Source organism: Cupriavidus sp. GW823-FHT07B10 (assembly GCF_058794355.1).
Window position 1 is genome coordinate 111,796 of the sequence record NZ_JBXAGS010000002.1, and the last position, 226,961, is coordinate 338,756.

Annotated in this window: 209 protein-coding genes, 2 tRNA genes, 2 pseudogenes and 1 riboswitch (2 of these 214 only partly in view); of the genes and pseudogenes, 116 read left to right on the forward strand and 97 right to left on the reverse strand. The window is 66.1% G+C overall.

From position 1 onward, the window contains the following. Together AC1Q6V_RS05335 and polA are read right to left on the reverse strand one after the other, a co-directional pair. On the reverse strand, positions 1–4 hold the 5' portion of the coding sequence (locus AC1Q6V_RS05335) for an NAD(P)/FAD-dependent oxidoreductase (RefSeq protein ID WP_058696656.1). The gene continues 1,322 nt to the left of window position 1, outside the view; only the first 4 of its 1,326 coding nucleotides appear in the window; its start codon is at positions 2–4; its stop codon lies off the left edge, out of view. A 157-nt stretch (positions 5–161) separates the two neighbouring features. Beyond that, positions 162–2,978 carry a DNA polymerase I gene (gene polA / locus AC1Q6V_RS05340; RefSeq protein WP_439668110.1) on the reverse strand — a complete coding sequence of 939 codons (2,817 nt, stop codon included), beginning with the start codon at positions 2,976–2,978 and terminating at the stop codon, positions 162–164. Between the two features lie 4 nt (positions 2,979–2,982). Here polA and AC1Q6V_RS05345 point away from each other — a divergent pair, with 4 nt between their 5' ends. The 4 genes from AC1Q6V_RS05345 (at position 2,983) to AC1Q6V_RS05360 (ending at position 6,524) form a co-directional block, all read left to right on the forward strand. Next, positions 2,983–3,930: an LOG family protein gene (locus tag AC1Q6V_RS05345; protein WP_011615808.1), complete on the forward strand. Its 948-nt coding sequence runs from the start codon at positions 2,983–2,985 to the stop codon at positions 3,928–3,930. Between the two features lie 220 nt (positions 3,931–4,150). Next, entirely contained in the window at positions 4,151–4,585 is a 435-nt protein-coding gene (locus tag AC1Q6V_RS05350) for a membrane protein (protein WP_010813652.1), read from the forward strand. 131 nt (positions 4,586–4,716) lie between these two features. Next, entirely contained in the window at positions 4,717–5,712 is a 996-nt protein-coding gene (locus AC1Q6V_RS05355) for a homoserine kinase (RefSeq protein WP_058696658.1), read from the forward strand. A 5-nt stretch (positions 5,713–5,717) separates the two neighbouring features. After that, entirely contained in the window at positions 5,718–6,524 is an 807-nt protein-coding gene (locus AC1Q6V_RS05360) for a BPSS1780 family membrane protein (RefSeq protein ID WP_010813654.1), read from the forward strand. A gap of 74 nt (positions 6,525–6,598) precedes the next feature. Here AC1Q6V_RS05360 and AC1Q6V_RS05365 read toward each other — a convergent pair whose 3' ends face one another. Beyond that, complete coding sequence (locus tag AC1Q6V_RS05365) at positions 6,599–7,357, reverse strand: IclR family transcriptional regulator (protein ID WP_010813655.1); 759 nt, start codon at positions 7,355–7,357, stop codon at positions 6,599–6,601. Positions 7,358–7,564: 207 nt separating this feature from the next. Here AC1Q6V_RS05365 and sauS point away from each other — a divergent pair, with 207 nt between their 5' ends. The 3 genes from sauS to AC1Q6V_RS05380 all read left to right on the forward strand — a co-directional run bounded on the left by sauS (position 7,565) and on the right by AC1Q6V_RS05380 (position 12,077). Beyond that, entirely contained in the window at positions 7,565–9,046 is a 1,482-nt protein-coding gene (gene sauS, locus AC1Q6V_RS05370; RefSeq protein WP_058696659.1) for an acylating sulfoacetaldehyde dehydrogenase, read from the forward strand. Continuing rightward, the gene (locus AC1Q6V_RS05375; RefSeq protein ID WP_010813657.1) at positions 9,043–10,572 is read left to right on the forward strand and encodes an acyl--CoA ligase; all 1,530 of its coding nucleotides are present in this window, start codon (positions 9,043–9,045) and stop codon (positions 10,570–10,572) included. The genes sauS and AC1Q6V_RS05375 overlap by 4 nt, the downstream gene beginning before the upstream one ends. Before the next feature lie 212 nt (positions 10,573–10,784). Continuing rightward, positions 10,785–12,077, forward strand: a complete 1,293-nt coding sequence (locus tag AC1Q6V_RS05380) for an MFS transporter (RefSeq protein ID WP_010813658.1) — start codon at positions 10,785–10,787, stop codon at positions 12,075–12,077. A gap of 43 nt (positions 12,078–12,120) precedes the next feature. Here AC1Q6V_RS05380 and AC1Q6V_RS05385 read toward each other — a convergent pair whose 3' ends face one another. Further along, positions 12,121–14,469 (reverse strand): UvrD-helicase domain-containing protein, encoded by a 2,349-nt coding sequence (locus tag AC1Q6V_RS05385; protein ID WP_010813659.1) that lies wholly within the window; start codon positions 14,467–14,469, stop codon positions 12,121–12,123. 219 nt (positions 14,470–14,688) lie between these two features. Here AC1Q6V_RS05385 and AC1Q6V_RS05390 point away from each other — a divergent pair, with 219 nt between their 5' ends. Both AC1Q6V_RS05390 and galU read left to right on the forward strand, forming a co-directional pair. Further along, on the forward strand, positions 14,689–17,556 hold the full coding sequence (locus AC1Q6V_RS05390; RefSeq protein ID WP_454751399.1) for a valine--tRNA ligase: 2,868 nt from the start codon (positions 14,689–14,691) through the stop codon (positions 17,554–17,556). Between the two features lie 129 nt (positions 17,557–17,685). Continuing rightward, complete coding sequence (gene galU / locus AC1Q6V_RS05395; RefSeq protein ID WP_454751398.1) at positions 17,686–18,576, forward strand: UTP--glucose-1-phosphate uridylyltransferase GalU; 891 nt, start codon at positions 17,686–17,688, stop codon at positions 18,574–18,576. 111 nt (positions 18,577–18,687) lie between these two features. On the opposite strand, the gene AC1Q6V_RS05400 is transcribed toward galU, so the two are convergent. Further along, positions 18,688–19,719, reverse strand: coding sequence for a GntR family transcriptional regulator (locus tag AC1Q6V_RS05400; protein ID WP_010813662.1), 1,032 nt, complete (start codon positions 19,717–19,719; stop codon positions 18,688–18,690). Between the two features lie 248 nt (positions 19,720–19,967). Between AC1Q6V_RS05400 and AC1Q6V_RS05405 the strand changes: the two genes are divergently transcribed. The 5 genes from AC1Q6V_RS05405 (at position 19,968) to AC1Q6V_RS05425 (ending at position 24,540) form a co-directional block, all read left to right on the forward strand. Then, a complete protein-coding gene (locus AC1Q6V_RS05405) occupies positions 19,968–20,651 on the forward strand; it encodes an amino acid ABC transporter permease (protein WP_010813663.1) in 684 nt (227 codons plus the stop codon). A gap of 15 nt (positions 20,652–20,666) precedes the next feature. Then, the gene (locus tag AC1Q6V_RS05410) at positions 20,667–21,317 is read left to right on the forward strand and encodes an amino acid ABC transporter permease (RefSeq protein WP_010813664.1); all 651 of its coding nucleotides are present in this window, start codon (positions 20,667–20,669) and stop codon (positions 21,315–21,317) included. A gap of 49 nt (positions 21,318–21,366) precedes the next feature. After that, complete coding sequence (locus AC1Q6V_RS05415) at positions 21,367–22,095, forward strand: amino acid ABC transporter ATP-binding protein (protein WP_269446640.1); 729 nt, start codon at positions 21,367–21,369, stop codon at positions 22,093–22,095. 61 nt (positions 22,096–22,156) lie between these two features. Then, positions 22,157–22,951: a transporter substrate-binding domain-containing protein gene (locus tag AC1Q6V_RS05420; RefSeq protein WP_058696662.1), complete on the forward strand. Its 795-nt coding sequence runs from the start codon at positions 22,157–22,159 to the stop codon at positions 22,949–22,951. A gap of 20 nt (positions 22,952–22,971) precedes the next feature. Then, entirely contained in the window at positions 22,972–24,540 is a 1,569-nt protein-coding gene (locus tag AC1Q6V_RS05425) for a UxaA family hydrolase (protein WP_454751397.1), read from the forward strand. A 66-nt stretch (positions 24,541–24,606) separates the two neighbouring features. On the opposite strand, the gene AC1Q6V_RS05430 is transcribed toward AC1Q6V_RS05425, so the two are convergent. The 7 genes from AC1Q6V_RS05430 to AC1Q6V_RS05460 form a co-directional block, all read right to left on the reverse strand. Continuing rightward, complete coding sequence (locus AC1Q6V_RS05430) at positions 24,607–25,050, reverse strand: GNAT family N-acetyltransferase (RefSeq protein WP_010813668.1); 444 nt, start codon at positions 25,048–25,050, stop codon at positions 24,607–24,609. Positions 25,051–25,406: 356 nt separating this feature from the next. Then, positions 25,407–25,634: a sulfurtransferase TusA family protein gene (locus tag AC1Q6V_RS05435; RefSeq protein WP_010813669.1), complete on the reverse strand. Its 228-nt coding sequence runs from the start codon at positions 25,632–25,634 to the stop codon at positions 25,407–25,409. Between the two features lie 50 nt (positions 25,635–25,684). Further along, a complete protein-coding gene (locus AC1Q6V_RS05440) occupies positions 25,685–26,269 on the reverse strand; it encodes an NUDIX domain-containing protein (RefSeq protein ID WP_010813670.1) in 585 nt (194 codons plus the stop codon). 45 nt (positions 26,270–26,314) lie between these two features. Then, entirely contained in the window at positions 26,315–27,346 is a 1,032-nt protein-coding gene (locus AC1Q6V_RS05445) for a threonine aldolase family protein (RefSeq protein WP_058696664.1), read from the reverse strand. A 28-nt stretch (positions 27,347–27,374) separates the two neighbouring features. Further along, the gene (locus AC1Q6V_RS05450) at positions 27,375–27,563 is read right to left on the reverse strand and encodes a 4-oxalocrotonate tautomerase (RefSeq protein ID WP_010813672.1); all 189 of its coding nucleotides are present in this window, start codon (positions 27,561–27,563) and stop codon (positions 27,375–27,377) included. 52 nt (positions 27,564–27,615) lie between these two features. Beyond that, positions 27,616–28,392, reverse strand: a complete 777-nt coding sequence (locus AC1Q6V_RS05455) for a class II aldolase/adducin family protein (RefSeq protein WP_010813673.1) — start codon at positions 28,390–28,392, stop codon at positions 27,616–27,618. 143 nt (positions 28,393–28,535) lie between these two features. Then, the gene (locus AC1Q6V_RS05460; RefSeq protein ID WP_454751396.1) at positions 28,536–29,801 is read right to left on the reverse strand and encodes a YbfB/YjiJ family MFS transporter; all 1,266 of its coding nucleotides are present in this window, start codon (positions 29,799–29,801) and stop codon (positions 28,536–28,538) included. Positions 29,802–29,930: 129 nt separating this feature from the next. Here AC1Q6V_RS05460 and AC1Q6V_RS05465 point away from each other — a divergent pair, with 129 nt between their 5' ends. From AC1Q6V_RS05465 to AC1Q6V_RS05475, 3 genes are all read left to right on the forward strand, one after another. Next, positions 29,931–30,824 (forward strand): LysR family transcriptional regulator, encoded by an 894-nt coding sequence (locus AC1Q6V_RS05465; RefSeq protein WP_010813675.1) that lies wholly within the window; start codon positions 29,931–29,933, stop codon positions 30,822–30,824. 104 nt (positions 30,825–30,928) lie between these two features. Further along, entirely contained in the window at positions 30,929–32,428 is a 1,500-nt protein-coding gene (locus AC1Q6V_RS05470; protein WP_454751395.1) for an NfeD family protein, read from the forward strand. Positions 32,429–32,430: 2 nt separating this feature from the next. Beyond that, positions 32,431–33,195, forward strand: coding sequence for a slipin family protein (locus AC1Q6V_RS05475; RefSeq protein ID WP_041687478.1), 765 nt, complete (start codon positions 32,431–32,433; stop codon positions 33,193–33,195). A 123-nt stretch (positions 33,196–33,318) separates the two neighbouring features. Here AC1Q6V_RS05475 and alaS read toward each other — a convergent pair whose 3' ends face one another. Then, entirely contained in the window at positions 33,319–35,943 is a 2,625-nt protein-coding gene (gene alaS / locus AC1Q6V_RS05480) for an alanine--tRNA ligase (RefSeq protein WP_011615822.1), read from the reverse strand. Positions 35,944–36,241: 298 nt separating this feature from the next. Between alaS and AC1Q6V_RS05485 the strand changes: the two genes are divergently transcribed. The 3 genes from AC1Q6V_RS05485 (at position 36,242) to AC1Q6V_RS05495 (ending at position 39,034) form a co-directional block, all read left to right on the forward strand. Then, complete coding sequence (locus tag AC1Q6V_RS05485) at positions 36,242–37,462, forward strand: CaiB/BaiF CoA transferase family protein (RefSeq protein ID WP_010813679.1); 1,221 nt, start codon at positions 36,242–36,244, stop codon at positions 37,460–37,462. A gap of 93 nt (positions 37,463–37,555) precedes the next feature. Then, positions 37,556–38,011, forward strand: coding sequence for a DUF2214 family protein (locus tag AC1Q6V_RS05490; protein WP_439668114.1), 456 nt, complete (start codon positions 37,556–37,558; stop codon positions 38,009–38,011). A 27-nt stretch (positions 38,012–38,038) separates the two neighbouring features. After that, positions 38,039–39,034: a Bug family tripartite tricarboxylate transporter substrate binding protein gene (locus tag AC1Q6V_RS05495; protein ID WP_010813681.1), complete on the forward strand. Its 996-nt coding sequence runs from the start codon at positions 38,039–38,041 to the stop codon at positions 39,032–39,034. Positions 39,035–39,066: 32 nt separating this feature from the next. Here the strand turns inward: AC1Q6V_RS05495 and AC1Q6V_RS05500 are convergent, their stop codons facing one another. Next, the gene (locus AC1Q6V_RS05500) at positions 39,067–40,863 is read right to left on the reverse strand and encodes a potassium/proton antiporter (protein WP_439668115.1); all 1,797 of its coding nucleotides are present in this window, start codon (positions 40,861–40,863) and stop codon (positions 39,067–39,069) included. A 352-nt stretch (positions 40,864–41,215) separates the two neighbouring features. Here AC1Q6V_RS05500 and AC1Q6V_RS05505 point away from each other — a divergent pair, with 352 nt between their 5' ends. The 3 genes from AC1Q6V_RS05505 to AC1Q6V_RS05515 all read left to right on the forward strand — a co-directional run bounded on the left by AC1Q6V_RS05505 (position 41,216) and on the right by AC1Q6V_RS05515 (position 43,846). Further along, the gene (locus AC1Q6V_RS05505; protein ID WP_010813683.1) at positions 41,216–41,677 is read left to right on the forward strand and encodes a tripartite tricarboxylate transporter TctB family protein; all 462 of its coding nucleotides are present in this window, start codon (positions 41,216–41,218) and stop codon (positions 41,675–41,677) included. Between the two features lie 13 nt (positions 41,678–41,690). Further along, positions 41,691–43,193 carry a tripartite tricarboxylate transporter permease gene (locus AC1Q6V_RS05510; RefSeq protein WP_011615826.1) on the forward strand — a complete coding sequence of 501 codons (1,503 nt, stop codon included), beginning with the start codon at positions 41,691–41,693 and terminating at the stop codon, positions 43,191–43,193. A 179-nt stretch (positions 43,194–43,372) separates the two neighbouring features. After that, entirely contained in the window at positions 43,373–43,846 is a 474-nt protein-coding gene (locus AC1Q6V_RS05515; RefSeq protein WP_010813685.1) for an aminoacyl-tRNA deacylase, read from the forward strand. A gap of 143 nt (positions 43,847–43,989) precedes the next feature. On the opposite strand, the gene katG is transcribed toward AC1Q6V_RS05515, so the two are convergent. Both katG and AC1Q6V_RS05525 read right to left on the reverse strand, forming a co-directional pair. Further along, positions 43,990–46,245: a catalase/peroxidase HPI gene (katG, locus tag AC1Q6V_RS05520; RefSeq protein ID WP_011615827.1), complete on the reverse strand. Its 2,256-nt coding sequence runs from the start codon at positions 46,243–46,245 to the stop codon at positions 43,990–43,992. Between the two features lie 227 nt (positions 46,246–46,472). Continuing rightward, positions 46,473–47,357 (reverse strand): LysR substrate-binding domain-containing protein, encoded by an 885-nt coding sequence (locus AC1Q6V_RS05525; RefSeq protein ID WP_010813687.1) that lies wholly within the window; start codon positions 47,355–47,357, stop codon positions 46,473–46,475. Positions 47,358–47,520: 163 nt separating this feature from the next. Here AC1Q6V_RS05525 and AC1Q6V_RS05530 point away from each other — a divergent pair, with 163 nt between their 5' ends. The 4 genes from AC1Q6V_RS05530 to AC1Q6V_RS05545 all read left to right on the forward strand — a co-directional run bounded on the left by AC1Q6V_RS05530 (position 47,521) and on the right by AC1Q6V_RS05545 (position 51,884). Then, positions 47,521–48,498, forward strand: a complete 978-nt coding sequence (locus AC1Q6V_RS05530) for a Bug family tripartite tricarboxylate transporter substrate binding protein (protein WP_454751163.1) — start codon at positions 47,521–47,523, stop codon at positions 48,496–48,498. A gap of 52 nt (positions 48,499–48,550) precedes the next feature. Next, entirely contained in the window at positions 48,551–50,176 is a 1,626-nt protein-coding gene (ggt, locus tag AC1Q6V_RS05535; protein ID WP_454751164.1) for a gamma-glutamyltransferase, read from the forward strand. Between the two features lie 173 nt (positions 50,177–50,349). Next, the gene (locus AC1Q6V_RS05540; RefSeq protein WP_454751165.1) at positions 50,350–51,210 is read left to right on the forward strand and encodes a PhzF family phenazine biosynthesis protein; all 861 of its coding nucleotides are present in this window, start codon (positions 50,350–50,352) and stop codon (positions 51,208–51,210) included. A gap of 56 nt (positions 51,211–51,266) precedes the next feature. Beyond that, complete coding sequence (locus AC1Q6V_RS05545; protein WP_010813691.1) at positions 51,267–51,884, forward strand: pyridoxamine 5'-phosphate oxidase family protein; 618 nt, start codon at positions 51,267–51,269, stop codon at positions 51,882–51,884. 1 nt (position 51,885) lies between these two features. Here the strand turns inward: AC1Q6V_RS05545 and AC1Q6V_RS05550 are convergent, their stop codons facing one another. Beyond that, on the reverse strand, positions 51,886–53,325 hold the full coding sequence (locus AC1Q6V_RS05550) for a CoA transferase (protein WP_454751166.1): 1,440 nt from the start codon (positions 53,323–53,325) through the stop codon (positions 51,886–51,888). A 255-nt stretch (positions 53,326–53,580) separates the two neighbouring features. Here AC1Q6V_RS05550 and AC1Q6V_RS05555 point away from each other — a divergent pair, with 255 nt between their 5' ends. From AC1Q6V_RS05555 to AC1Q6V_RS05585, 7 genes are all read left to right on the forward strand, one after another. Next, complete coding sequence (locus AC1Q6V_RS05555) at positions 53,581–55,338, forward strand: glutamine--tRNA ligase/YqeY domain fusion protein (protein ID WP_454751167.1); 1,758 nt, start codon at positions 53,581–53,583, stop codon at positions 55,336–55,338. Next, on the forward strand, positions 55,338–55,580 hold the full coding sequence (locus AC1Q6V_RS05560; RefSeq protein ID WP_010813694.1) for an RNA-binding S4 domain-containing protein: 243 nt from the start codon (positions 55,338–55,340) through the stop codon (positions 55,578–55,580). The genes AC1Q6V_RS05555 and AC1Q6V_RS05560 overlap by 1 nt, the downstream gene beginning before the upstream one ends. A gap of 66 nt (positions 55,581–55,646) precedes the next feature. Continuing rightward, a complete protein-coding gene (locus AC1Q6V_RS05565; RefSeq protein WP_010813695.1) occupies positions 55,647–56,030 on the forward strand; it encodes an MAPEG family protein in 384 nt (127 codons plus the stop codon). Positions 56,031–56,044: 14 nt separating this feature from the next. Next, complete coding sequence (locus tag AC1Q6V_RS05570; RefSeq protein ID WP_454751168.1) at positions 56,045–56,632, forward strand: YceI family protein; 588 nt, start codon at positions 56,045–56,047, stop codon at positions 56,630–56,632. A 108-nt stretch (positions 56,633–56,740) separates the two neighbouring features. Further along, complete coding sequence (locus tag AC1Q6V_RS05575) at positions 56,741–57,049, forward strand: hypothetical protein (RefSeq protein ID WP_011615834.1); 309 nt, start codon at positions 56,741–56,743, stop codon at positions 57,047–57,049. Positions 57,050–57,160: 111 nt separating this feature from the next. Continuing rightward, entirely contained in the window at positions 57,161–57,709 is a 549-nt protein-coding gene (locus AC1Q6V_RS05580; RefSeq protein ID WP_010813698.1) for a YaeQ family protein, read from the forward strand. A 59-nt stretch (positions 57,710–57,768) separates the two neighbouring features. After that, positions 57,769–58,116: an FKBP-type peptidyl-prolyl cis-trans isomerase gene (locus AC1Q6V_RS05585; RefSeq protein ID WP_010813699.1), complete on the forward strand. Its 348-nt coding sequence runs from the start codon at positions 57,769–57,771 to the stop codon at positions 58,114–58,116. Positions 58,117–58,196: 80 nt separating this feature from the next. Here AC1Q6V_RS05585 and AC1Q6V_RS05590 read toward each other — a convergent pair whose 3' ends face one another. Next, entirely contained in the window at positions 58,197–58,517 is a 321-nt protein-coding gene (locus AC1Q6V_RS05590) for a hypothetical protein (protein WP_010813700.1), read from the reverse strand. A gap of 255 nt (positions 58,518–58,772) precedes the next feature. Here AC1Q6V_RS05590 and AC1Q6V_RS05595 point away from each other — a divergent pair, with 255 nt between their 5' ends. Further along, positions 58,773–59,528: a gamma-glutamylcyclotransferase gene (locus AC1Q6V_RS05595; RefSeq protein WP_010813701.1), complete on the forward strand. Its 756-nt coding sequence runs from the start codon at positions 58,773–58,775 to the stop codon at positions 59,526–59,528. Positions 59,529–59,545: 17 nt separating this feature from the next. Further along, positions 59,546–60,346, forward strand: a complete 801-nt coding sequence (locus AC1Q6V_RS05600; RefSeq protein ID WP_010813702.1) for an ankyrin repeat domain-containing protein — start codon at positions 59,546–59,548, stop codon at positions 60,344–60,346. 68 nt (positions 60,347–60,414) lie between these two features. Here AC1Q6V_RS05600 and AC1Q6V_RS05605 read toward each other — a convergent pair whose 3' ends face one another. Further along, positions 60,415–62,130: a long-chain fatty acid--CoA ligase gene (locus AC1Q6V_RS05605; protein ID WP_010813703.1), complete on the reverse strand. Its 1,716-nt coding sequence runs from the start codon at positions 62,128–62,130 to the stop codon at positions 60,415–60,417. Positions 62,131–62,364: 234 nt separating this feature from the next. Between AC1Q6V_RS05605 and trxA the strand changes: the two genes are divergently transcribed. Together trxA and AC1Q6V_RS05615 are read left to right on the forward strand one after the other, a co-directional pair. Next, a complete protein-coding gene (trxA, locus tag AC1Q6V_RS05610) occupies positions 62,365–63,210 on the forward strand; it encodes a thioredoxin (protein ID WP_010813704.1) in 846 nt (281 codons plus the stop codon). 70 nt (positions 63,211–63,280) lie between these two features. Further along, positions 63,281–63,658, forward strand: a complete 378-nt coding sequence (locus AC1Q6V_RS05615; protein WP_454751169.1) for a cupin domain-containing protein — start codon at positions 63,281–63,283, stop codon at positions 63,656–63,658. A 6-nt stretch (positions 63,659–63,664) separates the two neighbouring features. On the opposite strand, the gene AC1Q6V_RS05620 is transcribed toward AC1Q6V_RS05615, so the two are convergent. Continuing rightward, positions 63,665–64,105 carry a bacteriohemerythrin gene (locus AC1Q6V_RS05620; protein ID WP_010813706.1) on the reverse strand — a complete coding sequence of 147 codons (441 nt, stop codon included), beginning with the start codon at positions 64,103–64,105 and terminating at the stop codon, positions 63,665–63,667. A 124-nt stretch (positions 64,106–64,229) separates the two neighbouring features. On the opposite strand from AC1Q6V_RS05620, the gene AC1Q6V_RS05625 reads away from it, so the two are divergent. Then, positions 64,230–64,808, forward strand: a complete 579-nt coding sequence (locus AC1Q6V_RS05625; protein WP_010813707.1) for a P-loop nucleotide/nucleoside kinase family protein — start codon at positions 64,230–64,232, stop codon at positions 64,806–64,808. A gap of 15 nt (positions 64,809–64,823) precedes the next feature. Here AC1Q6V_RS05625 and tcdA read toward each other — a convergent pair whose 3' ends face one another. Beyond that, positions 64,824–65,693 carry a tRNA cyclic N6-threonylcarbamoyladenosine(37) synthase TcdA gene (tcdA, locus tag AC1Q6V_RS05630; RefSeq protein ID WP_081050145.1) on the reverse strand — a complete coding sequence of 290 codons (870 nt, stop codon included), beginning with the start codon at positions 65,691–65,693 and terminating at the stop codon, positions 64,824–64,826. A gap of 211 nt (positions 65,694–65,904) precedes the next feature. Here tcdA and AC1Q6V_RS05635 point away from each other — a divergent pair, with 211 nt between their 5' ends. The 6 genes and pseudogenes from AC1Q6V_RS05635 to AC1Q6V_RS05660 form a co-directional block, all read left to right on the forward strand. After that, positions 65,905–68,256 (forward strand): AsmA family protein, encoded by a 2,352-nt coding sequence (locus tag AC1Q6V_RS05635; protein WP_439670844.1) that lies wholly within the window; start codon positions 65,905–65,907, stop codon positions 68,254–68,256. A 308-nt stretch (positions 68,257–68,564) separates the two neighbouring features. After that, a complete protein-coding gene (locus AC1Q6V_RS05640; protein ID WP_454751170.1) occupies positions 68,565–69,758 on the forward strand; it encodes an MFS transporter in 1,194 nt (397 codons plus the stop codon). A gap of 145 nt (positions 69,759–69,903) precedes the next feature. Beyond that, positions 69,904–70,542, forward strand: coding sequence for a pyridoxamine 5'-phosphate oxidase (pdxH, locus tag AC1Q6V_RS05645; protein ID WP_010813711.1), 639 nt, complete (start codon positions 69,904–69,906; stop codon positions 70,540–70,542). Between the two features lie 229 nt (positions 70,543–70,771). After that, positions 70,772–72,013, forward strand: a complete 1,242-nt coding sequence (locus tag AC1Q6V_RS05650) for an SAM-dependent methyltransferase (RefSeq protein WP_010813712.1) — start codon at positions 70,772–70,774, stop codon at positions 72,011–72,013. 15 nt (positions 72,014–72,028) lie between these two features. Next, the gene (locus AC1Q6V_RS05655) at positions 72,029–73,081 is read left to right on the forward strand and encodes a DUF72 domain-containing protein (RefSeq protein WP_058696675.1); all 1,053 of its coding nucleotides are present in this window, start codon (positions 72,029–72,031) and stop codon (positions 73,079–73,081) included. Positions 73,082–73,251: 170 nt separating this feature from the next. After that, positions 73,252–73,941, forward strand: a pseudogene (locus AC1Q6V_RS05660) (CoA-binding protein); the annotation flags it as partial. Between the two features lie 58 nt (positions 73,942–73,999). On the opposite strand, the gene msrA reads toward AC1Q6V_RS05660, so the two are convergent. The 5 genes from msrA to AC1Q6V_RS05685 all read right to left on the reverse strand — a co-directional run bounded on the left by msrA (position 74,000) and on the right by AC1Q6V_RS05685 (position 79,383). Next, positions 74,000–74,542 (reverse strand): peptide-methionine (S)-S-oxide reductase MsrA, encoded by a 543-nt coding sequence (gene msrA / locus AC1Q6V_RS05665; protein WP_010813715.1) that lies wholly within the window; start codon positions 74,540–74,542, stop codon positions 74,000–74,002. 78 nt (positions 74,543–74,620) lie between these two features. Next, entirely contained in the window at positions 74,621–76,156 is a 1,536-nt protein-coding gene (locus AC1Q6V_RS05670) for a class I adenylate-forming enzyme family protein (RefSeq protein WP_454751171.1), read from the reverse strand. Beyond that, complete coding sequence (locus AC1Q6V_RS05675) at positions 76,153–77,406, reverse strand: acyl-CoA dehydrogenase family protein (protein ID WP_439668123.1); 1,254 nt, start codon at positions 77,404–77,406, stop codon at positions 76,153–76,155. The genes AC1Q6V_RS05670 and AC1Q6V_RS05675 overlap by 4 nt, the downstream gene beginning before the upstream one ends. An 88-nt stretch (positions 77,407–77,494) precedes the next feature. Further along, a complete protein-coding gene (locus AC1Q6V_RS05680; RefSeq protein WP_010813718.1) occupies positions 77,495–78,316 on the reverse strand; it encodes an alpha/beta fold hydrolase in 822 nt (273 codons plus the stop codon). Then, a complete protein-coding gene (locus tag AC1Q6V_RS05685) occupies positions 78,313–79,383 on the reverse strand; it encodes a 2,5-dihydroxypyridine 5,6-dioxygenase NicX family protein (RefSeq protein ID WP_010813719.1) in 1,071 nt (356 codons plus the stop codon). The genes AC1Q6V_RS05680 and AC1Q6V_RS05685 overlap by 4 nt, the downstream gene beginning before the upstream one ends. 156 nt (positions 79,384–79,539) lie before the next feature. Here AC1Q6V_RS05685 and AC1Q6V_RS05690 point away from each other — a divergent pair, with 156 nt between their 5' ends. Together AC1Q6V_RS05690 and AC1Q6V_RS05695 are read left to right on the forward strand one after the other, a co-directional pair. Then, positions 79,540–80,097: a flavin reductase family protein gene (locus tag AC1Q6V_RS05690; RefSeq protein ID WP_010813720.1), complete on the forward strand. Its 558-nt coding sequence runs from the start codon at positions 79,540–79,542 to the stop codon at positions 80,095–80,097. Positions 80,098–80,114: 17 nt separating this feature from the next. Further along, complete coding sequence (locus AC1Q6V_RS05695) at positions 80,115–80,570, forward strand: MarR family winged helix-turn-helix transcriptional regulator (RefSeq protein WP_010813721.1); 456 nt, start codon at positions 80,115–80,117, stop codon at positions 80,568–80,570. Here the strand turns inward: AC1Q6V_RS05695 and AC1Q6V_RS05700 are convergent. After that, positions 80,567–81,049: an Lrp/AsnC family transcriptional regulator gene (locus AC1Q6V_RS05700; RefSeq protein WP_010813722.1), complete on the reverse strand. Its 483-nt coding sequence runs from the start codon at positions 81,047–81,049 to the stop codon at positions 80,567–80,569. The genes AC1Q6V_RS05695 and AC1Q6V_RS05700 overlap by 4 nt on opposite strands. Positions 81,050–81,207: 158 nt before the next feature. Here AC1Q6V_RS05700 and kynB point away from each other — a divergent pair, with 158 nt between their 5' ends. Genes kynB through kynA form a run of 3 tightly spaced genes read left to right on the forward strand, consistent with a single transcriptional unit; the run spans position 81,208 to position 84,048 of the window. Then, the gene (kynB, locus tag AC1Q6V_RS05705) at positions 81,208–81,858 is read left to right on the forward strand and encodes an arylformamidase (RefSeq protein ID WP_010813723.1); all 651 of its coding nucleotides are present in this window, start codon (positions 81,208–81,210) and stop codon (positions 81,856–81,858) included. 35 nt (positions 81,859–81,893) lie between these two features. Then, positions 81,894–83,150 carry a kynureninase gene (kynU, locus tag AC1Q6V_RS05710; RefSeq protein WP_010813724.1) on the forward strand — a complete coding sequence of 419 codons (1,257 nt, stop codon included), beginning with the start codon at positions 81,894–81,896 and terminating at the stop codon, positions 83,148–83,150. A 13-nt stretch (positions 83,151–83,163) separates the two neighbouring features. After that, a complete protein-coding gene (gene kynA / locus AC1Q6V_RS05715; protein WP_010813725.1) occupies positions 83,164–84,048 on the forward strand; it encodes a tryptophan 2,3-dioxygenase in 885 nt (294 codons plus the stop codon). Between the two features lie 25 nt (positions 84,049–84,073). Here kynA and AC1Q6V_RS05720 read toward each other — a convergent pair whose 3' ends face one another. Continuing rightward, positions 84,074–84,883, reverse strand: coding sequence for an IclR family transcriptional regulator (locus tag AC1Q6V_RS05720; protein ID WP_010813726.1), 810 nt, complete (start codon positions 84,881–84,883; stop codon positions 84,074–84,076). A 248-nt stretch (positions 84,884–85,131) separates the two neighbouring features. Here AC1Q6V_RS05720 and AC1Q6V_RS05725 point away from each other — a divergent pair, with 248 nt between their 5' ends. Further along, positions 85,132–86,325 (forward strand): acyl-CoA dehydrogenase, encoded by a 1,194-nt coding sequence (locus AC1Q6V_RS05725; RefSeq protein WP_010813727.1) that lies wholly within the window; start codon positions 85,132–85,134, stop codon positions 86,323–86,325. A gap of 151 nt (positions 86,326–86,476) precedes the next feature. Here the strand turns inward: AC1Q6V_RS05725 and AC1Q6V_RS05730 are convergent, their stop codons facing one another. Continuing rightward, on the reverse strand, positions 86,477–87,115 hold the full coding sequence (locus tag AC1Q6V_RS05730) for a peroxiredoxin (RefSeq protein WP_010813728.1): 639 nt from the start codon (positions 87,113–87,115) through the stop codon (positions 86,477–86,479). 256 nt (positions 87,116–87,371) lie between these two features. Here AC1Q6V_RS05730 and AC1Q6V_RS05735 point away from each other — a divergent pair, with 256 nt between their 5' ends. The 3 genes from AC1Q6V_RS05735 to AC1Q6V_RS05745 all read left to right on the forward strand — a co-directional run bounded on the left by AC1Q6V_RS05735 (position 87,372) and on the right by AC1Q6V_RS05745 (position 88,750). Next, positions 87,372–87,698 (forward strand): ElaB/YgaM/YqjD family protein, encoded by a 327-nt coding sequence (locus AC1Q6V_RS05735; protein ID WP_010813729.1) that lies wholly within the window; start codon positions 87,372–87,374, stop codon positions 87,696–87,698. Between the two features lie 168 nt (positions 87,699–87,866). Continuing rightward, the gene (locus AC1Q6V_RS05740; protein ID WP_010813730.1) at positions 87,867–88,247 is read left to right on the forward strand and encodes a phage holin family protein; all 381 of its coding nucleotides are present in this window, start codon (positions 87,867–87,869) and stop codon (positions 88,245–88,247) included. Further along, positions 88,244–88,750 (forward strand): DUF3318 domain-containing protein, encoded by a 507-nt coding sequence (locus AC1Q6V_RS05745; RefSeq protein WP_011615846.1) that lies wholly within the window; start codon positions 88,244–88,246, stop codon positions 88,748–88,750. Before AC1Q6V_RS05740 ends, AC1Q6V_RS05745 begins: the two co-directional genes overlap by 4 nt. A gap of 21 nt (positions 88,751–88,771) precedes the next feature. Here AC1Q6V_RS05745 and AC1Q6V_RS05750 read toward each other — a convergent pair whose 3' ends face one another. The 11 genes from AC1Q6V_RS05750 to ybgC all read right to left on the reverse strand — a co-directional run bounded on the left by AC1Q6V_RS05750 (position 88,772) and on the right by ybgC (position 99,425). Continuing rightward, positions 88,772–91,672, reverse strand: coding sequence for an EAL domain-containing protein (locus tag AC1Q6V_RS05750; protein ID WP_052181593.1), 2,901 nt, complete (start codon positions 91,670–91,672; stop codon positions 88,772–88,774). A 118-nt stretch (positions 91,673–91,790) separates the two neighbouring features. Beyond that, positions 91,791–91,866, reverse strand: a tRNA-Lys gene (locus AC1Q6V_RS05755). 56 nt (positions 91,867–91,922) lie between these two features. Further along, complete coding sequence (locus AC1Q6V_RS05760) at positions 91,923–93,038, reverse strand: YeeE/YedE family protein (protein ID WP_010813733.1); 1,116 nt, start codon at positions 93,036–93,038, stop codon at positions 91,923–91,925. A gap of 27 nt (positions 93,039–93,065) precedes the next feature. Further along, a complete protein-coding gene (gene queC, locus AC1Q6V_RS05765; RefSeq protein WP_011615849.1) occupies positions 93,066–93,749 on the reverse strand; it encodes a 7-cyano-7-deazaguanine synthase QueC in 684 nt (227 codons plus the stop codon). A gap of 127 nt (positions 93,750–93,876) precedes the next feature. After that, the gene (gene ybgF, locus AC1Q6V_RS05770) at positions 93,877–94,635 is read right to left on the reverse strand and encodes a tol-pal system protein YbgF (RefSeq protein WP_010813735.1); all 759 of its coding nucleotides are present in this window, start codon (positions 94,633–94,635) and stop codon (positions 93,877–93,879) included. Between the two features lie 31 nt (positions 94,636–94,666). Continuing rightward, positions 94,667–95,173 (reverse strand): peptidoglycan-associated lipoprotein Pal, encoded by a 507-nt coding sequence (gene pal / locus AC1Q6V_RS05775; protein ID WP_010813736.1) that lies wholly within the window; start codon positions 95,171–95,173, stop codon positions 94,667–94,669. Between the two features lie 15 nt (positions 95,174–95,188). Further along, entirely contained in the window at positions 95,189–96,562 is a 1,374-nt protein-coding gene (gene tolB / locus AC1Q6V_RS05780) for a Tol-Pal system beta propeller repeat protein TolB (protein WP_454751172.1), read from the reverse strand. 208 nt (positions 96,563–96,770) lie between these two features. Next, on the reverse strand, positions 96,771–97,790 hold the full coding sequence (gene tolA / locus AC1Q6V_RS05785; protein ID WP_454751173.1) for a cell envelope integrity protein TolA: 1,020 nt from the start codon (positions 97,788–97,790) through the stop codon (positions 96,771–96,773). Positions 97,791–97,826: 36 nt separating this feature from the next. Continuing rightward, the gene (gene tolR / locus AC1Q6V_RS05790) at positions 97,827–98,270 is read right to left on the reverse strand and encodes a protein TolR (protein ID WP_010813739.1); all 444 of its coding nucleotides are present in this window, start codon (positions 98,268–98,270) and stop codon (positions 97,827–97,829) included. A gap of 70 nt (positions 98,271–98,340) precedes the next feature. Beyond that, positions 98,341–99,024 carry a protein TolQ gene (tolQ, locus tag AC1Q6V_RS05795; RefSeq protein ID WP_011615851.1) on the reverse strand — a complete coding sequence of 228 codons (684 nt, stop codon included), beginning with the start codon at positions 99,022–99,024 and terminating at the stop codon, positions 98,341–98,343. Continuing rightward, positions 99,021–99,425, reverse strand: coding sequence for a tol-pal system-associated acyl-CoA thioesterase (ybgC, locus tag AC1Q6V_RS05800; protein ID WP_010813741.1), 405 nt, complete (start codon positions 99,423–99,425; stop codon positions 99,021–99,023). The genes tolQ and ybgC overlap by 4 nt, the downstream gene beginning before the upstream one ends. 155 nt (positions 99,426–99,580) lie before the next feature. Then, a riboswitch (ZMP/ZTP riboswitch) is annotated at positions 99,581–99,726 on the forward strand. A gap of 124 nt (positions 99,727–99,850) precedes the next feature. On the opposite strand from ybgC, the gene glyA reads away from it, so the two are divergent. The 16 genes from glyA (at position 99,851) to AC1Q6V_RS05880 (ending at position 115,717) form a co-directional block, all read left to right on the forward strand. Then, a complete protein-coding gene (glyA, locus tag AC1Q6V_RS05805) occupies positions 99,851–101,098 on the forward strand; it encodes a serine hydroxymethyltransferase (protein ID WP_010813742.1) in 1,248 nt (415 codons plus the stop codon). 156 nt (positions 101,099–101,254) lie between these two features. Next, positions 101,255–101,722 carry a transcriptional regulator NrdR gene (gene nrdR, locus AC1Q6V_RS05810; protein ID WP_010813743.1) on the forward strand — a complete coding sequence of 156 codons (468 nt, stop codon included), beginning with the start codon at positions 101,255–101,257 and terminating at the stop codon, positions 101,720–101,722. A gap of 132 nt (positions 101,723–101,854) precedes the next feature. Then, a complete protein-coding gene (gene pilV, locus AC1Q6V_RS05815) occupies positions 101,855–102,484 on the forward strand; it encodes a type IV pilus modification protein PilV (protein ID WP_454751174.1) in 630 nt (209 codons plus the stop codon). Position 102,485: 1 nt separating this feature from the next. Beyond that, entirely contained in the window at positions 102,486–103,520 is a 1,035-nt protein-coding gene (locus tag AC1Q6V_RS05820; RefSeq protein WP_454751175.1) for a PilW family protein, read from the forward strand. Further along, positions 103,517–104,125, forward strand: a complete 609-nt coding sequence (locus tag AC1Q6V_RS05825; protein WP_010813746.1) for a pilus assembly PilX family protein — start codon at positions 103,517–103,519, stop codon at positions 104,123–104,125. The genes AC1Q6V_RS05820 and AC1Q6V_RS05825 overlap by 4 nt, the downstream gene beginning before the upstream one ends. Positions 104,126–104,160: 35 nt before the next feature. Beyond that, the gene (locus AC1Q6V_RS05830; RefSeq protein ID WP_454751176.1) at positions 104,161–108,003 is read left to right on the forward strand and encodes a pilus assembly protein; all 3,843 of its coding nucleotides are present in this window, start codon (positions 104,161–104,163) and stop codon (positions 108,001–108,003) included. Further along, positions 108,000–108,455, forward strand: coding sequence for a type IV pilin protein (locus AC1Q6V_RS05835; RefSeq protein WP_010813748.1), 456 nt, complete (start codon positions 108,000–108,002; stop codon positions 108,453–108,455). The genes AC1Q6V_RS05830 and AC1Q6V_RS05835 overlap by 4 nt, the downstream gene beginning before the upstream one ends. Beyond that, complete coding sequence (locus tag AC1Q6V_RS05840; RefSeq protein WP_010813749.1) at positions 108,446–108,988, forward strand: GspH/FimT family pseudopilin; 543 nt, start codon at positions 108,446–108,448, stop codon at positions 108,986–108,988. Before AC1Q6V_RS05835 ends, AC1Q6V_RS05840 begins: the two co-directional genes overlap by 10 nt. Before the next feature lie 209 nt (positions 108,989–109,197). Then, entirely contained in the window at positions 109,198–109,509 is a 312-nt protein-coding gene (locus AC1Q6V_RS05845; protein WP_058696686.1) for a type IV pilus modification PilV family protein, read from the forward strand. After that, positions 109,506–110,411, forward strand: a complete 906-nt coding sequence (locus AC1Q6V_RS05850; protein ID WP_439668127.1) for a PilW family protein — start codon at positions 109,506–109,508, stop codon at positions 110,409–110,411. The genes AC1Q6V_RS05845 and AC1Q6V_RS05850 overlap by 4 nt, the downstream gene beginning before the upstream one ends. Further along, entirely contained in the window at positions 110,405–111,010 is a 606-nt protein-coding gene (locus AC1Q6V_RS05855; protein ID WP_058696688.1) for a pilus assembly protein, read from the forward strand. The genes AC1Q6V_RS05850 and AC1Q6V_RS05855 overlap by 7 nt, the downstream gene beginning before the upstream one ends. 323 nt (positions 111,011–111,333) lie before the next feature. After that, complete coding sequence (locus AC1Q6V_RS05860; protein WP_454751177.1) at positions 111,334–112,857, forward strand: pilus assembly protein; 1,524 nt, start codon at positions 111,334–111,336, stop codon at positions 112,855–112,857. Next, positions 112,854–113,312 (forward strand): type IV pilin protein, encoded by a 459-nt coding sequence (locus tag AC1Q6V_RS05865; protein WP_454751178.1) that lies wholly within the window; start codon positions 112,854–112,856, stop codon positions 113,310–113,312. Before AC1Q6V_RS05860 ends, AC1Q6V_RS05865 begins: the two co-directional genes overlap by 4 nt. A 7-nt stretch (positions 113,313–113,319) precedes the next feature. Beyond that, positions 113,320–113,868 (forward strand): GspH/FimT family pseudopilin, encoded by a 549-nt coding sequence (locus AC1Q6V_RS05870; protein ID WP_454751179.1) that lies wholly within the window; start codon positions 113,320–113,322, stop codon positions 113,866–113,868. A 52-nt stretch (positions 113,869–113,920) separates the two neighbouring features. Next, entirely contained in the window at positions 113,921–115,036 is a 1,116-nt protein-coding gene (gene ribD, locus AC1Q6V_RS05875; protein ID WP_454751180.1) for a bifunctional diaminohydroxyphosphoribosylaminopyrimidine deaminase/5-amino-6-(5-phosphoribosylamino)uracil reductase RibD, read from the forward strand. 60 nt (positions 115,037–115,096) lie between these two features. Then, entirely contained in the window at positions 115,097–115,717 is a 621-nt protein-coding gene (locus AC1Q6V_RS05880; RefSeq protein WP_010813757.1) for a riboflavin synthase, read from the forward strand. Positions 115,718–115,726: 9 nt separating this feature from the next. Here the strand turns inward: AC1Q6V_RS05880 and AC1Q6V_RS05885 are convergent, their stop codons facing one another. Then, on the reverse strand, positions 115,727–115,969 hold the full coding sequence (locus AC1Q6V_RS05885) for a hypothetical protein (protein ID WP_010813758.1): 243 nt from the start codon (positions 115,967–115,969) through the stop codon (positions 115,727–115,729). 467 nt (positions 115,970–116,436) lie between these two features. Between AC1Q6V_RS05885 and AC1Q6V_RS05890 the strand changes: the two genes are divergently transcribed. The 7 genes from AC1Q6V_RS05890 (at position 116,437) to AC1Q6V_RS05920 (ending at position 121,398) form a co-directional block, all read left to right on the forward strand. Then, entirely contained in the window at positions 116,437–116,733 is a 297-nt protein-coding gene (locus tag AC1Q6V_RS05890) for a hypothetical protein (protein WP_010813759.1), read from the forward strand. A gap of 13 nt (positions 116,734–116,746) precedes the next feature. Then, a complete protein-coding gene (locus tag AC1Q6V_RS05895) occupies positions 116,747–117,340 on the forward strand; it encodes a hypothetical protein (protein ID WP_454751181.1) in 594 nt (197 codons plus the stop codon). Further along, complete coding sequence (locus tag AC1Q6V_RS05900) at positions 117,337–117,582, forward strand: hypothetical protein (protein WP_010813761.1); 246 nt, start codon at positions 117,337–117,339, stop codon at positions 117,580–117,582. The genes AC1Q6V_RS05895 and AC1Q6V_RS05900 overlap by 4 nt, the downstream gene beginning before the upstream one ends. Before the next feature lie 294 nt (positions 117,583–117,876). Further along, positions 117,877–118,986: a bifunctional 3,4-dihydroxy-2-butanone-4-phosphate synthase/GTP cyclohydrolase II gene (ribBA, locus tag AC1Q6V_RS05905; RefSeq protein WP_010813762.1), complete on the forward strand. Its 1,110-nt coding sequence runs from the start codon at positions 117,877–117,879 to the stop codon at positions 118,984–118,986. A gap of 72 nt (positions 118,987–119,058) precedes the next feature. Then, positions 119,059–119,559 carry a 6,7-dimethyl-8-ribityllumazine synthase gene (gene ribH / locus AC1Q6V_RS05910; protein ID WP_010813763.1) on the forward strand — a complete coding sequence of 167 codons (501 nt, stop codon included), beginning with the start codon at positions 119,059–119,061 and terminating at the stop codon, positions 119,557–119,559. Beyond that, on the forward strand, positions 119,552–120,070 hold the full coding sequence (gene nusB, locus AC1Q6V_RS05915; protein WP_035821112.1) for a transcription antitermination factor NusB: 519 nt from the start codon (positions 119,552–119,554) through the stop codon (positions 120,068–120,070). The genes ribH and nusB overlap by 8 nt, the downstream gene beginning before the upstream one ends. Positions 120,071–120,216: 146 nt before the next feature. Beyond that, positions 120,217–121,398: a pyridoxal phosphate-dependent aminotransferase gene (locus AC1Q6V_RS05920; RefSeq protein ID WP_010813765.1), complete on the forward strand. Its 1,182-nt coding sequence runs from the start codon at positions 120,217–120,219 to the stop codon at positions 121,396–121,398. Positions 121,399–121,478: 80 nt separating this feature from the next. Here the strand turns inward: AC1Q6V_RS05920 and AC1Q6V_RS05925 are convergent, their stop codons facing one another. After that, positions 121,479–122,537: a lytic transglycosylase domain-containing protein gene (locus AC1Q6V_RS05925; protein WP_037023574.1), complete on the reverse strand. Its 1,059-nt coding sequence runs from the start codon at positions 122,535–122,537 to the stop codon at positions 121,479–121,481. 337 nt (positions 122,538–122,874) lie between these two features. Between AC1Q6V_RS05925 and AC1Q6V_RS05930 the strand changes: the two genes are divergently transcribed. The 3 genes from AC1Q6V_RS05930 to AC1Q6V_RS05940 all read left to right on the forward strand — a co-directional run bounded on the left by AC1Q6V_RS05930 (position 122,875) and on the right by AC1Q6V_RS05940 (position 126,854). Continuing rightward, positions 122,875–123,111: a hypothetical protein gene (locus AC1Q6V_RS05930; RefSeq protein WP_143010644.1), complete on the forward strand. Its 237-nt coding sequence runs from the start codon at positions 122,875–122,877 to the stop codon at positions 123,109–123,111. A 74-nt stretch (positions 123,112–123,185) separates the two neighbouring features. Next, on the forward strand, positions 123,186–124,715 hold the full coding sequence (gene ubiD / locus AC1Q6V_RS05935; protein ID WP_010813767.1) for a 4-hydroxy-3-polyprenylbenzoate decarboxylase: 1,530 nt from the start codon (positions 123,186–123,188) through the stop codon (positions 124,713–124,715). 108 nt (positions 124,716–124,823) lie between these two features. Beyond that, positions 124,824–126,854, forward strand: a complete 2,031-nt coding sequence (locus AC1Q6V_RS05940) for an acetoacetate--CoA ligase (RefSeq protein ID WP_454751182.1) — start codon at positions 124,824–124,826, stop codon at positions 126,852–126,854. A 21-nt stretch (positions 126,855–126,875) separates the two neighbouring features. Here the strand turns inward: AC1Q6V_RS05940 and AC1Q6V_RS05945 are convergent, their stop codons facing one another. After that, positions 126,876–127,529: a glutathione S-transferase family protein gene (locus tag AC1Q6V_RS05945; protein ID WP_010813769.1), complete on the reverse strand. Its 654-nt coding sequence runs from the start codon at positions 127,527–127,529 to the stop codon at positions 126,876–126,878. A 250-nt stretch (positions 127,530–127,779) separates the two neighbouring features. On the opposite strand from AC1Q6V_RS05945, the gene AC1Q6V_RS05950 reads away from it, so the two are divergent. Both AC1Q6V_RS05950 and AC1Q6V_RS05955 read left to right on the forward strand, forming a co-directional pair. Then, positions 127,780–128,994, forward strand: a complete 1,215-nt coding sequence (locus AC1Q6V_RS05950; RefSeq protein ID WP_010813770.1) for a polyhydroxyalkanoate depolymerase — start codon at positions 127,780–127,782, stop codon at positions 128,992–128,994. An 84-nt stretch (positions 128,995–129,078) separates the two neighbouring features. Then, positions 129,079–129,981: an aldose epimerase family protein gene (locus AC1Q6V_RS05955; RefSeq protein ID WP_011615867.1), complete on the forward strand. Its 903-nt coding sequence runs from the start codon at positions 129,079–129,081 to the stop codon at positions 129,979–129,981. A gap of 15 nt (positions 129,982–129,996) precedes the next feature. On the opposite strand, the gene AC1Q6V_RS05960 is transcribed toward AC1Q6V_RS05955, so the two are convergent. The 3 genes from AC1Q6V_RS05960 to AC1Q6V_RS05970 form a co-directional block, all read right to left on the reverse strand. Then, on the reverse strand, positions 129,997–130,374 hold the full coding sequence (locus AC1Q6V_RS05960) for a DUF5594 family protein (protein ID WP_454751183.1): 378 nt from the start codon (positions 130,372–130,374) through the stop codon (positions 129,997–129,999). A gap of 86 nt (positions 130,375–130,460) precedes the next feature. Continuing rightward, entirely contained in the window at positions 130,461–131,573 is a 1,113-nt protein-coding gene (locus AC1Q6V_RS05965) for a CoA transferase (RefSeq protein WP_454751184.1), read from the reverse strand. An 8-nt stretch (positions 131,574–131,581) separates the two neighbouring features. After that, the gene (locus AC1Q6V_RS05970; protein WP_454751185.1) at positions 131,582–132,571 is read right to left on the reverse strand and encodes a tripartite tricarboxylate transporter substrate binding protein; all 990 of its coding nucleotides are present in this window, start codon (positions 132,569–132,571) and stop codon (positions 131,582–131,584) included. 90 nt (positions 132,572–132,661) lie between these two features. On the opposite strand from AC1Q6V_RS05970, the gene AC1Q6V_RS05975 reads away from it, so the two are divergent. The 4 genes from AC1Q6V_RS05975 (at position 132,662) to trmB (ending at position 135,656) form a co-directional block, all read left to right on the forward strand. Next, on the forward strand, positions 132,662–133,660 hold the full coding sequence (locus AC1Q6V_RS05975; protein ID WP_454751186.1) for a LysR family transcriptional regulator: 999 nt from the start codon (positions 132,662–132,664) through the stop codon (positions 133,658–133,660). Between the two features lie 107 nt (positions 133,661–133,767). Beyond that, the gene (locus tag AC1Q6V_RS05980; RefSeq protein ID WP_011615870.1) at positions 133,768–134,628 is read left to right on the forward strand and encodes a transglutaminase-like domain-containing protein; all 861 of its coding nucleotides are present in this window, start codon (positions 133,768–133,770) and stop codon (positions 134,626–134,628) included. Between the two features lie 98 nt (positions 134,629–134,726). Beyond that, positions 134,727–134,801 (forward strand) — tRNA-Gly (locus AC1Q6V_RS05985). Between the two features lie 66 nt (positions 134,802–134,867). Then, positions 134,868–135,656: a tRNA (guanosine(46)-N7)-methyltransferase TrmB gene (gene trmB / locus AC1Q6V_RS05990; protein WP_454751187.1), complete on the forward strand. Its 789-nt coding sequence runs from the start codon at positions 134,868–134,870 to the stop codon at positions 135,654–135,656. Positions 135,657–135,725: 69 nt separating this feature from the next. Here the strand turns inward: trmB and AC1Q6V_RS05995 are convergent, their stop codons facing one another. The 3 genes from AC1Q6V_RS05995 to AC1Q6V_RS06005 all read right to left on the reverse strand — a co-directional run bounded on the left by AC1Q6V_RS05995 (position 135,726) and on the right by AC1Q6V_RS06005 (position 137,593). Further along, entirely contained in the window at positions 135,726–136,607 is an 882-nt protein-coding gene (locus AC1Q6V_RS05995; RefSeq protein ID WP_010813778.1) for an undecaprenyl-diphosphate phosphatase, read from the reverse strand. A 78-nt stretch (positions 136,608–136,685) separates the two neighbouring features. Beyond that, entirely contained in the window at positions 136,686–137,246 is a 561-nt protein-coding gene (locus tag AC1Q6V_RS06000; protein ID WP_439668137.1) for a DUF1439 domain-containing protein, read from the reverse strand. A gap of 41 nt (positions 137,247–137,287) precedes the next feature. Then, the gene (locus AC1Q6V_RS06005) at positions 137,288–137,593 is read right to left on the reverse strand and encodes a hypothetical protein (RefSeq protein WP_037023570.1); all 306 of its coding nucleotides are present in this window, start codon (positions 137,591–137,593) and stop codon (positions 137,288–137,290) included. Positions 137,594–137,869: 276 nt separating this feature from the next. On the opposite strand from AC1Q6V_RS06005, the gene AC1Q6V_RS06010 reads away from it, so the two are divergent. The 6 genes from AC1Q6V_RS06010 to AC1Q6V_RS06035 all read left to right on the forward strand — a co-directional run bounded on the left by AC1Q6V_RS06010 (position 137,870) and on the right by AC1Q6V_RS06035 (position 145,754). Next, entirely contained in the window at positions 137,870–138,685 is an 816-nt protein-coding gene (locus AC1Q6V_RS06010) for a TetR/AcrR family transcriptional regulator (RefSeq protein WP_454751188.1), read from the forward strand. A gap of 2 nt (positions 138,686–138,687) precedes the next feature. Continuing rightward, the gene (locus tag AC1Q6V_RS06015) at positions 138,688–139,800 is read left to right on the forward strand and encodes an efflux RND transporter periplasmic adaptor subunit (protein WP_454751189.1); all 1,113 of its coding nucleotides are present in this window, start codon (positions 138,688–138,690) and stop codon (positions 139,798–139,800) included. Between the two features lie 11 nt (positions 139,801–139,811). After that, complete coding sequence (locus AC1Q6V_RS06020; RefSeq protein WP_454751190.1) at positions 139,812–143,057, forward strand: efflux RND transporter permease subunit; 3,246 nt, start codon at positions 139,812–139,814, stop codon at positions 143,055–143,057. A 113-nt stretch (positions 143,058–143,170) separates the two neighbouring features. Next, complete coding sequence (locus AC1Q6V_RS06025; RefSeq protein ID WP_010813784.1) at positions 143,171–143,824, forward strand: protein-L-isoaspartate O-methyltransferase family protein; 654 nt, start codon at positions 143,171–143,173, stop codon at positions 143,822–143,824. Positions 143,825–143,837: 13 nt separating this feature from the next. Next, the gene (locus tag AC1Q6V_RS06030) at positions 143,838–144,161 is read left to right on the forward strand and encodes a rhodanese-like domain-containing protein (RefSeq protein ID WP_011615877.1); all 324 of its coding nucleotides are present in this window, start codon (positions 143,838–143,840) and stop codon (positions 144,159–144,161) included. Positions 144,162–144,236: 75 nt separating this feature from the next. Continuing rightward, positions 144,237–145,754: a TolC family outer membrane protein gene (locus AC1Q6V_RS06035; protein ID WP_454751191.1), complete on the forward strand. Its 1,518-nt coding sequence runs from the start codon at positions 144,237–144,239 to the stop codon at positions 145,752–145,754. Positions 145,755–145,821: 67 nt separating this feature from the next. On the opposite strand, the gene AC1Q6V_RS06040 is transcribed toward AC1Q6V_RS06035, so the two are convergent. Continuing rightward, positions 145,822–146,646: an META and DUF4377 domain-containing protein gene (locus tag AC1Q6V_RS06040; protein WP_058696701.1), complete on the reverse strand. Its 825-nt coding sequence runs from the start codon at positions 146,644–146,646 to the stop codon at positions 145,822–145,824. A gap of 356 nt (positions 146,647–147,002) precedes the next feature. Between AC1Q6V_RS06040 and AC1Q6V_RS06045 the strand changes: the two genes are divergently transcribed. Both AC1Q6V_RS06045 and AC1Q6V_RS06050 read left to right on the forward strand, forming a co-directional pair. After that, positions 147,003–148,292 carry an O-antigen ligase family protein gene (locus tag AC1Q6V_RS06045; protein WP_454751192.1) on the forward strand — a complete coding sequence of 430 codons (1,290 nt, stop codon included), beginning with the start codon at positions 147,003–147,005 and terminating at the stop codon, positions 148,290–148,292. Then, positions 148,289–149,380 carry a glycosyltransferase family 4 protein gene (locus AC1Q6V_RS06050; protein ID WP_454751193.1) on the forward strand — a complete coding sequence of 364 codons (1,092 nt, stop codon included), beginning with the start codon at positions 148,289–148,291 and terminating at the stop codon, positions 149,378–149,380. The genes AC1Q6V_RS06045 and AC1Q6V_RS06050 overlap by 4 nt, the downstream gene beginning before the upstream one ends. A gap of 8 nt (positions 149,381–149,388) precedes the next feature. Here the strand turns inward: AC1Q6V_RS06050 and waaA are convergent, their stop codons facing one another. Genes waaA through AC1Q6V_RS06065 form a run of 3 tightly spaced genes read right to left on the reverse strand, consistent with a single transcriptional unit; the run spans position 149,389 to position 153,150 of the window. Continuing rightward, a complete protein-coding gene (gene waaA / locus AC1Q6V_RS06055) occupies positions 149,389–150,678 on the reverse strand; it encodes a lipid IV(A) 3-deoxy-D-manno-octulosonic acid transferase (RefSeq protein ID WP_454751194.1) in 1,290 nt (429 codons plus the stop codon). Then, a complete protein-coding gene (gene waaC / locus AC1Q6V_RS06060; RefSeq protein ID WP_454751195.1) occupies positions 150,678–151,784 on the reverse strand; it encodes a lipopolysaccharide heptosyltransferase I in 1,107 nt (368 codons plus the stop codon). Before waaC ends, waaA begins: the two co-directional genes overlap by 1 nt. Further along, the gene (locus AC1Q6V_RS06065; protein WP_454751238.1) at positions 151,765–153,150 is read right to left on the reverse strand and encodes a phosphomannomutase/phosphoglucomutase; all 1,386 of its coding nucleotides are present in this window, start codon (positions 153,148–153,150) and stop codon (positions 151,765–151,767) included. Before AC1Q6V_RS06065 ends, waaC begins: the two co-directional genes overlap by 20 nt. A 274-nt stretch (positions 153,151–153,424) precedes the next feature. On the opposite strand from AC1Q6V_RS06065, the gene AC1Q6V_RS06070 reads away from it, so the two are divergent. From AC1Q6V_RS06070 to AC1Q6V_RS06085, 4 genes are read left to right on the forward strand one after another with little or no spacing between them, the layout of a single operon-like run. Then, entirely contained in the window at positions 153,425–154,600 is a 1,176-nt protein-coding gene (locus AC1Q6V_RS06070) for a glycosyltransferase family 4 protein (protein WP_454751196.1), read from the forward strand. Beyond that, complete coding sequence (locus AC1Q6V_RS06075) at positions 154,597–155,922, forward strand: sugar transferase (RefSeq protein WP_058696738.1); 1,326 nt, start codon at positions 154,597–154,599, stop codon at positions 155,920–155,922. The genes AC1Q6V_RS06070 and AC1Q6V_RS06075 overlap by 4 nt, the downstream gene beginning before the upstream one ends. Then, positions 155,922–157,055: a glycosyltransferase gene (locus AC1Q6V_RS06080; RefSeq protein WP_454751197.1), complete on the forward strand. Its 1,134-nt coding sequence runs from the start codon at positions 155,922–155,924 to the stop codon at positions 157,053–157,055. Before AC1Q6V_RS06075 ends, AC1Q6V_RS06080 begins: the two co-directional genes overlap by 1 nt. Further along, positions 157,055–158,305: an oligosaccharide flippase family protein gene (locus AC1Q6V_RS06085; RefSeq protein WP_454751198.1), complete on the forward strand. Its 1,251-nt coding sequence runs from the start codon at positions 157,055–157,057 to the stop codon at positions 158,303–158,305. Before AC1Q6V_RS06080 ends, AC1Q6V_RS06085 begins: the two co-directional genes overlap by 1 nt. Before the next feature lie 218 nt (positions 158,306–158,523). On the opposite strand, the gene AC1Q6V_RS06090 is transcribed toward AC1Q6V_RS06085, so the two are convergent. Further along, positions 158,524–159,609 carry an MraY family glycosyltransferase gene (locus AC1Q6V_RS06090; protein WP_454751199.1) on the reverse strand — a complete coding sequence of 362 codons (1,086 nt, stop codon included), beginning with the start codon at positions 159,607–159,609 and terminating at the stop codon, positions 158,524–158,526. A gap of 537 nt (positions 159,610–160,146) precedes the next feature. Between AC1Q6V_RS06090 and AC1Q6V_RS06095 the strand changes: the two genes are divergently transcribed. From AC1Q6V_RS06095 to AC1Q6V_RS06130, 8 genes are all read left to right on the forward strand, one after another. Further along, on the forward strand, positions 160,147–161,172 hold the full coding sequence (locus tag AC1Q6V_RS06095; RefSeq protein WP_454751200.1) for a glycosyltransferase: 1,026 nt from the start codon (positions 160,147–160,149) through the stop codon (positions 161,170–161,172). Then, entirely contained in the window at positions 161,172–162,332 is a 1,161-nt protein-coding gene (locus AC1Q6V_RS06100) for an FAD-dependent oxidoreductase (protein WP_454751201.1), read from the forward strand. The genes AC1Q6V_RS06095 and AC1Q6V_RS06100 overlap by 1 nt, the downstream gene beginning before the upstream one ends. Then, entirely contained in the window at positions 162,329–163,117 is a 789-nt protein-coding gene (locus tag AC1Q6V_RS06105) for an NAD-dependent epimerase/dehydratase family protein (protein WP_454751202.1), read from the forward strand. Before AC1Q6V_RS06100 ends, AC1Q6V_RS06105 begins: the two co-directional genes overlap by 4 nt. Continuing rightward, positions 163,114–163,950: a sugar phosphate isomerase/epimerase family protein gene (locus AC1Q6V_RS06110; RefSeq protein ID WP_454751203.1), complete on the forward strand. Its 837-nt coding sequence runs from the start codon at positions 163,114–163,116 to the stop codon at positions 163,948–163,950. Before AC1Q6V_RS06105 ends, AC1Q6V_RS06110 begins: the two co-directional genes overlap by 4 nt. Then, the gene (locus AC1Q6V_RS06115; RefSeq protein WP_454751204.1) at positions 163,947–164,303 is read left to right on the forward strand and encodes an EamA family transporter; all 357 of its coding nucleotides are present in this window, start codon (positions 163,947–163,949) and stop codon (positions 164,301–164,303) included. The genes AC1Q6V_RS06110 and AC1Q6V_RS06115 overlap by 4 nt, the downstream gene beginning before the upstream one ends. Positions 164,304–164,324: 21 nt before the next feature. After that, entirely contained in the window at positions 164,325–165,143 is an 819-nt protein-coding gene (locus tag AC1Q6V_RS06120) for a glycosyltransferase family 2 protein (protein ID WP_454751205.1), read from the forward strand. A 9-nt stretch (positions 165,144–165,152) separates the two neighbouring features. Beyond that, entirely contained in the window at positions 165,153–168,068 is a 2,916-nt protein-coding gene (locus AC1Q6V_RS06125) for a hypothetical protein (protein WP_454751206.1), read from the forward strand. Positions 168,069–168,371: 303 nt separating this feature from the next. Next, positions 168,372–169,460 (forward strand): methyltransferase domain-containing protein, encoded by a 1,089-nt coding sequence (locus AC1Q6V_RS06130; protein ID WP_454751207.1) that lies wholly within the window; start codon positions 168,372–168,374, stop codon positions 169,458–169,460. 129 nt (positions 169,461–169,589) lie between these two features. On the opposite strand, the pseudogene AC1Q6V_RS06135 reads toward AC1Q6V_RS06130, so the two are convergent. The 21 genes and pseudogenes from AC1Q6V_RS06135 to rfbB form a co-directional block, all read right to left on the reverse strand. After that, a pseudogene (locus AC1Q6V_RS06135) lies at positions 169,590–169,852 on the reverse strand (helix-turn-helix domain-containing protein); the annotation flags it as partial. Positions 169,853–169,952: 100 nt separating this feature from the next. Next, complete coding sequence (locus tag AC1Q6V_RS06140; RefSeq protein WP_454751208.1) at positions 169,953–170,828, reverse strand: hypothetical protein; 876 nt, start codon at positions 170,826–170,828, stop codon at positions 169,953–169,955. Next, the gene (locus AC1Q6V_RS06145; RefSeq protein WP_454751209.1) at positions 170,825–171,415 is read right to left on the reverse strand and encodes a histidine phosphatase family protein; all 591 of its coding nucleotides are present in this window, start codon (positions 171,413–171,415) and stop codon (positions 170,825–170,827) included. Before AC1Q6V_RS06145 ends, AC1Q6V_RS06140 begins: the two co-directional genes overlap by 4 nt. A gap of 19 nt (positions 171,416–171,434) precedes the next feature. Continuing rightward, positions 171,435–172,487 (reverse strand): glycosyltransferase family protein, encoded by a 1,053-nt coding sequence (locus AC1Q6V_RS06150; RefSeq protein ID WP_454751210.1) that lies wholly within the window; start codon positions 172,485–172,487, stop codon positions 171,435–171,437. Position 172,488: 1 nt separating this feature from the next. Then, positions 172,489–173,472, reverse strand: a complete 984-nt coding sequence (locus tag AC1Q6V_RS06155; protein ID WP_454751211.1) for a glycosyltransferase family 4 protein — start codon at positions 173,470–173,472, stop codon at positions 172,489–172,491. Continuing rightward, positions 173,469–174,521, reverse strand: a complete 1,053-nt coding sequence (locus AC1Q6V_RS06160) for a glycosyltransferase family 4 protein (RefSeq protein WP_454751212.1) — start codon at positions 174,519–174,521, stop codon at positions 173,469–173,471. Before AC1Q6V_RS06160 ends, AC1Q6V_RS06155 begins: the two co-directional genes overlap by 4 nt. Beyond that, a complete protein-coding gene (locus AC1Q6V_RS06165; RefSeq protein WP_454751213.1) occupies positions 174,518–177,061 on the reverse strand; it encodes a glycosyltransferase family 4 protein in 2,544 nt (847 codons plus the stop codon). Before AC1Q6V_RS06165 ends, AC1Q6V_RS06160 begins: the two co-directional genes overlap by 4 nt. A 6-nt stretch (positions 177,062–177,067) precedes the next feature. After that, entirely contained in the window at positions 177,068–179,236 is a 2,169-nt protein-coding gene (locus AC1Q6V_RS06170; protein WP_454751214.1) for a glycosyltransferase family 2 protein, read from the reverse strand. Then, positions 179,233–180,207, reverse strand: a complete 975-nt coding sequence (locus AC1Q6V_RS06175) for a glycosyltransferase family 4 protein (protein ID WP_454751215.1) — start codon at positions 180,205–180,207, stop codon at positions 179,233–179,235. Before AC1Q6V_RS06175 ends, AC1Q6V_RS06170 begins: the two co-directional genes overlap by 4 nt. 148 nt (positions 180,208–180,355) lie before the next feature. After that, entirely contained in the window at positions 180,356–181,618 is a 1,263-nt protein-coding gene (locus AC1Q6V_RS06180) for a glycosyltransferase (protein WP_454751216.1), read from the reverse strand. Next, positions 181,615–182,787 carry a glycosyltransferase gene (locus AC1Q6V_RS06185; protein ID WP_454751217.1) on the reverse strand — a complete coding sequence of 391 codons (1,173 nt, stop codon included), beginning with the start codon at positions 182,785–182,787 and terminating at the stop codon, positions 181,615–181,617. Before AC1Q6V_RS06185 ends, AC1Q6V_RS06180 begins: the two co-directional genes overlap by 4 nt. Before the next feature lie 31 nt (positions 182,788–182,818). Further along, the gene (gene wecB / locus AC1Q6V_RS06190) at positions 182,819–183,943 is read right to left on the reverse strand and encodes a non-hydrolyzing UDP-N-acetylglucosamine 2-epimerase (protein WP_454751218.1); all 1,125 of its coding nucleotides are present in this window, start codon (positions 183,941–183,943) and stop codon (positions 182,819–182,821) included. Next, a complete protein-coding gene (locus tag AC1Q6V_RS06195) occupies positions 183,940–185,505 on the reverse strand; it encodes a polysaccharide deacetylase family protein (RefSeq protein ID WP_454751219.1) in 1,566 nt (521 codons plus the stop codon). The genes wecB and AC1Q6V_RS06195 overlap by 4 nt, the downstream gene beginning before the upstream one ends. Further along, complete coding sequence (locus AC1Q6V_RS06200; protein WP_454751220.1) at positions 185,502–186,881, reverse strand: phenylacetate--CoA ligase family protein; 1,380 nt, start codon at positions 186,879–186,881, stop codon at positions 185,502–185,504. Before AC1Q6V_RS06200 ends, AC1Q6V_RS06195 begins: the two co-directional genes overlap by 4 nt. 140 nt (positions 186,882–187,021) lie before the next feature. Further along, the gene (locus AC1Q6V_RS06205) at positions 187,022–187,783 is read right to left on the reverse strand and encodes an ABC transporter ATP-binding protein (RefSeq protein WP_454751239.1); all 762 of its coding nucleotides are present in this window, start codon (positions 187,781–187,783) and stop codon (positions 187,022–187,024) included. Between the two features lies 1 nt (position 187,784). Then, a complete protein-coding gene (locus tag AC1Q6V_RS06210) occupies positions 187,785–188,606 on the reverse strand; it encodes an ABC transporter permease (protein ID WP_454751240.1) in 822 nt (273 codons plus the stop codon). Position 188,607: 1 nt separating this feature from the next. Further along, complete coding sequence (locus AC1Q6V_RS06215) at positions 188,608–190,023, reverse strand: mannose-1-phosphate guanylyltransferase/mannose-6-phosphate isomerase (RefSeq protein ID WP_454751241.1); 1,416 nt, start codon at positions 190,021–190,023, stop codon at positions 188,608–188,610. Positions 190,024–190,063: 40 nt separating this feature from the next. Continuing rightward, positions 190,064–190,621 (reverse strand): dTDP-4-dehydrorhamnose 3,5-epimerase, encoded by a 558-nt coding sequence (rfbC, locus tag AC1Q6V_RS06220; RefSeq protein WP_454751221.1) that lies wholly within the window; start codon positions 190,619–190,621, stop codon positions 190,064–190,066. Next, positions 190,618–191,496 (reverse strand): glucose-1-phosphate thymidylyltransferase RfbA, encoded by an 879-nt coding sequence (gene rfbA, locus AC1Q6V_RS06225; protein WP_454751222.1) that lies wholly within the window; start codon positions 191,494–191,496, stop codon positions 190,618–190,620. Before rfbA ends, rfbC begins: the two co-directional genes overlap by 4 nt. 10 nt (positions 191,497–191,506) lie before the next feature. Next, a complete protein-coding gene (gene rfbD, locus AC1Q6V_RS06230) occupies positions 191,507–192,421 on the reverse strand; it encodes a dTDP-4-dehydrorhamnose reductase (RefSeq protein WP_454751223.1) in 915 nt (304 codons plus the stop codon). After that, complete coding sequence (rfbB, locus tag AC1Q6V_RS06235; protein WP_454751224.1) at positions 192,411–193,475, reverse strand: dTDP-glucose 4,6-dehydratase; 1,065 nt, start codon at positions 193,473–193,475, stop codon at positions 192,411–192,413. Before rfbB ends, rfbD begins: the two co-directional genes overlap by 11 nt. Positions 193,476–193,707: 232 nt before the next feature. Here rfbB and AC1Q6V_RS06240 point away from each other — a divergent pair, with 232 nt between their 5' ends. Further along, complete coding sequence (locus AC1Q6V_RS06240; protein WP_454751225.1) at positions 193,708–194,556, forward strand: symmetrical bis(5'-nucleosyl)-tetraphosphatase; 849 nt, start codon at positions 193,708–193,710, stop codon at positions 194,554–194,556. Between the two features lie 35 nt (positions 194,557–194,591). On the opposite strand, the gene AC1Q6V_RS06245 is transcribed toward AC1Q6V_RS06240, so the two are convergent. The 10 genes from AC1Q6V_RS06245 to hemC form a co-directional block, all read right to left on the reverse strand. After that, on the reverse strand, positions 194,592–195,425 hold the full coding sequence (locus AC1Q6V_RS06245; RefSeq protein ID WP_454751226.1) for a lysophospholipid acyltransferase family protein: 834 nt from the start codon (positions 195,423–195,425) through the stop codon (positions 194,592–194,594). Further along, the gene (locus AC1Q6V_RS06250; RefSeq protein WP_010813824.1) at positions 195,422–196,705 is read right to left on the reverse strand and encodes a dihydroorotase; all 1,284 of its coding nucleotides are present in this window, start codon (positions 196,703–196,705) and stop codon (positions 195,422–195,424) included. Before AC1Q6V_RS06250 ends, AC1Q6V_RS06245 begins: the two co-directional genes overlap by 4 nt. A gap of 62 nt (positions 196,706–196,767) precedes the next feature. Then, positions 196,768–197,742: an aspartate carbamoyltransferase catalytic subunit gene (locus tag AC1Q6V_RS06255; protein WP_010813825.1), complete on the reverse strand. Its 975-nt coding sequence runs from the start codon at positions 197,740–197,742 to the stop codon at positions 196,768–196,770. 92 nt (positions 197,743–197,834) lie between these two features. Next, positions 197,835–198,371, reverse strand: a complete 537-nt coding sequence (gene pyrR, locus AC1Q6V_RS06260) for a bifunctional pyr operon transcriptional regulator/uracil phosphoribosyltransferase PyrR (RefSeq protein WP_010813826.1) — start codon at positions 198,369–198,371, stop codon at positions 197,835–197,837. Continuing rightward, the gene (ruvX, locus tag AC1Q6V_RS06265; protein WP_010813827.1) at positions 198,368–198,793 is read right to left on the reverse strand and encodes a Holliday junction resolvase RuvX; all 426 of its coding nucleotides are present in this window, start codon (positions 198,791–198,793) and stop codon (positions 198,368–198,370) included. Before ruvX ends, pyrR begins: the two co-directional genes overlap by 4 nt. Then, positions 198,786–199,358 (reverse strand): YqgE/AlgH family protein, encoded by a 573-nt coding sequence (locus AC1Q6V_RS06270; RefSeq protein ID WP_010813828.1) that lies wholly within the window; start codon positions 199,356–199,358, stop codon positions 198,786–198,788. The genes ruvX and AC1Q6V_RS06270 overlap by 8 nt, the downstream gene beginning before the upstream one ends. A 102-nt stretch (positions 199,359–199,460) precedes the next feature. Beyond that, on the reverse strand, positions 199,461–200,168 hold the full coding sequence (locus AC1Q6V_RS06275; protein ID WP_010813829.1) for a pseudouridine synthase: 708 nt from the start codon (positions 200,166–200,168) through the stop codon (positions 199,461–199,463). A 151-nt stretch (positions 200,169–200,319) separates the two neighbouring features. Continuing rightward, positions 200,320–201,510 (reverse strand): heme biosynthesis protein HemY, encoded by a 1,191-nt coding sequence (locus tag AC1Q6V_RS06280; protein WP_010813830.1) that lies wholly within the window; start codon positions 201,508–201,510, stop codon positions 200,320–200,322. A gap of 4 nt (positions 201,511–201,514) precedes the next feature. Continuing rightward, a complete protein-coding gene (hemDX, locus tag AC1Q6V_RS06285) occupies positions 201,515–203,632 on the reverse strand; it encodes a fused uroporphyrinogen-III synthase HemD/membrane protein HemX (protein WP_454751227.1) in 2,118 nt (705 codons plus the stop codon). 9 nt (positions 203,633–203,641) lie between these two features. Then, a complete protein-coding gene (gene hemC / locus AC1Q6V_RS06290; protein ID WP_454751228.1) occupies positions 203,642–204,655 on the reverse strand; it encodes a hydroxymethylbilane synthase in 1,014 nt (337 codons plus the stop codon). Between the two features lie 74 nt (positions 204,656–204,729). On the opposite strand from hemC, the gene ppc reads away from it, so the two are divergent. Continuing rightward, positions 204,730–207,768 (forward strand): phosphoenolpyruvate carboxylase, encoded by a 3,039-nt coding sequence (ppc, locus tag AC1Q6V_RS06295; RefSeq protein WP_454751229.1) that lies wholly within the window; start codon positions 204,730–204,732, stop codon positions 207,766–207,768. Positions 207,769–207,870: 102 nt separating this feature from the next. Here ppc and AC1Q6V_RS06300 read toward each other — a convergent pair whose 3' ends face one another. Then, positions 207,871–208,497, reverse strand: a complete 627-nt coding sequence (locus tag AC1Q6V_RS06300; RefSeq protein ID WP_010813834.1) for a ferritin-like domain-containing protein — start codon at positions 208,495–208,497, stop codon at positions 207,871–207,873. A gap of 160 nt (positions 208,498–208,657) precedes the next feature. On the opposite strand from AC1Q6V_RS06300, the gene AC1Q6V_RS06305 reads away from it, so the two are divergent. The 5 genes from AC1Q6V_RS06305 to AC1Q6V_RS06325 all read left to right on the forward strand — a co-directional run bounded on the left by AC1Q6V_RS06305 (position 208,658) and on the right by AC1Q6V_RS06325 (position 214,013). After that, a complete protein-coding gene (locus AC1Q6V_RS06305; RefSeq protein ID WP_454751230.1) occupies positions 208,658–209,254 on the forward strand; it encodes a sigma-70 family RNA polymerase sigma factor in 597 nt (198 codons plus the stop codon). Then, positions 209,251–210,003 (forward strand): anti-sigma factor, encoded by a 753-nt coding sequence (locus tag AC1Q6V_RS06310; protein WP_010813836.1) that lies wholly within the window; start codon positions 209,251–209,253, stop codon positions 210,001–210,003. Before AC1Q6V_RS06305 ends, AC1Q6V_RS06310 begins: the two co-directional genes overlap by 4 nt. A gap of 133 nt (positions 210,004–210,136) precedes the next feature. Then, positions 210,137–211,549, forward strand: a complete 1,413-nt coding sequence (gene argH / locus AC1Q6V_RS06315) for an argininosuccinate lyase (protein WP_035816604.1) — start codon at positions 210,137–210,139, stop codon at positions 211,547–211,549. Positions 211,550–211,740: 191 nt separating this feature from the next. Beyond that, positions 211,741–212,283: a TRAP transporter small permease subunit gene (locus tag AC1Q6V_RS06320; protein ID WP_454751231.1), complete on the forward strand. Its 543-nt coding sequence runs from the start codon at positions 211,741–211,743 to the stop codon at positions 212,281–212,283. Beyond that, complete coding sequence (locus tag AC1Q6V_RS06325) at positions 212,280–214,013, forward strand: TRAP transporter large permease (RefSeq protein ID WP_454751232.1); 1,734 nt, start codon at positions 212,280–212,282, stop codon at positions 214,011–214,013. Before AC1Q6V_RS06320 ends, AC1Q6V_RS06325 begins: the two co-directional genes overlap by 4 nt. A gap of 43 nt (positions 214,014–214,056) precedes the next feature. Here AC1Q6V_RS06325 and AC1Q6V_RS06330 read toward each other — a convergent pair whose 3' ends face one another. Beyond that, positions 214,057–214,971 carry a LysR substrate-binding domain-containing protein gene (locus tag AC1Q6V_RS06330; RefSeq protein ID WP_454751233.1) on the reverse strand — a complete coding sequence of 305 codons (915 nt, stop codon included), beginning with the start codon at positions 214,969–214,971 and terminating at the stop codon, positions 214,057–214,059. Positions 214,972–215,097: 126 nt separating this feature from the next. Between AC1Q6V_RS06330 and AC1Q6V_RS06335 the strand changes: the two genes are divergently transcribed. From AC1Q6V_RS06335 to AC1Q6V_RS06345, 3 genes are all read left to right on the forward strand, one after another. Beyond that, on the forward strand, positions 215,098–215,796 hold the full coding sequence (locus tag AC1Q6V_RS06335) for a glutathione S-transferase family protein (RefSeq protein WP_454751234.1): 699 nt from the start codon (positions 215,098–215,100) through the stop codon (positions 215,794–215,796). A 261-nt stretch (positions 215,797–216,057) separates the two neighbouring features. Further along, on the forward strand, positions 216,058–216,294 hold the full coding sequence (locus AC1Q6V_RS06340; protein ID WP_010813840.1) for a FitA-like ribbon-helix-helix domain-containing protein: 237 nt from the start codon (positions 216,058–216,060) through the stop codon (positions 216,292–216,294). Beyond that, on the forward strand, positions 216,281–216,697 hold the full coding sequence (locus tag AC1Q6V_RS06345) for a type II toxin-antitoxin system VapC family toxin (RefSeq protein WP_454751235.1): 417 nt from the start codon (positions 216,281–216,283) through the stop codon (positions 216,695–216,697). The genes AC1Q6V_RS06340 and AC1Q6V_RS06345 overlap by 14 nt, the downstream gene beginning before the upstream one ends. 68 nt (positions 216,698–216,765) lie before the next feature. On the opposite strand, the gene AC1Q6V_RS06350 is transcribed toward AC1Q6V_RS06345, so the two are convergent. From AC1Q6V_RS06350 to AC1Q6V_RS06395, 10 genes are all read right to left on the reverse strand, one after another. Next, entirely contained in the window at positions 216,766–219,039 is a 2,274-nt protein-coding gene (locus AC1Q6V_RS06350) for an Orn/Lys/Arg family decarboxylase (RefSeq protein WP_454751236.1), read from the reverse strand. A gap of 150 nt (positions 219,040–219,189) precedes the next feature. Beyond that, on the reverse strand, positions 219,190–219,756 hold the full coding sequence (gene dcd, locus AC1Q6V_RS06355) for a dCTP deaminase (RefSeq protein WP_010813843.1): 567 nt from the start codon (positions 219,754–219,756) through the stop codon (positions 219,190–219,192). A gap of 96 nt (positions 219,757–219,852) precedes the next feature. Next, positions 219,853–220,683, reverse strand: coding sequence for a formate dehydrogenase accessory sulfurtransferase FdhD (locus AC1Q6V_RS06360; RefSeq protein WP_010813844.1), 831 nt, complete (start codon positions 220,681–220,683; stop codon positions 219,853–219,855). Between the two features lie 63 nt (positions 220,684–220,746). Further along, complete coding sequence (locus tag AC1Q6V_RS06365; RefSeq protein ID WP_010813845.1) at positions 220,747–221,136, reverse strand: hypothetical protein; 390 nt, start codon at positions 221,134–221,136, stop codon at positions 220,747–220,749. Between the two features lie 34 nt (positions 221,137–221,170). Then, entirely contained in the window at positions 221,171–222,379 is a 1,209-nt protein-coding gene (locus tag AC1Q6V_RS06370) for a formate dehydrogenase subunit gamma (RefSeq protein WP_010813846.1), read from the reverse strand. A 64-nt stretch (positions 222,380–222,443) separates the two neighbouring features. Next, positions 222,444–222,680: a hypothetical protein gene (locus tag AC1Q6V_RS06375; RefSeq protein ID WP_010813847.1), complete on the reverse strand. Its 237-nt coding sequence runs from the start codon at positions 222,678–222,680 to the stop codon at positions 222,444–222,446. Next, the gene (gene fdh3B / locus AC1Q6V_RS06380) at positions 222,677–223,354 is read right to left on the reverse strand and encodes a formate dehydrogenase FDH3 subunit beta (RefSeq protein WP_010813848.1); all 678 of its coding nucleotides are present in this window, start codon (positions 223,352–223,354) and stop codon (positions 222,677–222,679) included. Before fdh3B ends, AC1Q6V_RS06375 begins: the two co-directional genes overlap by 4 nt. 15 nt (positions 223,355–223,369) lie before the next feature. Then, positions 223,370–226,402 (reverse strand): molybdopterin-dependent oxidoreductase, encoded by a 3,033-nt coding sequence (locus tag AC1Q6V_RS06385; RefSeq protein WP_058696733.1) that lies wholly within the window; start codon positions 226,400–226,402, stop codon positions 223,370–223,372. Between the two features lie 71 nt (positions 226,403–226,473). Then, entirely contained in the window at positions 226,474–226,689 is a 216-nt protein-coding gene (locus AC1Q6V_RS06390; RefSeq protein WP_010813850.1) for a hypothetical protein, read from the reverse strand. Between the two features lie 199 nt (positions 226,690–226,888). Further along, positions 226,889–226,961, reverse strand: partial view of a TorD/DmsD family molecular chaperone gene (locus AC1Q6V_RS06395; protein ID WP_010813851.1) — the 3' portion only. The gene runs 560 nt beyond the window's last position; the window shows 73 of its 633 coding nt (coding positions 561–633); the start codon falls outside the window, past its right edge — the gene reads right to left on this strand; it ends in the stop codon at positions 226,889–226,891.

Below are 226,961 nucleotides of genomic sequence, written 5' to 3' on the forward strand. Positions count from 1 at the left end.
TCATGGTCTACCTGATGCGTTTTTGTAAATTCTTGCCTGAGGCGTTTGCCACAGTCTGCTGCATTGCAGCATAACTGGCAAGCCGGTAAGCCTGACTCGGCAGTCGCTTCATTCGATACCACAACGCATGGGCGGCGCAGGCTGGCTGACAGGCGGCCTCGTCAGTGCGCTTCTTCCCAGTTGGCGCCGCTGCCCACTTCGGCCACCAGCGGCACGCGCAGCTGCGCCACCGAGCACATCAGCTCCGGCAGCCGCACCTTGACCAGCTCCAGCTCATGCTCCGGCACCTCCAGCACCAGTTCATCGTGCACCTGCATGATCTGGCGCGTCTGCAGCCCGTCGCGCTCCAGCCAGCCCTGCACCGCGATCATCGACAGCTTGATCAGGTCGGCGGCGGTGCCCTGCATCGGCGCGTTGATGGCGGCGCGCTCGGCGGCCTGCCGGCGCGGGCCGCTGCCGCCGTTGATGTCGGGCAGCCACAGCCGGCGGCCGAACACGGTCTCGACATAGCCTTGCTCGCGCGCGGTCTGCCGGGTCTCTTCCATGTAGTGGGCCACGCCCGGGTAGCGCATGAAATAACGGTCGATGTAGTGCTTTGCGGCCTCGCGCTCGATACCCAGGTTGCCGGCCAGGCCGAACGCGCTCATGCCGTAGATCAGGCCGAAGTTGATCACCTTGGCGTAGCGGCGCTGCTCGCTGCTGACGGCCTCGCGCTCCACGCCGAAGATCTCGCCGGCCGTGGCGCGGTGGATGTCCTCGCCGTTGGCAAAGGCGCGCAGCAGGTTCTCGTCGCCCGAGATATGGGCCATGATGCGCAGCTCGATCTGCGAGTAGTCGGCCGACACGATCACGCTGCCGGGCTCGGCGATAAAGGCTTCGCGGATGCGGCGGCCCTCCTCGGTGCGCACCGGGATGTTCTGCAGGTTGGGCTCGGTCGACGCCAGCCGGCCGGTCACCGCGGTGGCCTGGCCGTAGCTGGTGTGCACGCGGCCGGTCTGCGGGTTGACCATCTTGGGCAGCTTGTCGGTATAGGTGGACTTGAGCTTGGCCAGGCCGCGGTAGTCCAGCAGCAGCTTGGGCAGCGGGTAGTCCTCGGCCAGCTTCTGCAGCACCTCTTCGTCGGTCGAGGGCGCGCCGCTGGCGGTCTTCTTCACCACCGGCAGCTTCATCTGGCTGAACAGGATCTCGCCGATCTGCTTGGGCGAGCCCAGGTTGAAGGGCTGGCCGGCGGCCTCGTAGGCGGCCTGCTCCAGCGCCAGCATGCGCTGGCCCAGCTCGGCGCTCTGCGCGGCCAGGCGTTCGGCATCGATCAGCACGCCGTTGCGCTCGACCTTCTGCAGCACCACCGAGACCGGCATCTCGATCTCTTCATACACGCGGCGCAGGCCCGCCGCGGCTTCCACCTGCGGGAACATCTTGCGGTGCAGGCGCAGGGTCACGTCAGCGTCTTCGGCAGCGTATTCGGTGGCGCGCGCCAGGTCGATCTGGTCGAAGCCGATCTGGCTGGCGCCCTTGCCGCACACCTCTTCATAGGTGATGGTCTTCAGGCTCAGCAGGCGCTCGGCCAGGCTGTCCATGCCATGGTTGCGATGCGAGGCCAGCACGTAGCTCTGCAGCATGGTGTCGTGCGCCACGCCGCGCAGCTTCACGCCATGGTTGGCAAAGACATGGACGTCGTACTTGAGGTTCTGGCCCAGCTTCGGGCGGCTGGCATCTTCCAGCCATGCGCGCATGCGCCCCAGCACGAACTCGCGCGACAGCTGGCCGTGGTCGGGCAGCCCGGCCACGTCCGGGCCACGGTGCGCCACCGGGATATAGCAGGCTACGCCCGGCTCGACCGACAGCGAGATGCCGACCAGCTGCGCCTGCATCGGGTCCAGCGAGGTGGTCTCGGTGTCGATGGCCACCAGCGGCGCGGCCTCGATGCGCCGCATCCAGTCTTCCAGCTGGGCTTCGGTGCTGACCGTGTCGTAGCGGATCTCGGTCGGCGCGGCCTGGTCCGCTGCCGGTGCCTCGGCTGCGCCGGCCGTGGCCGGCACATCGAACAGGCCGCCTTGCGCCGGCGCGGCGGCCGCGCGGGCGCGGGCCTGGGCGCGGGCATCGGGCAGGCTTTCGCCGGTCGCTTCGCGCAGCCAGGTCTTGAAGCCGTAGCGCGAGAAAAACGCTACCAGCTTGTCCTTGTCCTCGCCCGTTTCGCGCAGCGCGTGGAAGTCCGCCACCGCGGCGGAGAGGTCGCAGTCGGTCTTGACCGTGACCAGCTGGCGCGCCATCGGCAGCCAGTCCAGCGTATTGCGCAGGTTCTCGCCGACCACGCCCTTGATGCCGGGGGCGGCGGCGATCACGCCGTCGAGCGAGCCATGCTCGGCCAGCCATTTGACCGCGGTCTTGGGGCCCACCTTGGGCACGCCCGGCACGTTGTCGACCGCATCACCGATCAGCGACAGGTAGTCGATGATGCGCTCGGGCGGCACGCCGAACTTGGCAACCACGCCAGGGGGATCGAGCACCTCGCCGCTCATGGTATTGACCAGCGTGACCTGGTTGTTGACCAGCTGCGCCAGGTCCTTGTCGCCGGTGGACACCACCGTGCGCACGCCCTGCTCCGTGGCCTGGCGCGACAGCGTGCCGATCACGTCGTCGGCCTCCACGCCATCAACCACCACGATCGGCCAGCCCATGGCGCGCACGGCCTCATGGATCGGCTCGATCTGGCGCGCCAGGTCTTCCGGCATCGACGGGCGATGTTCCTTGTAGGCCGGATACATGTCGTCGCGGAAGGTCTTGCCCTTGGCGTCGAACACGCAGGCGCTATACTCTGCCGGGTAGTCGTTGCGCAACTTGCGCAGCATGTTGATCATGCCGTAGATTGCCCCTGTGGGCAGACCCTCCCCATTCCTCAGGTCCGGCAGAGCGTGATAAGCGCGATACAGATAGCTCGATCCATCGACGAGCAAGAGTGTTTTTGGACTATCCGACATTCCCATGGACTCAAAATTGACTGGTGCCGCTGCAGGCGGTGCCTCGACCGCCCCCCTTGCTGACCCGGATGTTTCCGACATTTCCGGCGATACCGTACAACCCCCGCCGGAGGCTGCTTCCGAGCACGCCGCGGCCATCGCCGCGGCGGCCGATGCTGCTGCCGCGGGCAATCCGCCCGAAGTTGCTGCTGAAAAGGCCGCTGCTGCGGCCGCGCGCGCCAATCCGCGCAAGATGATCCCCAGCCTGCGTGCGCTGGCCGACGAAGACCGCGCTACCGCAAAGAAGGCGCGCGCCTCGTGGCAAATGTTCACGATTATGGCAGAGTTCATCGAGGCCACCGAGTACCTCTCCGAGATCCGCCCGGCCGTGTCGATCTACGGCAGCGCGCGCCTGCGCGAGGATTCGCCGTACTACCAGCGCACCATCGAGATCGCCCGGCTGTTTTCGGACGCCGGCTTTGCCGTGATTTCCGGCGGCGGCCCCGGCATCATGGAAGCGGCCAACAAGGGCGCGCATGCCGGCAAGTCCGCCAGCGTCGGCCTGAACATCGAACTGCCGCACGAGCAGCAGGGCAATCCGTACCAGGACATTGCCATGCGCTTTCGCCACTTCTTCACGCGCAAGGTCACCTTCGTCAAGAATTCGGACGCCTTTATCGTGATGCCGGGCGGCTTCGGCACGCTCGACGAGCTGGCCGAGGTGCTGACGCTGGTGCAGACCGGCAAGTCGCGCTCGGTGCCGGTGATCATGTTCGGCAGCCGCTTCTGGAAGGGCCTGCTGGACTGGTTCCGCTTCACGCTGCTGCCGATGGGCCTGATCGCCGAGCACGACCTGGACCTGATGAAGATCGTCGACGAACCGCACGAAGTGCTGGAAGCGGTCTACGACTACTACGAGCAGCGCGGCGGCGACAAGCCGATTCCGCCCAAGGAAGAGATGTTTTACCTGTAAGGCATGGACGCCGGGGCGCGCGGCGCCAAGCCACGTACCCGGCACCCGGCGCCCGTTGCGCAGGTGCCCCCCGGGGCACGGCAGCGGCCTGCGCACGGCAGGAATTGCTAGAATGGAACCTGTCCGTCTGCCAAGCCCGGCGCCGCCGGGTTGCAGTCCAACCGCTGCATGCCGCGGGGTTGCGCGCAAGCTGCGCCGCAGCCCCGCACAGGAGCACCTGATGACCTCCCCCTCCACCGCCCGCTCGGTCCGGCCCACGCGGTCTTCCGCCGTGGCCGGCGAGCCTGAATCGCCTGCCAGGCGGTCCGTGTCCAGCCTCGCCGCCGTGGCCGCCGCCGCGCTGGCGCTGGCTTCCGGCTGGGCCGTCGCGCAGGAAAGCAATGCGCTGACGCAGCAGGAGCTGAACCAGATCAACAACCAGCCGATCGCCCCGACGGCCAAGTCGCAACTGAACCAGCCGCGCCAGCCGAGCTTCCAGCTCAATGAACGCGATGGCACCCAGGTGCGCGAGTACCGCGACAAGGGACGGGCCACCGATATCCAGGTCAGGTCGGGTTTCGGCACTAAATACGAGATGAGCAAGCCGGAAGACAGCTCGCCCAAGATCCGCGAGCACGATGTCAACCGCGTGCCTTCGGTCAACCTGAAGTTCTGAGTTCGCTTGCCCACGGCCTGGCGTAAGCCCCAGGCCGCGCCGGCCCTCCGGCAGTGTCATGCCGCGGCGGCGGCCCGGACTTTGTCCGGAACCGGTGCCCGCCGCTTTCCGATTCGCTTCACACAACGAGTATGGCCGTATTCACCACGGTCTCGCAGGACGAGATCGCCCGCTGGCTGCTGGATTTCAACCTTGGCGAAGTGCGCGAGCTGCGCGGCATCGCCTCGGGCATCGAGAACAGCAATTTCTTCCTCACCACGGAGCACGATGGCCAGACGCGCCAGTATGTGCTGACCATTTTCGAGCGGCTCACGTTCGCGCAGCTGCCGTACTACCTGCACCTGATGGCGCACCTGGCCGAGCGCGGCATCCGCGTGCCCGCGCCGATCCCGGCACGCGACGGCGAGATCCTGCGCCCGCTCAAGGGCAAGCCCGCCACCATCGTCACGCGCCTGCCGGGCGCATCGCAACTGGCGCCCGACGCGCAGCACTGCGCTGAAGTGGGCGACATGCTGGCACGCATGCACCTGGCCGGCCAGGACTATCCGCGCCAGCAGCCCAACCTGCGCAGCCTGCCCTGGTGGCGGCAGACCGAGCCTGAGATCCTGCCCTTCCTGGATGCCGGCCAGCGCGCGCTGCTGCAGCAGGAGATCGCCCACCAGGCCGCCTTCTTCGCCAGCACGGACTACGCCGGCCTGGGCTCGGGCCCGTGCCACTGCGACCTGTTCCGCGACAACGCGCTGTTCGAGGAAGACGGCAGCGGACGCCACCGCCTGGGCGGCTTTTTCGACTTCTACTTCGCCGGCAACGACAAGTGGCTGTTCGATGTGGCAGTCACCGTCAACGACTGGTGCATCGACCTGGCCAGCGGCGAACTCGACCCCGCGCGCACGCAGGCCCTGCTGCGGGCTTATCATGCCGTGAGGCCGCTGACCGCCACCGAGGCCGCGCGCTGGCAGGACATGCTGCGCGCGGGTGCGCTGCGCTTCTGGGTATCGCGACTGTGGGACTTCTACCTGCCGCGCGAGGCCGACATGCTGCAACCGCACGACCCGACCCATTTCGAACGCATCCTGCGCCGGCGCATCGGCGCGGACCCTGCAAGCGCCCCGCTCCCCTGGATCTGATCCGTATGCAACTACTGGAAGTCCCTGCCAAGGAAGGCTACACCTGGTTCCGCCAGGGCATCTGGCTGTTCCGCAAGAACCCGCTGACCTTCCTGATGCTGCTGTTCGTCTACCTGATCGCCGCGCAGCTGGCCATCGTGGTGCCGCTGATCGGCATCATCGCGCTGCTGGTGGTCACCCCCGGCCTGTCGGTCGGCGTGATGACCGCATGCCGCGACGTGATCCAGAACAAGCGGGTGATGCCCACCGTGCTGCTGGCGGGTTTCCGCGCCAACGGCAAGGAAGCCACGCGCAACCTGCTGGTGCTGGGCGGCATCTACGCCGGGCTGGTGTTCATGCTGGGGCTGATCGCCGGCTCGGTGGTCGACATGAGCGCGCTGGTGCCGATCGTGCTGAAGGAAGAAGCGCCGACCGCCGAAGCGGTGCGCCAGCTGTACTACGCCATGCTGATCGGCGCGCTGCTGTACACGCCGATCGCGATGATGTTCTGGTTCGCGCCGCTGCTGGCAGCCTGGCACGGCGTGCCGCCGGTCAAGGCACTGTTCTTCAGCTGGACCGCGTGCTGGCGCAACCGCGGCGCCTTCCTCACCTACGCGGTGCTGTTCGCGATGCTGCTGGTGGCGATCCCGTTCTTCCTGGAGGCGGTGTTCAGCGCCTTCGGCGCGGAGACGGTGCTGTCGTTCCTGGTCACGCCATATTCGCTGCTGATGCTGGCGATCCTGTACTGCTCGTTCTATGCGACGTACCGGGGCTGCTTCAACGTGACGCCGCCGGGGGTAGATCCGACCGCGCCGGCAACTCCCGGGGCCTGAACAACGGGCGCTCGCTGCGCGATCGTGTGCTCCCTCTCCCGCTTGCGGGAGAGGGAGCACACCGCCCTCACGGCCTATTCGCAGAACGTCTTCACCATCTCGTCCGCTGCCAGGCGCAGGTCCGGCACGAATCCCATCAGCTGGTCCATCGTCATGCGCGCCATCGGCACCTGCACGGCAATCGCCGCGCAGGCGCGGCTCCGGTTGCGCATCACCGGCACCGCGACCGCGATCATGCCTTCCAGGTTTTCCTGATTGTTGACCCCCAGGCGCCGCTGCCGTGTCTCGGCCAGTTCCGCGTGCAAGGCCTCGGCATTGGTAATGGTGTGCGCCGAATGCGCGCGCAGCGGCAGGCTGGCGACCAGGCGCTGGCGCTGCGCGCTCGGCAGGAACGCCAGCAGCAGCTTGCCGCTGGCGGTGCAGTGCAGCGGCACCCGCGAGCCCGGCTGCAGGTGCATGCGCAGCGGCCATTGCGTTTCCACGCGGTCCAGGTAGACCACGTCGTCGCCGGACAGCATGGTCAGGTTGCAGGTCTCACCGATCTTGTCGACCAGCTGCTGCAGGATCGCATGGCGCGCCGCCGCCGGACCTGCCTGCATCAGCACATTGACGGCCAGCTGCCGCACGCGCGACGAGCACTCGTAGTGGCGGTTGCCGGCAGTGCGCGACACCAGCCAAGTGCTTTCAAGCTGCTTGAGGATGCGGTGGACGGTCTGCTTCGGCAGCTCGATCGCCTGCACGATGGCCGCCAGCGACAGCGGTCCGTCGGCCGCGGACAGGATCTCGAGAATGCGGAAGGCGCGCACGGCAGCGGCATTCGAATGATTGCTCATGGATCAAATTTAAAGGATTCCGGGACGCATGGCCGTCCCGAAAACTGAATTCTCGATCGCACCCCGGCTGCGCGCTCGCGAAAGCGCACAAATTGGGACGGCCTGTCTGCCCCGCTTCACTAGATTCGATCCAGGGCCGCCGACGGTGCCGCGAAGTGCACGACAAAGCGCGGCGGCCCTAACCGTCCAAACCGCGGAGTCGAATCCATGAGTGTGCAAATACTGCATCGCCGGCAGTCCAACAATTCCGATTTGCCCCTACCGACGGCATCCCTGCCCGTGCAGCCAGCGCAAGCCGCGGCTGAAGCCGTCACTGCGGTCGTGGCCCGGGCCAGGCAGGCGCAGCGCGAGTTCGCGCGTGCCGACCAGGCCACCGTCGACACGGCAGTCGCCGCTGCCGCGTGGGCCATCATGGAGCCCGCGCGCAACCGCCAGTTGGCCGAGCGTGCCGTCGCCGACACCGGGCTGGGCAATGTCGACGACAAGATCCGCAAGAACCACCGCAAGACGCTGGGCCTGCTGCGCGACCTGCATGGCCGCAGGACGGTGGGCGTGATCGCGCAGGATGCGGCAGCCGGCATCACCGAGATCGCGCGGCCCGTGGGCGTGGTGGCGGCCATTACGCCTTCGACCAATCCTGCGGCCACGCCGGCCAACAAGATCATCAACGCGCTCAAGTGCGGCAACAGCGTGATCTTGGCGCCGTCGCCGAAGGGGCAGGACACCTGCGCGCTGCTGCTGTCGTTCATCCACGCCGAGTTTGCGCGCGCCGGCCTGCCCGCCGACCTGGTCCAGATGCTGCCCGCGCCGGTCTCGAAGACCGCGACGGCGGAGCTCATGCGGCAGGCCGACCTGGTGGTCGCGACCGGCTCGCAGGCCAACGTGCGCATGGCCTACACCTGCGGCACGCCGGCCTTCGGCGTGGGCGCCGGCAATGTGGCATCGATCATCGACGCCAGCGCCACGCTGGATGACGCGGCAGCCAAGGTGGCGCGCTCCAAGACCTTCGACAATGCCACCAGTTGCTCTTCGGAGAACAGCCTGGTCGTGGTCGACGCGGTCTACACGCCCATGCTCGACGCCTTGGCGGCGGTCGGCGGCGTGCTGCTCACGGCTTCGGAGAAAGCGCGGCTGCAGGCGCTGATGTGGCGCGACGCCAAGCTCGCCGGCAGCTTCACGGGACAGAGCGCGACCCGCATTGCCGAGCTCGCCGGGCTGGAACGCGTGCGCGCGCTGCAGCCCGCGATGCTGCTGGTGGAGGAAACCGGTGTCGGCAGCGACTACCCCTTCTCCGGCGAGAAGCTCTCGCCCGTGCTGACGCTCTACCGCGCGACCGACTTCGCGGCGGCGGTCGAGCGCGTGGCGAGCCTGTACGCCTATATGGGCGCCGGGCATTCGGTCAGCCTGCATTCGTCCAACCCGCGCCATGCGCTGCAGCTTGGACAAGAGCTGCCGGTGGCGCGCGTGATCGTGAACCAGGCGCACTGCTTCGCCACCGGCGGGAATTTCGACAACGGCCTGCCGTTCTCGTTGTCGATGGGCTGCGGCACCTGGGGCGGCAACAACTTCTCGGACAACCTCGGCTGGCGCCAATACCTGAATATCACCCGCATCGCCGTGCCCATCGCCGAGCACGTGCCCGATGAAGCGGACCTGCTGGGCGACTACTTCGCGAGGGTCGGCAAATGAACGCGCGCACGGAACCCGAAGTGTTCGACACGCTTGCCGCGCTGATTGCCGTGCGCGCCGCGCAGTGGCCCGACAAGCCCTACCTGTTGTCCCCGGACAGCGGCCATGCGCTCACTTTCGGCGCGCTGGCGACGGACGCCGGCACGCTCGGCCGCAGCTATGCGGCAGCCGGCCTGGGCAGCGGCCAGACGGTGTCGGTGTACCTGCCCAACGGCGAGCAGACCGCGCGGCTCCTGCTCGGCACCATGGCCTGCGGGCTGGTGGTCAATCCGATCAACCTGCTGTGCCAGCCGGCGCAGCTGCGCTACATCCTGGCGCACTCGGATACGAGGCTGGTCTTCACCTGGCCCGACGGAGAAGCCGCCATCCGCGAGGCCCTGCGCGAGGCCGGACTGGACGTGCCGGTGCTCGTCACCGCGCCCGATGCCAACAGCCTGCCGGCACTGCCTGCCACGCATGATGCTGCGTCGCCACTGCCCCCACCGCAGCCTGACGCGCCCGCGCTGCTCATGTACACGTCCGGCACCACCGGCACGCCCAAAGGCGTGCTGCTGACGCAGCGCAACCTGGTGGCCAACGGCACCAACGTCAGCCGCGAGCACTGCCTCGGGCCGGCCGACCGGGTGCTGGCGACGCTGCCGCTGTATCACATCAACGGCCTGGTCGTGACCGCGATCGCGCCGCTGGTGCACGGCGGCTCGGTGGTGATGCCGATGCGCTTTTCCGCCAGCGCGTTCTGGCAGGACAGCGCGCGCCACGGATGCACCTGGCTGAACGTGGTGCCGACCATCATCGCCTACCTGCTGAACGATCCGCACGGCCAGGCCCCGGCCGGCGTGCGCTTCTGCCGCTCGGCCTCGGCCGCGCTGCCGCCCGAGCATCACCGCGCCTTCGAGGCGCGCTTCGGCATCGGCGTGATCGAGACCATGGGCATGACCGAGACTGCCGCACCGGCGTTCAGCAATCCGCTCGACCCGGGCCAGCGGCGCATCGGCAGCATCGGCAGGCCATCTGGCACGCGCGCACGCGTGCTCGGGCGCGACGGCAAGCCGGCTCCTGACGGACAGGTCGGCGAGATCGTGCTGCAGGGCGAGAGCGTGATGGCGGGCTACTACAAGGCGCCGGACATCACGCGCGAGGCCTTTACGCACGATGGCTGGCTGCGCACGGGCGATCTCGGCTACCGCGACGCCGATGGCTATTTCTACATCAGCGGGCGCGCCAAGGAACTGATCATCAAGGGCGGCGAGAACATCGCCCCGCGCGAGATCGACGAGGCGCTGCTGCGCCATCCGGGCGTGCTCGAAGCCGCGGCGGTAGGCGTGCCGGACCCGGCCTACGGGCAGGAGATCGTTGCCTACGTGGTCATGCGCGAGGCCGCGCGCTGCGATGACGCGGCGCTGCGCGCGCATTGCCTGCGCGAGCTGGGCCGCTACAAGACGCCGAAGGAGTTCCGCTTTATCGCCGAGCTGCCGCGCGGCCCGTCCGGCAAGGTGCAGCGGCTGAAGCTGCTCGACCACGCCTGAACCTTCCCCCTTCCACAACCCTCGCCAAGGAGCCTGCCCGACCGGAATCCACCAGACCAGGAGACACGACTCAAGACTGCAGACAGATTGCTCAAGGACGGGGCAGCGCGGCCGGCGCCGCGCCCCCGGCGCGCCGCAAGCGCATGGCTACGGACCGTGTGCCGGCCGCCGCCCCGTCAACACCACGCGCGCGCCGCGCATAGGAGGTGGTTATGAAGCAACGTATCAAGACCCGGCACATGATCCTGGGCGTCATGTGCCTGATGTATTTCATCGCCTATATCGACCGCGTCAACATTTCGGTCGCCGCCCCCCTGATCCGCGAGGAAATGGGACTGACCACATCGCAGCTGGGGCTGGTGTTCTCGGCCTTTGCCTACCCCTATGCCGCCATGCAGATTCTCGGCGGCTGGATGGCTGACAAGTTCGGGCCCAAGAAGGTGCTGATTGTCCTCTCGCTGATCTGGGGCGTGGCCACCGTGCTGACCGGCTTCGCGGGCAGCGTGCTGATGCTGGTGGTGCTGCGCTTCGTGCTGGGCATCGGCGAAGGCGGTGCGTTCCCGACCGCGACGCGCGCCTTCACCTACTGGATGCCGGTGGCGGAGCGCGGCTTCGCGCAGGGCATCACCCACAGCTTCGCGCGGCTGGGCGGTGCGATCACGCCGCCGGTCGTGCTGGTCATCGTGGCCGCCGCCGGCTGGCGCGAAGCCTTTATCGTGCTGGGCGCGGTCAGCCTCGGCTGGACCTTGCTGTACGCCTTCTTTTTCAAGGATTCGCCCGACAAGCACAGCCGCGTGACCGCGCAGGAGCTGCAGGAGATCGGCTACCGGCACGGCGACAGCCGGCAGGCCGCCAAGGCGGCCACGCCGTGGCGGCGCCTGTTCCGGCGCATGTGGCTGGTGACCTTCGTCGACTTCTGCTACGGCTGGTCGCTGTGGGTCTACCTGACGTGGCTGCCCTCGTACCTGAAGGAGGCGCGCGGCTTCGACCTGAAGCAGCTGGCGCTGTTCACCGCGCTGCCGCTGATGGCCGGCGTGGTCGGCGATACGCTCGGCGGCGTGCTGTCGGACCGCATCTACAAGCGCACCGGCAACCTGCGCCTGGCGCGCGGCGCGGTCCTGTTCGTGGGGCTGGCCGGCTCGCTGATGTTCATCGCGCCGATGACCTTCACGGCCGATGCCGTCAACGCGGTGATCCTGCTGTCGCTGTCGTTCTTCTTCCTGGAGCTGACCAACGCGGTGCTGTGGAGCCTGCCGCTGGACATCGCCGGCAAGTACGCCGGCACCGCGGGCGGCATGATGAACACCGGCTTCGGCGTGGCCGGCATGGTGTCGCCGGTGGTGTTCGGCTACCTGATCGAGCGCACCGGCAGCTATGACCTGCCGTTCATGATCTCGGGGGCGCTGCTCGGGGTTGGCGCGCTGGCCTCGCTGTTCATCAATCCGCTGCTGACGGTGGACAGCCCCGACGAAAAGGCTGGCGAGGTCCGCCACGCCCTGCCCTGAGCCGCCCGGGTCGCGGCATGGCGCGCAGCGAAGCCGGACTCGTTCAGTCGATCGCGTCCAGCTTCGCCACCGACAGCGCCAGCCACTTGGCGCCGTTGCGCTTGAAGTTGATATTGGCGCGTGCGTCGGTGCCCTCGCCTTCCAGCGCGGTGATCACGCCTTCGCCAAACTTGTTGTGGAACACCGACTGCCCCACCCGGAAGCCGGTGCCGGCCTCGCGCTTGGCATCGGCATAGCCGTTGCCGTTGTCCATGCCGCCGGTGGGGCGCGTGCCGGTATAGGGCACGTCCTCGGGCTTGCGGAACCAGTCGCGGCCCCAGGCGCTGTCGCGCTCCTGGCGGCGCACGCCGCCGTAGCCCTGCGCCGGCGGCGTCAGCCACTTGAGCGAGGCCTCGGGCAGTTCCTCGAAGAAGCGCGAGCGCACGTGGTAGCGGGTCTGGCCGTGCAGCATGCGGCTTTGCGCGAACGACATGTAGAGCCGCTTGCGCGCACGCGTGATCGCCACGTACATCAGGCGGCGCTCTTCCTCCACGCCGTCCGGGTCCATCATGCTGTTCTCGTGCGGGAACAGGCCCTCTTCCATCCCGGTGATGAAGACCACGTCGAATTCCAGCCCCTTGGCCGCATGCACGGTCATCATCTGCACCGCGTCCTGGCCGGCCTGGGCCTGGTTGTCGCCGGCTTCCAGCGAGGCATGGGTCAGGAACGCGACCAGCGGCGTCATCACCACCGGCAGCGCTTCCGGATCCAGCACCTGCTGGGCCTGGTCGCCGTCGGCCAGTGCCGGGGCGGCGGGGCTGCGGTCAACCGGGATCACCGCGGCCAGCGCTTCCAGGCCGTAGCCTTCCTCGACCACGAAGGCCTGCGCGGCGGTCACCAGTTCCTGCAAGTTCTCGATGCGGTCCTGGCCTTCCTTCTCGCCCTGGTAGTGGGTGATCAGGCCGCTGTGGTTGATCACGTACTCGACGGTCTCGGCCAGCGTCATGCGGCGCGTGTCCTCGCGCATCTTCTCGATCAGGCGTGTAAACGCCGCCAGCTTGCTGCCGGCCGCGCCGGGCACGTAGGCCACCGCCTCGGCCAGCGCGCAGTCATACTGGCGCGCCATGTCCTGCAGCACTTCCAGCGAGCGCGCGCCGATGCCGCGCGCCGGGAAGTTGACCACGCGGCCAAAGGCTGCATCGTTGCGCGGGTTCTCCAGCAGCTGCATATAGGCCAGCGCGTGCTTGATTTCGGCGCGCTCGAAGAAGCGCAGGCCGCCATAGACGCGGTACGCGATGCCGGCCGAGAACAGCGCATGCTCGATCACGCGCGACTGCGCGTTGCTGCGGTACAGGATGGCAATCTCGGCGCGGCTGGCGCCCTGCGCGATCTGGTCGCGGATCTCCTCGATGATCCAGGCGGCTTCCTGGCCGTCGGAGCCGCCCTGGAACACTCGCACCGGCTCGCCGTGGCCGGCGTCGGTGCGCAGGTTCTTGCCCAGGCGGCGCGCGTTGTGCGAGATCAGGTGGTTGGCCGAATCCAGGATATGCCCGTGCGAGCGGTAGTTCTGCTCCAGCTTGATCAGCCGGCGCACGCGGAACTCGTGCTCGAAGTCGCGCATATTGCCGACGTTGGCGCCGCGGAACGCATAGATGCTCTGGTCGTCGTCGCCCACGGCAAAGACCGCGGCCGGGTTCTGCGTGCCGTAGCCGGCCAGCAGCTTGAGCCACTGGTACTGCAGCACGTTGGTGTCCTGGAACTCGTCGACCAGCACGTGGCGGAAGCGGTGCTGGTAGTGCTGGCGGATGGCGTCGTTGTAGCGCAGCAGCTCGTAGCAGCGCAGCAGCAGCTCGGCGAAGTCGACCACGCCTTCGCGCTGGCACTGCAGGTCGTAAGCGGCGTAGAGGTCGACAAAGCGCTTGTTGAAGTCGTCGTTGGCCTCGACGTCGGCCGGGCGCAGGCCCTGCTCCTTGGCGTTGTTGATGAAGTACTGCAGGTTCTTGGCCGGGTACTTCTCATCGTCGACGTTGAGCGACTTGAGCAGCCGCTTGAGCGCCGAGAGCTGGTCCTGGCTGTCCAGGATGGCAAAGGTCTGGGGCAGCCCGGCGTCGCGGAAATGCGCGCGCAGCATGCGGTTGCACAGGCCGTGGAAGGTGCCGATCCACATGCCGCGGGTGTTGATCGGCAGCATCGACGACAGCCGCGTCTGCATTTCCTTGGCGGCCTTGTTGGTAAAGGTCACCGCCAGGATGCCCGCCGGCGAGACCCGGCCGTTCTGGATCAGCCAGGCGATGCGCGTGGTCAGCACGCGGGTCTTGCCGCTGCCCGCGCCCGCCAGGATCAGCGCCGGTTCGTCAGGCAGGGTGACGGCGGCTAGTTGTTCGGCGTTCAGGTTGGCAAGCAGGTCGGACATCGGATCAGCCTTGTGGATTGACGGCAATTATACCGGCGGGCCCTGTCCTGCAAGTCACATCCGGCGGGGCCGGATGGCCGGGAAATAGGCACCAGCCTGCCACCCCCGTATAATTTAACGTTTTACTGGCGCAATGCCGGCCGCCGACGGCCGCCGCCTCGCCAGGCGCAGGCCGAAGCACCCTGCGACGACCCCCGACGCCAATATCGACATCCCAGCATGACCGCCCAAGACCAGTCCCTCGCCAAAAGCTTCGAACCCACCGCCATCGAGGCGAAATGGGGCCCCGAGTGGGAGAAGCGCGGCATTGCCAAGCCGACCTTCGACCCTGCCCGCCCGGACTTTGCGATCCAGCTGCCGCCGCCCAATGTGACCGGCACGCTGCATATGGGCCACGCTTTCAACCAGACCATCATGGACGGCCTGGCGCGCCATGCGCGCATGAGCGGCGCCAATACGCTGTGGGTGCCGGGCACCGACCACGCCGGCATCGCCACCCAGATCGTGGTGGAGCGCCAGCTCGAGTCGCAGGGCGTGTCGCGCCATGACCTGGGCCGCGAGAAGTTCACCGAGAAGGTGTGGGCCTGGAAGGAAGAGTCGGGCTCGACCATCACCCGCCAGGTGCGGCGCATGGGCGCTTCGATCGACTGGAGCCGCGAGTACTTCACGATGTCGCCCGAGATGTCGAAGGCGGTCACCGAAGCTTTCGTGCGCCTGCACGAACAGGGCCTGATCTACCGCGGCAAGCGCCTGGTCAACTGGGACCCGGTGCTGGGCACCGCGGTGTCGGACCTGGAAGTCGACAGCGTCGAGGAAGAAGGCTCGCTGTGGCATATCCACTATCCGCTGGTCGAGGCTGATGCCAAGGGCGGCCTGACCCACCTGACCGTGGCCACCACCCGCCCCGAAACCATGCTGGGCGACGTGGCCGTGATGGTCCACCCGGAAGACGAGCGCTATGCGCATCTGATCGGCAAGTTCGTGCAGCTGCCGCTGACCGAGCGCCAGATCCCGGTGATTGCCGACGAGTACGTCGACCGCGAGTTCGGCACCGGCGTGGTCAAGGTGACCCCCGGCCATGACTTCAACGACTATGCCGTGGGCCAGCGCCACAACCTGCCGCAGCTGTCGATCCTGACGCTGGACGCGAAGATCGTTGCCGACGCCCCCGCCGCCTACGCCGGCCTGGACCGCTTCGACGCGCGCCGCGCCATCGTCGAGGACCTGGACAAGCGCGGCCTGCTGGCCGAGGTCAAGAAGCACAAGCTGATGACCCCGCGCAGCGAGCGCACCGGCAGCGCGATCGAGCCGATGCTGACCGACCAGTGGTTCGTCGCCATGAGCAAGCCGGCGCCGGAAGGCACCTTCTACCCGGGCCGCTCGATCGCCGAGGTGGCGCTGGAAGCCGTGCAGAGCGGCGAGATCAAGCTGGTGCCGGAAAACTGGATCAGCACCTACAACCAGTGGCTGGGCAATATCCAGGACTGGTGCATCTCGCGCCAGCTGTGGTGGGGCCACCAGATCCCGGCGTGGTATGACGATGCCGGCAACTGCTTTGTCGGCCGCACCGAAGAAGAAGCGCTGGCAAAGGCAAAGGCCGCCGGCAGCACCGGCAGCCTGCGCCGCGAGGAAGACGTGCTCGACACCTGGTTCTCGTCGGCGCTGGTGCCCTTCTCCTCGCTGGGCTGGCCGGGAGAAACGCCCGAGATGCATCACTTCCTGCCGTCGTCGGTGCTGGTGACCGGCTACGACATCATCTTCTTCTGGGTGGCGCGCATGGTCATGATGACCAAGCACTTCATCGGCAAGGTGCCCTTCCATACCGTCTACGTGCACGGCCTGGTGCGCGATTCGGAAGGCAAGAAGATGAGCAAGTCCGAGGGCAACACGCTGGACCCGGTGGACCTGATCGACGGCATCGACCTCGACACGCTGCTGCAGAAGCGCACCACCGGCCTGCGCCGCCCCAAGGACGCGCCCAAGATCGAGAAGAAGACGAAAAAGGAATTCCCCGAGGGCATTCCCGCATTCGGCGCCGACGCGCTGCGCTTCACCTTCGCGTCGCTGGCCACGCTGGGCCGCAACGTCAACTTCGATACCGGCCGCTGCGAGGGCTACCGCAACTTCTGCAACAAGCTGTGGAACGCGACCCGCTTCGTGCTGATGAACACCGAAGGCCATGACTGCGGCATGGGCCCGTGCAACAACGACTGCGGCCCGGACGGCTACCTGGATTTCTCGCAGGCCGACCGCTGGATCGTGTCGCTGCTGCAGCGCGTCGAAGCCGAGGTCGAGAAGGGCTTTGCCGAATACCGCTTCGACAATATCGCCAACGCCATCTACAAGTTCGTCTGGGACGAATACTGCGACTGGTACCTGGAACTGGCCAAGGTGCAGATCCAGAACGGCACCGAGGCCCAGCAGCGCGCCACGCGGCGCACGCTGCTGCGCGTGCTCGAGACCGTGCTGCGCCTGGCGCATCCGATCATCCCCTTCATCACCGAAGAGCTGTGGCAGAAGGTGGCCCCGCTGGCCGGCCGCGCCAAGGGTGACGGCTCCGAGACCATCGCGCTGCAGCCCTACCCGCTGCCTGCGGTCGCCAAGATCAACGAGCAAGCCGAGCAATGGGTTGCGCGCCTGAAGGAAGTGATCGATGCCTGCCGCAACCTGCGCGGCGAGATGAACATCTCGCCGGCCCAGCGCATCCCGCTCTATGCTGAGGGTGACAGCACCTTCCTGAAGGCGGCGAGCGCACATATCCAGGCACTGGCGAAACTTTCCGAGGTACGCGTCTTCGAAGATGAAGCTGCCCTGCAGGCTGAAGGCGCCGGCGCGCCGGTCGCCATTGCCGGGGGCAACCACCTGCTGCTGAAGATCGAGATCGATGTCGGCGCCGAGCGCGCGCGCCTGTCGAAGGAAGTCGAGCGCATCGGTGACGAAATCGGCAAGTGCCGCGCCAAGCTCTCCAACGAGAGCTTTGTCGCCAAGGCACCGCCTGCCGTGGTGGCGCAAGAGACGCAGCGCCTGGCCGATTTCGAGCAGACGCTGGCCAAGCTGCAGGGCCAGCTGCAGCGGCTGCCGGCCTGACGGCACGGCGGCCGCATTCACGCCCCTGCCTGCCGGGGGTTCTGTCCGGCTTCGTCGGACAGAACCGGACAGACGACGCCCGCAATGGCTGGCAGGGTTATGGACTGGAATCTGAGAGGTACACCTGATATGGAAAATCGCGTCACCAAGGCTGTGTTCCCGGTTGCGGGCCTGGGCACTCGCTTCCTGCCGGCCACCAAGGCCAGCCCCAAGGAAATGCTTCCGGTGGTGGACAAGCCGCTGATCCAGTACGCCGTGGAAGAAGCCATGGCCGCCGGCATTACCGAGATGATCTTTGTCACCGGCCGCTCCAAGCGCGCCATCGAGGACCATTTCGACAAGGCCTTCGAGCTGGAAGTGGAGCTTGAGGCCAAGAACAAGCAGGCGCTGCTGGACGTGGTGCGCTCGATCAAGCCCGCCAACGTGGAATGCTTCTACGTGCGCCAGCCCGAAGCGCTGGGCCTGGGGCATGCGGTGCTGTGCGCGGCCAAGCTGGTCGGCGACACGCCGTTCGCAGTGATGCTGGCCGATGACCTGATCGACGGCAACCCGCCGGTGATGAAGCAGATGGTGGATACCTTCAACCACTACAACTGCTCGGTGCTGGGGGTCGAGGAGATCACGCCGGAGCAAAGCCGCTCCTACGGCGTGATCGACGGCCGCGAATGGGATGCGGACGTGATCAAGGTCTCCGGCATCATCGAGAAGCCGGCGCCGGAAGACGCGCCGTCCAACCTGGGCGTGGTCGGCCGCTACATCCTGACCCCGCGCATCTTCGAACACCTGCGTGACCTGAAGCCGGGCGCCGGCGGCGAGCTGCAGCTGACCGACGCGATCCAGTCGCTGCTGGGCCAGGAGCAGGTGCTGGCCTACCGCTACCAGGGCCGCCGCTATGACTGCGGCAGCAAGCTGGGCTACCTGAAGGCAACCGTTGAATTTGCCTTGAAGCACCCGGAAGTCGGGACTGAATTCAGCGCCTACCTGGAATCGCGCGAGCACCTGACCAGCATCGGCAGCTGATCGCGCCCTGCCCTGCGGACAGGAAAGGAAGTTCCTGGACGTCTGCAGCCGTGAGAGGCCGCAACCATTCCAGCAAATGCCGGGAGGGTTGCGGCCTCTCCTTATTTGCGCTCAGGCGATGTAGGACACCGTCGGCAGCGCGAACGTTTCGCGCACCAGCCCGGCCCGCTGCGTGACCTTCGCGCACGACAGCTCCAGGTGTTCCCGCAACAGCTCAGCGGCCTTGCGCGGCGCGCCTGCGGCGGCGGCCTGCAGCACGGCCATGTGCTCGGAGAGGAAGGGATCTTCCTGCGGCATCGGCGCCGACGCTCCCAGTACATGCTTGCTCAGGGTCAGGATGCAGCGCGTGCGCTGCAGGCTGCCCAGCAGCTCCTTGTTCGGGCACAGCGACAGCAGGCGCACGTGCAGGTCATGCTCCAGCTTGTCCATGGCGGTGCGCGACACCTTCGGGTAGACACGCTGCACCTTGTGCAGGTCTTCCATCATGGCAGCCAGCTCGGCCGCGTCCGCATGGACGATGGCGCCGCGCAGCGCGGCCGGCTCCACCAGTGAGCGCAGCTCGTAGAGATCGTGGATGCGCTGCGCATCCAGCGGGATGATGACCCAGCGCTGGCGCTCGTCCTTCTCCAGGATGCCCAGGCTTTCCAGGCGCAGCAGCACATCGCGCACCACGGTGCGCCCCACGTTGAAATAGCGCGCCAGCTCGACTTCGTTGACACGGTAGCGCCCGAACACCGACAGGTGGACCAGGTTGCGCTCCACCTCGTCGTAGATGACCTCCCAGCCCAGCGTCTTGCGTGCCACGTCCGGCGCGCTGTCCACGCCCAGCATGGCCGCGTCCAGCGGCACGCGCCTGGGCTCGGTGCCGGCCGGGCCGGCGACATAGCCGCGCCCGTCGAAGCGGCTGACCAGGCCTTCGGCCTCCAGCTCGCGCAAGGCCTGCCGCACCGGCGACCGGGTGGCGCGCAGAATCTCCGCGACCGGCCCTTCCAGCAGCACGGTGCCCTGCTCCAGCGTCCCGTCCAGCATCGCCTTGCGCAGCACCTGGTGGATCAACGCGTAGATCGGCGCATGGCGGCTGGCTTCCTCCGCTTCCAGGCTGGCAGCAAGGGGGGCGACGCGATTTCGGTCTCGTGTCGTCATCGATGGGCTCGGCACTTTGTCTCCAGAACGTGGCGGTCGGTCAGTGTAGCCATGGCGGCACGCCAGGGCATCTCATCGCATTCCATCATACACGGGTATCCACGGATATTGACCATTGCCGGCAATGGTCATATATTTCATCCCACCACGGCGCGTGTCGCACGCCGCAAGCACGACAACGAAGCCACAACAAGAGACAGGGCGCGCGCCGGCCGCGGCGGCGCCACGAGAAGGAGGAACCCGCGCCGATGGACTACCAGTTTGATTTCAGTTTCCTGTCCACGGGCTGGCGGGACTTGCTCGACGGCGTGTGGCTGACCTTGCGCATGTCGGTCGCCACCATCGTGTTCGGCTTCGTGCTGGGCACGGCGCTGGCCGTGGTGCGCACGCAAGGCCCCGCGTGGGCGCGCCGCTGCGTCACGGTGTATGTGGACGTGATTCGCAATACGCCGCTGGTGATCCAGGCCTTCTGGCTCTTCTTCGGGCTGGCGGCGGTGCAGGTGCGGGTGCCGGCCATGGCGGCGGCAGTGGTGGCGCTGGTCGTGAACGTGTCGGCCTATACCACCGAAATCGTGCGCGCCGGCATCGAGTCGGTGCCGCGCGGCCAGCTCGAGGCCGCTTCCTGCCTGGGGCTGTCGCGCTGGCAGATGCTGCGCCTGGTGGTGTTGCCGCAAGCGGTGGAGCGCATGTATCCGGCGCTGATCAGCCAGTTCGTGCTGATGATGCTGGCCACTTCGATCATGTCGCAGATCTCGGCCGAGGAACTCACAGCGGTGGGCTACCGCATCCAGTCGGAGACCTTCCGCGGCTTCGAGATCTACCTGGTGATCGCGCTCGTCTACCTGCTGCTGTCCTGGCTGCTGCGCCTGTCGATGGCAGGCATCGGCGCCCTGGCCTTTACGCGCCGCCGGCGCCTGCAAACCCCTCTCTGAACCGGAGCGCGCCTCATGCACGGAATTTCTTTCGATCAAGTGTTGTTCATCCTGCGCGGCGCAGGCTGGACCTTGCTGCTGGCAGGCATGGGCTTTGCCGGCGGCGCGCTGGTGGGCGTACCGCTGGCGCTGGCGCGCAGCCGCGGCGGGCGCGTGCTGCGCACGCTCACGGGCGCCTACGTGCAGCTGGTACAGGGCGTGCCGCTGCCGGTGATCATGTTCGTGGTGTATTTCGGCATCAGCGTGGGCGGCTTCGAGCTGCCGGCGCTGGTCGCCGCGGGGATCGCGATGACGGCGTATTCCAGCGCCTACCTCGGCGAGATCTGGAAGGGCTGCATCCAGGCCGTGCCGCGCACGCAGTGGGAGGCCGCCGAATGCCTGGCGCTCACGCCGCTGCAGCGGGCGGTGTACGTGATCCTGCCGCAGGCCGCCCGCATTGCCATTGCGCCCACGGTGAGCTTCCTGGTGCAGATCGTGAAGAACTCGTCGTACGCGGTGGTGATCGGCTTCTTCGACCTGACCTATTCGGCGCGGGTGGTCAACAACTCCACCTTCAAGCCCTTTCTGGTGTTCACCATCGCCGCGGCGCTGTATTTCGCCATCTGCTATCCGCTCTCATCGCTCTCGTACCGCCTGGAGCGCCGCTTCAACAAGGCACGCGCCTGAGCCTGACAGCGCCAAAACCCGACAACAAAGGAACGTCATGGAGACAAGCGTGGACGAAGTGGTCCGCTTCGACAAGGTAAGCAAGTCCTTCGGACAAGTGGAAATCCTCAAGGGCGTGAGCTTCTCGGTGCGCCGCGGCGAGGTGGTGGCCCTGATCGGCCGCAGCGGCTCGGGCAAGAGCACGGCCCTGCGCTGCATCAACGGACTGGAGCGCGTGAGCGGCGGGGCCCTGCATGTGTGCGGCCATGCCATGCACGAAGACGCCGTTGACCTGGGCGCGCTGCGCAAGGAAGTCGGCATCGTGTTCCAGAGCTACAACCTGTTCCCGCACCTGACCGTGGCCGAGAACGTCATGCTGGCACCGCGCAAGGTCAAGGGCATGGGGCGCAAGGAAGCGGGCGAACTGGCCCGCCACGTGCTGCGGCAAGTCGGCATGGAAGAGCGCGCCGACTACTACCCGGAACAGCTCTCCGGCGGCCAGCAGCAGCGCGTCGCCATCGCGCGCTCGCTGGCCATGCAGCCGCGCCTGATGCTGTTCGACGAAGTCACTTCCGCGCTCGATCCCGAGCTTACCGGCGAGGTGCTGCGGGTCATTGAAAAACTGGCCGAAGACGGCATGACCATGGTGCTGGTCACGCACGAGATGTCGTTCGCGCGCTCGGTGGCGGACCAGATCATGTTCATGCACCAGGGCATCGTCTGGGAATGCGGCAGTGGCAGGCTGCTTGACGAACCTGCCACGCCGGAACTGCGCCAGTTCGTCAGCAACGGCCTGTAAGCGCGGCAGCGCCCGCTCAGCAAGAACCCGTTTCGATATCCAACAATACGGAGACAACCTCATGAACTATCGCCGCTATCTCTTTGCCCCACTCGCCGCCCTGCTGCTGGCCGGCACCTCCGCCGCCTCGGCCGACACGCTCGACACCATCAAGCAGCGCAAGAAGATCCTGGTGGCGGTCGATATCAGCGCGCCTCCCTACGGCATGCTGGATACACAAGCCAGGCAGAGCGGCTCCGACATCGAGACCGCGCGCCTGCTCGCCAAGGACCTGGGCGTCGAACTTGAGATCGTTCCGGTCACGGGCCCCAACCGCGTGCCCTTCCTCCTCACCCGCAAGGCGGACGTGGTGCTGGCCTCCTTTTCCGTGACGGACGCGCGCAAGAAGGTCATCGATTTCTCCGAGCCGTATGGCGTGATCCCCGTGGTGGTGGGCGGCCCGACCAAGGCCCAGGTCAAGTCCTTCGCCGACCTGTCGGGCAAGACCGTCGCGGTCACGCGCGGCACCACCAGCGACCAGGAACTGAGCCGGGGCGCCAAGGCCGTGGCAGCGGTGAATATCGTGCGCTACGAGGATGACGCGACCACCAATACCGCGGTCTCCACCGGCCAGCAGGACTACCTGGCCGCGGCCATCAGCGTGATTCCGGAGGTCAGGCGCAGCAATCCGTCGCGCGACCTGGAAATCAAGTTCGTGATGCAGACCTTTCCCTATGCGATCGGCCTGCGCAAGGGCGATACCGCCCTCAAGGACTGGCTCGACGGCTGGGTCAGGACCAACCTGAAGAACGGCAGGATCAACGACATCTACAAGCGCTATTTCGGCCTGTCGCTGCCGGCCGAGATGCTGAAATAAGGAACGAGGGAGCTCATCGCATGAACGCACCTGCCAACCCCGGCAAGGCAGCACAGCTGCACGCCGCCTTGCGCGTGATCCGGCTGCACCCGGAAGACGACGTCGTCATTGCCCGCGACCAGCTCGTGGCAGGCACCACGCTCGACGAAGAAGACGTGACTGTGCTCGGCCTGGTCCCGCCCGGCCACAAGGTGGCAACGCGCGCCATCGGCGCCGGCGAGGCGGTGCGCCGCTACGGGCAGATCATCGGCTTCGCCAGCCAGGACATCCGCCCCGGCCAGCACGTGCACACCCACAACCTGGCCATGGGCGACTTCACGCGCGACTATGCCTATGGCGCCGATGCGCGCGCGCCGGAGCCGGTGCCGGCGCCGGCCACCTTCGCGGGCATCGTGCGGGCCGATGGCCGCGTGGCCACGCGCAACTACATCGGCATCCTGACCTCGGTGAACTGCTCGGCCACGGTGGCGCGCGCCATTGCCGACCACTTCCGCCGCGACATCCATCCCGAGGCGCTGGCCGCCTATCCCAACGTCGACGGCGTGGTGGCGCTCACGCACGGCGTCGGTTGCGCGGTGGACCCGCAGGGGGAAGGGCTGGCGCTGCTGCAGCGCACGCTGGGCGGCTATGCCTGCCATCCCAACTTCGCCAGCGTGCTGGTGATCGGGCTGGGCTGCGAGACCAACCAGATTTCGGCGCTGCTTGCCACCCAGGGGCTGGCCCACGACGACCGCCTGCAGACCTTCACCATCCAGGACAGCGGCGGCACCACCAGGACCATCGCACGCGGCATTGCCGTGATCCAGGAGATGCTGCCCGCCGCGAATGCCGTGCAGCGCCAGCCGGTGCCTGCCAGCCACCTGGTGGTGGGCCTGCAGTGCGGCGGCTCCGACGGCTACTCGGGCATCTCGGCGAACCCGGTGCTGGGCGCGGCGGTAGACCTGCTGGTGCGCCACGGCGGCACTGCCATCCTCTCCGAGACGCCCGAGATCTACGGCGCCGAGCACCTGCTCACGCGCCGCGCACAGACACCGGAAATCGGCCGCAAGCTGGTGGCGCGCATCCGCTGGTGGGAGGACTATTGCGCGCGCCACGGTGCCAGCATGGACAACAACCCGTCGGCAGGCAACAAGGCGGGCGGGCTGACCACCGTGCTGGAAAAATCCCTGGGCGGCATCGCCAAGGGCGGCTCGGCCAACCTGGCCGAGGTCTATGAGTACGCGCAGCCGGTGCGCGCGCGCGGCCTGGTGTTCATGGACACGCCGGGCTACGACCCCATCTCCGCGACCGGCCAGGTCGCGGGGGGTGCCAACCTGATCTGCTTCACCACGGGGCGCGGCTCGGCCTACGGCTGTGCGCCCTCGCCCTCGGTCAAGCTGGCGACCAATACCGCGCTGTGGCAACGCCAGTCCGATGACATGGACCTGAACTGCGGCGCCGTGCTGGACGGCAGCGCCACCATTGCCGGGCTCGGTGAGGAACTGTTCCGGCTGATTCTGGACACCGCCTCCGGCAAACGTTCACGCAGCGAGCTGCACGGCTACGGGCAGAACGAGTTCGTACCCTGGCAGCTGAGCGCGATCACCTGAAGCCCGCCGGCGCGCAGCCGGCGACGCGGCGGCCCATCGGGCCGCTGCGCTGCGTCTTGCCCCGCCTCAGTCCAGGCGGCGGCACATGCAGTGCGTCCAGGCGCCGAAGCGGCGTTGAAATTCCCTGGACAATTCCAGTTCGGTCGGCAACTCGTCCACGGATGTCAGCGAGAAGCCATAGCGCGCAAAAAAGGCCGGATGCTCCGTCGTCAGCAGGACGGCCTTGGTGCAACCGTTAGCGCGGGCGCGCATCAACAGGGCCGCAACCAGATGGGTGGCAATTCTTCGCTCCCGAAAATCGGGAAGCACGCCAACGGTCCTGACGACAAAGGTCTGGTCGAATATCTCCCCGCAGGCACAACCAGCTACGATTTCCCCGAATTCAGCGACATGGCACAGACATGCGGCCGGCCTCACATTTTCAACTGACAACCCACATTGCTGTAGCACTTCCGAAATAGCTTGAATATCGGCAATTCCAGCGGCTCGGATACGGACGTCCCTTGGCATCGCCTCTCCTGAATCACTTGATCAACTTCCGCCCTCCCCACAGTGACCATCACGGCACCAGGCAAGGGCGCAGTAGTAATTTAGCGCATACATAAAAACCAGCCCAATCCGGGTAAACACATGTGCCGCGGCGCCGGCATTATGGGGAGAATAATGCAGCCCAAAACCGGCGGAAACGCAATGGGATAATCCTTGCGAGATGTCCCGCCAGGAATAATGCAGGACTTGCAATTTACGCCAATCTCGCATTGCCGCGCGCCTGGAAAATCGTGCCGATATTCATCGATGCAGAATCCCAAAGAAAAAAGCCGCGTAATTCTGATTACGCGGCTTTTTTCTTTGGGAGCGGGAGCGCTTCAGCGGCGGCGCATGTAGAACACAAACACCTTGTCCACTTCCGAGTGCGACAGCAGCTCATTGCCGGTCTGCTTGGCAAAGGCCTGGAAATCGCGCGTGGCGCCGGGATCGGTGGCCAGCACCTTGAGCACATCGCCGCTGGCCATGTCGGCCAGGGCCTTCTTGGTGCGCAGGATCGGCAGCGGGCAGTTCAGGCCGCGCGCATCCACTTCTTTCTGGAACTCCATTCGTCTCTTCCTTCGATTCTGGGGGCTGGGCGGCTGGCCGGAGGCCAGCCTCACCAACGGTATTGTAGCGAACCCCCGACTAGGCTGAAGTCGTGCGGGCGGCGCGGGTCCGGAATGTCGGCGCCGGTCTGGCGGTCGAAGAAGCGCACCGGATAGCCGCGCGCGGCCAGCCAGTCGGCAACCGCGAAGCCGGTGCCAGCCGACCAGACGCGCACGTCCTCCGGCGCCACCAGCTTGTAGTCGGCCAGTTCCTCGGACAGCGCCACGGTGCCGGTCGCCTTGACGTGGTAGGCAATGATCAGCTCGTTCTTGCGCATGAACTCGTAGACGCCGATCAGCGACACCGACTCGGTATCGAGGTTGGTCTCTTCCTTCAGTTCGCGCGCCACGCCCAGCTCGGGCGGCTCGTCGCGCTCCAGGAAGCCCGTCACCAGCGCGAACATGGTCTCCGGCCAGGCGGCATTGCGCGCCAGCAGCAGCTTGTCCTGGTACTCCACCACCGCCGCCAGCACCGGCAGCGGGTTGTTCCAGTGCACGAAGCCGCATTCCTGCTGCACGCAGGCGTGGCGTTCGCGCCCGGACAGCGGCAGCACCTCAAGCGGCGCGCCGCACTGCGGGCAGAATCGGTATTGCATTTGGGGGCTCCTGAAGGGTCTCGTCGTTATAGGTATGGGTGCCGGTCAGGCGCCGCAAGCCGCCCGCATGTCGGCGGCCAGCGCCTCGACCGTCTGCGGCTGCAGGTCCCATGAACACATGAAACGGCAGCCGCCGGCGCCGATAAAGGTATAGAAGCGCCAGCCCCTGGCGCGCAGCGCCTCGATCGCGGGCAGCGGCAGCTCGGCGAACACGGCGTTGGACTGCGTCGGGAACATGATGCGAACGCCCGGAATATCGCTGATGCGCTGCTGCAGCAGCTGCGCCATCGCATTGGCATGGCGCGCGTTGGCGAGCCATACGTCGTTCTCGAGCAAACCCAGCCACGGCGCGGAGATAAAGCGCATCTTCGACGCCAGCTGCCCGGCCTGCTTGACGCGGTAGGCAAAGTCCTCGGCCAGGCGGCGGTCGAAAAACACCACCGCTTCGCCCACCGGCAGGCCGTTCTTGGTGCCGCCGAAGCACAGCACGTCGACGCCGGCGCGCCAGGTAATCTCGGACGGATGCACGCCCAGCGACGCCACCGCATTGGCAAAGCGCGCGCCGTCCATATGCACGCGCAGCTGGCGGCGCTTGGCGATGGCAGCGATCGCGCGCACCTCTTCCACGCTGTAGACGGTGCCGACTTCGGTCGACTGCGTCAGCGACACCACCTTGGGCTTGGGGTAATGGATATCGGAGCGGCGCGTGACCAGCGCCTCGACCGCGTCAGGCGTGAGCTTGCCGTCAGCGCCGGGCGCGGTCAGCAGCTTGGAGCCGTTGGAGAAGAACTCCGGGCCGCCGCATTCATCGGTCTCGATATGCGCCAGCTCGTGGCAGATCACCGAGTGGTACGACTGGCACAGCGCCGACAGCGCCAGCGAGTTGGCCGCCGTGCCGTTGAACACGAAGAACACTTCGCAGTCGGTCTGGAACAGGTCGCGGATACGGTCGCAGACCTTCTGCGTCCAGGTATCGTCGCCGTAGGCCTGCTCATGGCCGCTGGCGTTGGCTTCCAGGAAATACTTGAGCGATTCCGGGCAGAAGCCGGCGTAGTTGTCAGAGGCGAAGTGCTGCATGGTGTTCAGTGTGGGGCTGAATGGAGCCTTACTTCTTGTCGGCCCACAGCTCGCCGCCGGTGGCCCAGTTCTCGCGCTTGATGTCGGTGATGATGATGTCGACGGCCGAGGCCGAGCAGCCCAGGGTCTCGCAGCTGACGCGCGTCACTTCCTCGACAAACTTGCGCTTCTGCTCGATGGTACGGCCTTCAAACATTTCGACGTGGAAAGTCGGCATGCAATGCTCCTTTGATGAATGTGGTTGAGTCGCGGCGGGAAATCGATCCCGCTCAGTCCCGGTATGAAGGATCGATTCTATCCAGTTTGCGCAGCAGCGCGGGCCACTCCATCACGCCTTCGACGGCGCCGTTGTCGTAGAGCTGCTCCGAGGTCTTGTCCGCCACGGCCGCGCCTGGCTGCACCAGCGCACCGCCCGCCTGTGCGGCAATCTGGACCTCGCAGGCCTTGATCAGCGTCGCCATCAGCACATAGGCCTCGGCCACGGTGCGGCCCACCGTCAGCGTGCCGTGGTTGCGCAACAGCATGGCGGGATGCCCACCCAGCGATGCGGTCAGCCGCGCGCCTTCGGCCGGGGTGAAGGCCAGGCCTTCGTAGTCGTGGTAGGCCATGCGGCCGTGGAAGCGCATCGCGTGCTGCGACAGCGGCAGCAGCCCGGCGGCCTGCGCCGATACGGCAATGCCGGCGGTGTTATGCAGGTGCATCACGCACATCGCGTCGGCGCGCGCCGCATGCACCGCGGCGTGCAGCGCAAAGCCGGTCACATTGACCGGATGCACGGTCGCGCCGACGACCTCGCCGCGGCCGTTGATCTTGACCAGGTCGCTGGCGCGGATCTCGTCGAAGGCAAAGCCGAAGGGGTTGATCAGGAAGTGGTCGGACTCGCCCGGCACCGTGGCGGAGATATGGGTGTAGATCAGGTCATCCCAGCCCTCGCGCGCGGCCAGGCGGTAGGCGGCGGCCAGGTCGACGCGCACACGCTGTTCTTCGGCGGAAACGGGCCGGATGGGGGCACCCGCGGCACGCGCGGGCTGCAAGGCAAAAGACATGGGGTCGCTCCTGCGCCGCCCGGTCTCGCGTGCCGGGTACGGCCCCGGCCTTCTGTGCCGCGCCACGGGCTGCACGCCAGGCGCGGCAGCCGCTCGCGTGGCGCGCCAGGCGGCAAAGGCAATACTTTAGCGCACCTTGCCGATCAGCTCCGGGCAGCCGCCAGCGGCCAGGCGCGGCACATCCAGGCGAACACCAGCGCGCCGAGCAGCAGCGCCGCCGCCGCGCACGCCAGCGAACCGGCAAAGCCGCCGGTGCGCGCCACCAGCGCGGTTGCCAGCGGCGGCCCGGCGATCTGGCCCAGGCCGTAGGACGCCGTCATCAGGCCCATCAGCCGCGCCGCTTGCGGCCCCCACAGGCGCCGCGCCTCGCGCATCGCAAACGCCACCAGCGCGGTGAACGGCAGCCCCGCCAGCAGGCTGCTGAGGGCAAAGCCGGCCACGGTCGGGAACACCACCGCGATCGCCACGCCCAGCGCCTGCATGCCGTACAGCAGCGTCAACAGCTTGCGGTTGTCGTGCGCCATGCCGACCCGCGTGACCAGGAACGCGCCCACCGTCACGCCCGCGCCGAAGATCGGCCAGAACAGGTCGGCCCAGACCGTGCCGGGCAGCGCCTCGCGCGCAATCACCGGCAGGAAGGTCGCGGTGATGATGTAGCCGAAGCCGGCCAGGCCGTAGGCAAAGGTCAGCGCCCAGGTCTGGGCATCGAGCCGCGCGGCGCCGGTGTCGGCTGCCGCCGGGGATGCCGCCGCCGCCGCCGTCGCCGTCATCGGCACAGCCGGCTGCGCGACGAAGATCCGCCAGACCGCCGCCACCAGCACCACCGCCAGCGCCGTGAACGCGAGCCAGCCATAGTCCGCATGCCAGCCCGCACCGACCATGCCGGATGCACCCAGCCCAGTGACCACGATGCCCAGCCCCGGCCCGCAGAAGATCAGCCCGGCGAGTTCCGGCTTGCCCAGTTCCGCCAACCGCTGCAGGCACCACCCCGCGGTGTAGACCATCACCACGGCGCTGGCCACGCCCGCGGCGGCGCGCCACAGCGACCATGCCGCCATGCCGCCCGGCAGGGCCATGCCCAGCGTCAGCAGCACCGTTGCGGCCAGGCCCCAGCGCACCATGCGCACCGCGTCGGGCCGGATGAACATGCACACTGCGGCGCCGGCGAAGTAGCCGATGTAGTTGACCGTGGCCAGCCAGCCGCCCTGATCCAGCGTGACGGTGCCGTCATGCAGCATCATCGGCAGCAGCGGCGTAAAGGCAAAGCGGCCGATGCCCATCACCACCGCCAGCGATACCAGGCCGGCCATGGCCACCGCCACCGCGCCGGCTTCGCGCCGTGCCGACGCCCGGGTGGCCACGCGCGCAGCGGCGGGGTGTTCAGGGTCGAGGCTGTGGGGGTTCGGCATGGCTGGAGGCTGGCGGGGCAGCGGTTGCATTGCGATGCCTGTATGCTACGCTGGCTTCAGCATCCCAAAAAATGAATTATCAAGATGTCAGGCATCTTGATAAGAGATGAATAGCCTCAGGAGTCCCGCATGGACCTTGCCGCCCTCGAGATCTTCCGCGCCGTCGTCGAAGCCGGCGGCATCACCCGTGCGGCCGAGCGGCTGCACCGGGTGCAGTCCAATGTCACCACGCGCATCCGCCAGCTGGAGCAGTCGCTCGGGGTCGACCTGTTCGTGCGCGACGGCCGGCGCATGGTGCTGACGCCTTCCGGGCAGACCCTGTTCGACTATGCCTGCCGCATCCTCAGCATGACCGAAGAGGCACGCCAGGCGGTGCTGCCGGCGCGGCCGCACGGCCGGCTGCGCATTGCCTCGATGGAGAGCACCGCCGCCAGCCGCCTGCCCAATGTGCTGGCCGCGTACCACCAGGCCTGGCCCGCGGTGCAGCTGGAGCTGGTGACGCTGGCCACGCGCCAGGCGCTGGATGCGCTGGCGCGCTTCGAAGTCGAATGCGCCTTTGTCGCCGAGCCGCTGACCGACCCGGCACTGAGCGCCGTCCCGGTGTTCGAGGAAGAACTGGTGGTGATCACGCGCGCCCGCCATCGCCCGGTGCGCACCGCGGCCGACCTGGAGGTGCCGACGCTGCTGGCGTTCGAGCCCGGCTGCAACTACCGCGCCCGGCTCGAGAACTGGTATGTGATCGGCGATGCGCCGACGCCGCGCGTGCTGCAGCTGAGCTCGTACCATGCCATCGTCGCCTGCGTCGCGGCCGGCATCGGCGCGGCGATCGTGCCGCGCTCGGTGCTGGGGCTGTACCGCGACCTGCCCGCCATCCGCCAGCACAGCCTGGGCGCGGCCGGCCGCGTGCGCACGCTGCTGGCCTGGCATCCGTCCATGGCCAGCGCGGCCTTGCATGCGCTGATCGACACGCTCACCGCCCACTCACCCGGCCCCTCGGCCAGGCCGGACCTGGCGGCGGCCTGAGCGCCCCCGGCGCGCGGGCCCGAGGCAGCCCGCGTGCAAGATGTGCCCGGTGGCCTACACTTGAAGTGGCGCCATCACGGCACCTTGCGTGCCCCGCCCCTCTCATGAAACCTGCCACCGCGCTGCTGCGGGCCCTTCGGCCGATGTCCGGCCGGCTGCTGGCCGGCCTGGCGCTGGCGTGCGGCGCCGTTGCCCTCGCCGGCCCAGGTGCCCGTGCGGCGCCGCCCTCCGGCGCCTCGGCGCCTGCCTCCACCGTCACGACCACGGCAACCGCGCCGGTCTACGTGATTCCGCTCAAGGGTGCGGTCAGCCCCGCCAGCGCCAGCTTTATCCTGCGCAGCATGGAACGCGCGCGCGCGGGCGGCGCCCAGCTGGTGGTGCTGGAAATGGACACCCCGGGCGGGCTGGACGCGTCCATGCGCGAGATCATCCAGGCCATCCTGGCCTCGCCGATACCGGTGGCCAGCTACGTCTATCCCGGCGGCGCGCGCGCGGCCAGTGCCGGCACCTACATCCTCTACGCCAGCCACATCGCGGCAATGGCGCCGGGCACCAACCTGGGCGCGGCCACCCCGGTGCAGGTCGGCATTGGCGGGCCGCAGAAGCCAGAGGCCCTGCCCGGCGCCAAGCCCGCCTCCGCCCCCGCCAGCGAGCCAGCGCGGGCCGACGCGATGGAACGCAAGCAAATGCACGATGCTTCGGCGTATATCCGCGGCCTGGCCCAGCTGCGCGGACGCAATGCCGAGTGGGCCGAACGCGCGGTGCGCGAATCGGTCAGCCTGTCGGCCGACGAGGCCCTGGCCCAGCGCGTGGTCGACCTGGTCGCCCCCGACCTGCCCGCGCTGTTGCGCCAGGTTGAAGGCCGCACGATCACCGCTGCCGGTGGCAAGGCCGGCGTGCTGCACACCGCCAATGCGCCGGTGGTGACGCTGGAACCCGACTGGCGCAACCGCTTCCTGGCCGTGATCACCGAGCCCAGCGTGGCGCTGCTGCTGCTGATGATCGGCATCTACGGCCTGATCTTCGAATTCTCCACGCCGGGCATGGTAGTGCCCGGCATTGCCGGCGCGATCTGCCTGCTGGTGGCGCTGTTCGCGCTGCACATGCTGCCCGTGAACTACGCCGGGCTGGCGCTGGTGGCGCTGGGCATCGGCTGCATGGTGGCGGAGCTGTTCCTGCCGTCCTTCGGCGCGCTGGGCGTGGGCGGCATCATCGCCTTTGCCTTTGGCGCGGTGATGCTGATCGACACCGACGTGCCGGGCTTCGGCGTGCCGCTGCCGATGGTGGCGGCGATGTCAGCGCTGTCCGCGATTTTCGTGTTCGGCATGTCGGCGATGCTGGTGCGCTCGCGCAAGCGCCCGGTGGTCAGCGGTGCCGACACCCTGGTCGGCGCCCGCGGCGAAATGCTGGACGACCTGCGCGAGGAAGGCTGGGCCACGGTGCGCGGCGAGACCTGGCGCGTGCACAGCGCCAGCTCCTTGCCGCGCGGCACGCCGGTGGTCGTCACCGCGCGCAAGGGCCTGGTGCTCGAGGTGATCGCCGCCGGCAACGCCCCGCTTGTCCCGACAACTCCACCCCAACCGACGCCAGACAAGGGAGCCTGACCATGGCCTACGGATTCAGCTTCGGCGGTTTGATCTTCCTGCTGGCACTGCTGGTGATCACCTCGTTCCGCGTGCTGCGCGAATACGAACGCGGCGTGGTGTTCATGCTCGGACGCTTCTGGCGGGTCAAGGGCCCGGGCCTGGTGCTGCTGATCCCCGCCGTGCAGCAGATGGTCAGGGTGGACCTGCGCACGGTGGTGATGGACGTGCCGCCGCAGGATGTGATTTCGCGCGACAACGTCTCGGTGAAGGTCAATGCGGTGGTGTACTTCCGCGTGGTCGATCCGGAACGCGCCATCATCCAGGTGGCGAACTTCCTGGAAGCCACCAGCCAGCTGGCGCAGACCACGCTGCGCTCGGTGCTGGGCAAGCACGAGCTGGACGAGATGCTGGCCGAGCGCGAGAAGCTCAACCTCGACATCCAGCAGGCGCTGGACGCCCAGACCGACGCCTGGGGCATCAAGGTCTCGAACGTCGAGATCAAGCATGTCGACCTCAACGAAACCATGATCCGCGCGATTGCGCGGCAGGCCGAGGCCGAACGCGAGCGGCGCGCCAAGGTGATCCATGCCGAGGGCGAACTGCAGGCTTCGGAGAAACTGCTGGAAGCGGCACAGATGCTGGCGCGGCAGCCGCAGGCGATGCAGCTGCGCTACATGCAGACGCTGACGCAGATTGCGGGAGACAAGAGCTCGACGATCGTGTTTCCGTTGCCGATGGAGTTGCTGACGGTGCTGGGCAGCGGCAAGGGAACGCCGGAAAAATAAAAAGCAGAAAGGGCGCCGGGGCGCCCTTTCTGCTTCTGTGACAACGTCAGGCCCGACCTGCTGGTTTGCCCCCCTCTCCCGCACGCGGGAGAGGGGGGCAAACCAGCGGCGGCGCTACGCGAGTCAGATCTTGCCCGCCACCCACTCGCCGACACCAGCCAGCGCCTGCGGCAGCTTGGCCGGCTCGGTGCCGCCAGCCTGGGCCATGTCGGGACGGCCGCCACCCTTGCCGCCCACCTGCTGCGCGACAAAGTTGACCAGCTCGCCGGCCTTGACCTTGCCCGTGGCATCGGCGGTGACACCAGCGATCAGGCTGACCTTGCCGTCGGACACCGCACCCAGCACGATGGCCGCACTCTTCAGCTTGTCCTTGAGCTTGTCCATGGTCTCGCGCAGGGTCTTGACGTCGGCGCCGTCCAGTTGCGCGGCCAGCACCTTCAGGCCCTTGATGTCGACCGCCTGCGCGGCCAGCTCGTCGCCCTGCGAGGCGGCCAGCTTGCTCTTCAGGCGTTCCAGCTCCTTCTCCAGCGCGCGCACCTGGTCCTGCACCTGGCCGATGCGCGGCACCAGCTCCGACGGCTGGGCCTTCAGCACGGCGGCGGCTTCGTTCAGCCTGGCGTCCAGGCCCTGCAGGTAGTGCAGCGCGTTGTCGCCGGTAATGGCTTCCACGCGGCGGATGCCGGCGGCAACGCCGCCTTCCACCACGATCTTGAACAGGCCGATGTCGCCGGTGCGGTGCACGTGGGTGCCGCCGCACAGTTCCTTTGAGGTGCCGATCGACAGCACGCGCACGTCGTCGGCGTACTTCTCGCCGAACAGTGCCATCGCGCCGCTCTTGACCGCGTCGTCGAACGGCATGATCTCGGCATGCGTGTCGTCGTTGCGCAGGATCTCGGCATTGACGATCTCTTCCACGCGGCGGATCTGCTCGTCGGTCAGCGCCGCGTTGTGCGAGAAGTCGAAGCGGGTCTTGTCCGCATCCACCAGCGAGCCCTTCTGCTGCACGTGGCTGCCCAGCACTTCACGCAGGGCCTTGTGCATCAGGTGGGTGGCCGAGTGGTTGCGCACGGTGCGCGCACGGCGCTGCGCGTCGACCTGGGCCGACACGGCATCGCCCACCTTGAGTGCGCCGCCTTCCAGCGTGCCCTGGTGGCCGAACACGTCGGCCTGGATCTTGGTGGTGTCAGTCACGGCGAAGACGGCATTGCCTGCCTTCAGCACGCCCTGGTCGCCGGCCTGGCCGCCGGACTCGGCGTAGAACGGGGTGTTGTCGAGCACCACCACGCCGGTCTGGCCCGGCTGCATGGCGTTCACGGCGGCGCCGTCCACATACAGCGCGGTGACCCTGGCTTGCGGCAGTTCCAGCTTCTCGTAGCCGTGGAACACGGTCTTGTCGCCGGTGTACTCCAGGCCGGCGGCCATCTTGAACTTGCCGGCGGCGCGCGCCTGCTCGCGCTGGCGGTTCATGGCCGCGTCGAAGGCGGCCTCGTCCACGCCGATTTCCTGCTCGCGGCACACGTCCTGCGTCAGGTCCAGCGGGAAGCCGAAGGTGTCGTGCAGCTTGAACGCCAGTTCGCCGTCCAGCGTCTTGCCGCCCTTGAGCTTCAGGTCGGCCAGTGCGGCGTCAAGGATCGACATGCCGTTCTCGATGGTCTCGAAGAAGCGCTCTTCCTCGGCCTTCAGCACTTCGGTCACGCGCGACTGGGCTTCAGCCAGTTCGGGATAAGCCTGGCCCATCTGCTCGACCAGATCGGCCACCATCTTGTGGAAGAACGGAGTCTTCTGGCCCAGCTTGTAGCCATGGCGGATGGCGCGGCGGATGATCCGGCGCAGCACGTAGCCGCGGCCTTCGTTGCCGGGGATCACGCCGTCGACGATCAGAAACGAGCACGCGCGGATATGGTCGGCGATGACCTTGAGCGAGTTCTGGTTCAGGTTGTCGATATGGGTTTCACGCGCGGCGGCCTTGATCAGCGCCTGGAACAGGTCGATCTCATAGTTGCTGTGCACGTGCTGCAGCACCGCGGCAATGCGCTCCAGGCCCATGCCGGTGTCCACGCACGGCTTGGGCAGCGGCGTCATATTGCCCTGCTCGTCGCGGTTGAACTGCATGAACACCAGGTTCCACACCTCGATGTAGCGGTCGCCGTCTTCCTCGGGCGATCCCGGCGGGCCGCCCCACACGTCCGGGCCGTGGTCGTAGAAGATTTCCGAGCACGGGCCGCACGGGCCGGTGTCGGCCATCTGCCAGAAGTTGTCCGAGGCGTAGCGCGCGCCCTTGTTGTCGCCGATGCGCACGATACGCTCGGCCGGCACGCCCACTTCCTTGGCCCAGATGTCGTAGGCCTCGTCGTCTTCCGCGTAGACCGTCACCCACAGCTTCTCGGCCGGCAGCTGGTAGGTCTTGGTCAGCAGTTCCCACGCGTACAGGATGGCATCGCGCTTGAAGTAGTCGCCAAACGAGAAGTTGCCCAGCATCTCGAAGAACGTATGGTGGCGCGCGGTGTAGCCCACGTTCTCGAGGTCATTGTGCTTGCCGCCGGCGCGCACCGAGCGCTGCGCCGAGGTGGCGCGGGTGTACGGGCGCTTGTCGGTGCCCAGGAACACGTCCTTGAACTGCACCATGCCGGAGTTGGTGAACAGCAGCGTCGGGTCGTTCGCCGGCACCAGGCTGGACGAGCGGACCACGGTATGGCCCTTCGATTCGAAGAACTGCAGGAACTTGCTGCGAATGTCTGAGACTTTCATGGGATGGCGGACGCTTGCCCTGGCGTGGCCGGGCGCGACGAATCAGTATTGGATTTGCAAACCGTTGATTATACGGGCAAGGCAGCCTGCCGGGCACGTCAGGCATGGCGCCGGGGAGCCGGCCGGCTATCGCCCAAATCCCATCGCCACAAGCGCCTTATAAAGCACCCAAAGCCGCGCCGGCGATTTGCCGGTGGTACATTGCAGGCAACCCGTGCTGGCCCCTGTTTGCAGGGGCGCGCCGACCCCTCGCCGTTGCGACCGATCCCCCGCCTTACCCACTGCATTGACTACCGCCATGGGAGCTTTAAGCCATCTCCGCGTCCTCGACCTGACCCGCGTCCTTGCCGGGCCGTGGTGCGCCCAGAACCTTGCCGATTTCGGCGCCGACGTGATCAAGATCGAGCGCCCCGGCGCCGGCGACGATACCCGCACCTGGGGCCCGCCCTGGCTCAGGGACGAGGACGGCCGCGACACCGCCGAAGCCGCCTACTACCTGGCCGCCAACCGCAACAAGCGCTCCGTGACCTGCGACATCAGCACGCCGGAAGGTCAGCAGATCGTGCGCGAGCTGGCGGCGCAGAGCGACGTGGTGCTGGAGAACTACAAGGTAGGCCAGCTCAGGAAGTACGGCCTGGACTATGAGTCGCTCAGGCAGGTCAAGCCCGACCTGATCTACTGCTCGGTCACCGGCTTCGGCCAGACCGGCCCGTACGCCGCGCGCCCGGGCTATGACTTCATCATCCAGGGCATGGGCGGCTTCATGAGCCTGACCGGCGAGCGCGACGACCTGCCCGGCGGCGGCCCGCAGAAGGCCGGCGTGGCCATTTCCGACCTGATGACCGGCCAGTACGCCACCATCGCCGTGCTGGCGGCGCTGGCGCACCGCGACCGCACCGGCGAGGGCCAGTACATCGACATGGCCCTGCTGGACGTGCAGGTGGCGATGCTGGCCAACATGAACACCAACTACCTGGCCAGCGGCCAGGCGCCGCGCCGCTGGGGCAATGCGCACCCCAATATCGTCCCCTACCAGACCTTCCAGGCCGCCGATGGCTGGATCATCGTGGCGGTGGGCAACGACGGGCAGTTCCGCAAGTTCGTCACCGACGGCGGCAAGCCCGAGCTGGCCGACGACCCGCGCTTTGCCACCAACCCGCAGCGCGTGGCCAACCGCGACGTGCTGGTGCCGATCCTGGCCGAGATGGTGCGCCCGCGCACCCGCGCCCAGTGGATCCGCGACCTGGAGGCCGCCGGCGTGCCGTGCGGCCCGATCAACACCCTCGACGACGTGTTCGAGGACGACCAGGTCAAGGCGCGCGGCCTGCGCGTGGACCTGCCCCACCCCAGCGCCGGCGAGGTCAGGCTGGTGGGCAGCCCGATCAAGATGAGCGCCACGCCGCCGCAGGCACTGCGCCACCCGCCGCTGCTGGGCGAGCACACCGACACGGTGCTGGCCGAGACGCTGGGCTACGGCCCTGAGCAGATCGAAGCGCTGCGTGCAAAGGGTGTGCTGTAAGATTCTCCTCCTGCCGGCGGGCGGCCCTGGTGCCCCGCCGGTGCCTTCCCGAAGCAGTTCAGTCCCCACTGAAGCAAAGGCAAAGGAGAATCCATGCTGACCGACGCCATACTGTCCTTCCTGCATTTCCTTGCGATCTTCGTCCTGATCACCCTGATGGCCGCCGAGGCCGTGGTGCTGCGCCCGGAAATCACGCCGGCCGCGGTGCGGCGCCTGTCGCTGTACGACCTGTTCTATTTCCTGTCGGCGATGGTGGTGCTGGGCACCGGCCTGCTGCGCCTGTTCTACGGCGCCAAGGGCGCCGACTTCTACCTGCACAACCCGTGGTTCCATGCCAAGGTGGGCGTGTTCGTGCTGATCGCGCTGTGCTCGCTGCCGCCGACCTTCGCCATCGCGCGCTGGCGCAAGCAGGCGCGCCGGCTGCCGGATTACGTGCCGGCGCCGTCCGAGTTGAAGGCCGCCCGCCGCTGGGTGATGATCGAAGCCCACCTGGTGATCCTGCTGCCGCTGTGCGCGGTCATGATGGCGCGGGGCATCGGCGCCAGATAAGAATCCCAATCCCCTGAAGTCCGAAACATGCTGAAGAAACTGCTTGCCGCCGCGCTGACCGCGGCCCTGCTGCCCGCCGCCGCCGTGGCGGCCACCAATGCCTACCCGACCAAGCCGGTCCGCTTCGTGGTGCCCTACCCCGCCGGCGGCCCGCTCGACACCGTCGCGCGCGCCATCGGCGAGAAGCTGCGCGACAGCCTGGGCCAGCCGGTGGTGGTCGAGAACAAGCCCGGCGCGGGCGGCAACCTGGGCGCGGACTACGTCGCCAAGCAGCCGGCCGACGGCTACACCATCGTCATGGGCGCGGTGGCCACGCACGCCATCAACCCGACGCTGTTCAGCAAGATGCCGTACGACCCGGTCAAGGACTTCGCGCCGATCACGCTGGTGGCCGACGTCCCCAACGTGCTGGTGATGCACCCGGGCAAGGCCGCCGACCTGCATATCAACAATGTGCGCGACCTGGTCGCGTACGCGCGCAAGAATCCGGGCAAGCTGGACTACGCCTCGGGCGGCAACGGCAGCGCCGGCCACCTGTCGGGCGAGCTCTTCAAGAGCATGGCGAAGGTCAGCATGGTCCATATCCCGTACAACGGCGCCGCACCGGCGCAGCTGTCGGTGCTGTCGGGCCAGACCGACCTGATCTTCGACAACCTGGCTTCGGCCTCGGCCAATATCAAGGCGGGCAAGCTGAAGGCCTTTGCGGTCACCACCGCCAGCCGCGCCGCGGCCTTCCCGGAACTGCCGACCATCGCGGAAGCCGGCAAGGGGCTGGGCCTGGAAGGCTTCGACATCTCGACGTGGTTCGGCGTGTTCGCGCCGGCCAACACCCCGCGCGAGATCGTCGAGCGGCTTAACCATGAGATCGTGGCAATCCTGAAGACCGACGAGATGAAGGCACGCCTGGCCCGCATCGGCGCACAGCCGGCACCGACCACGCCCGAGCAGTTCGCGGCGCTGATCCAGCGCGAGCTGAAGAAATACGCGCAGATCGTGAAGGTGTCCGGGGCGAAGGTGGATTGAAAACAAGGCGGCCATGGCCGCCTTTTTTGTCATTACTCCGCCTCGGCACCCTCCCCGCTCCGCTCTGCCCCGTCCTTGCGCCGACGCGGCCATAGCCGCCCGCCCGAATCCCCGTCCAGCCGCGGCAGCAGCAACCCCACCTGCAGGATCTGCGCGCCTTCCATGCGCGTCACCGTCAGCGGCAGGCCGGCGATCGCGACGCTGTCGCCCTCCACCGGCGGCGAGGTGAAGGCCCGCAGCATCGCCGCTTCCAGCGTCAGCGGCTCCTCTTCCGGGGTCAGCGCGCGCGTGCCGTACAGCGCCGCGACGTCGCGCAGCAGCGCATCACCCGACATCAGGAAATCATGCGAGGCCTGCTCCCAGGTAGGCGCGCGGCCCGGTGCCTGGAACAGCGCCGACAGCATCGGCAGGGTCGTCACCGGCGCCAGCACCGAGACGCTGTCGCCGGCGCGCAGCACGGTCTGGTCCAGCGCCGCCAGCGCATCGTCGCGCGCCACCGTCAGCAGCCGGCAGCGCGGCGGCAGCTCCAGCTGGTCGGCGCGCACGTTCTCCACGGGCGCATTGGGCCCCACCTCGAACTGCATCACCTCCAGGATCGGCGCGCGCGTGCCGCGCAGGCGCGAACGCGCCAGCGGCTCGGGGTAGCCGGGGCGCCGCACGCGCGCCAGGCGCGCCGCCACCGACACCGTGGTGCCCTGGAACAGCAGGCTGGCCAGCACCACGGCAAAGGCGATGCGGAACAGCAGCCCCGATTGCGGCACCTCGCGCAGCAGCGGAAACAGCGCCAGTACGATCGGCACCGCGCCGCGCAGTCCCATCCAGGCGATAAAGCCGGTCTCGCGCGCATTGAAGCGGAACGGCAGCAGCGCCAGCCACACCGCCACCGGCCGCGCCACCAGCATCAGGAAGGCCGCCACCGCCACCGCCGGACCGGCCACCTCCCAGATCCGGTGCGGCGACACCAGCAGGCCCAGCAGCAGGAACATGGCCGACTGCGCCAGCCAGGCCATGCCGTCCATGGCGCGCATGGTGTCCGGCGTCACCGCGCGCTCGCGGTTACCGATCAGCATGCCGGTCAGGTACACCGCCAGGAAACCGCTGCCGCCGGCGCTCTGCACCAGCGCGAACACCATGGCGCCGCCCGAGCACAGCAGGATCGCCTGCAGCCCCTCGGCCACGCGGATGCGCTCCAGCACGCGGGCCAGGCAATAGCCGAGCGCCAGGCCGAGCACGCCGCCCACGCCGAACTGCACCAGCAGCCGCGTGACCAGGCCCAGCGGCGTCAGGCCGTCAGGCGCGGTCAGCCATTCGATCAGCGTCAGGGTCAGGAAGATCGCCATCGGGTCGTTGATGCCGGACTCGATCTCGAGCACGCTCGCCACCCGCTCCTTCAGCCGGATGCCGCTGCTATTGAGCATCGAGAACACCGCGGCCGCGTCGGTCGAGCCGACGATGGCACCAAGCAGCAGCCCGAGCCGCCAGTCGATGCCCAGCAGCCACGCGGCGAACACGCCGACCAGCGCTGCCGTCACCAGCACCCCCACGGTCGCCAGCGACAGCGAAGGCTTCAGCGCCACCCGGAAGGTGGCAAAGCGCGTGCGCAGCCCGCCATCGAGCAGGATCACCGCCAGCGCCAGGTTGCCGACCAGGAAGCTGAGCCAGGTATCGGAGAAACGGATGCCGCCCGGCCCGTCCACGCCGGCCAGCATGCCCACGGCCAGGAAGACCAGCAGGAACGGCACGCCCAGGCGTGCCGAGAAAGCCCCCAGCACGATGCCCAGCGACATCACGACGGCGCCGATCAGAATGATGTGGTCAATGCTCTCCAAACCGCTCCTCGCGTTGCGTAGTGGTTCCTTGCGGAACCTTTCAAACCTTTCAGCGGCGGGTAGCGCCGCGCGGCGCAAGACCGCCCCGGATAATAGCGCAGCGACTGGGGCTTCTGCCCGCCAGGCCGCTCCCAGCTTGGCTTGGCGGCACTTTTAAGCGCTCTTTCACTAGGGGATACCCTCAGCATGACCCTGTTTGCAGACATCTGAAAGGTAGCTGAAAGGTCGCCCCCTTAACTTCCACCCTGCCCGTAGGAGAGCTCCCGCAAACTGCCGCATTGATGCACCGCAACAAAGGCAGCGGAAGGGAGCCCTCCTGAGATTTCAAGCAGTCTTATCGAGGAGATTCACTTTGCGCATACGTAGCCAAAAGGACTTCGCCTCCGGCCTGATGTTCATCCTGGTCGGATTCGGCTTTTCCTGGGTCGCGCGCGGTTATTCCATGGGAACCGCCGCAAAAATGGGACCGGGATACTTCCCGTTCTGGCTCGGCATCGTGCTCGCCCTGCTGGGCGTGCTGGTGCTGTGGGGCTCGTTGTCTTCCAAGTCGGAAGAAGACAACCTGGCCCGCTGGGACATCAAGACGCTCTTGTGGATCCTCGGTTCGGTGGTGCTGTTCGGCCTGCTGCTCAAGCCGCTGGGCATGGTGCTGTCGGTGCTGGTGCTGGTGCTGGTGTCGTCGATGGCCAGCCATGAATTCAGCTGGAAGGGTGCCATCCTCAACGCCATCATCCTGGTGCTGATCAGCCTGGGCGCGTTCGTGTACGGCATCAACCTGCAGATGCCGGTGTGGCCGGCTTTCCTGGCAAGCTAAGGAGGCCGCCAACATGGAACTACTCGCCAACCTGGGTCTGGGCTTCTCCACCGCCCTGACCTTCCAGAACCTCGCGTACGCCTTCCTGGGCTGCGTGCTGGGAACCCTGATCGGCGTGCTGCCGGGCCTGGGGCCGCTGGCCACCATCGCCATGCTGCTGCCGGTGACCTACACGCTGCCCCCGGTGGCCGCGCTGATCATGCTGGCCGGTATCTACTACGGCGCCCAGTACGGCGGTTCGACCACCGCCATCCTGGTGAACCTGCCTGGTGAATCATCCTCGGTGGTGACAACCATCGACGGCTACCAGATGGCAAGGCGAGGACGAGCGGGGGTGGCGCTGGCCACAGCCGGGCTGGGCTCGTTCTTCGCCGGCTGCGTCGCCACCATGATCCTGGCCGCCTTTGCCGCGCCGCTGTCGGAACTGGCGTTCAAGTTCGGCCCCGCCGAATACTTCTCGCTGATGGTGCTGGGCCTGATCGGCGCCGTGGTGCTGGCTTCGGGTTCGCTGGTCAAGGCCATCGCCATGATCGTGCTGGGCCTGCTGCTGGGCCTGGTCGGCACCGACGTGAACTCGGGCGCCGCGCGCTTCTCGTTCGACGTGCCGGAACTGACCGATGGCCTGAACTTCGTCTCGGTGGCAATGGGTATCTTCGGCTTTGCTGAAATCATCGCCAACCTGGAGCAGAAGGAACACCGCGAAACCTTTACCGACCACATCACCAACCTGTTCCCGACCAAGGAAGACTTCAAGCGCATGATCCCGGCGGTGTTGCGTGGCACGCTGCTGGGCTCGGCACTGGGCATCCTGCCGGGCGGCGGTGCATCGCTGGCTTCGTTTGCTGCCTACTCGCTGGAGAAGAAGACTTCCAGGTATCCGCAGGAATTCGGCAAGGGTGCGATCGAAGGCGTGGCGGGTCCGGAATCGGCCAACAATGCGGCTTCGCAGACCTCCTTCATCCCGCTGCTGACGCTGGGCATTCCGCCCAACGCGGTGATGGCGCTGATGGTGGGTGCGATGACCATCCACAACATCCAGCCCGGCCCGCAGGTGATGACCAGCAACCCGGCGCTGTTCTGGGGCCTGATCGCCTCGATGTGGATCGGCAACCTGATGCTGATCGTGCTGAACCTGCCGCTGATCGGCATCTGGGTGAAGCTGCTGAAGGTGCCTTACCGCTACCTGTACCCGGCCATCCTGACGTTCTGCTGCATCGGCGTGTACTCGGTCCAGAACACCACCTTCGACGTGTTCCAGACCGCGGCCTTCGGCGTGGTGGGCTACCTGTTCATCAAGCTCAAGTGCGAACCCGCGCCGCTGCTGCTCGGCTTCGTGCTGGGGCCGATGATGGAAGAGAACTTCCGCCGCTCGCTGCTGCTGTCGCGTGGTGACTTCAGCGTGTTCGTGACGCGCCCGCTGTCGCTGGGCCTGCTGATCGCCGCTGGCGTGCTGGTGCTGATCGTGGCGATGCCGTCGATCAAGGCCAAGCGCGAGGAAGCGTTCCAGGAAGAATAAGCAGGGAATATCGCCGGCCCCGGGGCCGGCGGCACAACACACTAAGGGCACCGCAAGGTGCCCTTTTTTTGTGCTTGCCGGCTACGTCCTGGCTCGGCCCCACCGCCACCCGACCCCCGACGACCTATATTGATAGGACTCGGACAACGGTCGCGCTGCGCGCGTCGGAGGTTGAAATCATGACCATGTCTACCACGCTGGCGAGATGCCTGAGCAAGAAGCAAAGCCAGTTCGACACCGTTCGGCACCCCTACAGCCTCAGCAGCATGGCCACTGCGCAGGCCGCACACATTCCCGGAGACCGACTGGCCAAGACCGTCCTGCTGGAAGACAGCAGCGGCTACGTCGCTGCCGTGATTCCTTCGACTCACCACCTGAAACTGTCGGAGATCTGCGAGCAGACCGGCCGCAAGCTGTCGCTGGCGCATGAGGATGGCGTGCGCGAAGTGTTCCGCGACTGCGACCACGGCGCGCTCCCGCCGGTCGGCATGGCGTACGGCACGCAGACCTGGCTCGACGACAGCCTGCTGACGCACCCCGACGTCTACTTCGAGGCGGGCGACCACCAGGAACTGGTGCACATGAGCACCGGGCAGTTCCTCGACCTGATGGCCGATGCGCGGCGCGGGCATTTTGCGCACAGGATCATGTAGGCGAGGGCATGCCCTGGCAGGCCACGCGGCCGGCGCTTGCCGGCCGCTTGTCATTGTGTTGGCGACGCGTCCACTGCGCCGCTCACACCCGGGTTGAGAAAGCCCCGTCAGGGAGGACGGCCCTGACGGGGCCACGCGACCGTTCAGGCAACGTCGAACCGGTCGAGGTTCATCACCTTGGCCCAGGCGGCGACGAAGTCACGGACAAACTTCTCCTGTCCGTCCTCGCTTGCGTAGACCTCGCAAAGGGCCCGGAGCTGGGAATTCGAACCAAACACCAGGTCGACGCGGGTGCCGGTCCACTTCTTCGCACCGGTCTTGGCGTCACGCCCCTCGAACACGTCCCGGGCCTCCGAGAGCGGCTTCCATTCCGTACGCATGTCGAGCAGGTTGCGGAAGAAATCGTTGCTCAGCGTTTCCGGACGGTCGGTGAAGACGCCGTGCGCATCCTGCCCGGTATGCACGTTCAGGACGCGCAGTCCGCCAATGAGCACCGTCATCTCGGGAGCAGTCAGGGTCAGCAATTGCGCCTTGTCGATCAGCAGGTCCTCCGCCCGGATGTTGTACTTCCCCTTCAGGAAGTTGCGGAAGCCATCTGCAATCGGCTCGAGCGCCCCGACGGATTGCACGTCGGTCTGTTCCTGCGAGGCGTCCATGCGGCCCGGCGTAAACGGCACGGTCACCCGATGGCCGGCCTTCTGCGCCGCCTGCTCGATCCCCGCGCCACCGGCCAGCACGATCAGGTCGGCAAGCGAGATCTTCTTGCCGCCGGACTGTGCGCCGTTGAACTCGGCCTGGATCCCTTCGAGCACCTTCAGCACCTTCGCCAGTTGCTCGGGCTCATTGGCTGCCCAGTCCTTCTGCGGGGCCAGGCGGATACGCGCGCCATTGGCGCCGCCGCGCTTGTCCGAGCCGCGGAAGGTGGATGCCGAGGCCCAGGCGGTCTGCACCAGTTGCGAGACCGGCAGCCCTGACGCCAGGATCTTCTGCTTGAGCGCGGCGACGTCCTGCTCGTTGACCAGCGGATGATCGACCGCCGGGATCGGATCCTGCCAGAGCAGCTCTTCGGCCGGCACTTCCGGTCCAAGGTAGCGGGCGCGCGGGCCCATGTCACGGTGGATCAGCTTGAACCAGGCGCGGGCAAAGGCATCGGCGAGCTGGTCAGGATGCTCCAGGAAGCGCCGCGAGATCTTCTCGTAGGCCGGGTCGAAACGCAGCGACAGATCCGTGGTCAGCATCGTCGGCCGCAGCTTCTTCGCAGGATCGTAAGCGTGCGGGATGGTTTCCGCGGCATCCTTGGCAACCCACTGGTTGGCACCGGCGGGGCTCTTGGTCAGCTCCCATTCGTGGCCAAACAGGTTCTCCAGATAGCTATTGCCCCACTTCGTCGGTGTATTGCTCCAGGTCACCTCCAGGCCGCTGGTGATGGTGTCGGCGCCCTTGCCGGTGCCAAAGGTGCTCGCCCATCCCAGGCCCTGGCGTTCGAGATCGGCGCCCTCGGGCTCGGGCCCGATGTTGTCCGCGGGACCGGCACCGTGGGTCTTGCCGAAGGCATGCCCGCCGGCGATCAGCGCGACGGTCTCCTCGTCGTCCATGGCCATGCGCCCGAACGATTCGCGGATGTCGTGGGCCGCGGCAAGCGGGTCCGGATTGCCGTCGGGGCCTTCCGGGTTCACGTAGATCAGGCCCATCTGCACGGCGGCCAGCGGGTTCTCCAGGTTGCGCCCGGAGTCGGTGCGGCTGGTCTCGGTGCCATGCAACGCCTCGTCGGCCACGACCACGCCTTCATCCTTGCCGGCAGCACCCTTGCCATAACGCAGGTCACCGCCCAGCCAGGTCTTTTCCTTGCCCCAGGAAACATCCGCATCCGGTTCCCAGGTGTCTTCCCGGCCACCGCCGAAGCCGAACGTCTTGAAGCCCATGGTCTCGAGCGCGACGTTGCCGGCCAGGATCATCAGGTCGGCCCAGGAGATCTTCTGGCCGTACTTCTGCTTGATCGGCCATAGCAGTCGGCGCGCCTTGTCCAGGCTGGCGTTGTCCGGCCAGCTGTTGAGCGGTGCGAAACGCTGCTGGCCGCGCCCTGCACCACCGCGGCCATCGCCAATGCGATATGTGCCCGCGCTGTGCCAGGCCATGCGGATAAACAGCGGGCCGTAGTGGCCGAAGTCCGCCGGCCACCAGTCCTGCGAGTCAGTCATCAGCGCGGCCAGGTCCTTCTTCACTGCTGCGAAGTCGAGACTCTTGAAGGCCTTGGCATAGTTGAAGTCGCCGCCCAACGGGTTGGACTTGCTGGAATGCTGGCTCAGCAGGTCCAGACGCAGTTGATTCGGCCACCAGTCACGATTCGTCGTGCCGCCGCCGGCGGCATGGCTGAACGGACACTTTGTTTCGTTAGACATACGTTTCTCCATGTAGGGACGTACTGAACACGCCTGCAGCGATGGCGTCAAAGGTCGGGCAATCAGCGGACGCGCGAGGGCGTGCGCCAACGCAGGAGTCGTGGCGCCCATGGCGAGTCGGGCCGCGTCAGCGGCCGTCCGCAACCGAAATATATGCAATAGGGATCTTCAGGAGAACGTGTTTCTGACTATCCGCGCGATAGGACTTGGTTATGGCACGGCGACAGCTAGGCGCCGAACAGCTCGCTGCAGGCGGCCCGTACTGCCGCGGTCACCTTCCCGCGCCCGTGGTCGCGCCGTTCCAGCATGCCGATGTGACGCATCACCGGCTCGCCGTTGACCAGCAGCGGCAGGATGCGCAGCGCCTCGTCGTCGCGCCAGCGCGCGCGGCGCAGCAGCGGCACCACGGTCACGCCGACCTCCTGCCGCACCAGTTCCACCAGCGCCTCGATCGCGTTCAGCTCCAGGAACTCGTTGACCTTCAGGTGCGCGCGGCGCAGCGCGCGCTCGACCAGCACGCCGGTGCGCTGGCTGCGGTCGAAGCGCAGGTAGGGATTGGTGGCGAGCGCCTCGCGTGCGTCGCGGCCCGGGCTGCCGCGTGCCGCGATCGCCACCAGCGGCTCCTGGTACAGCGGCGTCCAGCGCAGCGTGCCGGGCACGCGCGCGGCGCCCTCGACCAGGATGGCGGCATCCAGCTCGCCGGCCTCGACCTGCGCCGCCAGCTCGATCGACTTGGCGCCGACCAGGCGCACGTCGAGCGCAGGATAAGTGCGCTTCATATGCGCCACCGCATGTGACAGCCCGCCCATCACCGACACCACCGCACCCACCGCCACCGCACCCGCCATGGCTTCGTCCGAGGCCAGCGGCAGGCGCATCTCTTCATACAGCGCCAGCATGCGCCGCGCCTGCGGCAGCAGCGCGCGGCCGTCGGCATTGAGCACGGCCACGCGGCCGTTGCGGTCGAACAGCTCGCGGCGCAATTCGGTCTCCAGCGCGCGCATCTGCAGGCTGACGGCGGCCTGGGTCAGCGCCACCTGGCCGGCAGCGGCGGCAAAGGAGCCGTGCTCGGCCACGGCAACGAAGGTACGGAGGAAGCGGACAGTGCTCATCGGTGCACACAAGGGAAGAGTCAGGCATATGCCGGCAAGGGCTGATCCTTAAGATTTCCTTGTGACATTGGAAAGAAATATTAGCTTTCTTTGTGACCGGCAGCACGGAATAATGAAGGCCGGCTCATGAATCGGGGCCAATCGCCTGACACCGGAGACAAGAATGAAATCCTGGCTGCGCCGCTTCGGCATCGGCCTTGGCTGCGGGCTTTGCCTGGCCGCCACGCCCGCACTGGCCGATACCTATCCCAGCAAGCCGATCCGCCTGATCGTGCCCTTCCCGGCCAGCGGCGCGACCGACCTGCTGGCACGCGCCATCGCGCAGAAGGTGGGCGCCAACCTGGGCCAGCAGATCGTGGTCGACAACCGCCCCGGCGCCGGCGGCGCGATCGGCTCGGACATGGCCGCCAAGGCCGCTCCCGATGGCTATACGCTGCTGATCGCCACCACCAGCACGCACTCGATCGGGCCGTATATCAACCCCCGCCTGCCATACAACACCGAGACCGACTTCACCCCGGTCAGCCAGGTGGCGATCGCCACCAACCTGCTGGTGGTGCCGAACAGCCTGCCGGCGAAAAACGTGCGCGAGCTGATCGACTACGCCAAGAAGCATCCCGGCGAGCTGAACTACGCCTCCAGCGGCAACGGCACCGTGGTGCACCTGACCGCCGAGGCCTTCAAGGCGCAGGCGGGCGTGTTCATCACCCACATCCCCTACCGCGGCACCGCGCTGGCCGTGCCGGACCTGATCTCGGGCAAGGTGCAGGTGCTGTTCGACAGCATCGTGTCGGGCCTGCCGCATGTGAAGGACGGCAAGCTCAAGGCACTGGCAGTGACCAGCGCCAAGCGCTCGCCGCTGGCACCGGAAATCCCCACCGCGAGTGAGTCGGGCCTGCCCGGCTTCGAGTCCGACACCTGGTTCGGCATCTATGGCCCCAAGGGCCTGCCGGCGGATATCGTCAACCGCCTGAATGCCGAGTTCAACAAGGCCATCCAGTCGCCCGAGGTCAAGGAACGCCTGGGCAAGCTGGGCGCCGAGCCGGTCGGCGGCACGCCGGCGCAGTTCGCCGCGATGGTGAAGAAGGACAGCGCGCGCTGGGGCAAGCTGATCAAGGATCGCAAGATCACGGCAGAATAAGGGCCGCAGAATTTGCGCTACGGGCGCACCGAGCACAAGGACACAGACAAGCATGCAGAACTTCAACTGGACCAACCCCTACCCCTCCGTGCGCATCCCGCTGTTTGCGCGCAACGTGGTTTCCACCTCGCACCCGCTGGCTGCGCAAGCCGGACTGCGCATGCTGCTCAAGGGCGGCAATGCGGTCGATGCCGCCATCGCCGCGGCCGCCGCGATCACCATCGTCGAGCCGGTGTCGTGCGGCCTGGGCAGCGATGCCTTTGCCATCCTGTGGGACGGCAAGGAACTGCACGGCCTGAACTCGTCGGGCGTGGCCCCGGCGGCGTGGAGCCCGGAATACTTCAAGAACAAGTACGGCACCGATGCCAACGGCCTGGCCAACCGCCCGATCCGCGGCTGGGACTCGGTCACCGTGCCCGGCGTGGTCGCCGGCTGGGCCGCGCTGCATGAGCGCTTCGGCAAGCTGCCGTTCGCCGACCTGATGGAGCCGGCGATCGAGATCGCCGAGCGCGGCTATGCCGTGCCGCCGGTGGTGGCACACAAGTGGGCCGCCGCGGTGCCTGAACTGAAGGACCAGCCCGGCTATGCCGAGACCTTCATGCCCAATGGCCGCGCACCCGCGGTGGGCGAGAAGTTCACCATGAAGGCTGCCGCCGAAACCCTGCGCAAGATCGGCGCGACCCGTGGCCGCGCTTACTATGAAGGCGAGATCGCCGAGCAGATTGCCGCCTTCAGCCAGCAGTGCGGCGGCGCCATGACGCTCGATGACCTGCGCAACTACCGCCCCGACTGGGTCAAGCCGATCAGCAAGTCCTACCGCGGCTACGAGCTGCACGAGATCCCGCCCAACGGCCAGGGCATCGCCGCGCTGATCGCGCTGGGCATCCTGGACCAGTTCGACATGGCTTCGATCCCGGTGGACTCGGTCGATTCTCAGCACCTGCAGATCGAGGCAATGAAGCTGGCCTTTGCCGACCTCTACCGCTACGTGGCCGACCCGCGCAGCATGGAAGTCACGCCGGAGGAAATGCTCGATGACGCCTACCTGAAGTCACGCGCGAAGCTGATCGACATGCAGCGCGCCACGCATTTCGACTTCGGCATGCCCAAGGTGGGCGGCACCATCTACCTGACCGCCGCCGACGAGAACGGCATGATGATCTCGTTCATCCAGTCCAACTACATGGGCTTCGGCTCGGGCGTGGTGGTGCCGGGCACCGGCATCAGCCTGCAGAACCGCGGCGTGGGCTTCTCGATGGACCCGAAGTCGGCCAACGTGGTCGCGGGCGGCAAGCGTCCGTTCCACACCATCATCCCGGCCTTCCTGACCAGGGACGGCCAGCCGGTGATGAGCTTCGGCGTGATGGGCGGCGACATGCAGCCGCAGGGCCACCTGCAGACCGTGGTGCGCATGCTGGATTACAAGCAGCAGCCGCAGGCCGCCTGCTGCGCGCCGCGCTGGAAGGTCAACCGCGACTTCACGCTGGATGTGGAAAGCACCATGGACCCGGCCACGGTCGCGGGCCTGAAGGCGCGCGGCCACCAGCTCAAGTCGGTGGACGATCCGTACATGGACTTCGGCTCGGGCCAGTTCATCTGGCGCCTGTCGGAAGATGCAGAGCACGGCTATGTCGCCGCCAGCGACAGCCGGCGCGATGGCCAGGCAGTGGGGTTCTGAGCCGGCTGACTCAGTGCCTTCGCCAGCGATACGCCCGGGTCCGCCCGGGCGTTTTTCATGGCACGGCACAACTGTCCGCAACTGGCCCGCCGGCGATCGGCCCAACTGTGCATGGCGTGTCCGCCCCCGCTCCGTACACTGGTGATCAACCAGCCTCCGGAGCCCCCCGCGCCATGACCACCTACGCCTTCCGCCTGCTCAACGTCTTTGCCGAAGCCACCTTCGGTGGCAATCCGCTATGCGTGTTCGAGGATGCGCGCGGTATGGACGAGGCCACCATGCAGGCACTGGCGCTGCAGTTCAACCTGTCGGAAACCACCTTTATCCTGCCGTCGGAACGTGCCAGCGCGCGGGTGCGCATCTTCACGCCGGGCTATGAAATGCGCTTCGCCGGCCATCCGACGCTGGGCACCGCGCACGCTGTGCGCGACCTGGCCGGAACCGGCGACGCGCTGACGCTGGAGTTCGCGGCGGGCGTGGTGCCGGTGACCGCGCAGGGCGATGTCTGGACCTTCACCGCCCCCCACAGCGGCAAGCCGAAGACCGCGCCGGCGGGCCTGTCCGATGCCGACATCGCCAGCCTGCTCGGCCTGCAGGAACACGACCTGCTGGTGTCGCCGATGTGGGTCGACACCGGCGCCGACCAGCTGCTGGTGGCAGTGCGCGGCACCGATGCCGTGCGCCGCGCCAACCCCGACAGCGCGCGCCTGCAGATCTGGCCGCAGAGCAGCCTGGGCCGCAAGACCGTCTACGTCTTTGCTTTCGACCCGGAGCAGCCCGGCCGCGTGCTGTCGCGCTACTTCTTCACCAAGCAAGGCGGCGGCGTGGCCGAGGACCCGGGCACGGGTTCGGCCTGCGCCAACCTCGGCGGCTGGCTGCTGGCCACCGGCCACGCGCTGCCGGCCGAGTATGCGATCGACCAGGGCGAGGCCGTTGGCCGCCCCTGCCGGCTGCGCCTGAAGGCCGATGCCGAAGGCGCCATCCGCGTGGGCGGCCGCGTGCTGGAGATCGGCCGGGGTACCGTGACCGTGTAACGGCATCTGCGCTACATTGACGGTTTCGCCTCCCGCCGACCCACGCCCCGCCTTCCATGACCTCGCACGCCATCACCACGCTGGCCGAACTGGAAGCGCTCTACGCGCAACCGGCGGCCCCGTCGCTGTCCAAGGAAGTCGACTACCTGCACCCGCACTACCGCGCCTTTATCGAGGCGGCGCCCTTCTGCCTGCTGTCGACGGTGGGCGAGGACCGGGCTGAATGCTCGCCGCGCGGCGATGCGCCGGGCTTTGTGCAGGTGCTGGACGAACACACGCTGCTGCTGCCCGACCGGCGCGGCAACAACCGCATCGACAGCCTGCGCAATATCGTTGCCGATCCGCGCGTGGGGCTGCTGTTCGTGATCCCCGGCATCAACGAGACCATCCGCGTCAACGGCACCGCGCAGATCAGCGTCGACCCGGCGCTGGTCGCGCGCTGCTTGGCCGACGGCAAGGCCCCGACCACGGTGCTGGTGGTCACGGTGCAGTCAGTGTTCTTCCAGTGCGCCCGCGCGCTGATCCGCTCGCGGCTGTGGGCAGCGGATGCGCAGGTGGCGCGCCAGTCGCTGCCCAGCAACGGCGAGATCCTGGCCACGCTGAGCGACAACGCCATCGACGGCGCCGCCTACGACCGTGACCTGCCCGAGCGGCAGCGCACCACGCTCTACTAACCTAGCCGCGCGGCAGCCACTCCGGCGCGTGCGTGCCGAGCGGCTCGGACGGCAAGGTCCAGCGCGCCGGCGTTTCCGACAGATGCGCCGCATGACGCACCACCGTCAGCATGCCGAAGCCCGACGGCACGGCCTCAAGCAGGTCGGAAACGTCGTCGATCTTCTGCTCGGGCGCCTTGAGCCCGTCCGGCACGCGCCCCAGGCCGCGCAGCCACTGCCCCACCTGCGCCAGCGACACCCGCACATGCCAGCTGCCGCCCTCCAGCGCGCGCCGGTGCAGCGCGGCCATCGCGCCGAAGGCCAGCAGGTAGCCCGCGGCGTGGTCCAGCACCTGCGCCGGCAACGGGCGCGGCATGTCGCTGCCGGCCGCCTGCGCTTCGGCATCATTGAAGCCGGTGGCGGTCTGCACCAGCGAATCGAAGCCGCGCTTGTGCGACCACGGCCCCACATGGCCATAGGCGCTCAGCGACACATAGACGATGCCCGGACGTGCGCGCGCCGCGGCCTCCGGCCCCACGCCCAGCTCGGCCAGGCCGCCGGGCCGGTAGCCCTGCACCATCACGTCGGCACCGTGCAGCAGCTTGTGCAGGGTGCGCTTGTCATCGGGATCGCGCAGGTCCAGCTGGCAGCTGCGCTTGCCGCGGCCGGTGTCGATCACCAGCGGCGGGATCGACGGCAGGTGCGAGGCAGTGACCAGCAGCACGTCGGCGCCATGCGCGGCCAGCGTGCGGCCCGCCACCGGGCCGGCGATGATGCGGGTGAAATCGAGCACGCGCACGCCCGACAGCGGCTGCGCATCCGCGGATGCGGGCGCCGGCAGTGGTTGTGGCGGGGCGTCGCCGATGCGCTCCAGCGTCACCGGCGGCAGGCCGCGCAAGGCGGCCGCCTGCGGATGGCGGTCCCATTCCTCGAAGCTGCGCAATGCCGCAACCACCAGGCCCGCGTCGGACGCCGCGGTCTCGAAGGCTTCGGCGTCCCGCTTTTCCAGCGCGGCCTGCACGGCCGCCTTATCATTGGCGCAGCCGAGCAAGCGCACCACGCCGTCGCGGTGGTGCGGGAAATTGGTATGCAGGCGCACCCAGCGGCCGTCGCCGCAGCGGTAGATGCCGGCCAGCTTGTCCCACAGTTCGGGCGCGGGGCCACCATCGACGCGCAGGTAGCGTTCGCTGCGGAATTCGGTGATGGCGTGGCGCATGTCGACGCTGACGTCCTGCCAGCGGCCGGTGCGGCTGTGCCACAGTGCGGCGGCTGCCAGCGCCGCGGCGCCAAGGCTGGCCTGGGCGGCGGTGCCCACGGCAAAGCTCGACGGCAGCACCGGCTCGGCGCCGTCCAGCTTCAGGTGCGCCAGCGCCTCGGCGGGCAGGCCGGCATCACGCCACAGCGCGGCAACGACTTCAGAGGGCTCAAGCGGCACTGGCGCCGCATCGGGTTGGGCGTTCATGGGCATTCCTGCAGCGATGGACCAAAGCCGGCCACCACGGGCCGGCACGCTCCCATGCTACTCCGACACATCACTTTCGTCGCAGCCAGGCGCATCCGCGCGGACGCAAATCCGGGATAAGGGCGGAAATCCGCGGCGGCTCGCGGCGTGCGGCGGCTCCGGCACGGTAAAATCCCGCTATTGGCATTCCGCCACGCAATCTGACGACCCGGCCCCAAGCACCCAGACGCATCAGGCCGGCCAACCGGCGCCATCATGAGCCACGACAACAAGCCTACCGACAGCACCCCCGCCGCCTCCAACTTCCTGCGCAGCATCATCGACCAGGATCTCGCCGCCAGCACCTATGCCGGCCGCCAGGACAAGGCCGGCGAACCGCTGCCGACCGTCATCACCCGCTTCCCGCCGGAGCCCAACGGCTACCTGCATATCGGCCACGCCAAGAGCATCTGCCTGAACTTCGGGCTGGCGCGCGACTATGGCGGCCGCTGCCACCTGCGCTTTGACGACACCAACCCGGTCAAGGAAGACACCGAATACGTCGATTCGATCATCGACGCGGTGCACTGGCTGGGCTTTTCCTGGGACAGCGAGGGCAAGGACGGCACCAGACAGCCGCACCTGTACTACGCCAGCGACTACTTCGACCAGCTCTACACCTTTGCCGAGACCCTGATCGAGCGCGGCGCCGCCTACATCGACAGCCAGACCGCCGAGCAGATCGCCGCCAGCCGCGGCAATTTCTCCGAGCCGGGCAAGCCCTCGCCCTACCGCGAGCGCAGCGTCGAAGAGAACCTGCAGCTGTTCCGCGACATGCGCGCCGGCAAGTACGCCGACGGCGAGCACGTGCTGCGCGCGAAGATCGACATGACCGCGCCCAATATCGTGATGCGCGACCCGGTGCTCTACCGCATCCGCCATGCGCATCACCACCGCACGGGCGACAAGTGGTGCATCTACCCGATGTACGACTTCACCCACTGCATCTCGGACGCGCTCGAGAACATCACGCATTCGCTGTGCACGCTGGAGTTCGAGAACAACCGCCCGCTGTACGACTGGGTGCTTGAGCACCTGCGCGACAGCGGCGTGTTTCGCGACCCGCTGCCGCACCAGTATGAGTTCGCGCGGCTGAACCTGACCTACGCCATCACCAGCAAGCGCAAGCTCAAGCAGCTGGTCGACGAGCAGCGCGTGGACGGCTGGGACGATCCGCGCATGCCCACGCTGGTGGGCGTGCGCCGGCGCGGCTACACCCCGGAATCGATCCAGCTGTTCTGCGACCGCGTGGGCGTGGCCAAGGCCGACAGCTGGATCGACATGAGCACCCTCGAAGGCGCGGTGCGCGACGACCTGGACGGCCGTGCCGCGCGCGGCGTGGCCGTGCTGGACCCGCTCAAGCTGATCATCGACAACTACCCCGAGGGCCAGAGCGAGGAATGCTCGGCACCGGTCCACCCGAAGAAGCCGGAACTCGGCAAGCGCGTCTTTCCGCTGTCGCGCGAGCTGTGGATCGAGCGCGAGGACTTCAACGAGACTCCGCCCAAGGGCTACTTCCGCCTGTTCCCGGGCAACAAGGTGCGGCTGAAATACGGCTACGTGATCGAGTGCACCGGCGTGGACAAGGATGCCGACGGCAACGTGATCGCCGTGCACGCCAGCTACCTGCCCGAAACCAAGAGCGGCACGCCGGGCGCCGACAGCGTCAAGGTCAAGGGCGTGATCCACTGGGTCAGCGCGGCGCACGCGTACGAGGCCGAAGTGCGCCTGTACGACCGCCTGTTCAACGACCCCAACCCGGACGCCGGCGGCAAGAACTTCCTGGATGCGCTCAACCCGGATTCCAAGCAGGTGATCACCGCCTACCTGGAGCCGGGCCTGCGCGAGGCGCAGCCCGAAGACCGCTTCCAGTTCGAGCGCCATGGCTACTTCGTCGCCGACCGCAGCGATTCGCGGCCGGGCAAGCCGGTCTTCAACCGCATCGTCGGTCTGAAAGACAGCTGGGGCAAGTGATGGCCAAACCTGGCAAGGCAGCCGTGCAAACCATCACCTTCCCGCTCGAGGGCGAGTTCATCGCGCTCAATGACCTGCTCAAGCTGGCGGGCGTGTGCGACAGCGGCGGCGCCGGCAAGGCGCTGGTCGCCGCCGGCGAAGTCTCGGTGGACGGCGCGCCTGAATCGCGCAAGACTGCCAAGATCCGCGCCGGGCAGGTGGTGGGCCTGGCGGGCATCGAGATCCGCGTGGTCGCCGCCTGACCGCGCGGGCCGGGCCGGCGGCGCCAGTGACGGCGGCGCCGGCATTGCAACCGAAAGGACTGGACTATGCCGATCGCTTTCTGGTGCGTGCTGCTGGCCGGCATCCTGCCGCTGGCGACGGTGGCCATCGCCAAGGCCAGCGGGCCTGGCTATGACAACCATGACCCGCGCGGCTGGCTGGAGCAGCAGTCCGGCCGCGCGCGCCGCGCCGACATGGCGCACCGCAACCACTTCGAGGCCTTCCCCTTCTTTGCCGCCGCCGTGCTGGCCGCCAGCCACCTGCAGGCGCCGCAGGCCCGCATCGACGAGCTGGCCGTGGTCTTCATCGTGGCCCGCCTGCTCTACACCGTGTGCTACGTGACCGACCGCGCCACGCTGCGCACGCTGTGCTGGACCATCGGCTACCTGTCGGTGGTGGGCATGTTCCTGCTGCCCGTGTTCGTCCACTGAACGCCGACTGAGCCATGGCCGCACGCGCGCTGGCACTCGCTGCCGCCCTGGGCATCACCTCTGCGCAGGCGGCGCCGCTTGAGTACACCATCGATCCGGCGCACACCACCGTCTATTTTTCCGCCAGCCATTTCGAGCGCAGTTCGGTGCGCGGGCGCTTTGGCAAGATCGACGGGCGCCTCATATATGACGCGGACAGCGGCGCCGGCGCACTCGACGTGACCGTGGACCTGGCCTCGGTCGATACCGGCAACCGCACCCTGGACGGCGTGCTGCGCTCGGCACAATTCTTCGATACTGCCCAGCACCCGGTGGCGCGGCTGCGCGCGGACCGCTTCCTGATGGAAGGCGCCCGGCTGGCGGCGGTGGAAGGCGAGCTGACGCTGCACGGCGTCACGCAGCCGCTGCGCCTGCAGGCCGAGCGTTTCCGCTGCGGCGAGGTCACCCTGTTCGGCATGAGCCGGCAGGTCTGCGGCGGTGACTTCCGCGCCGAGGTGCCGCGCAGTGCCTTTGGTATGACCCGCTTCCTGCCCGAGGTAGGCGACACCGTGACGCTGCAAGTGGCGGTCGAGGCATCGCCCGCGGGCAGCACCCCACGGTAACCGTATTCGTCACCTCCGGCGCAAATTTCTCTTGTAGAATCAGCGCTTTGCCCAATTCCCGCCACGCTCGCCTGCGTGTGCCTGATGGGGGCGCGCGAGACCAAGACCATGTTCGACATCCATTCCGGCGACATCGTGGCCGCCGCACTGGCAGCTGCCGGTGCCTGCCTGGCCTGCAGCATTCCGGGCGACTTCCTGCGCCGCTTCCCGCTGTGGGCAGTGCAAACCTACGGCCGCGGCGCGCTGCTGATGCCGTTCCTGGCGATGATGGTCGGCACCTGGCTGTTCCGCCTCGGGGTGGCCGGCCAGATCGACTCCACCGCCGGGCAGGCGCTGATCGTTGCCGCCGGCTTCCTGAGCACGCTGCTGCTGTCGGCGCTGCTGCGCTTCTACCTCAAGGAATACCGCAAGCGCTGAGCCACTGCGCGAGTATGCCGGGCCCGCAGGCGGTGTCCGGCAAATGGCGTATGATGCGGCCTTTTGCGTCTCCCGCACCCCAGCCGGGGCGCCTGCCGCTCACTTCACCTCATGGCGCTCAAATCCACCATCTTCAAAGCTGACCTGTCGGTCTCCGACATGGACCGGCCCTACTACGGCAGCCACAGCCTGACCATCGCCCAGCACCCGTCCGAGAATGACGCGCGCATGATGGTGCGCCTGCTGGCCTTTGCCTGCGAAGCCACCGAAACGCTGGCCTTCACGCGCGGCCTGGACGAACCCGACGAACCCGACCTGTGGGACAAGCGCCTGACCGGCGACATCGCCCACTGGGTCGAACTGGGCCAGCCCGACGAAGCGCGCCTGAAGCGCGCCGCGGCGCGCGCCGAGCGCGTGACCGTCTATACCTACAACGCCGCCAGCGCGCGCGAATGGTGGAAGGGCATGGCGGGCAAGGCCGGCAAGCTGCGCAACGTCACCGTCTACAATGTCCCGGCGGAAGCGGTCGAAGCCCTGGCTGCGCTGGCGCAGCGCGCCATGCGCCTGTCGGTGACGATCCAGGACGGCGACATCTGGGTGGCCGACGACGACCGCAATGTGCAACTGACGCTGGATGTGCTCCAGCGCGCCCAAGCCTGAACGCAGCCGCGCTGCGTTCTCCTCTCACCACGTCTGTTCCCATCGGAAGGAAATACGCCATGCAAACCACGCCCTCTGGCCTGCAATACGAAGACACCACCGTCGGCGCCGGCGCCGAAGCCACCGCCGGCAAGCACGTCACCGTGCACTACACCGGCTGGCTGTACGAGAACGGCCAGGCTGGCCGCAAGTTCGATTCGAGCAAGGACCGCAACGACCCGTTCGTGTTCCCACTGGGTGCCGGCCATGTGATCCGCGGCTGGGACGAAGGCGTGCAGGGCATGAAGGTGGGCGGCGTGCGCCGGCTGGTGATCCCGGCCGACCTCGGCTACGGTGCCCGCGGCGCCGGCGGCGTGATCCCGCCGAACGCTACCCTGCTGTTTGAAGTGGAACTGCTGGCGGTCTAAGCCGGCAGCAAGGTTGTCGCGCCTGCACAGGCAGGGGCGACAACCGCGGCAACTACCCGTCTTGCTGGCGCGCCCGCGCCTCAGAACCCGATCGCGGCGTTGCCGACATCGACGCGGACCTTGTCCCGGTCCAGCAGCCGCGCCGCATGGCGGGCATAGTCCTGCGCCCAGGCAGGATCGCCGGAGAAGCGCGCCTCTCCGGAAAACTTGGCGACATTCAGGATCTTGTCGATCACCAGCACCTTGCCGACCGGGCTCGACGCCTGACAGCCCAGCTCGCTGTATTCCCGGTCGAACCAGCGCCACGCGGCGTCCTCGGTGACCGCGGCCAGCTCGTCCGTGCCGATCGTGAAGTCATATTCCTTGCCACTGCCGAACACCACCGTAAGCGTGCGTGCCATCGCGGGTTCCCCCTGTGAATTGAGGCCACCATTGTAAGGACATGGCAGCCGCGCCGGCCAGCAATTCACGTGCACCTGATCGCGGACAAAGGTGCGGCAGCACCCGTCCGCGGCGAGTGACAGAGGCGGCACGCCGCGCCAAACGTTGTCAGGCGCCCACACCCGTGCCGGTTGCTCAGGCAATTCTGAGAAAAACTGGCACTTATGTCATTTCCCCCACCTTCCCGTGGCGCCGCTTTGATTTATGCTTCCACCATGGCCATCACGCGACAGGACCTCGAATCCGACCGTCTGCGCACCTCGCTGTGCAGTACTCCGGTCGCGTCCTCGCTGCTGCCGGAAGCCGTGCTCGAGCAGTCCCTTTCCGACACGCTGGCGCGCCGCCCGGAAGATCCCGCGCTTGGCGGCGATGTCTGGCTGTTCGGCTATGGTTCGCTGATCTGGAACCCGATGGTGGTGCACACCGAGCGCCAGCGCGCCACCGTGCACGGCTACCACCGCGGCTTCTACCTCTATTCCCGCATCAACCGGGGCACCTGGGACAACCCGGGCCTGGTACTGGGCCTGGACCGGGGCGGCTGCTGCCACGGCATGGTGTTCCGCATCCCCAGCCATGTGGTCGAGCAGGAATTCCGCGTGCTGTGGCGCCGCGAGATGCTGACCGGGGCCTACCATCCGCGCTGGCTGCGCATCCGCACCGGGGATGCCAGCGCGCCTGAGCAGCGTGCCCTCGCCTTCGTCATGAACCGCTCGCACGAGGCCTACGCCGGCCGGCTGCCGGATCCCAGCGTGGTCGAGCGCCTGCGCCACGCTGCCGGACTGTACGGCCCCGCGCGCGAATACCTGCAGCAGACCTTGCTGGGCCTGGCCACCAACGGCGTCGACGATCCCTACCTGGGCAGGCTCTGGCGCCAGCTGCAGGCCAACGATGCCGCCGACGCCGAGCGCGCTGCGCACGCCGCCCGCGACGACGCAGCGCCCCTGCCGGCCAGCCCCCACGAAACCGTCTGAGCCAAGGAGCTGCCGCCATGACGCGCCCCGCCGCCCGCACCCGCAGACAGGCACTCAACGAGCTGCTGGGCCTGATGGGATTGCTGATGGGGGGCGGCCTGCTGGCGGCCCAGGGCGGGCAAACCCTGGCGGCACGGCCCGCCGGCGGCGCGGCCAGCCAGCCCGCCGCCCGAGCGCCGCGCAGCGCGGCCATGCAGCCGCCGCCACGCCGCGACACCATCGGCACGCTCGACCGCAACCTGATCACCGCCGCCAGCGCCGGCGACCAGGACCTGGTGGCGCGCCTGCTGGCCGCCGGCGCCTCGGCGCGCGCGGCCGACGAGCGCGGGCGCAGCGCCCTGCTGGCGGCGGTGCAGAACCGGCACACCGAAGTTGCGCGCACGCTGCTGCTGGCCGGCGCCGATGTGAACCTGAAGGACACCGAGGCCAACAGCCCCTTCCTGCTGGCAGCCGCCACCGGCCAGGCCGACATGGTGCGCCTGGCGCTGGCGCACGGCGCCGACCTGGCCAGCACCGACCGCTATGACGGCACCGCGCTGATCGCCGCCAGCCAGCACGGCCATGTCGAGGTGGTGAAGCTGCTGCTGAAGGCCGGCGTTGCCGTGGACCATGTCAACGACCTCGGCTGGACCGCGCTGCTGGAAGCGGTGATCCTGGGCGATGGCAGCACCCGCTACGAGGAAACGGTGCAACTGCTGCTGGATGCCGGCGCTGACGCCAACCTCGCCGACCGCGAAGGCGTGAGCCCCACGCGCCATGCGCGCGAGCGGGGCTACAAGACGATGGTGAAGATGCTGATGCGGGTGCGGGGGCATTGAGGGCCGGCACCGCGTAAATAAAAAAGCTGGTCGGTCGACCAGCCTTTTTCATTGGCTACCCGGCTGCCTCAGGCCGCGGGCCTCTCCTCTGCGCCGGTGTTGCGCGCATTCTCGCATTCCTGCAGATGGCGCCACATCACCTTGCCGGTGCCCGACTTCGGCAGCGCCTCAACGAACTCCACCACGCGCGGGTACTTGTAGGCGGCCATGTTCTCCTTGGCCCATTCGATGATCTGCTCCGGCGTGGTCTTGCCTTTGGCATGGGCGCGCAGCACCACCACCGCCTTGACGGTCTCGCCGCGGTACGGGTCGCGCGTGCCGATGATGCAGGCCTCCTGCACGTCCGGATGCTTGTACAGCAGGTTCTCCACCTCGGCCGGCCACACCTTGAAGCCCGACGCATTGATCATGCGCTTGAGGCGGTCGGTGATGAAGAAGTAGCCCTCTTCGTCCATGCGGCCCAGGTCGCCGGTGCGGAAGAAGGCCTTGCCCTCGAACTCGATAAAGGCGTCGCGGGTGGCGTCTTCCTTGCCCCAGTAGCCCTTGAACACCTGCGGGCCGCTGACGATGATCTCGCCGATCTCGTTGGGCGGCAGTTCCTTGAGCGTGACCGGGTCGACCACGCGCGCGTCGGTGTTGAAGGTCGGCACGCCCAGGCACTGCAGCTTGGGCCGGTCCGACGGGTTGCTGTGCGTCGGCGCCATGGTCTCGGACAGGCCGTAGCCTTCCAGGTAGTTCAGCCCGAACTGCTCGCGCAGGCGCTCGGCCACGGCCTGCGGCATGGCCGCGCCGCCGCCGCCGATATAGCGCAGGCTGGCCAGGTCGAACTGGGCCAGGTTGGGGCTGGCCAGGAAGTCGATCACCATGGTCGGGATATTGGTCCAGTGCGTGACCTGGTAGCGCGAGATCAGGCGGCCGGCCACCTCGCGGTCCCAGCGCGGCAGCATCACCACGGTGGCGCCGCTGTAGATCGGGCCGTTCATGCCGTACTGCATGCCGGTGACGTGGAACAGCGGCAGCACCGACAGGATCACCGATTCGGCGCCCGAGCCCGACCAGGTTGAGCCGCCGACGATGTTGTGCATCACCGAGCGGTGCGTATGGATGCAGCCCTTGGGGAAGCCGGTGGTGCCCGAGGTGTAGGGCATCACCGCCATGTCGTCCGGGCCGGCGGTGTGCGGGCCGGGCTGCAGGCCGGCACCCAGTGCCTCGGGCCACGCGGTGGCGCCCGCGGGCAGCGGATGCGGCGTGGTCAGCCAGGCCGGCGGCGCGTCTTCCGGATGTTCGTGCGTGGGCGGCAGCGCGTCGGCATACTGGGTCACCAGCATATGCTCCAGGCGCTCGGCCGGCGCCAGCTCCGCCTGCGCCTGCTCGACCCCGGCGGCCAGGTCGGCGGTGAAAATCGCCACGCGCGCCTGCGCGTCGGTCACGTAATGCTTGAATTCCTCGGCACGGTTCATCGGGTTGACCGGCACCACCACCGCGTCGGCGCGCAGGATGGCGTAGTAGCTGACGATGAACTGCGGGCAGTTCTGCATGTACAGCAGCACCCGGTCGCCCTTCTTCACGCCCGCCTTCTGCTGCAGCCAGCCGGCCAGGGCGGTGGCCTGCGCCTCCAGCTCACGGAAGGTGATGGCATTGCCGAAGTAGCGGATCGCGGCCTTGTCGGCATAGCGGAGCGCCGAGACTTCCAGGTTGGCCCAGAGCGAGGTCTCCGGCAGCACGATGGCGGTCGGCAGGCGCTTCGGCCAGAACTGGAAATGCGGGCGAGCTGGGGTCTGCATGCAAGGTCTCCTGTGCGGTCTCGCGGACCGGGGCTTTTGGTATGATCAAGGACTATAACCGAACGATCGTTCTATTTTCAACCGCAGACTTTCCCGAACCCTGCGGGCACGGTATTGGCACAGGGCGTTGCATTCGGCGCCTTCGCCCTCACAATAGGGGTATAGATTGCCTTGCCCCTTCGGGCGGCCCGCCCGGGCTGGCCGCTCCCGCCTCTCCCCGATCCAGGATTTCCCATGAGCGACGTGACCCTGCAGAATTTCGAAACCGAAGTGATCGAGGCCTCGCGCCAGGCGCCCGTGCTGGTCGACTTCTGGGCGCCGTGGTGCGGCCCCTGCCGCACGCTGGGCCCGATGCTGGAACGGCTGGAATCCGAGGCCGGCGGCCAGTGGAAGCTGGTCAAGGTCAATGTCGACGAGAACCAGGACCTGGCCGCGCACTTCGGCGTGCGCAGCATCCCGCATGTGGTGGCGATTGCCGACGGCCAGGCGGTGGACCAGTTCATCGGCGTGCTGCCCGAGTCCGGCCTGCGTGAATTCCTCGGGCGGCTGATGCCCAGGCCCGCGCAGACGGCCCTGCATGACGCGCTGCAACTGGCCGCCGAGGGCGACCGGGCCGGCGCCGAGGCGAAGTTCGACGAAGCCATTGCGCTCGACCCCGAGACCGACGCCGCCCGGCTGGCCTATATCGGTTTCCTGCTGGACGGCAATGCCATCGCCGAGGCCAGGTCGCAGTTCGAGGCCCTGTCGCCGCAGGCCGCGCAGCAGGACGCCCATGCCGCGCTGCGCATGCGCATGGATGCGATGGAGGGCCTGTCCGGCCTGCCGGACGAGCCCACCCTGAGCGCGCGCATTGCCGCCGACCCGCGCGATCTGGCGGCGCGGCGGGACTTGGCCAGGCTGCTGATCGCGCGCCAGCAGTACGAGCCGGCGCTGGAGCAGTTGCTGGAAATCGTGCGCACCGATCGCACTTTCGAGGACGATATCGGCCGCAAGACCATGCTGTCGGTGTTCGAGATGCTGGCCGACCGGCCCGACGTGGTGTCGCACTGGCGCCGCCAGCTGAGCACGGCGCTGAACTGAACGGCCGGGCCGCGGGCCCCGGCGCGGTAAACTGGCGGACTCAGTTCCGCCATTTTTCCTGCCATCCGCCATGCCAGCGCCCCGCCTGATCGACTTCAAGGCCGAGCCCGCCCCCAGCCACGACCGCCCGCGCCCGGACCGGCTGGTGTCAGGCAACCCCGACCGCACCACCTGGACGCACTACAGCGCGCACCACGGCGATTTCGACTGCGGTATCTGGGCATGCGAGCCCGGGGCCTGGCGTATCGCCTTTCCGGCTGGCAAGGAAGAGTTCTTCCATGTCATCAGCGGCCGCATCCGCATCAGCGACGATGCCGGCCAGGCCAGCGACTTCGGCCCCGGCGACGCCTGCGTGATCCCGGCCGGCTTTACCGGGCTGTTCGAGGTGCTGGCACCGGTGCGCAAGTATTTCGTGGTGATCGACCGCGACTCCGCCCACCCGGCCTGACTGCGCTCAGGCCGCCGTGACCGGGCCTTCGACCAGCGTGAAGCCGTGCTCGCGCATATGCTCCACCATCATCGCGTCCATCGACTTGACGTGATGGTCGAACCAGCCCGAGAGCTCGGCCACCAGGCGGCGGCCAAGCTGGAACTCGGCATCGGTGTGCACCTTGTCGCGCACCGCGGCGGCCACGGCCAGCACCTGCTGGTGCTCGCCCGCGTGGCAATGGCGCGGGCCGAAGCCCATCGCCTCCATCCACTGCTCTTCCTGTGCGAAATGATGGCGGGTATGGTCGATCCATTCGTCCATCGCCGCCAGGAAGCCGGCGTCGTCGGCGCCGGCCACCGCGGCCAGCAGCTGCACGAACTCGGCATGGGTGGCGTCGGTGACCGGTTCGCCCAGATGGAGGTGGTCCGGCAGGCCGGCGGAGGAAAGCTGGTCTTTGGCGTCCATGGATCGACGGCAATCGTGGGAGAAAACGGCAAGGATACCGAATCGGCGCGGCCCGGGCCTGATCTGGCGCAAGCCCAGGGGGTATGCTGTGGGCGATGCGCCCTGTCCGCTACACCAAACCCTCATGCCAAGACTGATCTTCTTCTGCGGCCATGCCGGCACCGGCAAGACCACCCTCGCCCACCGCCTGATCGGCCCGCTGATGCAGGCCACCGGCGAGCCCTTCTGCCTGCTCGACAAAGACACCCTGTACGGCCGCTACAGCGCCGCGGCCATGGCCGCGATCACCGGCGACCCCAATGACCGCGACAGCCCGGCCTACTTGAACAACCTGCGCGACCCGGAATACCAGGGCCTGCTCGACACCGCGCGCGAGAACCTGGCGCTGGGCATCAGCGTGATCGTGATCGGCCCGCTGTCGCGCGAGGTCAAGGCCCACCTGCTGCATGACCCCGGCTGGCTGCACGTGCCCGCCGGCACGACGGTGCGCACGGTCTGGGTCCATCTGCCTGAAGACGAGGCCCATGCGCGCATCATCCGGCGCGGCAATCCCAACGACGCCTACAAGCTGGGCCACTGGGAAGCCTACCGCACCCGGCGCTTCATGCCGGCGCCCGCGGATTATCCGGAGCTGATCTTCTTCGACAACCTTGCACCCGGCGACGCCGAGATCGACGGGCTGCTGCGCGCGCTGAGCGCCTGAGCGGCCCGGGCGGCTTCAGCCGCGCGCGATCGCGCCGATCACCGCCGACGCCGCGACAAAGCCGAACACCGCCGTCACCGCCACCGACGAGCCAAAGCCCGCGCAGGCCAGCCCCTGCGGGCCGCGCATGGCCGGCTGGCCCGGCTGCAGGTCCAGCGGCGGCGCCTCGTCGATCTCGCAGGCCTGCTGCTCGGGCTCGGGATATTGCAGCGGCTCGTCCGAATAGACCGCGGCGATGCCGAACTTCTTCTTCGGGTCGCGCGTAAAGCCCCATTGCTTGCGCAGGCCGGCGCGCACCTTGGACAGCAGCGGGTCCTGGATCGTACGCGCCAGGTCGTCGATGCGCACGCGCGTGGGGTCGAGCTGGCCGCCCGCGCCGCCGCAGGTGATCACCGGCACGCCCTGGCGCCGGGCCCAGCCGAGCATCCCAGTCTTGACGCGCACCGCGTCGATGGCGTCGATGACGTAGTCATAGCCGGCGCCGAGCAGCTCGGGCACGTTGTCCGGCGTGACGAAATCATCGACCTGCGTTACCCGGCAGCGCGGGTTGATGGCCACGATGCGCTCGGCCATGGCCTCGACCTTGGCGCGCCCGTAGGCATCGCCCAGCGCATGGATCTGGCGGTTGGTGTTGGACAGCGCGATATGGTCCAGGTCGATCAGCGTGATGCGCCCGACCGCATTGCGCGCCAGTGCCTCGGCCGCCCAGCTGCCGACGCCGCCAATGCCGACCACGCACACGCTGGCCGCCTCCAGGCGGGCCAGGCCGGCGGCGCCGTAGAGCCTTGCCACGCCGCCGAAGCGGCGGTGGTAGTCATCCTCGGCCGGGCTTTCGTGGGTCAGCGGCTCGGGCAGGCCGGCCAGGTCGTGTGCGGCATCGTTCATGCTGGAGGTATCGGGTCGATGGAGTGCGGCAGGGTCGGCGCTTGGCTGCGCGGGGCAAGAATCCGGCATTTTCCGGCGGCGATGTCAGCCAATCCCCGACAAAGACAGGAAGCGCGCAACTATACAATAGACGTGCAGTGGTCCGTTCGCCGCCCCGCGCTGGCGTGGGCGGCCCCGGCCCTGCCCCCCGCCAGACAGGAGAGCCCGCCTCATGCCCGTGCGCCGCAAGGTTGTTCTGTGGAGTGTGCTGACACCCATCGCGCTGATCGCGCTGCTGGTGGTCGTGATCCTGACCTTCGACTGGAACCGCCTCAAGCCCTGGCTCAATGACCGCGTCACCGAGGCCATCGGCCGCCCCTTTGCCATCAACGGCGACCTGACCGTGACCTGGCGCCGCGGTGAGGGCGAGAAAGGCTGGCATACGCTGGTGCCGTGGCCGCGGCTGTCGGCGCGCGACATCACCATCGCCAATACCGACTGGGCCAAACAGCCCAACCTGGCAACCGTGCGCGAGCTGATCTTCGTGCTGCGTCCGATACCGCTGCTGGCGCACCAGATCGCGGTGCCGACCATTGTCGTCGACAGCCCAGCGGTGTGGCTGGAGCGCCTGCCGGACGCCCGCAACAACTGGACCCTCGAGTTCGGCCCCAAGAAGGGCCCGTCCGAATGGGAGCTGCATATCGGCGAGGTGGTGCTGGCGCGCGGCAACCTGGCGCTGGCCGACCAGCTCAAGAAGATCGAGCTGCAGGCGGAGCTCGACACCATTGGCGGCAGCCCGCTCTATGACAAGGCCCGCGACGGCGCGCTGGTCGCGCCCGAGGCCTCCGCGGTGCCGCCAGGGCCCCCGGCCAGTGCACCCGGCGCGGCCAGGGCAGCCTCCGCGCCAGCGGCTTCGGCGCCGGGCGTTTCCGCCCCGCCGGCCACGGCCAAGGGCCCCGACGACCGCTACGGCGTGCGCTGGAAAGCCACCGGCCGCTACAACGAGGCCACCATCAACGCCAGCGGCAAGGCCGGCACGGTGCTGAGCCTGCGCAACGCCGACGTGCCCTTCCCGATCCTGGCCGATGTGCGGGTTGGCACCACCCGCGCCGTGATCGAAGGCACCGTGACCAACCCGGCCCACCTGGCCGCGCTGGACGTGCACCTGACCCTGAGCGGCGACAGCATGGCCAGGCTCTATGCGCTGACCGGCGTGGTGCTGCCGTCCACGCCCCCGTACCAGACCCGCGGCCGGCTGATGGCGACGCTGCGCAAGCAGGGCTCGATCTACGAGTACCAGAAGTTCACCGGCCGCGTCGGCGGCAGCGACCTGTCCGGCACGCTGACCTTTACCAAGCGCGAGCCGCGCCCGCTGCTGGCCGGCAACCTGGTGTCCAACCAGCTGCGCTTTGTCGACCTGGCGCCGCTGATCGGCGCCGATGCCAAGCCCGGACGCCCCGCCAAGGACAGCCCGGTGGCCCAGCCGGCCGACAAGGCGCTGCCGGTGGCGCCATTCCGCACCGAGCGCTGGGACGAGATCGACGCCGACGTGCGCTTTGCCGGCAAGCGCATCATCCGCGATGCCGACCTGCCGATCACCGACCTGGTCACGCACCTGAAGCTGCAGGACGGCGTGCTGCTGCTGGACCCGCTGAATTTCGGCGTGGCCGGCGGCAACCTGGTGTCGACCATGCGCCTGGACGGCAAGCGCGAGCCGATGGGGGCCACGGTCGACATGACCGCGCGGCACATGAAGCTCAAGCAGCTGTTCCCCACCTTTGACCTGATGCGCACCAGCATCGGCGAACTCAACGGCAGCGCCAAGCTCTCGGCCACCGGCAATTCAGTGGCGGCACTGATGGCGTCTTCCAACGGCGAAGCCAAGCTGCTGGTCGAGAACGGCACGGTCAGCAAGTTCCTGCTTGAAGCGATGGGGCTGAACGTGGGCAGCGTGGTGATCCGCAAGCTGTTCGGCGACAGGCCGGTGCGGATCAACTGCGGCGTCAGCGACTTTGCCTTCACCGACGGCATCGCGCGCGCGCGCACCTTTGTGCTGGATACGGAAGATGCGGTGGTCGAAACCACCGGCGGCATCGACCTGCGCAATGAAAGGCTGGCGCTGACCATCCACCCGGACTCCAAGGGCCTGCGCGTGTTCTCGCTGCGCTCGCCACTGTACGTGGGCGGCACCATGAAGAAGCCGTCCGTCAGCCCCGATATCGGGGTGCTGGCGCTGCGCGCCGGCGGCGCGCTGTCGCTGGCGCTGCTGGCACCGGTGGCGACTGCGGTGCTGCCGCTGGTGGACCTGTCCCCGGACGGCGAAGACAACCTGTGCGCAACGCTGCTGGCCGACCTGCGCAAACGCCCGGTCGCGCCGCCGCCGGGCAAGACCTACAAGGATCCCAGGACCGGCAAGACCGCCGGCATGACCGCCGGCAGGCCGATCCCAAAGGAAACGCCGGGGACCGCCGCGCAGGCTGACGCCCAGACCCGCCAGCCGGCACGCGCCAGCGAGCGCGAGGAGCGCAAGCCGGCGCCGGCACCGGCGCGCCCGGACAACGATCCCCTGTACAAGGGCGGTTGAGGCGCGTGCAAACCATGGCGCGTCGCCTGGCGGCCACATGTCCGCCCTTGTCTGAAGCAAAATCGCAACACTTTGCCCCGCTGCGACATCCTGCCGCACACAGCCGTTGTGCCGCGCCCACGCCGGGCGCATAATTAAACGGCCATTTACAAGAAGTTTAAGCATGGCAAGCATCGGGTGCGGTGCGGGTTCGCCCGCTGCATCCTTCTGAAGGCGCGGCTGCGGCCGCCCTTTGTTTCCTCTTTATTTTCCCGCCTCGGCACGGCCGCCGGCCGCCACGAGCGCGGCCACCGCGAGCCCCCGTTCCCATGTCGCTGCCGCACGCCGCCGTCCCGCCGATCACCTGGCTGATCGCGCTGACGGTGTGCAACCACGTGGCCTTCAATGCCAGCCGCGTGGTGGTGTCGCTGTTCGCGATTTCCCTCAAAGCCTCCACCATCACACTCGGCGTGCTGATGTCGCTGTATGCGGTGCTGCCGATGCTGCTGGCAATCCGCGCCGGCAAGCGCATCGACGAGATCGGGCCGCGCAAGCCGATGACCGCGGGCTCGCTGATGGTGGTGGCGGGCACGCTGCTGCCGGCGCTCTGGCACGACCTCGGCGCGCTGTACCTGTCATGCGCGCTGACCGGCGTGGGCTTCATGCTGGTCCAGGTGGCGATGCAGCTGCTGATCGGCCAGGTCTCCACCAACGAGACCCGGCTGCGCAACTACACCTGGCATGCGCTGGGGCTGTCGGTGTCCGGCACGCTCGGGCCGGTGGCGATGGGCTACGTGATCGAGCATGCGGGCTTCCGTCCCGCCTTCATGGTGCTGGTGGCGGTGGCGCTGGTCGGCCAGGCCGGCCTGCAATGGCTGCGTCCGCGCCTGCCGGCGCAAGGCGGCAATGCCGGGCGCATCGCCATCGAGGACGGCAGCCGCCACTCCACGCTGGACCTGCTGCAGCATGCCGAGCTGCGCGCGGTCTTTATCGCCAGCGCGGTGCTGTCCGCCGCATGGGACCTGCACGCCTTCCTGATCCCGATCCAGGGCTCGCGCATCGGCCTGTCGCCGTCGTCGATCGGCTGGGTGCTGGGCGCTTTCGCGATTGCCACCTTTGCCATCCGCGTGGCCATGCCGGCGGTGTCGCGCCGGCTCTCGGAGTGGAAAATCATCCGCAGCGCGCTGCTGGTGGGAGCGCTGGCCTACCTGGCCTACCCCCTGGTCACGCAGTTCTGGCTGATGTGCGGGCTGGCCTTCGTGCTGGGCCTGGCGCTGGGCAGCGCCCAACCCAATGTCATGAATATCCTGCACACGGCGTCGCCGCACGGCCGCGCCGGCGAGGCACTGGGCCTGCGCTCGGCGGTGCTCAATACCAGCCAGGTGGTGTGGCCGCTCACGTTTGGCGTGGTCGGCACGGCGCTGGGCATGCTGCCGATCTTCCTGTCGATGGCGGGCGCGATGGGCGCGGCCGGCTACTACTCGCGGCGCCAGGGGCGCAAGGTGCTGCCACCGCCGGTTTAGCCGCCGCGGCAGGTGGCGCTGCCGATACGTTTGTCGCCACGCAAATGCGATCCCCGATGCATTCGCTATACTCGAATCAGCCGGACCTGCGGCCCCCGCCCCCGGGCGCACCGCGCATCCCGACCGATATCCTGATGATTGCGACATGACTCAACTTGCCGACCTTCGCCGTAGCTATGTGCTGGGCTCTCTGTCCGAAACCGACGTAGCGCCCGACCCGATGAGCCAGTTCAAACGCTGGTTCGACGAGGCGGTCACGGCCAAGCTGCCCGAACCCAATGCCATGACCCTGGCCACGGTCGACGCCGACGGCCAGCCGTCCGCGCGCATCGTGCTGCTCAAGGGCATCGACGACCGCGGCTTCACCTTCTTCACCAACTATGAAAGCCGCAAGGGCCTGGACCTGGCGGCAAACCCGCGCGCGGCGCTGCTGTTCCACTGGGTGCAGCTGGAGCGCCAGGTACGCGTCGAAGGGCGCGTCGAGAAAGTCTCGGACGACGAGAGCGACGCCTATTTCGCCACGCGCCCGCTGGGCTCGCGCGTGGGCGCCTGGGCCTCTGCGCAAAGCCGCGAGGTGCCCGGCCGCGACGTGCTGGAGCAGCGCGAGCAGGAATACCGCAGCAAGTTCGGCGAAAACCCGCCGCGCCCGCCGCACTGGGGCGGCTACCGCCTGGTGCCGACCGCGCTGGAGTTCTGGCAGGGCCGCCCGTCGCGGCTGCACGACCGCATTGCCTTCCGCCTGCAACCCGGCGGCGACTGGCAGATCGTGCGGCTGTCGCCCTGAAACGGTTGGCACGCGCCTGAACATGCGCCAACTGCGCCGAACGGGTCGGTAGTGGGGTCTTCTGGGCGGTGCGCTGCACAAGCTGCGGAATTGGACTAAAGTGAGACCGGCGTCGCTTGGTTACTCTTTTCTTGCAGCGCTCGAGGATTGGGCAAGGTTCCAGCTCAGTACCAACCTTGCCTGATGCGTCGGCCGCAGCGTGTGCCGCAACCATCGGGAGGTAAAGCGCATGTTTTTCAAGCAAGCCCTGGAAAAGCAACTCGACAACTGGATCGCCGACCTGCGAGAGAATGCCAATCTGCCGGTCAGCTTGCGGCTGTGGAATGGCATCGAATACCCGCTCGGGCACTTCGACAAGCCGGCTGTCACGCTGACCGTACGCGAAGCCGCGGCCCTGCCGCTGCTGCTGACGCCGAGCCTGGACAACCTGGGCGAAGCGTATGTGCAGGAGAAAATCGACTTCGAGGGCAGGCTGACGGACATCATCAAGGTCGCCTACGGCTTCTCGGCCGCGGCCACGCACCGCGCCGGCGGCGCGCTGTTCAAGGCGGCGCAGCACTTCGCGCATACCAAGCAGGAAGACAAGAACTCGATCCAGTACCACTACGACGTCTCCAACGACTTCTACCAGCTCTGGCTCGATCCCAACATGGTCTACTCCTGCGCCTACTTCGAGCACGGCGACGAAGACCTGGCCACGGCGCAAATCAAGAAGATCGACCACATCCTGACCAAGATCCGGCTGCAGCCTGACCAGACGCTGCTGGACATCGGCTGCGGCTGGGGCGCGCTGGTGCTGCGCGCCGCGCAGAAGTTCGGTGCGCGCTGCGTGGGCATCACGCTGTCGCAGAACCAGTTCGACCTGGCCACCGAACGTGTCAGGGCCGCGGGCCTGTCCGACCGCATCGAGATCCGGCTGCAGGACTACCGCGACACCGCCGGCACCTTCGACCGCATCACCAGCGTCGGCATGTTCGAGCATGTGGGCAAGGACAACCTGCCCGGCTACTTCAGCCGCATCCGCGAACTGCTGGCCGACGACGGCTATGTGATGAACCACGGCATCACCTCGCCCGACCCCGACAACGGCGCGACGCCGATGGACGGCGCCGAGTTCATGGACCGCTATGTGTTCCCGCAGGGCGAGCTGCCGCATATCGGGCTGGTGCTGCGCACGCTGCAGCAAGGCGGCCTGGAAGCCTTCGACGTCGAACTGCTGCGCCGCCACTACGCGCAGACGCTGCACTACTGGGCCGACAACTTCGAGGCCCGCGGCGACACCATCCGCAGCCTGGTCGGCGAGAAGAAATACCGCATCTGGCGGGTCTACCTGGCCGGCTGCGCACATGCCTTCGAGACCGAGAAGATGTCGATCTACCAGGTGCTCTGCCACAAGGCCGGGCTGCCGGCCGATACCCTGCCGTGGTCGCGCCGCTATATCTACGACCAACCCATTGGCCGCAACGACTGAAGGCAACGCCGGCGATTGACTGAAGACCTCTTTGGCGGGCTGCTCCAGCCCGCCCCACCTGCCCCTGCGGAGCCGCCCGCCGCCCCCTCCGGCAAACCTGCGCGTGGCAAGAGCGTGCAACCCGCACAGGCGGACGAAACCCTGTGCGCGCTCGCCGCGCAGCTGCCATCGAACCTGTACTTCGGCACATCCTCCTGGGCCTACCCCGGCTGGAACGGGCTGGTCTATGACGGCGAGTACGGCGACAGCCTGCTGTCGCGCAAGGGCCTGGCCGCATATTCGCGCCATCCGCTGCTGCGTGCCGCCGGCATCGACCGCGGCTTCTACGGGCCGATCCCGCTGGCGGACTACCTGTCCTATGCCGCGCAGGTCCCCGACGGCTTCCGCTTCCTGGTCAAGGCGCCCGCCAGCGTCTGCGATGCCTGGCTGCGCGGCTCCGACGGCGCCGGCCGGCTGGCCAACGCTGCCTTCCTCGATGCCGAGATCGCGGTGCGCGACTTCATCGTGCCCGCCACCAGCGGGCTGGGCAGCAAATGCGGGCCGCTGCTGTTCCAGCTGTCGCCGATGGGTCCGCTGGCCGACAGCGCCGTGTTCCTGGAGCGGCTCGATGCCTTCCTGGGCGCGCTGCCGGCACTCGATCCGTCGATCACCCCGCATGCGTGCTACACGGTAGAGCTGCGCGACCCAGCACTGCTGACGCCACGCTATATCCGGCTGTTGCGCCGCCACGGGGTGCGCTTCTGCCTGTCGGCACGCGACCGCCTGCCGCCGGTGCCGCGCCAGGCCGCGGCGCAGGCGCTGATGGACGAGGAAGCGCCAGGCCCGCTGGTGCTGCGCTGGATGCTGCATGGGGGCCGGCCCTACGCCTACGCGGAAAAGCTGTACGCACCCTTCGACCGCATCGTCGACGACGACCCCGACACCCGCCATGCCATTGCCGATGTGGTGGCACGCACGCTGCGCGCGGGGCAGCCTGCCATCGTCATTGTCAGCAACAATGCCGAGGGCTGCGCGCCGCTGAGTTGCGTGCGGCTGGCCGAGTCGATCATTGCGAGGCTGGCGCGGTGAATCGCTTGCCGGCAGTGCACAGTGGCCGATAGGCCGCTCCCGCAGGCAACGGCCATCACCGCCTGAACACTTGTGCATAATATGCACAGCTGGAGGCCATGCGCTTGTCCCCACCCACGCGATCGGCTTGAATCGGGGCACCTTCCAACCGAGGAAGGATGGAGACGACGATGCCCCTTTCCACTACGGCGCGCACACCGGGCCGCGCCGCCCTGCCGCAGCTGCTTGATCCTGCCTCGATAGCCATTGTCGGCGCCTCGCGCGATACCAGCCGCATCGGCGGCGTGGCGCTGGACCACCTGCAGCGCCTTGGATACCAGGGTCAGGTGTATCCGGTCAATCCGCGCTATGCCGAGATCGCCGGCCTGGCGTGCTATCCCGATATCGAATCCGTGCCGCAGGTGCCTGACGTGGCGGTGCTGGAGCTCGGCGCGGACGAGGTGCTGCCGCAGTTGCAGCGCTGCCATGCCCGCGGCGTCCGTGCCGCCATCGTCTACGCCTCGGGCTTTGCCGAGGCCGGTGAAGCTGGTGCCGGGCGCCAGGCCGCACTTGCGGCCTTCGCCCGCGAGAGCGGCATGGCAATCGCCGGACCCAACTGCATGGGGCTGGCCAACCTGACCACGCGCGCCATCACCGCATTTGCCACCACGTTCCGCGCGTTCCCGCCGCAGGACGGCCCGGGTGCCGTGAGCCTGCTGACCCAGAGCGGCAACGTCTGCGCCATCGTCTACGCCACAGGAAGGCAGATGGACGTGGGCTTCCACCAGTTCATCAATACCGGCAACGAAGCCTGCCTGGACTATTCGGATTACCTCGACTACCTCGCGGACGATCCGCAAACCGCGGCCGTGGTCGGTTACGCGATGTTTGCGCAGGGAAACTAGGGTCGGCTTTTGGCGCCGACCCAGCGCCCGGTCCCTACTTCCTCAACTTGCCCCCAAACTGCTTTCGAAACTTGGCCAGTTTCGGCGAGATCACAAAGGCACAGTACCCCTGGCTCGGATGATCCTGGTAGTAGTTCTGGTGACTTGCCTCGGCGCGCCAGTACGGTTGCTCCGGCTCGACCTGCGTCACGATCGGCGCATCAAAGACCTTGGCGGCAGCCAACTCCCGCATCACGTATTCCGCCGTGGCCCGCTGCGCCTCCGAATGCGTAAAGATCGCCGACCGGTACTGCGGCCCCACGTCGTTGCCCTGCCGGTCCGGCGTGGTCGGGTCATGGATGGCGAAGAAGATCTCCAGGATCTGGCGATAGTTGATCACCGACGGATCGAAGGTGACACGGACCACCTCGACGTGCCCGGTATCCCCCTCGCAAACCTGCTGGTAAGTCGGGTGATCCACGTGCCCGCCGGTATAACCGGACTCCACCGCCACCACGCCATCGACCTGCTGGTAGACCGCTTCCAGGCACCAGAAGCACCCGCCCCCCAGCGTGGCCGTTTCAAGTCCATGTTCCATTTGCGCCGCCCCCTTGCGTTGTCGTCTGTGGTGTCACGGCCTCAAGCATAAGCGCAGATTGGCGCCCTTGCAGCAGATTCAGCCAGGCTGGCGCTGCGCCTCCAGCATCGCGCGCAGTTGCGGCTTGAGCACCTTGCCCAGCGCGCTGCGCGGCAGGTCCTCCAGCAGCACCACCTCGCGCGGCAGCTTGAAGCGGGCAATGCGCGTGGCCAGCAGTTCGCGCAGCGGCTCCGCGCCCAGCGCGTCGCGCGGCGCGCCCGGCGCGGGCACGATCACCGCCACCGGCACCTCGCCCCAGCGCGCATCGGCCACGCCGACCACCGCGCACTCCTGCACGCCGGGCAGGCCGGCCAGCACGTTCTCGATCTCGGCGGGATAGATGTTCTCGCCACCCGAGATGATCATGTCCTTGCTGCGGCCGACGACTTCGATGCAGCCGCCGGCATCGCGGTGCGCGAGGTCGCCGGAATGGAACCAGCCGTCGGGCAGGCCGTTATCAGGCTGGTTCCAATAGCCAGCCATCACGTTGGCGCCGCGCACCCACAGCTCGCCAACCTCGCCCGGCGCCACCTCGGCACCGTCCGGACCGGCCAGCCGGACTTGCGCCTCCGGCTGCGGCCAGCCGGCATAGCCAGGCCGGGCCATCGCATCCTGCAGCTTCAGCACCACCGACACCGGACCGGTCTCGGTCGCGCCATAGACCTGCCCCAGCGGCACCCCGCGTGCATGGAAGGCCTCGATATACGACAGCGGGATGGTCGACGAACCTGCCATCACGCCGCGCAGCGCCGACAGGTCGGCCCCGGGCCAGCCGGGATGCTCAAGCACCGCGCGCAGCGTGGCCGGCACCATCAGCGACAGGCTCGGCCGCGCCTGCGCGACCGCGCCGAGCCAGGCGTCCGGAGCAAAGCGGTCGTGCAGCGTGACCTGCGCCCCGGCCAGCAGCGCCGGCAGCGTCTGGATGCACAGCCCGCCGACATGGAACATCGGCAGCACCGACAGCACGTGGTCGTCCGCGGTCATGCCGTGCGCCCACCAGCTGGCGCGCGCATTGGCCAGCAACCCTGCCTGCGTATGCACCGCGCCCTTGGGCTTGCCGGTGGTGCCGGAGGTGTAGGCCAGCAGCAGCGGCGCATCGTCCGGCACCGGCGCATGGGCCACGCCGAACGGCGCGGGATGGTCGATCAGCCGGTCGAGATGCGCGACCTGGCAGCCGCTGCCAGCCTCCTGCGCCAGCCCTGCATGGCGCTCGTCATGGAACAGCGCGGCCAGTTGCGCGTGGCCGGCAATGGTACGCAGCTCCGCCGGCGCCAGCCGGTAGTTCAGCGGCACGAACATCGCCCCGACACGCACACAGGCGAACAGCAGCACCAGCTGCAACTCGTGGTTCAGGCACAGCGTGCCGACGCGGTCGCCCGCGCGGATGCCCCACGTCGCTGCCAGGTGGGCGCTGGCACGCTCGACGCGCCGCCACAGCTTGCCGTAGGTGAAGGTGCGGCCCAGGTAGTGCAACGCCGGCCGCCCCGGCGCCGCGGCGGCATGGCCATGCAGCATGGCCGGCAGCGCGCCCAGCCCGGCGGCGCCCGCGCGCATGGCGCGGCTGGCGGCGCTCATTCGTCGCGCTCGCCGGATTCGTACAGGGTCTCGCGCCCCATGCGGTCCAGGATCAGCTCGGCGGTCCAGGGCAGCATCAGCGCACCGCAGCGCGAGTCGCGGTAGAGCCGCTCCAGCGGCAGGTCCTTGAGCATCGACTGGCCGCCGCAGGTGCGGATCGCCAGCCGGGCGATGTCGTTGGCGCCTTCCATCACGGTGTAGTGCGCGGCGTACAGGCGCAGGCGCTCGTCCTTGGTCGGATTGGGCCTGGCCTCATGGATCACGCGCCAGAAGATCGAGCGCATGGTTTCCAGCTGGATGCGCATCTGCGCCACCGCGATCTGCTTGGTCGGGTACATGCGGCGCTTGACCGGCGGCTGGCCCGGCACCTCGCCGCGCAGGTACTGCACGGTGAAGTCGTAGGCGGCCTGGGCTACGCCCAGGTAGGTCGGCGACAGCGTGAAGAACATTGCCGGCCAGGTCTGCGCGGCACGGTAGTAGACGCCGCGCGGCATCAGCTGCTCATGGTCGGGCACGAACACGTCCTTGAGCAGCAGCGTGCGCGATACCGTCCCGCGCATGCCCATCGGGTCCCACTCACCGGTCACGGTCAGCCCTTCCGCCTTGCCGGGCACGGCGATATAGAGCGTGTCGCGCATGTCGGGATGCTGGTCGCCGCGGTCCTCGGTGCACAGGATGCCGTAGTAGTCGGCCGCGCCCGACAGCGAGGCGAAGATCTTGCGCCCGTTCAGCACCCAGCCGCCCTCGACCTTGCGCGCGGTGGTGCCGAACGGCGCCTTGCCCGCGGCAGCGGCGGAGCCTTCGGAGAACGGCTGCGCATAGACCGCGCCATCGCGCACCACGCGCGAGAAATGCAGCTCGCGCCGGGCTTCGTGCTCGGCGCGCTGCTCAGGCGTCATGTCGATGCCGTCGGACAGCACGCCGGTCCACATGGTCGAGCAGATATGCATGTTGTACGTCAGCGCCGTGGCCCCGCAGTAGCGGCCGATCTCGGCGCCGACCATGCAGTAGGTGGCAAAGTCCGCGCCCTCGCCGCCGAACGCCTGCGGCACGCACAGGGCCAGCAGGCCGGCCTCGCGCAGGTCGGCATAGTTGGCGAAGGGGAAGCTGGCCTCGCGGTCCCAGGTGGCTGCGCGCGCGGCGAAGCGCTCGCGGCCGAGGCGGTTGGCCAGCGCCAGCAGGCGCGCTTGTTGCGGGGTAAAGTCCGCCGTACCGATGGCGGGAATGAAGTCGAGCTGTCCGGATGGCATGTCGCGGTCTCCTGTTTTCCTGCTCGCGCCGGATGCGGTGGCGGCGCTGCGGCGGTTCTTGTGTTGCGTTGCCGGGAAGCGGCGTGGTTCAGTGCACGGGGAAGCGCCGCTGCAGGAAATCCAGCACCGCTTCGTTGAACAGCGCGGGCCGCTCCATGCAGGCCAGGTGGCCGACATCCGGCAGGCAGCGGTATTCGGCGCCGGGAATGCGCTGCGCCATGCGCTCCATCACCTCGGGCGCGGCATTGGTGTCGTGCTGCCCGGCCAGCGCCAGCACCGGCACCGCGATGCGCGGCAGCGCGTCGCGCTGGTTGAAGCGCACCAGCGCGCCCAGCGCCGCGCGGTAGGTTGGCGCCGGCACCGCCGCCATCACCGCCGTGGCAAAGGCCACGGCTTGTGGCTCGGCATCGGGCGCGACCATGGTGCGCACCAGCCCGGCGGCCATCTCGGCCATGGTCCTGCCGGCGTCCAGCGGCGCGGTGCGCGCGGCGATGAAGTCGCGCTGCCAGGGCCCGTCGCCCTTGCCAAAGGCGGGCGAGGTGCCGGACAGCACCATGCCGTCGATCAGCGCGGGCGCGGCCGCGCAGGCCTGCTGCGCCACCATGCCGCCCATGCTGTGGCCCAGCAGCACCACGCGCCGGCCGGCGTCGCGCTCGGCCTGCAGCAGCGGCGCCAGCGCTTGCGCCAGCCCGTCGAAGTCATAGGGATCGATCAGGGCGCTGTCGCCGTAGCCGGGCATGTCCCAGGCCGCGGCGCGGTAGCCGGCCTGCGCCAGCGCCTCGCCCTGCGCGGGCCAGGCGGCCTTGCCGCCGCCGATGCCGTGCAGCATCACCACCGCCACCGGGCCATCGCCCCAGGCCAGCGTGGCGATGCCGTTGGCGTGGCGTTGCATCGTCGCGGTCGCGCTCATGCCGCCACCTCCACCAGCGTGCCCGCTTCCACCTCGTTGCGGCCATCCAGCGACACCGTGCAGTTGCGCAGCGGCAGGTCGAAATGGCCCAGCGTATGCCGCCCGGCGACCTCGTTGGCGCCGGTCGAGAACAGGAAGTTGCCGGCAAACGCGCGCAGCTCGGTGCCGTTGCAGTCGCGCTTGTCGTAGAAAGTCATCGCGTCCCAGCGCGCCAGCCGGTTCAGGCCCCAGCCCACGTGCGAGACCGCATACGCATCGCGCGTGCCTTCGCGATCGGCCCAGGCCTGGTAGTAGCCGCGCATCATGTCGGCGTCGACGCCCTGCCCCTCGACGCCGACGATGTAGTCGTCCTCGATATGGCAGACCACGGTATCGCGCAGGTAGGTCTTGAAGGTCAGGTTGACGTCGCCCGGCGCCAGCACCAGCGTGCCGTTGACCTGGCGGCTGGCCGGAAACGCCAGGCACAGCCCGCCGGGCCAGTGCGAGACCTGGCCGGGCTTGTTGCAGAAGCCCCAGACCCCGCCCACGCGGGCGTCGGCCAGGCCGATGCGCAGCTCGGTGCCGGCCGGCGAATGCACGCGCATCTCGCGCGCGCCGCGCAGGCGCTTCATGGCGGCACGCACGGTGCCTTCCAGCGCCGGGTCGGGCTGGCAGCGTTCCAGGATCTCGGGATGTTCGTTGCTGACCATCAGCATGCGCGGCACGATGCCGTCGGCACCGCGCAGGATCAGCGGCAGTTCCGGCGCGTGCAGCAGGCCTTCCACCGTGCAGTCCAGCACCAGGTGACAGCGCGACAAGGCCGCCACCACCGGCGCGAGGCCCTGCAAGGCATCGCTGGCGCCGGTGGAGCGCACCGGCGCGGGCGCGCCAAGTGCCGGTGTCGGCACCTGGATCCGCACCGGGGTGGCGCCCAGCGACTGCACGGCCAGTTCGGCCAAGGCCACGTTGACAGGGCGGGATTGCGACTCCGTTACAATTCCAACGACTTCCGCACCCTGCAGGGCACAGAGTTCCAGCGTGCGCCGGAACGCCGCCAGCCAGCGGTGTTCGATCTGCTCGATGAGCATGACTTGTCTCCGGTTGTTCTTGTATGGCGGCAGGGCTCGCCTGGTTTTGTGCGCCAGCCAACGCCCGCATCGCGGATTGGTGGTCGCCGGGCTTGTACTCGATGCCCATGGCGCGAATAATATATATGAAATTTCATGAACTCCAGCGGAGCCCCCATGGGCATGCCTGAGGCCCAGCCACAGATCACCAGCGCCGCCGCACCAGATTTCGATGCGCAGCACTTCCGCCGCACCCTGTCGCAGTTCGCAACCGGGGTGACGGTGATCACTACCCGCGCCAGCGCCGCGTCGGTCGCCGCCGGCGCGCCGCCGTTCATCGGCATCACCGCCAGTTCGTTCAATTCGGTGTCGCTGGATCCGCCGCTGGTGCTGTGGAGCATGGCCACGCGCGCCAACAGCCTGCCGATGTTCCGCGACGGCACCCACTACATCATCAACGTGCTGTCGGCCTCGCAGCTGGAGCTGTGCCAGCGCTTCGCCACCCTCAAGGGCGACCGTTTCGCCGGCGTCGACTACCGGCTCTCGGCCACCGGCCTGCCGATCCTGTCCAATGCGCTGGCCTGGTTCGAATGCCACAACCGCAGCCGCTACGACGAGGGCGACCACATCATCTTCGTGGGTGAAGTCGAGCGCTGCGGCGTGCTCGATGGCAGCGACGGCCCGCTGGTATTCCAGGGCGGCCAGTTCACCACCACCGCCCCCCTCGACCTCTGAACGGCACCGGGCCCATCATGGCGGACCTGCCCGCGCAATCCCCCCTGCCCTTTGTCGATGGCTACCTGGCCTACCTGCTGGCCCGCGCCAGCCACCTGATCTCGGGCGAATTCCACCGCGAAGTGGAGGCCAGCGGCCTGTCCGTGCAGGAATGGCGCGTGCTGGCCACGCTGGCCGACCGCCCCGACTGCACCATCGGCACGCTCGCCGAAATCACGCTGACCAAGCAGCCGACGCTGACCAAGCTGGTCGACCGCATGGCCGCCGACGGGCTGGTGACGCGCCGCGCCGGCCAGGCCGACCGCCGCCAGGCGCTGATCTCGATCACCCCGCGCGGCCTCGCGCTGGCCCAGCCGCTGCTGGCACGCGCCGCCCAGCACGAGCGCGCAGTGCTGGACGACTTTGGCCCGCGCCAGGGCGCGCTGCTGAAAGAAGCCCTGCGGCAGCTGATTGCGCTGCATACGCAACGCTAGGCGCCCTCCGCCGCCTTCAGGATCGCCAGCGGCGAACTGTCCACCTTGATGCGCTGCAACACGATATTCGAGCGGATATCCATCACGCCCTTGGTGCGGTACAGCCGGTTCACGATGAAGTCCGAGTAGTGCTTCAGGTTGCGCGCCTGCACCCGCAGGATGTAGTTGCTGTCGCCGGTGATGATGTACGCGGACAGCACTTCCGGCCACGACTGAACCGCGGCGATAAAGGTGTCGTGCCAGCCTTCCACATCATGGCGCATCGAGACCTGCACGATCGCCTCAAGCTCCAGCCCGAGCTGCTCGGCGTCGAACCAGGCGCGGTAGCCGCCGATCACCCCTGACTCTTCCAGCAGGCGCACCCGCCGCAGGCATGCCGAAGGCGACAGCGCCACGCGGTCGGCCAGGTCCTGGTTGCTGATGCGGCCGTTCTCCTGCAGGCAGGTCAGGATGCGCAGGTCGGTGGGATCGAGGTTCATTCGAATTTCCTTCGACCAATCATCAATTCTTCGCATTTTATGCGAAAGATGACCGCATCGACGGTCCATTTAGCAAGCCTCTTGCCGGCAATTTTGACTATGATTTCCGTCATCGAGGCAGACAACGACGGCGCCTTGCAAAGGCGCCGCGCACCCTTATGACCGCCCCCAATCAAGACCCGCGCCGGCTGTGGGACATCAGCCCGCCGCTCTCCCCCGCCACCCCGGTCTGGCCCGGCGACACGCCGTTCCAGCAGCAGCCGGCCTGGCAGATGGACGAGCACTGCCCGGTGAATGTCGGCCGCATCACGCTGTCGCCGCACACTGGCGCGCACGCCGATGCACCGCTGCACTACGCCGCCGACGGCGCGCCGATCGGCGCCGTGCCGCTCACGCCCTACCTCGGCACCTGCCGCGTGATCCATTGCATCGGCGCCTCGCCGGTGGTCGAGCCGCGCCATATCGAACACGCGCTGGCCGGCCTGCCGCCGCGCGTGCTGCTGCGCACCTACCGGCAGGCGCCGCTGGCGCAGTGGGACCCGCACTTCTGCGCAGTCGCGGCCGAGACCATCGCGCTGCTGGCCGCGCACGGCGTGCAGCTGGTGGGCATCGACACACCGTCGCTGGACCCGCAGGAATCCAAGACCATGGACGCGCACAACGCCGTGCGCAGGCACGGGCTCGCCATCCTGGAAGGCATCGTGCTGGATGAGGTCGATGCCGGCGACTACGAACTGATCGCGCTGCCGCTGCGCTTTGCCGGGCTCGACGCCAGCCCGGTGCGCGCGGTGCTGCGCAGCCTTGACTGAACCATTCCCGAACAACCCCTGGCCAATCCCACGACATGACGACATTTGACCGCGAGCACTGTATCCGGCTCGACCAGCAAGACCCGCTGCGCCCGCTGCGCGACCAGTTCGCTCTGCCCGAGGGCGTGATCTACCTCGACGGCAACTCGCTGGGCGCGCGCCCGCGCGCCGCCGCCGCTCGCGCCGCCCAGGTGGTGGCCGAGGAATGGGGCGAGGGCCTGATCCGCAGCTGGAACACCGCCGGCTGGTTCGAGCTGCCGCAGCGGCTGGGCAACAAGCTGGCCCCGCTGGTCGGCGCCGGCCAGGATGAGGTGGTGGTGACCGATACCACTTCGATCAACCTGTTCAAGGTGCTGGCCGCGGCGCTGCGCGTGCAGCAGACGCGCGACCCGGCGCGCAAGGTGATCGTGTCGGAGGCCAGCAACTTCCCCACCGACCTGTACATCGCGCAAGGCCTGGCCGACCTGCTGCAGCAGGGCTATTCGCTGCGCCTGGTCAATTCGCCGGCCGAGATCGACGCCGCCGTCGGCGCCGACACCGCCGTGCTGATGCTCACGCACGTCAACTACAAGACCGGCGAGATGCTGGACATGGCCTCGCTGACCGAACTCGCCCACGCCCGCGGCGCGCTCACGGTGTGGGACCTGTGCCACTCCGCCGGCGCGGTGCCGGTCAACCTGAAGGCGGCCGGGGCCGACTACGCCATCGGCTGCACCTACAAGTACCTGAACGGCGGCCCGGGTTCGCCCGCCTTCGTGTGGGTCGCGCCGGCGCTGCGCGATGCCTTCTGGCAGCCGCTGTCGGGTTGGTGGGGCCATGCCGCGCCGTTCGCGATGGATCCGCAGTATCGCCCGGTGGAAGGCGTGCGCCGCTTCCTGTGCGGCACGCAGCCTGTGACCTCGCTGGCGATGGTCGAATGCGGCCTGGACATCTTCGCCCAGACCAATATGCAGGTGCTGCGCGCCAAGTCACTGCTGCTGACCGACCTGTTCATCGAACTGGTGGAGGCGCGCTGCGGCCACCACCCGCTGACGCTGGTCACGCCGCGCGAGCACGCGCGCCGCGGCAGCCAGGTCAGCCTGGAGCACCCGGACGGCTATGCGCTGGTGCAGGCCCTGATCGAGCGCGGCGTGATCGGCGATTACCGCGAGCCGCGCATCGCCCGCTTCGGCTTCACGCCGCTGTACACCAGCTTCGCCGAGGTGTGGGATGCTGTGGAAATCCTGCGCGACGTGCTGGACAGCGGCGCCTATCGCGACGCGCGCTTCCAGACGCGCGGCCAGGTGACCTGATCGGGAGCGCATCATGAGTGAATTCAAGGGATGCCCCTTCTCCGGCGCTGCCAGCGAGGCAGGCACGAAAGCACAGGGCGAGGGCTGGCACGGCGCGCAGATGGACTTCGCCAAGGACATGAGCTATGGCGACTATCTCGGCCTGGACCAGATCCTGAGCGCGCAGCATCCGCTGTCGCCGGACCACAACGAGATGCTGTTTATCGTGCAGCACCAGACCACCGAGCTGTGGATGAAGCTGATGCTGCACGAGCTGCGCGCCGCGCGCGAGTCGGTCAAGGCCGACAGCCTGCCGCCGGCGTTCAAGATGCTGACGCGGGTGTCGCGCATCATGGACCAGCTGGTGCAGGCGTGGAACGTGCTGGCGACGATGACGCCGCCGGAGTATTCCGCGATGCGGCCTTACCTGGGGATGTCGTCGGGCTTCCAGTCGTTCCAGTATCGCGAGATCGAGTTCATTCTCGGCAACAAGAACGCGGCCATGCTGAAACCGCATGCGCACCGGCCGGAGCACCTGGCCTTGGTGGAGACCGCGCTGAAGACGCCGTCGCTTTATGACGAGGCGATCCGGCTGATGGCGCGGCGTGGTTTTGCGGTCGATGCGGATTGCGTGGAGCGCGACTGGACCCAGCCGACTGCGTACAACGCCTCGGTCGAGGCGGCGTGGCTGGAGGTCTATCGCAATCCGTCGGCGCACTGGGAACTGTACGAGCTCGGCGAGAAGTTCGTGGACCTGGAGGATTCGTTCCGCCAGTGGCGCTTCCGCCATGTGACCACGGTCGAACGCGTGATCGGCTTCAAGCGCGGCACCGGCGGCACCGAGGGCGTCAGCTACCTGCGCAAGATGCTGGACGTGGTGCTGTTCCCGGAACTGTGGAAGCTGCGCACGGACCTGTAACGCCTGCGCGCGTCGGACCTGGCCGTCACCCCGCCGGGTCCGACAACCTTGCCGCCAGCGCCCGCAACGCCGGCGCCAGCGTCTGGTGGAACACCGACTCATCCACCGCCCCATAGGAGGCACTGCAACTCAGCATGTGCAGCTCCTTCTCCCCCACCGGCCGGAACGCCACCGCACACGCATGGATGGCCGGATGCCAGTCGCGGAACGACGCCGCATAGCCGCGCTGCTGCGCCTCGGCCAGGGCCGCGCGCGTGGCCGTCTCCTGCTGCTTCCACTGCTCCGGAAAAGCCTGGCTGAACTCAGCCATGACCCGCTCGCGCCGCGCCGCCGGCAGCGCGGCCAGGTATGCCCGCCCCATCGAACTGGACACCAGCGACAGCCGCGAGCCCACGCCCAGCCCCAGCATCACGCCCGCATCGTTGCGGATCGATTCCAGGTAGATCACTTCCATGCGCTCGCGCTTGCCCAGCGAGACCGAGACCCCGTATGACTGCGCGAACGCCAACATATGCGGCCGCGCCAGCGACACCACGTCCGACGCCGACAGGTAGGCATAGCCCAGCGCCAGCACGCCGGCATCCAGCGCGTACTTGCCCAGGCTTTCGTCATAGCGCAGGTAACCGAGCTGCACCAGCGTGCCGGCCAGCCGGCTCACCGTGGCCTTGGGGAAGCCGGTGCGGCGCACGAAGTCCTGGTTGCCGAGCATTGCCTCGCCGGTGCGGAAGCAGCGCATCAGCTCCAGCCCGCGCGCCAGCGCGGTGACGAAGTTGGGATCGCTGTCGCGCACCGGCGCGGGCGGCGTGGCATCGGGAGAAAGTGGCGGACTGGTCAAGGCGGCTCCTCTCAGGTCGGCGGTTGTCCGCTCATCGCACAAAGGCATGGGTGTCGGGGGGTTTTGCCTGTTGCACGGCAAAACCATTGCGATATACTAATTCAACGGAACACAGTTCCGCAATGCGGAACCATAAAAACCCTCCGCGAAGATCACCGAACCCGTCATGATTCCCGGAAGCGCCGGTGCGGCAAGCGACCATTCGCCCCGCCCCCGATGCTTCCCCCGCGCTACCGAAGGAGACCTGCATGGCTGCCAACGCCGAATTCCACTGGGCCGACCCCCTGCTGCTGGACCAGCAACTGACCGCCGACGAACGCATGGTGCGCGACGCCGCCGCGGCGTACTGCCAGGACAAGCTGATGCCGCGCGTGCTGCAGTCGTTCCGCAACGAGAAGACCGACGTGGAAATCTTCCGCGAGATGGGCGAACTGGGCCTGCTCGGCCCCACCATCCCGGAGCAATACGGCGGCCCGGGCCTGAACTACGTCAGCTACGGCCTGATCGCGCGTGAAGTCGAGCGCGTCGATTCGGGCTACCGCTCGATGATGAGCGTGCAGTCGTCGCTGGTGATGGTGCCGATCTTTGAATTCGGCACCGAAGCGCAGAAGCAGAAGTACCTGCCCAAGCTGGCCACCGGCGAATGGATCGGCTGCTTCGGCCTGACCGAGCCGAACCACGGCTCCGACCCGGGCTCGATGGTCACTCGCGCCAAGAAGGTCGACGGCGGCTATGAGCTGACCGGCGCCAAGATGTGGATCACCAACTCGCCGATCGCCGACGTGTTCGTGGTCTGGGCCAAGCTGCAAGGCGACGACGGCAAGGAAGCGATCCGCGGCTTTATCCTCGAAAAGGGCTGGAAGGGCCTGTCGGCACCTGCCATCCACGGCAAGGTCGGCCTGCGCACCTCGATCACCGGCGAAATCGTACTGGACCAGGTGTTCGTGCCGGAAGAGAACATCATGCCGGGCGTGAGCGGCCTGAAGGGCCCGTTCACGTGCCTGAACTCGGCCCGCTACGGCATCGCCTGGGGCGCGCTGGGCGCCGCCGAATTCTGCTGGCACACCGCGCGCCAGTACACCCTGGACCGCAAGCAGTTCGGCCGCCCGCTGGCCGCCACGCAGCTGGTGCAGAAGAAGCTGGCCGACATGCAGACCGAGATCACACTCGGCCTGCAAGGCTGCCTGCGCCTGGGCCGCATGAAGGACGAAGGCACCGCCGCGGTGGAAATCACCTCGATCATGAAGCGCAACTCGTGCGGCAAGTCGCTCGACATCGCCCGCGTGGCGCGCGACATGCTGGGCGGCAACGGCATCTCGGATGAGTTCGGCGTGATCCGCCACGTGGTGAACCTGGAGGTGGTCAACACCTATGAAGGCACCCACGACATCCACGCGCTGATCCTGGGCCGCGCCCAGACCGGCCTGCAGGCCTTCTTCTGATCGTCATCCGCGACTTGCGCACAGGCTCTCCGCAGTAAAAAGGCCCGGCTGTAAGGCCGGGCCAAGCACACTACCAAGGAGACGACGAGGCTGCCCCCGTCGATAAAACACCTGTCCTGCACGCCGGCCCCGCCTTCACGCGGGGCCGCGTTCATTTGTTGGGTTGGGGCGTCAGGCGCAGGTACGGACGCACCGCCTGGTAGCCCTTGGGGAATTTCTCGCGAATCACCGCCTCGTCCTTCAGCGAGGGCACGATCACCACGTCGTCGCCGTCCTGCCAGTTGCCCGGCGTGGCCACGCTGTGGTTGTCGGTCAGCTGCAGCGAGTCGATCACGCGCAGGATCTCGTTGAAATTGCGCCCGGTGCTGGCCGGATAGGTGATGATCAGCCGCACCTTCTTCTTCGGGTCGATGATGAACAGCGAGCGCACCGTCAGGGTCTCGTTCGCGTTCGGGTGGATCATGTCGTAGAGTTGCGACACCTTGCGGTCGCCATCGGCCAGGATCGGGAAGTTGACCGTGGTCGACTGAGTCTCGTTGATATCCTGGATCCAGCCGCGGTGCGAGTCCACGTTGTCCACCGACAACGCGATCGCCTTGACGCCGCGGCGTGCGAATTCATCCTTCAGCTTCGCGGTCAGGCCCAGCTCGGTGGTGCACACCGGGGTGTAGTCGGCCGGGTGCGAGAACAGCACGCCCCAGCTGTCGCCAAGCCACGCATGGAAGCGGATGCGGCCTTCGCTCGAATCCTGCTCGAAGTCCGGGGCGATATCGCCAAGACGCAAAGCCATGTTCTGTTCTCCTGATTTCGGGGTGGAACCAGAGTATCCGGATTGATATCCAACCCAAACGAATATAAAGTCACTACAAAATCACTCGAAGTCATAAAGACATTTTGTGACATTGATCACGCGTGCTTTCCGGCATGCTTGCGATACCAGGCACTGCAGAGTCGCGCTTGCTGGCGTGTAGCCTTGAAACCACCGCCGCCCGCCACATATGCTAAGTATCAGACCGACAAATGCCGTTAGCCTCGGAGCGTAGAAAATGTCAGAATCCGCACAAACCGAACCAACCGCCCGCAAACAGGAGAAACTGATGAGCGATGTCAAGACCGTTCTGTCCGACGCCGAGGAACTGCTGAAGCAAGCCGCCTCGACCACCGGGGAAAAGGCCGCCGAACTGCGCGAGCGTGGCATGGGCCTGCTCAAGCAAGCCAAGGAAAAGGCCCAGGACCTGCAAGACGCCGTCGTGACCAAGAGCAAGGCCGCGGCACGCGCCACCGACGACTACGTGCATGACCACCCGTGGCGCGCCGTGGGCGTGGCGGCCGGCGTAGGCCTGCTGATCGGTCTGCTGCTGAACCGCAAGTAAGCGATTCCAACCCGGCGCGGCATGCTGGTGCCGCGCCTGAGCGGCAACCCGGTCATCGGGTTGCCAGTGGCCGGAGCTGGCGGCACACCATGGCGCCAAACCCGGCCCCGCCTGCTGGAAAGGCGCGTACGGCCTCGCCGTCGCGCCGCTCTTTCACGCCGGAGCCGCATGAGCGAATCCCCCCCTTCCCCCAAGTTCCTCGAATCCGTGCGCAACCTGGCCGGCTCGCTGGTGGCAATGATCCAGACCCGCCTCGAACTCGCCAGCGTGGAGCTTGCCGAGGAACGCACGCGCCTGATGAAGGTCGCGCTGCTGGCCTGCTTCGGCCTGGTGTTCTTTGGCATCGGGCTGGTCACCCTGACCGGGCTGATCGCCATCCTGTTCTGGGACACCTACCGCTGGCAGGCACTGGGCGCACTGACGGTCCTTTATCTCGTGCTGTGCGCGATTTGCCTCGCGTACGCACGCAACCTGGTGCGCAACGCCCCGCCGATGCTGGAGGCCACGCTCGCCGAAATCGACAAAGACCGGGAGATCCTGCGCCGATGAGCCCCCTGGAACCCGACCACAGCGCTGCCGGACACGACCGCCGCAATCACCCGCGGCGGGCCCGGTTCACGCAAGAGGTGCGCCTGCCGCTGGCGGTGCGCAAGGAACTGCTGCTGACCCGCGCCGCGCTGGAACGCTACGACTGCCTGCAGGCCCTGCATGAGGTGCGGGGTGGCGCGCACCGCCTGGGCACTATTGGCCATTGGCTGCCGCGCATCGCCCGTCCGGGGTCGTGGATGAAAGTGGTCGGCATGACCAAGGACTACCCGCTGCTGAGCACCGTATTGACGCTGGCGCTGCCGCTGGTCAAGCGCACGCCGGTGCTGCGCTGGACCTGGAAGCTGTCCAAGGTCGGCCTGGCAGCCGGCGCCGCCTACTGGGTGTACAACACCTGGCGCGAGGCCAGGCACCAGGCCGTGCCACCCGCAACCGCGCCGACGCCCGCGCCGGCCGGCACCCCGCCCGGCGCCGATACCGGCTTCCGCGATCCGCTCGTTCCCTGACCCGCCGCCGCGCCTGGCGGCTCAGCCCGCCAGCGCCAGCGCCGGCCGGTCACCGGCCTTGGGATCCGCCGGGGCAAACGGCACCGGCGAAGCAATGTGGTAGCCCTGCACCAGGTCCACGCCCAGCTCGCGCAGCCGTTCGAGCATGGCCTCGCCCTCGACGAATTCCGCAATGGTCTGCTTGCCCATGGCGTGGCCGATGCGCTGGATCACCTCCACCATCACCAGGTTGACCGGGTCGGCCAGCATGTCGCGCACGAAGCTGCCGTCGATCTTCAGGTAGGCCGCCGGCAGATGCTTGAGATAGGTGAACGACGACATGCCCGCGCCGAAGTCATCCAGCGCAAACTTGCAGCCCAGCTGCTGCAACTGCAGGATGAACGCGCCGGCCTGTGCCAGGTTGGAGATCGCCGCGGTTTCCGTGATCTCGAAGCAGATGCCGTCCAGCGCGATGCCGAAGCGCTGCGCCTGCTCGCGCACGAAATCGGGAAACTGGAGGTCCGCCAGCGACGAGCCTGACAGGTTGATCGCGCAGGTGGCAATCTCCGCCTGCCGTCCCGCCAGGGTGCCAAACGCGGTCTCGACCACCCAGCGGTCGATCATCGGCATCAGGTTGTAGCGCTCGCAGGCCGGCACAAAGGCCATCGGCGGCACCAGCCGGCCGCGTTCATCGACCATGCGCAGCAGCAGTTCCACATGACGGCCCGTCTGCGGCAGTGCGCCATCGTGCGCCGGCACGATCTCCTGCGAGTACAGGCAGAAGCGGCCAGCCGCCAGCGCCGCATGCACGCGGCTGACCCACTCCATCTCGCCGTGGCGCGCCTGCACCACGCTGTCCAGCGGATGGTAGACCTGCACACGGTTGCGCCCGCCCTCCTTGGCCACATAGCAGGCCGCGTCGGCCGCGCTCAGCGCCTCGGCGACGTTGACGGTCTGGCGATCCAGCGTCACCAGGCCGATGCTGACACCCAGCGTGAAGGTGCGCTGGCGATGCGCAAAGCGGAAACAGGCAATGGCGTGGCGCAAGGCCTCGGCCACGCGTTCGCCGTCGGCGTGGCCGCATTGCTCCAGCAGCACGCCGAACTCGTCGCCGCCCAGCCGGGCCAGCGTGTCGCTGAGGCGCAGCTGGCTGCGCATGACCTCAGCCATCTGCCGGATCAGTTCGTCGCCGGCGGCATGGCCGCAAGTGTCGTTGACCACCTTGAACTGGTCCAGGTCCAGGTACATCAGCGTATGGGTAGTGCCCTGCACCCGTGCCCGCGTGATCGCCGCGTCCAGCCGGCGCTCGAACTCGGCGCGGTTGACCAGGCCGGTCAGCGCATCGTGGCTGGCCTCGTACGCGAGCCGCGCCGCATGGGCGCGTTCCTGGCTGATATCGTGCAGCACCACCACCACGCCGATGGCCTGCGCGGCACGGTCGCGGATCAGCGCCACCGATGGCTTGACCGCCAGCGCCTGTCCGGGCAGCCCGGACACATCGCGCTGCACCAGCTGCGCCGACCGGCTGCGCCAGCGCTGCCGCAACGCCAGCGTGACAATATCGGGCAGCGGCGCCAGGCTTTCCTCGTCACGCAGCACGCACACGCTGCTCAGCGGCAGGCCGCGGGCGTCGGCTTCGCGCCAGCCGGTCAGGGCCTCGGCCGCGGGATTGAGCGATTCCACGCGCCCCCACACATCGGCTGTCACCACCGCGTCGCCGATGGCCTGCAGCGTGACCTGGGCGCGCTCCTTCTCGGCAAAGAGCTGGGTCTCGTAGCGCTTGTGGTCGGAAATATCCGTGAGCGACCCCGCCATGCGCGCGCGCCGGCGCCCCGCCCCGCGCACCAGCCGGCCGCGGGCGCGTACCCACAGGTAATCGCCGGCGCGGTTGCGCAGGCGGAATTCGGCGTCGTAGGGCTCGCCGCTGCGCAGATGGTGGGCCAGCTTGGCCTCGAAGGCTGCCAGCTCGGAAGGATGCAGCAGGCCCAGCACGGTTTCGCGCGCATGCGGCAGTTCGGCGTCCTGGTAGCCCAGCATCTGCGCGCAGCGCGGCGAGAAGTACAGCTCGCCGCGGCCGAGATGCCAGTCCCACAGGCCGTCGTTGCTGCCCTCCACCGCCAGCTGCAGCTGCTCTTCGCGCTGCGCCAGCGCCTCGCGCAGCCGGCGCTCGCGCCGCAGCGGCGCCACCGACAGCAGGATCGCCGACATCAGCAGCGCGGCCGCCATCACCGCGCTGCCGGTGGTCAGCAGCCGCGTCACGCGGCGCGAGGCCTGGCCCAGATGGCCCGAAAAGGCCCGCTCCAGCGGCGTCAGCCTGGCGTCGATCTGCGCAATATTGCGCAGCACCGGCGCCACGCACTCATCCCCGCAGCCGGGCTGGCGGGTCAGCCGGCGCAGGGTCAGTGCCTGTTCGTGCAGCGCAGAGATCTCGATGTCGCCCGCGGCCCACACGCGGATCGCGGCATCGACCTCCTGGATATGGCGGAAATTCCGGTAGAGCCGCACCATCCGCGCAATGTCTTCGGGGTGGTTGCCGCCGGCAAGCAGCCCTTCATGGATGCGCTCCAGGTCAGGCTCGTCGCGGTCGAGCTCCAGGCGCGCGCGGTGGTCGCCCAGCGGGATCGCGATCGACTCCAGGTATGCCTCGAAATCCGCCGGATCGCGATCCTCGCCGTAGCGCAGCAGGTGCAGCACGGCGTTCTTCTGGCCCCTGGACCACTGGCTCTCGCCCGCGACAAAGGCGCGCGCGGCCGACAACAGGTCCAGGCTGGCGATGCTGAACAACGCCAGCGCAACGACCACCGGTACGAACGGCCAGATAATGCGCAGCACGTGCCCGCTGGCCGGCAAGGAAACGCCTGCTTGCCGCATAGGGTCTTGTTGGTGGGCCGTGTCTCGCGGCCGTTCTGATGGACCGCGGTCAACACGCCGCGGCTGACCCATTGTGCTGCGCAGGCAGGCCTAAGTCTCTACCTCGAACTAGTTAAAGGCCTCCCCCGTTAGCGGGGCATGCCAGACGCAAAAAGGGCCTGTGGCTTGCGCCACAGGCCCTTCGTAATACTGGTGGGTCGTGCGTGACTCGAACACGCGACCAACGGATTAAAAGTCCGCTGCTCTACCGACTGAGCTAACGACCCGAAAAAACAGAACCGCGATTATAGGGATGCGGTTCTCGATGTGTCAAGCACGCTCCTCAGGCCATGCGCTCCAGACGCCATATCTGGTAGCGGAATGCCAGCACTGCACCGGCCAGGATACCCGCCAGCGCGATAAACGAGCCAAGCGCCAGGGTCGACACACCCGACAGGCCCTGCCCGACCGTGCAGCCCAGCGCGGTCACGCCGCCCGCACCCATCAGGATGCCGCCGACCATATGGTTGGCGACGTCCTCGGCATTGCCGAAGCCTTCCCAGCGGAACGTGCGCGTGGCCAGGGCATAGGCCGCCGCGCCGGCGATCACGCCGAACACGCTGACGATGCCGACCGTCACCACCTTGCTCTTGTCGCTGAACATCATCAGCCAGTCGAGCGTGTAGGCATAGGGTGCGACAAAGCTCAGGCTTTCCATGCGGCCGCTGTTGGTCGAGACGAACAGTTCCTCAAGCGTATTGGGGTCTTCGGCTACATAGCCGAGGTGGCCCGAGACATACCACATTGCCACGATGATCAGCCCGACGCCGATGCCGCCAAGCAGGTTGTCGAACGAGCGGAAGCCGCGGCCCGCCAGCGCCCACAGCACCAGCACGCCGCCCAGCGCCAGGCCCAGGCCCAGCTGCAGCGCGCCGCGCGCGAGCCCCGTGCCCTGCGCCAGCATGGACGGCAGGTCTTGCGTAGTGGGCAGCGTCAGCGCCACCGCATCGACGGTATTCACTCGCACCACGCCGAACAGCCCGCGCAGCGTCATGTAGGCCGACAGGCCCAGGAAGACAAAGACCACCAGCGACTTCAGGTTGCCTGCGCCGATACGCACCAGCGTCTTGCTGCCGCAGCCCGACGCCAGCACCATGCCGAAGCCGAACATCAGCCCGCCGGCCAGCGCCGACAGCCAGCCCAGCTTGCTGGCAGTGTAGATGGTCTTGGTAGGGTCGATCGCGCCGGTCCAGGCCAGCACGCCGGTGCCGATCATGGCCACGCCGATCGCCAGCACCCACATGCGCATGCGGCTCCAGTCGCCCATGTTGACGATGTCAGAGACCGCGCCCATGGTGCAGAAGTGCGTGCGCTGCAGCACGGCGCCAAACAGGAAGGTCAGGATGAACGTGCTCAGCAGCACGGTGCGCGAGAGCGCGGCGAGGTCGATTTCAGGCATGTAGGGGGCGTGGACGTCGGCTTGTGATCAGGCAGCGGCCTGGTAGCGGGTGGGATCGGGCACACCGGCGGCTTCAAAGCCGGCCCGGCGGATGCGGCACGAATCGCACACGCCGCAGGCGCGGCCGTCGTCGTCGGCCTGGTAGCACGACACCGTCAGGCTGTAGTCCACCCCCAGCGCGATGCCGGCACGGATGATCTCGCCCTTGGTCATGTCGATGATGGGCGCATGCACGCGGAAGCGGTCGCCCTCGACCCCGGCCTTGGTGGCGAGGTTGGCCAGCGTCTCATAGGCCGCAACGTATTCCGGGCGGCAGTCCGGGTAACCGGAGTAGTCGACCGCGTTGGCGCCGAAGAACAGGTCGCGCCCGCCGACGGCCTCGGCCCAGCCGAGCGCCAGCGACAGCATGATGGTGTTGCGCGCCGGCACGTAGGTGACCGGGATGCCGTCGGAAGCGCCGTCGGTCGGCACCGCCAGCGCGTCGTCGGTCAGCGCCGAGCCGCCGAAGCGGCGCAGGTCCAGGTCGATGATCTCGTGGCGGGTGGCGCCCAGCGCAGCCGCCACGCGCCTGGCGGCTTCCAGCTCAGAGGAGTGGCGCTGGCCATAGCGCATCGACAGCGCATAGGTCTCGAAGCCCTGGGCGCGGGCCATGGCGAGTACGGTGGCGGAGTCTAGTCCGCCGGACAGCAGGACGATGGCGCGTTTGGTCATGATGGGAAGCGCGCCGCCTCGGCGCGCAAAAGATTCAGGCGAATCGGCTATTTTAGCGCGACCCAAGAAAAAGGCCCGCCGAAGCGGGCCTTGCAGACAGGACCGGGCAAGCCGGCCGCTTCCGGTGTTACTTCAACGTCTTCAGCCGGTTGCTGGCCGCCTGCGCGCCTTCGGTGCCCGGATACTTGGCCACCACCTGTTCCAGCGTCTTGCGCGCGGCCGCCTTCTGGCCGGACTCGAGCTGGTTGTTGGCGACCGCGATCATCGCGTCCGGCACCTTGGGATGCGTCGGGTTGTTATTGATCATCGTCTGCAGCACCGAGGTGGAGCCCTTGTAGTCGCGCTGCGCATACAGCGAGTTGCCGAGCCAGTACTGCGCCAGCGGCACGTACGGGCTCTGCGGGTACTTCTTGACGAACGCCGAGAACGAACTCCCGGCGCTCTTGAAGTCGCCCGCCTGGAACTGCTTGAGCGCGGCATCGTATTCGGGCTTTTCGCCCGGCTGCGACAGGCCTTCGCGGCCTTCGACGGTGACCTGCTGCGGCTCGAATTTCTTCAGGCGCGCGTCCAGGTCGGCGTAGTAGTCCTTCTGCTGCTTCTGCAGCGTGTCCACCGTGTTCTGCAGCACTTCGTTCTGGCCGCGCAGACGCGCCACTTCCTGGCGCAGGCCCTCGAGCTGGTTCTGCATGTCGAGCGTGGTGCGGCTGTTCTGCTCGATGCGCTGCGTCGCGGTCGCCTGGAAGCCGTTGAACTGGTCGCGCAGGCTGATGACCGCCTTGCGCGCCTCGTCATCATCGAACACTCCGGCATGCGCCTGCGACAGCGGCAGCATGCCGCCGCCGGCGACGGCGGCGAGCCACAACAGGGTGGAAACGCGTGCTTTCATGAAAGGCAGTCCAGAGATCAGAGATCAGAGATCAGTAGTTGATGTCCGCGCGGCGGTTTTCGGCCCACGAGGCTTCATCATGGCCGGTGGCCTTGGGCTTTTCCTTGCCCAGGCTGACGGCTTCCATCTGGCCGTCGGGCACGCCCATCGAAGCCAGCGAGCGGCGCACGGCTTCGGCGCGCTTCTGGCCCAGCGCCAGGTTGTACTCGCTGGTGCCGCGTTCGTCGGTGTTGCCCTGGATCAGGATCTTGCGGCCCTTGTTCGAGCCCAGGTACTTGGCGTGCTCGCCCAGCATGCCCTGGTAGTCGGACTTGACCGTGTAGCTGTCGAAGTCGAAGTACACGCTGCGCTTGGCCAGCGGGCTGTTCGGATCGTTGAGCGGATCGGCGGCCGTGACCGGGGTCACTGCGCGCGGATCGGCACCGGTGCCCGCGCCGGCACCCGCTTTGGCGGTGTCGTCCAGCTTGACGCCGGAGCTGCAGGCGCCAAGGGCCAGCAGTGCGGCAACGGCAAGGGTTTTGCTCATCAGTTGGGGCATGGTGAATGACTCCTGTTATTGCATGAAAGGACCCCAGGACGGCTCGCGAACATCGCCGGACTGGAGGGACAGAACCTGCCGGGTACGCCCGTCAGTGGAAACCGCCGCCAGCACCGCGCGACCGCCCACGCGGGTGGCATAGAGGATGTACTTGCCGTTGGCGGCAAAGCTGGGCGCTTCGTCGTTGGCCGTATCGGTCAGCGACGTCACGTCGCCGTTGCTCAGGTCCTGCAGCTGCAGCTTGAAGCCGCCCGCGCGCGAGATGTACGCCAGGTACTTGCCGTCCGGCGAAACCCGCGGGCTGACGTTGTAGCTGCCCTTGAAGGTGACACGTTGCGCACCGCCACCTTCCTCGCCGGAAGCGGGCATGCGGTAGACCTGCGGCGCACCGCCGCGGTCGCTGGTGAAGTAGATGCTCTTGCCGTCCGGAGAATACTGCGGCTCGGTGTCGATGGCGCTGCTGCGCGAGAGGCGGCGGATGCCGGAACCGTCGGCATTGACCTGGTAGACCTGGGTATTGCCGTCTCGCGACAGCGCCAGCGCCAGGTGCCGGCCATCAGGCGACCACGACGGCGCGCTGTTGTTGCCCTTCTGGTTCGACACCAGGGTGCGCTTGCCGCTGGCCAGGTCGTGCACATACACCACCGGCTTCTTGGCCTCGAACGAAACATAGGCCACGCGCGCGCCGTCCGGCGACCACGACGGCGAGATGATCGGCTCGTTGCTGGTCAGCGCCACCTGCGCGTTCTGGCCATCGGAGTCGGAAATCAGCAGCTGGTAGCGGCCACCGACCTTCGACACGTAGGACAGGCGCGTGGCAAACACGCCGCGCTCGCCGAGCAGCTTTTCATAGATGTAGTCGGCGATCTTGTGCGCGGTCACGCGCAGCTGGGACTGGTTGACGGTAAAGGCCAGCCCGCCCAGGCTCTGGCCCTTGACGGTGTCGTACAGGCGGAAGCGGACCTCATACTTGCCGCCGGCGGCCGGGGTCACGCTGCCGGCGACGAAGGCATCGGCGCCGCGCGACTTCCAGCTGCCCAGGTCGACATTGGCGGATTCCGCCACCGTGGCGCCGCCCGGATCGACATTGCGCAAGCGCCCGCTGCGCGCCAGGTCGGCGCGGATGATCGCGGTCAGGTTCTGCGGGGCCTGGGCCTCGCCCTGGAAGTTGGCGGTCGCAACCGGGATCTGGCTGGAGCCGACCCCGGAGATCTCAACGTTGAGTTGCGCGTGCGCGGCGCCGGCTGCCATCGTCATCGCCGCCGCCAGCCAGGCCATCAGCGCGCGGCGGCCGGCCAGCGGATGCCGGCCGATGGTGCGTTGGGATTCGGGTTGGGTTGCGTTGTGCCGCCTCGCGGACAGCCAGTTGGGGGCCCAAAGCTTTCGCATGCTGCTCCTCAGTCGATTTCAAGTTTCGTCGGGCACGGCAGGCAATCGGCAACACGGGCAAATGCGGCATTGCAGCGCGTGGCGCATGCCCCGTCTGTGTGCGTATCGCACCCTGCCGGCCGCGTCAGGCAACCTGTCATGCTAGCGCTGGGACCAAGACCCGGCGATGAAGGTTGCATTATGTTGCAAATCATGCCGCCGAGGCCACTCAGTCCTTCGGACGGAAGGTAATGGTGAAGCTGGCCGGCGCCTTGCCGTTCTCATCACGCGGCAGCGGGTCGGAACGTTCCACCGCGCGCAGCACGGCATTATCCCAGCCCGAGTTGCCGCTGGACTTGGACAGCCGCGCTGACAGCAGCGAACCATCCGGCGCCAGCTGCACCGACACCACCGCGGTCGGGTTGCCCGGCACGTCCTCGCCAAAGACGATATTCGGCTTGACGCGGCGGCGCACGCGGTCGGCATAGCCCGGCGACGCCTTGCCACCGCCGCCGGCACCCGCGCCGGCCGTACTGCCCACGCCGCCGCCGCCCGCGCCGGAGCCGCCGGCCAGCGCCTGCAGGCGCGCCAGCTCGCTCTTGCGCTGGGCATTGGCCGCAGCCTCGCGCTTGGCCTTGGCGTCGGCATCCGCCTTGGCCTTGGCCTTGTTCTCGGCGTCAGCCTTGGCCTTGGCGTCCGCCTGGGCCTTGGCCCTGGCGTCCGCTTCCTTGCGTTCTGCTTCCTTGCGCTCGGCCTGTTCCTTGCGCTGCTGTTCCTGCTGCGCTGCCTTCTTCTTCGCGTCGTCCTTGCGCTGGGCTTCCTTGCGCTCGGCCTCGCGCTGCTCCGCTTCCTTGCGCGCGGCTTCCTTGCGTTCCGCCTCTTTACGCTCGGCTTCCTTGCGGGCAGCCGCCTGCTTGCGCTCGGCCTCTTCACGCGCCGCCGCCTCGGCACGGCGCTTCTGGCGTTCCAGCGCGATGTCGGCGTCGTCCTCGACCTTGCTCTTCACCTCGGGCAGCGGCGGGGCCGGGCGCGGCTGCACCACCGGCTCCGGCGGCGGCGGGGGCGCGGTGGCGGCCGGAATCTCTTCCCACAGCTCGGCCTCGGCGCCGACGGGGGTGCTGCTCTGCAAGCGCACGCCGTAGTACAGCACGACAGCCAGCAGCATGTGCATGAAGAGCGCGAACAGGAAGGAACGCAGGGTTCCCCGCTCCTTGACCGGCTGGTAGGGATAGGCGGCGACGGTCTTCATCAGGCGCAACGGCAATCAGATAGGCGCTTCAATGCGTCAGGAGGTCTTGGACTTGACCATCAGGCCGACGCGCTTGACGCCGTCGGCTTTCAGGATCGACATCACGTCCAGCACCGCCTCGTACTTGACCGCGCGGTCGGCGGCAATCACCACCGGCTGGTCGGGATTCTCGTTCTGGCGCTGGTGCACGAAGTCGAGCAGGCCCTGCTTGTCGAGCTTGCGCTCGAAGGCATTGCCGGCGCTGTCCTTGCCGCGCGCGGTCAGCTGGCCACTCTCGTGCACGGTGACTACGATCGGCGGCGCCTTCTGCTGCGGCGTGGCGTTGGCCACGGTGGGCAGGTCGACGGTGGCGGGGCTCACGATCGGCGCCGCCACCATGAAGATGACCAGCAGCACGAGCATGACGTCGATGTACGGCACGACATTGATGTCGGCGCTGGCCCGGCGGCGCGAGCCGCCACGGCGCTGAATGGCTGCCATTGCAGGACTCCTGGAAACGCCGGCCCGGGCTTGCGCCCGGACCGTCTGGATTAGATTCGATACGTTGCAGTTAACGCGCCTGCCGTTGCAGGATGTTCAGGAACTCCTCCATGAAGCTCTCGAACCGGATCGCCAGGCGGTCGATCTCCGTGGCATAGCGGTTGTAGGCGATCACAGCGGGAATGGCAGCGAACAGGCCGATCGCGGTCGCCACCAGCGCCTCGGCAATACCGGGGGCCACCGATGCGAGCGTCGCCTGCTGCACATTCGACAGGCCGCGGAAAGCGTTCATGATCCCCCAGACCGTGCCGAACAGGCCGATATACGGGCTCACCGAACCCACCGACGCCAGGAACGGCAGATGCGATTCCAGCACATCCATCTCGCGCTGGTAGGCCGCGCGCATCGCGCGCCGGGCCGCATCGAGCAGCGCGCCGGCTTCGTTGCCGCGCTCACGCGCCTTCAGGAACTCGCCCATGCCGGATTCAAAGATCCGCTCCAGCGCGCCGGTGTTGTGGCGGTTGTTGACGGCACTGTTATATAGCGCCTGCAGGTCGCCGCCGGCCCAGAAGTCGCGTTCGAACCCCTCGGTCTGGGTGCGCGCCGAGCGCAGCGCCAGGTGCTTGCGGAAGATATAGGTCCACGAAAACAGCGACATGACGAGCAACAGCGCCATGACGGCCTGTGCCAGCAGGCTGGCGTGGAGCACCAGCGTTACGATCGACATGTCTTGCGTGACGGTCACGGGATTCATCGTGCGGACTTGATGGTAGCTAGAACGGGGTCGGGAATCGGGGCGGGACGGAAAGTGCTTCGATCGACACACCCAACACGGATCGCGCCAGAGGCCAGCATCAGCTCGCCACGCCAGGCTTCCTGGGTGAACTGGACCGACGCCGGGCCGACCCGGTCGATGCGCGTGCGGATCTCGAGCTGGTCATCCAGCCGGGCGGGCGCATTGTAGTCCACTGCCGTGCTGCGGACGATAAAGACCACGCCCGCCTCGTCGGCGAGTGATTGCTGCTCGATGCCGAGCGCACGCAGCCACTCGGTGCGGGCGCGCTCGAAGAACTTCAGGTAGTTGGCGTAGAACACTACGCCGCCCGCGTCGGTGTCTTCCCAGTACACCCGCAGGGTCCAGACAAAGTTTGTCATGGCCGCAATTGTAACGGAGAGCGATAGCGGTTTCGTGTAAACCCGCATGACGACTTTGCAACAGCAAGTTGCTGGCCAGCCCTTGCCAGCGCTTGCCTGGCGGGGCCGACGGCTTGCGGCGGGCGCCCGCCTCGCGCTACACTGCGCGCAACCATTCCATCTTGCGCGACTGGCGAAGTCAGTGGGCACTACCACGAGGAAGCGCAAGTTCTCTGGCGTGACGTTCATTGCGCGTTCGCGTAACGTTCAGCACGCCTAGGCGTGAAGTTGCTTGCGCCTGCCGCTCGCCTGGGCAGCGAATGGGAAGCAGGGTGCGCCCTGCACCGACGGTTAGAAGCCGCCGGTGCTGGTCGCCGCTAGCCTTCCCCGCGCGCCCTACCCCCGATGCGTGAATCGGATTCCCTATTTTTCAGACGAGTTTCGCCATGTTCGAACGCAGCCGTTTTACGATCGACCAGATCGACCCCGAGGTCTTTGCCGCCATCCAGCAGGAGAACCAGCGCCAGGAAGACCACATCGAGCTGATCGCCTCCGAGAACTACACCTCGCCGGCCGTGATGGCCGCCCAGGGTTCGCAGCTGACCAACAAGTACGCCGAGGGCTATCCCGGCAAGCGCTACTACGGCGGCTGCGAGTACGTCGACGTCGTCGAGCAGCTGGCCATTGACCGCGTCAAGCAGCTGTTCGGCGCCGAAGCCGCCAACGTGCAACCCAACTCGGGCTCGCAGGCCAACCAGGGCGTGTACTTCGCCGTGCTCAAGCCGGGCGACACCATCATGGGCATGAGCCTGGCCGAAGGCGGCCACCTGACCCACGGCATGGCCCTGAACATGAGCGGCAAGTGGTTCAACGTGGTCAGCTACGGCCTGAACGCCCAGGAAGACATCGACTACGACGCGCTGGAAAAGCTGGCCCAGGAGAAGAAGCCCAAGCTGATCATCGCCGGCGCCTCGGCCTTCGCGCTGCGCATCGACTTCGAGCGCATCAGCAAGGTTGCCAAGTCGATCGGCGCTTACTTCATGGTCGACATGGCCCACTACGCCGGCCTGATCGCCGCGGGTGTCTACCCCAACCCGGTGCCGCACGCCGACTTCGTCACCACCACCACGCACAAGAGCCTGCGCGGCCCGCGCGGCGGCGTGATCCTGATGAAGGCCGAGCACGAGAAGGCCATCAACTCGGCGATCTTCCCCGGCATCCAGGGCGGCCCGCTGATGCACGTGATCGCCGGCAAGGCCGTCGCCTTCAAGGAAGCGCTGACGCCTGAGTTCAAGGAATACCAGCAGCAAGTGGTGAAGAACGCCGCCGTGCTGGCCGAGACCCTGATCGCGCGCGGCCTGCGCATCGTCTCGGGCCGCACCGAAAGCCACGTGATGCTGGTTGACCTGCGCGCCAAGAACATCACCGGCAAGGAAGCCGAGCGCATCCTGGGCGAGGCGCATATCACCGTCAACAAGAACGCCATCCCCAACGATCCGGAAAAGCCGTTCGTGACCTCGGGCATCCGCCTGGGCTCGCCGGCCATGACCACGCGCGGCTTCAAGGAAGAAGAAGCCCGCATCGTCGGCAACCTGATTGCCGATGTGCTGGACAACCCGCACGACGCCGCTAATATCGCCAGCGTGCGCGAGCAGGCGGCAGCCCTGACCAAGCGTTTCCCGGTCTACGGCTGATGCATCGAGGCCGCCCATGCGGATTCCGCATGAGCGGCCGGCAGCTCCGCAAGCCGGCGTCCTCGGGCACCGGCTTGCGGGCCTCGCCAACCCGCCCCGCCTCCGCAGAACGACAACACGGACAAGGCGACGGGGTTCAACTGAAGGTGGTCCGGCATGAAATGCCCCTTTTGCGGTCATTCCAATACCCAGGTACTCGACACGCGCATGTCGGAAGACGGCGATGCCGTGCGCCGGCGCCGCCGCTGCGAAGCCTGCGACCGCCGCTTCACCACCTATGAGCGGATCGAGCTGTTCTTCCCCGCCATCGTCAAGAAAAACGGCTCGCGCGTGGACTACACGCGCGCCAAGCTGAAGGATTCCATGCGCCTGGCGCTGCGCAAGCGCCCGGTCTCGGCCGAAGCCATCGACGAAGCCATCACCCGCATCGAAGAAAAACTGCTGGCACTGGGAGAGAAAGAAATCCCCAGCAGCCAGGTCGGCGAACTGGTGATGCGCGAATTGCGCAAGCTCGACAAGATCGCGTATATCCGCTTTGCTTCGGTGTACCGGAGCTTTGAGGACGTGTCGGAATTCCGCGACGTGCTGGATGAGTTTGCGGCGTCCACCCCCCGGAAGGGGTAGCAAAAGTAACAAAATCGTTGTTTAATCCCCGTTGCATTTCCGCAAGGCCCGCTGTCGCATATTAAAAGGGCCCGGGATTGCAGACCAAAAAAAGAAGTTAACGAAGTCGGACGTCTTTTGACGGGGGTCAGAATGGGTCAACGCTGCCGCGGGGCAGCCGGCTTTGCCATGCTCGAAGCATTGGTGGCAATTGTCGTTCTGGCGGTTGGCGTGCTCGGCGTCGCCAGCCTGCTGCTGAATTCATCCCGCTTCACGCAACAAGCTTCCTACGACACCACTGCCATGCAGCTGGCCACCGAGATGGCCGAGCGCATGCGTGCCAATCCGGCCGTCTCGCAAACCGGCGCGGCGGCGGAAGCCATCATCCCGAACCGCTACTTCATCGACACTGCCACCGGGCAGCCGCCCGCGCTCACGGCAGCAAACAGCCCGTACGCGATCGCCTGCCCGGGCACGGCGGCCGGGTGCGCGCAGCAACTGGCGGATTTCGATGTCGCAGAGTTCTGGGAGCGTGTCAGCACAGGCCTGCCTGGCGGACGCGCCGTGATTTGCCGGGACATGGTCGCCTACGACCAGACTACCGGCTTCTCATGGGGATGCACGCCATCGGCCACTGGCCGCGCGGACGACGCACCGATTGTCATCAAGATCGGCTGGATCTCGCGGCTTGCCGCCAAAACAGTGGCAGCACGGGTCGACATGTCCGATATGGGCACGCGCCCCCAGATGGTCATCGTGGCTACGCAGGGTACGGTGAACTGACATGCGCAATGCCAGGATGTATCTGAACGCCGGCCGGCATCGTCAACTGGGGCTGTCGCTGGTGGAGCTGATGGTGGCGATGACGCTGAGCCTGCTCCTGATCATGGCTGCCGCGGCGCTCTACCTGACCGGACGAGCCAACTACAACAGCATCGATGACACCACTGCACTGGATGAGAAAGGCCGCTTTGCGGTGGATACCGTGGTTCGGATCGTGCGCCAGGCCGCGTGGAGCAACTATGCGGGCAACAGCGCTGCGGCCTCTCCCGGCGCCAGCGGGCCTCCCGCGCCCAGCCCCGGAGGCGTCATGCTCACCACCACGAGCCTGTCGCCGACCATCAGCGGCCTCGACAGCTGCGGCGCCCCCGCGCAAGATCTCGGCAATCCGGCGCAAAACCTCGCGTGTCCGGCCCAAGCGGGTGCCGTGAACAAGAGCGATGTGCTGCAGGTCCGCTTCTTCGGCTCCGGCACGCAGCAGGACCGCACCGTCCCGGACAACAGCATGATCGACTGCTCCGGCAATGGCGTCGCCGAGCCGCAGGCCTGGGAAGACGCAGACCTAGCGCGCGGCATGGCGGTCTTCTATGTCAGCAACGATGCCGGCGGCATGCCTCAGCTGATGTGCGGCTATCGTCCACGGGACGCCGCCAACAAGGAAATCCTCACGGCCGGCACGGCGTACCAGGCTGTTTCGCTGATCTCAGGCGTCGAAGTCTTCCAGGTGCTTTACGGCATGGATACGAATTTCGACCAGACCCCGGACCGCTTCCTGTCGGCCACCGAGGTGCTGGCCCTGCCCACCACCTGGCAGAACGTCGTCGCCATAAAGATTGCCATGGTGCTGATGGGCGATACCGCCAGCGCATCGCCTCAGGATCCGCCAACCTTCCGCCTGTTCGGGCGCCTGTTCCCGGGCTCGCCGGGCAACGACACATCCTTCACGCCGGCCACGCAACTGCAGCGCATGCGCCGCCTGTACACCGTCACCGTACAGCTCCGGAACATGGCCACCTGCACCACGTGCTCGCCGACATGAACGCCCGCACCGCGCACCCCAACCCGCGTGGCATCGCGCTGATCACCGCCCTGGTGATGCTGCTGATCATCAGCGTCATCGCCATCGCCGGTGCCCGGCTGGCCATTGGCAGCAAGCGCATGGCATCGAACCAGCGCGACCGGGACCTGGCTCAGCAAGCGGCCGAGGCAGCCTTGCTGGATGCGGAAATCGACATCCAGGGTGTTTCCGCCCCAACCAGCCGGTCGGCCATCTTCTCCGGCACCACGATGAATGTGCTGCCGTTCGTGGCGGGTTGCAATACGGGCGTGACAGGCGCCTCACCCTTCCAGGGATTGTGCGACCCGGTGCTCGACGGCACGCCGAACTGGCTTGCCGTTGACTTCAGCCAGACGGGCGCCAACGCACGCACCACCGCCTACGGCACCTTCACCGGCCGCAGGTTCCCGACCGCGACAGGCGGGCTGCTGCCTGCCGCCCTGCCGCGCTACATCATCGAGCCGATCAGCGACATGTCGCCAGGCGCGAGCGAGGGCGCATACATCTTCCGCGTCACGGCCGTCGGCTTTGGCGCTAACCCGGCGACCCGGGTCATGTTGCAGTCGTACTACCGGAAGGGGGAATGAATGGCAACGTCCATGCCTGTCGCGGAGCACGGCAAATGAGCCGGATCCGGAAATTCATTTTCGCGGCAATGGCCGCGCTTCTCAGCCTGCCCGCCGGCCCGCTGCTTGCCGCAACGGAACAGAGCAGCCTCGCGACCGTCAAGCTCGCGCAGGCGCCGCTGTACGGCCGCAACCAGAATATCCATCCCAACCTGCTGCTGACGCTCTCGGTGGAGTTCCCCACGGTGGGGTCAGCCTATCGCTCCGGCACGTATTCGCCGACCACGGAATACATTGGCTACTTCAATCCGCGCAAGTGCTACAACTACAGCGGAAGCGCCAGCAATGGCTATTTTGTCATTGCCGGCGACGCCAACACGGCCGATCACACATGCACGGGCCAGTTCAGCGGCAACTTCATGAACTGGGCCACGGCCTCGGCCATCGATATGCTGCGCTACGCGCTGACCGGGGGCGACCGCGTCGTCGACTCCGCCACACAGACCATCCTGCAACGTGCCGTGCTGCAGGAGAGTTTTTTCAACAGCAACTCCTACTTCCCCCGCAAGACCTACGACAAGGCGTCCTCGGTCACGCCCTTCAGCAGCAGGACCTTGTACATCACCTCATGTGGCAACAAGGTGTTCTTTGGGGACAGCACCGAGTCCGGCGCCAGCTGCTCGAGCCCCGGCAAGTACAGGAGCCAGGGCACCTACCTGGTACGGGTGCAAGTCTGCGATGCAAGCGAAGCGAGGTCCCGCACCGATCTCTGCAAGCTGTATCGCACCGGGTACAAGCCGGTTGGCGAAATGCAGCGCAATGCAGACAAGGTCCGCTTTGGCGCGTTTGGCTACCTGAACGACAGCGCCAATACCCGTTATGGCGGTGTCTTGCGGGCGCCCCTGAAGTATGTGGGGCCGAACACCGTCGACAGCAATTTCAACCAAGCCAGCAACCTGCGCCGGGAATGGGATGACGACGGCGTATTCATCCAGAACCCCGAGAGCGCGTCAGAGAACATCAGCGGCGTCATCAATTACCTGAATCAGTTCGGGCGTTCCGGCGCCTACAAGTCATTGGATCCGGTCGGCGAACTCTACTACGAGAGCATCCGCTACCTGCAAGGCCGGCAACCAACGCCCGAAGCCATCGACAACGCCAGCGCCTACAAGGATGGATTTCCGGTCTACACACAATGGACAGACCCCATCCTTGCCAGTTGCCAGAAGAACTACGTCCTTGCCATTGCCGATATCAATACGCACTGGGACCGCTACATTCCCGGCAACTCCAGGACGACCTACCTCTCCGGTGGCAAGCCGGTCTCTGCCAACGACTCGGCCCGGCCGGCGGACGCGATATCGAAATACAGCAAGTACAGCTTCGATGTCACGACCTGGACGCAGGCGGTGGCCGATCTCGAGAGTTCGGGAACATCCGGCAACAGCCGCCCCGACACCTCGCTCGCCAACCTGGCTGGCGCCGACACCGGCTCCAGCGGCCACGGCACCTACTATATGGCCGGCGTCGCGTATTGGGCCCATACCTATGGCTTCCGCCCCGATATGCCGGAATTGCGCGTCACCACGTTCAGCATCGACGTCAATGAGAACGGGAACGGCAGCGTCGGCGACGAACAGCGCCGCAGCCAGATGTACCTGGCGGCAAAATACGGCGGCTTTGACGACCAGAATGGTGATGGCAATCCGTTCCGCACCAAGGGGGCCAGCGGCGCCACCGTCACCAGCAATGCCGAATGGGAATCGTCGGGCGGATCCGACGTCCCCGCCAACTGGTTCCTGGCCGGGCAGCCGGCCGCCATGATCGCTTCCATCAAGAAGGTCTTCGCGCAAATCGTCAACGCGGCCGGCACATTGTCTGGCGTGGCACTGACCTCTTCCCAGGTGGCGAGCGACACCCTCTTGTTCACTCCCGGATTCGACCAGCGATGGAACGGGCGCCTTTCGGCACTGGCGGTGACCAATGATCCCGACACCGGCGTTCAGATCTCCAGTACCGAAACCTGGGAGGCCGGCAAGGTGCTGACTGCCCGCACCGCCGCCCGCAATCTGCTGACCTGGGTCCCGTCGGGCACGGCCGACAATGCAGGAACCGGCGCGGGTGCGGGCGCCACCTTCGAATGGAAATCCCTCAACGCCGCGCAGAAGGCCGCACTGAAGCTCGCGCCGACAGAGACTGACACCGTGGCCCAGAGCCGGCTCAGCTATCTGCGTGGCGAGCGCAGCCAGGAGCAATCCACCGGCAGCACGGGGACCATGCGCTTGCGCGACTCACTGCTGGGCGACATCGTCAACTCGGGCCCCGTCTACATGGCGGCCCCGTCCAGCACCATCGCCGAAAGCGACTACACCGCCTTCTACAAGGCCCACAGCCAGCGTACCGCCGCAGTTTACATCGGCGCCAACGATGGCATGCTCCACGCCTTCAATGCGGCCAATGGCTCTGAACTGTTTGCCTACGTGCCAAACGCAGTGTTCGCCAACCTGGCCCAGCTGACCTCGCCGAGCTATATCCATCGGCCGTACGTGGACGCCACGCCTGCCGTGGCGGAAGCCCGGGTCGGCAACGCCTGGCAGACCGTGCTGGTCTCTGGCATGGGTGGCGGCGCGCAAGGCCTCTTTGCGCTGAATGTCAGCGATCCCGCCAGCGTCGGATCCGGCAATGTCTTGTGGGAGTTCACGGACAAGGATGATGCCGACATGGGCAACGTCATGTCGCCGCCCCAGATCGTCAAGCTGTTTGCCGGCAAGGACTCCGACAACAAGCCTGTGTACAGGTGGTTTGCCATGACGGGCAACGGCCTGAATGCCAACGATGCGGATGGCGCGAGCAATCCGGCCGCGCCTTCGGTGCTGTTCATCGTGGCACTGGACAAGCCGGCCGGGACGCCGTGGCAACTGGGCGTCAATTACTGGAAGATCTCGATGGCGGCGGACGTCACCGCCGGCATTGCCAACGGGCTGAGCTCGCCGGCGCTGGTGCGGCTTACCGACGGGCAGACCGTCGCCGCCTACGCCGGCGACCTCCAGGGCCGCCTCTGGAAGTTCATCCTGAATGGCGGCCCATCCACCTGGAACGCTGCCGGGGCCCTGCCCTACTACGGCGGCGGCAACTACGGCCGGCCGCTGTTCCAGGCCCGCGATGCCAGCGGAAAGCCGCAACCGATCACGGTCCAGCCCAAATGGGTCTACGCGCCCGGCGGCTACATGGTGGTGTTCGGCACCGGGAAGTACCTGGAGCCTGCCGACACCATCACCACCGGCACGCTGACCCGGAACGCCATGTACGGCATCTACGATGCGGGAGGCTCCCAGTCGATCGCAGACCGCAGCATGCTGAACCCGGTCACCCTGACCCGTAACAGCAAGGGCGCTTACGAATATTCGTCACGCAGCTATAGCCTCGGCTCAAAGACTGGGCAGAAGGCGGGGTGGTACTTTGATTTCCCGGGCAACGGAGAACGCCAGGTCACCGCACTCGTGCCAGCCTACGGAAAGATCTGGTTCAACTCGCTGATGACCGGCGATGATCTTTGCGGCGCCTCCAGCAACAGCGGCCGCTATCAGATCAATGCGCTGACCGGCATGCCCGCCACGGGGACATCGACCGGCGATCTCTCCACCTTCGGCATCCTGGGTGCGCCAGTGCTGATCCAGACCAAGACCACGGTCGATCCACAACGCAATGCCGTCGGCCAGATCACTACGCTGAAGTTCATCGACGTGTTCTCGTTCGGCGCATCGGGTGGCGGCCGCAGCGCAGGCGCGTCGTTGTCCAGCAGGCCGCTTGTGTCCGGCAACACAGCCACCGACGGGGGGCACCCCACCACCGGGCGCCTTGGCTGGCGCGAGATTCGCAATTTCGGAGCCGCAAAATGAAGCGCTGCCACCGTGACTGGCGTCGCCACGCCAGCGGCTTCACGCTGATGGAGATGCTGATTGCCATCGCCATCCTTGGCATCCTCGCCGGCATTGCGTATCCCAACTACGCCGAACATGTTGCCCGCGGGCGCCGCACCGAAGCCAAGGCTGCATTGATGACGGCCATGCAAGCGCTGGAGCGTCGTTACGCACAGGCCAACTCCTACGTCGACCCCGCCGACAGCACGCGCGCCTGGCGCGGCTTCCCGCAAGCCTCGGAAAGCGGCAACTACGCGATTGCATCCGGCGCGTGCGCAGGGCTGGCATTCAACGAATGCGTGCAGGTCAGCGCCACGCCCACGATCGCCGACAACCGCTGTGGCACGCTGCTGCTGCGCAGCACCGGCGAGCGCGGCGTGCTGATCAACAATGTCGCCGCCTTCGCGAACCTGCCCCAGGGATGCTGGTGATGCGCCCTCAAGCCCCCCGACCCCAGACCGGATTCACGCTGATCGAACTGCTGGTCACGCTGGTCGTGCTGGTCATCCTCGCCGGCATGGCGGCACCCGCCTACACCTCCTTCATTCAGCGCAACACGCTTGCCACTGAAGCAGACGCGCTGGCTTCGTCGCTTTCCCTGGCACGGGCCAGTGCGCTATCGCGCAATAGCTGGGTCACCGTGGCGCCCGTCAGCAATGACTGGCGCAACGGCTGGACTGTCTGCCTGAACCCAAATCGAAACGCGGACTGCACGGGCCAAGCCGTGCTGGTTCAGCATGTCCCCTCCGCCCAGGGATTGACCGTAGCATTCTCCAGCACGCCGCAGTCGGGGGTCCTCTCCTACTCGCCCGTAGGCTATACCCGCACGCTGGCAGATGCGATGCAGTCTGCCCAGGTGCTGATGGGACTGGGCACCGGCAACCAGAAGCTCATCGATATCAGCCAGTTGGGCAGGGTCCGCGTATGCGCGCCCGTGCCGACACAAGCCACGGTGTGTCAGTAGGCGAGGCTGCCTGGTCGCTGTTCCCGGGAAGACCGAAACAACATTCCGCAAATCCTCCACGCTTAGGCACGTATTCGCCTGCTCGCGACAGCTAGTCTGACGGTCCCTGCCAGTCTCGGTGACCGCCCATGCCGGATCTTCGCAAGCCAGCACATCCACCTGCCCGCCCGCGCCGCAGACCGCGTTGCGCCGGCCGCCCCGCGGGATTCGTGCTGCATGAAACGCTGTGCGCGCTGATCGTGCTTGGTGCCGGGCTGATGCCAATGATGGGGCTGGCGCCGAAGGCGCTGGCCCAGCTGCGCGAACTCGACGCGCTGGCCCGGTCCGCCCGCCTTGCCGTGGAGATGGCTGAGCTGGATACAGCGCAGCCGGCACTGCAAAGCGGGCGACCAGACCTCTGGTCGAGCCGGTGCGGGAGCAACCCGGCGTTTCCGTGCCCGGAAGATTCGCCACTGATCATGGCCGGACGGCTTGGCGGGCAGGCCGGCATACCCGCGATCGCCTTGTGGATGCAGCCATGAGGCGGGACGCATCCAGGGCATTCTCGCTGGTCGAGCTGCTGGTCGGACTGATACTCGGCCTGATCGTCACCGCGGCAGCCGTTGCGGCATTCCATGCCACTCGTACCGCCTACCTCACCGCCACCGACCGCATCCTGCTCGAAGAGCGCGGCCAGCGCGCCCTGACGATCATCGCCGCGCTGCTGCGCCAGTCCGGCTGGCCGGGCGAGCCCCTTCCCGCCACCTCCTACCCTGCGCCGCCGGCCGTCAGCGGCGCCGACGACTGCGGTCAGCCTGCCATCGGTGCGGTGCCGTCCTGCGGCAGGGCTGGCGTCGGCCGCAGCGATGCGCTGCTGGTCCGCTTCAGCGGCAGCGGCCTGCCGGCTGCGCCGTCGCAGCCGGATGAAAACATGACCGACTGCAGCGGCTACGCCGTCGCCGCGCGCGTGGCCGGTGCTGACGCGCACAGTGGCTACGTCGCAGCCAACCTGATCTATGTCGCGGCGGGCAGCGATGGCGTGCCGCAACTGCTGTGCCGCTACCCGGCACGCCGCGGTGGCGTGATCGACGGCACTGGCTGGACCTCCGGCGCGCTGGTCCGCGGCGTTGAATCACTGCAAGTGCGCTACGGCCTGGATACGGACGGCGACGGCCGGGCCGACCGCTTCGAGACGGCATCCGCGATCCACTCGCTGGATGAATCCGCCTGGCATCGCGTGGTGGCCGTGCAGATTGCCATTGCCGTGCGCGGCGAGCGCCCGGGTTCGGCAGCGGCAAGCCCGGGCAAAGACGCCGACCCACCCGGCACCGCCGCCGGCGATCTGGCGCCGGTGCCGCCGTCGCAGGCCGGCACCGCCCGCCGCGTCTTCGCCACCACGGTGCGGCTGCGCAATGCGCCACGCTGCCAGGAAACGCTGTGCTAGCCCGCCGCCTTCCATGTCGCCACAATGCAGGCGCCGTCACGCTGCTGCTCTGCGCCACGATGCTGCTGCTGGTAGTGCTGACCGCTGCCGGCACGCTGCACATGCTGCTGTCCGCGCGGCAACTTGCCGTCATGCAGCTCGAACGCGAAATCGCATTCCGGGCCGCCGAGGTCGCGTTGCTTGATGCCGAGTCGGACCTGCTTGCGGCCGCCATATCGCAAGACACGATGGGCCGGCTCGGCATCTGGCCGGCACCGGGACACTGCGGCAGCGGCCAGCAGGCTGGCGTGTGCCGGCCAGCGGTGACGGGCCCACCCGTGTGGCAGCCCTGGCTGCTGGCCGACACCAGCGCGGACGCCGTCGGCGTGCCATTCGGCCGCTTCTCGGGTGCGACGCTGCCGGTGCTGCCCGCGGGTGCCGCCGGCACGCGCGAACTGCCGCGGTATGTCGCCGAGATCCTGGACGAAGCACCGTCCGGCTACAGCACTCCGGATGCCCCTTCCGCCACCACACCGGCACCACGGATCCGGATCACGGCCATCGGCTTCGGCCGCAGCCGTGCCGTACGTGCCGTGCTACAGAGCGTGATCCAGCCGTGAATCGCCTCGTTGCCGTTGCCTCCGCCTGCCTGGCCATCGCCATTGCACCAGCGTCTGCCGCCACCGGATCCGAAGCAGGTCGGCTGCCCCTGGCTTACCGGACCACGGCGGGCGCATATCCATGGACCGGGCGCTTGTTCGCTGTCGGCTGGCAAGGACCGGCGCCAGTGCTGTCGCCTTATCTATGGGAAGCCGGCACGAGCCTCGACCATCGGCCGGTTGGATCGCGTCGCATATTCACGTCGTCAGCGCCGCCGCAGCGCGTCATCGCGCTGCAATGGGCTGCCATCGATGCCGCCTTCCGGAATACGGATAGCGCGGACATGCTGGGCCGCCTTGACCGCGCTCACCTCGAATGGCTGCGCGGCGACCGCACCGAGGCCGGCCTGCGCCAGCGCGACACGCGACTCGGCAATGCCGCAGGCGCGCGCGTGCGGGTGGTTGCGCCTCCGGCCTGGGCGCCTGGCAAACCCGGGCATGCCGGCTTTCGCGCGCGCTACAGCCTGCGCCCGCACGTCGTCTGGCTGGGCACCAACGACGGTCTGCTGCATGCGTTCAATGCCGTGACCGGCGAGGAGCGCGCCGCCTATCTGCCCGGCGTGCTGTTGCCCTATGCCGCCGCCACGCCGGCGAACGACGCGCCGCTGGCGCCCGCGCCCTGCCCTCGCCCCGAAGCGCAGGATGTGACGATCCATGGCGAGTGGCGCACGGTCGTGCTGTGCGGCATCCCTGGCAGCGCCAGGACCGGCAACCCCGCAGCGGCATTCGCGCTCGACGTCTCGGATCCCGACGGTCCGATGCCTTTTGCATTGCTGTGGGAGATCGCCGCCACGGACACATTGCCACTATCCGCACGCGGCCCGGTGCGTGCCGCCGGCATTCCTGGCCAGAACGGATTGCGCTGGTACGCAGTCGTGACGCTGGCTGCCGCGACCCATGACAAGTCGGAGGCAGCGCGCTCCGGCCTTGCGCTGCTGCCATTGGACAAGCCCGCCGGGGCGGCATGGGCCGGGCAGTACGCCGTCCGCACCTTGCCATTGCCGGAACGCGACTGCCTGGGCCGGCCGGCAACCGGCAACCTGGTGGCGGCCAGCGTGCTGTCCGACATGACAGGCACGGCACGCGCTGCCTATGCGACAGACGATGCCGGCCAGCTATGGCGCTTCCCGCTCGCGGAGGCGCCTCAGCCGGGCGGTGCGCCCGCCGTGTCATGCCTCCACCGGATGCAGACGTCGGCGCAGCCGCTCATGCCCGAAGCGCCCGTGCTGCTCGGAGCGCCGACTGCGCCGGTCGTGGTCTATGGCACGGGCAACGAACTTGCAGCGGTGCCCGACCTGTCGTCCACGCGCGCCGCCACGGCGGTCCCGTTGGTGGAAGTCGCGGCGCAGGCCGCAGATGGCGGGCACATCCTGCGCGCGCAGCCAGCCGGCGCCGGCGATGCCGGCTGGCATCTGACCCTGCCCCATGCCGGCGAACAGGTGGTGGAGGTCCAGCCGGTCTTCCCCGGCCATCTGCTGTTCGTGACGCGCACGCCCGATGGCGCGCAACGCAGCTACCTGGTGCTGGCGGCGACCGGGGAATCGGTCAGCCAGAGCGGAACCGGCGAACGCCTGCACATGGCCACCGGCCAGTTGCTGGCTCCAGGCGCCAGCGTGTTCGTGACCGTTGCCGAATTGCCCGCCGCACCGGCGCAGCCGGGACGCACCGCGCGCCAGGCTTACGAGCTGTCGCTGTGGGCTGTCGATGGCAACACGGTCACGCGGGTGTCGCAAACCATGGCCAGCCGGCACACCGGGCGCCTGCGCTGGCGCGAGATCGCCGGACCGGTACGGGAGGATTTGCCATGACTACCGCGGCGCCTGCCTCCCGGCCCCGGGCCGGGTTCAGCCTGGTCGAGCTTGCGGTTGCGTTGGCCGTCCTCGCCATCCTCGCGGCCATCGCCGTGCCCGCATGGCACGGCCACCTGATGCGGGGATGGCGGGCGCAGGCGCGTACCGCGCTGACCGAGGGAATGCTGCAACTGGAGCGCCACGCCGTCGGCGCCATGACGTTTGCCACCGAACCCGGTGCCGAAGTGGCCGCCGGGGAATGGCCACTATCCGTACCGGCCACCGGCACCGTGCGTCATATCGTGACAGCCGCGGCATGCCCGCAGGCCGGCCTGGATACCTGTGTTGAATTGCGAGCCGTCCCGCAGCGGCCCGACCCGGAGTGCGGCGTGCTGATCCTGCGCAGCACCGGACAGTGGCTGACGCTGCCCGAAGGTGAAGCCGTGCCACGGCCGCTTCCGTCCCATTGCTGAAGGCACGATGAACAGCCACGCTCCCCGCCGCCACCATGGCCTGACTCTGGCCGAGCTGCTCGCCGGCCTGGCCATCCTGGCACTGCTGGCGGCGGCATCCTATCCGGTGTTCGGCGGCCTGCTCGCCCGGCAACAGGTCACACTGGCGGCCGACCGGCTGGCGGCATCGCTGGCGCTGGCGCGGGCCACCGCACTGGCGCGCCGCCTCGAGGTGACGCTGCAGCCGCTGCCGGGCGAGGCGACGCTGGGCCCTGGCTGGCAACTGGTCGCGGCAGACGGCGCCCCGGATCGCCGCGCGGTGCTGGCCGTGGTCGAACCGGGCATGCCCTGCCTGTGGGTGACGCTGCGCCAGACCGCCCGCGGCACGAATGTGCTGAAATTCCTGCCTGTGGGATACTCTCGTTCTGAGCAGGGCGGTTTCCAGGCCGCTACTTTCACGCTCGGCTGCCGTGGCGAGCAGCGGCAAGTCAGGCTGGGCGCGCAGGGACGTATCCGACTCTGCACCCCCGGCCGCGACGCTGACTGCGATGCGACGGAGTCCTCCGGACCACCATAACCCGGCAGCCCTGTATTCCAGATCGCTGCGCCAAGGCAAACGCAACCGCCGAATGTTTTCCGATACCGACCACGCCGCCATGCAACAGGCCCTCGCGCTCGCCGCGCGGGGCATGTTCATCACCACGCCCAACCCGCGCGTCGGCTGCGTGCTCGTCAAGGATGGCCAGGTCATCGGCCAGGGGTTCACCCAGCCGGCCGGACAGGACCATGCCGAGATCCAGGCGATGAAGGACGCGCTGGCGCGCGGGCTGGACCCGGCCGGCTCCACCGCCTATGTCACGCTGGAGCCGTGCAGCCATTTCGGACGCACGCCGCCGTGCGCCGATGCGCTGGTGCGCGCGGGCGTAGCGCGCGTGGTAGCGGCCATGGAGGATCCCAACCCGTCGGTATCCGGGCGCGGCCTGCAGCGGTTGCGCGAGGCCGGCGTGGACGTGCGCTGCGGCCTGCTGGAGAAGGAAGCGCGCGACCTGAATATCGGCTTCGTCTCGCGCATGACGCGCGGGCTGCCGTGGGTGCGCATCAAGGTGGCGGCATCGATGGATGGTGGCACCGCGCTGCATGACGGCACCAGCCAGTGGATCACCGGCCAGGCCGCGCGCGACGACGGCCATGCCTGGCGCGCACGTGCGTGCGCGATCCTCACCGGCATCGGCACCGTGCGCGACGACAACCCCGCGCTGACGGTGCGGGCCATCGCCACGCCGCGCCAGCCCCAGCGGGTGCTGGTCGATTCGCGGCTGGAGGTCCCGCTGGACGCGCAGATCCTGACGCCGGACACCGGCCAGTTCGCCAAGCCGGTGCTGGTGTTCTGCGCGGTGGAGGACCGCGAACGCCAGCGCGCACTGGAAGGCCGCGGCGCCGAAGTCGTGGTCCTGCCCAACCCGCACGGCAAGGTCGAGTTGCGCCGCATGCTGGAAGAACTCGGCCGGCGCGGCATCAATGAGCTGCACGTGGAAGCCGGCTTCAAGCTCAACGGTTCGCTGGTGCGCGAGCATTGCGCCGACGAGCTGCTGATCTACCTCGCACCCAAGCTGCTGGGCGATGCCCAGGGCATGTTCAACCTGCCGCCGCTGGCGCGGCTGCAGGACGCCGCACAGTTCCGCTGGCATGAGATCCAGCAGATCGGCGACGACCTGCGCCTGATTGCCCGGCGCAACGACGCGTAGCGCGCCACCCATCGGCACCGCGTATCCAGATTCCAAATACCCAAAGCAGAAGACACCACCATGTTTACAGGCATTGTCGCGGCAGTCGGCCGCATTGATTCCGTAACCCCGCTGGGCGCCGCCGATGCCGGCGTGCGCTTGCATATCGCCGCGGGCGGGCTGGACCTGTCGGACGTTATCATCGGCGACAGCATTGCCATCCAGGGCGCCTGCATGACCGTGATCGCCATGGCGCCCGACAGTTTCGACGTCGAGGTCTCGCGCGAGTCGCTGGACAAGACCGTGGGGCTGGAGAGCACCGGCCGCGTCAACCTGGAAAAGGCACTGCGCCTGGCCGACCGCCTGGGCGGCCACCTGGTGTCCGGGCACGTCGACGGCCTGGGCGAAGTCGTGCACTTCGCGCCGGTGGGCGAATCGCATGAACTGCGCATCCGCGCCCCGCGCGAGCTGGCACGCTACCTGGCCTACAAGGGCTCGGTCGTGGTCAACGGGGTGTCGCTGACCGTCAACCGCGTCAATGACGAAGCCGACGGCTGCGTGTTCTCCATCAACCTGATCCCCCACACCGTGGAAGTCACCACGCTGCAGGAACTCAAGCCGGGCGCGCGCGTGAACCTGGAGATCGACCTGATCGCCCGCTATGTGGAGCGGATGCTGTCGACCGCGCAGGCCCCCGCGTAATCCCGCGGGCTACCTGCCCTCGTCAGGCACGTTATAGGTCTCGCGCAGCTTGTCGGTGAAGGGACGCAGCGCTTCCACGCAGGCGCTGCTGTTGCCGCCCTCCATCGTGGACAGGCTCCAGTTGCAGCCGCCGGCGTCCGGCGCGTGCCAGACCACATCGCCAAAGCAGGCGCCTTCGCAGGCGGCGAACTTCGACTGCTCGGCGCGTACCAGGGCACGCAGTTCGGCCTTGTTCTTGATCTGCCTCGACATGGTTGTCTCCCATTGTTGTACAAAGTCCGCGGGCGCGATCAGGCTGCCGCCCTGATTTGAAGTCCGAGCCGCCGCTTGCCAGCGCGGCGGCATTCAGGGCGGGGCGTGCCCTTTTGTCGCGAGCATACGCTGACAAACCCTTCCTGTGGCAATTTGCTTGCACCGCCGGCCCCCTGGGAGGCGCGCCGCGCGGGGCCTGGCAGCTTTGTTGTAAGTCAGCTGGTGCCTGCAGCGCCCGAGGCCTAGAATGGTTAAGCAGCGCTTGCAGTCCATGTATACCCACAGGCGCTCGCCACTCGTTCCCGGGCCTCCCCCCTCGACAACGTCTAGCACCGGTGACTGCTGAAGTCACTCACGGGGACCACCTGGACCTTCATGCTCCCCTGCCCGCCGCGCCGCGCGCTCGTCCGCGAGCTGGCGCTCCCGCCGTTTCTTTCAACTGCCGGCCGGATTGTTGCCCGGCACCCATGAAGGAACTCACTGTGCCCGACCCCACCGCCAGAATCCTGTATCAGCGACTTCCGGCCACGCGCCTGCTGCGTGACCGGCATCCCACTGCGCCGATGCGCGCGCGCCTGGGCTTTGTGCGCCTGGCCGCGACCCACCTGCACCGTGCCGCCACGCTGCTGATCGACTGGGACCAGGCCGTGGGCAACGGATGGCCGCGGCTGCAGCCGCCGTCCTCCCCCCTGGCGAAGACATTCCGGCGCCCAGGCGCCCGGCGTTTCGCAGGCTTTCCGTGGTCCAGCGGCAAATGGACCTGACACCAAGCGAGGCATGACCATGCTCACCCTGTTGTATTTCCGGCTGAACGACATTGCCGCGGCAAGGCGCGCGCACGCGCAGCTTGGCGAGCTGGCCGCGACTCCCGCACGCATCGATGGGCCATGGTTCTTCCAGCGCGACGACCAGCCGGCCGAAGGCCTGCCCTCGCCCCACGCGGCACAGGTCACCTATCGCAATGAAGTCGCGGCAGCCGGCATGGCCGCCGGCGCAGTGCTGGTGGCCTGGCTCGTGTTCCGCTACGGCACGCCGGTCAACGCGGCCACGGGCTTCATGGCCTACCTCGGCGGCATGGCGCTGGGCGCCGTGATCGGCCGGTGGCTGGGCAGCGTGATCGGCGCCGGGATCATGCGCGCCGGCCTGAGGCGGCAGAAGCGGCAAATGACCGCAGGCCAGCTGATGATGATCTGCGCGTGCGACCCGCACGCAAAGGGGCGGCTCTGCGAGATCGCCCAGGATGCCGGCGCCGCCGCCATCGACCCACAGGATGGCCGGCTGCCCCTGCGCGGCTGGCTGACAGACCGCCACTGGCCCGCATGGCTTGCAGGCCATGGCCAGCGCGCTGTCCCACACAGGAAACAAGCATGAGCGAGAGTTTTTTCTATCAGCATTGCCACGTTGTCGTGACACTGGCCGAGGTCACCTTCGGCAAGTGGGAATGGACCTATGCGCTGGATGCGCATGCCAGGTTCACCAAACCCAACGCCGGCTTCCTCACGCGCGAGCTCGCGCTGGCTGACGCGACCCGCGCGGCCAGGGCGCGCATCGCCAGGACCTCGCGGCTGCGCGCCGCAGGCCACGACCGCACCGCGCTGGCCGCCGCCGCATAGCCCCGGCCGAGCCAGGCGCCGGCACCCTGCCGGCAACGGGGCGGCCCATGCAGCACCGCGCTCCCCACCCGCTTCAGGCAGGCGCCGCACTTTCCGGCGCCGTCGCCTCACGCCTTGCCTGCCTTGGCGTACAATACCCGGCTTGACTGGGCAACCTGCCGGGCGTATATGGCCTGGCCGGCCCGGCCCGACGCCCCGCCTCAGTCCGGCCGCTTTCAACCGCGGCCATGTTTCCTGCCCCAGCTATTCGCCGGTTTTTCGCTCGATTCGCCCCAATTTGCCGTTCAGCACGCCATGAAAATCGCCCGTACCGAAGACATCATTGCCGACATCCGCGCCGGCCGCATGGTCATCCTCGTCGATGAGGAAGACCGCGAGAATGAAGGCGACCTGGTGCTGGCTGCCGATTTCGTCACACCGGAAGCGATCAACTTCATGGCCAAGCACGGCCGCGGGCTGATCTGCCTGACCCTGACCGCCGAGCGCTGCCGCCAGCTGGACCTGCACCCGATGGTCAGCCGCAACGGCACCCAGCACGGCACCAACTTCACCGTGTCGATCGAGGCTGCCGAGGGCGTGACCACCGGCATTTCCGCCGCCGACCGCGCCCGCACCGTGCAGGCCGCCGTCGCCCGCGACGCCAGGCCGGCCGACCTGGTCCAGCCCGGCCATATCTTCCCGCTGACGGCCCAGCCCGGCGGCGTGCTGATCCGCGCCGGCCATACCGAGGCCGGCTGCGACCTGGGCGCGCTGGCAGGCCTGACGCCGGCGGCCGTGATCTGCGAGATCATGAAGGACGACGGCACCATGGCGCGCCTGCCGGACCTGATCGAGTTCGCGCAGGAACATGACCTGAAGATCGGCACCATTGCCGACCTGATCCACTACCGCAGCCGCACCGAGAGCATTATCGAGCGTGTGGGCGAGCGCGCCATGCAGACGCCCTACGGCACCTTCCACAGCATCGCCTACCGCGACAAGCCCACCGGCCAGGCGCACCTGGCGCTGGTCAAGGGTTCGCCCGCGCCGGACCAGGAAACGCTGGTGCGCGTGCACGAGCCCTTCTCGGTGCTGGACCTGCTGGAAGTGAAGTGCACCACGCATTCCTGGAGCATTCCGGCGGCAATGAAAGCCATCGCCGAGGCCGACAGCGGCGTGATCGTGCTGCTTAACTGCGGCGACTCGGCCGACCAGCTGTTCACGCAGTTCAGCGCGCTGGACGCGCCGCAGTCGCGCCCGCGCCGCAAGCCGGACCTGCGCACCTACGGCATGGGCGCGCAGATCCTGAAGGATGTTGGCGTGGGCAGGATGCGCGTGCTGGCGTCGCCGCAGCGCATGCCCAGCATGACCGGCTTCGACCTCGAGGTCACCGGCTACCAACCCATGAACGGCCAGGCCGACTGAGCCTGCGCCACCCGGACACCCCGGCAGCGCGCACCAGCGCCGTTGCCGCCCCGAAAACTGGAGAACTGAACAATGGATCACGGCTTCTACCCCAGCAACCTCGACGGTGAAGGCCTGCGTATCGGCATCGTGCAGGCCCGCTTCAACGAGCCGGTCTGCGCCGAACTGCTCGAAGCCTGCGTGGCCGAGCTGGAAAAGCTCGGCGTCGAGGGCGAAGACACCCTGGTGGTGACCGTCCCCGGCGCGCTGGAAATCCCGCTGGCGCTGCAGAAGATGTGCGAGAGCGGCCAGTTCGACGCCCTGGTCGCCCTGGGCGCCGTGGTGCGCGGCGAGACCTACCACTTCGAGCTGGTCTCGAACGAGTCGGGCGCCGGCATCACCCGCGTCGGCCTGGACTTCAATGTGCCGATCGCCAATGGCATCCTGACCGTGGATACTGACGAGCAGGCCCACGCCCGCACGCGCGAGAAGGGCCGCGACTGCGCCCGCGCCGCGGTGGAGATGGCCAACCTGGTCGCCGCGCTCGATTCGCTGCGCGGCCAGGAAGATGAAGACGAGGACGACGATGAGTGATACGTCGAACACCCCCGACAACGACGGCGGCAAGGCAGCCGGCGGCAAGCCCGCCGCGGCCCGCACCGAGGCCAAGGCACCGCCCAAGAGCGCGCGCCGCCGCTCGCGCGAGCTGGCTCTGCAAGGGCTGTATCAGTGGCTGCTGAACCGTAATGACATCGGGGCGATCCAGGCTCACCTGCATGATGCGCAAGGTTTCAACAAGGCCGACCGCGAGCACTTCGACGCGCTCCTCAACGGCGCCGTACGCGAGGAAGCCCGCCTGACCGCCGCCTTCGAGCCGTTCCTGGACCGCAAGGTCGAAGAACTGTCGCCGGTCGAGCGCGCCGCCCTGCTGGTCGGCAGCTATGAGCTGGTGCACTGCCTCGACATCCCGTACAAGGTCGTGATCAACGAAGCCGTCGAGCTGACCAAGACCTTTGGCGGCGTCGAGGGCTACAAGTACGTCAACGGCGTACTGGACAAGCTTGCCGCCCAGGTGCGCGCGGCCGAGGTCGCGGCGCGCCGCTGAGTTGCCAGCTGAGCGGCCCGCGGGCCGGCCCACGCCATCACGGCCGGCTTGCGCCGGCAGTGATGAAGACGACACCCGCCCCGGCGGGTGTTTTCATTCCTACCTATCCTTTTGCTGAACGGGCCCCGGGCCCGTCCCGGACCACCATGGACATGCAGCACCTGGCCACCGCCTCCCGCCTCGCCAATATCGAAGCCTTCCACGTGATGGAACTGGCCAAGCAGGCCGCCGCGCTGGAACGCGCCGGCCGCCATATCGTGCACATGGGTATCGGCGAGCCGGACTTTACCGCCGCCGAGCCGGTGGTGCGCGCGGCCGAAGCCGCCATGCGCCGCGGCGTGACCCAGTACACCGGTGCGCTCGGCATCCATCCGCTGCGCGAGGCCATCGCGGGCTATTACAAGACGGCCTACGGGCTGGATATCCCGGCCCGGCGCGTGATCGTCACGGCCGGCGCCTCGGGCGCGCTGCTGCTGGCGTGCGCGGTGCTGGTCGAGATCGGCGCCGAGGTGCTGATGCCCGACCCCAGCTACCCCTGCAACCGGCACTTCGTCGCCGCCTTCGACGGCGCCGCGCGCATGATCCCGAGCGGCCCGGCCGAGCGCTTCCAGCTGACCGCCGCGCAGGTCGAGGCCAACTGGGGCGAGCAGACCCGCGGCGTGCTGCTGGCATCGCCTTCCAACCCCACCGGCACCTCGATCCTGCCCGACGAGCTCGCCCGCATCCTGCAGGCCGTGCGCGCGCGCAACGGCTTTGCCATCCTCGACGAGATCTACCAGGGCCTGTCCTATGACGCGCCGCCGGTCTCGGCACTGAGCCTGGACGAGAACGTGGTCACGGTGAACAGCTTCTCCAAGTACTTCAACATGACGGGCTGGCGCCTGGGCTGGCTGGTGGTGCCGGAGGCGCTGGTCGAAGCCTTCGAGAAGGTCGCGCAGAACCTGTTCATCTGCGCGTCGGCCGTGGCGCAGTACGCCGCGCTGGCCTGCTTCACCCCCGAGGCCCTGGCGATCTACGACGAACGCAAGGCCGAGTTCCGCCGCCGCCGCGACCTGATCGTGCCGGCACTGGAGTCCCTTGGCCTGCGCGTGCCGGTGCGCCCCGACGGCGCCTTCTATGTCTACGCCGACTGCCGCGGCGTCAACCACCCCGCCGCCGGCGATGCCGACCGGCTGACGCAGGCGATGCTGCACGATGCGGGCGTGGTCATGGTGCCGGGGCAGGATTTCGGCCCGCATACGGCGAAGGACTACATCCGGATCTCGTACGCGACCTCGCGCGAGAATATCGAGGAGGCGATGGCGCGCCTCGGCAAGCTGTTCCGCTGACCGGCCTCTGCCGCGGCTGAAGCAGGCAAAAGAAAAGCACCCCGCGGGGTGCTTTTCTGATTGGCGGTACCGTTGCGCGCTCAGGCGTTGTGCGGACCGTTGTTCGCTTCCAGTTTCTCGGTCGGGGCCAGCCGCTCGGCCGGGGCCTTGACCTCGACCGGCTTGTCGGCGTTGGCGGGCGCGTTGCGCACGCCCAGCAGCTGGCGCAGGCGGGCACGCTCGGCCAGCACCTTGGCGCCGTAGCCGCCATCGGTAGCCGTGGTGGCACCGACGTAGTACTTCAGGCCGCCTTCGATCGAGCCGGCGCGGGCGATGCAGTCCTTGAGCACCAGCGCGCCGATCTTGATATTGGCATACGGGTTCAGTGCCGCGGCAACGCCGCCGACGGCCTCGTACTTGTCCTGGTGGACCTTGGTCATGACCTGCATCAGGCCCTGCGCGCCCACGCCGCTTTCGGCGTACGGGTTGAAGCTGGACTCGATCGCGATCACGCCCAGGATCAGCAGCGGGTCGATGCCGACCTCGCGGCCGGTCAGGTAGGCCGCCTTCACCAGCTGCGCGGTGGCCTGCGCCGCCACGCGGTACTTGCGGGCGATATAGTCGGCGACGGCCGCCTGCTCGCGCGCGCTGCCCAGCGTGGCGGTGCTGCGGGCGTCTTGCGCCACGCGCGTGACCGGGATCCGCGCGGCGAGGTGCGCGACCGACGGCACCTTGGCGGATGCCGCCAGGGTCCATTCGTCCACGCCCGACACCGTCGGCAGGCCGGCCTTGCCAAAGGCAAGCTTGGCCGCGGCGACGTCCGCCGAATGCGGCGGCACGGCAGTGCTGGCCACGGCAGGCGCGGCCGGCATGGCGGCGCCAACCAGCACCGCGGGTGCCTCGTCACCCGCCAGCAGCGCGGCCAGCGTGGTGCGCCATTCCTGGCTCAGCGACAGCGACACGGCCGAAACGACCGCGACCACGCCCAGGCTGTTCAGCGCGTACTTCAGCGTTGTGCGGCCACCGCGCAACGCGCGGCCCGCGACCGGATGCGCAAGACGGACCTGCAATGCCCGACTCACTCCGGGTACCGGCTGTCGGAGACGGACCTGCAAGGCCCGCCCGATGCCGGGAAGATGAAGGGTTTTCCAACCGCTCATGCTTACCTCCATCCGTTGCCCGCTTCGCGCGCCCGACTGCGGCACGCGCCCGATCTCAACGTACTCAAGTAAGGATGCCGCGCCGTCCAGCAGTGACGACCAAGCATCTGTTGGCAGGCGCTCCCCGTGCGCCCAACTGGAAACAGGCTACGCTCTGGGGGAGCGCACCCTGCCACGACTAAACTCACTACGCTCCGGCAAGTCGCCGGAGGCGACCGGTCGGCCCGCTTTGCTTCGGGTCCATACATCGGTCCTTGCTGGAGGGACTTTCTGGCACATTTTCTTTATGTGCACCCCTTGACACAGGGGGAAAATCCATGTTGCGACGCAACACTCCATGGAGCAAGACCGGATTGTAGGAACGGTGTTATATCCCGTCAAGAATAATAACTTCGGTTTCTACTACTTACAGTTATTTGTAACAATGATTGCCATGTCGCCACCGGATCACCCGATTGCCCGCAAACGCAGGCCTGGCCTTGGCTGGTCGCTCGGAAAAGTACGCTGTCAGCGACAAAAAACTTACAATTTGCGCGGCTTGGCTTTGATGATTTTTTTGCCGCGGCGCCGGTGAATGTGTATCGTCACCGACTTCGACGCCGCCTTGCAGAGGCTTTCCCCCAGCCCCGCACCACAACAGAATTCACTATGCAATACAAAGACTTGCGCGATTTCATCGGCCAACTCGAAGGCATGGGCGAGCTGCGGCGCAGCGCCCGGCCGGTTGCGCCCAACCTGGAAATGACCGAAGTCTGCGACCGGCTGCTGCGCGCTGGAGGCCCCGCGGTCCTTTTTGAGAAACCTTCCGGAGCCAGCACCGATGGAGGTATCTATAGCGTCCCCGTACTGGCCAATCTGTTCGGCACGACACACAGAGTCGCACTTGGCATGGGCGCCGAATCGATGGAGGACCTGCGCGACATCGGCCGGGTCTTGTCAGCATTGAAGGAACCGGAACCGCCGCGCGGCCTGCGCGAGGCCGGCAAGCTGTTCACGCTGGCCAAATCTGTGTGGGATATGGCACCAAAGCGCGTCAGCAGCCCGGCCTGCCAGGAGGTGGTGTGGGAAGGCAACGACGTCGACCTGGCGCGCCTGCCGATCCAGACCTGCTGGCCCGGCGACGCCGCGCCGCTGATCACCTGGGGCCTGGTGGTGACCAAGGGCCCGCACAAGAAGCGCCAGAACCTGGGCATCTACCGCCAGCAGGTGATCGGCCGCAACCAGGTCATCATGCGCTGGCTGGCGCACCGCGGCGGCGCGCTGGATTTCCGCGAGCATGCGCTGGCCAATCCCGGCAAGCCCTTCCCGATCGCGGTGGCGCTGGGCGCGGACCCCGCCACCATCCTGGGCGCGGTGACGCCGGTGCCCGATACGCTGTCCGAGTACCAGTTCGCCGGCCTGCTGCGCGGCAGCCGCACCGCGCTGGCCGGCTGCCTCACGCCGACGCTGTCCGAGCTGAGCGTGCCCGCGTCGGCCGAGATCGTGCTCGAAGGCCATATCCAGCCCGACCCGAACCACCCGTCCGGCTACCAGCATGCGCTGGAAGGCCCGTTCGGCGACCACACCGGCTATTACAACGAGCAGGACTGGTTCCCGGTGTTCACCATCGACCGCATCACCATGCGGCGCGACCCGATCTACCACTCCACCTACACCGGCAAGCCGCCCGATGAGCCGGCGGTGCTGGGCGTGGCGCTGAACGAGGTGTTCGTGCCGCTGCTGCAGAAGCAGTTCCCGGAGATCACCGACTTCTACCTGCCGCCCGAGGGCTGCAGCTACCGCATGGCGCTGGTGCGCATGAAGAAGCAGTACGCCGGCCATGCCAAGCGCGTGATGTTCGGCGTGTGGAGCTTCCTGCGGCAGTTCATGTATACGAAGTTCATCGTGGTGGTCGATGACGATGTCGACGTGCGCGACTGGAAGGAAGTGATCTGGGCCATCACCACCCGGGTCGACCCCAGCCGCGACACGGTGCTGGTCGACAACACGCCGATCGATTACCTGGACTTCGCCTCGCCGGTGTCGGGCCTGGGCTCCAAGATGGGCATCGACGCGACCGACAAGTGGCCGGGCGAGACCACGCGCGAATGGGGCACGCCGATCTCCATGGATGCCGCGGTCAAGGCGAAGGTCGACACCATGTGGGAAAGCCTGTTCGAGCGTCCGGCCGGCAACTGAATCTAAGGGCCGTTATCATTGCAGGCTGATGCCGGCTGCCGCCACACGAGCCCGGCATACCCATCGCCACCATCCGATGCCCGCGACAGACGGGCCCGAGGAGGAGACATGAGCACCCCCGCCCCTCTGACCGAAGGGAATCTGATGTGGACGCCGTCCGCGGCGTTCCGCGACAGCAGCCAGATCGCCGCCTTCATGCGCTGGCTGCGCGCCGAGCGCAGCCTGGCCTTTGACGACTACGACAGCCTGTGGCAGTGGTCGGTCACCGAGCTGGAAGCCTTCTGGGATGCCGTGCGCGCGTATTTCGACGTGCATTTCGACACGCCCGCCACGCAGGTGCTGGACCGCCACACCATGCCGGGCGCGCGCTGGTTCGAAGGCGCGACGCTGAACTACGTGCAGCAGGTATTCCGCCATGCCGGCACCAGCACCGGCACCGCCCGCCAGCGCGCCGCGATCCGTTACGCCGGCGAAGCGCAGCCGCTGGCCGAAGTGAGCTGGGACACCCTCGAAGCCCAGGTCGCGTCGCTGGCGCATGCGCTGCGCCAGATGGGTGTGCAGCGCGGCGACCGTGTCGCCGGCTACCTGCCCAATATCCCCGCCACCATCGTCGCCTTCCTCGCCACCGCCAGCCTCGGCGCGGTGTGGTCGGGCTGCGCGCCCGACATGGGCCAGGTGGCAGTGATCGACCGCTTCCGCCAGATCGAGCCCAAGGTGCTGATAGCAGTCGATGCCTACCGCTATGGCGGCAAGGTCTACGACCGCGCCCCGGTGGTGGCAGACCTGGTCGCCACCCTGCCCTCGCTGACCGATCTCGTGCTCGTGCCACAGGTCGGCAGCAATGCGGCGCCGCCCGCCGGCGTGCGCACCCATGCCTGGCAGGAGGTGCTGGCGCACGACGTGCCGCTGGCGATCGAGCCGGTGCCGTTCGACCACCCGCTGTGGATCGTCTATTCGTCCGGCACCACCGGCATGCCCAAGCCGATCGTGCATGGCCATGGCGGCATCGTCATCGAGCAGCTCAAGCTGATGGCCTTCCATAACAACCTGGACCCGGACGATGTCTTCCACTGGTACAGCAGCAGCGGCTGGATCATGTGGAACGCGCAGGTGGCCGGGCTGCTGCTGGGCACCACCATCGCACTGTATGACGGCAACCCGGCTTTTCCGGATGCCGGCGTGCTGTGGCGCTTCGTCGACGATGCCGGCGTGACCATGTTCGGCGCCGGCGCGGCCTTCTTCACCAACTGCATGAAGGCGGGCATCGAGCCGGCGCGCATCGCCGACGTGTCGCGCCTGCGCGGGCTCGGCTCGACCGGCTCGCCGCTGCCGGTCGAGGCCTACGACTGGATCTACCGCCATGTGCGCGAAGACATCTGGCTGGTGCCGATGTCGGGCGGCACCGACTTTGCCGGCTCGTTCGTCGCCGGCTGCCCGCTGCTGCCGGTCTATTCCGGCGAGATGCAGTGCCGCTGCCTGGGCGCCAGGGTGGAGGCCTTCGACGACCACGGCCAGCCGCTGCTCGACGCGGTGGGCGAACTGGTCTGCACCGAGCCGATGCCGTCGATGCCGCTCTACCTGTGGGGCGACACCGACGGCAAGCGCTATCGCGACAGCTATTTCGACACCTATCCCGGCGTCTGGCGGCATGGCGACTGGATCAAGATCACAAGGCGCGGCGGCGCTGTGATCTACGGGCGCTCGGACGCCACCATCAACCGCCACGGCATCCGCATGGGCACCAGCGAGCTGTACCGCGTGGTGGAAGACCTGCCGGAGGTGCTCGACAGCATGGTGGTCGACCTGGAATACCTGGGCCGCGAATCCTATATGCCGCTGTTCGTAGTGCTGCGCGAAGGCCTGGTGCTGGATGATGCGCTGCGCGACACCCTGCGCGCGCGCATCCGCGACGCGCTGTCCTCGCGCCACGTGCCCAACGAGATCGTGCAGGTGCCCGGCGTGCCGCGCACGCTGTCGGGCAAGAAGATGGAGGTGCCGATCAAGAAGCTGCTGCTCGGCCATGCGCCGCAGGGCATCGCCAACCGCGATGCGATGGCCAACCCGGACACGCTCGACTGGTACTTCGACTACGCCGCACGCTTCCTGGCTGCGCGGCAAGCCGAATCGGCCACGGCGTAGCGTCAGCGCCGGCGGCGGCCGCTAGAACTCCACATCCAGCTCGCTGATTTCGTCGGGTTCCTCGCGCGCCGCCGCGATCCACTCCTGCAGTTCCGGCATCGACAGGATCTGCTTGCAGTAGGCAACCGGCACGGGATCGAGCATCACGCCATAGGTGACAAAGCGCGTCACCACCGGCGCGTACATGGCGTCGGCCATGGTGCGCGTGCCGAACAGGTATGGCCCGCCGTAGCGCGTCAGGCATTCGGTCCAGATCGCCGTGACGCGATCGATGTCCGCCTGCGCACGCGACCACACCTTCATCCCGGGGAAATGCCCCTTCAGGTTCATCGGCAGCGCCGAACGCATCGCGGCGAACCCGGAATGCATCTCGCCGCAGATGGCACGGCAGTGGGCACGCGCGGCGCGGTCTTCCGGCAGCAGGCCAGCCTTGGGGTGGATTTCATTCAGGTATTCGGCGATTGCCAGCGTGTCCCACACCGTCACGCCGTGGTGGCGCAGGCACGGCACCAGGATCGACGGGGACAGCAGCAGGATTTCCGCACGCGCCGCGGCGTCGTCCGGCGGCACCAGCACTTCTTCGAATTCCAGGCCGGCAAAGCGCGCCAGCAGCCAGCCGCGCAGCGACCATGAGGAATAGGTCTTGCTGCTGATGGTGAGTGTGGTCTTGGACATCGCGCCTCCTTTACTGCTTGTTGCCGCTAATGGCCGCGCACCTATGCAGTGCATCCGGCAGGCACCAGTCTGAAGCCGCTGCGCGCAACGCGCCGCGAAGCGGCGCCATGCCCATGCGCCAGGCGCATGCCTCGCTACTTGCGCGGCATTGTCCGCCCGCTCACAGCACAATGCGCAAGGCGCGTGCCAGGCATAAACTGATGGCATGCATATTGCGGCTCGCAAGAACCAGAATAGCGGGGACCGAGCCATGCTGTACCACGCCTACCAGATCTACGCGGACATGATACTGCCGGCCTGCACGCTGGCGGAGCTGGCTGCCGCGACGCTGGCGGCAAATCCCAGGTCCGGTGGTTTCGACGCGGTGCCCCGCCTGCGTGCCGCCTGCGAGCTCATCGCACTGGTGCGGCTCACGCACCACCGGCCGGCCTTCGGCATCGACCACGCAACCGTCGGCGGCCAGCCGGTGCCGGTCACCGAGGAAGTCGTCGCGCGCACGCCGTTCTGCTCGCTGCTGCACTTCCGCCGCCACGGCATCGTCGGCCAGCCGCGCGTGCTGCTGGTGGCGCCGATGTCCGGCCACTTCGCCACGCTGCTGCGCGGCACGGTCCAGACCATGCTGGCCGACCACGACGTCTATCTCACCGACTGGCACAACCCCCGCGACATTCCGTTGCTGGCCGGGCGCTTCGGCTTCGATGAATTCGTGCAGCACCTGATCGGCTTCCTGCAGACGCTGGGCGGCGGCACGCATCTGGTGGCGATTTGCCAGCCTGCCGTGGCAGCGCTGGCGGCAGCGGCACTCATGGCCGAGGACGGGGATCCCGCCCAGCCGCCCAGCCTGACGCTGATGGCCGGCCCCATCGACGCGCGCGTCAATCCGACCAAGGTCAACGCGCTGGCCATGAGCCAACCCCTCGAATGGTTCGAGCGCACCTTGATCGGCATGGTGCCGCTGCGCTTTGCCGGCGCGATGCGGCGCGTCTACCCGGGCCACGTGCAGCTGCTGGCCTTCATGAGCATGAACCCGGAGCGGCACGAACAGGCGCTGCGCGAGCTCTACGCCCTGCGCGAGCGCGGCGAGCACGACAAGGCCGATGCCATCCGCGACTTCTACATCGAGTACTTCGCCACCATGGACCTGACCGCGGAGTTCTACCTGGAAACCGTCAGCCTGGTATTCCAGCGCTTCCTGCTGGCCCAGGGCCTGCTTGACGTGAGCGGACGCCGTGTCCGCACGCGCGCCATCCACCGCACCGCCCTGCTCACCGTGGAGGGTGAACGCGACGATATCTGCGCCATCGGCCAGACCGTGGCGGCGCAGGACCTGTGCTCCAGCCTGCGCCCCTACATGCGCATGCATCATGTGCAGACCGGGGTCGGGCACTATGGCGTGTTCAACGGCAGGCGGTGGGAGACGCAGGTGTACCCGCTGGTGCGCAACACCATCTACACCAGCAGCTAACCCGGCAGCCGCCAGCGCGCTGGCCTCGCTTATCATGGCAGCTGCGCCGGGCGGCACGCGAACGGCGCGGCACCAACGATCAACATGCCATTGCTACCGACACAAGACTTCCAGGGCCAGCCGCTGGTCCGGATCGGCGATGCCGACACGTTCCTGCTGCTCGCCCCGCAACACGGCGGGCGGCTGGTCCGCTGGGTGCACCGCGGACAGGACATCCTCTACTGGCCGGACGCTGCCGACTGGTCCCGCCCGGCCAAGGTCCGCGGCGGCAACCCGCTGCTGTTTCCGTTTATCGGCCGGCATTTTGCCGATGGCAATCCGGGCCAGTGGCGCGACGGACAAGGGACCATGCGCACGCTGGCGCAGCACGGCTTTGCGCGCGACCTGCCCTTCGACGTCAGCGCCATCGACGCGCAAGCCGCGATCACGATGACGCTGCGCGACAGCGATGCAACGCGGGCCGGCTACCCCTTTGCCTTTGTCTTCGACGCCATCTACCGCTTGCTGCCCGACGGCCTCGAAGTCACGCTGCGCACCATCAATACCGGCGCGCAACGCCTGCCCTGCTATCCCGGCCACCATTTCTATTTCGCGCTGCCGCACGCGCAACGTGGCGCCGCGTCGCTGGCATTGCCGGGCACGGACCGCATGCGCCAGCTACCCGATGGCAGCCCCGGGCCCGCAGAGCGGGGCGAGACGACTTACTGGCTGGACGACGCACGCCTGCAGGACACGTTCCACGTCTTTCGCGACAGCCCGTCCGCCGCGCTGGCGATGCCGGACCGCCGCGTCACGTTCGAACTCGACCTTGCCGGCAGCGCGCCATGGCATGCCGTGACGACCTGGTCCGAAAACGAAACCTCCGACTTCTATTGCGTGGAACCGTGGGCAGGCCTGCCCGACGCGATCCACCACGGTCAGGGGCTGCGCTGGATCGAGCCGGGGCAAACGGAAAGCGCGATATGCCGGCTGCGGGTGGCTGGCTGAGTCAGTGCACCCGGCTCAGCGCTCGAAATCCAGTCCGCCGATCAGGATCGCCGGGTCAGCCTGCGACAGCGAGCGGAAATCGATCCCGCGCGGCTCCTGCCAGGCGCGCAGCTTTGCCGGCAGCGCCGCCAGGTAACCGGCAAAGCGCGTCTCGCCCCCTGCCGCAAACAGCCGTTGCACCTCCAGCCCGTCCCACGCCAGCGTGATATCCAGCGCATAAGGGTGGCGCCGCAGGTCCGGCGGACCATCCCCGGTCATGCGCAGGCGCGGTGGCCGGCCGGGGGCTTCGGCGGGCAGGGTATGGAGTTGCACGCGCCGGTCATGCTGGCCAATCGCGGCGGCGATGCGCGGCAGGCATTCCGCTTCAAAGCGGGCGAAGAAATCGGTGGTCAAGGTGGCGGCGTCCTGACGTTGCGAGTTGGAGCGATGGCGGCACACAGCCGTGCGCCATCGTGCCAGCAACTATACGCCGCCGGGTGTCATACCGGGCGGTAGACCTGGAAGCCCAGCCCCGGCGACAGCACCTCGGTCTCCCCTTCCTGCAGCGCCACCGGCCGCAGGCTGCCATTGGCCATCGACTCCCCCGCAAACTCAGCGATATTGCGCAGGCGGGCCGCCGGGATCCCCAGCGCGCTGAGGCGCAATTCCAGATCCTCCGCGGTGCCCGCCGCCACTGCGCCCGCAATCGCCCGCTTGAGCGCGGCCGGATCGAGCGAGCGCACGAAGGCAGGCAAGGCGCCCGCATCCAGCGGCGTCTCGAACAAGGCCGGATCTTGCGCAAGCCCGCCCAGCCCGAGTGCGTCAAGCAGCGCCAGCAACTGCTTCGGCGTATTCGCGCCGATCGCCAGCCAGCCATCCTGCGTGCGGAAGAAATCGGCCGACGGGCTGCCCGAATAGCCCTGGTTGCCCTGCCGCGCCGGCACGCCGCCGGTGGTCATGGCATCGCACGTCATCGGATACATCAGTTGCAGGCCGGCGGTGGCCATCGAGACATCGAGCAGCATGCCCCGCCCCGTGCGTTCGCTCTCGCGCACGCCGGCCAGGATGGCAAAGGCGGCCAGCATGCCGGTGGCCGAGTCGATCACCGGGAAGCCGGTCTTCATCGGCGGATCGCCCTCGGTGCCGGCCATCCAGGCCATGCCGGTGGCGGCCTGCACCACGTGGTCGTAGGCAGGCCGGCCATGCCACTGCGCCGCGCCGCGGCCAAAGCCCGAGATGCTGCAATAGACCACGCGCGGATTGCGCGCGCGCACGGCTTCATAGCCCAGCCCGAAGCGCTCGAGCACGCCCGGCCGCAGGTTGTCGACGAAGACATCGCAGCGGCCGGCCAGTTCCAGCGCGTGTTCGCGCCCTGCCTCATCCGACAGGTCGAGCGCCAGCGACGACTTGCCCGCATTGAGCGCGACAAAGGCGGCATGCCCCTTGCCCGCGCGGCGCATCACGTCGCCACCGCCGGCGCTCTCGACCTTGGTGATCCGCGCCCCCAACTGCGCCAGCAGGAAGGTGGCAAACGGCCCGGCGATCACGTGCGAGAAATCCAGCACGGTGATGCCGGCCAGCGGGGCAAAGTCCGGTTGTGGAGTGAGGGTCATGGGATAGCCTATTCGATGGTGATGCGGTTCTTGTCGATAACCTGGCGGATGCGGGTGGTCTCATCGGCCACCAGCCGCGAGAAGGCTTCAGGCGTGGGCGTCGGCGCAAGCACCGCGCCCATCTCGGCATAGCGCCGGCGCAGGCCGGGATCGCCCAGCGCCTGCATCACCGCGGCATGCAGCCGCGCCACGATCGGCGCGGGCAGATGCGGCGGCGCCCAGATGCCGCTCCATGCGTCGAGATCGAGATCCTTGCGGCCCAGCGCCTCATTCAGCGTGGGCACCTGCGGCAGCACCGCGGCGCGGCTGGCCGAGGTCACCGCCAGGGCCCGCACCTTGCCGCTGGCGATCTGCGGAATCGCCGTCGCCGCCACCGGGAAGCCGAACTGCGTGTCGCCCTTTATCAGCGATGGCACGATCTCGACCGAGCCCTTGTACGGCACATGCACCACGTCGATGCCGGCGGCCGACGCAAACGCCGCGCCCGACACATGCGCGGCCGAGCCGATCCCGCCCGAGGCGTAGTTCAGCGTGCCCGGCGCGCGCCGCGCCGCGGCGACCAGGTCGGCCACGTTCTGGTACGGCGAGCCGGCGCTGACCACCAGCACCGCCGGACTGACGCCGACGCGGATGATGTGGGTGAACGCCATCGGGTCGAACTTCGCGCCGGGCTGCAGCAGCTTCTGCGTGACATGGGTCGAGGCACCCAGCATCAGCGTGTAGCCATCCGCCGGCTGCTGCGCGACAAACTCCGCGGCCAGGATGCCGCCTGCACCGACCTTGTTCTCGACCACCACCGGCTGGCCAAGCTCTCGCGCCAGCAACTCAGCCAGCTTGCGGGTCTGGATATCCGGACCGCCGCCGGCGGCGTAGGGCACCACCAGCCGGATCGGGCGGTTGGGATAGGGACTGGCCGCACCGGCCCTGCCCAGCGCGGCAGCGGCCGGCAGCGCCAGCAGGGACTTCAGCAGCAGGCGGCGCCCGACGTTGGCATGCATCGCATGTCTCCTCCATGGTTTGCCCCGATTGTCCGGCGCCGGGCCATTCGAAACAATTATCCAGTCTTGATGGAATCATCACGTTTTGTTATGAGTCCCGCCTCCCCTACGCGCGCCAGCGCCGCCACGCCGTCTCCCAACCGGATTGACCGGCTGCGCATCCGGCACCTGCGCCTGCTCGACCTGGTGGCGCGCAGCGGCTCGCTGACCGCGGCCGGCGAAGCGCTGCATATCAGCCAGCCCGCCGTCACCAAGATGCTGCAGGAACTGGAGTACGCCTTCGGCTGCAGGCTGATCGAACGCACCACGCGCGGCGGACGGCTGAGTGCCGCGGGCGAACGCGCGCTGGAGCGGCTGCGCGTGGTGCTGGGCGTGATCGACGCCGCCGGCGAGGCGCTGCAGGCGCGCCCGGAAGTGCCGCTGGTCCGGCTGGGCATGCTGCCGCTGGTGGGCGTGGACGTGCTGCCGCAGGCGGTCGCGCTGCTGCGGGCCCAGGACGCGCTGCCGCGGCTGGCAGTGCGCGAACATAGCGTCGGCGGCCTGACCGCAATGCTCTGCGAAGGCGAACTCGACTGCATCGTGGGCCGGCTGCAGAAAGACGACACCGACCAGCTCAAGGCCAGGGTCCACATCACCCCGCTGCGCGATGAATACCTGGCCGTGGTCTGCGCCCCCGCCCACGCGCTGGCGCGGCGCCGCGAGGTCGCGCTGGCGGACCTGCATGAAGGTCCCTGGATCCTGCCGCCGCGCGGCACCCACACGCGCGACGTGTTCGAGCAGCCATTCCTCGACGCCGGCCAGCTGCCGCCCGTTCCGCATATCGAATCGGCCTCGTTCCACAGCAACCTGGCCATGACCGCCGCGGGCGGCTTCCTGACGGTGGCGCCGGCCACGGCGCTGTCCCACTACCAGGCCATGTCGATGGTGCGGGAAGTGCGGCTGCGCACCCCGTTTGCATCGGGCCGGCTGGTCTTCATCACCCCGGCGCAGATCGAGGCGCCGCCCGCCGTGATCCGGTTGCGCGAAGCCCTCGAAGCGGTGACAAGGCAGGACACCGGCGCACCGCCGGCACGCGCGCGGCGCCGCTGACAGGTCACGGTCTGGCTGCCGCACTACACTGGCAATGGATGCACCGCCATTTCCGGCCCCAGGGAACCGGCCGCCTTTCCACGGCCCCAGCCAGTGCTGACCACCCGATGAACCGCCTCAGGTACGCAGTAAGCCTGTCCTATGAAGTCATGGATCCCATGGCGGACTTCCTGCTCAATATCGAAGCCGCCCGCACGCCCCGGCAGTCCGTCGTCTCGGAGCAGCTGACGCTGCCGCCCGGCCTCGAGACCGCCCGCTACACCGATCCCGTGCTGGCCAACCGGCTGCTCAGGCTGCGCGCACCCCAGGGCCCCCTCGGCATCCGCTATGAGGCGATCATCGACATCGATCACTACCTGGAAGACGGCGACAGGTTGTCAGAAGTGCCCGTTGCCGAGCTGCCCTTCGATGTCCTGCCCTACCTGGCACCAAGCCGCTACTGCGAATCCGACCGCCTGATGGAATTCGCCAGCCGCGAGTTCGGCGGCATGCTGCGGGGCTATGTGCGCGTCTACGCCATCCGCGAGTGGGTGCGCAATCATGTGCGCTTCCTGTCGCGGTCCACCAACGAACGCACCTCGGCTGCCGACACAATCGTGGAACGCACCGGCGTCTGCAGGGATTTCGCCCACCTGATGATCGCCCTGTGCCGCGCGCTGAGCATCCCGGCACGCATGTCCAGCAGCCTCGACTACGGCGCGGACGCAGACATGGGCGGGCCGGATTTCCACGCGGTGGTGGAGGTCTACCTGTCGCACCGCTGGTACCTGCTGGATCCTTCGGGCATCTCGATCCCCACCGGCCTGCTTCGCATCGGCACCGGCCGGGATGCCGCGGACATACCGTTTGCGGCCATCTTCGGCCAGGTAAGGTCGGAGCGTCCCGCGGTGGAAATCGAGCCGTTGACGGATGCGGCGGCTGGTATCGGGATGCCGGTGTTTACGCCGCAGGCGATTTCTACGTGGTAGCGGATCAGGACGTTAGTGCTGGCACAGGCACTTATTTTGCCCGTACCGTAGCTGGCTGCTTGCGTCTTCGCCGGAAATCCGCATAGAATCGCGGATTCGCGGGCGTCGTATAATGGCTATTACCTTAGCTTCCCAAGCTAAAGACGTGGGTTCGATTCCCATCGCCCGCTCCACTTCCAGTCGAGACAAGCCGCCTTTGCCACCATTACGGTGATCTGCCCGGCGGCTTTTTTGTTGCCATGCTTCCCCAAGACCCCAGCACCGAACCGACGCCGGCTGACGACGCCGCGCCGGTAGACAGCGCCGGACAAGCGTCCGCCCCCTCTCCTGCCGATCCTGAAGGCGTTGCGCATCCGCGCCGGATCCGTTCGTTCGTGCGCCGCGCGGGGCGGACCTCGACCGGGCAGCAGCGTGCCATCGACGAAGTCGGGCCGCGCATGATGGTGCCGTACGCACCGCAGCCACTGGACTGGGAGGCAACATTTGGCCGCAAGGCACCGTCGATCCTTGAGATCGGCTTCGGCATGGGCGAGACCACCGCGCATATCGCCGGCCTGCGGCCGCAAGACAACTTCCTGGGCTGCGAGGTGCATGAGCCCGGCGTGGGCGCGCTGCTCAAGCTGATCGACGAGCGCGGCCTGGCCAATGTGCGGATCCTCCAGCACGATGCGGTGGAGGTGATCGCGCATATGCTGACCGATGACTGCCTGGACGGCGTGCATATCTACTTCCCGGACCCCTGGCACAAGAAGCGCCACAACAAGCGCCGGCTGGTGCAGCCGCCGCTGGTGAAGGTGCTGGCCGCGCGGCTGAAGCCGGGCGGCTATATCCATTGCGCGACCGACTGGGAAGAGTATGCGCACCAGATGGTGGAAGTGCTGTCGGGCGAGCCGTTGCTGGAGAACACCTCGATCGCTGCGGACGGATTTGCCGAGCGGCCCGATTACCGGCCCGTGACCAAGTTCGAGCGGCGCGGCGTGCGCCTCGGGCATGGCGTGTGGGACGTGGTCTTTCGCAAGCGCGCCTGAGCGCTGGCGACGGAGAAACAAAAAAGCGTGGCACCTGCCACGCTTTTTTGTTGCCTGCTGCAATCCCGCTCAGGCGTGCCAGGACACCAGGCCGGAGTACGCGGTCAACAGCACCACGATGCCGAAGGCGATACGGTACCAGGCAAACGGCTTGAAATCATGCGTGGCGACGAAACGCAGCAGCCAGCGCACGCACAGGAAGGCGGACAGGAAGGCAAAGACGAAGCCCACCGCGAAGATGCCGAGGTCGTCCCCGTTCAGCAGCGCGCGCGCCTTGTACAGCTCGTAGACGGTGGCGCCGAAGATCACCGGGATCGCCAGGAAGAACGAGAACTCGGTGGCCACCTGCCGCGACAGCCCGAACAGCATGCCGCCGATGATGGTGGCGCCCGAGCGCGAGGTGCCCGGCACCAGCGCGAAGCATTGCGCCAGGCCGACCTTGAGGGCATCGCGCCAGTTCAGGTCATCGACCGATTCAATCCGCGGCGCGCCGGCCTTGGCGGCCTCCAGCAGCGCATTGCCCTGCGGATGCGAGACCGTGCCGCGGCGCGCGTCGCGCCATTCGGCCAGCAGGATCACCACGCCGCCGACGATAAAGGCCAGCGCCACCGAGATCGGGTTGAACAGGTGGGCCTTGATCCATTTGCCGAAGATAAAGGCCAGCACGATGGCCGGCACCGAGGCGATCACCACGTTGGCGGCAAAGCGTTGCGCGAGCGGCTCGGCGCGCAGGCCGCGCACCACGTTGCCGATGCGCGCGCGGAATTCCCAGCATACCGCCAGGATCGCGCCGAACTGGATCACGATTTCGAAGATCTTGCCCTTCTCGTCGTTGAAGTCGAGCAGCTGGCCGGCCAGGATCAGGTGGCCGGTGCTGGAGATGGGGAGAAACTCGGTCAGTCCTTCGACGATGCCGAGTATCACGGCTTTCAGGGCAAGTGCGATTTCCATGCGGAACGGAGAAACGTGGTCATGGGCGTTGCCCGGCATGCGCGCCGGACCGCCTGGATTGTTGTATGAGCGCCCCGGTCACGGGCGGTTGATCTTGACGTTGATGCCGTCTGGCAAAACGGTGATTGTACCGGGTGCCACATTCCTGCCGGCAACCCGCAGCTGGTCTTCGCGGAAGGTATAGAGCGGATAGTCCTGCAGCAGCTGCTCGGCCAGGATGCCGCCCAGCGCGTTGAGCTGGCGCGAAAACTGCGCGGGCATGCCCTGCACGTCGAAGCGCTGCACCTCGGGGTCCTGCAGCACCACCGAGCGCGTGGGCTCGTCATAGCGCAGGCCGCTGTCCAGGGCGAAACGCCCTGACAGGGCCCGGCTGAAGAACAGCTTGTTGTCGATCATGGCGTCAAACTGCACGTTGACGCGGTTGCGCGCCGGGTCCAGCGTCAGCTGCGGGTTGGTCAGCTGGATGTCGAACAACTCCATATAGCGCTTGTTGAACGGAAACTTGCGCTCCAGCGCCGCCTGCAGCTGGCTTTGCGAGAAGGTGTATTCGTTGCGGAAGGCGCCGCAGGCGGCCAGGCCCACGGCCAGCGTGGCCGCGGCTGCCGCGGCAAGCCAGCGCCGTCGGGAAGTCCGGATCATATTGCCTCCGATTGCGGGATAGTCAGGTGGCGTACCAGGCGTCATGCGAGCGGACCGGGCCGCCCGGGCCCGGCCTGCGGCGCGGTCAGGATTTCCAGCCGGGTCAGCCAGTGCAGCGCGGCTTCGCGCGAATCGCCGCACATCTCGGCCGACGGCTTCAGGCCGCCGCAGAACGCAGGCCGGTCCGGGCTGCCGAATACCGCGCAGCGCATATCCGGCAGCAGCTGCGCGCACGGCTCGCCTGCCGGCTTGCCGGCGGGCATGCCGGGTAGCGGCGAGGCAATCGACGGGGCGATGCAGCAGGCGCCGCAGCCCGCGCGGCAGGAAAGGTCTGACCGGCAGCTCATGACGATGGTTCAGGATGTGCAATGGACAGCCGCAAAGCGGCCGGCACAAAACGGACATTGTGCCCGAAGGGCCGCTGTCGTCCTGTAAGAAAAGGAAAACGCCGTAAGCCGCGCCCGGGCGCCGCCGGAGAAAGCGCACAACAAGCCACACATAGCAAATCAGCCTCAGTGCCGCCTCGGTGTGTTCCCGAGGGTCGCCGGCCTGCGCTTGACCCCCTCATGGCGCTCATCTACATTACTGACCCACAAGTTATTAACTTTCTGACCCGCCCCCACGTGCCCCGCAGTACCCGCAAGACATCCGTGAAAACACCCGCCGATCCGCACAAGGACGCCGACACCCCGCGCTGGAGCCGGCGCAAGGCCGCCCGCCCGCAAGAGCTGGTGGCCGCGGCGCTCGACCTCTTCGTTGAGCGCGGGTATGCGGCCACCCGGCTGGAAGACGTGGCCGCGGCGGCCGGCGTGTCCAAGGGCACGGTCTATCTTTACTTTGCCAACAAGGAAGAGCTGTTCAAGTCGGTGGTGCGCGAGAACCTGGTGCCGGCACTGGCGCGCGGCTCGGACCTGGTCGACGCCTACGACGGCAGCACACCCGAGCTGTTGCGCGAGCTGCTGCGCGGCTGGTGGGGCCTGATCGGCGCCACGCCAGTGGCGGGCCTGACCAAGCTGATCATGGCCGAGTCGGCCAATTTCCCCGACATCGCCCGTTTCTATAACCAGGAAGTGATGATGCCGGGCGACGAGTTGTTCGCCAAGGTGCTGGCCCGTGGCGTGGCGCGCGGCGAATTCCGCGCTCTGCCGGCCAACCCCACCACGACGCTGGTCTGTGCGCCGCTGGTGTTCCTGATGCTGTGGCAGCGCGCGCTGCGCGCCACCGCCGAGAAGGACATCGACCCCGAGGCCTTCCTGGACGGCCTGCTGGACACGCTGCTGTTCGGGCTCACCACCGGCGATGCCCGCAATCGCCCGCTGCCGCCGCAGACCGGCCCCTATATCTGGGAACGCATCCGCGACGACATGCTGGCGCAACGCGCCGCCGCCATGGAAGCCGACGCCGAGCCCGATCCCCCTGCGCCGCGATCCGGCCCCTGAACATGAAGCGCAAGCCCCTGCTGATCACCGCCGCCTGCATCGCCATCGCGCTGACCGCCACGGTCGCCGTGCGCAAGGCCGGCAGCGCGCGCCAGCCGCAGGCGCCGGCCCAGGCCGCCGTCAACGTGGTGGAATTCCTGCAGACCGACCTGGTCAGCGTGGCGCGCCAGGACCTGCGGGTGTCGCTGCCGCTGTCGGGCAGCCTGCGCGCGCTGAACCAGGCCTCGGTCAAGGCCAAGGTCTCTGGCGAGGTCAAGGCGGTGCTGGTACGTGAGGGCGAGCCGGTGCGCGCCGGCCAGGTGATCGTGCGCATCGATCCCACCGAGTACGAGGCCAGGGTGGCGCAGGCGCGCGGCCAGATGCTGGCCACGCGCGGGCAGTTCGAGAACTCGCGCCAGACCTGGGAGCGCAACCGCGAGCTGGTCGGCAAAGGGTTTATCTCCAGGACCGCGTTCGACAAGTACCAGGCCGACCTGGACGTCGCCCACGCCAACCTAGACGCGGCCCAGGGCGGCCTGGCGGTGGCGCAGAAGGCGCTGGCCGACACCGTGGTCAAGGCCCCGCTCGACGGCATGGTGGCCGCGCGCGCGGTGCAGCCGGGCGAGAAGGTCTCGCCGGATACGCGCCTGGTCGACGTGGTCGACCTGCGCGTGCTGGAACTGGAAGCGCCGATCCCGATGGCGGACGTGGCGCGCGCCGCGGTCGGCCAACCGGTGGCGCTGGACGTGGAAGGCGCCGGCCGCTTCACCGGCAAGCTGGTGCGCATCAACCCGGCAGTCAGCCAGGGCACGCGCAGCATCATGGTCTATATCCGCGTCGAGAATGCAGACCAGAAGCTGCGCGCCGGCATGTTCGCGCGCGGCGCGCTGGTGCTGGGCGAGCGTGCCGGCGTAGTGGCGGTGCCGTCCTCGGCGGTGCGCACGGAAGGCGAGCGCGCCTTTGTCTATGCCATCGACAAGGACACGCTGGCCGAGCGCCCGGTGCAGCTTGGCATCCGCGACGAGGCCAGCGGCATGGTGGAGATCGTCTCGGGGCTGAACGCGGGCACCGAGATCGTCCGCAACAACCTCGGCACGCTGCGCAGCGGCAGCCAGGTCAAGCGCGTCAAGGCATAAGGGCCCGCGCCATGTGGTTCACGCGCCTGTCGATCCGCAACCCGGTGCTGGCCACCATGATGATGATGGCCTTCATCGTGGTGGGGCTGTTCTCTTACCAGCGGCTGCCGGTCGACCAGTTCCCCGACATCACCTTCCCGGTGGTGGTGGTGCAGACGGAATATCCCGGCGCCGCGCCGGAGTCGGTGGAGTCCGACGTCACGCGCAAGGTCGAGGAGATCGTCAACACCATCTCCGGCATCGACGAGATCTTCTCGCATTCGTACCAGGGCACTTCGGTCGTCGTCATCAAGTTCGACCTGAGCGTCGACGTCGGCCAGGCCGCGCAGGACGTACGCGACAAGATCGCGCTGATCCGCCCGCAGTTCCGCGACGAGGTGAAAGAGCCGCGCGTGCTGCGCTATGACCCGTCCGATGCGCCGATCTTCTATCTCTCGGTCTCCAACGCACCGGGCGCCACCCGCAGCCAGCGCGAGCTGACCACCATCGCCGACCAGATCGTGCGCAAGCGGCTGGAGACGGTGCGCGGCGTGGGCGCCATCAATATCGTGGGCGGCACCAAGCGCGAGGTCGAGATCCGCATCCGGCCGGCGCAGCTCGAGGCGCTGGGGATCGGCGTGGACCAGGTCATGAACGCCATCCGCAACGAGAACCAGGAACTGCCCGCGGGCGAGCTGCGTTCCTCGGCCACGGAAACGGTGGTGCAGATCAAGGGCCGCGTGCCCACCCCCGACGCGTTCCGCCAGATCATCGTCGCGCGCCGCGCCGGACAGCCGGTCACGCTGGGCGAGATTGCCGATGTGCGCGACGGCCAGGAAGAGCAGGAAAGCCTGGCGCTGCTGGACGGCAAGCGCGCCCTGTTCCTGTCGGTGGTGAAGGCGCAGGGACAGAACACGGTCGATACCGTCGACGGCCTGGTGCGCATGACCGAGGAAACACGCAAGCTGGTGCCGGCCGGGGTGCAGCTGAACGTGGTCAACGACACCGCGCGCGGCATCCGCAGCAGCGTCAAGGAGGTGCGATCGACGCTGCTGGAAGGCGCCTTCCTGACGGTGGCGATCGTATTCCTGTTCCTGGGCTCCTGGCGCAGCACGGTGATCACCGGCCTGACGCTGCCGATCGCGCTGATCGGCACCTTCGGCGTGATGTATATGTGCGGCTTCACGCTCAACGTGATCACGCTGATGGCGCTGTCGCTGTGCGTGGGCCTGCTGATCGACGATGCCATCGTGGTGCGCGAGAACATCGTGCGCCACAACCTGATGGGCAAGGACCACCGCAGCGCGGCGCTGGACGGCACCAACGAGATTGGGCTGGCGGTGCTGGCCACCACCTTCTCGATCGTGGCGGTGTTCCTGCCGGTGGGCTTCATGGGCGGCATCATCGGGCGCTTCTTCCACCAGTTCGGCATCACCGTGGTGGCGGCGGTGCTGATCTCGATGTTCGTCTCGTTCACGCTGGACCCGATGCTGTCGTCGGTCTGGCATGACCCGGACCTGCACGGCACCGGCAACAAGAAGAGCTGGTATGGGCGCACGGTGGGGCGGTTGCTGGACTGGTTCTCGGCAAAGATGGACAAGCTTGGCAACGGCTACGCCGGCATGCTGGGCTGGGCGCTGAAGCACCGGCTGGCCACCGCCATCATCGCCGCGGTGACCTTCTTCGGCAGCTTTGCGCTGGTGCCGCTGATCGGCACGGAATTCGTGCCCAATGCCGACCTGGGCGAGACCCAGGTGGGCTTCACCACGCCGGTCGGCACCTCGATCGAAGTCACCGAAGCCAAGGTGCGGCAGGTGGAAGCCGCGCTCAAATCGTTCCCCGAAGTGGCCTACACCTACGCCACCATCAACTCGGGCAATGCCTCGGGCCGCAACAATGCGCTGGTGTCGGTGCGCCTGACCGAGCGGCGCTCGCGCCAGCTGTCCACCGCGCAGCTCAACCCGCTGATCCGGCAGCGCCTGGCGGGCATTGCCGGCATCACGCTGACGATGGTGGGCATGCCCGACGGCGCCGGCGGCCAGAAGGCGATCCAGGTATCGATCCAGGGCGATGACCTGGACGAACTGCGGCGCCTGTCCAGGGAAGCCGGCACGCGCATGAAGGCGATCCGCGGCCTGGCCGACCTGGATTCGAGCATGAAGGACGACCGCCCCACCATCGAGGTGCGCATCCGGCGCGAGCTGGCCTCGGACCTGGGCGTGGGCGTAGCGCAGATCGGCAATGCCCTGCGCCCGCTGCTGGCCGGCGACGCCATCAGCTCATGGCGCGCGCCCGATGACGAGAACTACGACGTGCGCGTGCGCCTGCCCAGGGACGCGCGCACCGGCATGGCCGACCTGAGCGCGCTGATGATCGCCAGCAGCCAGACCAACGCCGACGGCTCGCCCAGGATGGTGCCGCTGCGCCAGATCGCCGAGCTGGTGCCGACCACCGGCGCCAACCAGATCAGCCGGCGCGACCTGAACCGCGAGGTCGAGCTGACCGCCAACGTGGCCGGGCGCTCGGCCGGCGAAGTCGCGCGCGACGTCAAGGCCGCGCTGGACGGCATGAACTGGCCGGGCGGCTACAAGTACCGCTTTGGCGGGTCGACCAAGTCGATGAACGAGTCCTTCGGCTACGCCGTGTCCGCGCTGGCGCTGGCGGTGATCTTCATCTACATGATCCTGGCCTCGCAGTTCGCCAGCTTCTTCCAGCCGATCGCCATCATGACCTCGCTGCCGCTGACGCTGGTCGGCGTGTTCGCGGCGCTGCTGCTGTTCCGCTCGACGCTGAACATGTTCTCGATCATCGGCTTCATCATGCTGATGGGGCTGGTGACCAAGAACGCGATCCTGCTGGTGGACTTCGCCAACCAGGCGCGCCAGGGCCATGTGGACCAGGGTGGAGTTGGCGACGGCCGCCAGCCGCTGTCGCGCGAGGCGGCGCTGGTGGAGGCCGCGCACGTGCGGCTGCGCCCCATCCTGATGACCACGCTGGCGATGATCTTCGGCATGGTGCCGCTGGCCTTCAGCCTGGGCGAAGGCGCCGAGCAGCGCGCGCCGATGGGCCAGACCGTGATCGGCGGGATCATTACCTCATCGATCCTGACGCTGGTGGTGGTGCCGGTGATCTATACGTATCTTGATGATTTCGGCGCCTGGCTGCGCCGGCTGTGGCAAGGCAAGCCCGCCAGCGAGCCCGCAGCGCACGCGCAGCCCGCGCCCGGCCGGCAAGCGGCACCGGATCGCCCGGCCCCGGCGGAGGCCAGCGCGGAATGAGCCTGGCGGCGTCTGCAAGGTTAAAATAAAGGGTTTGATAAGACTGTCCGGCCGTGGCACCGCGCGGCCGGCGCACAGACCGACAGCGGTTGGCATTGGTAAGGAATGGCAAGATGGATCTCGAAAAAGCCCGATTCAACATGATCGAACAGCAAATCCGCCCGTGGGACGTGCTGGACCAGGAAATCCTGGACCTGCTGGCGGTAGTCAAGCGGGAGCAGTTCGTCCCGGCCGCCTACGCCTCGCTGGCGTTCGTCGACATGGAGATTCCGCTGCCCGCCGGGCAGAACATGCTGGCGCCGCGCGTGGAAGCCCGCATCCTGCAGGACCTGGCCGTGCGCAAGCATGAGAACGTGCTGGAAATCGGCGCCGGCTCCGGCTACATGGCCGCCCTGCTGGCCAACCGCGCGCGCCACGTGCTGACCGTGGACATCGTGCCCGAGCTGGTCGAGCTGGCCCGCACCAACCTGGCCAACGCGGGCGTCACCAACGTCGACGTGGCCGAAGGCAACGCCGCCGACGGCTGGAGCGCCGCCGCGCCCTACGACGTGATCTGCATCTCGGGCTCGCTGCCGGCGATTCCGCAGTCGATCCTGTCGCAGGTCAAGGTGGGCGGCCGCATCGCCGCCTTCATCGGCGAACTGCCGGTAATGGAAGCGCGCCTGGTCACACGCGTGTCCGAGACCGAATACCAGGTCGTCAACCTGTTCGAAACCGCGGTCAAGCCCCTGCAGGGCGCGGCCCGGCCGTCGCAATTCCAGTTCTGAGGACAGATCCACCATGCAGGTCATCAAAGCGACCGAACTGGCCCAGTGGCTGGCCGATGCCAGCCGCGCCAAGCCGGTCTTGCTCGACGTGCGTGAAGGCTGGGAGGTGCAGACCTGCGCCATGCCCGGCATCACCCACATCCCGATGCGGGACATCCCCGCGCGCGCGGCCGAACTCGACGAAGACGCCGACATCGTCTGCATCTGCCACCACGGCGCACGCAGCATGCAGGTGGCGGCCTACCTGGAGCGCCAGGGCTACGGCAAGGTCTACAACCTGACCGGCGGCGTCGACGCCTGGGCCAGCGATGTCGACCCGGCCATGCCGAAGTACTGAAGCGGCAGTCCAGCACAGCAACACCAAGAAGAATCGACTGTAGCCGCGGCCCGCGCCCGGCAACCTGGAGCTTTCATGACGTTTGCGCCCAACGCCCTGCCCGGAGTGATCCGGACACGCCTGGCGATCGCGGTTTCCCTGCTTGCCCCGCTGCTGGCCATGATGCCGGCGGCACCGGCAAGCGCGGCCGACCTGCTGCAGGTCTATCGCGATGCGCAAGCCAATGACGCGCAGTTTGCCAGCGCGCGCTCGCAGCTGCTGGCCACGCGCGAGCGGCTGCCCCAGGGCCGCGCCGGGCTGCTGCCGCAGGTGGTCGGCACCGCGGGCGCCAACCGCACCAAGCTCGACCAGACCGCGTCCCTGCCGATCGGCGGATCGCCCAGCGCCTCCGGCACGCGTTTCTTCAACAACAACAACTGGCAGCTGCAGCTGAGCCAGCCGCTGTTCCGCTGGGACCGCTGGGAAACCTACAAGCAGGGCGAACTGGCGTCGCTGGCCGGTGAAGTCAGCTTCCACCAGGCCGAGCTCGACCTGATCACGCGCAGCGCGCAGGCCTACTTCGACGTGCTGGCGGCACAGGACAACCTCTACCTGGCACGCGCGCAGAAGAAGGCCATCTCCGAGCAGCTGGAGCAGGCCAAGCGCAATTTCGAAGTCGGCACCGCCACCATCACCGACACCAACGACGCCCAAGCCCGCTACGACCTGGCCACCTCGACCGAAATCGCCGCGCAGAGCGACCTTGAGATCAAGCGCGCCACGCTGCAGCAGATCACCGGCAAGCCGGTCGACGAAGTGCTGGGCCTGCGCCCCGAGGCACCCATCCCCGGCCCGCAGCCGCCCGACGTCAACGCCTGGGCCGCGCAGGCAGAGACCAGCAACCTGCAGGTGAACCTGGCCAGCTACAACCTGGAAACCGCCCAGCGCGAAACCAACAAGGCCAAGGCCGGCCACCTGCCCTCGGTCGACCTGGTGGCCTCGTACGGCTTCACCAACCAGACCGGCAGCGCCACGCAGGCGATCTCCACCCATTACAACGCCTCGCAGATCGGCGTGCAGCTGACCATGCCGATCTTCGCCGGCGGCCAGATCCAGTCGCGCGTGCGCGAGACCCTGGCCCTGGCCGACAAGGCCGCCAGCGACCTGGAATTCGCGCGCCGCAGCGCCGCGCAGACGGCCCGCCAGACCTACTCCGGCGTGTCCAACGGCCTGGCCCAGGTCAAGGCCCTGGAAGCCGCCGAACGCTCGGCCACCAGTGCGGTGGAATCCAACCAGCTCGGCTATGAAGTGGGCGTGCGCATCAATATCGACGTGCTCAACGCCGAAGCGCAACTGTTTTCGACCCGGCGCGACCTGGCCAAGGCCCGCTACGACACCATCATGAACGGCCTGAGGCTGAAGGCCTCCACTGGCGTGCTGCAGGAAGCCGATGTGGTGCAGATCAACACCCTGCTGACCTCTTCGCCGGGCGCGCTGTACAAACTGCCCGCGCCCGCCCAGGCCGGCGCCAGGGCCCCGGCAAACCCGCGCGCCTCGGTCGAGCGCCGCGGCACGCGGCGCGAAGCCACGCCCGCCGGCGCACCGCGCTCCTGATCCTCCGCAGCACGCCGCAAAGCAAAACGGGCCGCAACTGCGGCCCGTTTGCGTGAACGGCGTCGCACTACTTCGCCCGCGTACGCGACTCCACCTTCAGCAGCTGCCAGCGGATCGACGACGCATCCGCCGGCGGGTTCGGCACCTGGTACTCGCGCACTCGCAGCGTGTAGGCCACGCCCGGCTCAAAGTCCAGCCCCTCGATCGGGCCATACCAGAGCTGCCACGGCGCCTCCGGCGATTCGCGCCAGCGGTAGCACGTCATCTTGCCCACGCCGGAGCACTCCACGCGCTGAGAATCGATAAAGACCACCTTCTCCACGCCGCCGGCCTCCACGCTCGCACCGCGCCTGCCCACGCCTTCGCGCTCGACAAACTGCAGCAGGTCGCCGCCGGCGGTCTTCCAGATGATCTGCCGGCCCGTGCTGCCCGCCGACGGCTGCGTGCCGACCGTGGCAAACGGCGTCTGCATCGCCTTGAGCAACGCCGATTCCAGTTCCATGCGCGGCGGCGGGCAAGCCATGCGCGTGCCGGCGATGCGGTCGAAGCGGATGCCGGTATCGGTCTTGCCATAGCTGCCGGTAAAGCGGTTGCAGCCACTGGTACCGCTGACCGTGCCCTGCGCGGCATCGATGCCCTCATTGAACTCAAAAATGATGGGCTGGCCGTTGTCGCCGTGCGGGATATCGCGCTGCGCGCCGTCGGGCTGCTGCCAGCGCACCAGTTCCCAGCGGCTGGGGCCGGAGGGTTGGGTCTGGTTGAGGTTGGTGCCGGCGGAGGGGAGGTCAGGCGCCGGCGCGGTCGTGCAGGCCCCGAGCATGGCTGCCACCAGCAAGGCGGCCGCGCTGCGGGCAGCCAGGGAGAAGGGGAACAGGCTGGTACGGCTGTGCATGAAGGGCTCCTGTAACAGGCCGCTCAAGACGGCCGCATGGATGCAATCGACAGATCTGACAAAGGGCATGCCGAAAAGTGCACCCTACTGATACATCAGTTTAGCAAGGCGGTTGCGCCAAAGCGCCGGTGAAGCATCGATTGAATCACATACATTCTGTAACGTCCCAACCGGTTCGGCGGGCTAGGATGCGGAACATCAAGAAATCCCACCCTGACCATCCGATATAATTGCCTCGCCCGGCCCAGCAATGTGACCGACAGGCTCCGCTGCCCAACAGGCGGCGACAAAATAATAAGAAGGATGGATCGGCCCGCATCCCGAGTGCACAACCCTTCCTCCGGAAACCTCTCTCCATGCTCTTGATGACGAGATTGCAGAGACCCCAATCGTATGGGGTCGACAAAGCTCTGTACCTGGCCGCCTGTGCCGTTCTGGCAGCGTTCCCTGCGCTGATGTTTGTCAAGCCGACGGTTAGCAACCTCTGCTACGGACTCCTGCTCGGCTGGAGCGCCATCACTCTCGTTGCCGGCGGACGCGAGGGCCGGACGGAATGTGGGGGGCTGTTGCGCAGGTACTGGTTCTTCATGCTGGCCATGGCGGCGTTGCCGCTGGCAGTGCTGTTGCAGCAACTGCTGTCGGGGGCGGAGGAGCCGCATGTTTCTTACCTTTACCTGCGCTTTGCTTTGTTCATTCCGTTGGTTTTTGGGATGGTACGGCTTGGCAGGGGTGGGATGCGGAATGTGCAGTGGGGTTTCGTGGTCTGTGCGCTCCTTTCCGCGGCCTGGATTCACGAGGCGACAGCTGCCGGTCGCCCAGCTCACGTAGGGTCCTCCAATATCATTCCCCTTAGCAATCTTTCCATGCTGATGGGAATACTCGCCCTGATTTCAATTGGATGGGATCGTCCCAGGGACTACCTGCAATCGGGCCTGAAGCTGCTGGCAGGCTTTGCCGGCCTGTACGCCTCATACATGAGCGGCACGCGTGGCGGCTGGCTCGCCATCCCCGTGCTGGCACTCATTGCGCTAGCTGCATCACACAGGCTGACGCGGATGCACAAAGCGGCGGCCATGGTTGGGCTGGCTGGCCTCATGAGCCTCGCGTGGCTCGGCAGCGCCCGCGTGCAGCAGCGCATGGCAGACGTTGTATCCGAAGTGTCTCAATTCGCTCAGCATGTAACGCTGGACACCCCAACCGGGATACGGCTACAGCTCTGGCGGGCCTCACTGGAAATGATACAGGCTCACCCCTGGACCGGCGTAGGGCCAGAGAAGTTTGAGTGGACCCTGCAAACACTTGCGGCGCGGCATGTAATCACCCCAATGGCTGCCACCATGCCGCATTCACACAATGAACTCCTGCATGCTACGGCCACGCTCGGCATCCCGGGCCTACTGGCAATCCTTGCCCTGTATCTGGTACCAGCCGCCTTCTTCCTGCGCCATCTTGGCAATGCAGACCGGGGCACGCAGGTTGCCAGCGCCATGGGCCTGGCCCTGTGCTGCGGCTTCATGGTGTTCGGCCTGACCGAGGTCATGTTCGCCACGACCCTGGTCAATGCCTTCTACAGCCTGATCATGGCCGTTTGCTTTGCCTATGTGGTTGCTCGCAAGGACGCATTGCCCGCGCGGGCGGCCAGTTGAGCCAGGACTCACGACGCCACATCTGCTTCCTGACCGGTACCTTGAATGCGATGGCCGGCGCGGAGCGGATGACCGCAACGATCGCCAATGCGCTGGCCGATCTTGGCCATCGTGTCACGATCCTGAGCCTCTGGGATGCTGCCAGCCGGTTCCCTCTGCATCCACGCGTGCGCCATGAAGCGCTGTTCGCGCAACGGCCCTCCTTCAAACGCGCCTATTTCGCCACGGTCGCTGGCATCCGCAGGCACTGCACCGCGCATCGCATCGATGTGCTGGTACAGGTCGACACCATGCTCGAACTCTTCGTGCTGCCTGGCACGCTCGGCCTGGGCCTGCACCATATCGCGTGGGAGCATTGCCATTTCGACGAGGATCTCGGCAAGCCGGCGCGCAAGGTGGCACGTCGGCTGGCCGCGCAGTTCTGCCGGCAGGTGGTCGTGCTGACAGAACGGGACCGCCGCCGCTGGCTTGAGGCACTGCGGCCGCGCAGCGAGGTAGTCTGCCTGCCGAATCCGTTGCCATTTCCGATGCCGGCCGAACCCGCGCCACGCATGCAGAAGACCGTGCTGGCCATGGGCCGGCTGGTCCCGGCGAAAGGTTTCGATGTCTTGCTGCGCGCCTGGCAGAAGGTGGTGGAAGCGGAACCGGAATGGCAACTGGTCATCCACGGCGAAGGCGAAGCGCGCGCTGCCCTCACTGCACTGGTCGGCCAGTTGCAACTGCAAGGCCGGGCCAGCCTGCCGGGCATCTGCCAGGATCCGGCGCAGGCCTACGGGCGTGCATCGGTCTTCTGCCTGAGTTCGCGCTATGAGGGATTCGGGCTGGTGCTGATCGAAGCGATGGCCTTTGGCCTGCCGATCGTATCAACCGATTGCGAGACCGGACCCCGCGAACTGCTCACCCCGGGGCAGGATGCGCTGGTGGTTGCCCCGGATGACGCCGATGCGCTGGCCAAGGCGCTGCTGGCGGTGATCCGCCAACCGGAACTGGCGAGCCGCCTTGGCGCCGGTGGCCGCCACAAGGCAAGCCATTTCACGCTGGAACGGCTTGCCTTGCAGTGGGATGCCCTGGTCAAGGCACCAGGGTAAGCGCCGGATCAGCCTTCCAGCGCCGGGGCCAGCGCAGCGAGGGTGCGCACGGTGGCGCCCCGATGCAGACCCGCAAAGGTCTGCGCATGCGCGCGCATATCGGCCAGACGGGCCGGATCGGCCAGCACGATTGCTGCGGTGCGCATCAGCGCATCGGCATTGTCGACGCGCAGGCAAGCGCCCGCGGCAATCGCGTCTTCCGTCGCCTGCGCAAAGTTGAAGGTATGCGGACCGACCAGCACCGGCGTGCCGACCGCGCAGGCCTCGATCAGGTTCTGTCCCCCCAACGGCAACAGGCTGCCACCGATAAAGGCAAGATCCGACGCAGCAAAGTACATCGCCATCTCGCCCATCGAATCGCCCAGCACGATATCGGCAGTCAGCGGCGACTGGATGCCGTCAAGATCCAGTGCACTCCGGCGCTCGACCGAGAACCCCGCACGCGCCGCCATCGCGGCGACTTCATCGAAGCGTTGCGGGTGACGGGGGATCAGCAGCAGAGCGGGACGCGGGACATCGCCCGCCAGTGATTGCCAACGGGAGAACGCGTCGAGCAACATCGGCTCCTCTCCCTCGCGCGTGCTGGCGGCTGCCAGCACCGCACGCGTGCCAATGACCTTGCGCAACTGCTCGCCCAGCGCAACGTCTGCCGGCGCCGGCTGCATATCGAACTTCAGGTTGCCGGTTATCTGCACCGCCGGCACGCCCAACGCCTGAAAGCGCTCGGCATCACCCGCCGTCTGCGCCAGCACGCCCGCAAAATCCCCATACATGACCGCCGCAGCACGCCCAAACCGCGCCGTGCGCCGGAAGCTGCGCGGCGACAGGCGCGCATTGACCAGGAACAACGGCACTCCGGCCTTGCGCGCGCCGCGCACCAGGTTGGGCCACACCTCCGTCTCCATCAGCATGCCCGCCTGCGGCCGGAAGTACCGCATGAAACACCCCACCAGCCATGGCAGGTCATACGGCAGGTAGCACTGCAGGATGCGCGGCTCCTTGCCGAACAGCTGCGCACCGGTCTGGCGGCCGGTCGGCGTCATGTGCGTCAGCAGCAGGCGGTGGTGCGGATAGGCGCCGAGCAGCGCCTCGATCAGCGGCTGCGCGGCGCGGGTCTCGCCCACCGACACGGCGTGGACCCATAGCCACGGACCTTTCCGGGGCAGGCTGCCGTATATACCCAGGCGTTCGCCGACATGCTGCAAGTAGCCCGGCTCCTTGCGCGCACGCCAGGCCAGGCGCAGCAGCGCCAGCGGCAGCACCACCACCCACAACATGCTATAGAGCAAACGCAGCATCAGGCAGCCACTCCGCGCACGCGGCAAGCCGCGTCGTAGACCTCATCGACCGATGGCACCACGCCGTCGTCACCGACATTGGCGATGCGCCCGGACCAGTAGCCCTCAGTCTTCCAGCGCCACGTGGCCGTATAGATCTCTACCGTCGGCCGGCACAATGCCGCGGCGATATGGACCAGGCCCGTATCGACCCCGATCACCACCTCGGCCCGGTTGATCAGCCCGAAACCCTGCATCACCGAGAATCGCGGCAACACCCTCGCCTGCGGCACACCGGCAGCGATCTCTTCGGCAGCCTGGCGTTCCTTGTCATTGCCCCACGGCAGCAACATCACCAGTCCCTCATCCGCCAGCCGCCTGCCCAGCGCATGCCAGTTCTGCACCGCCCATTTCTTGCGCGCGCCAGCGGTCGCATGGAAGCACACGGCATAGCGCGCAGGCAGATCGCCCCACAGCGGATCGTCCACATGCAGCGACTGCGCGGCAGGCCCGAAAAACTGCGGCGGCTCCGCCGGCACAAGCCCGGTCAGCGCAGCGCCCAGCAAGCGCGAGCGCCGCACCGAATGCGTCTGGCGCGGCACACGCACCGGATCGGTGTATAGCAGCCGCGCCGCCGGCTCATAGCCGGAGCCCTGCGTGGCATTGCCCAGCCCGATAATCGGCGCACCGGGCGCCCGCGCGGCCACGCGCGCAACCACCGCGGTCTTGAGCAAACCCTGGCTCTCGATCACCGCGTCATAGCGCTCCTGGCGCAGCGCGTCACGCACCTCGCGCACCTCGCGCCAGGTGCCGCCCTGCAGGACGCGCTTGCGCCAGCGCCGCAGCGCAAACGGAATTACCCGGCGCACCTCCGGCAACAGACGGACAAGCTCGACATAGCCCTCTTCCACCACCCAGTCGATCTCGGCGCCCGGCCAGCGCGCGCGCAGATCATGCACCAGCGGCATGTTGTGCACCACGTCACCGAGCGACGACACCTTTACCAGCAGGATGCGCGGCCGTTCCGGCAGTATGAAAGGCACCGCGGCCGGCGTGGGCTGCGCCACACCGGCCGCGTCCGATGATGCCGCCGGCACCGTCGCGCGCTCAGAACGGGAGCTGAGCATCCGGCTTCTCTGCCAGGATCACGCGCTTGAACTCCGCCTGGATACGCGCCAGCGCGGCGTCGTTATCCGCCTCGAAACGCATCACCACCACCGGGGTGGTGTTGGACGGGCGTGCCAGGCCGAAGCCATCGGCATACTCCACGCGCACGCCATCGATGGTGATCACCTCACGCGCCCCTTCGAACTTCGCGTTCGCCTTGATCTGGTCCAGCAGCGTGAACGGCTCACCCTCGGCACACTTGAGCTGCAGTTCCGGCGTGTTGTTGGCATTCGGCAGCGCGTTCAGCACCGCGCTCGGATCCGCGTGGCGCGACAGGATCTCCAGCAGGCGCGCACCCGTGTACAGGCCATCGTCAAAACCGTACCAGCGATCCTTGAAAAACACGTGGCCGCTCATCTCGCCCGCGATCGGCGCGCCCGTTTCCTTCAGCTTGGCCTTGACCAGCGAATGGCCGGTCTTCCACATCAGCGGCTCACCGCCGTGCTCGCGGATCCAGGGGGCCAGTTTGCCGGTGCATTTCACGTCGTAAATAACCTGCGCGCCCGGATTACGCGACAGGATCTCTTCAGCGAACAGCATCAGTTGCCTGTCCGGGAAAATCACCTGACCGTCCTTGGTCACCACGCCAAGGCGGTCGCCGTCACCGTCGAAGGCCAGGCCAAGCTCGCAGTCCGTCTCGCGCAGGGCCTTCATCAGATCCTGCAGATTCTCGATATGTGCGGGATCAGGGTGGTGGTTCGGGAAATTGCCGTCCACGTCGCAGAACAGCTCAGTCACCTCGCAGCCCAGGCCACGGAACAGGTCACCCACGAAGGCGCCGGCCACGCCGTTGCCGGCATCCAGGGCAATCTTCATGGGACGCGCCAGCTTGACGTCGCTGATAATGCGGTCGAGGTACTTTTGACGCACATCGACTTGCTTGTAGGTGCCGGCACCGCTGCTGAACTGGCCCGCTTCGATCCGCTGGCGCAGCGCCTGGATCTGCTCGCCATAGATCGCCTTGCCGGCCAGCACCATCTTGAAACCGTTGTAGTCCGGCGGGTTGTGGCTGCCGGTGACCATGATGCCGGAGGTCGGGCGGACGCCGTCGATCTCGATGTTGGTGGCGAAGTAGACCATGGGGGTGGCTACCAGGCCGATGTCGATCACGTCCAGGCCGGCGGCGCGCAGGCCTTCTACCAGGCCGGAGATGAGATCGGGGCCGGAGAGGCGGCCGTCGCGGCCTACGGCGATGGATTTTTCGCCCAGTTCAGTCGCCGCCGAACCGAACGACAGCCCGATCTGGCGCGCAACGTCGCGCGTGAGAGTCTTACCCACGATTCCGCGGATGTCGTAGGCTTTAAAAATGGTGGGATCGATTTGCATGTGGCTTCCTGTATCGCGTTCCGGCCGCACCGCACTTTCAAAAACAGAAAATGCGACGCACCAAAGGGTGCTATTTTGCCGGATTGCGGCATCCCCGGGCGGTATAATCGCCGCATTATCACGGATGGACACAATTTTCGGAGTCTGTCCTACATCGAGCGGTGCCCTGTCCGCCGCTCCTGGGCCGCTCCCCGTTTGGGGCGCCATGGTTGCCGGCAGCAATCTGCCCGGGCACCCGGCAACCTCCCTCACAGCTTGCATTGCCCTGTGACATATGGCGGCCGCGACCCGGCTACAGACGTACAGAACCTTGAGACCAACTGCCCAGCCTTCGCCACGCCCTCGCATCGCCTATCTGATCACCAATTCGGAGATCGGCGGCGCGCAGTCGCATGTCGCCGACCTGTTGCAGTCGATGGCGGGCAAGGCAGATACCGTCCTGCTGGCGGGCGGCGACGGCCCCCTGTTCGATATCGCAAAACAGGCGGGTGCCCGGGCCATCCGGCTAGAGCGGCTAGACAACGCGCTGTCCCCGTGGCGGGCGATCGCTGCCCTGCGCGAGTTGGTCAAGGCGCTGAAACAGGTCGCGCCCGACCTGATCCATGCGCATAGCGCCAAGGCCGGCGCGCTGGGCCGCATCGCCGGATTCCTGCTCGGCATACCTGTCATCTACACAGTCCATGGCTTCGCGTTCAAGCCCGAGGCTCCGGCGCGCCAGCGCATCGCTGCGCGCGTGGCGGAATGGATGTTGGCGCCGCTGACGGCGCGCGTAATCTGCGTGGCGGAAGCGGAGCGGCGGCTGGCAAAGGCACTGCCCTTGCCGGCTGATCGAATCGCTGTCGTTCCAAATGGGATAGCGGATACCATTCAGCGTGCCACGCTTGAGAATCCGATGCGCCGGATCGTAATGGTGGCACGCTTTGCGGCGCCGAAACGGCCCGATGCGGTGATCCGGGCGTTTGCGAGATCCAGCCTGCCCGATTGCGAACTCGTTCTGGCAGGGGATGGTCCGGAGCGTGAGGCTATGCAGCAGTTGGCCGAGGCCATCGCGCCCGGCCGGGTCTCATTCCCAGGCAGCGTGACAGATATCGCCGGACTGTTGGCCACCGCCCAGGCATTCACGCTGGCCTCCGACCATGAAGGCCTCCCCCTTTCCGTGCTGGAAGCCATGCGAGCCGGGCTGCCGATCATCGCCTCTGACCTGCCCGGAATCCGGGAACAGCTGGAAGATGGCAAGCATGGCCTGCTGGTCAACCACCATGACGAATCCGCATTGTCCGCAGCCTTCGAGCGCCTTGCCGGCGAACCCGCCCTCCGCGCCAGCCTTGGCCGCGCCGCCCGCCAACGCTGGGAACAACTTTTCGGCCTGAAACGGATGGCCGACGCCACATGGACCATCTACCAGGCCGCGCTCCCGACCCCGCCGCGCGCGACGCGAGTGCCGACATGATGCATTCGACCAAGACCGACGCCCTGCCCCGCCATACGGTCCGCCGGCGCATCGCCGGCTCGGAAACCATTCGCCGCATCAGCCGGATGCTGGCATGGGCGGCGCTGGGACTGGCCTTGTTTGCAGTCAACGCGGCGCTGGCGGAGCTGGCCCATCGGGCCGGGTTCGTGACCCATGTGTTCACGCGCACGCTGCTGTGGTCGATCGTGCCGTATCTGGCCGGTTTCATGCTCCTGCATCGCTCACTGCACCTGCCGGCGATGGAAGGGAACAGCCTTGTCGGGCTGGCCGCCACGCTGCCATTCGTGGCGCTTCTATTCGTCTTCGCTGCATTCCATATCGAATACTCCCGCGGCGCGATGCTGCTCGCCTACATCATCACGCTGGGTTGGACGTGGCTGGGCTACCGCCGTTTCGTGCAGAACTACGTTCCGGTGTTCGGCTATACGGACCCCCATGCGCTAGAGCAACTGGACACCATACTGACCATACCCGGTGCAGCACGAGCTGCGCACATGCGATTCGAACTCATCCGCTCACTGGAGGACGCCGAGCATTGTGACGGGCTGATGCTCGACCGAAGCGCCACGGCAGACCCGGAGCGCACCCGGCAACTCGCCCGGTACAAGATGAGCGACGTGCGGATGTATTCGGTGGAGCGCGTTGGCGAAATGCTGACCGGAAGAGTTGGGCTGTCCCACATCGATGAGAACTTCCTCGATGACTACGCGGCCCATTACCTCTACGGTTATCTCAAGCGAGCCGTCGACATCCTTGGCGTGCTTTGCCTGGCACCATTCGCCCTGCCCGTCGGCCTGGCCGTGGCATTGGCGATCCGGCTGGAAACGCCAGGCAGCGCCATCTTCCGCCAGTCACGCGTGGGCCTGTTCGGCAAACCGTTTGTCATGCTCAAGTTCCGCAGCATGGGCGTCGATAAAAGCGCCCCGGCGCAGTTCGCCGCGCAGCGCGATCCGCGTGTCACGCGTGTGGGCCGCATCATCCGCAAATACCGGCTCGACGAGATTCCACAACTGTGGAACGTCTTGATCGGCCAAATGAGTTTCATTGGACCCCGGCCGGAGCAGGTGCCAATGGTCGAGCAGTTCTCGGAAACGATTGCTTACTACCCCTACCGTCACCTGGTTCGTCCCGGGCTATCCGGCTGGGCGCAGGTACAACAGGGATACGCCGGTAGTCATGAAGAAACCGTGACCAAGCTGAGCTACGACCTGTACTACGTCAAGCACTGCTCGCTGGCACTGGATATGCTGATCGCGGTGAAGACAATGCGTACGCTATTGACAGGCTACGGGGCCCGCTGATGGCGAATGCAGGCAGTCATGATTCGCAACGGCCATTGCGCATCCTGGTGATCACCACCGGGCTCAAGCTAGGTGGGGCCGAGCAGCAAATCGCCGCGCTTGCCGGAAGCTTCCTAGCCCTTGGGAACGACGTTGCCATCCTGAACCTGACCGCCGGCACGGAAGTGGATCTGCCGCCAGGCATCCCCGTGACCGAACTTGGCATGCGCAAAATGCCGGCGTCGATGCTCGCTGCGCTGCGCAAGGCACGACACATTATTCGCCAGTGGCAACCGGACGTGATCCACGCCCACATGATCCACGGCAACCTGTTTGCTCGGATGCTCGCACGGACTTGCGCGATGCCGCCAGTCATTTGTTCCGCCCATAGCGCGCGCGAAGGCGGCAGGCTGAGCGCCCTCGCCTATCGCGCGACGGACCGTTGGTGCGACCTCACCACCCATGTCAGCGAAGCGGGCAGGCAGGCCATGATTGCGAGTGGCGCGGTGCCAAGCGGCCGCGTGATCGTGATGCCCAACGGCATCGATACCAATCGCTTCCGGCAGGACGATGCCTCGCGTGAGCGCATGCGCCAGGATCTTGGCCTCAATGCTGAAGAAGTGCTGGTGCTGAATGTTGGCCGGCTGGTGCCAGAGAAGGACCAGGCCATGTTGATCGAGGCATTCCGCGAGGTGTATCGCAGGCTTCCGAGGGCCAGGCTGATGATTGCCGGCGACGGACCGCTGCGCGCCAAACTCGCAAGCCAGATCGCAGATTTTGGATTGAATCAAGCCGTGCTGCTGGCTGGCGCAAGGAACGACATCCCTGAGCTATTGCGCGCAGCCGATGTCTTTGTCCTGTCATCGCGCATCGAGGGCATGCCGCTGGCCGTTGGCGAAGCCTTGGCCAGCGGTTTGCCGGTAGTCTCGACCGCAGCGGCCGGTGTGGCCGAACTGGCAGGCGATGTCGCCACGATCACACCGGTTGGCGACGCTGCAGCGCTGGCCAGGGGCCTCGCGGCCGCCATCGAGGAACTGCCCGGCACCCAAGCTCAACAGCATCGACGCCGACAGCGGGTGATCAACAGCTTCGACATGGCCGCCGTCGCACGGCAATGGCTGGCGCAATACCACCAACTGAAGGAAGCCCGTTGATGCGCCGCAAAGTTGCCGGCAACTTGCTTTGGATGCTCGCTGACCGCGGGCTTCAGGTCGCGGTCGGCATCGCAGTAGTCGGCATGCTGGCGCGCGCGCTTGGTACTGAGGGCTTCGCGCATTTCCAGTATGCGCAATCGCTGGTGTTCATCGCGGCCTCCATTCCATTGATCTGCTCCGCCGAAGTCGTGGTACCAAGGCTCGTCGCCCGGCCGGCCCCGGAAGCCACCCACGCGCTGCTCGCCCACGCCTTTGCGATCCGCCTGACCGCAGGCCTTGCCGGCTATGCCCTGATGTGCGCTTACCTGGCATTCACACAACAGCCGGCAGACACGTGGATCCCCGCAGCCATCCTCGGCACGGCCATCATGCTGCGCGAACCCTTCGGCGTGGTCATCGCTTGGATGCAGGCGCGTACGCACAACCGGCCGAACGTAGTCTTCAACCTCATTGCACTGGCTGCGAAGGCTGGGCTGGTCGGCACACTGTTCTTTACCGGCGTCAACCTGGTGCCTGCGTATGCGACAGCATTTGCCATCGAACCGCTGATTGCCGCTGCGCTGCTAGCCTGGTACTACCTGTCGCGCGCGCCGCGTACCGTACCGACCCGCGACACGTCGCTGACCCGAGACCTGGTACGCGATGGGACGCTGTTCTGGGTGAGCTTCATGCTGATGGTGTGCGCGCGACGTGCGGACCAGCTGATTCTCAAGCCGTACGTGCCACTTGCAGAGCTGGGGGCGTATGCAGCGACCATGCAAGTACTGGATAATTTTTCAGCTATCGCTACGATCCTGGCGGCCGGGGTTGCGCCGATGTATGTGTTCGGCCAGCAATCGGTGGGAGCGGCACGACGGAATGTGCTGCGCGTAACTGGCGGCATTGTCGCAATCGGGCTTTGCGGGGCAATCATCCTGGCACTTTGTGCTGAATGGGTGGTTCAGTTGTTGTACGGGCAGGCGTTCGGTGAGACGGTCGTGCTGCTGCGGCTGGCAGCGCTGGCGTCGACGCTGATATTTGCGGATGTTGGATTGGGTTTATTGCCGGTGTATCTGCGCAAGCCACGGTGGGTGGCAGTGAAGTGGGCGCTGGTGCTCGCAACAACAGTAATTGTCGACCTGATTGCTGTGCCGCGTCTGGGGGCACGTGGGGCGGTGCTGGGTTATGCCGTGGCTAATGCTGTTGCATTGATTTTTGGGTTAGCGTTGGTGCTTCGCACGCGCCCTGCTACTGCTATCGTATCGGCATAAGCCAGTCCGGAAGCGCTTCTTGGCTGGCAAGAGGCACGCCCACTGGCGTCGCCTCCAGTGACTCTTAAGTATCTCTTTCTCCGCGCGGCCTGTGCCGCCCCCGCTATTTGCTTGGGTTCCTTGAAGGAGCTGCAACTTAACACGTACTTGCGCAGGGTCTCTACAGCTCATCCGTCTCGCTCTAGCACCATTCAGCAATGAACGGAGTGAATGTCGGATCAATAGGATTTGCGCGTCAATCTAACCACAATACGACGGCCTACCCGTATTAAGCGCCACGCATTGCGCATGATCATCAAGTGAACAAGGACTAGCCCAAGAAAGAGAATAAATAGTGTTTGCTCGGAATATCCTGCTTTCCATCCATATACGCCGCAAAACCCAAATATAGCGTTGCTGGCCAAGATGACCCAGACAATTGCGTCAGGCCCTAACCCTAGTCTCAGCAGCACGTGATGAAGATGAGTCCTATCCGCCGCCAGCGGGTTCTTGCCCTTCAGTACCCGCCGCACAACCACAGTGAAGAGGTCAATCAGAACAAATCCAAGGACCCATAACATCACCACAGGAGGTATTTGTCGATCCGCGTTATAGCTACGCTGCGAGAGAAGAACCGCGAACCACACTATACTGAACCCCAGCATCAAACTACCGGCATCCCCCAGGAAGACCTTTTTTCCTCCCCGAAACGGATTCTTCATATTGAACAAGAGAAAACCAAGAATGGCGCCGCAAAATATTACGCACATGCGTTGAGCGGCACCATTATCGATCTGCCCTGCCAAATATGCGAACCACGCAAATGTAATGGCGGCTAGCCCTCCCGCCAAGCCATCCAGACCGTCACACATATTCATGGCATTAATTACGGCGACGGCTGCAAAGAGTGTCAGAGGAATTCCCCAATTACCCAGTTCAATTTCTCTGCGACCAAAAATATCTCCAAGCGTGCCAAGATAAATTCCACCCCATGATGTCATCAGAATGGCCGCCAGCAACTGAGCTCCAAGCTTCGCCACCGGCGACATTCCCTTCATATCATCGATGACCCCGACAATTGCCAAGAGTGTCAAGCCCCCCAAGAGGGCGACATAGTACCCGTGAGAGCGCATAAACAGCATCGCACCCGCCCACACGGCGATCGTGATTGCAATTCCGCCCACTAAGGGTATTTCGCCATGGTGACGCTTGCGCGAGTCGGGCCGATCGACCAACCCGCCTACAATTGCCGCCGGTCGCAATGCGACTACCGCGATGACCGTGGCCAACAGCGAGAATAGCGGAACCCAAAAAAAATCAAACATTTAGAAAACCCGAATAGATCCTGCACAGCCTGCCTGTCCGGCACGTGCAGAGCACGCCCGGAGCATGCCTCTAGCAGGCCCTTCTGTAGCTTACCCTGCTCACTGCAACGCTCGCTCGCTGCCGCGATAGGTGAAGAATTGTCGCAGGGCACGAGCTTAGCCGGAAGTTGGGCGCGATTGTGCAGGACTATATACTACGCGCAGCGCATCCTGTGTTCCACGGCCGTGCCTTAGGCCTCCTATCGCCTACAACCGGCACGGAGCCTTCCCCATAACCATGGCATTAACGCCCACAATATCTGCTTTGCATGGCCATTAAGTGCCCACAGGCCAAAGGTGAAGGCAACGGGCCCCGGTTACAGTTCGACATACACTTAACAGGCTGTTGCAAGCAGCAGCCACTCCAAGACTGGCAGCGGAGTCGGTGGCCTGGGGCGCCGAGGTGATAGCCATATCCCCGCACACCGATTAAAATATCGCGATTCTTCAGGCCTTGGCTGTCGACACGTGACTCGCTGCGATCAAGAGAACAGGACTTTGCCCTATTTCCCCGTATTTATTTCCGTTCTCTTCGTGGTGCGCAACGAAGCTGCGCAGTACGAAAAGATCCTCTCCGAAGCATCTGCGGCGATTGCGCCACTTGTGAGCGACTATGAGCTGATCGTGGTCGACAACGCATCGACCGATGACAGTGTCCAGACCCTGAAAAGCCTTTCGGGAGAAGGCGGTCTTCCCAATCTGCAGATCTACGCGTTGACCAAGGAGGTCGACACAGACACGGCCGCATGGGTGGGCCTGGAAAATGCCCTCGGGGACTTCGTCGCCGTTGTCGATCCGTTTGTGGACGACATTGCCTTCCTCCCCGAAATGCTCGACAAAGCTGCAAGCGGCGCGGATGTCGTCTTCGCGACGAACAAGCAGAAACCGGCGCAAGGCCTGCTGTACCGCGGTGCGTTCGGTGTGTTTAACGGCCTGTTCAGATGGTTCAGCGGGGTGGACCTCGCTCGTGAGGCACCACAATATCGACTTCTTAGCAAGCGCGTCATCAACTTCATACTTCAGCACCGACAGCCGGCGCTAACCTATCGCCATCTGCCTGCCACTGGAGGCTTTGCGCGCGCCAACCTCGCGTACAGCGCCGCGCCCCGGCAAGCGCCTCGCAAGCGTCTGGGCAACAGCATCGATCGGGGCATGCGACTGCTGGTCTCCACGACGCGCGCGCCGATGCGGCTGGTGACGGTCTTGTCGCTGTTCGGCGCGGTCGCCAACCTTCTGTATTCGGCCTACGTTGTCGTGATCTGGCTCTTCAAGCCCGACGTCGCGCCAGGATGGATCAGCCTTTCGCTGCAACAGTCAGGCATGTTCTTCCTGATTTCGCTGGTCCTGCTGGTGCTTGGCGAGTACATCCTTGATATGGCGACTGCCTCCAACGAGGGACCTCTCTACCACGTGGGACAGGAATTCACGAGCGCGCGCATGACGCGCAACGAGAAGCTAAATATCGAGGTGGTAGCGTCTGTACCGTCCGAGAACCGGACTGCGAAGCCGCAGCAGATCACCTGATGGCCAGTGTGCGCACCATTTACGATGCGGTCATCATCGGCGGAGGGTTTTACGGCGCAGCCATTGCCGTCTATCTCGCGCAGCAGCGTGGGCTGAAGCAGATCCTGCTCGTCGAGCGCGAACCGGCATTGCTATCTCGCGCCTCCTATAGCAACCAGGCGCGCGTCCACAACGGGTACCACTATCCGCGCAGCTTCACGACGGCCTACCGGAGCCGGATCAACCTTCCACGCTTCGTCCGTGACTGGCCGCAGGCGGTCAAGCAGGATTTCACCAAACTGTATGCGATTGCCCGGCGCAACTCCAAGGTCAGCTCACGCCAGTTTCAGCGGTTCTGCCAAGAAATCGGCGCCCGGATCGAGCCTGCCGGTCCGACGCTGCGCAACCTGTTCGCACCGCGGCTGATCGAAGATGTATTCCTTGTCGAAGAGTACGCGTTCGACACTAGACGGCTCGCGGAATGGGCACGTCGTGAACTAGAGGAGCACAACGTTGAAGTCTGCTGTGAGACCGTGGTCAGCGCCATTTCGCGCAGCGACCCCGGACTCTGCGCCGTTGAAATGCATGACCGCGCGGGGAACGAACGCGTGGTCAAGAGCGCCAACGTCTTCAATTGCACGTACAGCGGACTGAACCAGTTTGGCGGAGACTTCCCGGGCACCCGGACGGAGCTGAAGCAGGAAATCACGGAGATGGCGCTGGTGGATGCGCCGGCCGGCCTGAAGGATATCGGCATCACTGTCATGGACGGCCCATTCTTCTCGATGATGCCCTTTCCTGCGCGCGGCTTGCATACACTTTCGCACGTGCGCTATACCCCGCATCTGCATTGGGACGACTGTGGTGGTGTCAGTCCCTACGACCGACTCGCGGCATATGACAAGGCCTCACGCGTAGACCGCATGATTCGCGACGTTTCGCGCTATGTTCCTTTGGTCGCCGAAGCCCGTCATATCGATTCGCTGTTCGAGATCAAAACCGTCCTGCGCAAAAACGAGGGGGACGATGGCAGGCCCATCCTCTTCGAAAAGCACGCGGAACTGCCTGGCTGTTATTCGATCCTCGGCGGCAAGATCGACAACATCTACGACGTCCTTGAAAGACTGGATGACGAAACACTCACTCCGGCCCCCGCCTCACTGAGCAAAAGCAACACATGAACAATGCACTGATCGGCTTCACGGGCTTCGTTGGCACGACGCTTCTTAGGCAAGCCCCTTTCGAGGCCTTGTACCGTTCGACCAATATTGGCGAGATCGATGGCAAGAACTTTGACACGGTGGTCTGTGCCGGCGCGCCCGCTCAAAAATGGATCGCAAATCGCGAGCCGGCAGCAGACCGTGAAAAAATCGAAGCGCTCATCGCCCACCTTCGCACGGTCTCATGCAAGACGTTTGTCCTGATCAGCACTGTCGATGTGTTCAAGACGCCGGTCGGCGTCGACGAAAGCTCGCCGGTGGATAAGAGCGGGTTGCATGCCTATGGCCTGAACCGCCTAATGCTCGAGGAATTTGTCGCCAGCCATTTCGCGAACCATCTGATCGTCCGCCTGCCTGGGCTGGTCGGCCCGAGCCTGCGCAAGAACGTTATCTTCGACTTCTTGAACGACAACAACCTGCACGCGATCGACAGCCGCGGCATCTTCCAGTTCTACCCGATGGTCAATCTCTGGTACGACATTGAAGTCGCGTTGCGCGCGGGCCTGAAACTAGTTCACCTGACCGCCGCACCAATCAGTGTCGCAGACGTGTCGGCCCAGGGCTTCGGCAAGCCGTTCGAGCAGGTGGTGGGTGACAATGCCGCCCGTTATGACTTGCGCACGCGCCACGCGGCAGTGTTCGGCGCCTCGGGCGCATACCAGTATGACCAGCGTGCGACGCTGCAGGCGGTCCGTGCATACGCCCAGTCCGAGCCGCGCACCTTGAAGGCCGGGAGCGGAGCGTGAGAATCGCTATCTCGAACATCGCCTGGGATGTCTCCGAAGACGAGTCTGTGGCGGCGCTGCTGCACAAGTTCGGCGTCGACGCGATCGACGTAGCCCCTGGCAAATACTTCCCGGATCCTGAACATGCGCGCGATGCCGACATCGCGCGGGTGCGCGATCAGTGGAAGGCACACGGGATTGAACTGACCGGCATGCAATCGCTGCTGTTCGGCACTTCTGGACTCAATATGTTCGGTTCGTCGGCAGCGCGCTCGGCGATGCTGAATCGCCTCGCCGCTGTAGCACGGATCGGCGGCAAACTGGGCGCGACCCGACTGGTATTCGGCTCCCCAAAGAATCGGGATCGCGGTGCCCTTGACGATCGTGAGGTCGCAGAGATTGCCGTGCCATTTTTTCGCGAGCTAGGCGACATTGCACATGGCAACGGCGTGACATTCTGCCTCGAGCCCAACCCGGTGTGCTACGGCGCGAATTTTATGACGACCAGCGCAGAGACCGCGAGCATGGTGCGGCTGGTCGCCCATCCGGCTATCCGCATGCAGTTCGACACGGGATCGCTGGCCATCAATGGGGAAGCCCCCGCCGACGTGCTGGAGCACAACGCCGATCTGATCGGTCATGTCCACGCCAGCGAGCCCGAGCTGGTTCCGCTGGGTGATGGCCGGACCGACCATGCCGCCATGGCTGCACAACTGGCCACGCACCTGCCCGGACACGTCGTCTCCATTGAAATGGTAGCGACGGCGAACGAGCCGCACCTTCCAGCCATCCAGCGCGCGCTGGCGACGGCCCAACGCTGGTATCGGCAAGCACCAGGAGTCCAATTCGCATGAAATGGCTGATTCTGATTCTAGGCATCGCCAGCAACGCATCGGCCAGCGTACTGGTCAAGATGGCGATGATTCCGCCCCGCAGATTTCCCTCGCTAAGTGAACCGCTAGCCGCCTTCGCCAACTGGCCATTCTGGGTCGGCCTCGGCCTGTATGGCGCAGCCTTTCTGCTCTATGCCGCGGCGCTGGCCCGGCTGCCGCTCAACGTCGCCCACCCCGTCCTGACATCGGGAGCCGTGGCAACTGTAGCCACGCTTTCGGTGCTCATCTTCCGCGAGCCTTTTCACTGGACTACCGGCGCGGGCATCCTGCTTGTCATCGCGGGCGTCGTCCTGATCACCGCCAAGGTGGCCTGACTGTTAACCATGACCCGAACGATGAAATCTGAAATCCCTTCCGACACGCGAGCAACTTGGCAAGTGCCGACGTACAACGTCGCGATGTGGGAGGGGCGACACCACCCCTGGTGCGTGATCATTCCGGTGATCAACGAAGGCGAGCGCATCCGCACCCTGCTCGCGCGGATGTCGACCCTGCGGATCGCGGACATCGCGGACATCGTCATCGTCGACGGCGGAAGCACAGATGGCTCGCTTCAGCACGAATTCCTGCGCAGCCAGGACGTGGCGGGACTTATCGTCAAGACCGGCGCCGGCAGGCTGAGTGCCCAGCTGCGCTGCGCATACGCGTTCGCGCTCGATCAGGGCTATGACGGCATCGTGACGATCGATGGCAACGACAAGGATGATCCCGAGGCGATTCCGCGTTTCGTGGAAGCGTTGAAGAACGGTGTCGACTTCGTGCAAGCGTCGCGCTTCCTCGTCGGTGGCCTCGCCGAGAACACGCCGAAATCGCGAGACCTGGCGATCCGCTTCATTCACGCGCCCGCGCTCAGCCTGAGCTCAGGCTTTCACTGGACAGACACGACCCAAGGCTTCCGGGCCTACAGCAGCCGTATGCTTCTCGATCCCCTCGTGGCCCCGTTTCGCGATGTCTTTTCGGGCTACGAGCTCCTCGCCTACCTCTCTTACCGCGTACCGAAACTGGGCTATCGGTGCCAGGAGCTCGCGACGGTGCGCCGTTATCCCAAGGGGGAGGTTCCGACCAAGATCGGCGGCATGCGGGGCAATCTGAAGCTTCTCGAAGTCCTGTTCCGTGCGTGCACGGGCCACTACAACCCTAAGGCCGTCTCGTAAGTGACAAGCGTGTCGACCCCACACCCATCGTTTCCACAAAAGGCCGCAGCGATCCTGTCGGCTTCTGCCGTTGCCGCCGCGGCGCTGTCGACTGCCCTAACCTTCAAGAACACGACCACATATTCCGACTTCATCGTCGGCAATGCGGCATGGCACGCGAACACCAAGGTGCAGGACCTGATGGCACCGCCGATCGCGATACTTGCGTTCATCGCCACGCTGTGGAGCATTGGCGCGCTGCTGCGCAACCAGGAATCCAGGCACGGCCAGGGCCATGCGGAAGCACTCGCCGGCCAGTTCCTGCTATGGACGCTTCCGTTCGCCATCGCGGTCGGTCTGCTAGCCGTCGGCTTTCCCGCAGATCCCAACCTGATTCGGATATCAGCCGGCGGCGTGATCGCACTTGCGACGATATACGGCTGCAGGCCTCGATGCACCGCGCAAATCTCGCCGGCTACTGCCGGTGCGCTGCTGTTGGCGGGCGTGCTGATGGCTACGCTGCCGCTCGCGGCGGCAGTCGTTCGTGGACGATTCTTCGCTCCGGAAATTAGCGCTGACCAGCTCGCCTTGTTCACGAAAATTTCCCAGGCGCTGATGTGGGCAGGTCTGGTCGCAGCTGGCGCGCTCGCATGCCTCAGGCGCAGTTGGGCGGAGCGGTGCCTCCCGTTTGCCGCGCTTGCCGCGCAGATGGGAACGGCGACGCTGATGGTGCTGCTGATTCCCGCAGGCTGGATCACGGCAAACGGAACCGGGAGCGGTTACCACACGGACCACCGGCTCGATATCCTGGTCGCCGTGCTCATCGCATGGGGGGTGGTGGATGCTGTCGTGCGCGCCTTCCGGTGGCGAACGTCCGTCGATGCAAACCCCGGCGCGCTTTGGTCACCTGTCGCTCTGTTCGGATTGCTGGTGGCGATCAAGTGTGGCATGACACAAACGCCGCTTGTGCCGGCTGATGATTATCACTTCGGCGAGTATCTACTCGGATGGTGGTCCTACCTTCACGGCGCGGTTCCCTATATCGATTACATTCCGGCGCACGGCATCGCGGAAGACGATCTGCGCGGCATCGTGGCGGTGCTGTTCTACGACGGTACCGCTGCAGCCATCGGCGACGCCAGCCGTCTGGCCGGTGCCTTGCTGTCTCTCGTCGCCTATCTGTGTATGCTGCGTTTCTCGCGCAGCCTGCCGCTGGCGTTTGTTGCAACGCTGATCATTGGCGACCGCCTTCCATGGTTGTTTCTGACGCCATTCATCTGCCTGTGGTGCAGCCCGACGCTGTTCGCCCGCCCGGCGCGCTGGCTGGCATGCTGGCTGCTGACGGTGCCGGTCGCGATTCTTGGACTCCCTCCGCAAGCCAGTCTGCTAGTTGCCGGATCGGCGCCGCTGGTGGTATTTGCGATGTGGCGCTGCTGGAAACTTCCGGAGCAGCGTGAATGGAAATACCTGGTACCGGCACTTCTCCTGCTCGGACTCGTGACACTCGCCACGCCACTAGTGGCGATGCTGCTCGGCGCCGCCCGGTATGTCCTTGAGAACGGCCCGATCAACCAGGTCGCCTATGGGATTCCCTGGCAGGCAAGCTGGAACGGCGGCCCGCGCTCTGGCCTTTTGTATGAGCTTCTGCGCGGCTCCTGGGTGCTGACACCCTTGTTCGGGCTCTGGCTGATGCTCAGTGCCCGGCGCGACGCTACCCTGCGCTGGCAGATCCTCCCGCCCGCGATCGTGCTCGTAGTCTTCGTGCTGCTGCTCATTCCCTACTCGATGGGACGCATCGACGCCAATGATCTGTCGCGGCCTGGCCGCGTCGCCATTTTCAGCTGCGCCGTGCTGCTCCCGATCCTGCTCTGGCGCGCAGGTCGGCCCGGTCTGCAGGGCAGTGTGCTGGTGCTGGCAGCAGTCATGGGGAGTGCCCTTGGTTTTGGCCCACTCACAGTGACGCCACTGTTCGCGGCCTCGCCCTCGCGAATTTGGGTGGGGTCGCCTCGGGACGGTGCATCGGTGGGGCTACCCAATCTCGGTACCGGGATTGTCCGGGACGACCAATGGCAGCGCTTGACCGAGCTGCGGGAGCGTGTCGATGCTCGGATTGCGCCCGGCGAGCGCTATCTCGACCTGACCTCGCGCAATGCACAGTACTTCTACCTGAATCGTCTGCCGCCACTGCCCGTCACTGCGGCCTACAATATGGTGCCTGGCCCGCAGCAATTACGCGCGGCCCGGATGCTTATGAGCAATCCGCCCGGGCTGGCGCTGTTTGAGGGAGACAACGTCGTCCACGACGGCGGTGGACTCGCGCTGCGCGACCCTCTGCTCTATCGCTTCATCGTCGCGCATTACGCGCCGGTCCAGGATGGTCGCTTCATCTTCGGCACTTGGAAGAGAAATGACAACACGGAGCCGACGCCGGCCGAGGTGACGCTACTGGAAAAGGCGTTTGCCCCGTCCGATCTGCTGAAGATTCCCGTCGCCTGGGGACGATCCGAGCACAGCTTGCAGCGCAAGATGACACTGGTCCGAAAACTCGCCCCGACGGTCGCAGGCACCTCGGTGAAAAGCGGCGCTCCGGCCGTCGTGCATGGACAGGACACCATCGCGCTGCCGCTTTCCCCTGCGCTGGCCGGCAAGTCTGCAGGTCTTCTGCGCATGCGCTTTGCGTGCATCGGCGCCAACGCGCCGCCTCGCCTGCGCGTACGCTGGTCGACGGATACACTAGGCGCTGACGCCGCGGCCAGCGGACTCGTGTTCACGGCTGACGAAGGCATATTGATCGTCCCGCTCGACGCGTCTCCCCGCTGGCTGACCGCGCGGGACATCACGGGCATCCGGATCAACCTGGAGAATCCGGATGCCTGCAAGGATGTCTCGATCGACGATGCCGGACTGTATCAGCGCAACGACGTGGCACACCTGCCGCAATCCTGACGCCCGGCAGCCAGCCCGGAGGTAGCACGATGCCGCATGCGCGCATCACAGGCCATGCGTCCTGAAGCACGGACGCATGCCGTCTCGCCGTTTCAAATGCATCGCCGAGCGCCAGGTCGACACGGCAACCATGACAGACGGGAACAATGAATCTTCGCGCGCCCGATAGACCTTCGCTGATACCGTTCATGCTGCTGTCCACCGGTGTTCGGCATTCCATGGTCCGGAAAAGAAAAGCCCGCGCGAGACGGGCATGAAAATGTGGCTCTTTGTTCGGCTATACTGCCGAAACCGGATCTATTGATGGCAACCATGAGCAACGGGCATAACGAAGTCCGCCGCGAAAAGCTTCTCGGTGGTTTAGTCTTGGAGTCGCAGCTTGGCATAGAAATCGGTGCTCTATGCCGACCAATTGTTAGGTCCGGGGACTGCAATGTCATCTATGTTGACCATGCCGATACCCCCACGCTCAAGCACAAATACAAGGACGACCCCAATGTGGACGTTGAGTCCATTGTCGATGTGGGTGCCGTATGGGGACAAAACACCCTACATGATGCCATCAGCGGCAAATATGTTGACTATGTGATCGCCTCACACGTCATTGAGCATGTCCCGGACTTGATCGGATGGCTTCGAGAACTTGCATCCATCTTGAGGCCCACTGGCGAGGTTCGACTCGCTGTACCAGATATGCGCTTCACTTTCGACCGCCTGAGAAGAGAAACGCAACTCTCCGATGTGCTGCTCAGCTATCTGGTCAAAGCCCGCGTTCCGCAACCCCACTCAATGCTGGACTTCACATTGAGCGTGATCAAGGATGATTGTGCTGACGTTTGGAGCAATTCGGCTGCCGCCAGACCGGCCAAGCTGTATAACTACTCTGATGCAATCTCGCTGGCGATGGACATAATGGAGAACGGCCATTATCACGACATCCACTGCTGGGCTTTCACTCCCGCATCCTTCGCACAACTCATGGCACAAATAGCCGACGCCGGCTTGATCGACTTTGCATGCGAAGGTTTTCAGGATACGGCACTTGACCAAAACGAATTTTTCGTCAGGCTGCGCCGTTCAGAAAACCCTTCCTACATCGCGAACACCTGGCGAGAAATGCAGAATGCAGCTATTAAGGCCGGCCCCGGGATGCAACTTTGGAAACTGCGGCGCGCCATTGGTGCGCGCCTCCGGAATTTCGTCCCACGTCGCACTCCTGGTGTACCTAGCGAGATGGATGCCTCGCATGTGCTCAGCGTTTCGTCTTACTTTGACGCTGCCGCATATTACGAGGCGAATCCCGACGTTCTGGCTGCTGGCGTTGATGCCGCCGCACATTATCAATACCACGGGTGGCGCGAGGGAAGACCCCTATCACCAGTGGCACTCTGACAGACTTCAATCATGCAGACGGCACTGGTAGCGCCGCCTGAGTTTGCAAAGATTGAGCGTTATAAGACGCTTTCCCTCGCGCATCCGTTGCATCCACCTGGCCAAAGGTCGGCCGATCCTTCGGATCCGGCCGGCGTCATGCAGTTCCCGAAGCAGCACCGTCGCCGGAATCCAGTCCGGGCGCGCGGCGGCGACACGCTCGGGCAGATAGTTCTTAAACGGGTCGAGCTTCGTCGGGCGTGGCTCGCGCTGCCTGTAACGGCCAGCCTGCTCGTCGCGCAGATAGCGCCGTACGGTGTTGCGCGATAGACCCGTTTGCCGCGCTATTTCCCGTACCGCCGTACCCGTCTTGCCAATACCTTGATTTCCACTGCTTGCTCCTGAGTCAGCATCGGCGGCAAAAAAGCCGCCCTCCTCTCCCAGGTGGGTCAGGATTACTTCGGCGGGTGAGTCATTTTTACATCGGCGCTAACACTTATCTCGCCAAATCGGTCACGTGCTCTCCACCACGCGCCCTGTATGCGGATGCGGCCGTGTCGCAAAGTAATCGAAGAAATGCTGCTGCCAAAGGCTGCAGGCAAGATCCATGCGCGTCTTCAACTCCGGCGTGAAGGAGCCATTCCTGTCGGCGGCATCTATGTCGTCGCGCATGCGCTGAAGAAGCAAGCGCTCGAATGAATTGACGCAATATGACTCGACCTGCTCCTGATCAAACTCGTAAGCACGCGTTCTGAGCTCAGGATGAATCGCCAAATAGGTGCTAAGCAGCCGTTCAATCACGAAAGGCAGATACGGCGCCCTATCGGTATGGGTCGTTTCCTGCATTACGCCGAGTGCGGCGGTATGATCGGGCCGATCTTCTAGAAAACGAGCGATGGGCTCCAGCACGCCTCCCACGTACTGATCCCAGAAGGCTTGGCTACCGATCCAGAAATTGCAATAAGCCAGGGTACGGAAGTCATTGCGGGGAGCTTGACGCACGTCCATGCTCACGCCGCTCGCGTCAAGCAACGCTTGTGCGGCATCGACAAGCCCAGGATGTGCGTATTCGCCCTGCATCCAGACGTTGTAGGACCAGTAGGCGATTTGCGGGAATGGATTGATGAACACGACATCGACCGAATCGTTCTCTTGCACGAAGCGTAAGAAACGCTCCCCGGAAATCCCAGCCTTCAAGCCGAACTTGGGCGAGAAGAGCCCCATATACCGGTGGTGCCGATGCACGCCGTTCCGGTAGAGATCGATTAGGAGCTGGAATTCACGCCACTCGGGTCGTGCGTTCTCGAACCGGAGTGGCAGAAAGGCGGGTTCGACGAGTTGCACTCCTTCCGCGAAAACCGGTTCAAAGATCGCGATATCGGCGCTCATACGTGCCCAAGCCTCTCAACGCAGAAGCGATTCAGGTCCGCACGCCACCTCAAGTAAGTGAAAGAGGCATTGGGCACGGTGAAAGTCGGATAATGTGACTCGATTGGCACACCTAGCAAGTGCTGCAGGATGACGCTGATCGGCCCACCATGAGCGACCACGGCCAGCAGGCCGGTGTTTGCAATTCCGGCCATTACAGTCTCGTCCGTCCACGCGCGAACACGCACCGTCATGTCCCAATGCGACTCGCCGCCCTCATAGGTATTGCGGATATCGCGATGGAAATCGGGATAGGCGGAATTGAAGTCGCGCTCGAGCCACGTTCCAAAAATGCCGGGATGTGTTTCGGCCAGGCGCGCGTCGAATGCAATCTCCGCAGTATCGAACACCATCTCGGCAGTCTGTCTCGCCCGGCGCCAGGGACTACTAACAACACGCGAGGGCGCATAGTCGTACTGCGCCAGCGTTTTGCGCAAGCATTCCGACTGGCTTCGCCCCAGCTCGGACAACTCGTCCTGGTCATTGGAAATCAGCAGGCCATTGGCATTTGCGTTCGATTGGCCATGACGAATGATCAACAGGTCCATGCAGTCCTCAGTTACACCGTTATTGCGCACCGTACTTCAGCAGTTCCATGAACGTCCGCGCGGGACGCTCAAGTCCAAATCGGGCGCGCGTATCCGCATGCGCATTCTGTCGCAGTGCGTTTCGCAGAGTTTCATCTCGATACAACTCCTCCATCGCCTCGGACCACTCGCCCACGTTGTTCTCCACCAGCATCGCAGTCTGGCGGTGCGTGATCGCATCCTCGTAGACCGGCGTGCGAGAGTAGATTCCCGGGATGCCAAGGCTGCCATAGTCGATGTATTTGATACAGGATTTGCAGCTATTGAAGAACAACGCATCCGGATCCTCACGTCCGCCCAGAGGAACGATTGCGAAAAGATAGCCGGCATCGCGGATCGCGTGCTTATACCCGGTATTGTCGAGGAAACCGCGTGCGCGCAAACGCGGAATGCGAGACATTTCCGGAAAGCGGTCTCCCCAGAAATCAAGCTCCGCTTCCGGATGGCGCTCCATGAAGTCCGCGATGACCTGAAGAAAGCCCTTCTTGAAATGGACCAGCTTGATACCGTCTGTATTCGAAAAAAGGATCCGCGGCGGGCTAGCCTCCAGCCATTCGCCATCGGCACATGCGGTCGACTGATGATCGAACCCGTTAGGAATAATCACCACTGACGGCCGAATGCGCCTGAGGCGCTCCTGAAGAACTCGATTGGATACGGTCGCCACAGAAGCATGCCGCACCATCCACATAATATTAGCGAGCAGGTCATCGCTCAGATCGGTGACGCTGTACATCGGCAAGTCGATGATCCAGTCGTCCATATCGTAGATGGTCTTCAACCCGAGGTCGTTGGCCATCTTCATTATGTCGACTGCTCGCGTCGAGGTGTGCTTGTTGAAGAGCACGGCATCGAAGCGCCGCAACTGGCTGATCGTCACATCGCCTTCAACTATCTCTTCCCACTCGATCAGTCCTGCGTTATCCATGTAGGTCAGCAGCGGACCAAAACGTGCCGCTATCGACCGCGACATCAGCTTGTCGTGAGAGAGGGAGATACGCTGGACAACCAGTAGGCGAGGAATCCTGTCCATGTCAGGTATCCCCATTTTCCAGCAATTCGGCAAGCTGGCGCCCGATCACTTCTGCGGAGTGCCGGCTCATTGTGCGTTCGTACGTCGCCTGGATCTTGCGCTCCCAATCGGCATCCGCGAGGCTCTTCCTGATCGTAGTCGCCAGCGCCTCCGCGGAGTCCGGCGGCGCATACCAGACATCGCCGCCAAAGTGTTCCCGCTGCCAGGGCCCATCTGCCATGATCATCGGCTTCTTCATGATCGCGGCCTCCAGGCTGGACCGCCCGGGCGGGTCGCTGCTGACTTCCACCATCACGCTGCAGTTGTCGATTATCGACCGAAGCAACGCACTGCACGGCTGCACAAATGGCAGGAATACGATGCGACCATGCGCTTCCTCCACGCATTGCCGATAGTACTCGTCATCGCGAGCACCGCCGACAAATACGCCATCCATGCCCAGCATGTTCAGGGCGCGAATAAGTTGCAGCTGGTTCTTGATTGGCTCAATCAGACCAAGACAAAGTGCGTAGTCGCTCGCACCGCAGACCGCAGAGGCCAAGTCCTTATCAACCGGTGTGAGAAAGCGCCGGGACACGCAGGCCGGGACGACCTCCGCCTTGCCGTCAGGCAAGTCCACGTAACGACTGAAGTTCAGCAGCTCAGACTCGGATTTGAACAGCAGCTTGTGCACCACGCCGATGATGCCCTCTATCCGGGCGACTTCTGATTGCGACGGCGGCTCGTTCCACCAGACATTCGGCCACAGGAAAATTGGCTTGTTGCGGTGCCGAGCCTCACGAATCATCGCATCGCCATCGGCGTGAACCGAGAAATGCATGATTCCATCATAGAAGCTGAATGGGCGGCTGCCGATGCCATAGATATCCGCGTGAATACCCGATGCGTTGAGAATCTCCGCCACCTGCACCATTTCAGATTCGCCACCGCCGCTGGTGGCGAAAGCCGTGCTGTAAGTCGTAAGCAAGAACTTCAAGCCGTTCATTTGCGACCTCCCTCTCTGGCAGAGGCCAGCGCTTCCGCCCAGTGCGAATCCGATGCCCTGTCCAGCACTCCCAATGCGCGCGAAACGCGCGCCGCGCGGTCAACTGAAGACCCATCCAGGTACCGGACGACGCCAGCAGCCCACTTGCCAGCAGTCGCATCCGGCGCGTAGACGTCCCCTGCATCGCACAGCTCCTCGGCAGCCGTACCACCCCGGACAAGCGCAGGCATGCCCCTGAACATCGCTTCGAGCACCGGCACGCAGAAACCCTCGTGACGGCTCATGACCAACATGACGTCGCTATCCTCGAAGCAATCGAGCAGATCCTCGTCATCGAGCACCCCTTTGAAATCCAGATACTCCAGAATACCCAGCGCGCGGGCGCGATTGATCAGGTAACGCAAATACTCGTGGTTGGGCGTACTGCCGACGATCGACATGGATACCTCGACGTTATCGTGCCGGAGGACTTGCAGGACCTCCAGCGCGTCTTCGATCCGCTTGTGCGGGACCACGCGCCCAACCATCAACAGGTTCCGGAGCCCGTTTGAGCGGGCGCGCGGGCTCCTGAGCTCGAAGCCCGGCATATCGGCGAACACCGGTGGTATGACATGTACCGGTCTGTTATCCACTGCCTGAGCTAGGCTTCTCGCTGTGAAGTGCGAGTTTGCCACTAGCACATCGAATCCGACGAGGCGCGGCAACTGGCGGATTGCCTCCGCGCAGAGTTCGGCCGTGCGGGGCTCGAACTCCTGAAGCAGCTCAGGATCCGTGACACCATGAAAATAGCAAGCCTTGCGATTCGGAAGCGCCAGCAGCCTGTCGAGCTGCGGATCGACAATAGAGTAGCTCACCAGCAATAAATCCTCAGGTGCGATCTCGTCGAACAAGGCGCTTATCGGGCGGATATCCGCGACGCCGATATCGAAATTGCGCGCGTACAACCGCACTTCCCAGCCGGACCGCTGCGCGCAACGCGCAATGCCGAGGCAGTGATTGCCAACGGCGTCTCCGACGAAGATGTCGATAGCGCAGATCATCAGCCTCATCGCTGCCCCCCTGGTACTCCGCCTTCCGCAACGATGGCTTTCAAGCGCGTCTCGTAAGCGCGTGCGACCGCGGCAAGCGAGTAACTGTCTTTGATGCGCTCTTGACCAGCGGCCGCAATGCGCGCGCGCTCCTCGGGAATTTCGTAAAGTCGGCGAAGCTGTTGAGCTGCGATCGAAACGTCTGGATCACACCAGTACTGGCCTTCACTGAACAGATACTCACCGGCACGCAACGGAACGAGTTCGCCGTCCACAAGGTACGAAGTCTGCGGGTCGCAGAAGTCGACATTGCCAGAGAAATTGGTCGCCACGACAGGTTGGCCAAGACCCATGGCTTCGGCGATCACACGCCCAAAGCCCTCGCTGCGGTGTAGCGAGATGTATGCGTCGCAAGCGGCCATGAAATCGACCGAGTCCTGTCGGCTCATGTGTTCGGACACGATCTGAATACGTGGATCCGCTTCCGCCATCCGTAGTACACCTTGCCAAGTCGGATCGGAGTCGCGCACGTTCATTGCCTTGATCACAAGACCGACCGGCTCGTTGTCCGAGCCGAATGCCTTCTGAAAAGCCTGCACCCCCGCTATTGGGTTCTTGCGGCTGAGCCAGGAGTTACCGTCAAACATCAGATAGAACAGGAAGCGGTCTTCAGCCATTCCAAAACGCTGACGATCCGGGTTCACTGGCTCTGGGATCTCAACGGCCATCGGCATGTGGACAACACGTGAGTGACCAAGGCGCTTATAGACAGCATCGACGAATCGACTCTGCGCCCAGATCTCGTCCACAAAGCCATGCACCTCACCGAACGCCTGGGGCCAATGGGGTAGCTCCCACGGCCATGCGCCAATCCTGTACGTATTTGAATTGATGATCCGACGGCCGCCTTCGAGCGCAAGACGGACCATCTCCGGTGGCGGCAAGCAGAACAAGGATACGCCGTAGCGTAGATCGGCACTGAGCAGATGATCGGCAGAGTGGTCGCGCTTTGCCGGCCCCACCATTGGCGCGTTGACAAGCACCACCGGGACCGACAGGCGTTCGAATACGCGCGCTGCTGTTCGTGCGTCCTCCCCAAGACCAAGGGAGCCTTGTGGAAAGCCAACGATATTGACGCCAAACGGCAGCATGCCAAAACGCTGCGTCGCCGCACCTACGTATTCAGCGCGCTCATCGTCCAGTTGAACGTCCAAGCCAGTCAGTGCCTTGCACTCCTTACTCCCTGAGCTTTGCCACCACTGCACAAGTCCGCGTATGCCTTCGACGTTGCTCAGGTCGAAACTTGCATGAAGATCTGGGCGCTCCAACCACAGTGCGTAGAGGAACTTTGGCAACGGATGAAGGCTACCGCGCGCATGGTATGGCTCTAGCAGGCGTTCCCACTGCCCATCCGCCGACCATTCAAGCATGGGATATTCATTGCGGCCATACTGGCTCCACCATTCGTAGCATGCCAACTGTCCGGTAAATGTGCCCAGCTGCATTGCCTTCTGCAAATCCGGGCGCATGTCAAAAATGACCGCTAGGAAACGCGGCAGCCTCAAGATGGCTTGCGGATCGTCAGCCACGCCGTTCAGATAGTTCCAAAGCGGCGTTGTACTCCAGGCCAGTTTCGAGTACTCATGCCGGCCATGGCGCTCCCACCAATTCGCACACTCGAACAGGCCCCTCAGGGAATCAGTCGTCATCGAAAGCGGGAAATCCGGACGCTCCGCCAACAGAGTTTCCAGAAAACGTGGTAGCCGCAGCCCGGTCTGTGCGTCGATACGCTCGATCTCATTCATCCCGGTCCAAATACCTGCAGTGGACCAGATGAGACGAGGGTACTCTTGCTTACCATGCCGCTCCCACCAGTCTACGCATGCGAACATCCCGAGCAGCGTATTCGTCGTAAGTACGGGCTTGAGGTCTGGCCGTTCGGCCAGAAGCATTGGGAGAAATCGAGGTGCAGGTATCTCCAGCGCCATCGGAACACCGGCAGGCTCACTCAGGTGTAGCCATATCGCAGTCGAACTCCAATTGAGGCGCGGGTACTCTTCCCGTCCGTGTGATTCCCACCAATTCATCGCCGCTAGTTGCCCAGCGAATGTAGACAGGTCCAGCGTCCGGCGCAAGTCCGGTCTGCTGTTGATGATCAGATCCAGAAAGCGCGGGAATTCCTCTATGCCGCTACCGGCAATGGGGCGGCGCTCGCTCAGCGCACGAATCAGGGGTTCGGGCTCTAGCACATCCGGGGTCGAGCTGCGCAGCCATAGCGCTACGCATTCCGGGAATTCATCGATCAGCGTCTTGCTATCGAACTGATTTATGAATGCCACATCCTGTTCGCGAAGTTCCCAGTCGAAGTCTGGATAGTCCTTTCGACCGAGGGCCTTCCACCAGAAATACAGCACCATCCGCCCACGAACGGTGCGGCTTTCGAAGTGCGCCAAGTCAGCCCGGAATTTAATCAGGAAATAGATCGCGCTAGGTAACGCGAAGGGTGCACTTTCGAGGGGGTGGCGGTATTCGGCAAGCCAACCGGTAATATTCGACTTCATGCGAGTTCAATGCGAACCGGGGACACGCGAATACATGGCAATCGCGAAGTCTTCCGAATCCAGAGTGAGATTGGGGGAGTAGCAGCGGTCATTCAGGAGTTTCTCACCCCAGCGGGATTTGACGAAGGCAATCTCGCGGTCAAACCGCGCCTTCTTCTCAGGCGTATCCTCATATCCTCGCGACGCCGATTCGTGATGATAAAGCTCGGCATACGGCGTCCACACGTTACGATAACCAGCCCGCTGTACGCGCAGGCAGAAGTCGACATCGTTGAAGGCGACTTCCAGCTGCTCGTCGAGACCTCCAACCTCCATGTAGATAGATGCGCGAATCAGCAGGCAGGCTGCCGTCACGGCGCTCATGTCGCTGCGTAGCAGCAGCCGATAGAAGTAGCCTGGGGCGTGGCGGGGCGAATGCTTGTGCGAATGCCCCGCTACGCCTCCCAGACCGACGATCACACCGGCGTGCTGAACCGTATCGTCGGGATAGAGTAGCTTCGCACCCACCGCACCGACCCTGTCCTGAACCGCCAATGACACCATCTCGGTCAGCCAGTCCGGATCAATGACTTCGATGTCATTGTTCATCAGACAGACGAAGTCGGCATCGCTGGCCAATGCTACTCGGTTATTGATTCTCGAATAGTTAAAGGGGGATTCGTCACGTGAAACGCGGATGTGTGCATCGCCCGCATAGGATGCGAACAGATCAAATGTCGACTGCTCGGTCGAGCCGTTGTCGATGATGGTGATCACATAGTTCGCGTATGTCGTCTTCTCACGAATCGAATCGACACACTGGCGCACGAGAACTGCAGCGTCGCGCGTTGGGATGATGATCTCCACCCGCGGCAACTTTTCCGGCAGGGAATAGACAACCTTGTTGAAGCCGCTCGCTCGCGGTGCCGGCTCTACCGTGCCTGAGACGCCTATACGCACTAGGTGATCGGCAATTGCACGGTGCGCAGCAGTCGAAGCATAAGGCTTCACCTCATGGCTGGACGCGGTACTCTGCGGAATCAGTCTCCAGTGATACAAAACCCTGGGCACGTGGTGCACGGCTTCCCTGCCGTAGGCATCCATCACACGCAATGCGAGGTCATAGTCCTGCGCACCCTCAAAGCCTATGCGAAACCCTCCCACTTCACGCAATGCGGCCGTCTTGTAGACGGAAAAGTGACAGATCATATTCTGGCTCAGGAGGAGCGCATAGTTGAGATCGCACTTGAAATAAGGCTCCGAGCGTACACCTTCCACGGAAATCTTGTCCTCGTCGCTGTAGAGCAGCACGGCATCCGGCCTTGCGTTGATCGCCTCGACCATGTGGAACAGCGCAAGTGGATGCAGCTCATCGTCGTGATCCAGCAGGCCGACATACTCGCCCGCCGCCATCTCGATTGCGGTATTGCTCGCCGCACTGATGTGACCGTTGGTCTCGCGATGAGTCACCTTGATGCGCGGATCGCGTGCGGCATAGGCATCGAGCATTTCGCGAACATGCGGTTCAGTCGAACAGTCGTCCGCGACGCAAAGCTCCCAGCGATCGTAGACCTGCGCGGCTACCGACTCGATAGCCTTCTGGAGCCATTGTGCCGGCGTGTTGTAGGTCGGCATCGCAATGCTGATCAGCGGCCGCTGAGCCCAACGCGCAGCGCATTCGCGATAGCGCGGGTAGTTCGCCGGCGACGGCTCGTTGTTCTCGATCCAGCGGTCGTAGCTAAGATCAACCTGATTACCTGCGCAGCTCGGACCATTGCCGATATTCTTATCCGTCACAACTATGCGCCGCGAGTCGGGCTCGGCCTGATCGACACCGCCGACAATCTCGATACGCAGATCAAGCACCGAGAACAAGCCCGGATGCGAGACCGCATCGAATCGCAAACCGCGCAGCGACGCCGGGAAAACGATCTCCTGATCTACGAAACCATCAGGATCGACATTGAAATAGATAGCACCCTGCTCCGACAGGCCCGCACCGACATCAACATAGAGCACGCAGGGCGAGCGGCGCAGATGCTTGGTGGCAAGCCTGAATGAGAACCGTACAACCTGTTCACGCATCTGCTCCCAGCCCTCTATCAGGAATTGAGGATCCCCGGAGATTGCTTGCCACTGGAACGCGGCTTCCGTGGCGGCCTCGACGTTCCTGAATGCTTTCAGTTGGATTTTCATTTCGTAATCACAGAGCTATAGATTGTCGCCATGGGTTCAAGCACAGCAGACCAGCGAAAGTCCCGCGTCGGGGTATGCTGACTGGAACCAATTGAGCCGCCGATGGCGGCCAGGATCGCGCGAACGATACTTTGGGTATCGGCCGGATCCAGGTAGGCAGCGTCGTCGCCGAAATACTCACAGGTAGACCCAACTTGGGTAACAGCAATACGGCAGCCGGCTGCGTAGGCCTCGAGGGCTGCGAGGCCGGGCGTCTCAAGCGTACTTGGCAGGCAAAACACATCACACGCCGCATAGGCCGAGCGCAACAGCACGGAATCATGTGGAAGGGGGCCCAGATAGGCCACCTGGTTGCCGCCCTCCTCCAGGCATTGGCGCGCGTAGGCCGGATCGCGCTGGTGGCCAATCAGAACGAGCTTACGCTCAGGGAAAGCTTTCATCGCCCGCACCAGCGAAAGCTGGTTCTTGCGCGGCTCAATATTCCCGACATTGAGCACAAAGTCGCTGCCTATTTCGAAATGTTCGCGGAACAGATCAGGCGAAACCGCCTCATAGAACATCGGCTCTACACCATTGAGCACCGAGACGAAGCGCTCGCGGGGCTGGTCGAATACGCGCGCGAGCGTGTCGCATTCAATCTCCGAGTTCGCGATGACACGATCGGCCAGCGAAAACTGGTGTGCGATCTCGGCCATCGGATACAGGTGTGCGGTTTCTTCAGTAACCCACAAGCTGGACGATACGACCAGGGGCAAGCCCAGTTGCCGGACGAAATTGCAGTAGTGGACCGAACCACCCACGCACGAAAAGAAATGAACCAGTTCGTGATCGAGGAAGCGTGGATTCCAAGGGTCAAACAGCGTGACGTCGATACCGAAACGCGAAAGATTGCGTTGGTACGCCAGCAACTGAATCTCCCCACCGCCAGGGGTGTGGAATGCCATTGGATAGGTAGAAAATAGTGCCTTCATTCGCAGTACTCTTCAGTACAGTGCAGCGACCACGCGGGTCACGCCTTATTCATTGCACGGTGCATGCCGCCGGCGCAGTCAGTCACGGCAACTTCCGCGCCCGCCGTCGACATCACAGTCAGGCTTGCCAATTGTTCGGCATTGCCGGTCAACATGCGCCTTCCGTCGCCCCTGCTCCAATGACTCTGTGCGCAGCGTAATGCGTCTGAGCGACCTCCCGGTACAGATCGTCATAAGCCTTGCCAAGCGCGGTGCCCGAAAACAAGCGCAAATATCGTTCACGCGCGGCCGTGCCCATCCTCGTGGCAAGTGCCGAATCCGCCAGCAATTGGCGAAGCGCTGCCGCCATCTCTGTTGGCGCCTCAGGGGGAACCACGAAGCCGGTCACACCGTGCTCGTTCACGAACGATGTGCCACTACCAATCTCACAACAGACCATTGGCTTGCCGAACATTGCGGCTTCGACCAGCACCATGCCGAATGCCTCCGATCGGAGATGCGACGGGAGCACAAGCGCGCGGCAGCGACGTAACAGAGCGACCTTCTCTGCGTCGGAAACCTGACCGGCAAACACAACCCGGTCGGCGCGATGCTTCACAGCCAGCGCCCTCAGGCGTTCCATCTCAGGGCCGGATCCTGCGATCACGATCGTTGCCGGTACATCACCTGCAGCCTCAATCAGTGTGTGCAGGCCCTTGTAGTAGCGAAGCACGCCGAGCGCCAGGAAGACCGGAGCACCGGCGCAATCATCATCCAGGCCAAAGCGCGCAAGCAGCGCCGCGTCGTTCGATGTCGGCGTCGCGCTAGCGTAGTCCCCGATACCAAGCGGAATCGCATGCAGCCGCCGCTTTTCCACCATCGTTCCGAGTACCGGACTCGTGTGTGCATATGTCGGGGACGTCGCAACTACCGCATCCATCGAGTCAAGCATTCGCCGCATTAGCGGCTTGTACAGCATTCCCAGATAGCGCTGGCGAACAATATCCGAGTGATAGGTCATCACCGCCGGCTTGTTTCGTCGGCCCAGCATGCGCAGCACGTCGCCGAATGGCCACGGGAAATGAAAGTGAAGCACATCAGCCCAACGCTCGAGCGCGCGAAAGCGGAGCAGGGACTGGGGTCCACCGAGATCGCAAGAAGCCGGCTCCGCCCACGACCTGGCACGAACGACCTGAGCCTCAGGCAAGCTCACCAGTTCCGGCTCTGGCGTCGGCGACAGCGTGAATATCCGCGATTCGATTCCGCGCTCAGAGCAAGACAGCGCAATCTGCCGAATAGCTTCCTGAAGGCCACCCGGCGGATCAGGAAAGTAAGTGCGATAGATATGCAGCACGCGAAGCGGCTTCACGCCGCCGCCGTCAGCACTGGTAGCGCGTCCAGGGGGATATACAGGCAATCGCATATCGTTCATGCGCGTGCCTCCAGGCTGCGAACCGTATCAAGCATCTTGGTGGTACGTGCTTCCCAGGTATTGTCGCCAACGAAACGGCATGCCTCGTCACGACTCAGCTTGCCGCGCGCGAGCTGTTTCTCGATTGCAGCGACAAAGCTGTCGGCGTCAGCGCCGACCTCGAGGCCTTCCGAACGTGTCTCGGTAAACGCAAGCGGCGTAGATACGACCGGCAGGCCAGCTGCAAGGTACTCGAAAAACTTCATCGGGAACATGGACTTCGTGTAGTCGTTGAGCAATGTCGGCAGCAATCCGACGCACATGGCCCGAAGGTAGTCCGGCAACTGCGCATAGCTGCGGTAGCCCAGAAAATGCACATTGGACAATTGCGCAAGTTCAGCGACCGGCTTGCTTCGCTGACCCTCGCGCTCCTCGCCGATGAATACCCACTGCCAGTCTGGGCGCGCGCGTGCTGCCGCAAGCAGCAGACCGAAGTCAACCTTGAAGTCAGACAACACACCATGGTAGACGACGCGCGGCTCGGGGATCGCGGCCAGTTCCGGTGGCAACTGTCCTGGCTCAAGTGCCTGACCGAAGTGGCGATCATCCACGACATTGGCAAGAAAGTACGTGTTCGGATTGAATGACTGACAACGTTCTTTGAGCGACATTGCCGTGGCGAACACTACATCGCACCCGGCCAGCAGCCGCCGCTCTGCCATGTTGAATGCCTCCACATCGACACCAGGAACTGCGGCCAGGTCATCAACACAGTGATAAACCAGCGCACCGCGCTCCAGGCTGTCGACGGCATCCATCATGAACGGGTGATACGTCCAAACCAGCGGTTTGTGAATACCGCGCGCGCGCGCAAAGCGGCTGATGCCGCTGCGCAGCAATGCCTGATTGAAACGTCGGACCAGCGGCCAGTGGTGAAGGGCGGGCACGACCAGGGGCGAGAACACCCATATATTGGTATCGCGCCTGGGAGCGCCAAGCAGCACTGACTGCATGCCACGCCAGAGCCGGCGCCAGAGTCGGCCCCAGTCGCGCTGGCTCGCCATGCGTGGTGCACGCAGCCCAACGCTCTCCACATAGAGAACACGCCAGCCCATGCGGGCAAGGACGCGCGCCGTATGCTGCTTGTTGGTCCAATACGGCTCGTCCCAGTCTGCGGTCGAAAACAGCACGCAATCGCCAACGGCGCCAGACACTTGATGGCTACCCAAGGAACGCCTCCATTGGCTCGCCAGTCAGGCTCGCCACAATCCGCTCCGCAGCGCGGCCGTCGCCATAGGGATTGCTTCTGGCAGCCAGAGCCTCCCGGCGTGTGGGTTCTTCCAGCCAGCGAATCACTTCCTGCTCAATGTTGATATCGGAACGCCCGGCCAATGTGGCATAGCCGGCATCGATGCCTTCCATTCGCTCTGTCACATCACGCATGACGACAGTAGGCACGCCAAACGTAGGAGCCTCCTCCTGGATCCCACCAGAATCACTGACGACCAGCACACTCCGGCTGATCAGATAGAGACTGGTCGGGTAGTCGACCGGCTCAAGCAAAACAAGATTCGCGATGCCCGACAACTCTTCGAGAACCGGCTTCCGAACTTTTGGATTCAGGTGGACCGGGAAGACCCACTGATATTCCGGATACCGGCCACAGAGGCGCCTGAGCATCCGGCAAATAGCAAGCAACACCTCGCCATGATTCTCCCGACGATGGCAAGTGACGAGAATCTGGGGCGCTCCATCCTTCAGTGCCGCAAGCTCCGCCGGCACCGACGGCGGGGCTTCGCTCCAACTCTGCCGCACTGCATTGATAGCATCAACAACTGTATTGCCGGTCACGACAATCGCATCATCGCGAACACCTTCGCTGAGAAGGCTCGCGCGTGCGCGTGCAGTCGGCGCGAAATGCCGAGTAGCAATGCGGCCAAGCAGACTCCGATTTGCCTCCTCTGGAAATGGGCTCGCAAGATCGCCTGTGCGCAAGCCCGCCTCCACATGCCCGACCTTGATCCCGCGATGGAAAGCTGCCAAGCCCGCGCACAGCGCTGTAGTCGTGTCCCCCTGCACGAGCACCCAGTCTGGCTGCTCCACTTCAAATGCCTCGTCGAACTGCGCTATCAGACGTGCTGTCAGCGCATTCAGCGACTGACCTGGAACCATTGCGTCGTACCGCAGGTCCGGCTTGAGCGAAAAAAACGACATGGCGTGCTCAAGCATCTCGCGATGCTGGCCGCTGCTACAAACAACGGTATCCACTAGCGGCCGCAGAGCGGTGATAACCGGGGCCAGCTTGATGACTTCCGGGCGCGTACCCATGACGACCAAGACCTTCATGACAAGCACAACTCCTTTGATACCGGCAAACGGTGGCCCTTGTATTCAACCGCGAACGCGAGGTCGCCGACATGCACCGGTGCCGCCGCGATCCTGTAGCCATCGCCTCCAGCTACGACCTGCGTCAACGACTTGGCGCGCACGAAGTCCATGGCGATATCCTCATTCATGAAGAGCGGCTTATCGCTCGACTGGCGGATATAGGCGACTAGCGCACGATGTGCGTCGATCCGGCTCCGCTCATCCTGCCAACCATAGGCGTAACGCTCGGAAAACGGGTGATCAAGGTAGCCAAACAGTGTGCCGGTGTCCCGAGCAACATCAAACGCCTGCTTGAAGATCGCCAGTGGATCGCCTTCTGCCAGCATGCATTCGCCGTGCAGCATGCATTGCTGACTATGTCCGATGAAGCCGGCCGGCAACCCGGCAAGTTCCCCGCCGCGCGCGAGAACGAATTCGGGATCATTGCGGATGATGCCACCGATGCAACCTTGGTAGCCTATGTCGGCCAGGGCATGAAGCGCATAGCCTGGCGACTGGTGAAACGGCGAAACGGCGTAGCGCACGTGGCATCCTGTTGCCTCACGGAGACGGATGACGGACTGTGAGCCTTCCTGCAAAGCAGCCTCGTAGCTGCCCCCCCAGTTGGGTGCATGTGTGGCCGTGTGCGACAGAAGCGCACCGCCTTGAGCAAGCAACTCGTTAAGCAGCGGAATATTGCGCGCAGCGGCGAGATTACTTGTGTGAACCGCGAGGCTGAATGGGACATCCAAGTCACGATATGCGTCCCACAACGGGCGTGCTGATTCTACGTCCTCGTCGCAATCCAAACGCGATGTGATCGCGGCATCATAGCCCCACGGGATCTCGCTCAGAACTGGTTGGCATGGCAAGGTCTCGGCGCGATGGTTCGCGAGAAATGTCTCAACAATCCGCCATTCGAACGAATCGCAAGGCCCAACTTGACGGTTGAACCACAACACGCTCGCGTCGGCCAACTCTCCGAGTGCGGCATACGAACCGGCACGAACGCCATCGACAGTAACTGCAGCAATTTCATCGGCGCCTGCGTCCATCGCGCGAGACACGGCCCAGGGCGAACCATCAGCCCGGATCGCGCCGAAGCCAAGGTTATTCCACTCGTCTGTGAAGTCGAATCGCTCGAAGGCCCGCTCCCACTTCGCACCGCCTAGTATGGCGGCACGCTCACAATAGGCGACAACTGCTGGGCTGGCACTCCAGGCGCGTCTTGGTGCCGCCTGGCTTCGGCTAGCTTCAGGTAGCGACGCCGGCCATTCTGCGGATGCCCACCCCAGCCTGTCTGCCAATACAGGGGGAAGCGTGCCGAAAAGAATCAGCTTCCGGCGCCCACCGCGCAGCCAGCCGACTAGTAGATCCCCCCAGGAATCGGGCAAATCGACGGCGGTAAGTATCGGATAGCCGACATCTAGTGCACCGTGTCCGGCCAGGGCAACTTGCGCGCGGCTGACCGATCGGCGCAGGGCCGCGGCAACAAGCCGGCCCGCTGTACTCGACGGTTGCGCGAACAATACGCCGATCATGCTGTCACCACGTGCCTGAACTTAGCGCGGCGCCCCACGCGCACGAAGTCATCATGTCCTACGAAGGCGATATCGAACCCCGACGGCCAAAACGCCCTGAGCTTCTGGCGCGTCTCGTCGGGATTCGCCCATGGTTCGAGCACGAGTCGCAGCGTCGGCAACGTCGTACGCAGATCGATCTGGAACTCCTGAATTCCACCAACTCGATGGTCGAGGATGTCCTGAATGTGGTGGGTGGGATAGTCGACGCCGTTGATCGGGACGACATCGTGGATACGGCCTATGATATTTGTCAGAACGAACGCGTCCGGACGCTCTTCAACGGCAGCAAGGTCGCCGGTGGCGTAACGGATCAACGGCATGAGCTTGTTGCGAAAACCGGTGAAAACAAGTTCATGCGCACCATCGGCGTTGTCGGAAAGCGGCCGACTCTCGGGCCAGCCTTCCGACTCGAGGACCTGCAAGCCCTTTCCAGAACCGTTCAATTCATAAGCCATCACTCCCAGCTCGGCCAGGCCGTAACGATCCACTACGCGGCAACGCAATGCCGACGCAATCAGCTCGCGTGCCTTTGGCTCGAGCAACTCACCGCTCGACTCGAACACGGCAAATGTTTTGCCGCCGCCATATCGACGTTGAACATAGGCGGCCAACGCGTGGATCGTCGACGGATGCGCGTGCACGAGATAGGGCTTGCGCCGCTTCAGTGTCGTCCAGATTTCCTCCAGGCCGACATCGTCGATACGGTCAAAGAAGATATTGCTGCGATTCATCGCGAAACATTTGAAGTCTTCGCGCGATGGCCATTCGGGAGTTGGATCGTTGGGAAAACGACACGCAAAGTGCAGTTCCGAACGATGGCGCAGCTTGCCGATTGCCTGGCGTGCGAAATACGTTACGGATGACGAATAGTCGGCAGCAGGCTGGTCGTAGAATATCGTGCACGACAGACCAGTAGAACCACCAGTCTTGCAAGCGTGATGACGAAGGCTTTCCAACGGCCTGGAGAGCAGTCGATTGCCCTGTTCGCGGATGATGTCCTTCGTCAGATAGGGAAGTGCTTCAAGCTGGCGCGCATCCGTGACCTTTTCGGGATTGAATGAGATCGCTCGGAACAGGTCTCGGTAGTACGGCACCTCGGAGCCGGCAAAGCACAGAATGTCACGCAACCGCCCTAGTGCAATGGCGCGACGTTGCGGAAACGGCAATTTGTAATGATGGCGGAGCTCAGCCACTTTGGCGGTCACGTCACGTCGCTCCATGCGATGGGCGATCGGATAGGCGACATAGCCGCCTACGATGCCTTTGGCCAGCCTCAATGGCTGGTGTGCGAAAAGCGTTTCGCCGTACTGGAGCAAAGGGTGATCAGCTCGCATCTCAATTCAATTGGGGTTTCTGCCGCATTGCTGGCGGCCGATGCATGTCGGTCGCCGCAATGGGTGATTGTCTTTCCAGCTCTCTGTTCCGCGATCAGCAACGTCGCCGCGGCTTTCTTGTCCAGACTTTCGTCTGTAAGTCAGCTTGCTTCCTGCCACGTCACTTCTTCGGCCACTGCGGGAGCAATCGGAGTATCGGATACGATCCTGCCGTGCTGCATTTCGATTCGCCGAGTGCAAATCCGCTGCACCATATTCGGGTCATGTGAGGCAACCACCAGGATCGATGCATTCTGAACCAGTGCACCGAGCCGCTTCTCGGCCTTCTCGGCAAAAGCCGCATCACCGACGCTCAACCATTCGTCCATGATCAATATGTCTGCCTCAACACTCGTTGAGATAGCAAACGCTAGGCGCAACATCATGCCGCTCGAATACGTCCGTACCGGCAAGTTCAGGTATTCGTCCAACTCGCTGAAATCAGCAATCTCATCAATCTTGCTGCGGATCTTTGCCGGTGTCAGGCCATCCAGAATGCCGCGAAGATAAATGTTCTCGAAGCCTGTCGCATCAGGATCCAGTCCCATTGACACGTCCAGCAGCGAGGCGATCTTGCCCTTCGTTTCCAGCATGCCGCTCACCGGGGCGTAGACTCCGGACAGTGTCCGCAACAGCGTGGTCTTGCCAGAACCGTTGTGGCCGACCAAAGCAATCCGCTCGCCGTCAGAAAAGCGGAAGCTAAGCTGATCCAGCGCCGTCACTACCGCGTGATTGCCTGCGTCCCGGCCAATCCGGCCGCCAGTTGTCAGGTTCAACACCGCCTTTTTGAGTGAACGATGCGAGTTTTCGTAGATGGGAAAGGAAACCGAAATTTCCCGGGCATTAATGTATGAGCTCACGATGTCACAGCCAGTAAGGAACACGGTTGCGATAGCGACGCATCAACGTCTGCGCGACCGCAAAGCCAAACACCAGCAAACCGATTGACCATGCCCACGACTCCCAATGGAGAGGCCGGCCGGTGATTGGCGCGCGAACCGTCTCGATCAGGTGGTACAACGGATTATATTCGGCCACCCAGCTGCGCTCTTTCAATATCTCCGGCGACCACATAACCGGCGTGAAGAAAAACACAACCTGGATCAAATTGCCGACGATCGGCGGAATGTCGCGGAACCGCGCGCACAAGACGCCGAGCGAGACACCGACCCAAATGCCGTGTAGAAGCAACAGCGCGAGAGCCAGCGGCACCAGAAAAAACTCCCAGGTCGGCCAGTGACCGAACGCGATCAGCACGATCACCACTACCGGGAGGCTATGCAGCAAGATCGCAAAATTACGCCACGCGATCCGGCAAACGTGAATTGTCAACGGAATCCGAACCTGTTTGATCAGGTATGCCGCCCCGATAAACGACAAGCAGCCTTCATTGGCGACTGCACCGATGAACTGCCATACCACCAGGCCGACGGCCAAGTATGGAAGATAGTCGCGGATTTCCTGATGCAGCAACGTTGAATACAACGCCCCAAGAACCACGACCATGATTGCCGTGCTCAGCGTGAACCAGAATGGTCCAATGACCGAGCGTCGATACCGCTGCTTGATGTCATGCCAGCCCAGCGTTCCCCAGATCCGCGCCGAGCGAATGCCGATGATCAGGTCATCGTTTCCAGCATGCTCCGCGAGATGCCGTTCCGTGCGTCCAGTTGCTGCAATATCCATATCAGACACGTCCATACACGTCCTCGAAGCGGACGATGTCGTCCTCCCCGAGGTAATCTCCGCTTTGCACTTCGATCATGATGAGATCGACAACACCCGGATTCTCCAGCCGGTGCTTGTGTCCCGCGGGGATGTAGGTTGATTCATCCGTGGCAACCAGAAACGATTTCTCGCCGTTGACCACTTTCGCCGTGCCGCGCACCACGATCCAGTGTTCGCTGCGATGGTGATGCATTTGCAGGCTGAGACTCGCGCCCGGCTTCACCTCGATCCGCTTGATCTTGAAACGCGGACCCTCTTCGAGCACCGTATAGGTGCCCCAAGGCCGGCGCACAGTGCGATGTAGCTTATAGGTATCGTGACCACGCTTCTTCAGCTCGCCGTAGATGTGCTTCACATCCTGCGTGCGATCCTTGTGGGCAATCAGCAGCGCGTCGGGCGTATCAACCACAACGAGATTTTCGACGCCAACCGCTCCAATCAGGCGCTCATGGCTCATCACGAAACAGTTGGTGACGTCATACATGACCACGTCTCCATCGATTCTGTTTCCGTGCGCGTCAGCCTCCTGTAGGTCGCCAAGCGCCTTCCATGACCCGATGTCGCTCCATCCAATGTTGCAAGGCACCACCGAGGCACTCGTGCACTTCTCCATCACGGCATAATCAAGTGACTCATCAGGAACCGCGCGAAAAGCGATTGAATCCAAGTCGATTTGGGTCCACTCCGGGCCTGCTGCGACATGCGATTGCTCCATGCATTCGGTAGCGGCGGCAAGAATGTCCGGCCGGTGCTCATTCAGTTCGCGGAGGATGCTGCCGGCGGTAAAACAGAACATGCCGGAGTTCCACAGGAAACGCCCCGAGGCAAGATATTCCTGAGCCTTTTCCAGCGTTGGCTTCTCTACGAAGCGAACAACCTTCGTACCATCCGCCTCGATATAACCAAAGCCGGTTTCCGGCGAATCGGGCTGGATCCCGAACGTCACGATCTTGCCATCGCGCGATAGTGCTTCCGCGCGTGCAACGGCTTCAGCGAACGCAGACTGATCGGCGATCAGGTGATCGGCGGTGAGGACCAGCAAAACCTGGTCCTCACCGAACGTATCGGCCACATACCGCGCAGTTACCGCGATCGCGGCTGCAGTATTGCGCCCCGCAGGCTCCAGCAGAAACGACGTGCGAACGCCATCGATACCGACTTCCCGATACTCGTCGACGGTCTTGAAAAAGAGCTCACGATTGGTCACCGTGATGACATGCTCAACCTCAGGCAAGCCCGCCGCCCGAAGATAGGCCTTCTGCAGCAGGCTCTGTCCATCCGCGAGCCGGATAAATGGCTTAGGATGGTGTTCGCGCGATACCGGCCAGAGCCGGGAGCCAGCGCCGCCACTCAGAATGATTGGAATCAGACTCACATCGTCCTCGCTACCAGCATCGGGCAGAAAGAGAGCAAACTCAAACTGCGTCTTCGAAAACTTCCGCCGCGTCGAAGCGCTGGCCCGCAGCATCCTTCGCTGCGAGCATCGGTTCGGCTATCGGCCAGTCGATCGATAGCGTCGGATCATTCCAGACAATGCTACGTTCGAACTCCTGGTACCAGTAGTCAGTGGTCTTGTACAGGAACTCTGCGTACTCTGAAGTCACGACAAAGCCATGCGCAAACCCTTCAGGCACCCACAGCTGGCGCTTGTTCTCGGCGGAGAGCGTGACACCGACCCATTGACCGAATGTCGGGGATTGCCTGCGGATATCCACGGCAACATCGAAAACCTCGCCGGCCACCACGCGCACCAGCTTGCCTTGCGGGTTCTTGATCTGATAATGCAGGCCGCGGAGGACCCCACGGACTGAACGGGAATGGTTGTCCTGCACGAACGCCCGCCTCACGCCAGTCGCTTCCTCGAACTGACGAGCATTAAAGCTCTCGAAAAAAAAACCACGATCGTCGCCGAACACCTTTGGCTCGATGATCATGACGTCCGGAATCGCAGTGCGAATGACGTTCAGACTCATTTGATGGACTCCGAGATGATTTGCTGCAGGTATTTGCCGTACCCGTTCTTGGTGAGTGGCATGGCCAGCGCGGCGACCTGTTCCGCACTGATCCATTTGCTGCGGTAAGCAATCTCTTCAGGGCAAGCCACCATCAGCCCCTGGCGGTTCTGCAGTGTGGCAATAAAGCTGGCTGCTTCCAGCAACGACTCATGCGTCCCGGTATCAAGCCAAGCATACCCCCGCCCCATGATCTCCACATCCAACTGCGCCATCTCCAGATAACGCTTGTTGACATCGGTAATCTCGAGCTCGCCGCGTGCAGACGGCTTGATATCAGCGGCAATATCGCAAACCTGGTTGTCATAGAAATACAGCCCAGTAACAGCGTAGTGGGAACGCGGCTTCAGCGGCTTCTCTTCGAGCGACAACGCACGGAAGTTCTCATCGAACTCAACCACGCCATAACGCTCGGGATCATGCACATGATATGCAAAGACCGTTGCCCCCACCGACTGCTGGGCCGAGCGAGTCAACTGGCTAACCAGATCGTGGCCATGGAAGATGTTGTCGCCAAGAATCAGCGTGGACGGATCGTTGCCGATAAAGTCACGCCCGATGATGAAAGCCTGCGCCAACCCGTCCGGCGACGGCTGCACCGCATACTGCAGGTTGATGCCCCACTTGCTGCCGTCGCCGAGCATATCGACAAAACGCGGGGTGTCTTCCGGAGTGGAGATGATCAGAATGTCCCGAATCCCCGCCAGCATCAGCGTGGACAGTGGGTAGTAAATCATCGGCTTGTCATACACCGGCAGCAACTGCTTGGAGACCGATCGCGTGATCGGATAGAGCCGAGTACCGGAACCTCCGGCGAGGATAATGCCCTTGCGCATGATGTCTTGCTCAGGAAAAGATCTGGTCCAGCAGGTGGTGCACACCTTGCTGCCAATCTGGAAGATGGATACCGAAGGTCTGGCGCAGCTTGCCAGTGTCCAGGCGGGAGTTGGCCGGACGCGGGGCAGGCAGGGGATACGCCGTGGCGGGGATGGCCTCGATGCGGGCTGGGTCCACCTTCAGGTCGATGCCTTGGGTCGCGGCGTAGCGCAGCACTTCGGTGGCGTAGGCGTGCCAGCTGGTCTCGCCGGCGGCTGCCAGGTGGTACATGCCGGAGGCGAAGGCCTGGCGGTCGCCGTGGAGCCAGTGTCGCGCCACGATCTGTGCAGTCACATCGGCGATCAGCGCGGCCGTGGTGGGAGCGCCGAACTGGTCGGCAATCACGCGCAGGCTGTCGCGCTCGCGGCCGAGCTTGAGCATGGTCTTGGCGAAGTTACCGCCATGAGCACCAGCCACCCAGCAGGTCCGCAGAACCAGCGCGGCACCACCGGCCGCGGCAATTGCCTGCTCCCCGGCCAGTTTGCTCTTGCCATAGACCGATTGCGGATTGACGGCATCGCTTTCGACATAGACACCGTCCTTGGTGCCGTCAAAGACATAGTCGGTCGAATAGTGGACCAGCAGACTGCCGAGAGCCTTTGCCTCCTCGGCGAGGATGCCGGGTGCCGTGCCGTTGATGGCAAAGGCGAGACCCACCTCGGTTTCCGCCTTGTCCACCGCGGTGTAGGCCGCCGGATTGACGATCACGTCGGGCCGGCAATCACGCACCACACGACGGACTTCGTCCGGTCGCGACAGGTCGCAGCCAGTGCGATCCAGTGCCACCACGTTTCCCAGCGGCGCAAGGCTCCGGCGCAGTTCAAACCCCACCTGCCCGTTGCTGCCCGTTACGAGAATGGTCGGAACCGCGGGATTACGCTGCATATTGCTTCGCCACCCAGTGCCGGTACTCGCCGGACATCACGTCCTGCACCCACGCCTGGTTATCCAGGTACCACTGCACCGTCTTGCGCATGCCGGATTCAAACGTCTCCGCCGGCTTCCAACCCAACTCGCGCTCCAGCTTGCGAGCATCGATGGCATAGCGGCGGTCATGCCCCGGACGATCCTTCACGAATGTAATCTGGTCGCGGTAAGAACCGGTGGCCTTCGGACGCAGTTCGTCCAGCAGATCGCACAGCGTGTGCACCACGTCCAGGTTGGTCTTCTCGTTCCAGCCGCCGACGTTGTAGGTCTCGCCGAGTCGCCCGTTGGCAAGCACCTCACGGATCGCCGAGCAGTGGTCACGCACGTACAGCCAGTCACGCACATTCAGCCCATCGCCATAGATCGGCAGCGGCTTGCCCGCCAGCGCATTGGCGATAATCAGCGGGATCAGCTTTTCCGGGAAATGATACGGACCGTAGTTGTTGGAACAGTTCGTCGTCAGGACCGGCAAGCCGTAGGTATGGTGATACGCGCGCACCAGATGATCCGAGGCCGCCTTGGAGGCCGAGTACGGGCTGTTGGGCGCGTACGGCGTCGTTTCCGAGAACTGGGGATCGGTCTCGCTCAGCGAGCCGAACACCTCGTCGGTTGAGACATGCAGGAAGCGGAAGTCCGACTTGGCCTGCCCTTCGAGGCTGCCCCAGTAAGCGCGAGCCGCTTCCAGGAGCGTGAAGGTACCAACGATATTCGTCTGGATAAATTCGCCCGGACCATGGATGGACCGGTCTACATGGCTCTCCGCCGCGAAGTGCACGACTGCGCGCGGATTGTAGGTGGCGAAGAGCTCGTCCAGGGCATCACGGTCACAAATATCCGTTTGCGAGAACACGTGCCGTGGATCGTCCTCGACCGACGCCAGCGTCTTCCGATTGCCTGCATAGGTGAGCTTATCGACGTTGATGACCCCATCCGCCGATTTGTCGCCCAGCCATGCCAGAACGAAATTGGCGCCGATAAACCCGGCACCGCCTGTGACCAAAATATGCGACAAAACTTGCTCCTTGCCTCGATATGTTTCGATGACCCGGCAAATGCCGAGCGCCCACCTTGTCCGCATCCTGGACGGCGGGGCGTTAAGTGCCTGCAGAAGTGGCGGTATTCTATCCGACGGAATGCCCTAACCTACGTGCCCTTCCCCTCTTTTTGTAGCCTCATGTAACCATGCCACGGTATATCGGTCACAAAACTACAAATAGAAGCGAAATAGTTTGTCTCCGATTCTGATGCCCAACAATAAAGTGCTTCACTCAACACTATTCGCCGTCGGCGACCTACAGGGTTGCGCAGCCTCGCTGGACACCCTGCTGGGCGAATTTCCGGCACAGCCAACCCTCCGCTTCGTCGGCGACCTGGTCAACCGCGGCCCAGCCTCCCTCCAAACCCTCCGCGCCATCCGCGCTGTGGGCAGCCGCGCCGAAACCGTCCTCGGCAACCACGACATCCACCTCCTCGCCGTCGCCGCCGGCGTCCGCAAAAAAGGCAAATCCGACACCCTGGACGACATCCTCACCGCCCCCGACTGTGAGGACTTGCTAAGCTGGCTCCGCCACCGCCCCCTGGCCCTGCTGGAAAACAACTTCCTCCTAATCCACGCCGGCGTCCTCCCCCAATGGACCGCCACCCAAGTCATCGACCTCGCCCGCGAAGTCGAAGACCAACTCCAAGGCCCCAACTGGCAAGGCTTCCTCGCCGACATCTTCGGCAACGCCGCCAACCGCTGGCACGACGGCCTGCGCGGCATCGAACGCCACCGCGTGGTGGTCAATGCCCTCACCCGGCTGCGCTACTGCACTGTCGATGGCGTGATGGACTTCAAGACCAAGGAAGGCCTGGGCAAGGCGCCGGACGGGTTCATGCCGTGGTTCGACGTGCCAGGGCGGCGTACCGGGGATGTGACGGTGGTATGCGGCCATTGGTCGACGCTGGGCCTGGTCATGCGGCCGAATCTGATGGCGCTGGATACTGGCTGCGTCTGGGGTGGCAAGCTGACGGCGGCCCGGTTGGCACAGGATCCTGCCGAACGGACCGTCGTTCAGGTTGATTGCCCGCAATATTGTGACCCGCTGGCCTGACTGGCAATCCCGCGTTGGCGGGGACGACAGGACGGCTAGCTGATGGCAGCGGAGCTTGGCTGGGGCACGCCGCCGGGCTCGACGGGGTGGTTCAGCCGTCGGGCCGCGGCGGCGGCGTGTTCCGGCGCGCCCTGGCTGAGGTGGGCGACCACCTCCCTGGCGGAGTTCGCAAGCTCGCGGCGGTCGCCCGAGGCCGGCACCAGCGCAGGTCCGATTACCAGCCTGGCCTTGATCCTGGGTGCGCGCAAGACCGCTTCCAGTGACTGCAGCAGTGTGGTCTCGCCGATGTAGGCGGCGGCAAGCGTTGGTTGACCCGTAGTGGCATCGAGGTAGTTCAGTCCGAGGGGCTGCACGGGCAATCCACCAGAAATCGGTGCCTGCATCAGGTTGGCGTGGAATGGCAGCACCTCGGTGCCGTCGGTCGTGGTGCCTTCCGGGAACACGCCGACGAGGTCGCCCTGCAGCATCACGTCGGTGATGTCGTGCAGCACGCGGTGGGCATCGCGTTTGCGCGCACGTTCGATGAAGATCGTTCCCGTCTTATCGCACAGCCACCCAATCAGCGGCCAGCTGCGGATCTCCGACTTGGCGACAAACCGCACCGGCTGCCAGCTGTGGATGACGTAGATGTCCAGCCACGAAATGTGGTTGGAAACCACCATCGCACCCTGGCGGCCGGCACCGTGCGGCGCTGCGCCGGTGGCGTCCACCACCTCGACCTCCACCCCGCAAATCCGCAGCAACCGCCGCGACCAGCGGCGGATATGCCACTCGCGCGTGCGCACGCCCAGCCACGGGAACAGCAAGGCGCAGGTCACCAGCCCGCGCAGCAGGTGCAGCACCAGCGCGGTCTTGCGCAGCCAGATCATGCGTGGGCGTGGTTTCCGTAGACGACTTGCCCGCCGACCAGAGTCATGCGGACCTTGCCTTCCATCTCGTAGCCGAGCCACGGCGAGTTCTTGCCCTGGCTCTTGATGGAGCGGCGGTCGACCTTCCAGACCTGCCTGGGGTCGAACACGCATACGTCTGCGGCGCTGCCGACGGCCAGGGTTCCGGCCTTCAGGCCGATCACGCGGGCGGGCTCGGCGGTGATGCGGCCCAGTGCCAGGGCCAGCGGAACCTTGTGCTCGGCGGCCCAGCGCAGGGTCAGCGGCAGCAGCAGTTCCAGGCCGGTTGCGCCCGGCGATGCCTCGGCGAACGGCAGCAGCTTCTCGTCGTCGTCGACCGGGGTGTGATCGGAGCACAGGGCGTCGATGGTGCCGTCGGCCAGCGCGGCGACGATGGCGTCGCGGTCGCGCGGGCTGCGCAGCGGCGGCGAGAAGCGCATCTGCGAGTTGAAGTAGCCGATATCCATGTCGGTCAGCGAGACATGGTGGATGTTGACGTCGCAGGTCACGGCCAGGCCTTCGCGCTTGGCCTGGCGCACCAGTTCCAGCCCGGCGGCTGACGACAGCCGGCACAGGTGCACGCGCGCGCCGGTGCTGCGCATCAGTTCGAAGATGGTGTGCAGGCGCACGGTTTCGGCGATCACTGACACGCCGGACAGGCCCAGGCGCGACGCCACCGCGCCGCTGGCGGCGACGCCGCCGCCCAGGAACGGGTCTTCCGGGCGCAGCCAGACGGTGAAGCCGAAGGTCTTGGCGTATTGCAGCGCGCGCAGCAGCACCTGGGTGTTGTGCACCGGGGCCTCGGCCTGGCTGAAGCCGACGCAGCCGGCCTCGGTCAGCTGGCTCATCTCGGTCAGGGTCTCGCCTTTCAGGCCCAGCGTCAGCGCGCCCAGCGGGTACACGTGGGTCTGGTTCAGGGTGCGGGCGCGGAATTTCAGCATTTCGACCAGGCCGGGCTCATCGAGCACCGGATCGGTATCGGGCGGGCAGACCAGGCTGGTCACGCCGCCGGCAGTGGCGGCGGCCACTTCGGATTCGAGCGTGGCCTTGTATTCGTAGCCGGGCTCGCGCAGGCGCGCGGAGAGGTCGACCAGGCCGGGGCACACGATCAGGCCGCTGGCATCGATGGTCTTGTTGGCGGTGAAGTCCGCCGGGGCACTGCCCACGCCGACGATCTTGCCGGCGGCGATGTAGAGGTCCTGCGCGGCGTCGGTGTTGCTGGCCGGATCGATCAGGCGGCCGCCCTTGATGTGAATCTTCATAGCTTGGCTTGTCGTGTCGCTTGGCTGGTTCAGTGTGTTCTGGCTCGTGTCGCTCGACTGCATCATTCGTCGCTATTTCCCGCCACGATGCCCATCACCGCCATGCGCACGGCGATGCCGAAGGTCACCTGGTTCAGGATCACGGACTGCGGCCCGTCGGCCACGGCGGAGTCGATCTCGACGCCGCGGTTCATGGGGCCCGGGTGCATCACAATGGCGTCGCGATTGGCCAGTGCCAGGCGCTCCGGCGTGAGGCCGTAGGCCTTGAAGTATTCCTGCGCCGACGGCAGCAGCGCGCCGCTCATGCGCTCGTTCTGCAGCCGCAGCATGATGACCACGTCCACGCCCTTCAGGCCCTCTTCCATGTCGTGGAAGACGCGCACGCCCATCTGCTCCAGCCCCGACGGCAGCAGCGTGCGCGGACCGATGGCGCGCACTTCGGGCACGCCCAGCGTGGTCAGCGCGTGGATGTCGGAGCGTGCCACGCGCGAGTGCAGGATGTCGCCGACGATAGCCACCGTCAGGTTGGTGAAGTCCTTCTTGAAGTGCCGGATCGTGTACATGTCCAGCAGGCCTTGCGTCGGGTGCGCGTGGCGGCCGTCGCCGGCATTGATCACGTGCACGTGCGGCGCGACGTGCTCGGCGATCAGGTAAGGTGCGCCCGAGCTGGCATGGCGCACCACGAACATGTCGGCGGACATCGCCGACAGGTTGTTGATGGTGTCCAGCAGCGACTCGCCCTTGCTGGTCGACGAGGCATTGATGTTCAGGTTCAGCACGTCCGCCGACAACCGCTTGGCGGCGATCTCGAAGGTGGTGCGGGTGCGGGTGGAGTTCTCGAAGAACAGGTTGAACACGCTCTTGCCGCGCAGCAGCGGCACCTTCTTGACATCGCGGTCTGAGTCGGACAGCGATACGAACTGGCTGGCGGTGTCGAGGATGTGCGTGATCATGTCACGCGACAACCCCTCGATCGACAACAGGTGCTTCAGTTCGCCGTTCTTGGTGAGCTGCGGGTTGCGGAACGTCTTGGTCATGGCTGGTCGGGCGCGGGCAAAAAACGGAGGTGGTCTGGTCTCGGAGCTGGGGGTCAGGCGCGCACGGGCGCGCCTGGGGCATGCGGGCCGGTTCAGCCGGTGGCGGAATCGGTAGGTTCGGTCGCAAACGCGAATTGTGCGCCGGCGCCCTCGCCCTGGCGCGACAGCACCAGCGTGGTGCCGGGCGGCAGCGCCATCTCGGCGGCAGTCAGGTCGGCGGCAATCGGCAGCTGGCGCCCGCCGCGGTCGACCAGCACGCCCAGCGCCACGCGCGCGGGGCGGCCGTAGTCGAACAGCTCGTTGACGGCGGCACGGATGGTGCGGCCGGTGGCCAGCACATCATCGATCAGCAGGATGTTGCGGTCATCCACCGAAAACGGCAGCGTGGTCGGCTGGGCCTGGCTGTGCAGGCCCTTCTTGGCATAGTCGTCGCGATGGAAGGCAACGTTGATCACGCCATGCTCGGGCAGCTTCAGGTCAGCGGCCAGCCGCGCGGCGATCCATGCGCCGCCTGAGTAGATGCCGGCCACCGACCAGCGCGCGCGCTCGGCCTCGGGGATCAACGCCTGGGCCTGGTCCAGCAGCTTGCGGTACAGCGACTCGGCGTCGGGAACGGAAATCTGCGTCATAGCGGGAATTGGTCGAAGTACTGTTGCAGGATGATACGGGCGGCCTCGGCATCGAGCTCGCCGCGGCGGGCGCCGGCCATCGACGCGGCGCGCGAGGTATAGCGCTCGTCCACCCACTCCACCGGCAGGCCGAAGCGGCCATTGAGCTGGTTGCCGAAACGCCGCGCCAGCTTCATCGAGGGCTGCTCGCCCCCTTCGGGGTTGACCGGCATGCCGACGATCAGCTGCACCGGGTTCCACTCCTGGATGAGCGCCGCCACGGCCTCGAAGCGGCCTTCCACGGTGATATTGGGGAGGATGGTCAGCGCACGCGCCTCGCGCGTGATGAAGTTGCCCAGCGCGACACCGATCTTTTTTTCGCCGTAGTCGAATGCCAGGACCGTGCCGTCGCGGGGCAGTTCACGCCCCACGGCATCAGGCATGCCCGGCCTCGCCGGACAGCATGGTGAAGTCGATGCCCAGCAGCCGGATGGCGGCGGCGAAGCGATCGTCGGGCGGCACGCTGAAGATGATCTCGGGGTCGGCCTGGACCGTCAGCCAGCCGTTGCGGCTGAGCTCTTCCTCCAGCTGGCCGGCGCCCCAGCCGGAGTAACCCAGCGTCAGCAGGAAGCGGTGCGGGCCGCTGCCGTTGGCCACGGCCTCGAGCACGTCCTTGGAGGTGGTCATCTCCAGCCCGCCGGGCACGGCCAGCGACGACACATAGACGCCCACCGGGTCATGCAGCACAAAGCCGCGCTCGGTCTGCACGGGGCCGCCGAAGTAGACCGGCTGGTGCGCGACTGGCTGGATTTCAAGCTTGAGGTCGATCTTGTCGAACAGCGTGGCCATGTCGATGTCGATGGGCCGGTTGATCACCAGCCCGAGCGCGCCACGCTCATTGTGTTCGCAGATGTAGACGACGGAACCCGAAAAGGTCGGATCAGCCATGCCAGGCATGGCAATCAGGAACTGATTGGTCAGATTGATAGGTGCTTCGGGCTTCGCCATGCCTTGCATTTTATCAAATCGCCGGGGGTCTTCCGGAAAAGATTGGCGGACGCTGCAGTGCAGCAATGAGCGCCCGGCCACGGTCTGGGGTTGCAGTTTGGCTCAATCCTTGCGGGTCAGTGCGGCCAGCTCCTGCGCCGTCAGCCAGCGCCACTCGCCTTCGGCCAGGGCCGGATCGAGCCGCAGGCCGCCAATGGCGCTGCGATGCAGCGCGCTGACATGGTTGCCGGCCGCCGCCACCATGCGCTTGACCTGATGGTACTTGCCTTGCACCAGGGTCAGCCGCAGGCTGCGTTCGCCGGTGATCTCGCACGCTTCCGCAGCGATCGGCGCCGGTTCGTCGAGCAGTTGCACGCCACTGCACAGCGCTTCGGCCTGCTCCGGCGTGACCGGCTCGGCAGTCGTCACTTCATAGATCTTGGGCACCTTGCGCTTGGGCGAGGTCTGGGCGTGGATGAACTGGCCATCATCGGTCAGCAGCAGCAGCCCGGTGGTGTCGTGGTCCAGCCGCCCCACGGCCTGCACCTCGCGCTGGCGCAGCGGCACCGGCAGCAGGTTGTAGACGCTGGGATGATGGCGCGGGCGCTGCGAGCATTCGTAGCCGGTGGGCTTGTTCAGCATCAGGTAGGCCTTGGTGCAGGCCAGCCATTCCTCGCCGTCGACGGTGAGCCGCAGGCCGTCGACTTCAAACTGCGCGCGCGGGTCTTCGCACAGTTCGCCGTTGACCTCGACCAGCCCGGCGGCGATCAGGTCGCCGCAGTACCGGCGCGTGCCAAAGCCCTGGGATTGGAGGATGCGGTCGAGAGTCATGGAATGGATGGTGGTAGGGATGGATGGTGACGCGGCTGCTGGGTGGCAAGCCGGATTGCTGCCGCAGTTTGCCTGCGGTCGGTGCGCCCCACTCCCGCTTGCGGGAGAGAGGGAGCACACAATCGGTTAGTTTACGCGCAGCCTGAAATCCTCAGGCCGCCAGCATCGCGCTCTCGCGATAGTGCCGCTGCGCGTCGTCGAAGCGCTCGGTTTCCTCAAAAAGCCGCGCCAGCGCCAGGTGCGTGCGCACGCGCAGGCGGCGCTGCTGGTCGGGCTCGGCATATTTCAGCGCGCGCTCGAAGCTGGACTGGGCCTTGCCCCACAGCTTCTCGCCCAGGCACAGCACGCCCAGCGTGTAGTAGAGATCGGCGTCGGCGGGATGCGCGGCCAGCCATTTCTCGGCCTGCTGGATCTGCGGCAGCGCGTGGCCTGGCACGGCGCAATCGGCATAGCGCAGCACCAGGCGGCTGTCCCAGTTGACCTTGAGCGCGTCTTCGATGATGCGGCGGGCTTCGTTCTGCCGGCCCAGCGCCGCGAAGTAACGCGCCGCGGGTTCGGCGATGCGGGTGGCGCGGCGCTCGTCGGCGGACAATGAGCGCCAGAACTCGGTCAGCGCGTCGGCGTCGTGGCGGCGTTCCTCCAGCATGGCTTCGACGGCCATCTGCTTGAGCCGCAGCGCCAGCACCGGATGCAGCGCGTTGCGCTTTTCCAGCGAGCGCGCCAGACGCAGCACCTCGGTCCAGTTCTTCAGGTGCTGGTGCGCGCGCAACGCGATGCGCTGCACGTGGATCTGGCGCGCGCCCTGCGACTGCAGCTGGGCGATGGTCTCCAGCGCGCCGTCGGCATCGCGGGCATCGACCAGCAACTCGGCCATCGACACCAGCCGCGCCTGCTCGCGCTCGGGGTCGGTGACCTGCGCCATCCAGGCGTCGCGCCGCTCGGTTTCCTGCATCCGGTGCGCGGCGCGGGCGCCGATCAGCGCGGCGGTCTGGGCCTGGTCGTCCCAGGACTGCGCCTCGCGCGCGGCGCGCTCGGCGCGGGCGAAGCGGCCGGCAAACAGGTTTTCGATCGACTCGCGCAGCGCCGCCTGTGCCTTGCTCATGCGGCTGCGCTCGCGGTAGGCGGCGGCGCGGCGCGGCATGTCGGCCAGATGGCGGACGGTGGACATCACCGTCCAAACCACGAAGAACAGCAACAGCAGCAAGGCCAGCGCCAGGTTCAGCGACAGCTCGACGCGATACGGCGGATAGAACAGCACCACATTGCTGTGGTTGAACTGCGTGAACAGGGCCAGCCCGACGGCGCCGCCAAACAGGACCGCAACCCAGAACAGAAGGCGCATGGGCTTACTCCTTCTTCAGGGCATGCAGCGCGCCCAGGCTTTCGGACATGGTGGGCAGCTGCACCGTGACCGCGCCGGCCTGCGCCTGCCGCAGCAGCGTCAGCACCCCCTGCACCCGGCGCGACTTGGTATCGAAATAGCGGCTGATCATCGCTTGCGCGGCGGCCAGGTCGTTGCGGAACACGGGTTCGTTGCGCGACAGCAATGCCAGGCGCGCGTTGAGCAGGCGCAGCTTGACGTTCTCGCGCAGGAACCAGCCCTGGTCGCCAGACAGCAGCAGCGCCTCGGCGTCGTCGACCTTGCGGATGCGGACCACCTGCGCCAGTTCTTCGCGCAGGTAATCCCACAGGCGCGTGAACCAGCCCGGGCCCGCGCCGTTGGCGGCGGCGGCCGGCGCGCTGGCACCGTTGGCCGCGGCACCCTTGCGGGCGTCGGCCTCGCTGCGCTCCAGCATGCGTTCGCTGGACAGCAGCGGCAGTGAGTCGACCTGGTTGATGGCCTCGTCCAGTTTAATTGCAGCACCGGTCAGGTCGGTGTCGGGCACCGCCTTCATGCGCGCGACGTCGCGCGCGATCGCGCGGCGCAGCAGGTTGTATTGCGGCTTGTCGGCGCGCGCCAGGCGCGCGTCGGCGCTTTGCAGCGCGGCCAGCGCCACCTGCACGTTGCCGGTCAGCTGCAGTTGCTGGCCGGCACTGGTCAGCAACTGCTGGATCTCGGCGATTTCCCAGTCGTCGCGGTTGCGCATCAGGTCCTGGTAGACCTGTTCCAGCGCCACCTGCTTGTCGCGGGTCTCTCCGACCTGGTTCTCCAGTGCGCCGACCTTGGCCTGCAGTTCCTTGACCGTGTCCTGCGCGTTGCGGGTCAGCACGCGCGACTCCTGCACCAGCGCATCGTTGCTTTGCTGGCGGCGCGCCAGCTCGCCGGTCAGGTGGTCAACGCGCTGCTGCAGCCACCAGAAGCCGCCAGCCGTCGCCACCACCAGCACGGCGACGAGCGCCCACAACGCAGCGGACCGCCGTGAGGCTGCACTGGGAGCAGCGGAGGTAGCGGGGCCCGGCGCGGACGCTGCTTGCGCCGATGCTGCGGAGGCCGCCGTGGGCGGCGGCGTAGCGGAGGAGGACGTGGTTTCTTGCGTCACGCGTTCGACCTTCGTTGACGTTGCGGGAACTGCTGCGTCCGGCACGGGGGCCGGCGGCGCTTCGGCTGTGGCGCTGGGCGGGCCGGCTTCGATTGACGCGCTGGCCATGCTTGCCGGCGCGGGACCAGCATGGGCATCGGCCCACTGCAGGCACGCCGCCAGCAGGCCGGCATCGCCCGGGGCGGCGCGCAGGATATGGGGGAAGCCCAGCGCCAGCGCCTGTTCGGCGATTCTCGCATGCGGCGCGATGCACTGCACCTGCCGCAGGGCAGCGTCTTCCTCAGGCGACAGATGCTGGCGTGCCAGCGCGTCAAGGTTGCGCACCGCTTCAGAACTGGTTAGGAGCCACGCATGCGGCGCCGCGCCGGGACGCAGGTTGTCGCGCACGGCCTGCCACTGCATGGCGCTGGGTTCGGGCAGCGTGCGCTGGTAGGCCTCGACGGCCTCGACCTGGGCGCCGGCCTCGCGCAGGCGGTCGCCCAGCCAGTCGCGCCCGCCGTTGCCGCGGATGATCAGGACCGGCTTGCCCGCCAGCGCGGCGGGATCGAGCCGGGCCCACAGGGCCTCGGAGTCGAAGCGCAGCGCTTCGGCCTCCGGTGCGGCGTCATCGGGGCCCTGCCCGTTTGCGGCAGCGCCCGCGGGCGCGATCACCCGGCACGCGGGCGGCGCGATGCCGCGCTCGGCCAGGGCCGCGACGCTGGCCGGCCCGACCACCGCCACCGGCACCTGCGCCGGCCATTGGGCCACGCCCTGCACGCCGGCCAGTGCGTCGAGCGCGTAGGCAATGGCATTGGGACTGACAAAGACCACCAGCGCAAAGGTGTTCAGCCGCGCCAGCGCCGCGCGCAGCGGCGCGTCGTCAACGGCCGGGCCGATGCCCAGCAAGGGAAAGCTGAGTACGTCCAGGCCCGCGGCCTGCAGCGCCTCGGTCAGTTGCCGGGACTGCCCGGCGGGTCGTGTGACAACGACGGTCGGGCTGGGCATGGGGCAGCCTCAGGCAGGAGCTTGGGAGCCGGCGGGATCGCCAGAATCGGCCAGTGCCGCGAGGATGGCTTCGGCACCCTGCGCCAGCAGGTCGCGCGCGCAGGCCTGGCCAAGCGCTTCGGCAGCAGCCAGGTCAACTGCCGGCCCGGACGCGGCAGCGCGGATGGCGCGCGTGCCATCGGGCAAGGCGACAAAGGCGTCCAGCTTCAGCTGATCGCCTTCCCAGCGCGCATGGGCGGCCAGCGGCACCTGGCACGAGCCGCCCAGCATGCGCGACACGGCGCGCTCGGCGCTCACGGCCAGCGCCGTCGGCTGGTGGTTCAGGGGCGCCAGCCATTGCGCAAGTTCAGGCCGGTTGGCCAGGATCTCGATGCCGAGGGCGCCCTGGCCTGCGGCCGGCAGCGACACCTCGATCGGGATCAGCGCGCGGATGCGCTCGCCCAGGCCCAGGCGCTTGAGGCCGGCGGCGGCCAGGATGATGGCGCCGTATTCGCCGCGATCGAGCTTGCCCAGCCGCGTGTCCAGATTGCCGCGCAGCGGCTTGATCACCAGTTGCGGATAGCGGCTGCGCAGCGCGGCCTCACGGCGCAGGCTGGAGGTGCCGACCACGGTGCCGGCCGGCATCTCGTCCAGCGAGGCGTAGGCGGAAGACACCAGCGCGTCGCGCGGATCCTCGCGTTCCATCACCGCGGCCAGGGCGAAGCCTTCGGGCAACTCCATCGGCACATCCTTGAGCGAGTGCACCGCCAGGTCCGCCCGGCCTTCGTCCATCGCGAACTCCAGTTCTTTGACAAACAGACCCTTGCCGCCGACTTTGGACAGCGTACGGTCTAGAATCTGGTCTCCGCGCGTGGTCATGCCAAGAATGGACACGTCGCACGCGGGATAGTATTGTTGCAATGCAGCACGCACATGTTCTGCCTGCCACAGGGCCAGACGGCTCTCTCGGGAGGCAATGACGAGCTTTTGCGGAAGATTGCGAGACACGACAGCGGTAGAGGAAGACAGGGTGGCAGACGACATGCGTCAATGGTAGCACGCGACCCAATAGTCCCTCCGCACCAATAGATAAGCTAGAAGCAGAACGAGGAGATTGCATGACGCAGCATGCTGCGCGCCCCAACGGCCGGCGGACCGCCCCGGCTGCGAAAGACCAAAGCCCTGCCCTCGGCGCCGGCCAGGGTGACGCAAACGGCGCATCCGCCGCCGAACCGAAACGCCCCGCCAGCCGCAGCGGGACCAAACGTTCCCCCAAGCCCAAGCTTTCCATCGTGTCGAGCAACGGAACCACCATCGCCCCCACCGCCCGCCGCACCGCCGACAAGGACGTGCCGCTGCGCGAGGACATCCGCTTCCTGGGCCGCCTGCTGGGCGAATGCCTGCGTGAACAGGAAGGCGACGCCGCCTTCGAGGTGGTCGAGACCATCCGCCAGACCGCGGTGCGCTTCCGCCGCGAGAACGACCGCGCCGCCGGCGCCGAGCTGGACCGCCTGCTCAAGCGCCTGTCGCGCGACCAGACCAACCAGGTCGTGCGCGCGTTCAGCTATTTCTCGCACCTGGCCAATATCGCCGAGGACCAGCACCACAACCGCCGCCGCCGCGTGCACGCGCTGGCCGGCTCGCCGCCGCAGGCGGGCAGCCTGGCCCACGCGCTGGAGGCGATCGACGCCGCCGGCGTGACCGGCAAGCAGCTGCGCAAGTTCCTGGACGAGGCCCTGATCGTGCCGGTGCTGACCGCGCACCCGACCGAAGTCCAGCGCAAGAGTATTCTCGACGCCGAGCGCGAGATCGCCCGCCTGCTGGCCGAGCGCGACCTGCCGATGACCGCGCGCGAGCGCGACCACAACACCGCGCAGCTGCGCGCCAAGGTCACCACGCTGTGGCAGACCCGCATGCTGCGCGATTCGCGCCTGACGGTGGCCGACGAGATCGAAAACGCCCTGTCCTACTACCGCACCTGTTTCCTGCGCGGCATCCCGCAGTTGATGAGCGAGCTGGAAGAAGACATCGCCGCGGTGTTCCCGACCACGCGCAAGCGCAAGGGCACTCCGGGCGCGCAGCCGGCGCCGCTGGCGCCGTTCCTGCAGATGGGTTCCTGGATCGGCGGCGACCGCGACGGCAACCCCAACGTCACCGCCGAGACGCTGGAGCATGCCGCCAGCCAGCAGGGGCAGATGATCATCGACTGGTACCTGGATGAAGTCCATGCGCTGGGCGCGGAGCTGTCGATGTCGACGCTGATGGTCGACGCCAGCCCGGAACTGCTGGCGCTGGCCGAGCGCTCGCCCGACCACTCCGAGCATCGCGCCGACGAACCCTACCGCCGCGCGCTGATCGGCATCTACGCGCGCCTGGCCGCAACCAGCAAGGCGCTGACCGGCCACGCCGTGCCGCGCCGCCCGGTGGCGCCGGCCGAGCCCTATGACAGCGCCGAGGCCTTTGCCGCCGACGTGCAGGTGGTGGTCGACTCGCTGCGCGCCAACCATGGCCAGGCGCTGGCCAATGGCCGTATCGAAGCGCTGGCGCGCGCCATCGGCGTGTTCGGTTTCCACCTGGCATCGGTCGACATGCGCCAGGTCTCGGACGTGCACGAGGCGGTCATCGCCGAGCTGTTCGCCGCCGCCGGCATCGCCCCCGACTACGCCGCCCTGCCCGAGGCGCGCAAGCTGGAACTGCTGCTGGCCGAACTGCGCCAGCCGCGCCTGCTGACGCTGCCGTGGCACGAGTATTCCGAGCAGACCCGCAAGGAACTGGCGATCTTCGCCGCCGCGCGCGAGCTGCGCGCGCGCTATGGCAAGCGCATTGCGCGCAACTACATCATCTCGCACACCGAGACGCTGTCGGACCTGGTCGAAGTGATGCTGCTGCAGAAGGAATCCGGCATGCTGCAGGGCACGCTGGGCAGCAAGACCGACCCGGCGCGCATGGAGCTGATGGTGATCCCGCTGTTCGAGACCATTGAGGACTTGCGCAACGCCGCCGGCATCATGCAGTCGCTGCTGGACCTGCCGGGCTTCGACTCGGTGATCGCGCACCATGGCGTCGAGCAGGAAGTGATGCTTGGCTACTCGGACTCGAACAAGGACGGCGGCTTCCTGACTTCCACCTGGGAGCTGTACAAGGCCGAGCTGGAGCTGGTGCAGCTGTTCGAGCAGCGCCAGGTCAAGCTGCGCCTGTTCCACGGCCGCGGCGGCACCGTCGGCCGCGGCGGCGGCCCGACCTACCAGGCCATCCTGTCGCAGCCGCCGGGCACGGTGAACGGCCAGATCCGTCTGACCGAGCAGGGCGAGATCATCAACAGCAAGTTCGCCAACGCCGAGATCGGCCGGCGCAACCTGGAAACGGTGGTCGCCGCCACGCTGGAAGCCTCGCTGTTGCCGCAGCAGAACGCACCCAAGGACCTCGACATGTTCGAGGCCGTGATGCAGCAGCTGTCGGACCGCGCCTTCACCGCCTACCGCGACCTGGTCTACGAGACCCCGGGCTTCAAGGACTACTTCTTCGCCACCACGCCGATCACCGAGATCGCCGACCTGAACCTGGGTTCGCGCCCGGCCTCGCGCAAGCTGATGGACAAGAAGAACCGCCGCATCGAAGACCTGCGCGCAATCCCGTGGGGCTTCTCGTGGGGCCAGTGCCGGCTGCTGCTGCCGGGCTGGTACGGCTTCGGCAGCGCGGTCAAGTCGCTGCTGGACACCGCGCCGGACGACAAGGCGCGCAAGCTGGCCGTGACCACGCTGCGCCGCATGGTCAAGACCTGGCCGTTCTTCTCGACGCTGCTGTCCAACATGGACATGGTGCTGGCCAAGACCGACCTGGCCGTGGCCTCGCGCTATGCCCAGCTGTGCGACGACGCGGCCCTGCGCCGCACCGTGTTCAACCGCATCAGCAAGGAATGGCACCTGACCTGCGAGATGCTGACACTGGTCACCGGCCACCAGGAACGGCTGGCGGACAACCCGCTGCTGGCGCGCTCGATCAAGAACCGCTTTGCCTACCTCGACCCGCTGAACCACTTGCAGGTTGAGTTGCTGAAACGCTACCGCTCGGGCAAGGATGGCGACGACATCCGGGTGCGGCGCGGCATCCACCTGACCATCAACGGCGTCGCGGCGGGCCTGCGCAATACGGGCTGATTGGCGTCAGAGTCCTGCCGGTTTGCGCCCCTCTCCCGCGTGCGGGAGAGGGGCGCGTCCACATCGGGCGGCAGCTCTTTCAAATGGCGCCAGTCTGACCCCTCACCCCACAAACGCCCCCGGCACCGGATCCTCACCCAGCGCGTGCAGCAGCACCGCCCAGTGCATCGCCTCGTCCCCGAGGATGCTGCCGGCGGCGCGGGTCAGTTCGCGGTTGTGGAAGTTCGGCAGCACGCCCAGGTAGGCGGCGGTGGCGCCCTTCTCCAGCCCCGCGGCAAAGCGCAGCACATCGGCCTGGGTCTTCAGCTTGTCAGTCGGGAAGGTGTATTCCGACGCCTTCTTCGCCACCACCGGGGTGCCGCCCAGCTTTGACACCGTCCCGGCCAGCACCTGCGCGTGCGCCTTGTGGTGGTCCTGGAACTTGACCGCGGTGGCAAGCACCGGCTTTTGCAGCAGGCCGCTTTCCGCGCCCACCTGGTAGGCCGCGATCGCCTGGTATTCCAGTCCCAGCGCAGTGTTCAGGATATTGATGTCGTCCCTGGTGCTGCCCGACTGGGTCTGCGCCCAGGCCGGCATGGACTCGCCAAGGCTGATGACGGCGAGCGAGCCCAGCGCGAACAGCCCCGGCGCCTTGAGCAGCCCGCGGCGGCGCGCATCGGGCGCGGTCACAATGCGGTCAAGGGAATCGGTCGGATCTGTCGTGACCGCAGTGGTGCGCATGCGTTCCATGATGTTCTCCTGTGTGGGATCAACGGCGCCGCGGCCCGCAGCCCGGGGCCGCCATCGTGCGCCTGCCACCTGATACGCACGCCGGGGCCAATCGGATGCAAGGTCGTGCCTATAATCCGGCAACACCCTTTCGCGAGACGCCCCGGTGCCCCCCTCTCCGGTGTCCCCTTCCGCCGAAACCTACGCCGCGCCGCCCGGCGCCGAGCGGCTTGCGGCCCTGCTCCAGGCCGTGGCCATCGGCGAGCGGCAGGCGCTGCGCGGCCTCTATGACCTCACCGCGACGAAACTGTTTGGCCTTGCGCTGCGTATCACTGGCAGGCGCGATTGGGCGGAGGATGTCGTGCAGGAAAGCTTTGTCAGCATCTGGCACCACGCCGGCGACTACCGGCCGCACCTGGCCGCGCCGATGACCTGGATGACCGCGATCGTGCGCAACCGCGCGCTGGACTGCCTGCGCCGGGCAAGCGCGGCACGCGTCGGGCAGACGGTCGAGCTTGACAAAGACCTGGGCGAGTGGCTGGCCGACGACACCGCCGGGCCCGCGGAACTGGCCGATGCCAGCCAGCAGGCACGCGCGCTCAACCGCTGCCTGCAGCGCCTGGAGCAGCCGCAGCGCCAGGCCATCATGCTGGCCTACCTGCAGGACCTGAGCCACGCCGAGCTGGCCGCCCGCCTGCGCGCGCCGCTGGGGACGGTCAAGTCCTGGATCCGGCGCGGCCTGGAGCGGCTGCGCAGCTGCATGGAGGGCGCGGCATGAAGCTGGCCAGCCATCCCGACCTGCTCGACCGCATCGCCGCGCAGTACGCGCTGGGGGTGCTGCGCGGCGGCGCACGCCGACGCCTGGAACAACTCGCGCGCGAAGAGCCCGCGGTGCGCGCCGCGATCCACCGCTGGCAGGCGCGGCTGGCGGGCGTGGCCGAGTTGCAGGCGGCCGCCGAGCCGGTCGACAAGGTCTGGTGCGGGATCGAGGATCGCCTCGGCTGGAAAATGGCAGATCCGGCCAGTCAGCCGGACCGCCCGGCGCCTGACACCCGCCCTGCGGACGGCTGGTGGCAGCGCCTGTGGTCAGCCCCGGTGTTCTGGCGCGGCGCCGCGGCGGCAATGGCCATGGTGGCGGTGCTGGCCGTCGGCATCGGCATCCAGCTGGCCCGGCAGGATCAGGCGGCGCCGGCCGAGGTCCTCGCCGTGCTGAACGACGACCGTGCCCAGCCTGCGATGCTGGTGTCGTGGGACGCCGGCGCACGCAGCCTGATCGTGCGCCGCCTGGATCACCTGGCCCTGAGCGACCAGCAGGTACTGCAGTTGTGGGCGCTGCCTGCGGGCGGCAAGCCGCAGTCGCTCGGCGTGATCGGGCGGGCACCCGAAGCCCGGCTGGCGCTGGCGCAACTGCCCGCGGCGGTGCCCGCGCTGGCGGTCAGCATCGAGCCGCCGGGCGGCTCGCCCAATGCCGATGGGCCAAGCGGCCCGGTGGTGTTCAAGGGGCCTGTGATCCACAGCCGGCTCTGATGAACGGCGCTGCCGCGCCGGCCGACGCCGCCAGCGGGCTGGCGGGCGATATAATCGCCGTTTCCCAATTTCTCGCGCCCGCCGCCGTCCGCACGCCGGCGCCTGCCCGCGCGAGCCACTGCAGCCGACGTCCATGTCCACCTCCCAACTTGCCAAGAAAGGCGAAGCCTGGTCCGCCCGCTTCTCCGAACCGATGTCCGACCTGGTGAAGCGCTACACCGCCTCGGTGTTCTTCGACAAGCGCCTGGCCCTGTTCGACATCCAGGGCTCGCTGGCCCACGCGGCCATGCTGGCAAAGCAGGGCATCATCGCCGAGGCCGACCGCGCCGAGATCGAGCGCGGCATGGCGCAGATCAAGGCCGAGATCGAGGCCGGCGGCTTCGAGTGGAAGCTGGACCTGGAAGACGTCCACCTGAACATCGAGGCGCGCCTGACCGCGCTGGTGGGCGATGCCGGCAAGCGCCTGCACACCGGCCGCTCGCGCAATGACCAGGTCGCCACCGACATCCGCCTGTGGCTGCGCAGCGAGATCGACAACATCATGGTGCTGCTGGGCGCGCTGCGCGCCGCGCTGCTGGACCTGGCCGAACAGAACGCCGACACCATCCTGCCCGGCTTCACCCACCTGCAGGTGGCGCAGCCGGTGACCTTCGGCCACCACCTGCTGGCCTACAACGAGATGTTCACGCGCGATGCCGAGCGCATGGCCGACTGCCGCAAGCGCGTCAACCGCCTGCCGCTGGGCGCGGCCGCGCTGGCCGGCACCAGCTACCCGATCGACCGCGAGTTCGTGGCGCAGCAGCTTGGCTTCGACGGCGTGTGCCGCAACTCGCTGGACGCCGTGTCGGACCGCGACTTCGCCATTGAATTCTGCGCCGCCGCCGCGCTGGTGATGACCCACGTGTCGCGCTTCTCGGAAGAACTGGTGCTGTGGATGAGCCCGCGCGTGGGCTTTATCGACATCGCCGACCGTTTCTGCACCGGCAGCTCGATCATGCCGCAGAAGAAGAACCCCGACGTGCCCGAACTGGCGCGCGGCAAGACCGGCCGCGTCAACGGCCACCTGATCGGCCTGCTGACGCTGATGAAGGGCCAGCCGCTGGCGTACAACAAGGACAACCAGGAAGACAAGGAGCCGCTGTTCGATACGGTCGATACCGTCGTGGACACGCTGCGCATCTTTGCCGACATGGTGCCGGGCATCACCGTCAAGCCCGAAGCGATGCGCGCCGCCGCGCTGCAGGGCTACGCCACCGCCACCGACCTGGCCGACTACCTGGTCAAGAAGGGCCTGCCCTTCCGCGACGCCCACGAGGCCGTGGCCCACGCGGTGCGCGCCTGCGACAGCCGCCAGTGCGACCTGGCCGACCTGAGCGTGGCCGAGCTGCGCGAAGTCTCGGGCCTGGGCGACAAGGCCGCGCTGATCGGCGACGACGTGCACGCGGTGCTGACGCTGGAAGGCTCGGTCGCCGCGCGCGACCATATCGGCGGCACGGCGCCGGCGCAGGTGCGCGCCGCCATCGCGGCCGCGCGTGCGGCGCTGTAACAGCAGGACCCTCTGTAAGTTTCGCGTAAGTTTTGCGCAAGAAGAAGCCACCGCGGCGCGAGCCCGGTGGCTTTTTCTGTTGGCGTTCCCCATTCTGGCGCAATCTCGTCGCCCCCGTAGGTAGTAGCCCCTAGCGCCTGCGAATTTTGTTACAGATAAACTAGGCGCCGCAAAAACCGGGGAGACAACCCATGTATTACTTGCTTGGTCTGTCACGACAGATCGACAGGTTGAATCAGCACACTGGCAGGCTTGCAAACATCATGATCCTGCTGTCGTGCCTGATCAGCGCAGGCAACGCCCTTCTGCGCTATGGCTTCAACTTGAGCGACAACTGGCCACTCGAACTGCAGTGGTACATGTTTGCCATTGCCGTGATGTTCGGCGCCTCCTACACCTTCCAGCGCAATGAGCACGTGCGCGTAGACCTGATCTACGGCAACGTGTCGGAACGCGCGCAGCACTGGATCGACATCTTCGGCATCGTCGTATTCCTGCTGCCCTCGTGCGTGCTGTTCACCTGGCTGTCGTGGGAATCGCTGTTTCTGCCCTCGTGGCGCATCCTCGAGCAATCGGGCAATTCCGGCGGCCTGCCGCGTTACCCGATCAAGCTGGTGGTGCCCATCGGCTTTGCCCTGCTGACGCTGCAGGGCGTGTCCGAACTGATCAAGCGCTTCGCCGCCCTCAAGGGCCTGGTGCGCATCGAATCCAAGTACGAGAGGCCGGTTCAATGATTCCGTTGGAATATATGCCGCCGATGATGTTCGGCGGCCTGGTGCTGTTCATGCTGATCGGCTTCCCGGTCGCGTTCTCGCTGTCGGCGGTGGGCCTGGCCTTCGGCTTCCTGGCGATCGAATGGGGTTACTTCCCGGCCAGCTTCCTGCAGGCCGTGCCGAGCCGCGTGTTCGGCAGCGTGCTGGCCAACGAGCTGCTGCTGGCGATCCCGTTCTTCACTTTCATGGGCGCCATCCTGGAGAAATGCGGGCTGGCCGAGGACATGCTGGACTCCATGGGCCAGCTGTTCGGCCCGGTGCGCGGCGGCCTGGGCTACTCGGTGATCCTGGTCGGCTTTATCCTGGGTGCGATCACCGGCACCGTGGCCGCACAGGTGATCGCCATGGCGATGATCTCGCTGCCGGTGATGATGCGCTACCGCTACAACATGAAGTACGCCACCGGCGTGCTGGCCGCATCGGGCACCATCACGCAGCTGGTGCCGCCGTCGCTGGTGCTGGTGGTGCTGGCCGACCAGCTCAAGACCCCGATGGGCAGCGCCGACGTGGGCAGCATGTACCTGGGCGCCTGGGGCCCGTCGGTGATCCAGATCGCGCTGTTTGCGCTCTACACCTTCTTCCTGACGCGTTTCAAGCCCGACTGGCTGCCGCCGGTTCCCGCCGAAGCGCGCACGCTGCGCGGCTGGGCGCTGTGGCGCAAATGCCTGCGCGGCATCATCCCCTGCGCGGTGCTGATCTTCCTGGTGCTGGGCACCATCATGCTGGGCATTGCCACGCCGACGGAATCCGGCGCCATGGGCGCGGTCGGCGCGCTGGTGCTGGCAGTGATCCGCGACAAGGCCTTTACCCGGATCGACCGCCAGATCTACCGCGTCGGCATCGCCGCCACGCTGGTGGCCGCGGCGGTGGGCTTCTTCGCCTTCGGCTCGCACGTGTTCCGCATCCCGCTGGCGGTGGTGTACCTGGTCATCCTCTGGCTGCTGCTGCGCGCCGGCCAGATGACCGAGTTGCGCCTGCTGATCGTCGATGCCTACCAGTCCACCGCGCGCATCACCGCGATGGTGGTCTTCATCCTGATCGGCTCCACCTGCTTCTCGGTGGTGTTCCAGGGCGTGGACGGCGGCGCCTGGGTGGAGCATCTGTTCACCTCGCTGCCAGGCGGCTGGATCGGCTTCCTGATCGTGGTGAACCTGTTTATCTTCTTCCTGGCCTTCTTCCTGGACTTCTTCGAGATCGCCTTCATCGTGGTGCCGATGCTGGCGCCGGTGGCGGTCAAGGTGCTGGCACCGGTGGTGGCCGACTCCATGGGCGGCAACCCGGAAGCCGCGGCGACGGCGGCGCTGGTGTGGTTCGGCGTGATGCTGTGCGTGAACATGCAGACCTCGTTCATGCACCCGCCGTTCGGCTTCGCGCTGTTCTACCTGCGCGGCATCGCCCCGAAGGAAGTGAAGAGCTCCGACATCTACTGGGGTGCCCTGCCCTGGGTCGGGCTGCAGATGGTGATGGTGCTGCTGGTGATGTTCTGGCCGGGCATGGTGACAGGGCTGCTGGACAAGGGTTCGCTCAAGCACAGCAACGCGGCGGAGGTCAGTATCCCGCTTGGCACAGAGCCGGAGAAACCGGCGTCGGCGCCAGGACCGGCCGCCCCGCCGGGTTCGCTGGAACTGCCAGGCGCGGCACCGGCACCTGAGCCCGCGGCACCGCAGTTCGAGTTCGAAAAGAAGAACTGAGCCGGATGGCAGACCCAGGGCCCCGCAGCAATGCGGGGCTTTTTCATGGGCGCGCGTCCGCCCCGGCGCCGGCCGGCGCCAGGCATTGCACCAGGAAATCCACCGTCGCGCGCACGCCGGGCAACTGCCCGCGCCGCGCCGGCATCAGCAGCGTGGTGGTCACGCTGCCCGCGGTCCAGTCCGGCAGCACGCGCACCAGTTCGCCGGCCGCCAGCGCCGCGCGGCACAGTTCCTGCGGCAGCGGCACGATACCCAGCCCCGCCACGGCGGCACCGAGCAGCACGGCGGATTCGTTCACGGTCATGCGGGGCACCGGCGTGACTTCCGCACCCGTGCCGGCCGGCCCGCTCAGGCGCCAGGTGCCGGCGGCGGCCCCGGTCAGCAGCCCATCATGGTCGGACAGCTGCGCGGGCGCTTGCGGCGTGCCGCGGCCCGACAGGTAGGCGGGCGACGCCACCAGCACGATCTCGTCCACTGCAAGCTGGCGCTGCACCAGGCCCGAGTCCGGCAGCGGCGCGAAATGGCTGCGTACGGCAATGTCGAAACCCTCCTGGACCAGGTCGACCCTCCGGTCGGACACCTCCAGTTGCAAGTGCAGGCGCGGATAGGCACGGGCCAGCGCGGGCAGGTGCATGGCCAGATACTGCTGCGCGGTAGGCACCGACGCCGTGATGCGCACCGTGCCGCTGGGTTCGGCCACGCGCCGCTGCACAGCCTCCTGCGCCGCCTCGGCCTCGATCAGTGCCGCGCGCGCATGCTCGTAGAAATCCCGGCCGGCATCGGTCAGCGTAAAGCTGCGTGAACTCCGGTAGAGCAGCCGCGCCTGCAGCGCCTGCTCCAGTTCGGCCACGCGCTTGCTGACGGTGGATTTGGGCACGCCCAGCGCGCGCCCGGCGGCGGCAAAGCCGCCATTGGCTACGGCCATGACAAAGAAGCGCAGGTCGTTCAGGTTCAGCATGACGGCGCAAAGTCTACACATGTGGACGATAGGTCGGATTTTTGCCCACTACTCGCGCAAAGTCCACACATCTACAGTTCCCCTATGCCCGATCGGCGGGCGCTACCCAAACCAGGAGAACTTCCCATGCCTACTACCACCCTCTTCTATGGCGTCCCCTCTGGCTGCTCGTTCGGTTCGATCGTCGCGCTTGAATGGCTGGGCGAACCGTATCGCCTGAGCCGCATCGAGATGCCGGAAATCGTGACCAGCGACGCCTACCGCCGCATCAACCCGATTGGTGAAACGCCAACGCTGATGGACGCGCAAGGCAACTTCCTCAGCGAAAGCCAGGCGATCATGAACCACATCGGCGCGCGCGGCATCGCCGGCAAGCTCGGCTTTGCGCAGGACACGCGGGATTTCGACCGGCTCAACCAGATGCTGGGCTACCTCAACACCAGCTTTTTCAGCGCCTTCGCACCGCTCTGGTACGCGCTGGAGCATGGCGTGCAAGGGGCCGAACTCGAGGCCCTGACCCGCTATGGCGCGGCGGAAGTCCGCAACGTGCATGCCGAGCTTGAAGCCATGCTGGGCGGCCGGCCGTGGCTGCTTGGCGAGCACCGCACGGTGGCCGACGCCTACTTCATAGGCATCGCCCGCTGGACCAAGTACCACGCAGTGCTGAACCGCGAGGACTATCCGAACCTGCAGCGCCTCTACAACCAGCTGGAAGCCGATCCGGCGGTACGCTTCGCCCACGCCGTCGAGCGGCAGGCGCCGGCGCAAAGCCAAGGCGGCTTCCAGGGCCATGTCACGCTGGAGGAAGTCCTGGCGCAGCTCTGATCCGCGGTGCGGCGGTATTGTAAAAGCGGGCGTTGCGGGAAGGAGACGGGCGCGCGATTGCGAATCGGCTCATCGACCGGCGCCCCGGCGCGGCCCAGACTGGCTCCTGCGTTCAGCGACTTGATCCAGGAGATCACCATGCAAATCACCAAAGCCTTGGACCGGCCCGGCACCGCCACAATGTATGGCCTGCCATCGATACGTGACCGCCGTACTGATAACAATGCTATCATCCCTCCATCCGATGGTGAGGAGCTCAAGATGGCAACACTACTCGTTCGTGGCATCGATGAATCCCTGGTCCAGCGCCTGCGCGAGCGGGCCGTCGCCAACGGCCGCAGCGCCGAGGCCGAACACCGCGCCATCCTGGCGCAGGCGCTGGGCGGCACGCGCCGGCGCAGCCTGGCCGAGGTGCTGGCCAGCATCCCGGACGTCGGGCAAGACGCCGACTTCGAGCGGATCCAGAATCCAGGCGAGGCGCCGCGTGTATTTGATTGATACCAACGTCATCAGCGAAACGCGCAAGCGCGAGCGCGCCAACCCCGGCGTGCGCGCGTTCTTCCGGCAGGCGGCGCGGGAAGGTGCCGCGCTCTACCTGTCGGCGCTGACCGTGGGCGAGCTCCAGCGTGGCGTAGCGCTGATCCGCCATCGCGGCGATACGGCGCAGGCCGAGCTGCTTGAGCGATGGCTGGCGACCGTGCTGGAGGATTTTGGCCGGCTGGTGTTGCCGGTCGATGCCGACGTCGCCCAGGTCTGGGGCCAGCTGCGCGCGCCGCGGCCTGAGCACGCGCTGGACAAGTTCATTGCCGCCACCGCGCTGATCCACGACCTGACCATTGTCACGCGCAATGTTGAGGATTTCCGCGGCACGGGCGCGATGCTGCTGAATCCGTTCACCTAGCCCCACCCCAAAAGAAAGGACCCCGCATAGCGGGGCCCTGCTCACGTCAGCGGAACGCGGACTGGCGCTCAGCCGCCCTGCTTCACGCAGTCGACAAAGTACGCCGTCTTGCCGTCGACCTCGTCCTCGACCAGGCCGTGGATGTCGGTCTCGAAGCCAGGGAACAGCTTGTTGAACTCGCGCGCGAACTTCAGGTACTGCACGATGGTGCGGTTGAAGCGCTCGCCCGGAATCAGCAGCGGAATGCCCGGCGGGTACGGCGTCAGCAGGATGGCGGTGACGCGGCCCTCCAGGTCGTCGACCGGCACGCGCTCGATCTCGCGGTGCGCCATCATGGCCCAGGCGTCCGACGGCTTCATCGCCGGCTCCATGTCCGACAGGTACATCTCCGTCGTCACACGGGCCACGTCGTTGGCCTTGTACACGCTGTGGATCGCATCGCACAGGTCACGCAGGCCCATGCGCTCGTATTGCGGGTGCTTGGCGACGAATTCCGGCAGCACGCGCCACAGCGGCTGGTTCTGGTCGTAGTCGTCCTTGAACTGCTGCAGCTCAGTCACCAGCGAGTTCCAGCGGCCCTTGGTGATGCCGATAGTGAACATGATGAAGAACGAATACAGCCCGGTCTTCTCGATGATGATGCCGTGCTCGGCCAGGTACTTGGTGACGATGGCCGCCGGGATGCCGCGTTCGCTGAACTCGCCGTCCACGTCCAGGCCCGGGGTGATGATGGTGGCCTTGATCGGGTCGAGCAGGTTGAAGCCGTCGGCGAGGTCGCCGAAGCCGTGCCAGCGCTCATTGGCCTTGAGCATCCACTCTTCGCGGTCGCCGATGCCGTCTTCGATCAGTGCGTCCGGGCCCCACACCTTGAACCACCAGTCGCCGTTGTTGCCGTCGTCGTAGTCGCCCTCGACCTTGCGCATGGCGCGGCGGAAATCCATCGCCTCCTGGATGCTTTCTTCCACCAGCGCGGTGCCGCCCGGCGCTTCCATCATCGCCGCGGCCACGTCGCACGAGGCGATGATCGAGTACTGCGGGCTGGTCGAGGTGTGCATCAGGTACGCCTCGTTGAAGCGGTAGCGGTCCAGCTTGCGCGTCTCGGAATCCTGCACCAGGATCTGCGAGGCCTGCGACAGGCCGGCCAGCAGCTTGTGCGTCGACTGGGTGGCGAACACCAGCGCGTCCTTGCTGCGCGGGCGGTCCTTGCCGATCGCGTGCATATTGCGATAGAAGTCGTGGAAGGCCGCATGCGGCAGCCAGGCTTCATCGAAGTGCAGCGTATCGATCTCGGCGGCCAGCATTTCCTTGATCTGCTCGGCGTTGTACAGCACGCCGTCGTACGTACCCTGAGTGATGGTCAGGATGCGCGGCTTCTGGTTCTTGGCCTTGCTGGCGAACGGGTGGTTGGCGATCTTCTTCCTGATCGTCTCCGGATCGAACTCGCTCTTCGGGATCGGGCCGATGATGCCGTAGTGGTTGCGCGTGGGCATCAGGAAGACCGGGATCGCGCCCGTCATCATGATCGCGTGCAGGATCGACTTGTGGCAGTTGCGGTCCACCACCACGATGTCGCCCGGCGCCACGTTGGCATGCCACACCATCTTGTTCGAGGTGGAGGTGCCGTTGGTGACGAAATACATGTGGTCGGAGTTGAAGATGCGCGCGGCATTGCGCTCCGACGCGGCCACCGGGCCGGTGTGGTCCAGCAGCTGGCCCAGTTCATCGACCGCGTTGCAGACGTCGGCGCGCAGCATGTTCTCGCCGAAGAACTGGTGGAACACCTGGCCCACCGGGCTCTTCAGGAAAGCCACGCCGCCCGAGTGCCCCGGGCAGTGCCACGAGTACGAGCTGTCCTGCGCGTAGTCGATCAGCGCCTTGAAGAACGGCGGCGCCAGCGTGTCGAGGTAGACCTTGGCTTCGCGGATGATGTGGCGTGCCACGAATTCCGGCGTGTCCTCGAACATGTGGATGAAGCCGTGCAGCTCGCGCAGAATATCGTTGGGGATGTGGCGCGAGGTGCGGGTCTCGCCGTACAGGAAGATCGGCAGGTCCGAGTTGCGGCGGCGCACTTCGGTGACGAAGGCGCGCAGCTTTTCGATGGCGGCGGCCTCGGGCTGGTCATCGCCGTCGCGCGTGAACTCGTCGTCATCGATCGAGACAATAAAGGTCGATGCCCGGCTGGACTGCTGCGCAAACGACGTCAGGTCGCCGTAGCTGGTCAGGCCCATGACCTCCATGCCCTCTTTCTCGATCGCCTCGGCCAGCGCGCGGATGCCCGAGCCGGAGATGTTCTCGGAGCGAAAGTCTTCGTCAATGATGATGACGGGGAAACGGAATTTCATCGGGCATCCTTGATGGAAAGCAGGACATAAAGGACTTGAGCCACATGGCCGGCAGGAGGTTCCCCGCTGCGGCGACATGTGGCTCTGACGTCAGGTGTGGCGGCCATTCTCGGGGCCAGCCTTCCGGCAAACGCCGGCATTGTAATGCGCTCAGGTCTTCGGCAGTGTGACACCGTGCTGGCCCTGGTACTTGCCGCCGCGGTCGCGGTACGAGGTCTCGCAGACTTCGTCGCTCTCGAAGAACAGCACCTGGGCGCAACCCTCGCCGGCGTAGATCTTGGCGGGCAGCGGCGTGGTGTTGGAGAACTCCAGCGTCACATAGCCTTCCCACTCAGGCTCGAACGGCGTCACATTGACGATGATGCCGCAGCGGGCGTAGGTGCTCTTGCCCAGGCAGATGGTCAGCACGCTGCGCGGGATCCGGAAGTATTCCATCGTGCGCGCCAGCGCGAACGAATTGGGCGGGATGATGCAGACATCGCCCTTGAAATCCACGAACGACTTCTCGTCGAAATTCTTCGGATCGACGATGGTGCTGTTGATATTGGTGAAGATCTTGAATTCGTCGGCGCAGCGGATGTCGTAGCCGTAGCTCGAGGTGCCGTACGAAACGATCTTGCGCCCGTCCTGCTCCCGGACCTGGCCTGGCGCGAACGGCTCGATCATGCCGTGCTGCTCCGCCATGCGGCGGATCCACTTGTCGGATTTGATGCTCATAAGGTTGGGAGGGTAAACACACTGGCTCGGAGTGCGCCGCATTGTACAACCAATCGCGCCCACCCCTTTATGCAAACGCAAACAACCAAGTGCCGCTTACGCCACCGCGTCTTCAGGCAGCCGGTGGCGGAAGCGCTCGCGCCCGGTGTAGAGCAGGAAGTGCTTGCCGGTGCAGCGCGCAAACAGCGTCAGGTTGACGCGCCGGGCCATCTGGTAGCCCATCTGCGTCACGCCCGAGCGCGACAGCAGGAACGGGATGCCCATCTGCGCGCCCTTGATCACCATCTCGGAAGTCAGGCGCCCGGTGGTGTAGAAGATCTTGTCGCTGCCCGTCATGCCTTCCAGCCACATGCGCCCGGCGATGGCGTCCACGGCGTTGTGGCGGCCCACGTCCTCGATGAACATCAGCAGCTCGGTGCCCTGGAACAGCGCGCAGCCGTGCACCGAGCCAGCCTGCTTGTAGACCGACTGCTGCAGCCGGATGGTGTCGATGATGCCGTACAGGGTGTCCTGGTCCAGCGTGGCGCCAACCGGCAGGCGGATGTTGTCGACCTCATCGAGCAGCGAGCCGAACACGGTGCCTTGCCCGCAGCCGGTGGTCACCACGCGGCGCGCGGTGCGTTCCTCGATGCGGTCCACGCCATTGCGCGTGGTCACGGCGGCGGACTCGGTTTCCCAGTCGACCTGCACCGCGGCGATGTCTTCGATCGATTCCACCAGCCGCTGGTTGCGCAGGTAGCCGAGCACCAGGTGCTCGGGCGCGCCGCCCAGGGTCATCAGCGTGACCAGCTCGCGCTTGTCGAGGTAGACCGTCAGCGGACGCTCGCCCGGCAGGTAGGCCGCGCGCACGCGGCCCTGCTCGTCGACGACTTCAACCTCTTCGATCAGGGGAACGGCTGCCTGGGTAAGCTCGGGACGCAGGGTCATGACGAGGGGCTCGGGACTGCTGGTGAGGGCCCCGCGCCGCGCGCGGCGTGCATGGGGCTGTGGTTACGGCGCCTTTGCAGGGGATTGTACCGCGCCGGCCGCGGCTGGTTTGGCGTCGGCCGCGGTGCTGGCCACGGCTGGCGCCGGGGCGGCAGGCGCAGCGGCGGTCGGCGCCACAAACGGGCCCGGATCGGCACACGCGGCGGCTTGCGACGGCGCGCGGGTTTCCTGGCCGTGGGCCTTGCGCTCGGCGAAGTAACGCGCCGCGGTCTTGTCCTGCGCGCGGCACAACTGGTAGGCGGCGACCTTGTCGGCCCAGGCGGCGCGCGCCTTGGTCTCAGCGGCCTTGGCCTGCTGGGCCTCGGTCGGCGGCGGCAGCTTGGCCAGCGCGCCGGTGGCAAGGGTGGCGCCCGCGCACAGGGCAACCAGCGTCAGGGTGCGTGTCATCGTCATCGTGGGTTCCGCATGGTCTGGTTGGCAGCCGGCCTCAGGCTTCGCCCGGGGTATGCCGGGTGTTGCGCCCCGCGGCGGCTTCCGGGCTGGCCGAACGCTGGGCCGGGATCTTGCCGGACTTGATGTCGTCGTACCAGTGCTCGTGGTGCTCCTTGGCCCAGGCCTCGTCCACCCAGCCGTCGCGCATGGCGCGGTAGGCGCCTTCCATGCCGACCGTGCCCATGTAGATATGGCCGCACGCCATCGCGATCATCAGCACGGCCGAGATCCCATGGATCACGTTGGCGATCTGCATGGTCGCGCGGTAGTAGTCCATGCCTGGCACGATCATGTCCAGCACCCAGCCCGATGCCGACAGCACCAGCCCGAACACGAACACGCCGATCCAGAACCACATCTTCTCGCCGGCATTGAAGCGCCCGCTCGGCACATGCTTGCCGGACGCCAGGCCGCCAAGGCTGGTGACCCAGCGCATGTCGTCGCGGTTGGGCAGGTTGTCGCGCACGAACACCACGAAGGCCACGATCACCGACAGCGTGAAGATCGGGCCGATCACGTTGTGCAGGTTCTTCAGCACGTAGGTCAGCCAGCCGAACAGCATGTGGCCCATCAGCGGCAGCAGGAAATGCTTGCCCAGCAGCAGCACGATGCCCGACACCGCCAGCACCACGAACGAGATCGCCATGGTCCAGTGGACAATGCGCTCAAGCGGCGTGAAGCGCTCGATCATGCGGCCGGTGCGCGGCGTGCGCAGCGGGATGGCGCCGCGCCAGAGGAAGAAGCCCAGGATGGCAAGCGGCACCACCAGCAGCAGCCAGCCGCCCCAGACGGTGATGACGCCGTTGCGGAACAGGCGCCATTGCTGCCCGGTGCGCTGGATCAGCACGCCGGCTTCCTTGTCGGGCAGGCTGCTGTAGTGGCGCTGGTCGGAATTGACCTCGCGCCAGACCGGCGCATTGTTGCCGGGCTGCGTGACGGTGCGCTGCTGCTGCGACTGGGCCTCGGCGGCGATATCGCGGCGCGGTATGTTGAAGATATTCTCGGATGCGATGCCGGCCAGCGGCTGGACCGGGTGCGTGGCCGGGTTGTTGGTGTCGGCATTGGCCTGCGCGGCGGCCGGTGCCGGCGGTGCCGAGGCCGGCGCCTGTGCGGCGGCGGTGCCGGCAAAGGCCGCCAGTGCCAGCGCGCCGGCGCTGAGCCAGCGCCGCCAGCCTGCGCGGCATGCATTCTGCGACGGCGTCATGTGCACTCCTTCGGATCGTCGAGGGCCAGCGCCCGGCTGCCGGGGCGGCCCAGCTGCAGCGCCTTCATTGCGTGCGGTTGTACTCGTTCTGCAACTGGTTGCGCTGGCGAATCTGGTTGTCCCAGCTGGTCTTGTCGCCCTGCTTCCAGCCCTTGGCCACGAACGGATCATCCGGGGCGCCCTGGTAGGCCTGGGCGTCAGTCTTGCGGTGCGACGGGCTGATGGTCTGCGGCTTCTCGCCGCAAGCTGCCAGCAGCACGCCGCACAGCGACACCAATGCAACAACGCGGACGCGGTTCATGACGCTTGCCCTCCCGGGGCCGCGGGTGCGGCCGGTGCAGCGGGCGCCGGCTGTGCCGGTTGGGCCGGCTGGGCCGCGCCGCCCTTGGCGGTGCCGTAGGCCGTGCCCCAGCCGAACACGTCGCCGCCGGTGCCGCGCTTGATCACGCGGTTGCGCAGGATGTCGGCGATCACATCGCCGTCGCCGCCCAGCAGCGCCTTGGTCGAGCACATCTCGGCGCACAGCGGCAGCTTGCCTTCGGCCAGGCGGTTGCGGCCGTATTTCTCGAACTCAGCTTCCGAGCCGTTCTTTTCCGGGCCGCCAGCGCAGAAGGTGCACTTGTCCATCTTGCCGCGCACGCCGAAGGTGCCGGTCGACGGGAACTGCGGCGCGCCGAACGGGCAGGCGTAGGAGCAGTAGCCGCAGCCGATGCAGACGTCCTTGTCGTGCAGCACCACGCCGTCCTCGGTGCGGTAGAAGCAGTCGACCGGGCAGACCGCCATGCAGGGCGCGTCCGAACAGTGCATGCAGGCCACCGAGATCGATTTCTCGGCGCCGACCATGCCGTCGTTGACGGTGACCACGCGGCGCCGGTTCACGCCCCAGGGCACCTCGTGCTCGTTCTTGCAGGCAGTGACGCAGCTGTTGCACTCGATGCAGCGCTCGGCGTCACAGATAAATTTCATGCGTGCCATGGTGTCCCTCTGCGCTTAGGCAAACCGCTCGATCTGGCAAACGGTGGTCTTGGTTTCCTGCATCATCGTCACCGAGTCATAGCCGTAGGTGGTGGCCGTGTTGACCGCCTCGCCGCGCACCACCGGCATCGCGCCCGCGGGATAGTAGTCCTTCAGGTCCTTGCCTTGCCACCAGCCCGAGAAATGGAACGGGATAAACGCGGTATCGGGCCCCACCCGCTCGGTCACCAGCGCGCGCACCTTGATGCGGGCCCCGGTGGGCGTCTTCACCCAGCAGAAGTCACCGTTGCGGATACCGCGGTCGGACGCCGCGCGCGGGTTGATCTCGACGAAGTTCTCCTGCTGCAGTTCGGCCAGCCACGGGTTGGAGCGGGTTTCTTCGCCACCGCCCTCGTACTCGACCAGCCGCCCGGAGGTCAGGATGATCGGGAACTTTTCATAGACCTTGTTCTCGATATTGCGCTGCTGCACCGACTTGTACAGCGTCGGCAGCCGCCAGAACGCCATCTTGTCGTCGTGGGTCGGGTACTTGGCGACCATGTCCGGGCGCGTGGAGTACAGCGGCTCGCGATGCTGCGGGATCGCGTCGGGGAAGTTCCATACCACCGCGCGCGCCTTGGCGTTGCCGAACGGGTGGCAGCCATGGTTCTTCATCACCACGCGCTGGATGCCGCCCGACAGGTCGGTCTTCCAGTTCTTGCCTTCGGCCTTGGCCTTCTCGGCATCGGTCAGGTCGTCCCACCACCCCAGCTTCTTCAGCAGCACATGATCGAACTCCGGATAGCCGGTGGTGATCTCAGCGCCCAGCGAATACGAACCGTCCTCCGCCAGCAGGCTGACGCCGTCGCGCTCCACGCCGAAATTGGCGCGGAAGTTGCCGCCGCCGTCCATCACGTGCTTGCTGGTGTCGTACAGGTTGGGCGAGCCCGGGTGCTTCAGTTCCGGCGTGCCGTAGCACGGCCACGGCAGCCCGAAGTAGTCGCCGGTCAGGTCGTAGCCGGTCACCGGATCCTTGCCCGCCTTGCAGCGCAGCGTCTTGACGTCGAACATCTGCATATTGCGCATATGCGCCTTCAACCGCTCCGGCGACTGGCCGGTGTAGCCGATGGTCCAGTTGCTGGCGTTGATCTCGCGCAGGATCGATTCTGGCTCCGGCTCCATCCAGGTGCGGCCGGCGCGCTTCACCTCGATCAGCTTCATGTTCTTCGACAGCTCCTTGCCAAAGCCGAGCCGGTCGGCAAACGCCTGCATCAGCGTATGGTCGGGCATCGACTCGAACAGCGGCTCGATGACCTTCTCGCGCCATTGCAGCGAGCGGTTCGACGCGGTGCACGTGCCCGAGGTCTCGAACTGCGTGCAGGCCGGCAGCAGGTAGACCGCGCGGTTCGGGTTGACCTTGTCGCCCTCGGCCGGCGGCATGTTGGCCATGGCCGCGGTCGCCGACGGATAGGGGTCGACCACCACCAGCAGGTCGAGCTTGTCCAGCGCCTTCTTCATCTCCAGGCCGCGCGTCTGCGAGTTCGGGGCATGGCCCCAGAAGAACACGCCGCGCACGTTGTTGTCCTGGTCGATCAGCTCGTTCTTCTCGGTGACGATATCGATCCAGCGCGACACCGTGGTGCCGGACTTCTCCATCATCGCCTGCGAGACGAACTGCTTCTTGATCCATTCATAGTCCACACCCCACACCGCGGCGTAGTGCTTCCACGCGCCGGTGGCCAGGCCGTAGTAGCCCGGCAGCGAGTCCGGGTTGGGGCCCACGTCCGTGGCACCTTGCACGTTGTCATGGCCGCGGAAGATGTTGGCGCCGCCTCCCGCCACGCCGATATTGCCCAGCGCCAGCTGCACGAGGCACGAGGCCCGCACGATCGCGTTGCCGATGGTGTGCTGGGTCTGACCCATGCACCACACCAGCGTGCTGGGACGGTTCTTGGCCATGATCTCGGCCACCATCTTCACCTGCGCCTCGGGCACGCCGCAGACTTCCTCGACCTTGTCGGGCGTCCACTTGGCCATGACCTCTTCCTTGACCTTGTCCATGCCGTAGACGCGGTCCTGCAGGTACTTCTGGTCTTCCCAGCCGTTCTGGAAGATGTGGTACAGCATGCCGAACAGGAACGCGATGTCGGTACCCGAGCGGATGCGCACGTAGTGTTGCGCCTTGGCTGCGGTGCGCGTGTAACGCGGATCGACCACGATCACCTTGCAGCCGTTCTCCTTGGCGTGCAGCAGGTGCAGCATCGATACCGGGTGCGCCTCGGCCGCGTTGGATCCGATATACAGCGCTGCCTTCGCGTTCTGCATATCGTTGTACGAGTTGGTCATCGCCCCGTATCCCCAGGTATTCGCCACGCCCGCCACGGTGGTGGAGTGGCAGATGCGCGCCTGGTGGTCGGTGTTGTTGGTGCCGAAGAACGACACCCACTTGCGCAGCAGGTAGGCCTGCTCGTTGCTGTGCTTGGACGAGCCGACGAAGAACATCGAGTCCGGGCCGGTCTGCTGGCGGATCTCCTTCATCTTCGCGGTGATCTCGTCCAGCGCCTGGTCCCAGCTGATGCGCTGGTACTTGCCGTTGACCAGCTTCATCGGGTACTTGAGGCGGTATTCGCCGTGGCCGTGCTCGCGCAGCGCCGCGCCCTTGGCGCAGTGCGCGCCCAGGTTGATGGGCGAATCGAACACCGGCTCCTGGCGGATCCACACGCCGTTCTGCACCACCGCGTCGACCGCGCAGCCGACCGAGCAGTGGCCGCACACGGTGCGCCTGACCACGATGCCGGTCTTGCCGTCGGCAGCCGCCTTCTTGTCGTCGGCGGCGTCCGCCTTGCGGATCAGCGTCAGCTGCGAGGCCGCCAGCCCGGCACCGACGCCGATGCCAGAGCGCTTGAGGAAGCTGCGGCGGTCCATGGTCGGCATCGCGCCGGCCAGGCTGGCCGCGAGCCGCTGCGAGAGTCGGCCGGAGGCTGCGCCGGCATGTTCAGGCCGGTTGGCCAGGCCGTCAGCGAGGCGGGCGGATGCGCCCTGCGCCGCGCGTTTGCGGGTCAAGATCATGTCTCACCTCAGATGCGGACGCAGGTCGCGTCCGGTTGCAGGCGGTGCGGCAGACCACACCGCCCTGGCAGCTACACCAGCGTGGTCCGGTAGTACTTGCGGATGTGGTCAGAGACCCGGTAACCCTTGCTGGCCGACGGAGGATCGGTGGGTTCCGGCAGAGCTGCGGCCTGGTCCGGCATGGCCGGACCGCGCGCGGTCAGCGCTGCCGCACCCGTAGCGGCAGCCACAACTCCAGCGCCCGCGAGAAACGTGCGGCGCGCGACCCTGGTTTGCTTCTGTGTCATGTGGGGGCTCCTCGGCTGTCCAAGCCCGATGGTTTTAGCCGTTATGCGTTGTTATGCATATTCTAGAATCAACTAGCAGGAAAGACCATGATATGCACGGGTTTTTCCCTACTTTCCAACCCATTTTCGTGTAAATGGCCGCCTTGGGCCCGCTGCGCTAAAGAAGCCTCGAAGCGCGCCGATATTCAATGCCGCCGGCTCAATGCATCTCGAGCGCCATCGCTTCCACGCCGGCAAACGCGCCCAGCAAGCCTGCCACGCTGCGATAGAAA

Coding starts and splice junctions, on each gene's coding strand:
- polA (WP_439668110.1), bottom strand. CDS start 2,978: ATGTCGGATAGTCCAAAAACACTCTTGCTCGTCGATGGATCGAGCTAT.
- AC1Q6V_RS05345 (WP_011615808.1), top strand. CDS start 2,983: ATGGACTCAAAATTGACTGGTGCCGCTGCAGGCGGTGCCTCGACCGCC.
- AC1Q6V_RS05350 (WP_010813652.1), top strand. CDS start 4,151: ATGACCTCCCCCTCCACCGCCCGCTCGGTCCGGCCCACGCGGTCTTCC.
- AC1Q6V_RS05355 (WP_058696658.1), top strand. CDS start 4,717: ATGGCCGTATTCACCACGGTCTCGCAGGACGAGATCGCCCGCTGGCTG.
- AC1Q6V_RS05360 (WP_010813654.1), top strand. CDS start 5,718: ATGCAACTACTGGAAGTCCCTGCCAAGGAAGGCTACACCTGGTTCCGC.
- AC1Q6V_RS05365 (WP_010813655.1), bottom strand. CDS start 7,357: ATGAGCAATCATTCGAATGCCGCTGCCGTGCGCGCCTTCCGCATTCTC.
- sauS (WP_058696659.1), top strand. CDS start 7,565: ATGAGTGTGCAAATACTGCATCGCCGGCAGTCCAACAATTCCGATTTG.
- AC1Q6V_RS05375 (WP_010813657.1), top strand. CDS start 9,043: ATGAACGCGCGCACGGAACCCGAAGTGTTCGACACGCTTGCCGCGCTG.
- AC1Q6V_RS05380 (WP_010813658.1), top strand. CDS start 10,785: ATGAAGCAACGTATCAAGACCCGGCACATGATCCTGGGCGTCATGTGC.
- AC1Q6V_RS05385 (WP_010813659.1), bottom strand. CDS start 14,469: ATGTCCGACCTGCTTGCCAACCTGAACGCCGAACAACTAGCCGCCGTC.
- AC1Q6V_RS05390 (WP_454751399.1), top strand. CDS start 14,689: ATGACCGCCCAAGACCAGTCCCTCGCCAAAAGCTTCGAACCCACCGCC.
- galU (WP_454751398.1), top strand. CDS start 17,686: ATGGAAAATCGCGTCACCAAGGCTGTGTTCCCGGTTGCGGGCCTGGGC.
- AC1Q6V_RS05400 (WP_010813662.1), bottom strand. CDS start 19,719: ATGACGACACGAGACCGAAATCGCGTCGCCCCCCTTGCTGCCAGCCTG.
- AC1Q6V_RS05405 (WP_010813663.1), top strand. CDS start 19,968: ATGGACTACCAGTTTGATTTCAGTTTCCTGTCCACGGGCTGGCGGGAC.
- AC1Q6V_RS05410 (WP_010813664.1), top strand. CDS start 20,667: ATGCACGGAATTTCTTTCGATCAAGTGTTGTTCATCCTGCGCGGCGCA.
- AC1Q6V_RS05420 (WP_058696662.1), top strand. CDS start 22,157: ATGAACTATCGCCGCTATCTCTTTGCCCCACTCGCCGCCCTGCTGCTG.
- AC1Q6V_RS05425 (WP_454751397.1), top strand. CDS start 22,972: ATGAACGCACCTGCCAACCCCGGCAAGGCAGCACAGCTGCACGCCGCC.
- AC1Q6V_RS05430 (WP_010813668.1), bottom strand. CDS start 25,050: ATGCCAAGGGACGTCCGTATCCGAGCCGCTGGAATTGCCGATATTCAA.
- AC1Q6V_RS05435 (WP_010813669.1), bottom strand. CDS start 25,634: ATGGAGTTCCAGAAAGAAGTGGATGCGCGCGGCCTGAACTGCCCGCTG.
- AC1Q6V_RS05440 (WP_010813670.1), bottom strand. CDS start 26,269: ATGCAATACCGATTCTGCCCGCAGTGCGGCGCGCCGCTTGAGGTGCTG.
- AC1Q6V_RS05445 (WP_058696664.1), bottom strand. CDS start 27,346: ATGCAGCACTTCGCCTCTGACAACTACGCCGGCTTCTGCCCGGAATCG.
- AC1Q6V_RS05450 (WP_010813672.1), bottom strand. CDS start 27,563: ATGCCGACTTTCCACGTCGAAATGTTTGAAGGCCGTACCATCGAGCAG.
- AC1Q6V_RS05455 (WP_010813673.1), bottom strand. CDS start 28,392: ATGTCTTTTGCCTTGCAGCCCGCGCGTGCCGCGGGTGCCCCCATCCGG.
- AC1Q6V_RS05460 (WP_454751396.1), bottom strand. CDS start 29,801: ATGCCGAACCCCCACAGCCTCGACCCTGAACACCCCGCCGCTGCGCGC.
- AC1Q6V_RS05465 (WP_010813675.1), top strand. CDS start 29,931: ATGGACCTTGCCGCCCTCGAGATCTTCCGCGCCGTCGTCGAAGCCGGC.
- AC1Q6V_RS05470 (WP_454751395.1), top strand. CDS start 30,929: ATGAAACCTGCCACCGCGCTGCTGCGGGCCCTTCGGCCGATGTCCGGC.
- AC1Q6V_RS05475 (WP_041687478.1), top strand. CDS start 32,431: ATGGCCTACGGATTCAGCTTCGGCGGTTTGATCTTCCTGCTGGCACTG.
- alaS (WP_011615822.1), bottom strand. CDS start 35,943: ATGAAAGTCTCAGACATTCGCAGCAAGTTCCTGCAGTTCTTCGAATCG.
- AC1Q6V_RS05485 (WP_010813679.1), top strand. CDS start 36,242: ATGGGAGCTTTAAGCCATCTCCGCGTCCTCGACCTGACCCGCGTCCTT.
- AC1Q6V_RS05490 (WP_439668114.1), top strand. CDS start 37,556: ATGCTGACCGACGCCATACTGTCCTTCCTGCATTTCCTTGCGATCTTC.
- AC1Q6V_RS05495 (WP_010813681.1), top strand. CDS start 38,039: ATGCTGAAGAAACTGCTTGCCGCCGCGCTGACCGCGGCCCTGCTGCCC.
- AC1Q6V_RS05510 (WP_011615826.1), top strand. CDS start 41,691: ATGGAACTACTCGCCAACCTGGGTCTGGGCTTCTCCACCGCCCTGACC.
- AC1Q6V_RS05515 (WP_010813685.1), top strand. CDS start 43,373: ATGACCATGTCTACCACGCTGGCGAGATGCCTGAGCAAGAAGCAAAGC.
- katG (WP_011615827.1), bottom strand. CDS start 46,245: ATGTCTAACGAAACAAAGTGTCCGTTCAGCCATGCCGCCGGCGGCGGC.
- AC1Q6V_RS05525 (WP_010813687.1), bottom strand. CDS start 47,357: ATGAGCACTGTCCGCTTCCTCCGTACCTTCGTTGCCGTGGCCGAGCAC.
- AC1Q6V_RS05530 (WP_454751163.1), top strand. CDS start 47,521: ATGAAATCCTGGCTGCGCCGCTTCGGCATCGGCCTTGGCTGCGGGCTT.
- ggt (WP_454751164.1), top strand. CDS start 48,551: ATGCAGAACTTCAACTGGACCAACCCCTACCCCTCCGTGCGCATCCCG.
- AC1Q6V_RS05540 (WP_454751165.1), top strand. CDS start 50,350: ATGACCACCTACGCCTTCCGCCTGCTCAACGTCTTTGCCGAAGCCACC.
- AC1Q6V_RS05545 (WP_010813691.1), top strand. CDS start 51,267: ATGACCTCGCACGCCATCACCACGCTGGCCGAACTGGAAGCGCTCTAC.
- AC1Q6V_RS05550 (WP_454751166.1), bottom strand. CDS start 53,325: ATGAACGCCCAACCCGATGCGGCGCCAGTGCCGCTTGAGCCCTCTGAA.
- AC1Q6V_RS05555 (WP_454751167.1), top strand. CDS start 53,581: ATGAGCCACGACAACAAGCCTACCGACAGCACCCCCGCCGCCTCCAAC.
- AC1Q6V_RS05560 (WP_010813694.1), top strand. CDS start 55,338: ATGGCCAAACCTGGCAAGGCAGCCGTGCAAACCATCACCTTCCCGCTC.
- AC1Q6V_RS05565 (WP_010813695.1), top strand. CDS start 55,647: ATGCCGATCGCTTTCTGGTGCGTGCTGCTGGCCGGCATCCTGCCGCTG.
- AC1Q6V_RS05570 (WP_454751168.1), top strand. CDS start 56,045: ATGGCCGCACGCGCGCTGGCACTCGCTGCCGCCCTGGGCATCACCTCT.
- AC1Q6V_RS05575 (WP_011615834.1), top strand. CDS start 56,741: ATGTTCGACATCCATTCCGGCGACATCGTGGCCGCCGCACTGGCAGCT.
- AC1Q6V_RS05580 (WP_010813698.1), top strand. CDS start 57,161: ATGGCGCTCAAATCCACCATCTTCAAAGCTGACCTGTCGGTCTCCGAC.
- AC1Q6V_RS05585 (WP_010813699.1), top strand. CDS start 57,769: ATGCAAACCACGCCCTCTGGCCTGCAATACGAAGACACCACCGTCGGC.
- AC1Q6V_RS05590 (WP_010813700.1), bottom strand. CDS start 58,517: ATGGCACGCACGCTTACGGTGGTGTTCGGCAGTGGCAAGGAATATGAC.
- AC1Q6V_RS05595 (WP_010813701.1), top strand. CDS start 58,773: ATGGCCATCACGCGACAGGACCTCGAATCCGACCGTCTGCGCACCTCG.
- AC1Q6V_RS05600 (WP_010813702.1), top strand. CDS start 59,546: ATGACGCGCCCCGCCGCCCGCACCCGCAGACAGGCACTCAACGAGCTG.
- AC1Q6V_RS05605 (WP_010813703.1), bottom strand. CDS start 62,130: ATGCAGACCCCAGCTCGCCCGCATTTCCAGTTCTGGCCGAAGCGCCTG.
- trxA (WP_010813704.1), top strand. CDS start 62,365: ATGAGCGACGTGACCCTGCAGAATTTCGAAACCGAAGTGATCGAGGCC.
- AC1Q6V_RS05615 (WP_454751169.1), top strand. CDS start 63,281: ATGCCAGCGCCCCGCCTGATCGACTTCAAGGCCGAGCCCGCCCCCAGC.
- AC1Q6V_RS05620 (WP_010813706.1), bottom strand. CDS start 64,105: ATGGACGCCAAAGACCAGCTTTCCTCCGCCGGCCTGCCGGACCACCTC.
- AC1Q6V_RS05625 (WP_010813707.1), top strand. CDS start 64,230: ATGCCAAGACTGATCTTCTTCTGCGGCCATGCCGGCACCGGCAAGACC.
- tcdA (WP_081050145.1), bottom strand. CDS start 65,693: ATGAACGATGCCGCACACGACCTGGCCGGCCTGCCCGAGCCGCTGACC.
- AC1Q6V_RS05635 (WP_439670844.1), top strand. CDS start 65,905: ATGCCCGTGCGCCGCAAGGTTGTTCTGTGGAGTGTGCTGACACCCATC.
- AC1Q6V_RS05640 (WP_454751170.1), top strand. CDS start 68,565: ATGTCGCTGCCGCACGCCGCCGTCCCGCCGATCACCTGGCTGATCGCG.
- pdxH (WP_010813711.1), top strand. CDS start 69,904: ATGACTCAACTTGCCGACCTTCGCCGTAGCTATGTGCTGGGCTCTCTG.
- AC1Q6V_RS05650 (WP_010813712.1), top strand. CDS start 70,772: ATGTTTTTCAAGCAAGCCCTGGAAAAGCAACTCGACAACTGGATCGCC.
- msrA (WP_010813715.1), bottom strand. CDS start 74,542: ATGGAACATGGACTTGAAACGGCCACGCTGGGGGGCGGGTGCTTCTGG.
- AC1Q6V_RS05670 (WP_454751171.1), bottom strand. CDS start 76,156: ATGAGCGCCGCCAGCCGCGCCATGCGCGCGGGCGCCGCCGGGCTGGGC.
- AC1Q6V_RS05675 (WP_439668123.1), bottom strand. CDS start 77,406: ATGCCATCCGGACAGCTCGACTTCATTCCCGCCATCGGTACGGCGGAC.
- AC1Q6V_RS05680 (WP_010813718.1), bottom strand. CDS start 78,316: ATGAGCGCGACCGCGACGATGCAACGCCACGCCAACGGCATCGCCACG.
- AC1Q6V_RS05685 (WP_010813719.1), bottom strand. CDS start 79,383: ATGCTCATCGAGCAGATCGAACACCGCTGGCTGGCGGCGTTCCGGCGC.
- AC1Q6V_RS05690 (WP_010813720.1), top strand. CDS start 79,540: ATGGGCATGCCTGAGGCCCAGCCACAGATCACCAGCGCCGCCGCACCA.
- AC1Q6V_RS05695 (WP_010813721.1), top strand. CDS start 80,115: ATGGCGGACCTGCCCGCGCAATCCCCCCTGCCCTTTGTCGATGGCTAC.
- AC1Q6V_RS05700 (WP_010813722.1), bottom strand. CDS start 81,049: ATGAACCTCGATCCCACCGACCTGCGCATCCTGACCTGCCTGCAGGAG.
- kynB (WP_010813723.1), top strand. CDS start 81,208: ATGACCGCCCCCAATCAAGACCCGCGCCGGCTGTGGGACATCAGCCCG.
- kynU (WP_010813724.1), top strand. CDS start 81,894: ATGACGACATTTGACCGCGAGCACTGTATCCGGCTCGACCAGCAAGAC.
- kynA (WP_010813725.1), top strand. CDS start 83,164: ATGAGTGAATTCAAGGGATGCCCCTTCTCCGGCGCTGCCAGCGAGGCA.
- AC1Q6V_RS05725 (WP_010813727.1), top strand. CDS start 85,132: ATGGCTGCCAACGCCGAATTCCACTGGGCCGACCCCCTGCTGCTGGAC.
- AC1Q6V_RS05730 (WP_010813728.1), bottom strand. CDS start 87,115: ATGGCTTTGCGTCTTGGCGATATCGCCCCGGACTTCGAGCAGGATTCG.
- AC1Q6V_RS05735 (WP_010813729.1), top strand. CDS start 87,372: ATGTCAGAATCCGCACAAACCGAACCAACCGCCCGCAAACAGGAGAAA.
- AC1Q6V_RS05740 (WP_010813730.1), top strand. CDS start 87,867: ATGAGCGAATCCCCCCCTTCCCCCAAGTTCCTCGAATCCGTGCGCAAC.
- AC1Q6V_RS05745 (WP_011615846.1), top strand. CDS start 88,244: ATGAGCCCCCTGGAACCCGACCACAGCGCTGCCGGACACGACCGCCGC.
- AC1Q6V_RS05750 (WP_052181593.1), bottom strand. CDS start 91,672: ATGGGTCAGCCGCGGCGTGTTGACCGCGGTCCATCAGAACGGCCGCGA.
- AC1Q6V_RS05760 (WP_010813733.1), bottom strand. CDS start 93,038: ATGCCTGAAATCGACCTCGCCGCGCTCTCGCGCACCGTGCTGCTGAGC.
- queC (WP_011615849.1), bottom strand. CDS start 93,749: ATGACCAAACGCGCCATCGTCCTGCTGTCCGGCGGACTAGACTCCGCC.
- ybgF (WP_010813735.1), bottom strand. CDS start 94,635: ATGAAAGCACGCGTTTCCACCCTGTTGTGGCTCGCCGCCGTCGCCGGC.
- pal (WP_010813736.1), bottom strand. CDS start 95,173: ATGCCCCAACTGATGAGCAAAACCCTTGCCGTTGCCGCACTGCTGGCC.
- tolB (WP_454751172.1), bottom strand. CDS start 96,562: ATGCGAAAGCTTTGGGCCCCCAACTGGCTGTCCGCGAGGCGGCACAAC.
- tolA (WP_454751173.1), bottom strand. CDS start 97,790: ATGAAGACCGTCGCCGCCTATCCCTACCAGCCGGTCAAGGAGCGGGGA.
- tolR (WP_010813739.1), bottom strand. CDS start 98,270: ATGGCAGCCATTCAGCGCCGTGGCGGCTCGCGCCGCCGGGCCAGCGCC.
- tolQ (WP_011615851.1), bottom strand. CDS start 99,024: ATGAATCCCGTGACCGTCACGCAAGACATGTCGATCGTAACGCTGGTG.
- ybgC (WP_010813741.1), bottom strand. CDS start 99,425: ATGACAAACTTTGTCTGGACCCTGCGGGTGTACTGGGAAGACACCGAC.
- glyA (WP_010813742.1), top strand. CDS start 99,851: ATGTTCGAACGCAGCCGTTTTACGATCGACCAGATCGACCCCGAGGTC.
- nrdR (WP_010813743.1), top strand. CDS start 101,255: ATGAAATGCCCCTTTTGCGGTCATTCCAATACCCAGGTACTCGACACG.
- pilV (WP_454751174.1), top strand. CDS start 101,855: ATGGGTCAACGCTGCCGCGGGGCAGCCGGCTTTGCCATGCTCGAAGCA.
- AC1Q6V_RS05820 (WP_454751175.1), top strand. CDS start 102,486: ATGCGCAATGCCAGGATGTATCTGAACGCCGGCCGGCATCGTCAACTG.
- AC1Q6V_RS05825 (WP_010813746.1), top strand. CDS start 103,517: ATGAACGCCCGCACCGCGCACCCCAACCCGCGTGGCATCGCGCTGATC.
- AC1Q6V_RS05830 (WP_454751176.1), top strand. CDS start 104,161: ATGAGCCGGATCCGGAAATTCATTTTCGCGGCAATGGCCGCGCTTCTC.
- AC1Q6V_RS05835 (WP_010813748.1), top strand. CDS start 108,000: ATGAAGCGCTGCCACCGTGACTGGCGTCGCCACGCCAGCGGCTTCACG.
- AC1Q6V_RS05840 (WP_010813749.1), top strand. CDS start 108,446: ATGCTGGTGATGCGCCCTCAAGCCCCCCGACCCCAGACCGGATTCACG.
- AC1Q6V_RS05850 (WP_439668127.1), top strand. CDS start 109,506: ATGAGGCGGGACGCATCCAGGGCATTCTCGCTGGTCGAGCTGCTGGTC.
- AC1Q6V_RS05860 (WP_454751177.1), top strand. CDS start 111,334: ATGCTGGGCCGCCTTGACCGCGCTCACCTCGAATGGCTGCGCGGCGAC.
- AC1Q6V_RS05865 (WP_454751178.1), top strand. CDS start 112,854: ATGACTACCGCGGCGCCTGCCTCCCGGCCCCGGGCCGGGTTCAGCCTG.
- AC1Q6V_RS05870 (WP_454751179.1), top strand. CDS start 113,320: ATGAACAGCCACGCTCCCCGCCGCCACCATGGCCTGACTCTGGCCGAG.
- ribD (WP_454751180.1), top strand. CDS start 113,921: ATGTTTTCCGATACCGACCACGCCGCCATGCAACAGGCCCTCGCGCTC.
- AC1Q6V_RS05880 (WP_010813757.1), top strand. CDS start 115,097: ATGTTTACAGGCATTGTCGCGGCAGTCGGCCGCATTGATTCCGTAACC.
- AC1Q6V_RS05885 (WP_010813758.1), bottom strand. CDS start 115,969: ATGTCGAGGCAGATCAAGAACAAGGCCGAACTGCGTGCCCTGGTACGC.
- AC1Q6V_RS05890 (WP_010813759.1), top strand. CDS start 116,437: ATGAAGGAACTCACTGTGCCCGACCCCACCGCCAGAATCCTGTATCAG.
- AC1Q6V_RS05895 (WP_454751181.1), top strand. CDS start 116,747: ATGACCATGCTCACCCTGTTGTATTTCCGGCTGAACGACATTGCCGCG.
- AC1Q6V_RS05900 (WP_010813761.1), top strand. CDS start 117,337: ATGAGCGAGAGTTTTTTCTATCAGCATTGCCACGTTGTCGTGACACTG.
- ribBA (WP_010813762.1), top strand. CDS start 117,877: ATGAAAATCGCCCGTACCGAAGACATCATTGCCGACATCCGCGCCGGC.
- ribH (WP_010813763.1), top strand. CDS start 119,059: ATGGATCACGGCTTCTACCCCAGCAACCTCGACGGTGAAGGCCTGCGT.
- nusB (WP_035821112.1), top strand. CDS start 119,552: ATGAGTGATACGTCGAACACCCCCGACAACGACGGCGGCAAGGCAGCC.
- AC1Q6V_RS05920 (WP_010813765.1), top strand. CDS start 120,217: ATGGACATGCAGCACCTGGCCACCGCCTCCCGCCTCGCCAATATCGAA.
- AC1Q6V_RS05925 (WP_037023574.1), bottom strand. CDS start 122,537: ATGAGCGGTTGGAAAACCCTTCATCTTCCCGGCATCGGGCGGGCCTTG.
- AC1Q6V_RS05930 (WP_143010644.1), top strand. CDS start 122,875: ATGGAGCAAGACCGGATTGTAGGAACGGTGTTATATCCCGTCAAGAAT.
- ubiD (WP_010813767.1), top strand. CDS start 123,186: ATGCAATACAAAGACTTGCGCGATTTCATCGGCCAACTCGAAGGCATG.
- AC1Q6V_RS05940 (WP_454751182.1), top strand. CDS start 124,824: ATGAGCACCCCCGCCCCTCTGACCGAAGGGAATCTGATGTGGACGCCG.
- AC1Q6V_RS05945 (WP_010813769.1), bottom strand. CDS start 127,529: ATGTCCAAGACCACACTCACCATCAGCAGCAAGACCTATTCCTCATGG.
- AC1Q6V_RS05950 (WP_010813770.1), top strand. CDS start 127,780: ATGCTGTACCACGCCTACCAGATCTACGCGGACATGATACTGCCGGCC.
- AC1Q6V_RS05955 (WP_011615867.1), top strand. CDS start 129,079: ATGCCATTGCTACCGACACAAGACTTCCAGGGCCAGCCGCTGGTCCGG.
- AC1Q6V_RS05965 (WP_454751184.1), bottom strand. CDS start 131,573: ATGACCCTCACTCCACAACCGGACTTTGCCCCGCTGGCCGGCATCACC.
- AC1Q6V_RS05970 (WP_454751185.1), bottom strand. CDS start 132,571: ATGCATGCCAACGTCGGGCGCCGCCTGCTGCTGAAGTCCCTGCTGGCG.
- AC1Q6V_RS05975 (WP_454751186.1), top strand. CDS start 132,662: ATGAGTCCCGCCTCCCCTACGCGCGCCAGCGCCGCCACGCCGTCTCCC.
- AC1Q6V_RS05980 (WP_011615870.1), top strand. CDS start 133,768: ATGAACCGCCTCAGGTACGCAGTAAGCCTGTCCTATGAAGTCATGGAT.
- trmB (WP_454751187.1), top strand. CDS start 134,868: ATGCTTCCCCAAGACCCCAGCACCGAACCGACGCCGGCTGACGACGCC.
- AC1Q6V_RS05995 (WP_010813778.1), bottom strand. CDS start 136,607: ATGGAAATCGCACTTGCCCTGAAAGCCGTGATACTCGGCATCGTCGAA.
- AC1Q6V_RS06000 (WP_439668137.1), bottom strand. CDS start 137,246: ATGATCCGGACTTCCCGACGGCGCTGGCTTGCCGCGGCAGCCGCGGCC.
- AC1Q6V_RS06005 (WP_037023570.1), bottom strand. CDS start 137,593: ATGAGCTGCCGGTCAGACCTTTCCTGCCGCGCGGGCTGCGGCGCCTGC.
- AC1Q6V_RS06015 (WP_454751189.1), top strand. CDS start 138,688: ATGAAGCGCAAGCCCCTGCTGATCACCGCCGCCTGCATCGCCATCGCG.
- AC1Q6V_RS06020 (WP_454751190.1), top strand. CDS start 139,812: ATGTGGTTCACGCGCCTGTCGATCCGCAACCCGGTGCTGGCCACCATG.
- AC1Q6V_RS06025 (WP_010813784.1), top strand. CDS start 143,171: ATGGATCTCGAAAAAGCCCGATTCAACATGATCGAACAGCAAATCCGC.
- AC1Q6V_RS06030 (WP_011615877.1), top strand. CDS start 143,838: ATGCAGGTCATCAAAGCGACCGAACTGGCCCAGTGGCTGGCCGATGCC.
- AC1Q6V_RS06035 (WP_454751191.1), top strand. CDS start 144,237: ATGACGTTTGCGCCCAACGCCCTGCCCGGAGTGATCCGGACACGCCTG.
- AC1Q6V_RS06040 (WP_058696701.1), bottom strand. CDS start 146,646: ATGCACAGCCGTACCAGCCTGTTCCCCTTCTCCCTGGCTGCCCGCAGC.
- AC1Q6V_RS06045 (WP_454751192.1), top strand. CDS start 147,003: ATGCTCTTGATGACGAGATTGCAGAGACCCCAATCGTATGGGGTCGAC.
- waaA (WP_454751194.1), bottom strand. CDS start 150,678: ATGCTGCGTTTGCTCTATAGCATGTTGTGGGTGGTGGTGCTGCCGCTG.
- waaC (WP_454751195.1), bottom strand. CDS start 151,784: ATGCTCAGCTCCCGTTCTGAGCGCGCGACGGTGCCGGCGGCATCATCG.
- AC1Q6V_RS06065 (WP_454751238.1), bottom strand. CDS start 153,150: ATGCAAATCGATCCCACCATTTTTAAAGCCTACGACATCCGCGGAATC.
- AC1Q6V_RS06070 (WP_454751196.1), top strand. CDS start 153,425: ATGGCGGCCGCGACCCGGCTACAGACGTACAGAACCTTGAGACCAACT.
- AC1Q6V_RS06075 (WP_058696738.1), top strand. CDS start 154,597: ATGATGCATTCGACCAAGACCGACGCCCTGCCCCGCCATACGGTCCGC.
- AC1Q6V_RS06080 (WP_454751197.1), top strand. CDS start 155,922: ATGGCGAATGCAGGCAGTCATGATTCGCAACGGCCATTGCGCATCCTG.
- AC1Q6V_RS06085 (WP_454751198.1), top strand. CDS start 157,055: ATGCGCCGCAAAGTTGCCGGCAACTTGCTTTGGATGCTCGCTGACCGC.
- AC1Q6V_RS06090 (WP_454751199.1), bottom strand. CDS start 159,609: ATGTTTGATTTTTTTTGGGTTCCGCTATTCTCGCTGTTGGCCACGGTC.
- AC1Q6V_RS06100 (WP_454751201.1), top strand. CDS start 161,172: ATGGCCAGTGTGCGCACCATTTACGATGCGGTCATCATCGGCGGAGGG.
- AC1Q6V_RS06105 (WP_454751202.1), top strand. CDS start 162,329: ATGAACAATGCACTGATCGGCTTCACGGGCTTCGTTGGCACGACGCTT.
- AC1Q6V_RS06115 (WP_454751204.1), top strand. CDS start 163,947: ATGAAATGGCTGATTCTGATTCTAGGCATCGCCAGCAACGCATCGGCC.
- AC1Q6V_RS06120 (WP_454751205.1), top strand. CDS start 164,325: ATGAAATCTGAAATCCCTTCCGACACGCGAGCAACTTGGCAAGTGCCG.
- AC1Q6V_RS06130 (WP_454751207.1), top strand. CDS start 168,372: ATGGCAACCATGAGCAACGGGCATAACGAAGTCCGCCGCGAAAAGCTT.
- AC1Q6V_RS06140 (WP_454751208.1), bottom strand. CDS start 170,828: ATGAGCGCCGATATCGCGATCTTTGAACCGGTTTTCGCGGAAGGAGTG.
- AC1Q6V_RS06145 (WP_454751209.1), bottom strand. CDS start 171,415: ATGGACCTGTTGATCATTCGTCATGGCCAATCGAACGCAAATGCCAAT.
- AC1Q6V_RS06150 (WP_454751210.1), bottom strand. CDS start 172,487: ATGGACAGGATTCCTCGCCTACTGGTTGTCCAGCGTATCTCCCTCTCT.
- AC1Q6V_RS06155 (WP_454751211.1), bottom strand. CDS start 173,472: ATGAACGGCTTGAAGTTCTTGCTTACGACTTACAGCACGGCTTTCGCC.
- AC1Q6V_RS06160 (WP_454751212.1), bottom strand. CDS start 174,521: ATGAGGCTGATGATCTGCGCTATCGACATCTTCGTCGGAGACGCCGTT.
- AC1Q6V_RS06165 (WP_454751213.1), bottom strand. CDS start 177,061: ATGAAGTCGAATATTACCGGTTGGCTTGCCGAATACCGCCACCCCCTC.
- AC1Q6V_RS06170 (WP_454751214.1), bottom strand. CDS start 179,236: ATGAAAATCCAACTGAAAGCATTCAGGAACGTCGAGGCCGCCACGGAA.
- AC1Q6V_RS06175 (WP_454751215.1), bottom strand. CDS start 180,207: ATGAAGGCACTATTTTCTACCTATCCAATGGCATTCCACACCCCTGGC.
- AC1Q6V_RS06180 (WP_454751216.1), bottom strand. CDS start 181,618: ATGAACGATATGCGATTGCCTGTATATCCCCCTGGACGCGCTACCAGT.
- wecB (WP_454751218.1), bottom strand. CDS start 183,943: ATGAAGGTCTTGGTCGTCATGGGTACGCGCCCGGAAGTCATCAAGCTG.
- AC1Q6V_RS06195 (WP_454751219.1), bottom strand. CDS start 185,505: ATGATCGGCGTATTGTTCGCGCAACCGTCGAGTACAGCGGGCCGGCTT.
- AC1Q6V_RS06200 (WP_454751220.1), bottom strand. CDS start 186,881: ATGCGAGCTGATCACCCTTTGCTCCAGTACGGCGAAACGCTTTTCGCA.
- AC1Q6V_RS06210 (WP_454751240.1), bottom strand. CDS start 188,606: ATGGATATTGCAGCAACTGGACGCACGGAACGGCATCTCGCGGAGCAT.
- rfbC (WP_454751221.1), bottom strand. CDS start 190,621: ATGAGTCTGAACGTCATTCGCACTGCGATTCCGGACGTCATGATCATC.
- rfbA (WP_454751222.1), bottom strand. CDS start 191,496: ATGCGCAAGGGCATTATCCTCGCCGGAGGTTCCGGTACTCGGCTCTAT.
- rfbD (WP_454751223.1), bottom strand. CDS start 192,421: ATGCAGCGTAATCCCGCGGTTCCGACCATTCTCGTAACGGGCAGCAAC.
- AC1Q6V_RS06240 (WP_454751225.1), top strand. CDS start 193,708: ATGCCCAACAATAAAGTGCTTCACTCAACACTATTCGCCGTCGGCGAC.
- AC1Q6V_RS06245 (WP_454751226.1), bottom strand. CDS start 195,425: ATGATCTGGCTGCGCAAGACCGCGCTGGTGCTGCACCTGCTGCGCGGG.
- AC1Q6V_RS06250 (WP_010813824.1), bottom strand. CDS start 196,705: ATGAAGATTCACATCAAGGGCGGCCGCCTGATCGATCCGGCCAGCAAC.
- AC1Q6V_RS06255 (WP_010813825.1), bottom strand. CDS start 197,742: ATGACCAAGACGTTCCGCAACCCGCAGCTCACCAAGAACGGCGAACTG.
- pyrR (WP_010813826.1), bottom strand. CDS start 198,371: ATGACGCAGATTTCCGTTCCCGACGCCGAGTCGCTGTACCGCAAGCTG.
- ruvX (WP_010813827.1), bottom strand. CDS start 198,793: ATGCCTGATGCCGTGGGGCGTGAACTGCCCCGCGACGGCACGGTCCTG.
- AC1Q6V_RS06270 (WP_010813828.1), bottom strand. CDS start 199,358: ATGGCGAAGCCCGAAGCACCTATCAATCTGACCAATCAGTTCCTGATT.
- AC1Q6V_RS06275 (WP_010813829.1), bottom strand. CDS start 200,168: ATGACTCTCGACCGCATCCTCCAATCCCAGGGCTTTGGCACGCGCCGG.
- AC1Q6V_RS06280 (WP_010813830.1), bottom strand. CDS start 201,510: ATGCGCCTTCTGTTCTGGGTTGCGGTCCTGTTTGGCGGCGCCGTCGGG.
- hemDX (WP_454751227.1), bottom strand. CDS start 203,632: ATGCCCAGCCCGACCGTCGTTGTCACACGACCCGCCGGGCAGTCCCGG.
- hemC (WP_454751228.1), bottom strand. CDS start 204,655: ATGTCGTCTGCCACCCTGTCTTCCTCTACCGCTGTCGTGTCTCGCAAT.
- ppc (WP_454751229.1), top strand. CDS start 204,730: ATGACGCAGCATGCTGCGCGCCCCAACGGCCGGCGGACCGCCCCGGCT.
- AC1Q6V_RS06300 (WP_010813834.1), bottom strand. CDS start 208,497: ATGGAACGCATGCGCACCACTGCGGTCACGACAGATCCGACCGATTCC.
- AC1Q6V_RS06310 (WP_010813836.1), top strand. CDS start 209,251: ATGAAGCTGGCCAGCCATCCCGACCTGCTCGACCGCATCGCCGCGCAG.
- argH (WP_035816604.1), top strand. CDS start 210,137: ATGTCCACCTCCCAACTTGCCAAGAAAGGCGAAGCCTGGTCCGCCCGC.
- AC1Q6V_RS06320 (WP_454751231.1), top strand. CDS start 211,741: ATGTATTACTTGCTTGGTCTGTCACGACAGATCGACAGGTTGAATCAG.
- AC1Q6V_RS06325 (WP_454751232.1), top strand. CDS start 212,280: ATGATTCCGTTGGAATATATGCCGCCGATGATGTTCGGCGGCCTGGTG.
- AC1Q6V_RS06330 (WP_454751233.1), bottom strand. CDS start 214,971: ATGCTGAACCTGAACGACCTGCGCTTCTTTGTCATGGCCGTAGCCAAT.
- AC1Q6V_RS06335 (WP_454751234.1), top strand. CDS start 215,098: ATGCCTACTACCACCCTCTTCTATGGCGTCCCCTCTGGCTGCTCGTTC.
- AC1Q6V_RS06340 (WP_010813840.1), top strand. CDS start 216,058: ATGGCAACACTACTCGTTCGTGGCATCGATGAATCCCTGGTCCAGCGC.
- AC1Q6V_RS06350 (WP_454751236.1), bottom strand. CDS start 219,039: ATGAAATTCCGTTTCCCCGTCATCATCATTGACGAAGACTTTCGCTCC.
- dcd (WP_010813843.1), bottom strand. CDS start 219,756: ATGAGCATCAAATCCGACAAGTGGATCCGCCGCATGGCGGAGCAGCAC.
- AC1Q6V_RS06360 (WP_010813844.1), bottom strand. CDS start 220,683: ATGACCCTGCGTCCCGAGCTTACCCAGGCAGCCGTTCCCCTGATCGAA.
- AC1Q6V_RS06365 (WP_010813845.1), bottom strand. CDS start 221,136: ATGACGATGACACGCACCCTGACGCTGGTTGCCCTGTGCGCGGGCGCC.
- AC1Q6V_RS06370 (WP_010813846.1), bottom strand. CDS start 222,379: ATGACGCCGTCGCAGAATGCATGCCGCGCAGGCTGGCGGCGCTGGCTC.
- AC1Q6V_RS06375 (WP_010813847.1), bottom strand. CDS start 222,680: ATGAACCGCGTCCGCGTTGTTGCATTGGTGTCGCTGTGCGGCGTGCTG.
- fdh3B (WP_010813848.1), bottom strand. CDS start 223,354: ATGGCACGCATGAAATTTATCTGTGACGCCGAGCGCTGCATCGAGTGC.
- AC1Q6V_RS06385 (WP_058696733.1), bottom strand. CDS start 226,402: ATGATCTTGACCCGCAAACGCGCGGCGCAGGGCGCATCCGCCCGCCTC.
- AC1Q6V_RS06390 (WP_010813850.1), bottom strand. CDS start 226,689: ATGACACAGAAGCAAACCAGGGTCGCGCGCCGCACGTTTCTCGCGGGC.